Source organism: Bacillus safensis, from assembly GCF_039619585.1.
GTDB lineage: Bacteria > Bacillota > Bacilli > Bacillales > Bacillaceae > Bacillus > Bacillus safensis.
Map to the genome: position 1 here is coordinate 1,261,719 of NZ_CP154909.1, position 230,686 is coordinate 1,492,404.

General features: G+C 41.5%; 238 protein-coding genes, 1 pseudogene, 2 riboswitches and 1 other annotated feature (2 of these 242 only partly in view). Of the genes and pseudogenes, 195 read left to right on the forward strand and 44 right to left on the reverse strand.

Features of this window, described 5'->3' with window-relative positions; translation table 11 throughout:
* A protein-coding gene (locus AAYR28_RS06415) for an ATP-binding protein (protein ID WP_034281538.1) crosses the window boundary here: on the reverse strand, positions 1–1,206 show its 5' portion. The gene continues 300 nt to the left of window position 1, outside the view; only the first 1,206 of its 1,506 coding nucleotides appear in the window; its start codon is at positions 1,204–1,206; its stop codon lies beyond the left edge, outside the window.
* Between the two features lie 204 nt (positions 1,207–1,410).
* On the opposite strand from AAYR28_RS06415, the gene AAYR28_RS06420 reads away from it, so the two are divergent.
* Entirely contained in the window at positions 1,411–1,866 is a 456-nt protein-coding gene (locus AAYR28_RS06420; RefSeq protein WP_034281539.1) for a MarR family winged helix-turn-helix transcriptional regulator, read from the forward strand.
* Positions 1,867–2,059: 193 nt separating this feature from the next.
* Here AAYR28_RS06420 and motB read toward each other — a convergent pair whose 3' ends face one another.
* From motB to AAYR28_RS06435, 3 genes are all read right to left on the reverse strand, one after another.
* Entirely contained in the window at positions 2,060–2,830 is a 771-nt protein-coding gene (motB, locus tag AAYR28_RS06425; protein WP_034281540.1) for a flagellar motor protein MotB, read from the reverse strand.
* On the reverse strand, positions 2,823–3,617 hold the full coding sequence (gene motA / locus AAYR28_RS06430; protein WP_024424680.1) for a flagellar motor stator protein MotA: 795 nt from the start codon (positions 3,615–3,617) through the stop codon (positions 2,823–2,825). Before motA ends, motB begins: the two co-directional genes overlap by 8 nt.
* A 377-nt stretch (positions 3,618–3,994) precedes the next feature.
* Positions 3,995–6,097, reverse strand: a complete 2,103-nt coding sequence (locus AAYR28_RS06435; RefSeq protein ID WP_120207160.1) for an ATP-dependent Clp protease ATP-binding subunit — start codon at positions 6,095–6,097, stop codon at positions 3,995–3,997.
* 244 nt (positions 6,098–6,341) lie between these two features.
* Between AAYR28_RS06435 and AAYR28_RS06440 the strand changes: the two genes are divergently transcribed.
* The 5 genes from AAYR28_RS06440 (at position 6,342) to queF (ending at position 9,995) form a co-directional block, all read left to right on the forward strand.
* Positions 6,342–7,385: a YkvI family membrane protein gene (locus AAYR28_RS06440; RefSeq protein WP_081124314.1), complete on the forward strand. Its 1,044-nt coding sequence runs from the start codon at positions 6,342–6,344 to the stop codon at positions 7,383–7,385.
* A 71-nt stretch (positions 7,386–7,456) separates the two neighbouring features.
* A riboswitch (PreQ1 riboswitch) is annotated at positions 7,457–7,501 on the forward strand.
* Between the two features lie 159 nt (positions 7,502–7,660).
* Positions 7,661–8,317: a 7-cyano-7-deazaguanine synthase QueC gene (gene queC / locus AAYR28_RS06445; RefSeq protein WP_024424683.1), complete on the forward strand. Its 657-nt coding sequence runs from the start codon at positions 7,661–7,663 to the stop codon at positions 8,315–8,317.
* Positions 8,318–8,758, forward strand: a complete 441-nt coding sequence (gene queD, locus AAYR28_RS06450) for a 6-carboxytetrahydropterin synthase QueD (RefSeq protein WP_034281544.1) — start codon at positions 8,318–8,320, stop codon at positions 8,756–8,758.
* Positions 8,751–9,482 carry a 7-carboxy-7-deazaguanine synthase QueE gene (queE, locus tag AAYR28_RS06455; protein ID WP_034281545.1) on the forward strand — a complete coding sequence of 244 codons (732 nt, stop codon included), beginning with the start codon at positions 8,751–8,753 and terminating at the stop codon, positions 9,480–9,482. Before queD ends, queE begins: the two co-directional genes overlap by 8 nt.
* Before the next feature lie 15 nt (positions 9,483–9,497).
* Positions 9,498–9,995, forward strand: coding sequence for a preQ(1) synthase (queF, locus tag AAYR28_RS06460; RefSeq protein WP_024426839.1), 498 nt, complete (start codon positions 9,498–9,500; stop codon positions 9,993–9,995).
* 261 nt (positions 9,996–10,256) lie between these two features.
* On the opposite strand, the gene AAYR28_RS06465 is transcribed toward queF, so the two are convergent.
* A complete protein-coding gene (locus tag AAYR28_RS06465; protein ID WP_034281546.1) occupies positions 10,257–10,475 on the reverse strand; it encodes a hypothetical protein in 219 nt (72 codons plus the stop codon).
* A complete protein-coding gene (locus tag AAYR28_RS06470; protein ID WP_120207156.1) occupies positions 10,472–10,828 on the reverse strand; it encodes a winged helix-turn-helix transcriptional regulator in 357 nt (118 codons plus the stop codon). The genes AAYR28_RS06465 and AAYR28_RS06470 overlap by 4 nt, the downstream gene beginning before the upstream one ends.
* Before the next feature lie 168 nt (positions 10,829–10,996).
* Here AAYR28_RS06470 and AAYR28_RS06475 point away from each other — a divergent pair, with 168 nt between their 5' ends.
* Both AAYR28_RS06475 and AAYR28_RS06480 read left to right on the forward strand, forming a co-directional pair.
* Positions 10,997–11,743 (forward strand): SDR family NAD(P)-dependent oxidoreductase, encoded by a 747-nt coding sequence (locus AAYR28_RS06475; protein ID WP_034281548.1) that lies wholly within the window; start codon positions 10,997–10,999, stop codon positions 11,741–11,743.
* A gap of 389 nt (positions 11,744–12,132) precedes the next feature.
* Entirely contained in the window at positions 12,133–12,351 is a 219-nt protein-coding gene (locus AAYR28_RS06480) for a hypothetical protein (RefSeq protein WP_120207154.1), read from the forward strand.
* Positions 12,352–12,454: 103 nt separating this feature from the next.
* Here the strand turns inward: AAYR28_RS06480 and AAYR28_RS06485 are convergent, their stop codons facing one another.
* A complete protein-coding gene (locus AAYR28_RS06485; protein ID WP_120207152.1) occupies positions 12,455–12,979 on the reverse strand; it encodes a GNAT family N-acetyltransferase in 525 nt (174 codons plus the stop codon).
* 147 nt (positions 12,980–13,126) lie between these two features.
* Positions 13,127–13,315 carry a YkvS family protein gene (locus AAYR28_RS06490; RefSeq protein ID WP_003211747.1) on the reverse strand — a complete coding sequence of 63 codons (189 nt, stop codon included), beginning with the start codon at positions 13,313–13,315 and terminating at the stop codon, positions 13,127–13,129.
* A gap of 167 nt (positions 13,316–13,482) precedes the next feature.
* On the opposite strand from AAYR28_RS06490, the gene AAYR28_RS06495 reads away from it, so the two are divergent.
* From AAYR28_RS06495 to AAYR28_RS06520, 6 genes are all read left to right on the forward strand, one after another.
* Complete coding sequence (locus AAYR28_RS06495) at positions 13,483–13,677, forward strand: hypothetical protein (RefSeq protein ID WP_034281552.1); 195 nt, start codon at positions 13,483–13,485, stop codon at positions 13,675–13,677.
* A gap of 306 nt (positions 13,678–13,983) precedes the next feature.
* Positions 13,984–14,634 carry a cell wall hydrolase gene (locus tag AAYR28_RS06500; RefSeq protein WP_070325763.1) on the forward strand — a complete coding sequence of 217 codons (651 nt, stop codon included), beginning with the start codon at positions 13,984–13,986 and terminating at the stop codon, positions 14,632–14,634.
* A gap of 113 nt (positions 14,635–14,747) precedes the next feature.
* Complete coding sequence (locus AAYR28_RS06505) at positions 14,748–16,064, forward strand: polysaccharide biosynthesis protein (protein WP_024424690.1); 1,317 nt, start codon at positions 14,748–14,750, stop codon at positions 16,062–16,064.
* A 54-nt stretch (positions 16,065–16,118) separates the two neighbouring features.
* Complete coding sequence (gene stoA, locus AAYR28_RS06510; protein WP_065214300.1) at positions 16,119–16,607, forward strand: endospore biogenesis thiol-disulfide oxidoreductase StoA; 489 nt, start codon at positions 16,119–16,121, stop codon at positions 16,605–16,607.
* A 288-nt stretch (positions 16,608–16,895) separates the two neighbouring features.
* On the forward strand, positions 16,896–18,815 hold the full coding sequence (locus AAYR28_RS06515) for a heavy metal translocating P-type ATPase (protein WP_101677262.1): 1,920 nt from the start codon (positions 16,896–16,898) through the stop codon (positions 18,813–18,815).
* 104 nt (positions 18,816–18,919) lie between these two features.
* Positions 18,920–20,014: a M24 family metallopeptidase gene (locus tag AAYR28_RS06520; RefSeq protein ID WP_065214301.1), complete on the forward strand. Its 1,095-nt coding sequence runs from the start codon at positions 18,920–18,922 to the stop codon at positions 20,012–20,014.
* 53 nt (positions 20,015–20,067) lie between these two features.
* Here AAYR28_RS06520 and AAYR28_RS06525 read toward each other — a convergent pair whose 3' ends face one another.
* Positions 20,068–20,211, reverse strand: coding sequence for a hypothetical protein (locus tag AAYR28_RS06525; RefSeq protein WP_162842493.1), 144 nt, complete (start codon positions 20,209–20,211; stop codon positions 20,068–20,070).
* Positions 20,212–20,304: 93 nt separating this feature from the next.
* Between AAYR28_RS06525 and AAYR28_RS06530 the strand changes: the two genes are divergently transcribed.
* The 11 genes and pseudogenes from AAYR28_RS06530 (at position 20,305) to AAYR28_RS06575 (ending at position 31,858) form a co-directional block, all read left to right on the forward strand.
* Positions 20,305–21,294, forward strand: coding sequence for a LacI family DNA-binding transcriptional regulator (locus AAYR28_RS06530; protein WP_120207150.1), 990 nt, complete (start codon positions 20,305–20,307; stop codon positions 21,292–21,294).
* 55 nt (positions 21,295–21,349) lie between these two features.
* Positions 21,350–22,204, forward strand: coding sequence for a glucose PTS transporter transcription antiterminator GlcT (gene glcT, locus AAYR28_RS06535; RefSeq protein ID WP_024424695.1), 855 nt, complete (start codon positions 21,350–21,352; stop codon positions 22,202–22,204).
* A 202-nt stretch (positions 22,205–22,406) separates the two neighbouring features.
* Positions 22,407–24,506: a glucose-specific PTS transporter subunit IIBC gene (gene ptsG, locus AAYR28_RS06540; RefSeq protein ID WP_070325764.1), complete on the forward strand. Its 2,100-nt coding sequence runs from the start codon at positions 22,407–22,409 to the stop codon at positions 24,504–24,506.
* A gap of 93 nt (positions 24,507–24,599) precedes the next feature.
* The gene (locus AAYR28_RS06545) at positions 24,600–24,866 is read left to right on the forward strand and encodes a phosphocarrier protein HPr (protein WP_003211078.1); all 267 of its coding nucleotides are present in this window, start codon (positions 24,600–24,602) and stop codon (positions 24,864–24,866) included.
* Positions 24,866–26,584 carry a phosphoenolpyruvate--protein phosphotransferase gene (ptsP, locus tag AAYR28_RS06550; protein ID WP_041106058.1) on the forward strand — a complete coding sequence of 573 codons (1,719 nt, stop codon included), beginning with the start codon at positions 24,866–24,868 and terminating at the stop codon, positions 26,582–26,584. The genes AAYR28_RS06545 and ptsP overlap by 1 nt, the downstream gene beginning before the upstream one ends.
* A gap of 100 nt (positions 26,585–26,684) precedes the next feature.
* Complete coding sequence (locus AAYR28_RS06555; RefSeq protein ID WP_044331928.1) at positions 26,685–26,927, forward strand: transcriptional regulator SplA domain-containing protein; 243 nt, start codon at positions 26,685–26,687, stop codon at positions 26,925–26,927.
* An 82-nt stretch (positions 26,928–27,009) separates the two neighbouring features.
* On the forward strand, positions 27,010–28,038 hold the full coding sequence (gene splB, locus AAYR28_RS06560) for a spore photoproduct lyase (RefSeq protein ID WP_120207148.1): 1,029 nt from the start codon (positions 27,010–27,012) through the stop codon (positions 28,036–28,038).
* Positions 28,039–28,151: 113 nt separating this feature from the next.
* Positions 28,152–29,174 (forward strand): annotated as a pseudogene (locus AAYR28_RS19040) (HAMP domain-containing protein); the annotation flags it as partial.
* The gene (locus AAYR28_RS19045; RefSeq protein ID WP_369877327.1) at positions 29,166–30,113 is read left to right on the forward strand and encodes a methyl-accepting chemotaxis protein; all 948 of its coding nucleotides are present in this window, start codon (positions 29,166–29,168) and stop codon (positions 30,111–30,113) included. The pseudogene AAYR28_RS19040 and the gene AAYR28_RS19045, both read left to right, overlap by 9 nt.
* Positions 30,114–30,186: 73 nt before the next feature.
* A complete protein-coding gene (locus AAYR28_RS06570; protein ID WP_120207143.1) occupies positions 30,187–30,972 on the forward strand; it encodes an SDR family oxidoreductase in 786 nt (261 codons plus the stop codon).
* Between the two features lie 13 nt (positions 30,973–30,985).
* Complete coding sequence (locus tag AAYR28_RS06575) at positions 30,986–31,858, forward strand: NAD(P)-dependent oxidoreductase (protein ID WP_120207141.1); 873 nt, start codon at positions 30,986–30,988, stop codon at positions 31,856–31,858.
* A gap of 97 nt (positions 31,859–31,955) precedes the next feature.
* On the opposite strand, the gene AAYR28_RS06580 is transcribed toward AAYR28_RS06575, so the two are convergent.
* On the reverse strand, positions 31,956–32,750 hold the full coding sequence (locus tag AAYR28_RS06580) for a CAP domain-containing protein (RefSeq protein WP_061109766.1): 795 nt from the start codon (positions 32,748–32,750) through the stop codon (positions 31,956–31,958).
* A 337-nt stretch (positions 32,751–33,087) separates the two neighbouring features.
* Here AAYR28_RS06580 and AAYR28_RS06585 point away from each other — a divergent pair, with 337 nt between their 5' ends.
* Both AAYR28_RS06585 and AAYR28_RS06590 read left to right on the forward strand, forming a co-directional pair.
* The gene (locus tag AAYR28_RS06585) at positions 33,088–35,214 is read left to right on the forward strand and encodes a penicillin-binding protein 2 (protein ID WP_345808956.1); all 2,127 of its coding nucleotides are present in this window, start codon (positions 33,088–33,090) and stop codon (positions 35,212–35,214) included.
* A 156-nt stretch (positions 35,215–35,370) separates the two neighbouring features.
* Positions 35,371–37,200, forward strand: a complete 1,830-nt coding sequence (locus tag AAYR28_RS06590; RefSeq protein ID WP_025092344.1) for a PAS domain-containing sensor histidine kinase — start codon at positions 35,371–35,373, stop codon at positions 37,198–37,200.
* 25 nt (positions 37,201–37,225) lie between these two features.
* Here the strand turns inward: AAYR28_RS06590 and AAYR28_RS06595 are convergent, their stop codons facing one another.
* On the reverse strand, positions 37,226–38,395 hold the full coding sequence (locus AAYR28_RS06595; protein ID WP_024426854.1) for an aminotransferase A: 1,170 nt from the start codon (positions 38,393–38,395) through the stop codon (positions 37,226–37,228).
* Positions 38,396–38,688: 293 nt separating this feature from the next.
* Here AAYR28_RS06595 and AAYR28_RS06600 point away from each other — a divergent pair, with 293 nt between their 5' ends.
* Positions 38,689–39,573: a cation diffusion facilitator family transporter gene (locus AAYR28_RS06600; protein ID WP_024424706.1), complete on the forward strand. Its 885-nt coding sequence runs from the start codon at positions 38,689–38,691 to the stop codon at positions 39,571–39,573.
* A 64-nt stretch (positions 39,574–39,637) separates the two neighbouring features.
* On the opposite strand, the gene AAYR28_RS06605 is transcribed toward AAYR28_RS06600, so the two are convergent.
* Positions 39,638–39,790, reverse strand: a complete 153-nt coding sequence (locus AAYR28_RS06605; protein WP_162842519.1) for a hypothetical protein — start codon at positions 39,788–39,790, stop codon at positions 39,638–39,640.
* A gap of 301 nt (positions 39,791–40,091) precedes the next feature.
* Here AAYR28_RS06605 and AAYR28_RS06610 point away from each other — a divergent pair, with 301 nt between their 5' ends.
* The 3 genes from AAYR28_RS06610 (at position 40,092) to AAYR28_RS06620 (ending at position 43,047) form a co-directional block, all read left to right on the forward strand.
* Entirely contained in the window at positions 40,092–40,631 is a 540-nt protein-coding gene (locus tag AAYR28_RS06610; protein WP_024424707.1) for an RDD family protein, read from the forward strand.
* A gap of 123 nt (positions 40,632–40,754) precedes the next feature.
* Entirely contained in the window at positions 40,755–42,065 is a 1,311-nt protein-coding gene (locus AAYR28_RS06615) for an MFS transporter (protein WP_034281575.1), read from the forward strand.
* A gap of 73 nt (positions 42,066–42,138) precedes the next feature.
* Complete coding sequence (locus AAYR28_RS06620; RefSeq protein ID WP_024424709.1) at positions 42,139–43,047, forward strand: chemotaxis protein; 909 nt, start codon at positions 42,139–42,141, stop codon at positions 43,045–43,047.
* A 37-nt stretch (positions 43,048–43,084) separates the two neighbouring features.
* Here the strand turns inward: AAYR28_RS06620 and AAYR28_RS06625 are convergent, their stop codons facing one another.
* On the reverse strand, positions 43,085–43,546 hold the full coding sequence (locus AAYR28_RS06625; protein ID WP_008356877.1) for a YkyB family protein: 462 nt from the start codon (positions 43,544–43,546) through the stop codon (positions 43,085–43,087).
* A 500-nt stretch (positions 43,547–44,046) separates the two neighbouring features.
* Here AAYR28_RS06625 and AAYR28_RS06635 point away from each other — a divergent pair, with 500 nt between their 5' ends.
* Positions 44,047–44,223, forward strand: coding sequence for a hypothetical protein (locus AAYR28_RS06635; RefSeq protein WP_169737552.1), 177 nt, complete (start codon positions 44,047–44,049; stop codon positions 44,221–44,223).
* A 126-nt stretch (positions 44,224–44,349) separates the two neighbouring features.
* On the opposite strand, the gene AAYR28_RS06640 is transcribed toward AAYR28_RS06635, so the two are convergent.
* On the reverse strand, positions 44,350–45,267 hold the full coding sequence (locus AAYR28_RS06640) for an AraC family transcriptional regulator (RefSeq protein ID WP_268468668.1): 918 nt from the start codon (positions 45,265–45,267) through the stop codon (positions 44,350–44,352).
* A 113-nt stretch (positions 45,268–45,380) separates the two neighbouring features.
* Between AAYR28_RS06640 and AAYR28_RS06645 the strand changes: the two genes are divergently transcribed.
* On the forward strand, positions 45,381–46,277 hold the full coding sequence (locus AAYR28_RS06645; RefSeq protein WP_217008572.1) for a DMT family transporter: 897 nt from the start codon (positions 45,381–45,383) through the stop codon (positions 46,275–46,277).
* A 152-nt stretch (positions 46,278–46,429) separates the two neighbouring features.
* Here AAYR28_RS06645 and AAYR28_RS06650 read toward each other — a convergent pair whose 3' ends face one another.
* From AAYR28_RS06650 to AAYR28_RS06665, 4 genes are all read right to left on the reverse strand, one after another.
* Positions 46,430–46,645, reverse strand: a complete 216-nt coding sequence (locus tag AAYR28_RS06650) for a hypothetical protein (protein WP_024424712.1) — start codon at positions 46,643–46,645, stop codon at positions 46,430–46,432.
* A 259-nt stretch (positions 46,646–46,904) separates the two neighbouring features.
* Complete coding sequence (locus AAYR28_RS06655; protein WP_034281582.1) at positions 46,905–48,182, reverse strand: MFS transporter; 1,278 nt, start codon at positions 48,180–48,182, stop codon at positions 46,905–46,907.
* A 73-nt stretch (positions 48,183–48,255) separates the two neighbouring features.
* Positions 48,256–48,753, reverse strand: a complete 498-nt coding sequence (locus AAYR28_RS06660) for a L,D-transpeptidase family protein (RefSeq protein ID WP_342501057.1) — start codon at positions 48,751–48,753, stop codon at positions 48,256–48,258.
* A gap of 156 nt (positions 48,754–48,909) precedes the next feature.
* Complete coding sequence (locus AAYR28_RS06665; protein WP_081124329.1) at positions 48,910–49,767, reverse strand: metallophosphoesterase; 858 nt, start codon at positions 49,765–49,767, stop codon at positions 48,910–48,912.
* A 138-nt stretch (positions 49,768–49,905) separates the two neighbouring features.
* On the opposite strand from AAYR28_RS06665, the gene fadH reads away from it, so the two are divergent.
* The 14 genes from fadH (at position 49,906) to AAYR28_RS06735 (ending at position 60,562) form a co-directional block, all read left to right on the forward strand.
* Positions 49,906–50,670 carry a 2,4-dienoyl-CoA reductase gene (fadH, locus tag AAYR28_RS06670; protein WP_034281588.1) on the forward strand — a complete coding sequence of 255 codons (765 nt, stop codon included), beginning with the start codon at positions 49,906–49,908 and terminating at the stop codon, positions 50,668–50,670.
* A 64-nt stretch (positions 50,671–50,734) separates the two neighbouring features.
* Positions 50,735–51,955 carry an EAL domain-containing protein gene (locus tag AAYR28_RS06675; protein ID WP_034281946.1) on the forward strand — a complete coding sequence of 407 codons (1,221 nt, stop codon included), beginning with the start codon at positions 50,735–50,737 and terminating at the stop codon, positions 51,953–51,955.
* A gap of 429 nt (positions 51,956–52,384) precedes the next feature.
* Positions 52,385–53,281 (forward strand): manganese catalase family protein, encoded by an 897-nt coding sequence (locus AAYR28_RS06680; protein ID WP_034281589.1) that lies wholly within the window; start codon positions 52,385–52,387, stop codon positions 53,279–53,281.
* Positions 53,282–53,465: 184 nt separating this feature from the next.
* Positions 53,466–53,708: a YkuJ family protein gene (locus tag AAYR28_RS06685; RefSeq protein ID WP_003212254.1), complete on the forward strand. Its 243-nt coding sequence runs from the start codon at positions 53,466–53,468 to the stop codon at positions 53,706–53,708.
* 146 nt (positions 53,709–53,854) lie between these two features.
* Positions 53,855–54,370, forward strand: a complete 516-nt coding sequence (locus AAYR28_RS06690; protein WP_034281591.1) for a ribonuclease H-like YkuK family protein — start codon at positions 53,855–53,857, stop codon at positions 54,368–54,370.
* A 149-nt stretch (positions 54,371–54,519) separates the two neighbouring features.
* On the forward strand, positions 54,520–54,711 hold the full coding sequence (gene abbA / locus AAYR28_RS06695) for an antirepressor AbbA (RefSeq protein ID WP_003210802.1): 192 nt from the start codon (positions 54,520–54,522) through the stop codon (positions 54,709–54,711).
* 146 nt (positions 54,712–54,857) lie between these two features.
* Positions 54,858–55,301, forward strand: a complete 444-nt coding sequence (cbpB, locus tag AAYR28_RS06700; protein WP_034281593.1) for a cyclic-di-AMP-binding protein CbpB — start codon at positions 54,858–54,860, stop codon at positions 55,299–55,301.
* A gap of 96 nt (positions 55,302–55,397) precedes the next feature.
* The gene (locus AAYR28_RS06705) at positions 55,398–56,279 is read left to right on the forward strand and encodes a LysR family transcriptional regulator (RefSeq protein WP_120207134.1); all 882 of its coding nucleotides are present in this window, start codon (positions 55,398–55,400) and stop codon (positions 56,277–56,279) included.
* A gap of 123 nt (positions 56,280–56,402) precedes the next feature.
* Entirely contained in the window at positions 56,403–56,879 is a 477-nt protein-coding gene (locus tag AAYR28_RS06710; protein WP_070325767.1) for a flavodoxin, read from the forward strand.
* Complete coding sequence (locus tag AAYR28_RS06715) at positions 56,869–57,762, forward strand: WD40/YVTN/BNR-like repeat-containing protein (protein WP_070325768.1); 894 nt, start codon at positions 56,869–56,871, stop codon at positions 57,760–57,762. Before AAYR28_RS06710 ends, AAYR28_RS06715 begins: the two co-directional genes overlap by 11 nt.
* Before the next feature lie 16 nt (positions 57,763–57,778).
* The gene (locus AAYR28_RS06720; RefSeq protein ID WP_080701188.1) at positions 57,779–58,237 is read left to right on the forward strand and encodes a flavodoxin; all 459 of its coding nucleotides are present in this window, start codon (positions 57,779–57,781) and stop codon (positions 58,235–58,237) included.
* A gap of 109 nt (positions 58,238–58,346) precedes the next feature.
* Positions 58,347–59,057 carry a 2,3,4,5-tetrahydropyridine-2,6-dicarboxylate N-acetyltransferase gene (dapD, locus tag AAYR28_RS06725; protein WP_070325769.1) on the forward strand — a complete coding sequence of 237 codons (711 nt, stop codon included), beginning with the start codon at positions 58,347–58,349 and terminating at the stop codon, positions 59,055–59,057.
* A gap of 81 nt (positions 59,058–59,138) precedes the next feature.
* Positions 59,139–60,269 carry an N-acetyldiaminopimelate deacetylase gene (locus AAYR28_RS06730; protein WP_120207133.1) on the forward strand — a complete coding sequence of 377 codons (1,131 nt, stop codon included), beginning with the start codon at positions 59,139–59,141 and terminating at the stop codon, positions 60,267–60,269.
* Positions 60,270–60,319: 50 nt separating this feature from the next.
* Positions 60,320–60,562, forward strand: a complete 243-nt coding sequence (locus AAYR28_RS06735) for a YkuS family protein (RefSeq protein WP_024424725.1) — start codon at positions 60,320–60,322, stop codon at positions 60,560–60,562.
* A 22-nt stretch (positions 60,563–60,584) separates the two neighbouring features.
* Here the strand turns inward: AAYR28_RS06735 and AAYR28_RS06740 are convergent, their stop codons facing one another.
* Entirely contained in the window at positions 60,585–61,394 is an 810-nt protein-coding gene (locus AAYR28_RS06740; RefSeq protein WP_024424726.1) for a mechanosensitive ion channel family protein, read from the reverse strand.
* A gap of 271 nt (positions 61,395–61,665) precedes the next feature.
* Here AAYR28_RS06740 and ahpA point away from each other — a divergent pair, with 271 nt between their 5' ends.
* From ahpA to rok, 3 genes are all read left to right on the forward strand, one after another.
* Positions 61,666–62,208, forward strand: coding sequence for a biofilm-specific peroxidase AhpA (gene ahpA, locus AAYR28_RS06745; RefSeq protein WP_003211758.1), 543 nt, complete (start codon positions 61,666–61,668; stop codon positions 62,206–62,208).
* Between the two features lie 82 nt (positions 62,209–62,290).
* Entirely contained in the window at positions 62,291–62,749 is a 459-nt protein-coding gene (locus AAYR28_RS06750; RefSeq protein WP_024424727.1) for a TlpA family protein disulfide reductase, read from the forward strand.
* A 481-nt stretch (positions 62,750–63,230) separates the two neighbouring features.
* The gene (rok, locus tag AAYR28_RS06755) at positions 63,231–63,803 is read left to right on the forward strand and encodes a transcriptional regulator Rok (protein WP_024426871.1); all 573 of its coding nucleotides are present in this window, start codon (positions 63,231–63,233) and stop codon (positions 63,801–63,803) included.
* Positions 63,804–63,850: 47 nt separating this feature from the next.
* Here the strand turns inward: rok and AAYR28_RS06760 are convergent, their stop codons facing one another.
* Positions 63,851–64,768: a sigmaE regulated sporulation protein gene (locus AAYR28_RS06760; protein ID WP_345808957.1), complete on the reverse strand. Its 918-nt coding sequence runs from the start codon at positions 64,766–64,768 to the stop codon at positions 63,851–63,853.
* A gap of 85 nt (positions 64,769–64,853) precedes the next feature.
* Between AAYR28_RS06760 and AAYR28_RS06765 the strand changes: the two genes are divergently transcribed.
* From AAYR28_RS06765 to moaD, 6 genes are read left to right on the forward strand one after another with little or no spacing between them, the layout of a single operon-like run.
* Positions 64,854–65,435 (forward strand): molybdenum cofactor guanylyltransferase, encoded by a 582-nt coding sequence (locus tag AAYR28_RS06765; RefSeq protein ID WP_125586281.1) that lies wholly within the window; start codon positions 64,854–64,856, stop codon positions 65,433–65,435.
* A 30-nt stretch (positions 65,436–65,465) separates the two neighbouring features.
* Entirely contained in the window at positions 65,466–66,482 is a 1,017-nt protein-coding gene (locus AAYR28_RS06770) for a thiazole biosynthesis adenylyltransferase ThiF (protein WP_254001672.1), read from the forward strand.
* A gap of 9 nt (positions 66,483–66,491) precedes the next feature.
* Positions 66,492–67,769: a molybdopterin molybdotransferase MoeA gene (locus AAYR28_RS06775; protein WP_034281604.1), complete on the forward strand. Its 1,278-nt coding sequence runs from the start codon at positions 66,492–66,494 to the stop codon at positions 67,767–67,769.
* Positions 67,751–68,275: a molybdopterin-guanine dinucleotide biosynthesis protein B gene (mobB, locus tag AAYR28_RS06780; RefSeq protein WP_081125261.1), complete on the forward strand. Its 525-nt coding sequence runs from the start codon at positions 67,751–67,753 to the stop codon at positions 68,273–68,275. The genes AAYR28_RS06775 and mobB overlap by 19 nt, the downstream gene beginning before the upstream one ends.
* A complete protein-coding gene (locus tag AAYR28_RS06785) occupies positions 68,272–68,763 on the forward strand; it encodes a molybdenum cofactor biosynthesis protein MoaE (RefSeq protein ID WP_034281605.1) in 492 nt (163 codons plus the stop codon). The genes mobB and AAYR28_RS06785 overlap by 4 nt, the downstream gene beginning before the upstream one ends.
* A complete protein-coding gene (gene moaD, locus AAYR28_RS06790) occupies positions 68,756–68,989 on the forward strand; it encodes a molybdopterin converting factor subunit 1 (protein ID WP_034281607.1) in 234 nt (77 codons plus the stop codon). Before AAYR28_RS06785 ends, moaD begins: the two co-directional genes overlap by 8 nt.
* A 47-nt stretch (positions 68,990–69,036) precedes the next feature.
* Here the strand turns inward: moaD and AAYR28_RS06795 are convergent, their stop codons facing one another.
* Positions 69,037–69,414, reverse strand: coding sequence for a hypothetical protein (locus AAYR28_RS06795; RefSeq protein WP_034281609.1), 378 nt, complete (start codon positions 69,412–69,414; stop codon positions 69,037–69,039).
* A gap of 517 nt (positions 69,415–69,931) precedes the next feature.
* Here AAYR28_RS06795 and AAYR28_RS06800 point away from each other — a divergent pair.
* The 8 genes from AAYR28_RS06800 (at position 69,932) to lepB (ending at position 78,222) form a co-directional block, all read left to right on the forward strand.
* The gene (locus tag AAYR28_RS06800; protein WP_101677442.1) at positions 69,932–70,558 is read left to right on the forward strand and encodes a YIP1 family protein; all 627 of its coding nucleotides are present in this window, start codon (positions 69,932–69,934) and stop codon (positions 70,556–70,558) included.
* 9 nt (positions 70,559–70,567) lie between these two features.
* Entirely contained in the window at positions 70,568–71,674 is a 1,107-nt protein-coding gene (locus tag AAYR28_RS06805) for an efflux RND transporter periplasmic adaptor subunit (RefSeq protein WP_264316086.1), read from the forward strand.
* On the forward strand, positions 71,671–72,372 hold the full coding sequence (locus AAYR28_RS06810; protein ID WP_034281612.1) for an ABC transporter ATP-binding protein: 702 nt from the start codon (positions 71,671–71,673) through the stop codon (positions 72,370–72,372). Before AAYR28_RS06805 ends, AAYR28_RS06810 begins: the two co-directional genes overlap by 4 nt.
* Complete coding sequence (locus tag AAYR28_RS06815; RefSeq protein WP_034281613.1) at positions 72,359–73,552, forward strand: ABC transporter permease; 1,194 nt, start codon at positions 72,359–72,361, stop codon at positions 73,550–73,552. Before AAYR28_RS06810 ends, AAYR28_RS06815 begins: the two co-directional genes overlap by 14 nt.
* Before the next feature lie 316 nt (positions 73,553–73,868).
* Entirely contained in the window at positions 73,869–74,624 is a 756-nt protein-coding gene (locus tag AAYR28_RS06820; protein ID WP_034281614.1) for a DeoR/GlpR family DNA-binding transcription regulator, read from the forward strand.
* Positions 74,621–75,532, forward strand: a complete 912-nt coding sequence (pfkB, locus tag AAYR28_RS06825) for a 1-phosphofructokinase (RefSeq protein WP_025092362.1) — start codon at positions 74,621–74,623, stop codon at positions 75,530–75,532. Before AAYR28_RS06820 ends, pfkB begins: the two co-directional genes overlap by 4 nt.
* A 13-nt stretch (positions 75,533–75,545) precedes the next feature.
* A complete protein-coding gene (locus AAYR28_RS06830) occupies positions 75,546–77,438 on the forward strand; it encodes a PTS fructose transporter subunit IIABC (RefSeq protein WP_024424741.1) in 1,893 nt (630 codons plus the stop codon).
* A gap of 211 nt (positions 77,439–77,649) precedes the next feature.
* Positions 77,650–78,222 (forward strand): signal peptidase I, encoded by a 573-nt coding sequence (gene lepB, locus AAYR28_RS06835; RefSeq protein WP_029706712.1) that lies wholly within the window; start codon positions 77,650–77,652, stop codon positions 78,220–78,222.
* 63 nt (positions 78,223–78,285) lie between these two features.
* Here the strand turns inward: lepB and AAYR28_RS06840 are convergent, their stop codons facing one another.
* Positions 78,286–78,561, reverse strand: coding sequence for a hypothetical protein (locus AAYR28_RS06840; RefSeq protein ID WP_024424743.1), 276 nt, complete (start codon positions 78,559–78,561; stop codon positions 78,286–78,288).
* A 143-nt stretch (positions 78,562–78,704) separates the two neighbouring features.
* Between AAYR28_RS06840 and AAYR28_RS06845 the strand changes: the two genes are divergently transcribed.
* Complete coding sequence (locus AAYR28_RS06845; RefSeq protein WP_024426884.1) at positions 78,705–80,324, forward strand: ABC-F family ATP-binding cassette domain-containing protein; 1,620 nt, start codon at positions 78,705–78,707, stop codon at positions 80,322–80,324.
* A 38-nt stretch (positions 80,325–80,362) separates the two neighbouring features.
* Here AAYR28_RS06845 and AAYR28_RS06850 read toward each other — a convergent pair whose 3' ends face one another.
* The 3 genes from AAYR28_RS06850 to mreBH form a co-directional block, all read right to left on the reverse strand.
* Positions 80,363–81,595: an aminopeptidase gene (locus AAYR28_RS06850; RefSeq protein WP_034281621.1), complete on the reverse strand. Its 1,233-nt coding sequence runs from the start codon at positions 81,593–81,595 to the stop codon at positions 80,363–80,365.
* A gap of 108 nt (positions 81,596–81,703) precedes the next feature.
* On the reverse strand, positions 81,704–81,835 hold the full coding sequence (locus AAYR28_RS06855; RefSeq protein ID WP_003210922.1) for a protein YkpC: 132 nt from the start codon (positions 81,833–81,835) through the stop codon (positions 81,704–81,706).
* 74 nt (positions 81,836–81,909) lie between these two features.
* On the reverse strand, positions 81,910–82,917 hold the full coding sequence (gene mreBH, locus AAYR28_RS06860; RefSeq protein ID WP_024424745.1) for a rod-share determining protein MreBH: 1,008 nt from the start codon (positions 82,915–82,917) through the stop codon (positions 81,910–81,912).
* Between the two features lie 276 nt (positions 82,918–83,193).
* Between mreBH and AAYR28_RS06865 the strand changes: the two genes are divergently transcribed.
* From AAYR28_RS06865 to ade, 5 genes are all read left to right on the forward strand, one after another.
* Positions 83,194–83,472 (forward strand): AbrB/MazE/SpoVT family DNA-binding domain-containing protein, encoded by a 279-nt coding sequence (locus tag AAYR28_RS06865; protein WP_024424746.1) that lies wholly within the window; start codon positions 83,194–83,196, stop codon positions 83,470–83,472.
* Between the two features lie 145 nt (positions 83,473–83,617).
* The gene (locus tag AAYR28_RS06870) at positions 83,618–84,928 is read left to right on the forward strand and encodes an ATP-binding protein (protein ID WP_046310821.1); all 1,311 of its coding nucleotides are present in this window, start codon (positions 83,618–83,620) and stop codon (positions 84,926–84,928) included.
* A 4-nt stretch (positions 84,929–84,932) separates the two neighbouring features.
* The gene (locus AAYR28_RS06875) at positions 84,933–85,769 is read left to right on the forward strand and encodes a gamma-glutamylcyclotransferase (protein WP_070325777.1); all 837 of its coding nucleotides are present in this window, start codon (positions 84,933–84,935) and stop codon (positions 85,767–85,769) included.
* Between the two features lie 37 nt (positions 85,770–85,806).
* Positions 85,807–86,475, forward strand: coding sequence for a potassium channel family protein (locus AAYR28_RS06880; RefSeq protein ID WP_008345123.1), 669 nt, complete (start codon positions 85,807–85,809; stop codon positions 86,473–86,475).
* Between the two features lie 262 nt (positions 86,476–86,737).
* A complete protein-coding gene (gene ade / locus AAYR28_RS06885) occupies positions 86,738–88,468 on the forward strand; it encodes an adenine deaminase (protein WP_264316087.1) in 1,731 nt (576 codons plus the stop codon).
* A 92-nt stretch (positions 88,469–88,560) separates the two neighbouring features.
* On the opposite strand, the gene rnjA is transcribed toward ade, so the two are convergent.
* Positions 88,561–90,228, reverse strand: coding sequence for a ribonuclease J1 (rnjA, locus tag AAYR28_RS06890; protein ID WP_012009818.1), 1,668 nt, complete (start codon positions 90,226–90,228; stop codon positions 88,561–88,563).
* Between the two features lie 5 nt (positions 90,229–90,233).
* On the reverse strand, positions 90,234–90,443 hold the full coding sequence (locus AAYR28_RS06895) for a DNA-dependent RNA polymerase subunit epsilon (RefSeq protein ID WP_008345114.1): 210 nt from the start codon (positions 90,441–90,443) through the stop codon (positions 90,234–90,236).
* A gap of 397 nt (positions 90,444–90,840) precedes the next feature.
* On the opposite strand from AAYR28_RS06895, the gene AAYR28_RS06900 reads away from it, so the two are divergent.
* Positions 90,841–91,620 (forward strand): Cof-type HAD-IIB family hydrolase, encoded by a 780-nt coding sequence (locus AAYR28_RS06900; RefSeq protein ID WP_081124342.1) that lies wholly within the window; start codon positions 90,841–90,843, stop codon positions 91,618–91,620.
* A 39-nt stretch (positions 91,621–91,659) separates the two neighbouring features.
* On the opposite strand, the gene def (AAYR28_RS06905) is transcribed toward AAYR28_RS06900, so the two are convergent.
* The gene (gene def / locus AAYR28_RS06905) at positions 91,660–92,217 is read right to left on the reverse strand and encodes a peptide deformylase (protein ID WP_024424751.1); all 558 of its coding nucleotides are present in this window, start codon (positions 92,215–92,217) and stop codon (positions 91,660–91,662) included.
* A gap of 111 nt (positions 92,218–92,328) precedes the next feature.
* The gene (locus AAYR28_RS06910; RefSeq protein WP_141545650.1) at positions 92,329–92,523 is read right to left on the reverse strand and encodes a YjcZ family sporulation protein; all 195 of its coding nucleotides are present in this window, start codon (positions 92,521–92,523) and stop codon (positions 92,329–92,331) included.
* 232 nt (positions 92,524–92,755) lie between these two features.
* Between AAYR28_RS06910 and AAYR28_RS06915 the strand changes: the two genes are divergently transcribed.
* The 5 genes from AAYR28_RS06915 to lpdA all read left to right on the forward strand — a co-directional run bounded on the left by AAYR28_RS06915 (position 92,756) and on the right by lpdA (position 98,795).
* Positions 92,756–93,424 carry a YkyA family protein gene (locus AAYR28_RS06915; RefSeq protein ID WP_098676858.1) on the forward strand — a complete coding sequence of 223 codons (669 nt, stop codon included), beginning with the start codon at positions 92,756–92,758 and terminating at the stop codon, positions 93,422–93,424.
* A gap of 409 nt (positions 93,425–93,833) precedes the next feature.
* Entirely contained in the window at positions 93,834–94,949 is a 1,116-nt protein-coding gene (gene pdhA, locus AAYR28_RS06920) for a pyruvate dehydrogenase (acetyl-transferring) E1 component subunit alpha (protein WP_024424754.1), read from the forward strand.
* A gap of 3 nt (positions 94,950–94,952) precedes the next feature.
* A complete protein-coding gene (gene pdhB, locus AAYR28_RS06925; RefSeq protein WP_012009824.1) occupies positions 94,953–95,930 on the forward strand; it encodes a pyruvate dehydrogenase complex E1 component subunit beta in 978 nt (325 codons plus the stop codon).
* Positions 95,931–96,037: 107 nt separating this feature from the next.
* The gene (locus tag AAYR28_RS06930; RefSeq protein WP_024426891.1) at positions 96,038–97,378 is read left to right on the forward strand and encodes a dihydrolipoamide acetyltransferase family protein; all 1,341 of its coding nucleotides are present in this window, start codon (positions 96,038–96,040) and stop codon (positions 97,376–97,378) included.
* Between the two features lie 4 nt (positions 97,379–97,382).
* On the forward strand, positions 97,383–98,795 hold the full coding sequence (gene lpdA / locus AAYR28_RS06935; protein WP_024426892.1) for a dihydrolipoyl dehydrogenase: 1,413 nt from the start codon (positions 97,383–97,385) through the stop codon (positions 98,793–98,795).
* Between the two features lie 327 nt (positions 98,796–99,122).
* On the opposite strand, the gene AAYR28_RS06940 is transcribed toward lpdA, so the two are convergent.
* Positions 99,123–99,503 carry a hypothetical protein gene (locus AAYR28_RS06940; RefSeq protein WP_227001729.1) on the reverse strand — a complete coding sequence of 127 codons (381 nt, stop codon included), beginning with the start codon at positions 99,501–99,503 and terminating at the stop codon, positions 99,123–99,125.
* Between the two features lie 315 nt (positions 99,504–99,818).
* On the opposite strand from AAYR28_RS06940, the gene AAYR28_RS06945 reads away from it, so the two are divergent.
* Positions 99,819–99,938: a GapA-binding peptide SR1P gene (locus AAYR28_RS06945; RefSeq protein ID WP_003212464.1), complete on the forward strand. Its 120-nt coding sequence runs from the start codon at positions 99,819–99,821 to the stop codon at positions 99,936–99,938.
* Between the two features lie 43 nt (positions 99,939–99,981).
* On the opposite strand, the gene AAYR28_RS06950 is transcribed toward AAYR28_RS06945, so the two are convergent.
* Complete coding sequence (locus tag AAYR28_RS06950) at positions 99,982–101,454, reverse strand: aminotransferase class I/II-fold pyridoxal phosphate-dependent enzyme (protein ID WP_108909025.1); 1,473 nt, start codon at positions 101,452–101,454, stop codon at positions 99,982–99,984.
* A 190-nt stretch (positions 101,455–101,644) separates the two neighbouring features.
* On the opposite strand from AAYR28_RS06950, the gene AAYR28_RS06955 reads away from it, so the two are divergent.
* Positions 101,645–101,914 carry a UPF0223 family protein gene (locus AAYR28_RS06955; protein WP_034281639.1) on the forward strand — a complete coding sequence of 90 codons (270 nt, stop codon included), beginning with the start codon at positions 101,645–101,647 and terminating at the stop codon, positions 101,912–101,914.
* Positions 101,915–101,941: 27 nt separating this feature from the next.
* On the opposite strand, the gene AAYR28_RS06960 is transcribed toward AAYR28_RS06955, so the two are convergent.
* On the reverse strand, positions 101,942–102,577 hold the full coding sequence (locus AAYR28_RS06960) for a DUF1054 domain-containing protein (protein ID WP_024426894.1): 636 nt from the start codon (positions 102,575–102,577) through the stop codon (positions 101,942–101,944).
* A gap of 286 nt (positions 102,578–102,863) precedes the next feature.
* Between AAYR28_RS06960 and AAYR28_RS06965 the strand changes: the two genes are divergently transcribed.
* The 6 genes from AAYR28_RS06965 to AAYR28_RS06990 all read left to right on the forward strand — a co-directional run bounded on the left by AAYR28_RS06965 (position 102,864) and on the right by AAYR28_RS06990 (position 107,093).
* Complete coding sequence (locus AAYR28_RS06965; RefSeq protein WP_024424761.1) at positions 102,864–103,052, forward strand: hypothetical protein; 189 nt, start codon at positions 102,864–102,866, stop codon at positions 103,050–103,052.
* A gap of 133 nt (positions 103,053–103,185) precedes the next feature.
* Positions 103,186–103,992, forward strand: coding sequence for an inositol monophosphatase family protein (locus AAYR28_RS06970; protein ID WP_024426895.1), 807 nt, complete (start codon positions 103,186–103,188; stop codon positions 103,990–103,992).
* 111 nt (positions 103,993–104,103) lie between these two features.
* A complete protein-coding gene (locus AAYR28_RS06975) occupies positions 104,104–106,029 on the forward strand; it encodes a hypothetical protein (RefSeq protein WP_345808958.1) in 1,926 nt (641 codons plus the stop codon).
* Positions 106,019–106,282, forward strand: a complete 264-nt coding sequence (locus AAYR28_RS06980; RefSeq protein WP_070325785.1) for a hypothetical protein — start codon at positions 106,019–106,021, stop codon at positions 106,280–106,282. The genes AAYR28_RS06975 and AAYR28_RS06980 overlap by 11 nt, the downstream gene beginning before the upstream one ends.
* On the forward strand, positions 106,282–106,800 hold the full coding sequence (locus AAYR28_RS06985; protein ID WP_061109971.1) for a sigma-70 family RNA polymerase sigma factor: 519 nt from the start codon (positions 106,282–106,284) through the stop codon (positions 106,798–106,800). The genes AAYR28_RS06980 and AAYR28_RS06985 overlap by 1 nt, the downstream gene beginning before the upstream one ends.
* Entirely contained in the window at positions 106,797–107,093 is a 297-nt protein-coding gene (locus AAYR28_RS06990; protein WP_345808959.1) for an anti-sigma factor family protein, read from the forward strand. The genes AAYR28_RS06985 and AAYR28_RS06990 overlap by 4 nt, the downstream gene beginning before the upstream one ends.
* 41 nt (positions 107,094–107,134) lie before the next feature.
* On the opposite strand, the gene AAYR28_RS06995 is transcribed toward AAYR28_RS06990, so the two are convergent.
* Together AAYR28_RS06995 and AAYR28_RS07000 are read right to left on the reverse strand one after the other, a co-directional pair.
* Positions 107,135–107,770, reverse strand: coding sequence for a hypothetical protein (locus tag AAYR28_RS06995; RefSeq protein ID WP_024424766.1), 636 nt, complete (start codon positions 107,768–107,770; stop codon positions 107,135–107,137).
* A 275-nt stretch (positions 107,771–108,045) separates the two neighbouring features.
* Positions 108,046–108,225, reverse strand: a complete 180-nt coding sequence (locus AAYR28_RS07000; RefSeq protein WP_024426900.1) for a DUF5325 family protein — start codon at positions 108,223–108,225, stop codon at positions 108,046–108,048.
* Between the two features lie 113 nt (positions 108,226–108,338).
* Here AAYR28_RS07000 and typA point away from each other — a divergent pair, with 113 nt between their 5' ends.
* Both typA and AAYR28_RS07010 read left to right on the forward strand, forming a co-directional pair.
* Positions 108,339–110,177: a translational GTPase TypA gene (typA, locus tag AAYR28_RS07005; RefSeq protein WP_024424768.1), complete on the forward strand. Its 1,839-nt coding sequence runs from the start codon at positions 108,339–108,341 to the stop codon at positions 110,175–110,177.
* A gap of 96 nt (positions 110,178–110,273) precedes the next feature.
* On the forward strand, positions 110,274–110,555 hold the full coding sequence (locus tag AAYR28_RS07010) for a YlaH-like family protein (protein ID WP_044334035.1): 282 nt from the start codon (positions 110,274–110,276) through the stop codon (positions 110,553–110,555).
* A 31-nt stretch (positions 110,556–110,586) separates the two neighbouring features.
* On the opposite strand, the gene AAYR28_RS07015 is transcribed toward AAYR28_RS07010, so the two are convergent.
* Entirely contained in the window at positions 110,587–110,817 is a 231-nt protein-coding gene (locus AAYR28_RS07015) for a YlaI family protein (RefSeq protein ID WP_024424769.1), read from the reverse strand.
* Between the two features lie 102 nt (positions 110,818–110,919).
* The gene (locus tag AAYR28_RS07020) at positions 110,920–111,537 is read right to left on the reverse strand and encodes a YhcN/YlaJ family sporulation lipoprotein (protein WP_034621084.1); all 618 of its coding nucleotides are present in this window, start codon (positions 111,535–111,537) and stop codon (positions 110,920–110,922) included.
* A gap of 140 nt (positions 111,538–111,677) precedes the next feature.
* On the opposite strand from AAYR28_RS07020, the gene AAYR28_RS07025 reads away from it, so the two are divergent.
* Positions 111,678–113,000 carry a PhoH family protein gene (locus tag AAYR28_RS07025; protein ID WP_025092370.1) on the forward strand — a complete coding sequence of 441 codons (1,323 nt, stop codon included), beginning with the start codon at positions 111,678–111,680 and terminating at the stop codon, positions 112,998–113,000.
* 15 nt (positions 113,001–113,015) lie between these two features.
* Here AAYR28_RS07025 and AAYR28_RS07030 read toward each other — a convergent pair whose 3' ends face one another.
* Positions 113,016–113,498 (reverse strand): hypothetical protein, encoded by a 483-nt coding sequence (locus tag AAYR28_RS07030; RefSeq protein WP_024426903.1) that lies wholly within the window; start codon positions 113,496–113,498, stop codon positions 113,016–113,018.
* 120 nt (positions 113,499–113,618) lie between these two features.
* Between AAYR28_RS07030 and glsA the strand changes: the two genes are divergently transcribed.
* The 5 genes from glsA (at position 113,619) to AAYR28_RS07055 (ending at position 121,588) form a co-directional block, all read left to right on the forward strand.
* Positions 113,619–114,548 carry a glutaminase A gene (gene glsA, locus AAYR28_RS07035; RefSeq protein ID WP_024426904.1) on the forward strand — a complete coding sequence of 310 codons (930 nt, stop codon included), beginning with the start codon at positions 113,619–113,621 and terminating at the stop codon, positions 114,546–114,548.
* A gap of 122 nt (positions 114,549–114,670) precedes the next feature.
* A complete protein-coding gene (locus AAYR28_RS07040; RefSeq protein WP_003212509.1) occupies positions 114,671–114,952 on the forward strand; it encodes a YlaN family protein in 282 nt (93 codons plus the stop codon).
* A 210-nt stretch (positions 114,953–115,162) separates the two neighbouring features.
* A complete protein-coding gene (ftsW, locus tag AAYR28_RS07045; RefSeq protein WP_345808960.1) occupies positions 115,163–116,374 on the forward strand; it encodes a putative lipid II flippase FtsW in 1,212 nt (403 codons plus the stop codon).
* 79 nt (positions 116,375–116,453) lie between these two features.
* Positions 116,454–119,900 (forward strand): pyruvate carboxylase, encoded by a 3,447-nt coding sequence (pyc, locus tag AAYR28_RS07050; RefSeq protein ID WP_345808961.1) that lies wholly within the window; start codon positions 116,454–116,456, stop codon positions 119,898–119,900.
* 251 nt (positions 119,901–120,151) lie between these two features.
* Positions 120,152–121,588, forward strand: a complete 1,437-nt coding sequence (locus AAYR28_RS07055) for a cryptochrome/photolyase family protein (protein WP_267542768.1) — start codon at positions 120,152–120,154, stop codon at positions 121,586–121,588.
* 37 nt (positions 121,589–121,625) lie between these two features.
* Here AAYR28_RS07055 and AAYR28_RS07060 read toward each other — a convergent pair whose 3' ends face one another.
* The gene (locus AAYR28_RS07060; protein WP_034281657.1) at positions 121,626–122,549 is read right to left on the reverse strand and encodes a COX15/CtaA family protein; all 924 of its coding nucleotides are present in this window, start codon (positions 122,547–122,549) and stop codon (positions 121,626–121,628) included.
* 393 nt (positions 122,550–122,942) lie between these two features.
* On the opposite strand from AAYR28_RS07060, the gene cyoE reads away from it, so the two are divergent.
* The 6 genes from cyoE to ctaG all read left to right on the forward strand — a co-directional run bounded on the left by cyoE (position 122,943) and on the right by ctaG (position 129,115).
* Positions 122,943–123,860 (forward strand): heme o synthase, encoded by a 918-nt coding sequence (cyoE, locus tag AAYR28_RS07065; protein ID WP_034281660.1) that lies wholly within the window; start codon positions 122,943–122,945, stop codon positions 123,858–123,860.
* Positions 123,861–124,139: 279 nt separating this feature from the next.
* A complete protein-coding gene (coxB, locus tag AAYR28_RS07070; RefSeq protein ID WP_061109797.1) occupies positions 124,140–125,207 on the forward strand; it encodes a cytochrome c oxidase subunit II in 1,068 nt (355 codons plus the stop codon).
* Positions 125,208–125,382: 175 nt separating this feature from the next.
* Entirely contained in the window at positions 125,383–127,254 is a 1,872-nt protein-coding gene (ctaD, locus tag AAYR28_RS07075; protein WP_061109798.1) for a cytochrome c oxidase subunit I, read from the forward strand.
* Positions 127,254–127,874, forward strand: coding sequence for a cytochrome c oxidase subunit III (ctaE, locus tag AAYR28_RS07080; RefSeq protein ID WP_024424780.1), 621 nt, complete (start codon positions 127,254–127,256; stop codon positions 127,872–127,874). Before ctaD ends, ctaE begins: the two co-directional genes overlap by 1 nt.
* A 2-nt stretch (positions 127,875–127,876) precedes the next feature.
* Positions 127,877–128,206 carry a cytochrome c oxidase subunit IVB gene (gene ctaF, locus AAYR28_RS07085; protein ID WP_024426910.1) on the forward strand — a complete coding sequence of 110 codons (330 nt, stop codon included), beginning with the start codon at positions 127,877–127,879 and terminating at the stop codon, positions 128,204–128,206.
* 30 nt (positions 128,207–128,236) lie between these two features.
* Positions 128,237–129,115, forward strand: coding sequence for a cytochrome c oxidase assembly factor CtaG (ctaG, locus tag AAYR28_RS07090; protein ID WP_061109799.1), 879 nt, complete (start codon positions 128,237–128,239; stop codon positions 129,113–129,115).
* 67 nt (positions 129,116–129,182) lie between these two features.
* Here ctaG and AAYR28_RS07095 read toward each other — a convergent pair whose 3' ends face one another.
* Positions 129,183–129,548, reverse strand: coding sequence for a YugN family protein (locus tag AAYR28_RS07095; protein WP_024426911.1), 366 nt, complete (start codon positions 129,546–129,548; stop codon positions 129,183–129,185).
* Between the two features lie 161 nt (positions 129,549–129,709).
* Between AAYR28_RS07095 and AAYR28_RS07100 the strand changes: the two genes are divergently transcribed.
* From AAYR28_RS07100 to coaD, 9 genes are all read left to right on the forward strand, one after another.
* The gene (locus AAYR28_RS07100; protein WP_029707658.1) at positions 129,710–130,132 is read left to right on the forward strand and encodes a CBS domain-containing protein; all 423 of its coding nucleotides are present in this window, start codon (positions 129,710–129,712) and stop codon (positions 130,130–130,132) included.
* 122 nt (positions 130,133–130,254) lie between these two features.
* The gene (locus AAYR28_RS07105; protein ID WP_024426913.1) at positions 130,255–131,298 is read left to right on the forward strand and encodes a CAP domain-containing protein; all 1,044 of its coding nucleotides are present in this window, start codon (positions 130,255–130,257) and stop codon (positions 131,296–131,298) included.
* A 110-nt stretch (positions 131,299–131,408) separates the two neighbouring features.
* Positions 131,409–131,822: a YlbD family protein gene (locus tag AAYR28_RS07110; protein WP_061109800.1), complete on the forward strand. Its 414-nt coding sequence runs from the start codon at positions 131,409–131,411 to the stop codon at positions 131,820–131,822.
* Between the two features lie 19 nt (positions 131,823–131,841).
* A complete protein-coding gene (locus AAYR28_RS07115; RefSeq protein WP_024424278.1) occupies positions 131,842–132,090 on the forward strand; it encodes a YlbE-like family protein in 249 nt (82 codons plus the stop codon).
* Positions 132,091–132,163: 73 nt separating this feature from the next.
* Positions 132,164–132,571: a hypothetical protein gene (locus tag AAYR28_RS07120; RefSeq protein WP_345808962.1), complete on the forward strand. Its 408-nt coding sequence runs from the start codon at positions 132,164–132,166 to the stop codon at positions 132,569–132,571.
* A 57-nt stretch (positions 132,572–132,628) separates the two neighbouring features.
* A complete protein-coding gene (locus tag AAYR28_RS07125; RefSeq protein WP_061109802.1) occupies positions 132,629–133,078 on the forward strand; it encodes a YlbF family regulator in 450 nt (149 codons plus the stop codon).
* A 65-nt stretch (positions 133,079–133,143) separates the two neighbouring features.
* Positions 133,144–133,416 carry a YlbG family protein gene (locus AAYR28_RS07130; protein WP_024424276.1) on the forward strand — a complete coding sequence of 91 codons (273 nt, stop codon included), beginning with the start codon at positions 133,144–133,146 and terminating at the stop codon, positions 133,414–133,416.
* Between the two features lie 310 nt (positions 133,417–133,726).
* A complete protein-coding gene (rsmD, locus tag AAYR28_RS07135) occupies positions 133,727–134,284 on the forward strand; it encodes a 16S rRNA (guanine(966)-N(2))-methyltransferase RsmD (protein ID WP_061109803.1) in 558 nt (185 codons plus the stop codon).
* Between the two features lies 1 nt (position 134,285).
* On the forward strand, positions 134,286–134,768 hold the full coding sequence (gene coaD, locus AAYR28_RS07140; protein WP_024426917.1) for a pantetheine-phosphate adenylyltransferase: 483 nt from the start codon (positions 134,286–134,288) through the stop codon (positions 134,766–134,768).
* 13 nt (positions 134,769–134,781) lie between these two features.
* Here the strand turns inward: coaD and ylbJ are convergent, their stop codons facing one another.
* Entirely contained in the window at positions 134,782–135,990 is a 1,209-nt protein-coding gene (ylbJ, locus tag AAYR28_RS07145; RefSeq protein WP_029707660.1) for a sporulation integral membrane protein YlbJ, read from the reverse strand.
* Positions 135,991–136,146: 156 nt separating this feature from the next.
* Between ylbJ and AAYR28_RS07150 the strand changes: the two genes are divergently transcribed.
* Together AAYR28_RS07150 and AAYR28_RS07155 are read left to right on the forward strand one after the other, a co-directional pair.
* The gene (locus AAYR28_RS07150; RefSeq protein ID WP_024426919.1) at positions 136,147–136,926 is read left to right on the forward strand and encodes a patatin-like phospholipase family protein; all 780 of its coding nucleotides are present in this window, start codon (positions 136,147–136,149) and stop codon (positions 136,924–136,926) included.
* Positions 136,927–136,930: 4 nt separating this feature from the next.
* The gene (locus tag AAYR28_RS07155; protein ID WP_024426920.1) at positions 136,931–137,959 is read left to right on the forward strand and encodes a SepM family pheromone-processing serine protease; all 1,029 of its coding nucleotides are present in this window, start codon (positions 136,931–136,933) and stop codon (positions 137,957–137,959) included.
* Between the two features lie 31 nt (positions 137,960–137,990).
* On the opposite strand, the gene AAYR28_RS07160 is transcribed toward AAYR28_RS07155, so the two are convergent.
* Positions 137,991–139,238 carry a nucleotidyltransferase gene (locus AAYR28_RS07160; RefSeq protein WP_061109973.1) on the reverse strand — a complete coding sequence of 416 codons (1,248 nt, stop codon included), beginning with the start codon at positions 139,236–139,238 and terminating at the stop codon, positions 137,991–137,993.
* 206 nt (positions 139,239–139,444) lie between these two features.
* On the opposite strand from AAYR28_RS07160, the gene AAYR28_RS07165 reads away from it, so the two are divergent.
* The 3 genes from AAYR28_RS07165 to gerR all read left to right on the forward strand — a co-directional run bounded on the left by AAYR28_RS07165 (position 139,445) and on the right by gerR (position 140,837).
* Positions 139,445–139,963, forward strand: coding sequence for a YceD family protein (locus tag AAYR28_RS07165; protein WP_019743276.1), 519 nt, complete (start codon positions 139,445–139,447; stop codon positions 139,961–139,963).
* Positions 139,964–139,984: 21 nt separating this feature from the next.
* Positions 139,985–140,158 carry a 50S ribosomal protein L32 gene (gene rpmF, locus AAYR28_RS07170; RefSeq protein WP_008354700.1) on the forward strand — a complete coding sequence of 58 codons (174 nt, stop codon included), beginning with the start codon at positions 139,985–139,987 and terminating at the stop codon, positions 140,156–140,158.
* Between the two features lie 139 nt (positions 140,159–140,297).
* A complete protein-coding gene (gene gerR, locus AAYR28_RS07175; protein WP_061109804.1) occupies positions 140,298–140,837 on the forward strand; it encodes a sporulation-specific transcriptional regulator GerR in 540 nt (179 codons plus the stop codon).
* A 46-nt stretch (positions 140,838–140,883) separates the two neighbouring features.
* On the opposite strand, the gene AAYR28_RS07180 is transcribed toward gerR, so the two are convergent.
* The gene (locus AAYR28_RS07180) at positions 140,884–141,363 is read right to left on the reverse strand and encodes an N-acetyltransferase (protein ID WP_007499784.1); all 480 of its coding nucleotides are present in this window, start codon (positions 141,361–141,363) and stop codon (positions 140,884–140,886) included.
* A 210-nt stretch (positions 141,364–141,573) separates the two neighbouring features.
* On the opposite strand from AAYR28_RS07180, the gene AAYR28_RS07185 reads away from it, so the two are divergent.
* The 59 genes from AAYR28_RS07185 (at position 141,574) to AAYR28_RS07475 (ending at position 204,002) form a co-directional block, all read left to right on the forward strand.
* A complete protein-coding gene (locus AAYR28_RS07185) occupies positions 141,574–142,473 on the forward strand; it encodes a 2-dehydropantoate 2-reductase (RefSeq protein WP_034281680.1) in 900 nt (299 codons plus the stop codon).
* Positions 142,474–142,538: 65 nt separating this feature from the next.
* The gene (gene bshC / locus AAYR28_RS07190) at positions 142,539–144,158 is read left to right on the forward strand and encodes a bacillithiol biosynthesis cysteine-adding enzyme BshC (protein WP_034281681.1); all 1,620 of its coding nucleotides are present in this window, start codon (positions 142,539–142,541) and stop codon (positions 144,156–144,158) included.
* Between the two features lie 128 nt (positions 144,159–144,286).
* Positions 144,287–144,718: a division/cell wall cluster transcriptional repressor MraZ gene (gene mraZ, locus AAYR28_RS07195; RefSeq protein WP_003211163.1), complete on the forward strand. Its 432-nt coding sequence runs from the start codon at positions 144,287–144,289 to the stop codon at positions 144,716–144,718.
* A gap of 66 nt (positions 144,719–144,784) precedes the next feature.
* Positions 144,785–145,717, forward strand: coding sequence for a 16S rRNA (cytosine(1402)-N(4))-methyltransferase RsmH (gene rsmH / locus AAYR28_RS07200; protein WP_034281682.1), 933 nt, complete (start codon positions 144,785–144,787; stop codon positions 145,715–145,717).
* Between the two features lie 37 nt (positions 145,718–145,754).
* A complete protein-coding gene (ftsL, locus tag AAYR28_RS07205) occupies positions 145,755–146,102 on the forward strand; it encodes a cell division protein FtsL (protein ID WP_024424265.1) in 348 nt (115 codons plus the stop codon).
* A gap of 7 nt (positions 146,103–146,109) precedes the next feature.
* Positions 146,110–148,260, forward strand: coding sequence for a penicillin-binding protein (locus AAYR28_RS07210; protein ID WP_034281955.1), 2,151 nt, complete (start codon positions 146,110–146,112; stop codon positions 148,258–148,260).
* A 128-nt stretch (positions 148,261–148,388) separates the two neighbouring features.
* Positions 148,389–150,308, forward strand: coding sequence for a stage V sporulation protein D (locus AAYR28_RS07215; protein WP_024424263.1), 1,920 nt, complete (start codon positions 148,389–148,391; stop codon positions 150,306–150,308).
* A gap of 211 nt (positions 150,309–150,519) precedes the next feature.
* On the forward strand, positions 150,520–151,995 hold the full coding sequence (locus AAYR28_RS07220) for a UDP-N-acetylmuramoyl-L-alanyl-D-glutamate--2,6-diaminopimelate ligase (RefSeq protein ID WP_034281683.1): 1,476 nt from the start codon (positions 150,520–150,522) through the stop codon (positions 151,993–151,995).
* A gap of 135 nt (positions 151,996–152,130) precedes the next feature.
* Positions 152,131–153,105, forward strand: coding sequence for a phospho-N-acetylmuramoyl-pentapeptide-transferase (gene mraY / locus AAYR28_RS07225; protein ID WP_003211854.1), 975 nt, complete (start codon positions 152,131–152,133; stop codon positions 153,103–153,105).
* 9 nt (positions 153,106–153,114) lie between these two features.
* Positions 153,115–154,461, forward strand: a complete 1,347-nt coding sequence (murD, locus tag AAYR28_RS07230; RefSeq protein WP_061109974.1) for a UDP-N-acetylmuramoyl-L-alanine--D-glutamate ligase — start codon at positions 153,115–153,117, stop codon at positions 154,459–154,461.
* Between the two features lie 59 nt (positions 154,462–154,520).
* On the forward strand, positions 154,521–155,621 hold the full coding sequence (spoVE, locus tag AAYR28_RS07235; protein ID WP_024424259.1) for a stage V sporulation protein E: 1,101 nt from the start codon (positions 154,521–154,523) through the stop codon (positions 155,619–155,621).
* A gap of 197 nt (positions 155,622–155,818) precedes the next feature.
* Positions 155,819–156,913 (forward strand): undecaprenyldiphospho-muramoylpentapeptide beta-N-acetylglucosaminyltransferase, encoded by a 1,095-nt coding sequence (gene murG, locus AAYR28_RS07240; protein ID WP_046310860.1) that lies wholly within the window; start codon positions 155,819–155,821, stop codon positions 156,911–156,913.
* A gap of 31 nt (positions 156,914–156,944) precedes the next feature.
* The gene (murB, locus tag AAYR28_RS07245) at positions 156,945–157,856 is read left to right on the forward strand and encodes a UDP-N-acetylmuramate dehydrogenase (protein ID WP_034281685.1); all 912 of its coding nucleotides are present in this window, start codon (positions 156,945–156,947) and stop codon (positions 157,854–157,856) included.
* A gap of 125 nt (positions 157,857–157,981) precedes the next feature.
* On the forward strand, positions 157,982–158,761 hold the full coding sequence (locus AAYR28_RS07250) for a cell division protein FtsQ/DivIB (protein WP_061109806.1): 780 nt from the start codon (positions 157,982–157,984) through the stop codon (positions 158,759–158,761).
* On the forward strand, positions 158,758–159,447 hold the full coding sequence (locus AAYR28_RS07255; protein WP_024424255.1) for a DUF881 domain-containing protein: 690 nt from the start codon (positions 158,758–158,760) through the stop codon (positions 159,445–159,447). The genes AAYR28_RS07250 and AAYR28_RS07255 overlap by 4 nt, the downstream gene beginning before the upstream one ends.
* 20 nt (positions 159,448–159,467) lie before the next feature.
* The gene (locus AAYR28_RS07260; protein ID WP_041117315.1) at positions 159,468–160,193 is read left to right on the forward strand and encodes a DUF881 domain-containing protein; all 726 of its coding nucleotides are present in this window, start codon (positions 159,468–159,470) and stop codon (positions 160,191–160,193) included.
* Entirely contained in the window at positions 160,193–160,561 is a 369-nt protein-coding gene (locus AAYR28_RS07265; RefSeq protein ID WP_003210988.1) for a small basic family protein, read from the forward strand. Before AAYR28_RS07260 ends, AAYR28_RS07265 begins: the two co-directional genes overlap by 1 nt.
* A 159-nt stretch (positions 160,562–160,720) precedes the next feature.
* Positions 160,721–162,043 carry a cell division protein FtsA gene (gene ftsA, locus AAYR28_RS07270; RefSeq protein WP_034281692.1) on the forward strand — a complete coding sequence of 441 codons (1,323 nt, stop codon included), beginning with the start codon at positions 160,721–160,723 and terminating at the stop codon, positions 162,041–162,043.
* Between the two features lie 33 nt (positions 162,044–162,076).
* Complete coding sequence (gene ftsZ / locus AAYR28_RS07275) at positions 162,077–163,222, forward strand: cell division protein FtsZ (protein WP_024426931.1); 1,146 nt, start codon at positions 162,077–162,079, stop codon at positions 163,220–163,222.
* Positions 163,223–163,524: 302 nt separating this feature from the next.
* Complete coding sequence (locus AAYR28_RS07280) at positions 163,525–167,841, forward strand: S8 family peptidase (protein WP_061109807.1); 4,317 nt, start codon at positions 163,525–163,527, stop codon at positions 167,839–167,841.
* A 250-nt stretch (positions 167,842–168,091) separates the two neighbouring features.
* Positions 168,092–169,021: a sigma-E processing peptidase SpoIIGA gene (gene spoIIGA / locus AAYR28_RS07285; protein WP_061109808.1), complete on the forward strand. Its 930-nt coding sequence runs from the start codon at positions 168,092–168,094 to the stop codon at positions 169,019–169,021.
* A gap of 58 nt (positions 169,022–169,079) precedes the next feature.
* The gene (sigE, locus tag AAYR28_RS07290; protein ID WP_007499746.1) at positions 169,080–169,799 is read left to right on the forward strand and encodes an RNA polymerase sporulation sigma factor SigE; all 720 of its coding nucleotides are present in this window, start codon (positions 169,080–169,082) and stop codon (positions 169,797–169,799) included.
* 143 nt (positions 169,800–169,942) lie between these two features.
* Complete coding sequence (sigG, locus tag AAYR28_RS07295; RefSeq protein ID WP_034317964.1) at positions 169,943–170,722, forward strand: RNA polymerase sporulation sigma factor SigG; 780 nt, start codon at positions 169,943–169,945, stop codon at positions 170,720–170,722.
* Positions 170,723–170,872: 150 nt separating this feature from the next.
* Positions 170,873–171,811, forward strand: a complete 939-nt coding sequence (locus AAYR28_RS07300; protein WP_061109809.1) for a sugar-binding transcriptional regulator — start codon at positions 170,873–170,875, stop codon at positions 171,809–171,811.
* A 244-nt stretch (positions 171,812–172,055) separates the two neighbouring features.
* The gene (locus tag AAYR28_RS07305; RefSeq protein WP_061109810.1) at positions 172,056–173,300 is read left to right on the forward strand and encodes an NAD(P)H-dependent oxidoreductase; all 1,245 of its coding nucleotides are present in this window, start codon (positions 172,056–172,058) and stop codon (positions 173,298–173,300) included.
* A gap of 12 nt (positions 173,301–173,312) precedes the next feature.
* The gene (locus AAYR28_RS07310) at positions 173,313–173,744 is read left to right on the forward strand and encodes a transcriptional regulator GutM (protein ID WP_024424247.1); all 432 of its coding nucleotides are present in this window, start codon (positions 173,313–173,315) and stop codon (positions 173,742–173,744) included.
* Between the two features lie 18 nt (positions 173,745–173,762).
* Positions 173,763–174,293 carry a PTS glucitol/sorbitol transporter subunit IIC gene (gene srlA, locus AAYR28_RS07315; protein ID WP_024424246.1) on the forward strand — a complete coding sequence of 177 codons (531 nt, stop codon included), beginning with the start codon at positions 173,763–173,765 and terminating at the stop codon, positions 174,291–174,293.
* Between the two features lie 13 nt (positions 174,294–174,306).
* Complete coding sequence (srlE, locus tag AAYR28_RS07320; protein ID WP_024426936.1) at positions 174,307–175,317, forward strand: PTS glucitol/sorbitol transporter subunit IIB; 1,011 nt, start codon at positions 174,307–174,309, stop codon at positions 175,315–175,317.
* 24 nt (positions 175,318–175,341) lie between these two features.
* Positions 175,342–175,698, forward strand: a complete 357-nt coding sequence (locus AAYR28_RS07325) for a PTS glucitol/sorbitol transporter subunit IIA (protein WP_007499733.1) — start codon at positions 175,342–175,344, stop codon at positions 175,696–175,698.
* A 131-nt stretch (positions 175,699–175,829) separates the two neighbouring features.
* Positions 175,830–176,606, forward strand: a complete 777-nt coding sequence (locus AAYR28_RS07330; protein WP_345808963.1) for an ABC transporter ATP-binding protein — start codon at positions 175,830–175,832, stop codon at positions 176,604–176,606.
* Between the two features lie 79 nt (positions 176,607–176,685).
* On the forward strand, positions 176,686–176,922 hold the full coding sequence (locus AAYR28_RS07335; protein ID WP_008344958.1) for a YlmC/YmxH family sporulation protein: 237 nt from the start codon (positions 176,686–176,688) through the stop codon (positions 176,920–176,922).
* Between the two features lie 211 nt (positions 176,923–177,133).
* Entirely contained in the window at positions 177,134–177,997 is an 864-nt protein-coding gene (pgeF, locus tag AAYR28_RS07340) for a peptidoglycan editing factor PgeF (protein WP_029707668.1), read from the forward strand.
* A gap of 6 nt (positions 177,998–178,003) precedes the next feature.
* Complete coding sequence (locus AAYR28_RS07345) at positions 178,004–178,693, forward strand: YggS family pyridoxal phosphate-dependent enzyme (protein ID WP_327825852.1); 690 nt, start codon at positions 178,004–178,006, stop codon at positions 178,691–178,693.
* A gap of 1 nt (position 178,694) precedes the next feature.
* Positions 178,695–179,153: a cell division protein SepF gene (gene sepF / locus AAYR28_RS07350; protein ID WP_024424241.1), complete on the forward strand. Its 459-nt coding sequence runs from the start codon at positions 178,695–178,697 to the stop codon at positions 179,151–179,153.
* A gap of 6 nt (positions 179,154–179,159) precedes the next feature.
* Positions 179,160–179,441, forward strand: a complete 282-nt coding sequence (locus AAYR28_RS07355; RefSeq protein WP_024424240.1) for a YggT family protein — start codon at positions 179,160–179,162, stop codon at positions 179,439–179,441.
* Positions 179,442–179,494: 53 nt separating this feature from the next.
* On the forward strand, positions 179,495–180,271 hold the full coding sequence (locus AAYR28_RS07360) for an RNA-binding protein (RefSeq protein ID WP_345808964.1): 777 nt from the start codon (positions 179,495–179,497) through the stop codon (positions 180,269–180,271).
* A 26-nt stretch (positions 180,272–180,297) separates the two neighbouring features.
* Complete coding sequence (locus tag AAYR28_RS07365; protein WP_008344947.1) at positions 180,298–180,792, forward strand: DivIVA domain-containing protein; 495 nt, start codon at positions 180,298–180,300, stop codon at positions 180,790–180,792.
* A gap of 59 nt (positions 180,793–180,851) precedes the next feature.
* Positions 180,852–181,088, forward strand: a binding site (T-box leader).
* Between the two features lie 59 nt (positions 181,089–181,147).
* A complete protein-coding gene (ileS, locus tag AAYR28_RS07370; RefSeq protein ID WP_046310879.1) occupies positions 181,148–183,913 on the forward strand; it encodes an isoleucine--tRNA ligase in 2,766 nt (921 codons plus the stop codon).
* 160 nt (positions 183,914–184,073) lie between these two features.
* Complete coding sequence (locus tag AAYR28_RS07375; RefSeq protein ID WP_024424237.1) at positions 184,074–184,448, forward strand: TraR/DksA family transcriptional regulator; 375 nt, start codon at positions 184,074–184,076, stop codon at positions 184,446–184,448.
* Positions 184,449–184,542: 94 nt separating this feature from the next.
* Complete coding sequence (lspA, locus tag AAYR28_RS07380) at positions 184,543–185,010, forward strand: signal peptidase II (protein WP_024424236.1); 468 nt, start codon at positions 184,543–184,545, stop codon at positions 185,008–185,010.
* Positions 185,007–185,921, forward strand: a complete 915-nt coding sequence (locus AAYR28_RS07385) for an RluA family pseudouridine synthase (RefSeq protein ID WP_024426940.1) — start codon at positions 185,007–185,009, stop codon at positions 185,919–185,921. Before lspA ends, AAYR28_RS07385 begins: the two co-directional genes overlap by 4 nt.
* 170 nt (positions 185,922–186,091) lie before the next feature.
* Positions 186,092–186,634 (forward strand): bifunctional pyr operon transcriptional regulator/uracil phosphoribosyltransferase PyrR, encoded by a 543-nt coding sequence (pyrR, locus tag AAYR28_RS07390; RefSeq protein WP_024424234.1) that lies wholly within the window; start codon positions 186,092–186,094, stop codon positions 186,632–186,634.
* 155 nt (positions 186,635–186,789) lie between these two features.
* Positions 186,790–188,118 (forward strand): solute carrier family 23 protein, encoded by a 1,329-nt coding sequence (locus tag AAYR28_RS07395; RefSeq protein WP_025092549.1) that lies wholly within the window; start codon positions 186,790–186,792, stop codon positions 188,116–188,118.
* A 130-nt stretch (positions 188,119–188,248) separates the two neighbouring features.
* Positions 188,249–189,172: an aspartate carbamoyltransferase catalytic subunit gene (locus tag AAYR28_RS07400; protein WP_061109814.1), complete on the forward strand. Its 924-nt coding sequence runs from the start codon at positions 188,249–188,251 to the stop codon at positions 189,170–189,172.
* Positions 189,156–190,442, forward strand: a complete 1,287-nt coding sequence (locus tag AAYR28_RS07405; protein WP_061109815.1) for a dihydroorotase — start codon at positions 189,156–189,158, stop codon at positions 190,440–190,442. Before AAYR28_RS07400 ends, AAYR28_RS07405 begins: the two co-directional genes overlap by 17 nt.
* Complete coding sequence (locus tag AAYR28_RS07410) at positions 190,439–191,533, forward strand: carbamoyl phosphate synthase small subunit (RefSeq protein ID WP_024424230.1); 1,095 nt, start codon at positions 190,439–190,441, stop codon at positions 191,531–191,533. The genes AAYR28_RS07405 and AAYR28_RS07410 overlap by 4 nt, the downstream gene beginning before the upstream one ends.
* Entirely contained in the window at positions 191,518–194,733 is a 3,216-nt protein-coding gene (carB, locus tag AAYR28_RS07415) for a carbamoyl-phosphate synthase (glutamine-hydrolyzing) large subunit (protein ID WP_075611367.1), read from the forward strand. Before AAYR28_RS07410 ends, carB begins: the two co-directional genes overlap by 16 nt.
* Entirely contained in the window at positions 194,730–195,506 is a 777-nt protein-coding gene (locus AAYR28_RS07420; protein WP_217008581.1) for a dihydroorotate dehydrogenase electron transfer subunit, read from the forward strand. Before carB ends, AAYR28_RS07420 begins: the two co-directional genes overlap by 4 nt.
* The gene (locus AAYR28_RS07425) at positions 195,500–196,432 is read left to right on the forward strand and encodes a dihydroorotate dehydrogenase (RefSeq protein ID WP_034281714.1); all 933 of its coding nucleotides are present in this window, start codon (positions 195,500–195,502) and stop codon (positions 196,430–196,432) included. The genes AAYR28_RS07420 and AAYR28_RS07425 overlap by 7 nt, the downstream gene beginning before the upstream one ends.
* Positions 196,404–197,108, forward strand: a complete 705-nt coding sequence (gene pyrF / locus AAYR28_RS07430) for an orotidine-5'-phosphate decarboxylase (RefSeq protein WP_217008582.1) — start codon at positions 196,404–196,406, stop codon at positions 197,106–197,108. Before AAYR28_RS07425 ends, pyrF begins: the two co-directional genes overlap by 29 nt.
* Before the next feature lie 7 nt (positions 197,109–197,115).
* Positions 197,116–197,754: an orotate phosphoribosyltransferase gene (gene pyrE, locus AAYR28_RS07435; RefSeq protein ID WP_217008583.1), complete on the forward strand. Its 639-nt coding sequence runs from the start codon at positions 197,116–197,118 to the stop codon at positions 197,752–197,754.
* Between the two features lie 168 nt (positions 197,755–197,922).
* Positions 197,923–198,025, forward strand: a riboswitch (SAM riboswitch).
* 116 nt (positions 198,026–198,141) lie between these two features.
* Positions 198,142–198,246 (forward strand): DUF2292 domain-containing protein, encoded by a 105-nt coding sequence (locus AAYR28_RS07440; protein ID WP_369810469.1) that lies wholly within the window; start codon positions 198,142–198,144, stop codon positions 198,244–198,246.
* Positions 198,247–198,291: 45 nt separating this feature from the next.
* Positions 198,292–198,993, forward strand: a complete 702-nt coding sequence (locus AAYR28_RS07445; RefSeq protein WP_024424224.1) for a phosphoadenylyl-sulfate reductase — start codon at positions 198,292–198,294, stop codon at positions 198,991–198,993.
* Between the two features lie 13 nt (positions 198,994–199,006).
* Positions 199,007–200,071, forward strand: coding sequence for an inorganic phosphate transporter (locus AAYR28_RS07450; RefSeq protein ID WP_034281721.1), 1,065 nt, complete (start codon positions 199,007–199,009; stop codon positions 200,069–200,071).
* Between the two features lie 57 nt (positions 200,072–200,128).
* Positions 200,129–201,265, forward strand: a complete 1,137-nt coding sequence (gene sat / locus AAYR28_RS07455) for a sulfate adenylyltransferase (RefSeq protein WP_024426947.1) — start codon at positions 200,129–200,131, stop codon at positions 201,263–201,265.
* A gap of 14 nt (positions 201,266–201,279) precedes the next feature.
* On the forward strand, positions 201,280–201,873 hold the full coding sequence (cysC, locus tag AAYR28_RS07460) for an adenylyl-sulfate kinase (protein ID WP_034281722.1): 594 nt from the start codon (positions 201,280–201,282) through the stop codon (positions 201,871–201,873).
* Between the two features lie 29 nt (positions 201,874–201,902).
* Complete coding sequence (gene cobA / locus AAYR28_RS07465) at positions 201,903–202,658, forward strand: uroporphyrinogen-III C-methyltransferase (protein WP_024426949.1); 756 nt, start codon at positions 201,903–201,905, stop codon at positions 202,656–202,658.
* 74 nt (positions 202,659–202,732) lie between these two features.
* The gene (locus tag AAYR28_RS07470; RefSeq protein WP_061109822.1) at positions 202,733–203,518 is read left to right on the forward strand and encodes a sirohydrochlorin chelatase; all 786 of its coding nucleotides are present in this window, start codon (positions 202,733–202,735) and stop codon (positions 203,516–203,518) included.
* Positions 203,499–204,002, forward strand: a complete 504-nt coding sequence (locus AAYR28_RS07475) for a bifunctional precorrin-2 dehydrogenase/sirohydrochlorin ferrochelatase (protein ID WP_345808965.1) — start codon at positions 203,499–203,501, stop codon at positions 204,000–204,002. Before AAYR28_RS07470 ends, AAYR28_RS07475 begins: the two co-directional genes overlap by 20 nt.
* 38 nt (positions 204,003–204,040) lie before the next feature.
* On the opposite strand, the gene AAYR28_RS07480 is transcribed toward AAYR28_RS07475, so the two are convergent.
* Entirely contained in the window at positions 204,041–205,750 is a 1,710-nt protein-coding gene (locus AAYR28_RS07480) for an Rqc2 family fibronectin-binding protein (protein ID WP_345808966.1), read from the reverse strand.
* A gap of 165 nt (positions 205,751–205,915) precedes the next feature.
* Between AAYR28_RS07480 and AAYR28_RS07485 the strand changes: the two genes are divergently transcribed.
* The 17 genes from AAYR28_RS07485 to spoVM all read left to right on the forward strand — a co-directional run bounded on the left by AAYR28_RS07485 (position 205,916) and on the right by spoVM (position 223,483).
* Positions 205,916–208,591: a calcium-translocating P-type ATPase, SERCA-type gene (locus AAYR28_RS07485; RefSeq protein WP_034281732.1), complete on the forward strand. Its 2,676-nt coding sequence runs from the start codon at positions 205,916–205,918 to the stop codon at positions 208,589–208,591.
* Positions 208,592–208,674: 83 nt separating this feature from the next.
* Entirely contained in the window at positions 208,675–209,550 is an 876-nt protein-coding gene (locus tag AAYR28_RS07490; protein ID WP_034281735.1) for a YicC/YloC family endoribonuclease, read from the forward strand.
* Between the two features lie 76 nt (positions 209,551–209,626).
* Complete coding sequence (remA, locus tag AAYR28_RS07495; protein WP_008344898.1) at positions 209,627–209,896, forward strand: extracellular matrix/biofilm regulator RemA; 270 nt, start codon at positions 209,627–209,629, stop codon at positions 209,894–209,896.
* Positions 209,897–209,905: 9 nt separating this feature from the next.
* Positions 209,906–210,520 carry a guanylate kinase gene (gmk, locus tag AAYR28_RS07500; protein WP_024424214.1) on the forward strand — a complete coding sequence of 205 codons (615 nt, stop codon included), beginning with the start codon at positions 209,906–209,908 and terminating at the stop codon, positions 210,518–210,520.
* 3 nt (positions 210,521–210,523) lie between these two features.
* Positions 210,524–210,727 (forward strand): DNA-directed RNA polymerase subunit omega, encoded by a 204-nt coding sequence (gene rpoZ, locus AAYR28_RS07505; RefSeq protein ID WP_003211647.1) that lies wholly within the window; start codon positions 210,524–210,526, stop codon positions 210,725–210,727.
* 117 nt (positions 210,728–210,844) lie between these two features.
* Entirely contained in the window at positions 210,845–212,062 is a 1,218-nt protein-coding gene (coaBC, locus tag AAYR28_RS07510) for a bifunctional phosphopantothenoylcysteine decarboxylase/phosphopantothenate--cysteine ligase CoaBC (protein WP_034281738.1), read from the forward strand.
* Positions 212,059–214,467, forward strand: coding sequence for a primosomal protein N' (priA, locus tag AAYR28_RS07515; protein WP_120207072.1), 2,409 nt, complete (start codon positions 212,059–212,061; stop codon positions 214,465–214,467). The genes coaBC and priA overlap by 4 nt, the downstream gene beginning before the upstream one ends.
* Before the next feature lie 15 nt (positions 214,468–214,482).
* Positions 214,483–214,965 (forward strand): peptide deformylase, encoded by a 483-nt coding sequence (gene def / locus AAYR28_RS07520; RefSeq protein ID WP_025092560.1) that lies wholly within the window; start codon positions 214,483–214,485, stop codon positions 214,963–214,965.
* A gap of 5 nt (positions 214,966–214,970) precedes the next feature.
* Positions 214,971–215,924 carry a methionyl-tRNA formyltransferase gene (fmt, locus tag AAYR28_RS07525; RefSeq protein ID WP_070325805.1) on the forward strand — a complete coding sequence of 318 codons (954 nt, stop codon included), beginning with the start codon at positions 214,971–214,973 and terminating at the stop codon, positions 215,922–215,924.
* A complete protein-coding gene (gene rsmB, locus AAYR28_RS07530; RefSeq protein WP_120207070.1) occupies positions 215,911–217,254 on the forward strand; it encodes a 16S rRNA (cytosine(967)-C(5))-methyltransferase RsmB in 1,344 nt (447 codons plus the stop codon). Before fmt ends, rsmB begins: the two co-directional genes overlap by 14 nt.
* 3 nt (positions 217,255–217,257) lie before the next feature.
* Entirely contained in the window at positions 217,258–218,340 is a 1,083-nt protein-coding gene (rlmN, locus tag AAYR28_RS07535) for a 23S rRNA (adenine(2503)-C(2))-methyltransferase RlmN (protein WP_024424208.1), read from the forward strand.
* A gap of 3 nt (positions 218,341–218,343) precedes the next feature.
* Positions 218,344–219,114 carry a Stp1/IreP family PP2C-type Ser/Thr phosphatase gene (locus AAYR28_RS07540; RefSeq protein ID WP_034281746.1) on the forward strand — a complete coding sequence of 257 codons (771 nt, stop codon included), beginning with the start codon at positions 218,344–218,346 and terminating at the stop codon, positions 219,112–219,114.
* Positions 219,108–221,063 (forward strand): Stk1 family PASTA domain-containing Ser/Thr kinase, encoded by a 1,956-nt coding sequence (pknB, locus tag AAYR28_RS07545; RefSeq protein ID WP_081124366.1) that lies wholly within the window; start codon positions 219,108–219,110, stop codon positions 221,061–221,063. The genes AAYR28_RS07540 and pknB overlap by 7 nt, the downstream gene beginning before the upstream one ends.
* 12 nt (positions 221,064–221,075) lie before the next feature.
* Complete coding sequence (rsgA, locus tag AAYR28_RS07550) at positions 221,076–221,972, forward strand: ribosome small subunit-dependent GTPase A (protein ID WP_120207068.1); 897 nt, start codon at positions 221,076–221,078, stop codon at positions 221,970–221,972.
* Between the two features lie 3 nt (positions 221,973–221,975).
* The gene (rpe, locus tag AAYR28_RS07555; RefSeq protein WP_120207066.1) at positions 221,976–222,626 is read left to right on the forward strand and encodes a ribulose-phosphate 3-epimerase; all 651 of its coding nucleotides are present in this window, start codon (positions 221,976–221,978) and stop codon (positions 222,624–222,626) included.
* Positions 222,627–222,686: 60 nt separating this feature from the next.
* Positions 222,687–223,331 (forward strand): thiamine diphosphokinase, encoded by a 645-nt coding sequence (locus tag AAYR28_RS07560; protein ID WP_034281751.1) that lies wholly within the window; start codon positions 222,687–222,689, stop codon positions 223,329–223,331.
* 71 nt (positions 223,332–223,402) lie between these two features.
* On the forward strand, positions 223,403–223,483 hold the full coding sequence (spoVM, locus tag AAYR28_RS07565; protein ID WP_008354550.1) for a stage V sporulation protein SpoVM: 81 nt from the start codon (positions 223,403–223,405) through the stop codon (positions 223,481–223,483).
* Positions 223,484–223,555: 72 nt separating this feature from the next.
* Here spoVM and rpmB read toward each other — a convergent pair whose 3' ends face one another.
* Positions 223,556–223,744 (reverse strand): 50S ribosomal protein L28, encoded by a 189-nt coding sequence (gene rpmB / locus AAYR28_RS07570; protein ID WP_003212514.1) that lies wholly within the window; start codon positions 223,742–223,744, stop codon positions 223,556–223,558.
* Positions 223,745–224,015: 271 nt separating this feature from the next.
* Between rpmB and AAYR28_RS07575 the strand changes: the two genes are divergently transcribed.
* The 7 genes from AAYR28_RS07575 to plsX form a co-directional block, all read left to right on the forward strand.
* Positions 224,016–224,378 carry an Asp23/Gls24 family envelope stress response protein gene (locus AAYR28_RS07575; RefSeq protein WP_008344871.1) on the forward strand — a complete coding sequence of 121 codons (363 nt, stop codon included), beginning with the start codon at positions 224,016–224,018 and terminating at the stop codon, positions 224,376–224,378.
* 15 nt (positions 224,379–224,393) lie between these two features.
* On the forward strand, positions 224,394–226,067 hold the full coding sequence (locus AAYR28_RS07580) for a DAK2 domain-containing protein (protein ID WP_120207064.1): 1,674 nt from the start codon (positions 224,394–224,396) through the stop codon (positions 226,065–226,067).
* A 148-nt stretch (positions 226,068–226,215) separates the two neighbouring features.
* A complete protein-coding gene (gene sdaAB / locus AAYR28_RS07585; protein WP_024424201.1) occupies positions 226,216–226,878 on the forward strand; it encodes an L-serine ammonia-lyase, iron-sulfur-dependent subunit beta in 663 nt (220 codons plus the stop codon).
* Positions 226,879–226,898: 20 nt separating this feature from the next.
* Positions 226,899–227,801 (forward strand): L-serine ammonia-lyase, iron-sulfur-dependent, subunit alpha, encoded by a 903-nt coding sequence (gene sdaAA, locus AAYR28_RS07590; RefSeq protein ID WP_024424200.1) that lies wholly within the window; start codon positions 226,899–226,901, stop codon positions 227,799–227,801.
* Entirely contained in the window at positions 227,779–229,827 is a 2,049-nt protein-coding gene (gene recG, locus AAYR28_RS07595) for an ATP-dependent DNA helicase RecG (protein ID WP_120207062.1), read from the forward strand. Before sdaAA ends, recG begins: the two co-directional genes overlap by 23 nt.
* A gap of 112 nt (positions 229,828–229,939) precedes the next feature.
* The gene (fapR, locus tag AAYR28_RS07600; protein ID WP_024424199.1) at positions 229,940–230,506 is read left to right on the forward strand and encodes a transcription factor FapR; all 567 of its coding nucleotides are present in this window, start codon (positions 229,940–229,942) and stop codon (positions 230,504–230,506) included.
* Positions 230,507–230,521: 15 nt separating this feature from the next.
* A protein-coding gene (gene plsX, locus AAYR28_RS07605; RefSeq protein WP_034281756.1) for a phosphate acyltransferase PlsX crosses the window boundary here: on the forward strand, positions 230,522–230,686 show its start. 834 nt of this gene lie beyond the right edge of the window; the window shows 165 of its 999 coding nt (coding positions 1–165); it begins with the start codon at positions 230,522–230,524; its stop codon lies beyond the right edge, outside the window.

Here is a 230,686-nt window from a genome sequence, read left to right on the forward strand (position 1 = left end):
AACAACTTGTTTAATATGATCCTTTGTGCAATACACGCCGACATCTTGAATCGTATTGATTTGCAAATCCACTTCGACATTATAAAGATTTGCCTCAGAGAATACGATCGGCATGATCTCACTTACAATTTCTTTTACAGAGTTATTCTGCCATTTTTCTGCCGTTGGTTTTCCTAATACAAGAAATTCACTGACGATTTGGTTGATCCGTTTAATTTCTTCCTCGATGACAGAAAAATAGAGCTGATCTTCTTCTGAATGATACTTCTTTTGCAATAGCTGGATAAATCCGCTAATCCCTGTTAATGGGTTGCGAATTTCGTGTGCTGTACTTGCTGCGAGTGTTCCGATCAATTCAAGCTTTTGCGCTTCATTTTGATGACGCTCCTGCTGAGTTTGCCGCCTTAACACGATATATTGGACGAGTGTGAATAAAATATTTAATAAAATAAACGCACTGGATAAAGGGATGAGCATCACAGACAGCACTTCACTTGTTGAAGCACGCTGCGGAAAGACCTCCAGCTTCCAGCTGTTTTCATCTAAATATGTAGACACGGTGCTGCCGCCCTCGGGTACTGGCTGTGGACCGCTTGTAAAGACGACATGTCCATTTTGATTCAGCATCTTAAAATGAAGATCAGGGTTCAATACATTCATAATATTTCTTAAATAATCAATTTGAATGGCGGCAATCAGTACATTGGTGACCTCTTCGTTTTCATCGAGAACAGGCACACAAATGGAGAGAATCCGCTGTTTTGTAATTCGGCTCACATAGTTGTCTGTGATCACGGTCTGCTTGGTCACTTGAATGCGTTTAAAGTAATCTCTGAATGATAGGTTAATTTTTTCCTTTAACGGGGTGGTGCTTGCTGTTACATTTCCTTTTTTGTCTAGGAGATACAGACCTGAAAAACGAGGTTCTTGTTTATAGATTTTCTCTAGGATGTTTTGTACTTTTTTCGTCTCAAGCGGCTGGTCAAATCCCATGGCGAGGGAAGTTAATCTCGCTTCTGTTTCACTTATTAAATAATTCATTTGATTTTTGTGAATATTTAACATAAGTGTAGCGGTTTGTTTGTTCTTTAAATCGATTTTTTCAGTTTCTTTTTCGTAGATAAAATAACTAATGATTAGGGTTGGAAGCATGACCAAAATAAGGTAAAGCCTGATCTTCTTCCAAAACCCTTTCAGTATACTCATCATTCATCGCTCCAACGTATTACCTAATAGACTTATTATAGCATTGAACCTATCTTTATTACGATGACTTGTGTGATTTTTAAAAAATTAGGTGATTCGTTCTGGTCTCATTTTCGTGCTAAAGATGGATCAAAATGTTGACATTTTACTTATTGTTTATTAATGTCACATTAGTGGGTTGCATTTCATAAAGGATGATAAAAAATGGAAAATCATAATGTTGAAAAATCATTGAAACTATTTATTGTATTATCACGTGCCTATCGCTCAATTAATCATCACATGAACAAACATATTGTGAAGCACGGGCTGAATCCAACTGAATTTGCTGTGCTAGAATTGCTGTATCATAAAGGTGATCAGCCGCTTCAGCAAATCGGTGATAAGATTTTACTTGCAAGCGGCAGCATCACGTATGTGGTTGATAAATTGGAGAAGAAAGAACTCCTCAGCCGCAAGGCTTGTGCAGAAGACCGCAGGGTGACATTTGCGCATATTACCAAGCAGGGACGAGCTTTGCTTGATGACATCTTCCCAGATCATGCGAAAGAAATTCATGAGATGATCAGTGTCCTCAGCGAAGAAGAGAAAGATGCCTGCATCGATATGCTCAAACATGTAGGGCTGCGTGCAAAGCATTTATATGATCATCAAGAATAAATAAAAAGGAAGCCGCTGGCTTCCTTTTCAGCGCGCAGGCAATCCCTCGCATTCAGTTGTCTGTCCTGCGTGCCGGTGCTCGTTCCTAGACTGCAAAGGTATTCTATCACGCTGAAAAGAAGACAAAGGGCTAAAATAGAGATCATTTTAGCCCTTTGTCAACAATCTGTAAAGAAGCCGCTGGCTTCTTTTTTTATTTCGCTTTTTTCTCAATCGGTAAAATGAGTACTTCTACACGCCGGTTTTTACTTCTGCCTTCTGCTGTATCGTTTGAGGCAATCGGTTTGAATTCGCCGTATCCTTTTGTACTAAAGTTCTCTTGGTTTAGATTGCTGTTTTCAAGAAGAATATTTAAAAAGTTCACAGCGCGAATGGCGCTTAAATACCAGTTTGATTCAAATTCTGAATTTCTGATCGGTACATTATCTGTATGTCCGCTAATGACAATGTCACGAGCAGGATTAATGACGAGCAGTTTTGAGATTTCTTTTGCTAACGGGACATCCTGAGGGCGAATAACTGCCCGTCCAGAGTCAAAGAAGATACTGTCCTCAATCGTAATGAGAAGACCTTCATCTGTAAGCTTTGTTTCGAGCTTTGAACCAAGTTTTTTATTTGCAATGAATGAATCGACCTGCTTTTTGACCTTTGTGAGAACCGCTTGGTCCCTAGCCTTTGCTTTGGCTTCTTCATCTTTCTCTTCCTCGGCTGCTTTCTTGACTTGGTTGCTGTTTTCAGTTTCTTCCGTGCTTTGCATGCTGGATTGATCCATAACACCAGTACCGCCAGTAAAAACTACATTAAAAGACTTAGCCATCTGTTCATATTTTGCCGCATCAATTGAACTAGATGCAAAGAGCACAATGAAGAGGGCGAGAAGAAGCGTTAGTAGATCGGCATAAGGGATAAGCCAAGATTCATCTACATGGTCTTCATGATCATGGTTTTTACGTTTCCTAGCCATTTTGATTTTCTCCTTCTTCAATGACAAGATTTGCACGTTCTTTTGCTGGTAAGTACATAAGAAGTTTTTGTTCAATGACTTTTGGAGATTGACCTTCGAGAACAGAAAGAATACCTTCGATCATAATCAGACGAAGCTTTACTTCTTCCTTTGATTTACGCTTCAGTTTGTTGGCAAATGGATGCCATAACACATATCCGGTAAAAATCCCAAGCAGTGTTGCGACGAAGGCAGCACTGATCGCATGTCCAAGTGCTTCAATATCTCCCATGTTGGCAAGTGCGGCAATAAGTCCGACAACGGCGCCAAGTACCCCTAGCGTCGGAGCGTATGTACCAGCTTGTGTAAAGATTAATGCACCTGACTGATGTCGTTCAGACATGGCGTCAACTTCTTCTGTTAAGACGTCTCGAATAAATTCAGCACTTTGACCGTCAACTGCCATGCTTAACCCGTTCTTTAGAAAATCATCATCGACTTCCTCAAGACTTGCTTCTAATGCCAAAAGACCTTCACGACGCGCAATTTGTGCCCAGTTTGAAAATAGAGGGATCATTTCTTGAATCGTTGGAAGCTGGCTGTCTTTGAAAATTTTGCCGAACAATTTTGGTGTTTTCTTAATTTCACTAGAAGGGAATGCGATGACAACAGCTGCAACCGTCCCAACAATGATGATTAATATAGCCGCCGGGTTGAGAAGAGCAGTTAGACTCACACCTTTCAAAACCATACCGACACCTAGTGCAATAAATGCTAAAATAATACCAATTAACGATGTTTTGTCCATTATCTCACCAAATCCTTTAACTATCTTTTTCTATAGTTAATATCGGTGTGTTCCAGAAGGGTTTTAGTCAGAATATAAAATTAAGACACTTTCTGTGAAGAATTTTTGACGAAAGCGCTTTCTATCTGCATAAAAAGAAAACTCCCTCTCATATAAAGGGAGTCTCCATTTAATCGTTTTGAGCGGGTTCATCTAAATGAAGCAGCTCTTTTAATTTTTCTTCATACATGATTTTAACAAGATCGTAGCTCCAATTCATCATGTGATCCACCTCTTTTTCTTTTATCGTAAAGGAAAAGAGGCGGGGGAGCGTCGTCGTTCAGATGGAACTTAGACGCCGCAACATGATGGAGATGCATATCATCCTGAAGATGTAGTTATCCTTTTTTTACGACGATTTCGTCATGTTCAACATCCACAGTAAATCCAGAAAGCTGCTCCTCTTCAAGCAGGATCTCCGTCATTTGGTCTTCAACGTGCTCTTGGATGGTTCTTCGAAGTGGACGAGCACCAAATGCAGGGTGATATCCAAGCTCTGCGATTTTTTCTTTCGCTTCATTTGTGACATGGACTGTTAAATTCTGCTCTTTTAATTGCTCTGACAGCTCATTGAGCAGAAGATCAACAATCTTCACTAAATCATCTCTGTCTAATGATTCAAACTGAATGATGCTGTCAAAACGGTTCAAAAATTCTGGTTTGAAGTAGCTGCTTAGTGAATCAATGAGTGATTGTTCCTCAATCGCTTCTTCCTGATCAGACTGAAAGCCGACCTTGACCGTTTTATCTGCGCTGCCTGCGTTACTTGTCATGATGATGACTGTATCTTTAAAGCTGACCGTTCTGCCTTGGCTGTCTGTTAAGCGGCCATCTTCCATGATTTGCAGGAACATGTGCTGTACATCTGGGTGTGCTTTTTCGATTTCATCCAGCAAAATGATGCTGTATGGTTTTCTGCGCACTTTTTCAGTCAGCTGGCCAGCTTCATCATGTCCAACGTAACCAGGAGGAGAACCGATGAGTTTGGACACAGAGTGTTTTTCCATGTACTCACTCATATCTAAACGAATGATCGCATCTCTTGAACCGAATAATTCTTCAGCTAACGTTTTAGACAATTCGGTTTTCCCGACACCTGTTGGTCCAACGAAAAGGAAGGAGCCTGTTGGTCTATGTTTCGATTTTAAACCAGCTCTGCTTCTTTTCACGGCTTTCGCCACTTTATCAACCGCATGTTCCTGTCCAATCACTCGTGCTTTTAGACGGACGTCAATTTCTTTCATTTTGGTTTGTTCGTCTGCTTGGAGTTTCCCGACAGGAATGCCTGTTTTTTGTTCCACAATGGCCTGAATGTCCTCTGCTGTAACGATATGCTCTTTTTCAGTTGTTTTGTTTTGAAGTCTTGCTTCAATGGCTTCTTCTTCATCGCGAAGCTTCGCTGCTTTTTCATATTGTTCTTCTTTTAGCGCAGCTTGTTTTTCTGCGGCAATTTGCGCTAGTCGGTTTGTCAGCTGATCTTCACTTGCTGCATCAATGGAGAGGTTCGCTTTTGAACCAGCTTCATCCATTAAATCAATGGCTTTATCCGGCAAATGACGGTCTTGAATATACCGCGAAGATAATTGAACGCACGCTTTGATTGCTTCATCTGAATAGGTGACACCATGATAGGCCTCGTATTTATCTTGAATGCCTTTTAAGATGTCGATTGCTTCATCTTGTGTTGGCTCATCTACGATAACGGGCTGGAAGCGCCGTTCGAGTGCAGCATCTTTTTCAATTTGGCGATATTCTTTTAATGTCGTCGCACCTACTAGCTGCAGCTCGCCTCTTGCAAGGGCTGGTTTTAAAATGTTTCCAGCATCCATTGATCCTTCTGCAGATCCTGCGCCCACAAGAAGGTGGATTTCATCTACAAATAAGATGATATTTTTACGGCTTTGCAGTTCTTTGATTAACTGCTTCATTCTTTCCTCAAATTGACCGCGTACACCTGTGTTTGCGACAAGTGAGGAGACATCTAATAAATAGATTTGTTTGTTCTTTAATTTATTTGGCACATCGCCGCTCGCAATTTTGAGCGCGAGTCCTTCTGCGATCGCTGTTTTCCCAACACCTGGTTCACCAATAAGAACAGGGTTATTTTTATTTCTTCTATTTAAAATCTCAATGACTCTTGCGACTTCTTCATCTCGGCCAATGACTGGATCAATTAAACCAGCATTTGCTCCATCTGTTAAGTTACGGCCAAGCTCATCGAGTAAGCCTTTTTGCTTTGGCTGCTCCATGTTTGGGGCATGACTTGCTGCCTGAGAGAAGAATGAACTTCCTCCAAAAAGCTGAGGTCCCATTTTCATTTTTGACTGCTCCATCAAAGAGGTATAGCAGTCTTCACATAAAACCATTTGGCTCCGGGACGAATTTACTTGCATATTCAGGCGAATAGTTGCTTCATTTACTTGACAATGTTGACAACGCATTTGCCATGACCTCCTTAAAATAAAGTTTGACTTTATTTGACCAATGAATGTTAAAGAAAATGGTCTATTGTTTGACCATCTTTGACTATAGTATACTCTGACCTATTTTGACTTTCAACTGTTTTGCTCAAAGGGGAATAAAAACCCTTTTTTGCATTTAATCATGGTTTGTCCTTCTTTTCAAGGAACTTGTCTCATAGGATAAAAAAGAGACAATCGAAAGTGATGGGTGCGGAGGGGTCACATGAAACGTTCAAATGAATCCGCTTTTCAGCTTGCCTTTGTTTATGTAGGAACAGTGGTTGGAGCTGGGTTTGCGACAGGGAAAGAAATCGTAGAATTTTTTGTTCGTTTTGGCTGGATTGGACTATTAGGAATCCTGATTAGCGGTGTTATTTTTACTGGCCTTGGGGCAAAAATGATGCTGATTTCGAAACGAATCGAAGCAGAATCTTATCAAGATATGAACCGTTTTTTATTTGGCGCAGCTGCGAGTCGATATATTAATATTGTCATGTTTTTTATTTTACTTGGTGTCACCTCAGTCATGATTTCAGGCGCAGGGGCTATTTTTGAAGAACAGCTTGGCATATCGAAGGAATATGGGGTCTTTTTGACGATCATTCTGAGCGTCATTGTACTATTTAAAGGTTCAAAAGGGCTATTTGGAGTCAACGTCCTTGTCGTTCCAATGCTGATTTTCTTTTCAATGATCGTGTTTCTTGATTCATTTGTGTTTAGCAGCAGTGAAAGTTATGTTCTTGCGCTGCAAATGGGTGAGGGCGAGTGGATATTATCAGCCGTGTCATATGGTGCCTTTAATTTAGCACTGTCACAGGCAGTGTTAGTACCCGTCGCAAATGAAATGACCTCTGAAGCAGTCATTAAAAAGGGAGCGGTGCTTGGGGGCGTCATGCTGACACTCATTTTGCTTGCTTGCTTCTTATCTCTTTCTTCATTAGATATGCTGGAGGCGTTTGATATTCCAATGGCCCAGGTAGTGTATCAAGTCGCAAACTCCATTCATCTCATTTATTTATTTGTCATCTTCGGTGAAGTTTTTACATCCGTCATAGGCAATTTATACGGGCTGGAGAGACAAGTGAGGGCATATATCCGAATGAACAGCATCTTTACGATATCCCTTATTCTCATATGCTGCTATGTGATTAGTAAAATTGGTTACGGTACACTGATTTCAACGGTTTATCCGGTTTTTGGCTATGTCAGCATCTTTTTTATCCTCTTTCTTTGTCTAAAAAAAGTGCCTGCCCCGCTAGATAAGTAAAGAAGGGATAGCCTGCATGAAAAATATGTGGTACACTATCCTCTGTGAAAATTGAACAAAAATCCGTGAAGACGGGAGAGGTTCTAGCAAAACCCTCTATAAAAAACTAAGGACTTGCCGTATCCTTGGATGTGGCATTTTTTATTTTTTATGGCTGGGACACCTCATACACATGTAAAGGTGTCTTTTCTTTTGAGAAAAATAGGGGTTTTCAGGAGCCTTTCAGATGCAGTGTTGTACGGTTGTACTCATCTGCAAAAGGAGGAGAACAGAAAATGAAAAATGAAAAAGCAGTCGTTGTCTTTAGCGGGGGACAGGACAGTACGACATGTTTATTATGGGCACTTCAACAATTTGAAGAGGTAGAAACCGTGACCTTTCATTATAATCAGCGTCATCAAGAAGAAATTGATGTCGCCAAAAGAATCGCTGACAAATTAGGTGTGAAGAATCATCTGTTAGATATGTCTCTTTTAAATCAACTGGCACCTAATGCTTTAACAAGAGATGACATTGACATTGAGGAAAAAGAAGGAGAGCTTCCTTCCACATTTGTACCAGGAAGAAACTTAGTGTTCTTATCTTTCGCCTCTATTCTTGCGTATCAAATTGGAGCAAGACATATTATCACAGGTGTTTGTGAGACAGACTTTAGCGGCTATCCAGATTGCCGTGACGAGTTTGTGAAATCTTGCAACGTCACAGTGAATTTAGCAATGGAAAAACCATTTGTGATTCATACACCACTGATGTGGCTGAATAAAGCAGAAACATGGAAGCTGGCAGACGAGCTTAACGCGCTGGATTTTGTGAAAAATGAAACGCTCACTTGCTATAACGGCATCATCTCTGATGGCTGCGGGGAATGTCCTGCGTGTAAGCTGCGGAAAAATGGCTATGACACTTATATGGAAATGAAGGAGGCAAAATAAATGCTTTCTCAAATCTATCCACAAACCGATCATCCATTTTCATTTGAATTAAATAAAGACATGCATGTTTCTGCTGCCCATTTCATCCCGCGAGAAGATGCGGGCGCATGCAGCCGTGTTCATGGTCATACGTACACCATCAATATCACGATTGCGGGAGACGAGCTAGATGAATCGGGATTCCTTGTCAATTTCAGTACATTGAAAAAGCTCATTCATGGGCAGTACGATCACACGCTGCTCAATGATCATGAGGAATTCTCATCAAACGATCGATACGCGATGCCAACCACTGAGGTGGTAGCAAAGACCGTACATGACAAAGTCGCAGCGTATTTATCGACTTTAGCGAACAAGCCGGCATGTGTTCAGGTCTTTGTCAGAGAGACACCAACAAGCTATTGCATTTACCGTCCGAAACGAGTTGAGATCAATGGCTAAAGCGATTCCTGTATTAGAAATCTTTGGTCCAACCATTCAAGGAGAAGGAATGGTCATTGGACAAAAAACCATGTTTGTCAGAACGGCTGGCTGTGACTACTCGTGCAGCTGGTGTGATTCCTCCTTTACATGGGATGGCTCAGCGAAGCATGACATTCAGTGGCTTGAGGCAGAAGACATTGTCAAAGAATTAAAAAGAATAGGCGGACAGGCTTTTTCTCATGTCACCATTTCAGGGGGAAACCCAGCCCTTTTAAAACAAATGGAATCCCTCATTGATTTACTGCATGAAGAGGGAATTGATACAGCGCTTGAAACACAAGGGACGATGTATCAGGAATGGTTTTTGAAAATTGATGATTTAACCATTTCTCCTAAGCCGCCAAGCTCGAATATGAAAACAGATTTTACGAAACTAACACGTATTATAGATGAGCTGAAAAACGGAAATAGGTTGCAGCATGCTAGCCTGAAGGTCGTGATCTTTGACGATCGTGACTTAGCGTATGCGAAGGATGTTCATGCAAAATACCCTGAGCTTCCTTTTTATTTGCAGGTAGGAAATGATGACACGACGACAGCTGATGATGCGTACTTATTGACGCATTTATTAAAGAAATATGAAGCGCTTGTCGATCAAGTAGCGCAAGATCCAGACTTAAACCGCGTAAGAGTGCTGCCGCAGCTGCACACGTTATTGTGGGGAAATAAACGAGGCGTATAGAAAGGAAGAGATGACATGACGACAAGAAAACCAGAAGAATTAGAAGGTGTCACGCTACTGGGAAACCAAGGAACCAATTATTTGTTTGATTATGCACCACAAGTGCTTGAAACGTTTCCAAATAAACATACAAATAGAGATTACTTTGTGAAATTCAACTGCCCAGAATTTACCTCACTATGTCCGCAAACAGGTCAGCCTGATTTTGCGACAGTTTATATCAGCTATATCCCAAATGAAATCATGGTCGAAAGTAAATCGCTAAAATTATATTTGTTCAGCTTCCGTAACCATGGTGACTTCCATGAGGACTGTATGAACATTATTATGAACGACCTTATTGAATTGATGGATCCAAGGTATATAGAAGTTTGGGGCAAATTTACGCCAAGAGGCGGTATTTCCATTGATCCGTATACGAACTACGGGAAACCTGGCACGAAATATGAGGAAATGGCAGAATACCGTATGATGAACCATGATATGTATCCGGAGACAATTGATAATCGGTAATTATTCCGCTGTGTGAGACGGAGTGTGAAACGAATTGGTGTCACATTAAAGTGGAAAAAGTCATACCTGAAAATACTCATGGGAATTGTATGAAAAAGTGTGACCTGAGGTGCAACCTGAACTGTGACTTTTATGCAGTGAAAAATTGATAGTGCAGAAGCAGATGAAGGCGTACAATTTGTACGTCTTTTCTTTTTTATCCGAAAGAAAAAATGCCTATTTAGAGATTATAGGCATTAAATATTATGATCATATCTTCATTTATTGTTTAAAGTTAAGTTTCTGAACCTTCTCTTTAACATTTGAAACAGCTCTTTTTTGAATTTCATCAAAGTTCTCCTGAATATAGTCCATGACACTTCTGATTAGAACTTCACTTTCAAAATTGACTATCTCATTTATTTCTGACTGTTCTTCATCTGTTAGGTGATGGTATTGATGTTGTTTAGCATTTACTTCAGCAGCTACTTCAATCCTCACTTTAGTTGTTCTGGTTGTACAATTTCATATTCACCTTCTGCATACTCTTGCTCCGCATAATGGCTCCCCCATTGACAGAGCTCCTGCAAGATAGGTTTAAGAGAGTCTCCAAGTTCAGTGGATGAATACTCAACCTTCGGCGGTACTTGATTATACATCTTTCTGGTCACAAGTCCACTGGCCTCAAGCTCTCTAAGTGTTTGAATCAGCATTTTCTGAGTGATATTTGGGATAGTGCGCTTTAATTCACTCGTTCTCTTTGGTCCATTCATTAAAAAGTATAATACAAGGCCTTTCCATTTTCCGCCAATCACTTCCTTTGTCACTTCAAACCCACAGCTGAATTTTTTCATGTCTAAAGCTCTCCATTCCACATTTATTACTTTTTAGTTACTATATCACAAAAAAGTGGGTACTTTCGATAATGTGCTTGCTGGAGGATACTATATCTTGTAAGTTGCTCTTCAAGTACTTAAAGGTACTAGACATAAAATAATATGAATTCTAAAGGAGTGTTAAGTATGGGTAAATTTGAAGGTAAAATAGCGCTTGTAACGGGTGGAACAAGTGGGATTGGTCTTGCTGCTGCACAAAAATTTGTAAACGAAGGTGCATATGTGTATATCACGGGACGTAGACAAAACGAACTTGATAAAGCTGTTAACCAAATTGGCAAGAACGTAACCGGTGTTCAAGGTGATATTTCTAAGCTTGAAGACTTAGACAAACTATATGACATGATAAAGCAGGAAAAAGGTAAGTTGGACATCCTTTTTGCTAATGCAGGCATCGGCAACTTCCTTCCATTAGGTGAAATTACTGAAGAGCAGGTTGATAGAACGTTCGACATTAACGTGAAAGGAACCATTTTTACTGTTCAAAAAGCGCTATCACTATTCCCGGACAAAGTAGGTTCTATTATTGTAACGGGCTCTACTGCTGGATCAATTGGCAACCCAGCATTTAGTGTATATGGAGCATCTAAAGCAGCATTAAGAGCACTAGTTCGCAACTGGATTCTTGACCTAAAAGGTACTGAAATTCGTGTAAATGTGGTAAGTCCAGGAGTGATTCTTACACCTGCATACGATGAGCTTTTTGGTGATGCACTTGAAGGAGCGATGGAAAATGCCAGAAATACTGTTCCAGCTGGAAAAGTTGGGACACCTGAAGAAGTAGCAAACGCTGTAACTTTCCTTGCTTCAGACGAAAGCAGTTACTTGACGGGTGTTGAATTGTTCGTAGATGGCGGGCTAGCACAGGTATAATGTCACTGCGAAGAGATTACAAATCGTCCCCAAAAAAAGTTAATGGGGATTTACTTGAGTCGTATAAAAAAGTCGTTTTCCTTATGTCCTGAGTAACCACAAATGCTGCAAACTAAGTTTGGTGATGGATATGTAAAATGAGAAAAAAGGAAAAGACATGCCGGATGCATGTCTTTTTTTGCGAAACAACCATAAAAAAAGAGAAGAGTCATGTCACTCTTCTCATACGAATGGGAATAGAACTTGCTAGGACGGCTGGGGGCTACCAGCTCGTAAACATATTATACATGACAGAACGTACGTTTGTAAAGGGGGATCATGTTTTTTTGCTTATCTCATTTGATGTAAGATAAAATAGAGGGAGTGAATGATAAACGGAGGCGTTTGAGTTGGCAAACAAAGAAGAGCGGGCAGAGCAGCTGCTAATGGATCTAAGGGAAGAGCTTCAAATGCTCGAACATCAAAACAAAGAACGGTATAAATGGAGTGCCTCCACATTGCTTGGAGTGATTGCCCTCTTGATTGATAAAGGAGTGATCACACCCGAGGAAGTCGAGATGTACAAGACGAAGGCGGAAATGCAAACCTTTCATATGAAAAAAGATTGATGCTTTCTTCATATGAAGTAAGGTAAAAATAAGAAAAGGACATAACAAATTGATGACTCAATTGATATTATGTCCTTACTTTCTGCAATTCGTTTTCACAGCATTAAACAAGCTTATACATTAAAACATCATCCCAGTATTCATGGTCATTTATTTTAAATTCTTTTATTTTACGTCCTTCTTCTATAAACCCCATCTTTTTGTACAAAGAAATGGCCTTTTGATTTGTTGAGAAAACGGCTAAACTAACCTTTTCAATTGAAGGGTTCTTTTCTGCCCAATGTAATAATGCTGTTAGCAGCATTTCCCCTACGCCTAAACCTCTATAGCTCTTATGCACCATCAACCCGAAAGAACCCGTATGGGAAGTTCTTTTTCTATTTGATGAATGTTCAAAGGCTAACCATCCAATGACTTTTTCATCAGTTTGAGCAACTATGTACGTCTCATTTTCATTATCTATTCTTTTCTGTATCCATTCCCTGTGTTCTAAGAGGGTTTTTTTGTTTTCTTCAGGCGATGTAAGTAAATAATCTGATTCAGCAATAACAGATTTCTGTATTTCTAAAGTCATTTCAGCATCTTCCATTTTTCCAAAACGTACAATGATATCATTGGAATTTTGCATATTAGTTTTCTCCTGTCTAGAGCTAATACTGCATCTCATCATTTTTTAAAATGAAAAAGAAGGGTATTGAAATAGCTTTCACCATTTGGCTAAATCGTGATTAGCTTTGCTTCGTATGTACCGATTGTCTGAATTGAGGATTGCAAATTAATGTACGGAGTCTTTGATGATTTTATAGTTTTTATGATTAACGACTGTTAGTGAATCCAGTTCTAGATCTCTATAGTTGTCCATAATGGTGACATCCACAATGACAGAGTTTTCATTCACTTTTTCAACTACACCTGTTAAACCATTTCTAAATTCGATCACATTTCCAATTTTTGCAATCTTCAACCGATCCCTCTCCTTTAAAAACAGATTTCATTCCCTATTAAAAAGTATTTTGCAATATTTTCATACCAATGTAAAGGATAAAGACGTTTTTGTTTTGTTTTCGTTGTATGCTCTTCTAACGAATGGTATATTTAATAATTGATCATGGCTGAAAAGGAGCGGTTTTTTTGACTGAAGAACAAATCCTCACAATCCTCGAATCTTTACGGAATGGGACGGAAAAACAGGTGGCCATCCAAAAAGATGACTTTTTAACGTTTCGTTCTGTTTTGGTGAATCAAGATGATTTTAAACATTTTCGCGGGATCGCCAAACATGGTGGAGATGTTATTTTTGAATATCTTACAGAAGCAAGAAGCTAAAGCTTTTTCTCATTGATGAGAGAAAGCTTTTTTATTTTCGTTCTTTTGTCACACTTCAAACGACTCTGATACATATGAAAAGAAAATGTAATAACCCATAATCAGGAGCATAAGGATGATGATAGGTGAAAAAGGGACCTTTTTAAGCGCTAACAATTCCATTTTATGTGCGCTCAACTAGGACATGCCATTTAATGACGGAATTTGGACAGGCATGTAAATCTTTGTGCGTGAAAATAGAATGAGCTCTTGTTAGAGTGGACAAGTATCTTACAGCCTACTTTGATTATAGGAGGAAAAAGGCGAATGATTAAAATTCATACAGCTCTTTTTGTCATCCTTATGCTCGTTGCAGCAATGAAGATGGACAATATACAAGAGCAGCAAGGCACATTAAGTCACGAACTTTCACAAGCACCTGTTAAACATCAGCTTTCATATATAGATCAAGACCACGAGCAAGTCATCCCAGCATTTTCTGAAGAAAAGCGTCAGCCAAAAGTGAAATTGCTAAGTACGTCAACAGAAGAAAAGTCTTCAAAACCGAAGCAAAAGAAAAAAGTAAAATCTGAAACAACGAATAAGGCAAGCGGAAAACAGTATTCTAATGAAGAAATGGACTTGCTTTCTCGGTTGGTACACGCTGAAGCGAAAGGTGAATCTTACGAAGGGAAAAAAGCGGTGGCAAGTGTTGTCTTAAACAGGGTGGAGCATCGTTCTTTTCCTGACAGCGTGAAAGGTGTGATTTATCAGCGAAATGCCTTCCAGCCAGTATCGAATGGAAGCATTCATGATAAGGCAGATCAAGATTCCATTAAAGCGGTGAAGCAGGTAGTAAAAGAGCATGACAGAACAACAAAGGCTATCTATTTTTATAATCCAAAAACGGCAACAGATCATTGGATTCGTTCCCGCAAAATTGTAGAACGTATCGGACGTCACGTGTTTGCCGTATAGAGAAAAAGAGCGATCAATGAGATTGCTCTTTTTTTGTCTTCAATTATTAAAATATTTTTTGGACTTGTCTCATAGAATGTGAAAAGAATTTGCTTTAGACAAGGGGAGGCTACATGAATCGATTTGTAAAAGGGGTCATTCTGCTATCTGTCGCAGCTTTTATTGCGGAGTGTATAGAGTTTTTAGTCAATATGATTTTAGCGAGAGAGCTTGGAGAACATGGAATGGGCTTATATATGAGTATCCTTCCAATCATCATGCTTGTCCTTGTGATCGCCAGTTTAGAGCTGCCAGTCTCCATTTCTAAATTCATTGCAGAATCACATGAGCGTCTCCACAAAAGCATGCTCCGTCATGCCTTTAAAATGACACTTGTGGTGACAAGTACAACAACAGCTATAGCAGCTATTGTACTGCCTTTCATTCCAGTGTTTCAGTCGTATCATCCGCTTATGAAGGGCCTAGTGCTGTCACTTATCCCAATTATTGCGTTTACCTCCATTGCCCGCGGCTATTTTATGGGAAAGCAGCAAATGGGCAGAATTGCTTTAGCCAATATGCTGAAGAAAACGATCCAGCTTATCTGCTTGTTTTTGTTTTTTCATTGGTATTCGTTTGATATTGAAACAGCAGTACTCATCGCCATTGGTGTCATTGTTGCGAGTGATCTTGTTGTCTTTATTTATTTATACTCCCAATACGTCATGGCAAAAAATGCTGTGAATGTCAGGTCTGTTGAATTAAGAGGAAGTGATGTGCGAAAGCGCCTATTAGCCGTTTCCATTCCGACAACGGGCATGCGCATCTTTCATGCGATCGCCAATGCGGTTGAACCATTTTTAATCAAAGGAGCGCTCGTAGCAGCAGGCATTTCTGGAACACTTGCTGTTGATCATTACGGCATGCTGGCTGGTGTCGCAATGTCGATCGGTTTTTTCCCAGCGTTTATCGCTCATTCCATCATGATTGTGATGATTCCGAGTGTCTCTGAAGCCTATGCTTTAGGTCAGTATGATCTTGTGAAAAAACGTGTCAGACAGGCGATTCTTATAACGTTTGGATATGGGGTGCCGGCAGTGATGGTCATGTATTATTTTGCTTACCCGCTCACACAGCTCTTTTTTGATTCACCGCAAGCTGCTGTCTATTTACAGCTGCTATGGCCATACTTTTTATGCCACCTGTTTGTGATGCCGTTTCAAGCGTGTTTAATCGGAATGGGGCTCATCAAAGATGTGTTCCTACATAATATATGGGTGCATGTCGTCTCTTTTTCTATGGTGTATTTCCTCGGTTCAATTGAAAGCTTGAATATGATGGGGGTCATTTTAGGGATGAACACAGGCATGCTGCTGTTGACTGCACTGCATTATGCGACGATTTGTAAGGAGCTCGGCGTTTCAATGTTTCTTACATTGAAAAAAGCTTGAATGTCATCGCCATCGAGAGGGCAAGCTAGAAGAAAACTGGGAAGGAAGATCATGATGAATCGTAAACATCTACCCGCCAGTCTTCTGATGATGACCCTGCTTCTATTTCTAACGAGCACAGCAGCAGAAGCAAAAGAGCCTGTGATGGCGCCAAAGATAGAGGCGCCAACATTAAATGGTGACATGCAGATGGTTCCCGAAAAAGGGAAAAAGACCATTTTGCATTTTTGGACAACATGGTGCCCGTCCTGTAAAATGGAGCTGCCCGAATTTGAACAGATTGTGAAAGAAAATCAGAGTGATGTTGACATATTGACCGTGAATTTACTAGGTGCTGAACAAAGTAAACATGCTGTTGCCCAATTTGTGAAAGACAGAAGGTTTACATTCCCGATCATACTAGATGAACACGGAGAAATGATGAAGAAATATCAAATCATCACCATTCCAACGACCTTTTTGATTAACGAAAAAGGAGAAGTGGTGAAAAATCATGTAGGTCCACTGACGAAAAAACAAATCAAAGAGTGGACAAATTCGTAGAACAAATCCTTTATGTGAAAGAACCAATTCTGTTGGTTCTTTTTTGTGTTCGTTTGCTTTTCATCTGAATACACTGTGCTCAGAAGAAGACGGAACGGTCTATATCAATAATGATAATTATTATCAAAAAGAAATTATAATAATTATTAATTGAAAATTAATCAGAACCTGTTATAATGAGTGACAGACCAATAAAAAGCTTGAAATAGCAGAAAATATAGATGAAAAAGAAACGGGCAACGATTGATAATATGAAAACGATTATCAATTAGAGAGGAGAAAACAATCATGAATGAGAATACAGCACTTTACCAAACGACAAATCAAAAGGAATCGAAATGGTCCTTACATAAATGGGCACAGCACGGAGAATTAATTGCAGCAGGTATATCGGGGATTCTTATTCTAACTGGATGGATTCTAAAGGATCAGAGTATGTGGAGCATTCCTCTTTTCATCCTAGCATTTGTTATTGGAGGTTTTGCAAAGGCGAAGGAAGGAATTGAAGAAACGATTTCGTCTAAGACCTTGAATGTGGAACTTTTAATGATTTTCGCAGCGATAGGATCAGCTCTGATTGGCTATTGGGCAGAAGGCGCTATCTTAATTTTTATTTTCTCACTGAGTGGTGCGCTTGAAACGTATACGTCAAATAAAAGCAAGAAAGATTTAACAGCATTAATGAGCATTGCACCAGATGAAGCAACTTTAATTGAAGAAGATGGTACGACCATTCAAATCGCCGCTTCATCATTAACACCAGGTGACCGGATTATGGTCAAAGCTGGGGAACGCATTGCAGCAGATGGTGTCATTTTAAGCGGGAGAACAAGTGTGGATGAATCTGCCCTCACAGGCGAATCTGTTCCACAAGAAAAAGGGCAGGGGGAAGACGTATTTGCAGGAACAGTGAATTTAAATGGTTCCTTAACAGTGGAAGTCACGAAACATAATGAAGAAACGCTATTCCATAAAATTATTAAACTTGTTGAATCCGCTCAAGAAAGTGTTTCGCCAAGCCAGGCATTTATCGAAAAATTTGAGGGTGCCTATGTAAAAGGCGTGCTGATTACCGTTGCGGTATTAATGGTTCTGCCTCATTTTGTCCTCGGCTGGAGTATGAGTGAAACTTTCTACCGGGCAATGGTGTTTATGGTCGTTGCTTCACCTTGTGCTCTAGTTGCATCCATCATGCCAGCAGCACTGTCACTGATCTCAAATGGCGCGAGAAATGGAATGCTTGTTAAAGGAAGTGTCTTTTTAGAAAAACTAGGCACAAGCAGCATGATTGCTTTTGATAAAACGGGGACAATTACAAGCGGGAAGCCAGCCGTAGAACAAGTCGTCATGGCTAAAGGGCAGGATGAATCTGCTTTTTATCAGGCACTCTATCAAATTGAGAGTCAATCAAACCACCCATTAGCGAAAGCAATTTCTGATATGGCAAAAGAACACCAAACAGAAAGATCAGTCCATGTCACCATTGAAGAAGCCTCTGGATTTGGTGTAAAAGCACAATTAAATGGAGAAACGTGGCGGATTGGGAAGAAAGACTTTGCGGGTAAGGCGTCAATCGACCGCGAGATTGAAGAGACAGGTGATGACCTTTCAGCTCAAGGATACACAGTGGTCTATGTTCAAAAGGGTGAAGAAGTTGTTGGCTGTCTTGGCCTTAAGGATCAAATCAGACCTGAAGCCAAAAAAATGATTCAAGAACTAAATGATTTAGGCATCCAAACCGTCATGCTGACAGGAGATCAGCAAAAAACGGCTGAAGCGATTGCGCAGGAAGCCGGTATCCAAACCGTAGTGGCTGAATGTCTTCCAGATGAAAAGGTACATGAGGTCAATCAATTAAAAAAACAAGGTAATTCAATCATCATGGTAGGAGACGGAATCAATGATGCACCAGCGCTCGCCACAGCAGATGTTGGGGTTGCGATGGGCGGAGGCACAGATGTTGCCTTAGAAACAGCGGATCTCATTTTAATGAAGAACAATTTAAGTAACCTAACAAAGATGATCCGTCTTTCAAGAAAAATGAATCGAATCATTAAGCAAAACATTATTTTCTCATTAACGGTGATCTGTCTGTTAATTTGTGCGAATTTTTTACAAGTGCTTGATTTGCCTTTTGGTGTCATCGGGCATGAAGGAAGTACGATTTTGGTCATTTTAAATGGTCTGCGTCTGCTTCGTGCATCTTAAATCAATCATCAGGGCGCACTGGATTCATGCCAGTGCGCTTTTGTGCGAAATACAGCAAAAACTGATACAATAGACCAGTAGTAAAACGTGTGAGGAGGATCATGATGAACCGAATGAAGAGCTTGTCTTCTTGGCTTAAGAAAGAAGACATTCAAGGTGCATTTATACATACAAAGGAAAATGTGTTTTATCTATCTGGATACTTCACAGAGCCGCATGAAAGAGTGATGGGGCTGTTTGTGTTCCAAGAGGCAGAACCATTTTTTATTTTGCCTAAAATGGAAGTCGATCAGGCAAAAAATGCAGGATGGTCCGGCGATATCATTGGATATGAAGATCATGAGAATCCATTTGATTTCATTCAATCAGCGATAGAAAAACGAGGTATTCAAGCGGCGCGTCTTGCGATTGAAAAAGAATCGATTCCGCTTCAAAGAGCAGAACAGCTCCAAGCTGTCACCGGGGCAGAAACGTTCGTCCGGGCTGAAGATGCGCTCGATCAGCTCAGACTGATTAAAGATGAATCTGAAATTGCTACACTGAAAAAAGCGGCTCAATTGGCAGATGAAGGTGTAAAAATTGGTGTTAACGCCTTAAAAGAAGGAATCACAGAAACAGAAGTGCTCGCTGTCATAGAATATGAACTAAAGAAAAAAGGCATTCAAGGCATGTCCTTTTCAACCATGGTTCTCTTTGGTGAAAAATCAGGCGAGCCTCATGGAAATCCGGGACAGGCAGCCTTAAAAAAAGGCGATTTTGTGTTATTTGACCTTGGCGTCATTGTCGATGGATATTGCTCAGATATCACAAGAACATTTATCTATCAGGAAGCTTCTGAAAAGCAAAAGGACATCTATCAAACCGTCTTAAATGCAGAAATGGCAGCACTTGAAATGAGTAAGCCAGGCGTGAGAATCGGCGATCTTGACTTAAAAGCCCGCGGGCTGATTTCAGAAGCGGGGTATGGTGAATATTTCCCGCATCGCCTCGGACATGGGTTAGGGATTTCTGTTCATGAGTTTCCTTCTATGAGTCAGGCAAATGACGACCTTCTGCAAGAAGGTATGGTGTATACGATTGAACCAGGAATTTATGTCCCAGGAGTCGGCGGCGTAAGAATTGAAGATGATGTTCTCATTACGGCAGATGGTCCAGTCACCTTAACCAATTATCCGAAAGAGCTGACGATCATCAAGTAATAAAAAAATCACGATGAACGTCCAGGTCTTGGAAGTGTCATCGTGATTTTTTATCACTCTTCTCGATCCTTATCAACAAAAAAATCATCAATTGATTGAAACGGTTTGATTTTATGTTCTTTTCCTAAAGGATGTAATGCAAAACGAGCAGAAAACAAAACAGTCATACATAATATAATCCATATGATGAAACCCATCTTGAATTCCCCTTTCCATCCAGTGATTTGTTCAGCTCACATACATCTTAAAGTATGAAACGCTTACCATATCAAGAGAAAGTAGGAGAAAAAATGGCAAACATAAGGGAGATTGCGAAAAGAGCGGGCGTATCTGTGACAACCGTATCACGTGTGTTGAATCATCATCCTTATGTCAAAGAGGACAAAAGAGAGCGTGTTCTACAAGCGATGGAAGAGCTCAAGTATACGAGAAACATTCAGGCGGTTCATTTAGCGAAGGGCTATTCGAATATGCTTGGCATTGTCCTTCCAAACATTGAACACTCTTATTTCAGCACACTCGTCACAGGTATTGCAGAAAAAGCACAGGCGCGCGGTATGCATTTTGCTTTATTTCAAACAGGATATGACCCATTAAAAGAAAAAGAAGCGTTAATGAGTTTAAAAGAACGCCGTGTGGACGGTTTAATATTTTGTTCAAATGCATTAAGTGAAAGGCACATTTTAAAGTGGCAGGAATCAGGACCGATTATATTTTGTCATCCTGCGCTGCACGATCAATGCTCAACCGTGTCGATTGCGCATGATCAAGCATTTAAGGAAGGCCTGTATCATTTGGCGGCATGCGGCCATCAACGAATTGCAATCGTTCTCGCCAGAACAGAAGGAGCGAATAGCGAGTCGCGCCTTCAGGCTTATCAAGACATGATGCAATCGCTCGGGCAGACCATTGATGAGGAATGGATCATCGAAGGGAAGTTATCCCTGCTTGATGGGAAGCAATTATTTGCAGAATGGCAGGAAATGAAAAATCGTCCTACAGCTTTATTCATCACAAATGACGAAGTCTCTGCAGGCTTTTTATTAGAGGCGCAGCGTCATGACATAAAAGTAGGAGAATCACCAGCCATACTCAGCTTTCAAAATAACCAATTGAGTGAGGTTTTAGGGATTTCCAGCATTCATATTCCCCTCAAACAAATGGGACAGGAAGCTTTTGACTTGTTCGACCGGGCATTAAAGGGAGAGAAATCAGAAAAAAGAATGCTGCCATTTCACCTGATTGAGCGGACAACAACCGTTTTGAAAAACAATCGTTGACGCACGTTTCATCTGTTTTGTACGATAAGAGGGATTGAATAAGAAGGAGGTGGGGATGTTCATGGAATCCTTCACCGTTGATAAAGCGTTAAATAATAATGTCATCATCGCAAGACACCCTTCTTTGGGCGAAGTGGTTCTGATTGGGAAAGGGATCGGCTTCGGTAAAAAATCGGGTGATCTTCTCGATCAAGACGTGTTTGAAAAAATGTTTGTGTTAAAAAACACGAAGGAACAAACAGAATATAAACAGCTGCTTCATCATATTGATGAGAACATGATTGAGCTTGCCAATGACGTCATTTATCATATACGAGAAAAAATGGGACAGCGATTGAATGAGCATATTCATGTTGCACTGACAGACCATATTGCGTTTAGTTTTAAGCGGGTGCAGCAAGGCTATGATATCACGAACCCTTTTATGCTTGAGACGCAATCGCTTTACCCGAAAGAATACGAGGTTGCAAAGGAAGTCGTTGAACTGATTAACGAGCGGCCAGATGTCGAAACGAAGCTGCCAGAAGGAGAAATTGGCTTTATAGCGCTCCATATCCATTCAGCTTTGACGAATCGGCCTTTATCTGAGGTGAACCGTCATTCGCAGCTCATTACACAAATGGTCCAAGTCATTGAAGATTCATTTCATATGAAAGTAGACAGAGAAAGTATTCATTATTTACGCTTATTACGCCATATTACGTTTTCAATTGAGCGTATTAAACGGGGAGAATCATTAGAGGAGCCAGAAAAATTGCTTCATCTATTGAAAAATGAATATCCTTTATGCTACAATACTGCTTGGAAAATGATCAAAATTTTGCAGCATGCATTGAAAAAGCCTGTACAGGATGCTGAGGCCGTCTACCTGACACTTCATCTGTACAGATTGACAAATAAAATTTCATAGTTTCCTTGAAACGTGTAACTGATTCGATCAGGCATGAGTGACTTAAGGTAAATACAGGATAAGATCCTGTTATTTGCGCAACCTTATATCACCATGCCTTTTTTTGCGTTTGAAAGTGAAATGTAAACGGTTAATTATGAAATGTACGTCAGGGAGCATCCCAAATGTATGTTGTAAGCGAAAACAAAAGGAGGTTCAACCAGTGTTTAAATCACTTTTTGGTGTGTTGCAAAAAATTGGACGAGCACTCATGCTTCCAGTTGCGATCCTTCCTGCTGCCGGTATTTTACTAGCACTTGGGAATGCGATGCAAAATCCGCAGCTGATTGATGTAGCTCAATTTTTAAGCAACGATACAATTCAGCTTGTTGCAAGTGTCATGGAGAATGCGGGGAACATCGTCTTCTCGAATCTTCCGCTATTATTTGCTGTAGGGGTTGCCATCGGTCTTGCCAATGGAGACGGAGTGGCAGGAATTGCCGCTATCATCGGTTATCTTGTCATGAACGTCACGATGAGTGCCGTATTAATGGCCAACGGATCCATTCCATCCGATTCACTCAAACTGGCCCAGTTCTTCAAGGAAAGCCATCCAGCATATATTAATATGCTCGGTATACCGACCTTGTCTACCGGCGTTTTTGGCGGGATTATCGTCGGGGTATTAGCAGCTTATATGTATAATAAATTTTACAAAATTGAGCTCCCGCAATATCTTGGCTTCTTTGCTGGTAAGCGTTTTGTTCCAATCGTTACTTCTATTTCAGCACTTATTTTAGGGCTATTGATGCTAGTCATTTGGCCGCCAATCCAAGGTGCACTGAACTCATTTTCAACAGGACTGCTCGCAGCGAATGAGCCGCTGGCTGCCTTTGTATTCGGTGTCATTGAACGATCATTAATTCCGTTTGGTCTGCACCACATTTTCTACTCACCATTCTGGTATGAGTTCTTTAGCTACAAGAGCTTATCAGGAGAGCTTGTCCGTGGTGACCAGCGTATTTTCATGGCGCAAATCAAAGATGGTGTTCAGCTGACAGCTGGTACATTCATGACAGGGAAATATCCGTTCATGATGTTCGGTCTTCCAGCAGCAGCACTTGCGATTTACCATGAAGCAAAACCAAAGAATAAAAAGCTAGTAGCAGGAATAATGGGATCAGCGGCCCTTACTTCTTTCCTAACAGGGATCACTGAACCACTTGAATTCTCATTCTTGTTTGTTGCACCAGTATTATTTGCGATTCACTGTGTATTCGCTGGATTATCCTTTATGATAATGGATATTCTAAACGTGAAAATCGGGATGACCTTCTCAGGAGGGTTAATCGACTTTTTCCTATTTGGTATCCTGCCAAATAGAACCGCTTGGTGGCTCGTCATTCCAGTAGGTCTTGTCCTTGCTGTCATTTACTACTTCGGATTTAGATTCGCCATTCGCAAATTTAATCTGAAAACGCCAGGCCGCGAGGATGAAGCAGCAGACGGAGCAAGTGAGGCGAAGTCTGAAAAAGGCAATGACTTGCCTTATGAAATCCTTGAAGCAATGGGTGATCAAGAAAATATTAAGCACCTTGATGCTTGTATCACGCGTTTACGTGTTACTGTCAATGATCAGAAAAAAGTGGACAAAGACCGCTTGAAAAAGCTTGGCGCTTCAGGTGTTCTCGAAGTAGGAAACAACATCCAGGCAATCTTCGGTCCGCGCTCTGATAATTTAAAAACACAAATGCAGGACATCATTGCAGGCCGCACGCCTCGTCCAGCGAAAGACCCTTCTGCAAAAGAAGAAGTCAGCCAGCAGGTCGAAGAAGTCATTGCAAAGCCGCTTCAAAATGAACAAGGGGAAGAAATTTTTGCTTCACCAATTACAGGGGAGCTTCATCCAATTACAGATGTACCAGATCAAGTATTCTCAGGAAAAATGATGGGTGACGGTTTCGCTATCTTGCCAACAGATGGAACAGTGGTTTCGCCGGTAAGAGGGAAGATTTTAAATGTGTTCCCAACGAAACACGCCATTGGCCTGCAATCTGATGGTGGACTTGAAATTTTGATCCACTTCGGAATTGATACGGTCGGCCTCAAAGGAGAAGGATTTGAAGCATTTGTACAAGAGGGAGATCAAGTAGAAATCGGTCAAAAACTTTTAGAGGTTGATATTGATAAAATTAAGACTGAAGTACCATCTTTGATGACACCAATTGTATTTACCAACTTAAGTGAAGGACAATTTATTGACCTTCAAGCATCCGGTGAAATCAAAGCTGGACAAGAAAACATCATGAAAATTTCAAAATAATTTTCATAACTGCCGTTCTTGTTAGATGACAAGCTCGGCAGTATGATATAATATTGTGGATGTATTAATTGTATAAAAAGGAGATTGATAAAAATGGCTCAACAAACATTCAAAGTAACTGCAGATTCTGGAATTCACGCACGTCCTGCAACAGTTCTTGTACAAACTGCTAGTAAATATGATGCTGATATCAACTTAGAATATAATGGTAAAACAGTGAACCTGAAATCTATTATGGGTGTAATGTCTCTAGGAATTGCGAAAGGTGCTACAATCACAATCTCTGCTTCTGGTTCTGATGAAAATGATGCACTTGCTGCGCTTAAAGACACAATGAAAAGTGAAGGCCTAGGCGAGTAATGCAACAACTGAAAGGAATCGGTGCTTCAGCAGGCGTTGCGATTGCAAAAGCATATCGTCTGGAAGAACCAGATTTAACAGTTCACCAAAAAGACATCAACGATCCAGAGACAGAAGTGAAGCGTTTTGAAGAAGCAATTCATGTTTCTAAACAAGAACTTGAAGCAATTAAAGAACATGCGCTAAAAGAGCTTGGCCAAGACAAAGCAGATATCTTTTCTGCCCACCTTCTTGTGTTAAGTGATCCTGAACTGCTAAGCCCAGTAAAGGATAAAATCAAATCTGATAAAGTAAATGCTGAATTTGCTTTAAAAGAAACAGCGACAATGTTTGTCACAATGTTCGAAGCAATGGACAATGAATACATGAAGGAACGTGCAGCGGATATTCGCGACGTAACGAAACGTGTGACTGGACATTTGCTTGGCGTTGACATTCCAAACCCAAGCATGATTTCTGAAGAAGTCATCATCATTGCTGAAGATTTAACACCTTCTGATACTGCTCAGCTGAACAGACAATTTGTCAAAGGCTTTGCAACAGATATCGGCGGTCGTACTTCTCACTCAGCGATCATGGCAAGATCTATGGAGATTCCAGCAGTTGTTGGGACAAAAGAAGCAACAAAAACGGTGAAAAACGATGATCTGATCATTGTGGATGGTATTACTGGAGACGTCATCATTCAGCCTTCTGAAGATGAAGTGAAAGCGTATCAAAAAAAGCATGAAGACTACTTAGCTCAAAAAGCGGAATGGGCGAAACTTGTTGACCAGCCAACGGTCACAAAAGACGGCGTTCACGTAGAGCTAGCTGCAAATATCGGAACACCTGAAGATGTAAAAGGTGTACTTGAAAATGGCGGCGAAGCAGTTGGATTGTACCGTACTGAATTTTTATACATGGGCAGAGACCAGCTTCCTACAGAAGAAGAGCAGTTCGATGCGTATAAAACAGTTTTAGAGAAGATGGAAGGGAAAGCAGTGGTTGTCCGCACACTAGATATTGGTGGCGATAAAGAACTTCCTTACTTGCAGCTTCCAAAAGAAATGAACCCGTTCCTTGGCTATAGAGCCATTCGCCTTTGCCTGGAAGAGCAGGAGATTTTCAGAACACAACTACGCGCCTTACTTCGTGCAAGTACATATGGAAACTTGAAAATCATGTTCCCTATGATCGCGACGTTATCAGAATTTAGAGAAGCAAAAGCCATTTTACTTGAAGAAAAAGAAGCATTGGTTGCCGCTGGTACAGACGTTTCTGATTCGATTGAAATCGGAATGATGGTAGAAATTCCATCAACAGCTGTCATCGCAGACCAATTTGCAAAAGAAGTAGATTTCTTCAGTATTGGAACGAATGATTTGATTCAATACACAATGGCTGCTGATCGAATGAACGAAAGAGTGTCTTACCTTTACCAGCCTTACAACCCAGCGATTTTACGTCTTATTACGCTTGTGATCGAAGCAGCGCATAAAGAGGGTAAATGGGTCGGCATGTGCGGTGAGATGGCAGGAGATGAAATTGCAATCCCGCTACTACTTGGATTAGGATTAGATGAATTCTCAATGAGTGCAACATCCATTCTTCCAGCTAGAACGCAGCTAAGCAAGCTTTCTAAAGAAGAAGCTGCATCATTTAAAGAGCATATTTTATCACTTAGCACAACAGAAGAAGTGGTTGATTTCGTCAAGAAGACGTTTCAACAAAACTAAGTGAATGAAAACCAGACAGGTGAAACTGTCTGGTTTTTTTGTCGAATTTTATCATATTGAGTCATAATGGGCAGTGAGAAGGGCACCCTATAATTAAAAAATGGAGGTGACCAGATTGCCTTTCTCAGACTACAAACCGGGTGATCAAGTATATGTGATTTATCGAAATCCACATGCTGCAAACGTAGCACAAATTAAAGAAGCAGAAATTGTTTCACATCCATACAACGAAGAAGAGCTTGCCCTCTTTTTGCTTGAAACGTATCATCCACTAGCACCAGATGATGCTGTGTTTCCAACATATGAAGAAGCAGAAGCTCTTTATCAAGACTTGTTTGAATAAGGGAGATTTTAGAAAGGATAAAAGCCATCCTGTGCGGTTAAAGTAACGGTATGAAAACCTTAAAGGTAAGGATGTGCTTAATATGATCAAACCTTTCGTTCCCCAGCTTGTTTACATTGAACCTCGGGCGTTAGAGTACCCGTTAGGACGAGAGCTGAAGGAAAAGTTTGAGGGTATGGGAATCGAAATAAGAGAAACGACTTCACACAACCAGGTCAGAAATATTCCGGGAAAAAATGACTTGCAAAAGTATCGTAACGCAAAGTCAACACTTGTCATTGGTGTGAGGAAGACATTAAAGTTTGACTCGTCTAAACCATCTGCAGAGTATGCGATCCCATTTGCAACAGGATGTATGGGGCATTGTCATTATTGCTATTTGCAAACAACAATGGGAAGTAAGCCTTACATCCGAACGTACGTCAATGTAGAAGAAATATTAGATCAGGCTGAGCAGTATATGAACGAGCGGGCGCCGGATATCACGAGATTTGAAGCATCATGTACTTCAGACATCGTAGGAATAGACCATTTGACACATACACTCAAACGAGCGATTGAATACTTCGGGCAGACGGACCTGGGAAAACTTCGCTTCGTCACGAAATTCCATCATGTCGATCATCTGTTAGATGCAAAGCATAACGGCCGGACAAGATTCCGTTTTAGTATCAATGCCGATTATGTCATTAAATATTTCGAGCCTGGCACATCACCGCTAGATAAGCGGATTGAAGCGGCTGTTAAGGTCGCAAAGGCAGGCTATCCTCTAGGCTTTATTATTGCTCCAATCTACATCCACGAAGGCTGGCAGGAAGGGTATAAAGTTCTTTTTGAAAAGCTTGATGCAGCTCTTCCTGAAGATGTGAGAGACGATATCACCTTTGAGATGATTCAGCATCGCTTTACAAAACCAGCAAAGCGTGTGATTCAAAAAAACTACCCAAAATCAAAATTAGAGTTGGACGAAGAAAAAAGAAGATACAAGTGGGGAAGATACGGAATAGGAAAATATATCTATCAAAAAGATGAGGAACAAGAACTAAGAAAGACTTTAGAGTCATATATAGATCAGTACTTTCCTTCTGCAAAAATTGAATATTTTACTTGAAACAAGCCTATACGGCTTGTTTTTTCTATTTAAATTTTCTTACAACTATTGAATGCGGTATCATTTTGCCGATATATAAATTAAGGTGTGAAAGTAGATGTAGGGGTGATGAGATGTTTAAGAAACTTCAAGTGAGAATAGCTGTTTTCATCTCAGTTATTTTAATTTTAACCGTCGTGGCCGTTCAAGTGGGTTCTAACATAGTATTAACACCACTTATTGAACGAGATGCAAAAACCACCACAGCAGCAACGGCAGAGAGCATGAGAGACATCATTGCACAAAAGCTTGATAATTACAGTGATACAATTAATAAACTGGCAACTAGTACACTTACTGAAGATTTTGCGCAAAAACAAACAAAACAAACATTAGTCTTCGAAAACGATGAACTAAAAGGCTTGCAGGAGCAGGATGAACTTATTTCACTTGCCTATATTGGAACAAGTGACGGCAAAATGTTCGCCTTCCCAGAGTCCGATTTTGGTGAAGGGTATGACCCATCTAAACGAGATTGGTTTATCCAATCAGCTGAAAAGCCTGACGAAGTCATTTGGACTGATCCATATATCGATAAAGCAACAAATGAAATGGTCGTCTCAGCCACAAAGGCGATTGTCAGAAACGGAAAGGTCGTTGGGGTCGCTGGACTTGATTTGAAATTATCCTCCATTCAATCTTATATAAAGGAACAAAAGATTCCTTATATGGGTACCGCTTTCTTAGTTGACGGCAAAGGAACCATTTTAGCACATCCAACAGAGCAAGGAAAAAACATATCAAAAGTAGCTTCTGTGAAAAAAGCGATCGACAATTCAGGTATTGATGACAGAAAAGAACTGACGGTCATATCTAAAATCAAAGAAGCTGATTGGACGATTGGTGTCAGCTTTGAGAAAAAGAAACTGCTTTGGATCACAGAACAAATGAATCAGACAAGCATCATTATTTCCGTCATTGCCATTATTCTTGCGATGATCCTCAGCTTCTTATTGGCAAGAAGCATTACAACGCCAATCAAGCGTCTAATAGAGCATGTGCGTAAGGTGTCAGAAGGCGATTTAACAAGTACGCTTGCAGTGAAATCCCAAGATGAAATTGGTTCCCTCACGAAAAGCATTAATCAAATGACCGAGGATATCAGGGAGTTAATTGAAAAAGTGAAATGGGCTTCAGATCAAGTTGTGAAATCAGCGGATGAAGTGACCCACATTTCAAATGAGACTTTGCTGTCTAGCGAACAGATTGCAACGGCCATTCAAGAGGTGGCAACAGGAGCGACTAAGCAGGCATCAGATGCAGAAACGATTAATGAAAAATCAGAGTATTTGTATGAGAAAGTGCGCCATATGGGTGAGCTTGCCACGCAAATGCAGACCAACTCAAAATCATCTGAAGATGCAAGCTATAAAGGGCTTGACGCACTTGGTTTGCTCGTCCAAAAATCAACACAAGCGAGTGAAGAATCGAAAAAGGTTGAGCAAATGCTGCTAGACCTTGAGCATAAAACGAAAAATATTGAAAATGTCGTGACCGCCATCTCTGAAATCTCGGATCAAACGAATTTACTTGCACTGAATGCAAGCATTGAAGCAGCGAGAGCAGGAGAAAGTGGACGAGGATTTGCTGTAGTTGCAGAAGAAGTGAGAAAGCTTGCTGAACAATCTGCGCAGTCAACAAAACACATTAGTGAAACCGTCAAACTCATTCAAGATGAATCGAAGAAGGCGGCTGAAGCGATGACAACAGCAAGTAAAATGAATGAGGAACAAGGTGCCGCCATCAATGCAACCGGTGAGGCACTTAGCAGTATCACAATGGAAATGCAGGCACTTGTCGGTTCAATCGACAGCATTCATACACAGATTAATGAAATGACAGAAGAGCAGCAGAAGATGAGTGACTCCATTCAAAGTATTGCTGCCATTTCAGAAGAATCTGCTGCCTCAGCTGAGGAAGTGCATGCGTCTACAGATGAACAAGTTCAAGTGTTAGAAAGAACGAAAACCTCAACTGAAATGCTGAACGAATCAAGCCAGGCACTGCGTCAGGCGGTTGACCGATTTAAGGTGTAATGAGCGGAAAGGAACCTTGCGATGTGAGCAAGGTTCTTTTTGTATGATAAAATAAACTAGAGGAGGTGTTGACATGGATGTCAATCTAACTGGAAAAAAAGCATTGGTAGCTGCAAGCAGTCAAGGTATCGGAAAATCGATTGCCTTTGCTCTAGCAAAAGAGGGAGCAGATGTGATGCTCTCGGGAAGACATGAACAGAAGCTGAAAGAAACAGTCAAGGAGCTGTCTCCGCTTGTCAAAGGACAGCTGACTTATCAAGTATGTGATGTATCTGACGCCGGGCAAATCAAGGCGCTTGTTCAAGCGGCGGCTGGTGATGAGAAGTGTCTCGACATTCTTGTGAACAATACAGGCGGGCCTAAAACAGGAACGCTCGACACCTTAACAGATGAAGATTGGATCGAATCATTTCAGCTTCATTTACTCAGCTATATTCGATTATTAAAAGAGGCATTGCCTTATTTGAAAAAACGCGGCGCACGTGTGTTAAATATTGCGTCAATGTCAGTGAAAGAACCGATCCCGGGCTTGATGCTGTCGAATACATTTAGACCTGCCATTGCCGGCTGGACAAAAACAGCCGCTCAGGAGCTTGCGAAGGATGGTATTTTGATCAATACGTTAGCACCGGGAAAAATTGAAACAGACCGTGTGAAACAGCTGGAAAAGCACCGAGCACAAAGAGAGAATCAAACGGTTGAAGAAATCAAAGCACAGGCTGAACGAGCGATCCCGCTTGGCCGTTACGGACAGCCAGAAGAATTTGCAGCATATGCAGTGTTTCTTTTATCTGAAGCCAATACATATATGACAGGTCAAACACTGATCATTGATGGTGGATTGACAAAGTCTCTTTAAGGAGGAACAAGTGATGGCACAAATCAAAACAGTTGGTTTTATAGGAATCGGTGTAATGGGGCGCAGTATGGCAGGGCATTTAATGGATGCAGGCTATGAAGTTATCGTTTATACAAGAACGAAAGCAAAAGCAGACGCATTGATTCAAAAAGGGGCATCATGGAAGCCGGCAGTAAAAGAGATTGCAGAAAGTGCAGATGCCGTCATCACAATGGTGGGATATCCATCGGATGTAGAAGAGATCTATTTAGGTGAAGATGGGCTTGTGGCACATGCCGCTCCAGGTACATATCTCATTGATATGACGACATCGAAGCCTCAGCTTGCAAAAGAAATTGAGCTGAAAGCGAAGGAAAGAGGTGTATTTGCATTAGATGCACCTGTATCAGGCGGAGACATAGGAGCCCAAAATGGCACGCTGGCCATTATGATCGGCGGAGAAAGGTCAGCCTATGAAGCCTGTCTGCCCCTATTTGAGCAAATGGGTGAAAACATTCAATATCAAGGACCGGCAGGAAGCGGTCAGCATACAAAAATGTGTAACCAAATTGCCATTGCAGCGGGGATGGTCGGTGTCGCAGAGGCAATGGCCTATGCCGAAAAATCAGGGCTTGATCCAGAGCAGGTGCTCAAAAGCATCACAACAGGTGCAGCCGGCAGCTGGTCCTTGTCAAACCTTGCACCAAGAATGCTGAAAGGCGATTTCGAGCCAGGGTTTTATGTGAAGCATTTTATCAAGGATATGGGCATTGCACTTGAAGAAGCAGAGCTGATGGGGGAAGAAATGCCAGGGCTCTCACTTGCGAAGTCACTTTATGAAAAGCTGAGCGAACAGGGTGAAGAAAACAGCGGGACCCAGAGCATCTATAAATTATGGGTCAAATAAATAAACTGCCCCGCCTAGGTGGAATAGTTTGCAGTTTTAAACAAACTCTCAAAACAAACTAAAAACCTGTCCCACATAGGGACAGGTTTTTTTGATATTATTTTCCGATGAATTGCTGCGTCCAGTAGTTGCCAGATTTCACATAACCAACACCGATATGTGTATAGCTTTTGTTTAAAATGTTCGCTCTGTGGCCTTCACTGTTCATCCATGCTGTCACAACTTCTTGAGGGGATCTTTGACCTTGGGCAATGTTTTCACCTGCTGATTTGTAAGTGATGCCGAATTGCTTCATTTGATCAAATGGAGATCCATAAGTTGGGCTTGTATGAGAGAAATAGTTTTTATCTTTCATATCTTGAGATTTTGCACGAGCAGATTTGCTTAATTTAGAATCAACAGAAAGTGCCTTTAAGCCTTGTTTTGCACGCTCTTTATTTGTCAGCTCAACCACTTCTTTTTCAAATGCATTTAAGCTGCTGTCTGCTTTTGATGCCGCTGTGTCTTTTTGGTCAGCTTTAGTGTTGCTGTTTGTGTTTTCTTTTGCTGGAGTGCTTGGCTTAGAAGCAGTTGGTTTTTTCACTGATTCTTGTTTTTGTTCTTGTTTTGCTTTGTTTACTTCTTTCACTACTTTTGTTCCAGTAACAGGTTGACCGCTTTTGATCAGTTTGTTTAATAGAGCTTCGATCTCTTTTTGATTCGACTTGCTTAGCTTATTTACATCTGAAGAGATATGTAATTTTGCTGCTAGTGTATGAAGATCAATGGCTTGATGCTGTACATTTATTACTTGTTTCAGGTTAAGCTCCTTCGCATCAGCTGAATGTCCTCCAGTGAATGTGATGAGTGCAGCAGCTGTCAGCGCTGAAAAAAAGAATGATTTCTTCTTCATATTGTAACTCCTCCTAAAATCTTTGTTTTGTTTTCTCACAAAAAATCATAACATGGACTTTTTGTTATAAACATACCAGCATCCTCCATTGACAATGCCAGTTTGTCATTTTTGTTAAAGTCATCGTAAGAGTCGCTTCATATCAAAGGATAGGGAATTCTTCCATTTAAAGAAAACGACATAAACATACCAATATTTTAAAGTGTTAGTATATTTTTTTGCAGATTAGGGATTGACAGCTTTTTTCCACTCGTTTCGCTGTAACAACTATTACAAAAGTGTTACAATAATGAGTGGTAATTGTAAAAGATTGAAAAGGATGAGAGGAGCTACATAAGTGGGAGAGAAACAGCATCAAGGTGCTGCCGAGCAAAAAAAAATCAAGCGCCGGAACGCCTGGAGAATTAATCTCTTTTTCTTCGCTGTATTTAGTTTATTTGCTGGACTTGTGATCAAGCTTGGTGTGCTGCAAATCGTCAATGGTGAAGATTATAAAAAGCAAGCCAACCGAACAGAGGTCAAAACAGCATCATACCCGTCTCCAAGAGGAAAAATGTATGACGCGAGAGGAAGAGTCGTCGTTGATAACGAAAGTGTACCTGCCATCGTTTATACATCAGAAAGCGGTGTGAAAGCGGAGGATAAGATTAAGGTAGCAAGAAAACTTGCGACTTATATAAAAATGGATACTGATTTTTTGAGAGAGCGTGACATTCGAGATTTTTGGCTGGCGAGCCATCCGAAAGAAGCGGATAAACTCATTTCAAAAGCGGAGAAAAAAGATATCGATGCAAAGGATGTCTATCCGCTTCAAGTAGAGCGTGTCCCAAAGAAAGAAGTCAAAGCGATCGAAAAGGATGCAGAGGAAAAAGCTGTTGCAGCGATCTACCGTAGATTTACAGGCGGATATGCCTTTGAGCCCCAAATCGTGAAGGCAATGAACCCAAACGAAGAGAAAAAAGGGGACGAAAAAGTGGCTTTACTCGATGAAACGAAAGAATCAAAACAAACTTCATCCGTAAGCCTGACATATGAAGAAATTTCACTTGTCTCAGAGCATCTTGATGAACTGCCTGGTGTGAACGTCATCAACGACTGGACAAGAAAATATCCGTATGAAAAGACCCTTTATAATGTACTTGGCGGTGTGACTACACCAGAGCAAGGAATTATTAAAGAGCGTGAAGATTACTATATGGCAAGAGGCTACTCGCGAAATGACCGGGTAGGGAAGAGCTATTTAGAATATCAATACGAGGATTTTCTAAACCCAGAGAAAGCGACCGTTCAATATACACAGGTTGGCGGGAAGCTGCTCGATGAAATCAAGCGGACAGAAGGACGAAGAGGACTTGATCTTGCGCTGACATTTGATATGGAGCTGCAAAAGGAAGTCGACAAAATCGTTGAATCAGAGCTTAGATCCGCCAGCGCGAGAAACTATATGATGGATCGTGCCTTTGTCGTCATGATGGACCCTCACACAGGGGATGTTCTCGCCATGTCAGGCAAGAAAATGGACGGCAGAGACGTCACAGATTATGCGATCGGAACATTTACGACCCAGTACGAAATGGGCTCTGTTGTCAAAGGAGCCACAGTACTTGGCGGTTATCAGGACGGGATGTCACACAACCAAGCCTATATGGATACACCGCTCTATTTTGCAGGGAGTAATGGAAAGGCGAAAAAGTCTTATAAAAATCTAGGATGGGTCAATGACCTTCAAGCACTCCAAAAAAGTTCCAACGTCTACATGTTCCAAGTAGCGATGAGAATGGCGGGCATCACCTATCAAAAGGATGGTCCGTTACCTGCAAGGCCTGAGCACTTACAAAAAATGAGAAACTACTATGCGCAATTCGGTCTTGGCGTGAAAACGGGGATCGATCTGCCGCAGGAATCAAGCGGGATGCAGACGCATCCTAAGACGGTCGGCGGACTCTTGCTTGATGAAGCAATTGGTCAGTACGACACGTATACACCGCTTCAAGTGGCACAATACATGTCAACGATCGCCAATGGAGGCAGCCGTATTCAGCCAAGAGTAGTGAAAAGTGTTCATCTTCCAACGAAGAAGGATGAAGTAGGCTCAGTCGTAAAAAAATATGAGCCGAAAGTGCTGAATACGATTAACAACTCGAAAGCAGATATTGACCGCGTAAAAACGGGACTGAAAATGGTCACATCAACAGGCGGAACTGCCGCTGGCCGGTTTGGTCAGCATGATGTCGCAGGAAAAACAGGTACAGCGCAAACGTTCTACTATGGTGCCAACCGCAGCTGGTGGGGAAATTCAACGTACAACTTAACCTTTGGAGGATATTATCCTTCTTCTAATCCAAAGGTGGCGTTTAGTGTCGTGACACCTTATGTCTCAGATAAGGATCCTGTTATTAAAAACATCCCGAGTAAAATTGTGGATAAGTACGTTGAATTACAAAAGAAATATGAAAAACAATAAACCGCAGGGAGCACAGCAGCAGAAAGTGCTCCCTTTTTGCTGAAAATATGGACGTTTCCCTCGATGACAGAAGGAAAATACGGGTTTTCTAGCGAATCTTTTTTATACATCAATCTAAGGACAACCCTAAAAAATGAAAAGGAGGGTCGGACGACGATGGAACAACAAATGAAAGATTCGAATCAATTGTATTCGAACATCGATTTACATGCCGTTCTTTCTTCTAATGGCCGCTTTCTCTACATTTCTTCCAACTGTAAGCAGCTTTTGCTCTATGAACAAAAGGATTTACTAGGGTGTTTTTTGAAAGACTTTGTTCATACCGAAGATCAATTTCTCGTCGAAAGTTATTTTTACAATCAGCACATGCTAGAGGTTTGCCACTTTAGACTGCTAAGAAGTGATCTGACAGCTGTATGGATCGAAGCAAGCATTGATTTTGTTGCTTGTGATGGGTTAGACAACGAAGTAAGTAGAGAAATGATCCTGAAAATGAGGGTGCTGGATACTGAGCCCCAAAAAGCAGCATTTCAAACAACATCAAAAGTAGCAGAACAGTCGTTAGGCAGTCTGCCGGCTTTCCAAAATGTCGGTGAAGCTGAACAATTGATTGCCATGCTGCCAAATCCGTTATGTATTACGACTTTAGGGAAAATTGTGTATGCGAATGATGCGATGCTGCAATTAATGGGGGTAAGTGCAAGAGATGACATGATCGGCAAGTCCGCGTTTGATTTTATTGCTGAAGAGTACCATGATATTGTCAGAAGCCGAATAACAAGGCTGCAGCAAGGCCTTCCAGTCGGAATGATTGAACAGATATGGAAGCGTCAAGATGGGAGCAGTATTCATATTGAGGTAAAGTCATCACCGACGATTTATCAAAATCAGCGGGCAGAGCTTTTACTGCTCGTGGACATCTCATCCCGTAAAAAATTTCAAACCGTTCTTCAAAAAAGCCGGGAGAGGTATCAGCTGCTCATTCAAAACTCCATTGATACGATTGCAGTCATCCATGATCACAAGTGGGTGTTTATGAATGAATCTGGCATTAAATTATTTGAAGCCGAGCATTACGATAAATTAATAGGAAAGGATATCTTTCATCAAATTCATTCCTGTGATCAGCAAAAGGTCAAAAAGAGTTTATCACGTATTATTGAAAGAGCATCAGATTCTGAGATTGTCACAATGAGCTGTCATACGTTTAAACATAAGCTGATTTATACAGAAATGGTCTGTATCCCAACTACATTTTTTGGAGAAACAGCGGTTCAAATTATTTTAAGAGATATCTCCGAACGTAAGCAGACAGAAGAGCTCATGCTCCGCTCTGAAAAATTATCGATTGCAGGCCAATTGGCGGCTGGCATTGCACATGAAATCAGAAACCCATTGACCGCCATCAAAGGCTTTTTACAGCTTATTAAACCGAAAACAAAAGATCGCGATCAATACTTCGAGATTGTTTTCTCTGAGCTGAGCCGAATAGAAATTATCTTGAGTGAGCTGCTAATGCTGGCGAAACCGCAGCAAACGTCCTCAATGCAGACGCTGGATTTGAAAAAAATCATCAGCGAAGTCACAGCCTTGTTAGAAACACAAGCGAACTTAAATGGCATTTTAATGAACACAAGTGAGATAGAGGAGGGTCTCCTGATGAACGGAGATCAAAATCAGCTCAAGCAAGTGTTTATCAATTTAATCAAAAATGCCGTAGAATCCATGCCGGACGGAGGAAAGGTAGACATCACAGCCAAAGCAGAAGGTGATGGAATACTTGTCACGATTCGTGATGAAGGGATCGGCATTCCTGAATCGGTGATGAAGCGGATTGGAGAGCCCTTTTTAACCACAAAGGAAAAAGGAACAGGACTTGGCCTCATGGTCACATTTAATATTTTAGAAAATCATAACGGGACGATCCGTGTGGATAGTCAGCCTGAAAAGGGCACCGTATTTCACATCATGTTTCCTGCAAAATAAAAACAACGGCAAGAGAGCCGTTGTTTCAATCTAGCGAATGAATAGAACGTTTTTCGAGTACAAATTGTTCTAGCCGGTCAAGTCCTTCTTTCAGCGTTTCAAGTGAATAAGCGTAAGACAGGCGCACATACCCTTCGCCAAGTGGAGAGAAAGCAGAGCCTGGTACGACCGCAAGTCTTGTACTTTCTAACAGCTCCATGCAAAAATCAAAGGAACTCATCCCAAACGATTCAATGGATGGAAAAATATAAAAAGCGCCAGAAGGTTTAATTACCGGAAGCCCCATAGAAATGAGCCGATCATATACATAATCGAGTCTTTTCTTATATTGCTCTCTCATGATCAGTGCATCATCCACACCATTTGTCACAGCTTCAAGTGCCGCCTTTTGTGAGACAGCCGAGGCACAAGACACGTTATATTGATGTACTTTTAATACATGTTTAGCAATTGGAGCTGAAGCAAATAAAAATCCAATTCTCCATCCAGTCATGCTATGAGATTTAGACAGTCCATTGATGACAATGGTCTGTTCTTTTAAGAAAGAGGCAATTGAATGATGCGGCCGGTCAAATGTCAGCTCGCTGTAGATTTCATCGGATAAAATAAAGATGTCTTTTCCTTCAAGGAGCTGGGCAATTTCTTTCAATTCTTCTTCTGAAAGCGTGACACCAGTCGGGTTTGAAGGGTAAGGAAGAACCACACACTTTGTCTTTTCCGTTAGCGCATCCTCAATCAGCTTGGCATTCAATTTAAAGCCGGCATTCGTTGTGTCAATATGTACGGGCATGGCACCGCACATTCGAATGATCGGTTCATATCCGGGGTATACAGGTCCAGGTAAAATGACCTCGTCGCCTTCTGTTAAAATGGTTCGAAACGCAGCATCAATTGCTTGACTTGCACCTGTCGTCACAATGATTTCTGACTCTGCATCATAATCAAGATTCACTTTCTTCTTGATATAATGCTGGATCGCTTGTCTTAGCTCTAGGAAACCAGCATTGTGAGTGTATGAGGTGAAATTCTCGTCAATGGCTGCTTTGGCAGCTGTTTTGACATGATGCGGCGTATAAAAATCGGGCTGGCCTATCGTCAATGAAACGACATCCTCATATGACGATACGAGATTTGAAAATGTTCGAATGCCTGAAATTTCAATATCCTTTACTCTTGGATTCAGCAAATGCTCCATTTCTCATCACCTTAAAAATTTATGTTTTTATCCTATTTTACCATTCACTGCATAAATGTCACCTGCGAAAGGCACTGGATATCGTTATATGTAGTCTATTCTCCTATCCATCACCGCATGAGTGATATATTGAAGAAAGAGCAACATTTATTATAGCGTAACCTCAAGAGAAAATACAGGCTGTGATGAAGATGATTAGAAAACGGCAAAACTGCGTAAACTGAAAGAACGTGAGAATCAGGGTCATGGGAATGGCTTTCATAGACATACGATCTCCTAAAGGAGGACGATAGATGGAACAATCAGCGAAGACATCGAAAATCGCGTTCCTATCCGTGCTGAGCAACACATTTGTGGTCATCTTAAAAATCATTGTGGGTCTTTTAACCGGATCTGTTGCGGTTTTATCAGAAGCCATTCATTCGTTTCTCGATTTAATGGCGTCGTTTATTGCATTTATTTCTGTTCGTATTTCAAGAAAGCCAGCAGATTCTAAACATCCTTATGGACATGGAAAAGTCGAAAATATTTCTGGAACGATTGAGACCCTGCTGATTTTCGTTGCTGGCATTTGGATTATATACGAATGTGTTCACAAATTAATGCATCCAGAGCCAGTCAAGCTGCCTGTGCTTGGTATTGTGGTCATGCTGCTAGGCGCGCTCATCAATTTTGTTGTATCGAGGGTTGTGAACAAAGAGGCTGAGCGAGTACATTCAGTTGCCATGAAATCAAATGCACTGCATCTTTTAACGGATGTGTTTACGTCATTAGGGGTGGCATTTAGTTTATTGCTTGTGGCATTAACCGACTGGTATTTCCTAGATCCGATCATTGGAATGGTTCTGGCCCTCTTTATTATGCGTGAAGCGTTTAAACTCATGAAGGAAGCCTTCCCGCCGCTTGTTGATGCTCGGTTAACACCAGAGGAAGAACAATCAATCGAAGCGATCATTCAAGGATTTAGTCAAGAATTTATTGAATATCATGACTTTCGAACAAGGCGGTCTGGTGCCGAGGAATATATTGATTTTCATTTGATTGTAGATGGAAAGACAACGATTGAAGATGTTCACCAATTATGTGATCGAATTGAAGAGAAGATTCAGCTGGAATTTCCGCATGCACAAATCTTTATTCATGTGGAACCTGAAAGTGAAAGAAGCGCACAAACGTAAAAAAGGCGATCAACCTATTCTCAGGTTGTATCGCCTTTTTTTACGCTTCATCTATGAAATGAAATCAATATCCATAAGCAGTATCGTAGTCTTCATACCAAGAGATATAAGCTGTGTCATCATTTGACAAACCATGCTTCATATCTAAAAAATCAGCCTCGCAAATATCTTCAATTACAGTCATTTCGTTGTTCTTTAATAATACGACAGTTCCCATCATGAACACCTTTCTTTAAAAAAATCCTTGACTATTGTACCATTTGAAGAATCATTGTCAACAGAAGAATGGAAACAAGACGAAAATATCACAAAATGTTAAAAAATCAGGAGGTAAAAGAACTAGAAGTGCCATGTTTTTCACAAATTTTCAGTATTTATTCACATAAATCGCTTAGATCAAACTGATCTAAAATGTATGTAAAAGTGTAAGCTCCATTGATCTTGCTATATTCATAGGATATAATAACGAATGATTATAAGAAATTTATAGAAAACATACATAATAAAGGAGAAATAGGATGGAAACCAACATAACAGAACCACACATTCAAGAAAAGAAGCATCCTGAGCTAGCAGGTGTAGGCTATCGTTTTCTTGCACACCTTTTGGACGGTATCATTATCGGTGTACCAATTGCATTTATCATGTTTATTTTGGCGTCAGTCTTTTTTATTTCAAGCCCAGAGGCAGCAATGATGATGGATGACGACAGTTATTACTATTCTTCAACCGTCATAACGGATGAGGAATGGGAAGCTATTATGGGACTGATCTTTTTCTATATAGGGGCAATCTTGATGGGTACCGTGGTGACATGGCTTTATTACGCCATCATGGAATCATCAAAATTGCAAGGAACACTTGGAAAGATGGCTCTCGGCATCAAAGTAACAAAAGTCACAGGCGAAAAGGTCACATTTGGCCGTGCAACTGGCCGCTTCTTTGCAAAAGGCTTTTTGTCTCCGATCTTATATATTGGCTATATCATTGCTTTCTTCACAGAAAAAAAACAAGCACTTCACGATTTGATTGCAAGTACCATTGTTGTGAAGAAATAATGAAAAAGCACCTCTGCTGATGGTAAGAGGTGCTTTTTTTCATAGATCGCTTGTATGGAAGAGAGAAACAGCACATAAAATAGAATGATAGTGAAAAATGAGGCAGGGAAGGGAGACAATCGATTGAGAACAGGAAAAAAGACCGCACAGAAAAAAGGGGCAGGCTTTGGGCTGTTTTTGACAGCACCTGTGCTGGCCTGGGCGTTGTATGATTTTGCAAATACGATCTTTTCATCAAATATGATCACCATTTTCTTCCCATTTTACTTGCAGGAAACGATCGGGGACAGTGCGAGAATGGACCAGATCGCCAGCACCTTTATTTCTTATGCAAACGCACTAGCCAGCTTTTTTCTCGTCATTTTTACACCTTTATACGGAGTGCTGATTGATCGTACAGGGAAAAAGAAACGCTACATTACGGTGTTTACGTTCATATGTATTGCCTGTACGCTTTTGATGGGGATTTTTGCTGGGATTGATTTCTCAAGTGAATGGTTTGGGCTGCCTGTTTCTTTATTGGTCGTGGTCACCTTGTTTGTGATCGCAAAGTTTTTTTATCATTCTAGTCTTGTTTTCTATGACACCATTTTGCCCGATCTTGGGACAAAGGAAGAAATCCCGCTTATTTCAGGATTTGGTATCGCTGTTGGCTATTTAGGAACACTTGTCGGCCTCTCTGTTTATTTACTTGTCGGCAATGACCAGTTTCATGAAGCATTTATTCCGACAGCTCTTTTATTCCTTCTCTTTTTTCTACCCTTTCTCTTTTTTGTAAAAGATCCTCATCCGCTGCCTCAGCGAGAGAAAAAGGCGTCTTTTTTCAGCGGGTATAAAGAGATTATTCACACGTTTAAAGAGATGAAAAAGTACAAGCCAGCTTTTATCTTTATGATTGCTTTCTTTTTTATGAATGATGCTTTACAAACAGCGATTGCGATGATGGCTGTTTATGCCAAAATCATCATTGGCTTTACCGCTGGGCAATTTATTTTGCTCTATCTTGTGTCGACCATTTCAAGTATCATTGGCTCCTTTCTGTTTGGATATATCACAAAAGCGATAGGGGCAAAGCGATCGATTACAGTTGTGTATGTCATTTTGATTGTGGCGCTGATTCTGGCTGTGACAGCGGCAACCGAATGGGTCTTCTGGATAGCGGGCAGTTTATTCGGGATTTCACTTGGCGCAAGCTGGGGGGCATCACGAATCTTGATTATTGAACTGACACCGAAGGAAAAAAGAGGACAGTTTTTTGGCCTCTTTGCATTCTCAGGGAAGGTATCTTCCATTATCGGGCCGATCATTTATGGCTCAGTTACCCTGCTGTTTGCAGAGCACGGAAATCTCGCAAGCCGCCTTGCACTAGGGTCTTTGCTCATCCTTGCAGCGATAGGACTTGTGATTCATCAATTCGTTCGAGAGAAAGCGTAAAGAAACGTCAACTTTTTACCTATGCTGCCGATATAAAAAGTACAATCTTATATTGAAGAATAGAGGGATTTCCGTGGCTTTAAACAAACAAGAAATTTTACTTGACTCTGGTACCAATGAATTGGAAATTGTGAAGTTTGAAATTGGTGCAAATCAATTCGGCATTAACGTCATGAAAGTAAGAGAAATCATTCAGCCGGTTGAGGTGACGGTTGTACCGCACTCTCACCAAGATGTAGAAGGGATGATTAGTTTACGAGGCGAGATTTTACCAGTCATCAATCTATTTTCCTTTTTTAATGTCGAGTCAGATCAGTCAGAACAAGAGAAATATATTGTGACTGAATTCAACCAACGGAAATTTGTGTTCCATACAGGAACGGTATCACAAATTCACCGCGTCAGCTGGGAAGAGATTGAGAAGCCGACTGCACTCAATCAAGGGATGGACCGTCATTTAACGGGCATCATTAAGCTTGATGAAAAAATGATTTTCCTTCCAGATTACGAAAAAATCATTTATGATATTGAATCCGCTTCTGGTGTTGATACGTATCATATGTTTGACGGTGAGAAAGACGAGAGAAGAACAGGGAAGAAACTGTATGTCGTTGAAGATTCTCCGCTTCTCATGCGTTTATTAACAAATGAATTAACCGAAGCAGGCTATAAAAACATTGTGACCTTTGAAGATGGCAAACAGGCATATGATCATGTCATGGACCTTGTCAGCAAAGGAATCAGTGTCACAGAAGAAATTGATATGATTATTACGGATATTGAAATGCCTAAAATGGATGGCCACCGGCTAACAAAACTGCTGAAGGACAATCCTTTAACAAATTCCATTCCGATTCTTATTTTCTCTTCGTTAATCACTGAAGATTTGCGTCATAAAGGGGAAACGATCGGGGCAGATGATCAAATCAGTAAACCAGAAATTCATCAGCTGATTGAAAAAGTCGATCATTTTATTATCTAAACGAAAAAACCACTCGGTATGAGTGGTTTTTTTCTGTTTAAAAATAACTTTCCCCGAGACGTTTGAAGACGGGCTTTGTGTAATGTGATTTTTGTTTTGTGGCGGCAGGTTTTTCTTTTAAACCGACATACGTTTGAAGTATTTGTTTTGCTCGGTTTAATGACATATTCGCTTTCGGATTGCGATATGATTGATTTAAATTTCCTAAGTGTGGCAAAAATTCGAAGTCTTCTTTCGTTGGTGGCAGGTGAAAATAATAATCTCCAATTTCAATCAGCACGTCGGACTGTTGTTGACTATACTTGGGATTGTTAGAGAAATGTAGGCCCACTTTTCTTCCTTTACCTTCTTGCAATAGTTTTTGCAGCGCGCGTTTTTTCAAAAGATAAAGAAACTTGGGGTTTGGTGCGGTTTTAGCATGGCGGTTAACAGTATAAATGGCTTTTGCGATGTTTTCTGCTGTAGGTTCTATGTCTTTAGTATGAGCATAATCGTCCATTTTTTCTCTCCTTTGTCTTTCGTCTTCCTGTGCTTAGTATAAATTATACGTTTTTATTAGTAAATTGCAAATAGAGTTATTGTAAAAAGAAAACCTTTGGTATAAAGGGATTAGGGAGGGTTGAAAATTTTGTGTTTTAGAATCCCCCCAAAAACATCCCCCAAATTATAAATTCATAGCCTAATTCTTCAAAGGTATGGCTATATATATCATTAATCATTTGAGGGTTGTTCCCAAGACGATCAGCTATGAATTTGACTGGTATTCTTTTGCTTATCAGTATAGTCGCATGAGTAAGTCGTAAACTGTGAACGGTAAATTTTTTAGATTACGGTTATCGATAACAGATTGACAGCATAAAGGAGATGTCAGAGGAACAGTCTCGAAAAGTGTTAAAACAAGTAAAGCTTTTGTCCATAAATGGATAGGGGCTTTAACTGGATAAAATTGGTTATTCGGTTAGTTAAAACGTGATATGATTGTAAAAAGGAGGTAATATCATGACATTCAAAAAAGCGTTCAATATAGGTTATTTTGTTTTGCTTTTATCTTTTATTGTCGTATATTTCTTGCTTCCAGTCGATCAATTATTTACAGCAATTATGATCCTAACCGTATTATTTGGAGTTTATCAATTTGTGATTTTCAAGAAACTAAAAGAACAAAAACAGCAATAAAAAATGCCCTAGTCTGCATTCGTCGAGGGCATTGAAATTTAAGCCATTCTCATTGCTTGTATTTTCAATAGTTATTTATGATGGGTTTAAACACCCTCTTCATTTTAGCAAACACACTATCTGTCATCAGTTTTCTTCTACCCGTTTAATCTGAAGAGAATCAGTCTGTTTTAATTTTCTATATGCTAAAGGTGTCGTATTTTTTATTCTTTTAAACAAATTGATAAAATAGCTTGTGCTGTTGAAACCTACTTGGTAGGCGATTTCTGTGATATTGAGATCCGTTTCTTGGAGCAGGATGAGGCTTTGCTGAATTCTATATTCATTTACATAATGCATAGGTGATTTCTTTAAAATGTCTTTGAAGGATCTGCAGCATTCTGAGCGGCTAAGCTGACCTGCACGAGCGATATCTTGGAGAAGGATCTTTTCATGATAATGCTGATGAATCCAATTCAGCATGTGTTTCATCCGTTCATTTTTATCGTGTTTACGCGCATCATGTTTCATTTGGAAGCCATTTTGTAATAAGCTTTTCCAAATGGTGATGAGCTGAATATTGAGTTCAAGTTCATAATAGACTGGAGTTTCATCAATTAATTGTTGAATGGTTTGAATACATTGATAAATCTGCTTTGGCCAGTGATCTTTTCGGTTGAGTAAAATATAAGGTGTCTGGCTCGCATGCATATAAGGATGGACAAAAGTGGTGAATAATTCATTCGCTGTGATGAAAGAGGGAGAGACATTTAAACAAACATAAGTACATGCCGTCCCATTCGCATCTTTTACCATGTGCAGGCAGCCACTATTGATGAAAATGCCATCTCCTTGCTTTACATATAATGTCTCTTCATTAATATGAAATTCAGCCTCACCCTCTAAAATAAAGACAAATTGAAACTCGTCATGCCAGTGAAGAGGAATATAGCCGCTTCTATGAAGACGAATTTTCGTATGATAAAGAGCAATAGGCCATGTTGTCGTGGAATGCTCCGTTAATTCTTTCAGGTTGTAGTCAATCAGAAAATGATGGTTGTGCATGATTCTCCTCAATATTCTTTTATTTTTATGTTCAATTCATATATCAATATGTAACAAATTGAACTACTATCAACTATATTATCATGATTTGTTAAGAATTGAGGAGAATGAAAATGAATAGGAGAAAGGGCATTTTATTTGTACTCATAGGCGCCATCTGCTGGGGTGTAGGAGGAACGATTTCACAAAAATTGTTTCAGCAATATGGGATTGATGTCGATTGGCTTGTGACGGTCCGGCTGCTCATCTCAGGGGGATTGCTTTTATTTGTTCATGTGATGACAAAAGAAAAAACACATCTGATGGGTGTGTGGCAAAAGAAGAGGACAGCGATGCAAATCCTTCTATTTGGGCTAATGGGGATGCTGTCTGTTCAATATACTTATATGGCATCCATTCAACATGGAAATGCTGCTGTGGCAACGCTGCTGCAGTATACTGCCCCTGTTATGATTATCGTGTATTTGGTCATTCGCAGGCAATCAACCTTCACTAGAAGAGATCTGGTCACAGTGGTATTGGCTTTAGCGGGTATGTTTTTCTTATTGACGAATGGTTCTATTTCAACATTAACCGTTCCATTTGCGGCAGTGATTTGGGGAATATTATCGGCTGTGGCGCTCTCGTTTTATACGTTATATCCAATTAGCCTGTTAAAACAATTCGACTCTCTAGTGATTGTCGGCTGGGCAATGCTGATAGGAGGAGGCGCCCTTAGCTTGATCCATCCCCCATGGAAGGTTAATCTAACTCATTTACCTTTTGAAGCGTATGTCTATTTATTATTTGTGGTCATATTTGGAACGATGATCGCTTTTTGGTTTTACATAGAAAGTTTGCAATACTTATCACCAAAAGAGTCGAGCTTAATTGGAAGTGTTGAGCCCCTTGCAGCAGTCGTTACGACTGTTTTCTGGTTAAAAGAGCCATTCGGACTTTTCCAATGGATAGGGACAGCTTGTATTGTCTATATGATTTTATTCTTGGCTTTGTATCAGCCGAAAAAATGAGAGGGATGGGTGTTGAACAATAGAAGGAATGATAAGAAGAATTGACTGAATGAAATATAAATAAAGTGAACTATTAGTTCATGATAACTACCTATTTATTAAAATGGGTAGTTTCTCAAATGATATTTTTTTATATGATGTAAGCAGATGAATTATTTTGTATGAATAGAATAAGCGCAATAAAAACAACCATTAAAGTCAGTTTCATTCGTCATTTGTTTGGCTTCACCCATGGCGCTTTCCCCATTCATATGCATGCCAATCAATGTACGGCTTGCAGCATCACCTAAAAATGCACAATCTTCTGTATGTACAACAAACTGTCCCTGTTCATTCTTTGTATGAATAAAATAGTAACTTTTTAGCATTTCCTTCACCTCCAACCTGACTATCCTACTATAAAACGTTTAATGATGTAAAGGAATTTTATTGTGAAAAACAAGAAAAAATGGATCAACAAAACAAAACGAGAGGTGCTAAAAGGATGGAGGCGTTAGTAAAGCGAGGTATATGCGATTTATTTATGCATGCTTCAAACAGATTCTATGGGCAGAGGAAATGACATGAAGGATGTTTCAGCCATACAAAAAGGACTTTCCTGAAAAGAAAGTCCTTTTTGCTATTTACTTATTGAACTCCCTGACCCTTTAGTTCACGCTGCACGTCTAAGTCGGCAGCTTCTCTGCTGAACTTTGGCAGTGTAATGAAGTAAAAAAGGAAGACGAGTAAAATAATAAAGCCCATTCCGTAATAAATATAAGAAACATTTGTAATGAGTTTTGGAAATAATACAGCAATCAGACCTAATGTCATCGATTGAGCAAACATAGTGAGCGGATCAACCCATCCTGACACACGGCCCATCAGGCGAGGGTGGACGATTCTAGGCAGCCAGCCGCCAATGACAATGTTGACTGGGCCAATGCATGTACCAATGACAAATGATGTGACATAAAACAACCATAATGTATGAGTAGAGCCAAGGACAAAAATCAAAATACCTGCGACCAGAATTGGAATCGACATGAGATATTGCATCTTTACCTTTTTAGCGAGGACAGAGCCCATTAAGCTTCCAACGAGCAGACCTGCACCAATCGCAATGGTAAAGAAGGATGTATGCAGTTCAAAATGGTCCGGTGAAAGTCCATATTTCATTGTAAACATCGGAAGAACGGCAAATGCGCCATTGACAAGACCGAAAACAAAAAAGCCAAAAATTAAAGAAGCCAATAATTTGTTTTTTAAAATATACAGAATGCCTTCTTTAAAATCTTTCAGAGACGTTTTGATGGTCATGCCTCTCCAGCCAGCTTGTCCATTTGGCTGGCGCGCTTCAATTGGAATGTTACATGAACGAATCAGGATGCCTGAAATAATAAAGCTGACTAAATCAATTGTAATGGCACCGTGAAGTCCAATCGTTTTATACATAATGGCACCAATACCAACGCCAAATACCATAAATAAACTAAACAGCATTTGATTTAAGCCAGCGGCTTTTGCATATTGATCTTTATTTAAAATGGCCTGAACGAGAGAAGCTTCAGCTGGATAGAAGAATTTCGTAATGGCACTTCGAATAAACAAGATCAAGAAAATAAGTGGCAGTGAATTAAAATAAATAACGATGAATAATACAATCGTCAGCCCAGCTCGTATCCAATCACAATTCTCTGCGACTTTTTTACGATCAAAACGGTCTGCGACTACACCGACCATAAAAAAGACAAAGACGGTAGGAAGAGAATACATGAGCTCAGCCAATGTGGCGTATGCGGGCTGATGACTAAAATGGTCGAGCAAATAAAAGGCAAACGCCATATTGCCTACTGTTGTCCCCATTTGCGAAGCAAGTGCTGCAAAAAAGAGACGAACAAAATTTCTGTTTTTAAAAATATCCATAAATACGCTCCTTAACCTGAAGATCCCACTTTATATCATATAAAATTTTAACCATTCGTACAATTGATTTCATCTACTGGCTAATGGTCACAGGTGTTCCGTTTGGAACGAGTGAAGCAAGCTCGATGACATTCTGATTATACATGCGAATGCATCCTCTAGAAACAGCTTTACCAATTGAAGACGGGTTATTCGTACCGTGAATGCCGTAATGAATTTTTGAGAGGCTCAGCCAATAAGCGCCAAAGGGACCTCCTGGGTTTGGCTGTCTGTTGACAATATAATAAGAACCTGTCGGTGTCATATTTAAAATTTTCCCTGTTGCAATCGGATACGAACGAATAAGCTGTGATCCAGAAAACAAAACGAGACGTTTCGTTGAAATCGAAATAAAAATGCGGTAAGGGATCGTATTAGGATCCGGCAAACCAGGAATGATAATGACCTCATTTTGTTCGGGCTCGCGAGCTTGAAGTGACGGATTTGCAGCCTTTAAGGCATTTGTTGTAGTTCGAAAATCAAGTGCTATAGAAGCAAGGGTTTCTCCACTTTTCACCGTGTATCGAAGCACCAAAGCACACTCCTTTTACTCAAATAAAAGAAGCCATGATGCCGTCACTTGACATACTATATGGACGGAATCAGGCCCCGTAAGGTTTCTCCTAACATTTGTCATGAAAAAGAACTTTGATTATACATATGCAGGAGAGGGCGGTTTGGCTTCTATTTATACGCGAGATGTCAAGGTAAAAAAGGTTAACTCGGGTTTGGCTAAAAACCGAAGCGTCAGCCGCGTTGTTCCAAGTCCACGGTTGACATAGATGCGGTGCTGATCGATGCCGTATAAACCTTCTACATATGTACGGCCGTAAGGTGCTGTGAGAACCGGTCCATAGAAAGGCAGCTGCACTTGACCGCCATGCGTATGCCCGGAAAGCTGCAAGTTAATAGGTGTTGTTTTCAGCTCTAAAGCGGCATCAGGCTCATGGACGAGCAGTAACGTAAATAAATCAGTTGATACTTCCCGTTTGATCAAATCGTAATCAGGCAAGCTCATCATGAGATCATCCAGTGAAGCAATCTGAATATGCGCATGATCTTTTTCTAATAGAAACACATCATTTTTACATAAAGTAAATCCACAAGCCTCCATTGTTTTCTCATAGAGCTCCACGCCAAATGGTCCGTAGTCATGATTTCCGTAGATGGCAAGCTTACCGAACGGAGCATGAAGCTTATTCAAATAAGCCTTCGCTTTTTCATGCTCTTCAGAGGATGCTTGAAAATCAACGAGATCACCTGTGAACACAATGAGATCTGGAGATGCAGCATTGATTTTCTGGACGATGGTTTGTAGATCCTTCGCAGGGAATGTATCACTCAAATGAACGTCACTAAATTGGGCTATTTTAAACTGGTCAAATGAAGCTGGAAGCTGAGCATCTTGAATGGTCAGTGACACGGTATCGATCATGCGCGGCTCAATGTACCTGGCATATCCATATCCACAACTTGCAGCCAAAAAACCGAGAATACTCGCACCAGCTGCTCCTTTTAAAAATTGTCTGCGGGAAAGCTGCTTCATATAAGACTCCTTTATAAATAAAATTAAGTATAGCATCATATTTGGAAAATCTCCCATATGGTGCACCGAGGGTCAATCATGATATGATAGACAATAATGAATGAATAGTCATTCAAATGACACAGAGGGGGAGAACAAATGACGAAACAAACAGTGATTGTCACAGGGGGATCAAGCGGTATGGGGAAGGCGATGGCTGCTCATTTGGCAGCTGAAGGCTGGAATGTCGTGATTACTGGTAGAACGGAAGAGACGCTGGAAAAAGCGGCAAAAGAAATGAAGCAGAAGGGCGGATCGGTCGCTTATTTCCAAATGGATGTACGAAACCCGGAGGATGCTGACCATATGGTCAAGTTTGCAGTGGATACATTTGGTGATGTCGATGCCCTCATTAACAACGCAGCAGGAAATTTTTTAGTGCCAGCAGAAAAACTGTCTCCTAACGGCTGGAAGGCTGTCATTGATATTGTGTTAAATGGTACATTTTTTTGCAGCCATGCAGTGGGGAATTACTGGATTCGTCAAAAGAAAAGGGGAAGTATGATTAACATGGTGGCCACCTATGCATGGGGTGCTGGTGTAGGCGTGGCGCATTCGGCGGCAGCAAAGGCCGGTGTGTTGTCTCTTACTCGAACGCTTGCTGTGGAATGGGGGAAGCAATATCGCATTCGCGTCAATGCGATCGCACCAGGTCCAATTGAGAGAACAGGCGGTGCAGATAAACTATGGGAATCTGAAGAGGCAGCGCAAAGAACATTAGATAGTGTTCCTCTTGGCAGACTGGGCACACCTGAGGAAATTGCAGCGCTTGCGAGCTTTTTATTGTCTGAGCATGCGTCTTATATAAATGGAGATTGTATCACGATGGATGGGGGACAATGGCTCAACCAATCACCATTTTGATTGACGATGTAAGACCTGCTTTTGATGTGGTATAATCACACAAAGAGAGAAGCAGGTGATGAAAATGGTCGATCCATTGGATATTTTAACGAATATTGAAGATGTTTTCCCGCACTATCAAGCAATATTCAGTGCGGAAGAGCAAAAAGTGATAGGCTATGAGATTCTAGGAAGAATGAAGCTTGAGTCAGAAACGGTCAGCCTAGGCTCCTTCTTTACGGATTCATCTATTCCTGACGAATATAAATTGGAAGTAGATCACAAAGTATTGACTCAAGCACTTGATCTCTTCACAACTGCAGATGACGATTTGCTCATTTTTATTAATCATGATGCCAATATCCTTATGCTGGATCATGGTGAAAGCTTTTTAGAACTTTTAAAGGAATATGAAGCAAGGGGCATTCAGCTTAACCGGTTTGTTATTGAGTTTGCAGAGCATACGTTTAGCGGCGACATTGAACAGCTATACCATACGTTAACGTATTATCGTACATATGGGATTAAGATCGCCGTCTCAAATATAGGAAAAGAAAGCAGTAATCTGGACCGGATTGCCTTGCTTTCACCTGATTTATTAAAAATAGATTTACAGGCATTAAAGGCATCGGCTCCATCTCCTTCCTATGAATATGTCTTGTACAGCATTTCATTGCTTGCAAGAAAAATAGGAGCTGCCTTAATTTATGAGGATATTGAAGCAAATTTCCAGCTGCAGTATGCTTGGAGAAATGGCGGGAGATATTTTCAAGGGTTCTATCTTCATGAGCCTGCAGGAGAATTAATCGACCGAAGCCACCGAAAAGATCAGCTTAGAGAAGAATTCCAGCAATTTATTGCCCATGAGAAAAAGAAGCTGCAAGCTGTCTACGAACATTCTGAAACATTCTATAAACGAATTCATCTAGCTGTTACGACTTTAAAGAAATCGTGCAGCACAAATGATGAGCTCATTCAAAAACTGGCACTTGAACTAACAGATTGCAGCTTCCGGATTTATATGTGTAATGAAGAAGGCTTTCAAATCACTGGAAATGTGTTTAAAAAAGAAGAAGAATGGCTGTTTCAGCCGGAGTATATAGAAAAAAACTGGAGCTGGCGTCCTTATTTCCTAGAAAATATTCTTCAAATGAGAATTAGCGGAAAAGGATTTTTCAGCGATATTTACAGTGATTTAGAAACCGGTGAGAGGATACGTACGTTTTCTTATCCTTTAGAGGGTGATATGTATTTGTTTATAGACCTTCCGTATGCTTATTTATATGAGCAAGATGGATTAATTTGAAGACGCGGCGTGAAGACAAACCCTCGCATTCGTTGTTGTCACTCCTATGTGCCAGTGCTCACGAATGTACAATTCGCTCCGCTCCGGTACTCGTCCTTCCTAGACTTCAAAGGTTTTCTATCACGCTGAAATATAAACAAAAGGCATTTTAGCCTTTTGTCTCAATCTGAGCAGCCTCGCAGGCTGCTTTTTTTGATAGAAAAAAGAAATAAAAAATGGTTGACAATGAAACTGATAATCATTATCATTTAGTTATAGAGAGAAGCTACTCTCTGTTCCCCAACCCCTCTATCAGATCAAGATCCAAAAAACTTGGCGCTACCCCCGCCAAGTTTTTTTTGTGCTTCAATCTTTCCCTTCATGCATAGGACAGCCCAAACTCTCCATACATCTTAAGTGATGATAGTTAGACGGTAGGAGGGAAACATCATGATCAAACGTGACATGCGGCTGCTCATCGATTTGCCAAGACCAGATCACCCAGATGCAAATGGTGCCGCTGCTGTGCAAGAATTACTCGGCGGGAAATTCGGTGAAATGTCCACATTAAATAATTACATGTTTCAATCCTTTAACTTTAGAGGAAAACGAAAACTCAAACCGTTTTATGACCTCGTATCCAGTATTACGGCTGAAGAATTCGGTCATGTCGAGCTCGTAACCACAGCCATCAATCTCATGATTACAGGAACCACCCATGGCGGGGATCCAGATACGACGCCGATGAAGGCAGCTGTCGATAAACGAAATACACAGCATTTTATTCAAACAGCCCAAACAGGCTATCCGTTTGATTCAATGGCAAAACCTTGGACCGGAGAGAATGTGTTCTCAAGTGGCAACCTCATTCTTGATCTCCTCCATAATTTCTTTCTTGAATGCGGAGCTCGTACGCACAAAATGCGTGTATATGAAATGACGGACCATCCTACAGCAAGAGAGATGATCGGTTATTTACTTGTCAGGGGCGGCGTGCATATTGTGGCATATGCAAAGGCACTTGAAGTCGCTACAGGAGTAGATTTAGGGAAAATGCTGCCAATCCCAAATCTCGACAACAAATACTTTGATTCAGCGAGGAAATTTGAAGACCAGAATGTTCATACAAAGCTGTACACATTTAGTGATACGGATTACAAGGATATCAATAAAATTTGGAAAGGCAGCCACCCGATTGATGGAAAGCCGCTGACAGTCATTGAGGGCACCCCGCAAGGAGCACCTGTGCCAGATTATAGAGAATTGCCAGAAGAGTTTGCTCCGGGGATTTCTAAAGAAGATTTTGATGAAATTGCGAAACGGCTGATGAGATCTGCCGGTTTATAAAAATCATGGTGCATGAGATGAGAAAAAAGACTCAAACTAAAAAAACAGATTCTTTTTCTTTTTTTGAATTCAAGAGGAAAAATATCATCTGAGAACACTTTATGGTATGATGCTTTGTAGGACTTGTGTATAATCAATACGGGTTCATCTTGAGTTGTTTTTTTGAAAGGAGTCTTTTTTTAGAATGTCACAATTAATGGGTATCATTACAAGGCTGCAAAGTCTTCAAGAGACAGCAGAAGCTGCAAACGAGCCGGCACAGCGTTATTTCGAAGTGAACGGTGAGAAAATCTGTAGTGTTAAGTATTTCGAAAAGAATCAAACGTTTGAATTGACTGTTTTTCAACAAGGGGATAAGCCAAATACTTTCCCATTTGACAACATTGATATGATTTCGATTGAGATTTTTGAGCTTCTACAATCCTAAGCTGAATCGTATGAAATGTTTTTTCTGAGGATTCCTTCGTTTATTGCGGCAGCATACATGGATCATCATAGATGAGATGTACAAATGGAAGATGATCAATCAGCGCATTTTTCGGATAAGAGACCATTAAAAAGGAGTTCCTTTCTGTGAGTGATTCTTTTTTCTACAATCTTTCTGAAGATCATTTAGCGTTTTCTGATGTCGTCATGAGAATGAAAGACTTTATTCGAAAAGACCCTAGATCCGCCTATGTGTTATCAATTGGTACGGACTCTCAGGTCAATCAAAATGTCACAACATTTATGACTGCAATTCATCTCCACCGGATTGGCAAAGGAGCTTGGGGTTGTCTCACACAACAAGTGATCGAGAGAGCCGTGCAAAGTCTTAGAGAAAAAATTTCATTAGAGACAGCGTTTAGCCAAAAGGTATGTGCAGACATCCTTGAGGGGCCTTTAACAGAACTGATGGATTTGCTTCTTCCGTTTGCTGAGGAAGGGGCAGACCTTCGTTTTGAAGCCCATCTGGATATTGGCAAAAAAGGAAGTACGAAAGAGCTGATTCAGGAAATGACCGGAATGATCACAGCTATGGGAATTGAAGCAAAAATAAAACCCGACTCATATGCAGCATTTTGCTATGCCAATCGATACACAAAATAAATTCCGTCATTTTTCTCCAAACCTTGTCGAAACGTGCGGTTGACGATTCGATTCTAGTTCCTTATTCTAGCTGTATAGAGAGGAAGCAGACATTCAAAAGCCTGCTAATCAATATAAAAGCATATATGAAACAGGGGGCCTGATGTTGAATGAGCGTCATCGAAAATCGTTTTAATGAAGAAGAGAAAAAGCTATTATTAAACGTATTGCTGAATCAGGAATATGCTGTCGAATTACTAAGCAGTGAGATCAATGATATAGAATGTGGAACAAAAAATGTCGACGACAATACGTATAAGCAATTGATCACATTGTATGACAGAGTAAGGTTTGAGAATTAATATTGATTTAACATTCTATTAGATACTCGGGGGCTGAGTATCTTTTTTATGCAGAAAAAATCTTTCGACAAATTTCGTTTTAGTTTATGCTTAATGGTAAAGGGGAATGTATGATTGATGATTGAGAGAAAAGGGGTCGAAGAAACATGATAGAGATAGAACCGACTCAATTGCTTGAGTCAACAGTAGCCGAGCATATGATTGATGCAGATAAGGTGGCACATGTTCAAATTGGAAATAATCTTGAGCATGCCCTATTGGTTCTAACAAAAACAGGATATACAGCCATACCGGTATTAGACGCTTCTTATCATTTACACGGGTTAATTGGAACGAATATGATTATGGATAAAATCTTCGGTTTAGAACGTATCGAATTCGAGAAGCTGGACCAGTTGAAGGTTGAAGAGGTCATGCTGACGGATATTCCGAGACTTAAAACAACAGATCCTGTACTAAAAGGCGTTCACGCTGTGACGAATAATGGATTTGTTTGTGTAGAAAATGAGGAGCAGGTCTTTGAGGGCATTTTTACACGACGTGTTGTATTAAAGCGCTTAAATGAGGTCATTCATTCCGCGAAAAAATGAGCTGCAGCCCAGCTTATTTTTTTTGCCTTCATAAGTTAAAATTTATATAATGAGCATATAAAATAAGAAAAACTTATAGAGAGAAAGGGGACGCCCATGCAGCTTCAGGAGTTACATATGCTTGTTGTGCTAAGTGAAGAATTGAATATGAGAAAGGCTTCAGAGCGGCTCTTTGTCTCTCAGCCTGCATTATCTCAAAGATTGCAGACGATCGAAAAGGAATGGGGAACCAAAATCTTTTTTCGTTCTCAGAAAGGGCTCACCGTGACTTCGGCAGGAGAACAGATTATTCAATTTGCAAAAGAAGTAACGGTTGAGCAGGATCGAGTGAGAGAACGAATCGATGAACTTGAAGGGGAAATTCACGGTACACTAAAGCTTGCGGTTGCATCCATTATTGGACAGCACTGGCTGCCGAAAGTGTTAAAGCGGTATGTCGAAAAATACCCAAATGCCAAGGTGTCACTCGTGACCGGCTGGAGCAGTGAAATGCTCAAAAGCTTGTATGAGGACCATGTGCACATTGGGATCATTCGCGGCAACCCTGATTGGAAGGGGACAAAGGAATACTTGATGACAGATCATTTATATTTAGTCGATTCCGTGATCAAGGACGTAGATGAATTAATCAAGACGGAGCGGCCATTTATCCAATTTAAAAGCGACAGCACATATTATCAGGAAATCCAGCACTGGTGGCACCAAAAATTTAAAGTGTCTCCAAAGCAGACGATTCTCGTGGACCAAATTGAAACATGTAAACAAATGGCCTACCACGGCATCGGCTACGCCATTTTGCCTTCTGTTACATTATATGATCACGAAAAAAGTGTTTATAAAACACCGCTTGTTGATGTGAATGGAGAGCAAATCGGCCGTGACACATGGCTGCTAGGCTATGAAGCGTCTTTTCAGCTAAAACAGGTGCAAGCTTTTGTCGGTGTGGTTAAAGAAATGCTTGAAAATGATGCGGTGTAAGTACCTTCTTGGAATAGGGAGGTACTTTTTTTTATGAAATCATTTGACAATGAAAATCATTATCATTTAAAGTGTACATATAATAATTGAAAATGATTATCATTTAGATGAGGTGACCGATAGATGAAAGCACTAATTACATTTGCGAGTATGTCTGGAAATACGGAAGATATGGCAGCGATCTTAAAGCAAACACTTGAAGGAAAAGGGATCGATACAGAAATGATGGAATTTGATGATACGAATGCAGAAGACCTTTCCTCATACGATTACGTATTCATTGGTTCTTATACATGGGGTGATGGAGATTTGCCTTATGAAGCAGAGGATTTTTATGAAGAGGTCTCTACTCTTGAACTTAGCCACATCAAAGCAGCTGTCTTTGGATCGGGTGATTACAGCTATCCGAAGTTTTGTGAGGCTGTCCATACATTCCATGACATGCTGAAATCAACGGGTGCATCCGTTTTTCCTGAAACATTAAAAATGGAGCTTGCACCGGATACAGATGAAGATGTGGCGTGCTGTCAGGAATTTGCTGCGAGCTTTTTAACGTGGGCTGCTTTATCTGAGAAACGAGTTGAAAATCATGTTTCATAAAGGAGCAACAGCCGTTGCAGCATCTAAAAGTGGTGGATACTTTGTTGCTGTAAAACGTGAAGGTATTTTTCACTATAGTGTGGAGAGCGGATGGCAGCAGCTGTTTAAGCTCAAGCATAAAATCCATGCGATCAGCTATATTGGCCCTTATTTATTCGGTGTTGGTGAAAATGGCACAGTAATTAGATCAGGAGATGAAGGCAGTACATGGGCGTTATCTTCATTCCCAACAAATGCAGTCGTTTGGTCTATTACAGGACGCAAAGATGGATTTGTGTGTGCGCATGGAAAACATAGTATCTATGTGTCAAATGATTTCGGAATTTCCTGGGAAATTATGAAGCCATTTGCTCATGTAAATCATCCGCCGGTCATTCGTTCTTTATGTGCTGCAGGTGACCATCTTTATATTGGAACACAGATTCATGAGGTTCACGGAGGAATATGGGTGTATGACTTGCAAAGTGAACAGATTTTTCTTCTAAACAGAGAGGAGCACCGCATGACAGCTTCTATGCTGCTCTGTCATGAACATCTTCTTGTTTGTGCGTTAGGTTCAAAAAAAGGCAAAAAAGGATCTGTTCAAATTTTAGATTTACATACAAATATTCTGCATGATATTCAATCACAGGCCTTTGCTAGAGAAGAATCATTTTTGGATGTGTCAGAGGATAATGGCATTGTGTATGTGACCACCTCACAAGACGAACACGGATTTTCTAAAGTGTATCAGCTTGATATTGAGCAAAAAGAGCTCAAATGGTTTGATACGATCAAAGGACATGGTTTTCGTGTAGCCAATCAAAACGAAAACTTTTTCTGTGCGGGTTTATATGAAAGTAAGTTTGTCAGGCCATATGAGGAGCCTGCATTGATTCATTGATAAGGAGGAAGAAAAAGTGACAGAAAAGGTTTTATTGGTATATGCCACGATGTCTGGAAATACAGAAGCGATGGCAGATTTAATTGAAAAAGGGTTAACGGAAGCAGGAGCCAGCGTAGACCGGCATGAAGCGATGGATATTGATGCCGAGCTGCTCAATGATTACTCGCACATTATGTTAGGGGCGTATACATGGGGAGATGGCGATCTTCCGGATGATTTTATTGATTTATATGAAGAAATGGATGACCTTGATTTAACGGGTAAAGCATTTGCAGTATTTGGTTCTGGCGATACATCTTACGAACATTTTTGCGGAGCTGTTGACCTAATTGAAGAAAAAGTGAAGGAGCTTGGCGGTGACATTGTCCTGCCCTCAGTTAAGATTGAGCTGAATCCAGAAGGGGAGGAAGAAGACGAATTAATTTCTTTTGGCAGACAATTTGTTCAGCTTCACCAGCAAGAAGCGGGATAATCGGTCCCGCTTGTTTTATTTTCCATTGCGGAGAGGACTCTAACACTTGTCATTAAAACACTCCTTTGGTACAGTAATGAAGTATAAATTAAGAGGAGGACATACATACATGAAACAAATGGACGCTAATGAAATTATTTCATTTATTCAAAATAGTACAAAATCAACACCTGTCAAAGTCTATGTTAAAGGTGACTTAGAAGGTATTGAGTTTGGTGAACATGCAAAAACATTCATCACAGGAAACACTGGAGTTGTTTTCGGTGAGTGGAGCGAAATTCAAGAAGCGCTAGCATCAAACAAAGATAAAATTGAAGATGTTGTCGTGGAAAATGACCGCCGCAACTCTGCAATTCCGATGTTAGATTTGAAAAACATTAAAGCTCGTATTGAACCAGGTGCAATCATTCGTGACCAAGTTGAAATCGGTGATAATGCAGTCATTATGATGGGTGCTTCTATTAATATCGGTTCTGTGATCGGCGAAGGTACGATGATTGACATGAACGTGGTGCTTGGCGGCCGTGCGACAGTAGGTAAGAACTGTCATATCGGTGCTGGATCTGTTCTTGCAGGTGTCATTGAGCCGCCGTCTGCTAAACCAGTTGTTGTAGAAGATGATGTTGTCATCGGTGCGAACGCTGTTGTTCTAGAAGGTGTGACAATTGGTAAAGGTGCAGTAGTAGCTGCCGGTGCGATCGTTGTGAACGATGTAGAGCCTTACACAGTTGTAGCAGGTACACCTGCAAAGAAAATTAAAGACATTGATGAAAAAACAAAAGGTAAGACAGAAATCAAACAAGAACTGCGTCAGCTTTAATCATATAATTCGCAGCTGAAGACAAAGACGTGGATGAGATATCCACGTCTTATTCGTATAGAAGAAAGGAAGTGAGTTCACTTGTTAAATCGTGAGCAATTAATATCCATTCGAAGAGATTTACACCAAATCCCTGAGCTTGGTTTCCAAGAATTTAAAACACAAGCGTATCTCATTCAGCACCTTAACACCTATTCAAAAGATCGAGTTGAGATTGAAACGTGGCGAACTGGGCTTTTTGTGAAAGTGAAGGGAACAAATCCAACGCGCGTATTTGCTTATCGTGCAGATATGGACGGTCTGTCTATTCCTGAGGAAACAGGGTATCCATTTGAATCTGTGCATGAAGGAAAGATGCATGCATGTGGACATGACCTTCATATGACCATTGCACTTGGTATCATTGATCATTTCGTTCATGAACCGATCAAAGAAGACGTATTATTTATCTTCCAGCCGGCAGAAGAAGGTCCAGGCGGTGCCGAACCAATGCTTGCAAGTGATGTTCTTAAAAAATGGACACCAGACTTTATTACAGCGCTGCATATCGCACCTGAATATCCTGTTGGAACAATTGCTACGAAGCCTGGTTTGTTATTTGCCAATACGAGTGAGCTTGTGATTGAGCTTGAAGGAAAAGGCGGACACGCTGCATATCCTCATTTAGCAAATGATATGGTTGTTGCTGCAAGTGCACTTGTAGGTCAGCTGCAATCGGTCATTTCGCGTAATGTCGACCCCCTTGATAGTGCAGTCATTACAGTCGGTACGATTACCGGCGGAACGGCTCAAAATATTATTGCACAGCATGCAAAGCTTGACGGTACCATTCGCACACTTTCGCCAGAGTCTATGGACAAGGTGAGAAAACGAATTGAAGCACTGGCAAAAGGAATTGAAATTGGCTACGAATGCAAGGCAACCGTTCGATACCCTTCATCTTATTACGAAGTGGACAATTCAAAGGATTTGACTGAGGAATTTATGTCATATGTAGCCGAAGAAGGGCTAGCAAATGTGATTGAATGCAGAGAAGCCATGACAGGAGAAGATTTTGGGTACATGCTGAAAAAGTATCCCGGCTTCATGTTTTGGTTAGGGGTCGATTCAGAATACGGCCTGCACCATGCAAAGCTCCAGCCTGATGAAAACGCGATTGAAACAGCTGTGAATGTCATGACGGCTTATTTTAAAAAGCAAGCTGGCGAATGAATAATTGAGCTGCCTCCTGTACACCTTATGAACAGGAGGTGTTCTTGATTATGACAAGAATTGGTGTAGAACAATCTTTATCCGATGTAGAAGAACTATTGAAGCAAAAAGGGTATGATGTCGTACGTATTCAAAATGAACAGCAAATGGATCAGTGTGACTGTTATGTCGTCACAGGACTAGATTCAAATGTTCTTGGCATTTCAGACACAACAACAAAGGCATCTGTTATTACAGCATCAGGTATGACGGCTGATGAAATTTGTCAAGAAGTAGAACAGCGTGTTCAATAAAACAAGAAAAAGAACCGGTAGATTATGATCCCGGTTCTTTTTGCTCTTTTTCTATATCGAGTACTTCTTTCATTTTTTTGCGCAAGATTCGTTCCACTCGCCATTGCTCCATTGTTTCAGTTTTCGCTATGATGCGCAGCACAAGGGAAGAGGAACCGAACGCCTCTACGCCGACAACTTGAGGACCTTCGATAATTTGCGGAGTTTCCTCCCGCACTTCATCACAGGCAGCTTGAAGGGCTGTGATCATCTGATCGACATTTTCATCCGGTGACAGCTCAATATCAACGAGTGCCTGCATCGTCCCTCTTGAATGATTGCTCACATTCAGTATGCTGCGATTTGGAATGAAATGAAGGGTACCGTCAAAGCTTCGAAGCTGCGTGGTTCTTAGGCCAATTTGTTCGACAATCCCATCAAAGCCAGCGACCGTTATATATTCTCCTACATCAAATTGTTTTTCCAATAATATAAAGAATCCGGTCACAATATCACTCACTAAACCTTGAGCGCCAAAACCGATCGCAAGTCCCACAACGCCCGCACCTGCCAGCAAAGCGGTCGGGTTATAATGAAATAAGTCGAGGATCATCACAACTAGAATAAAAATCAATAAGTAGGCGAAAATATTTAACGTCAAACTTTGCAGTGTCTGAGCTCTTGATAAAGAGACTTCATGCTTTTCAGCGAATGTTGAATAGGCGCGCTTAATCATCTTGTTTCCTATGGCTCTGATGATAAAGTAAATGGCAAAAATGGCGACTAGTTTTAGCAAAATCATACTGCTATTGAGGATAATGGAAACCCAATCTACTTGTTGAAATGCTCTCATAATCTTCAAAACCTTTCTATGTATGCTCTAAAAGAGAAGCTAATCATTTGTTCCCTTATGCAAGTCATGTTAAACTTTTGATAAGTAGAGCAGGAATTGTGACAAATCGTTAATTAAATTTATTATTAATTAATATTGACTAAAAATCGCATAAGTATTATAATTGTAATTGTGAAGTTATTAACTAAATGAGAATTTTAAGTTTTGATTCTCATTTTATATACAGCTAAGAAGACTGTATAAAGATATTATTTTTTGGAGGGATTTACATATGGCAGAGCGTTTTGTAGGAAAACAAGCTCCACGTTTTGAAATGGAAGCAGTACTTGCTAACAAGGAATTTGGTAAAGTAAGTTTAGAGGAAAACATGAAGAATGACAAATGGACAGTTCTTTTCTTCTATCCAATGGATTTCACATTTGTTTGCCCAACTGAAATTACAGCAATGAGCGATCGTTATGACGAGTTCGAAGATTTAGATGCAGAAATCATTGGTGTATCTACTGATACAATCCACACGCATCTTGCTTGGATCAATACAGACCGTAAAGATAATGGTCTAGGTGAATTAAAATACCCGTTAGCTGCTGATACTAACCACACAGTATCTAGAGAATACGGCGTTTTAATCGAAGAAGAAGGAATTGCTCTTCGCGGTTTATTCATCATTAACCCAGAAGGCGAACTACAATACCAAACAGTATTCCACAACAATATCGGTCGTGATGTAGATGAGACATTACGTGTTCTTCAAGCATTACAAACTGGTGGACTTTGCCCAGCGAACTGGAAACCTGGTCAAAAAACACTTTAATTGATAACTGAAGAAACAGGAGGGTCTAACTGATGTTAGACCTTTTTGTTTCGACACATACAATGGATGGAGGCGCTTCATAATGAAATTACGTCAACCAATGCCAGAACTAACTGGTGCAAAAGAATGGTTAAATGGAGAAGTAACAAAAGAAGATTTGATTGGTGACAAACCAACATTGATTCATTTCTGGTCTGTCAGCTGTCATCTTTGTAAAGAGGCAATGCCTCAAGTCAATCAATTCCGTGATGAATACAAGGATCAACTAAACGTTGTGGCAGTTCATATGCCTCGTTCAGAGGATGACCTAGATCTAGAAAAAATCAAAGAAGTTGCGAAAGAGCATGAAATCACGCAGCCAATCTTTGTGGACAGTGATCATCACTTAACAGAAGCCTTTGAAAACGAATATGTACCGGCATATTATGTATTTGATAAAACAGGTGCTTTACGCCACTTCCAAGCCGGCGGAAGCGGAATGAAAATGCTTGAAAAACGTGTCAATCGAGTGCTTTCTGAGTCTGAAAAGGCTGCAGAATAAGCTTTTCCCCCATAAATGGGGGTTTTTTCATGGACAAAAATAGGAAGCATATGGCTTCAGATGAGTTTTTATGTAGGTGTTATTCCTAAGAAAAGAGAAAATGAGGGAGTTTATTAAAAAATATCCCTGAAACAAAAAGGTATAACGACCTATTTACATTTTTGTTTTGAAATGAAAATGTAAAGATTTTAACTTTTTACTATTCAGAACGTTTTTGCACAAAAGAAATTTCAGTTAGGTAAATAACTATATAAATCAAGTAGTATAAGCGTTTATTCAATTTTTTTACAATATTTTAAGATTTGTCAAAAGCCTATAGTGGCAATGAAATGGGTGCCGATTTTTCCTCTTTGGCAAAATTTTAGTTGAAAATACCTATCTGTTAGCAAACTGTAAAATGATAAAAAAATAGTTGATAAAATTAGTTTTCTAATCTAATATTTACTATAGAATATTTTTTATATGATGAGGGGGAAATCCATTGTTTAATGAGAGGGAAGCGTTACGTTTACGATTGGAACAATTAAACGAGGCAGAAGTAAAGGTCATCCGTGAATATCAAATTGAGCGAGATGCGATTTATGCAAAATTAAGAGAATTAGACCGTCAAGGAACAGGTCTAGTGTCAGATACAAAAAAAGAAGTACGTACAGAGAGAAAGACGGATTCACTGCCTGTATTAGCTGAGCTTGCTGCGCAAGAAATGAGAAGCTACCAGCAGCCGGCACAACCACAATCATCATCTTTAGGAACAGGACAGCTAAACGGTGCACCTGTAGGTATTCCTGAAGGATCGACAAGACGCAGAAGAGGCACAGCTCGTCCTGGCTCTAAGGCAGCGAAGCTTCGTGAAGCTGCGATTAAAACGTTAAAACGTCATAATGCAGCGATTAAAAGCTCAGAACTTCAAAAAGAGATCGAAAAAGAGAGCGGTCTTGAAATCCCAAATATGACAACGTTTATGCAAAGCTTAATTAAAATGTACCCTGAAGTGAAGAAGCCTTATCGCGGACAGTATATTTTAGAAGGCGACATTCAAACAGAAGACGAATAAATAAAAAACTGCTGAGCGTAAAAGCCAGCAGTTTTTTATTTCGAGAATTACTTCTTTTGATCAACTGTATAGACAATTTTGCGTTCCTTGGGCAGGTGATCACGCTGTTTTTTGAAGCTGTCGATTTTGACTGTCATGACCTCTCCATTACGCTGCACTGCATCAACGTGTTCCTGAAGTGTTTGAACTTGTTCGTTGAGTTTCTTCAAGATCGGTTCGATTTCTTCTGTCGTTTGCAGGATGCGGTCTCGTGAGAATGGCTGTGCATTTGTTTTTGCTGACTGGTCAATATCAGCAAAATGAGAGGCGATCCATTCTTCGCTTTCTGCTAACTGTTTTTGATAGCTTGTGAGCGTTTCGTAAAAAATCGCTTCTTTTGCTTTTTCTATTTGCAGCAATTTCTCTTGTGTTTCATAAAAACGCTCTTGAAGGTGTCTGACGCCTTCCTGTAATACATGAAACTCTACATTTTTATCGCTCAATGTTTGCTGCAGCTTCTCAATCACTGCGGATAAAGTATTTCCTTTTTTCTCCTCTTTTGCAAGCTGTTTATCTTGATCCTCTATCCGCTCATTTAATTGTTGAGAGATTTCCTTATATTTGACAACTTTCAAATGCAGCCTGTGTTTTTCTTCGGTTTCTTTTCTTCTATGATAGGTTTCCTTTTGCAGCATCTCATGGAGAAGGACAATTTTATGTAATAATTCTGATTTGCTGTAGGAGAGTTCCTGTATTTTTGAGGCAGCATCGTGTTGATCATTGGTCATTTCATCCAATTGTTGTTTTAATTGCGTGAAATCCTTTTTCATCTCATGATATTCTTGAGTTAACTTCTTATTTTTAGAATACGTATATGAGGACTGTAAATCAGAGATCATTTGTTGATATTTGGCAGTTTCAGCTTTTAAGTATAAATTCTCTTGAGATAAATCATGGAATAGGGGAGAAGCATGGCGCCTGTTCATCGATAGACCCTCCTTATTCATGTTACCAATAAAGTATGCGAAAGGAGTGCGATTAGAACAACCATATCAAAGGAGGACTTAGAGGATGCACGTAGTGAATGTAATTTTAGCTGGAGGCGCTTCCAGACGCTTTGGAGAGCCAAAGGCAAGTCATATGTATCAAGGGAAACCATTATATGAGCATGTGAAAGAGCAGCTTTTAGAAGGGCAGACGGTTATCATCAGCCATCCGTCGCTTCTTCCTTTTTTCAAAGCAAGAGGTGAACAAAGTGTGTGGTTAGATGATGAAGAGGTGCGCGGATGCGGACCGCTTGCCGGCATATATACGGCGATGCAAAAGCAAGAGGCAGAATGGTATTTAGTAACGGCATGTGATATGCCTTTCATACGGAAGGAAACGGCGAAAGTATTATCGTCCTATTGCAGCGAGCACGCAGATGCCATTATCCCGCTTGTTCAGGGCAGATTACAGCCTTTATTTGCGCTTTATCACCGCCGCTCTCTGCCTTTTATTCGCGCGTGTTTAAAAGAGAATCAATTTGCCGTCAAGGACTTGCTTCAAAAGCTTCAAGTGCGTATCGTTTCAGAGGAAGAACTGAACGTGACATCAAATGAATTTCGTAATATCAATAAAAGAAGCGATTTACCTGAAAACGGTATGATATGATACATAAAAAACGGTGAGGAGAGAACAGCATTGAATGACCGATATTCAAGACAAATCTTGTTCCCTCCGGTTGGGGAAAAAGGACAGCATGCGCTGGTTGAAAGTCATGTTCTGATCGTTGGAGCCGGTGCTCTTGGTACCGCCTCTGCGGAAGGGCTTGTTCGGTCTGGCATCGGTACGCTGACGATTGTCGATCGTGATTATGTGGAATTTTCAAATTTACAGCGGCAGCAGCTGTACACGGAACATGATGCATACGCACATGTGCCAAAAGCAGCAGCGGCAAAAAAACGTCTCGAGCAGATCAATCATGAAGTGACGATACACGCCCTGATTGAAGATGCAGGGGCGGAGCTGTTAAGGCCGTTATTCCAGAGAGCAGATATCGTCATTGATGCAACAGATAATTTTGAGACAAGAATGGTGATGAATGATTTATCACTAGAAACGAAGACGCCTTGGATATATGGCGCTTGTGTAAGCAGTCAGGGGATGTATATGACCATATTGCCGGATAAAACGCCATGTTTATCATGTGTGTTCACGGCAATGCCTGTTGGCGGCTTGACGTGCGATACAGCGGGGATTATTTCACCTGCCGTTCAAATGGTTTCTGCTTATCAGCAAACAGAGGCACTCAAATATTTAACTGGTCATGAAGAGCAAATCGAGCGGAAATTTGTCACGTTTGATCTTTGGCAGTCTACATCATTTAAAATGGATTTATCTCGCACGAAGCAGAAAGACTGTCCAACTTGCGGCACGGCAAGAACCTATCCTTATTTACATGACCAGCGTAAAAAATCCACGGTGCTTTGTGGACGTGACACCGTTCAAATTGTATCAAAGGATTTAGCAAAACTATCATTTCAGCATATAAAAGAGCGGCTCTCATCTATATGTGAGGTGGAAGTAAACGACTTCTTAATCCATGTACGCTACGAAAACTACCGAATGGTCTGTTTCAAAGGGGGACGTGCATTAATCCATGGAACAAATGATGAAAAAGAAGCCAATTCATTACTAGCAAGACTGCTAGGGATATAGGAGTGAAGTGTGATGGAAAGACGGCAGCCAATACAAGTAGAAGAGGCCATAAAGAAAGTCCACCAATACGAAAAACATGGAGAAATAGAATGGGTCCCTTTAAAGGACAGCCTTGGACGGTTTATTGCAGAAGATATTTTGGCAGACCATGATGTTCCGGCATTTGATCGTTCTCCGTATGATGGCTTTGCACTTCGGGCAGAAGATACAAAAGAAGCATCAAGCGAGCATCCAGTTGAATTCGAAGTCATTGATCATATTGGTGCAGGAATGGTCTCAGCAAAAACCATCGGTCCCTTTCAGGCCATTCGTATTATGACAGGAGCAAAAATTCCAAATGGCGCAAATGTCGTTATCATGATTGAACTGACGAAGACTTTTGAAAAAGGCGGCAAATCATTCATGTCACTGAAAAGACCGCTGAAAAAGGGAGACAATATTTCTCGTCAAGGAGAAGAGGTACTCAAAGGAAACGTGATGGTCAACAAAGGAACAGATGTCACTCCTGGCGTCACGGCTCTATTGGCGACATTCGGATATGCGGTAGTGCCAGTTGTCAAAAAACCGGTGATTGGCATTATCTCAACAGGCACAGAGCTTCTTCAAGTAAGTGATGCCATGGTGGACGGCAAGATTAGAAATAGTAATCTTAGTATGGTCTATGCGCAGGTACTTGAGGCCGGAGCTGAGCCGCTTGATTTAGGCGGAGTCTCCGATGACTTTGACAAAAGTTATCATGCAGTAAAAGCAGCCATGAGCAAGGTAGACATTCTGATCACAACAGGCGGTGTGTCAGTGGGCGATTTTGACTTTCTGCCTGCCATTTATGAAAAACTGGGAGCCAAGGTGCTGTTTAATAAAGTAGCCATGAGACCTGGAAGTGTGACGACTGTGGCTGCAATGCCAAATGGTCAATTGCTGTTTGGGCTGTCCGGAAATCCTGCTGCCTGTTTTGTGGGCTTTGAATTATTTGTGAAGCCGATCATCTATAAATGGTATATGAAAGAAAATCCATTTCCCGCTTTTGCTGAGGCGAAACTCACACATGATTTTCCAAAAGCCAATCCGTTTACTCGTTTTGTCAGGGCTGCCCTTCAATTCACTGGCAGTCACATCAGTGTGACTCCGACAGGTCTTGATAAATCAAGTGCAGTGACCTCTATTGCAGAGGCTAATTGTTTCATCGTGCTGCCTGGGGGAACAAGAGGTTTTCAAGCAGGTGATCAAGTTGCTGTTCTGCTGTTTCAGCACAAAGGCGGTGGTTCCTCGTGCTGGATGACAAATTAAGCATATTACAGGTGGTCGGTTATCAAAATAGCGGCAAGACCACGTTGATCGAAAAGCTCTGTCAGCTGGCTGAACGTGAAGGGCTGAAGCTAGGCTGCTTTAAACACCATGGACATGGCGGGACACCAGATCGTCTTTTCAAAGAAAAAGATACCGATCGATATGTACAAGCAGGGGCATATGCCGCAGGTGTTGAAGGAGAGGGTGAATTTCACTTTTCGATGCAGCACATCACGTTAGAGCAGCTGCTCAGCATGTGTCAGCATCTTCCGTTAGACGCAGTGCTCATAGAGGGGTACAAACAGGCGACTTATCGCAAAATCGTTTGTGTAAAGAATGAAGAGGAGCTTATTGACCTTTCAACTCTTTCTAATATACAAGCAGCTATTTATTTTTCTCAAGAGGATCCATTAACCGAAAATTACCCGTTTCCTGTGTTTTCATCTTTTGATAAGCGCGGGATGACATTTGCTTTTCACTTATTGAAGGGAGGCGGCACGTTTTGAGCGAACTTTTTAAAATAACAAAAACACCGATTGAGGTAAACGAATTGATTCAGCATGTGACAAGACGAAAGGCAGGAGCGATTACAACGTTTATCGGGACGGTCAGAGAATGGACAAACGGCAAGAAAACATTGCGTTTAACGTACGAAGCATACATACCAATGGCGGAAAGCATGCTAAGGCAGATTGGACAAGAAATGAAGAATCGGTGGCCTGACACTGAAGCAGCGATTGTGCACCGTATTGGAACACTTGAGATAACGGATATTGCTGTTGCGATCGCCGTTTCTTCTCCTCATAGGAAGGCTGCCTACGAAGCCAATGAATATGCTATTGAACGAATCAAGGAAATCGTTCCTATTTGGAAAAAAGAATATTGGGAAGATGGAGAGGCCTGGATAGGTAATCAGCTTGAAACGGTTTCATATCCAGAAGGTAAACCTAGCCATCTTCAACTTGCAGAGAAAGAAGGTGATCAGCATGATTAATGTGTTATTGTTCGCCGGCCTTGCTGAGAAGGCCGGGAAACAACAAATCATCATTCAAAAAGAACAAACAACGGTTGATGAGATTAAAATAGAATTACAGGAGGTATATGGTGTTGATGCTGCACAAAATGTAATGGTTGCAGTCAACGAAATATATACGAGGGAAAATGCTGAAGTGCGTAGCGGGGACACTGTTGCACTCATTCCTCCTGTAAGTGGTGGATAATAGATATTAGAGGATTTGGTTATGGCCGCCCGGCTGTAACCAATTTTTTATGTGTGAAAAGTTTGTAGAGGTACTTGGGTATGATCTTCGTAAATAAAACATCCCCTTCTTGCTTTAGAAATGTGAGGATCGAGCTGCTGAATGAGATCATACAATTCGCTGATTCGTCTCACATTGAAATCTGTTTGGGCTTGAAGCTGTTCCTTTAATTCTTTTGTGCTCACAATGCTTCCCTTTTTCTCTTTGATAATATCTACACATCTTGCAGCGTAGTATATTTTGTCGTTAGAAGGTCTGCTTTCTTTCATATCAAGTAATTTGAGCTCATGATAAATCGATTCTCTTTCCTTTCGAAAGTATTGCCATGCTTCTTGTTCCTTTTCATACAGTAAAATCAATTGCATTTTCAATTTTTCTCTTAACATTCACTTGACTCCATTTCCACTATCATTTAACCTACCTCTATTTTACATTATATGAAAAAATAACTTTTGATCAAGTAAAATCCCTTTATTTTTAATTTTTTAATATGAAAGTATTGATACTAAAGACTTATTTGTTCTGTAAAAGAAACCAATCATAGTCCTATAAAGCCGGGATTTGTCCAAATTACTAGGATTATTTTAACAAAAAATTGTTGTGTCTATCTAAGACCATGCGAATCCAAAAGAAAAGGATATTTATTCCGAAAAACATATTGTTTACTTAATAAAATGTTTTTAAGTCAGTAAAAGCACGATTCTTGATATGAATATGGTCGGATCATGGGGTCATTTGAAGGGTTTCATTCGTGAAAATAGAATAATAGATAAAATTTTTTCTCAACGAAAATAAGAAAATCAAATGATCGATCACTTATTGGCAATCTTTTGATAAAATAGAAAGAAAAAGAGCGTCATTGTGCGTTTGCATATTTGCTTGACATAGAGAGGATGACATTTGGTGAAAGAAAACATGCAAAAACCTACGATCATTGGAGTGAGCACAAGACCATCAGAGCACCTGAAAAGAGTATGGGAAAATCCAGTTGTTTGGTGGCCTTTATCTTGTGTGCTTATTTTAACAGTTGTTGTGACTTATTTGTCTGAGCTCGTAAATAAGGGAATGTGGGCAGATTTAAGTTTGCCGGTACCTGTTGTTTATGTGGTGACGCTCATTGGTCTGGTATTTGGGATTGTCATCAATGCTGCTATATATAAGTTCATCGTATTTTTAGCGAAAGGTGATGCATCATTTCGGCAGCTGTTTTCAGCGGTTCTGTTCATTACACCCGTTACGATCATTGGGACGATTATTTCTCATTTGGCAGTAATCCTTTTTCATGTTCCAAAAGATGTCACGGTTACTTCGTTAAACGCACTCATTCGAATTTCTGGTCCATGGCATGCGGTGTTAGCCAATATCGATCTATTTGTGATCTGGAATCTTGTTTTAACAGGCTTTTTATTCATCCAAGTTGGGCGTATATCACCGAGAATTTCTTGGGTGATTATAGGCGTCTTTTATATCTTATCGTTAATTTTTCAATATGTAGGAACAGCAATTAACATATCAGTAAGCTGGGGGTAGAATGTTTTTATGAGAAAGAAAATCATCATCGGATCTATTTTAATTATTGTGATTGGACTATTTATTGGATTTAATATTGCGAAAAACCAAGCAAAGCCTGTTTCTACAGCAGCGATTAAAACAGTCAAACTCACGCCGAAAGAAATCACATCTACGGTGATGACACCCGGGACACTTTCATTCTCTGAAGAGCAGTTCATCTATGAAGAAGAGGAAAAGGGGAAATTGAAGGGAATTGCTGTGAAAGAAGGGGAAAAGGTAAAGGCTGGAACGCCGCTTCTTACATATGAAAACAAGGAACTGGAGCTTGAGGAGCAGCAGCAAGCATTAGCCGCTGAGTCAAGTACATTAAAATTGGAACAATTGCAAAATAGGCTGAGTGAATTAGATGAGAAAAAAGCAGGCGGTTCTGACGCTAATGCCAAAAGCGAGCGAGATCAGCTTCAATTAGAACTGAAAGCGGCTGAATTAGAACAAAAGCAAGCAAAGATCAGCCAAGAAAAAGTAAAGGCGCAAATAGAAGATTTAACCGTACATAGTAAAATTGATGGAACAGTGATTTCCATTGAGCAAGAGGCCGGAGCAGGGGGGCCGGAAGATAGGCAGCCGATCATCCATATTGGTAATGAGAAAAAAATGATCGTGCGGGGTTTGATCTCAGAGTATGATGCCATCAAAATCAAAAAGAAACAAAAAGTGAAGGTAACGTCTGATGTCATTCGCGGGAAGAGCTGGCAAGGAGTCGTGAAAAAAGTAGGTGCTGTTCCTGTCCAGACTGCGGCCGAAACAACTTCGAGCGATCAAACGGTTCAATATCCTGTTGAAGTTGAAATAAAGGGGAAGAAACCTGAGGCGAAGCCTGGTTTTAAAATGATCATGGAAATTGAAACAGATAAGCGCCAGGCGCAAACAATTCCTGAAACAGCAGTAAAAAAAGAGACTGATGGACAATACGTTTATGTTGTTCGAGAAAATGTACTGAAAAAAGTAAAAGTGGTCATAGGGGAAACGTCAGGTCATGATCTTGAAGTGACAAAAGGTGTCAAGGCAGAGGACCAAATCATTGCTCATAGAGCAGATGACATGTATGACGGAATGGAAGTGAATGCTGAATGATTCAGCTTTCCAACGTAACAAAAAGCTATGAGGTCGCACACGAAACATTTGATGTATTAAGTGACATGAATCTTGTCATTGAAAAAGGTGAGTATATGTCCATTATGGGCCCGTCAGGCTCTGGAAAGTCAACATTAATGAATATTATTGGCTGTTTAGACCGTCCGACGACGGGACAATATCATTTTCAAGGTACAGAGCTGTCAGCAGCAAAGGATCAAGAGCTCGCGGTTATTCGAAATCAATCCATTGGATTTGTTTTTCAGCAATTTCACCTCTTGCCAAGGTTAAATGCGAGACGCAATGTTGAACTTCCGATGATTTACGCTGGGATCAGCCAAAAGGAAAGAAAAGAACGTGCGGAATTGGCACTTGAAAAGGTTGGTTTGGCAGATCGAATGAAACATATGCCAAGTGAGTTGTCAGGAGGACAAAAGCAAAGGGTGGCAATTGCACGAGCGATTGTCAATAAGCCTCAGCTTATTTTGGCAGACGAACCGACTGGTGCTCTCGACTCAAAAACAAGCATGTCAATTATGGAACAGTTTACACAGCTGAATGAGGAAGGGACAACGATTGTGCTTGTCACCCATGAAGAAGAAATAGCTGCTTATACAAACCGTACGGTCGTTGTGAGAGATGGACGGCTTGTTGAAGATAGATGGATGCAAGGGGACGCTATGAATGAAACTCTTTGAAAATATCAAAATAGCGCTGAATTCGGTTTTAGCTCATAAATTACGTTCTATTTTAACGATGCTTGGGATTATTATTGGTGTTGGATCAGTCATTGCAGTCGTGGCGATCGGTCAAGGCGGTGAGCAAATGTTAAAAGGATCGATTTCAGGTCCAAACAATACCATTGATATGACATATACGCCTTCTGACGAAGAGTTAAATGCAAATCCAAATGCTTTATTCGAAGCCTCATTTACTGAGGAAGACATAAAAAGCATTAGGACAATCAATGGGGTGAAGCAGGTCGCTTCCTCGACTGCACAAGGAATGCAGCTGAGATTTCAAGATACGACAGTTGATGCGACAGTTAACGGCATAAATGAGGGGTATACGGATGTACATTCATTACAAATCGCAGAAGGAAAGAATTTAAGAGATATTGACTTTAGAAGCGGCAGAAGAGCTGCCCTCATCTCGGATGGCTTACAAAAAGAACTATTCAATGGACAAAAGGCATTAGGTGAACTGATTTGGATGAACGGACAGCCAGTTGAAGTCATCGGTGTGTTAGCAAAACAGAAAGGGATGTTTTCATTTGATATGAATGAATTATATGTCCCATTTGCGATGCTCACCTCCACATTTGGTATGAATGAATATGATAAGTTGTCTATTCAAGTCGCACATGCGGATCAAATGAAGGAAGTAGGAAAGAGCGCGGCTGCCATATTAAATGAAAATCATCATACAGAAGATGCTTACGAAATGATCAATATGGAAGAAATCGCAGAAGGGATCGGTCAAATAACGTCCGTTATGACAACGATCATTGGCTCAATAGCCGGAATCTCTTTACTTGTCGGCGGCATCGGTGTGATGAATATTATGCTCGTTTCTGTGACAGAGAGGACAAGAGAAATCGGTATTCGAAAGGCGATGGGCGCAACAAGGGCGCAAATTCTCGTTCAGTTTTTAATTGAGTCTGTCGTTTTAACACTCATCGGCGGGCTGATGGGAATTGCACTTGGTTTAGGCGGTGCTTCGCTAGTTTCACTATTTGCCGGCTGGCCGTCTCTCGTATCTTGGCAAGTGGTTTGTGGAGGCGTACTGTTTAGTATGCTCATTGGTATTGTTTTTGGGTTAATTCCTGCGAATAAAGCAGCGAGACTAGACCCTATTGAATCGCTCAGGTATGAATAATTCGGAGAAGAAAAAAGCACAAACGTTTTACATTCGCCTTCATTACCCATCAAAAGCTTTTATGCAAATCGCATAAAAGCTTTTTTTAGTTCCATTGAATGAAATAAAAAATGATAGAAATGCTAATATCATGACTTTCATCTTAATGTCACATATTTTTCAGTTTACAAATGGTACATATAAAGGTAAGATGACCATGGTGAAAGATTTTGATAGTTATTGAATGTATTTGATTGTTTTGTATTGATAATGTTGAAAAAAGCGATTACAATAAAGGTGCGCGCAAAATGAATACGTTTTCAAAAGGGGTGTTCTCATGTTAACACCGGAAAGACATCAACTCATTATCGACAGCTTAGAAGAAAATGATGTCATTAAAATACAGGACTTAACGATGATGACGGATGCGTCTGAATCTACAATTAGAAGAGATTTATCAGCCCTTGAAGAAAAAGGATTTCTGAAAAGGGTTCATGGAGGAGCGGCCAAGGTTTCGAGTATTCGCCTTGAACCAGATGTATTTGAGAAATCTGCCAAAAACCTTCAAGAAAAGTCATTGGTAGCAGAGGCAGCGGCATCTCTTTTAAAACAGGGCGACTGTATTTATTTAGATGCAGGTACAACCACACAGCAAATGATTGAATATATCGATCCAGATCAAGATATTGTCGTGGTGACAAACGGTGTGATGCACATTGAAGCACTCATGAGAAAAGGCATTACCTTTTACTTGACAGGCGGATCAGTGAAACATCGAACAGGAGCCATGGTGGGAGCCTCAGCTTTGACAGCGATGGAAAATTATCGTTTTGACAAAAGCTTTGTTGGGACAAACGGCATTCATCCCGAGGCGGGTTTTACAACACCTGATCCAGAGGAAGCACTCATGAAAAAAAGAGCCATGAAACAGGCGAAAAAAACCTATATCTTATCAGATGCCTCGAAGTTTGGCGAAATATCGTTTTCAACCTTTGCTAGTTTACAGGAAGCCACCATTATCACAAACGACGCAAAAGAGGATTCATTCGATAATTACCATGAAAAAACGGTTATAAAGGTAGTGAAAACATGATTTATACAGTTACTTTAAACCCATCAGTTGATTACATTGTACACGTGGAGGATTTTGCAGTCGGCGGTTTAAATCGTTCAACCTATGATCAAAAATATCCAGGTGGTAAAGGAATTAATGTCTCAAGGCTATTAAAACGTCACGGTGTTGAATCAAAAGCACTTGGATTCATTGGTGGATTTACAGGCAAATATATTCAAGATTTTTTACAGAACGAACAATTACAAACAGCCTTTCACGAGGTGTCAGAAGATACAAGAATTAATGTGAAACTAAAAACAGGTGAAGAGACAGAAATCAACGGACTCGGCCCATCAATTACTGAAGCGCAATTTGAGTCATTTCTATCTCAATTTTCTTCATTAACTGAAGGAGATGTCGTGGTTTTAGCTGGCAGCATTCCTTCTTCATTACCTCATAACACATATGAGCGTATTGCTGAAGTTTGCCGTGAGCAAGGTGTAAGAGTTGTTCTTGATATTTCTGGCGAAGCGTTAAAAAAAGCAGCTGACATGAAACCATTCTTAATGAAGCCAAATCATCATGAACTGGGTGAAATGTTTGAGACGAGTATTTCATCAGCAGAAGAAGCAATTCCTTATGGGAAAAAGCTGTTAGAACAAGGTGCTGAACATGTCATCGTCTCCATGGCTGGAGATGGCGCCCTTTTATTCAGTAAAGAAGGAATCTATCAGTCCAATGTTCCAAAGGGAACGCTCGTTAATTCAGTTGGAGCAGGAGATTCAGTCGTTGCAGGGTTTTTAGCCGGCGTTTCAAAAGGCCTTTCAATTGAAGATTCATTTAAGCTTGGTGTTACTTCAGGAAGCGCTACAGCCTTTTCTGAGGAGCTTGGCACAAAAGAGCTTGTTGACACACTATTACCACAAGTAAAAGTCACACGCATTTAAAGGAGGAGTCATCATGAAAATTACAGAACTACTCACGAAGCATACCATTAAGCTTCAATTAGACAGCCAGCAGAAAGAAGCAGTCATTGAAGAGCTGGTCACTGTTTTAGATACAGCAGGCAAGTTAAATGATAAAGAGGGCTACAAAGAAGCTGTGATCAATCGTGAAAAACAGAGCTCTACTGGTATTGGCGAAGGAATTGCCATCCCGCACGCTAAAACAGCAAGTGTAAAAGAGCCTGCCATTGCATTTGGCCGCTCAACTGCTGGTGTTGATTATGAATCACTAGACGCACAGCCGAGTCATCTTGTCTTTATGATTGCCGCAACTGAAGGCGCAAACAACACGCACTTAGAGGCACTTTCTCGTTTATCCACACTTCTTATGCGTGAAGAAATTCGAAAGCAGCTCCTTGAAGCGGCGACTGAAGATGAAATCATTGAGATCATCAATACACATGATCAAGATGATGAAGAAGAAGAGGAAGTTCAAGAGGAGCCGGCTGCAGAAGGAAAGCCTGCTAAAATTTTAGCGGTAACCGCTTGCCCGACAGGCATTGCCCATACATTTATGGCAGCAGATGCTTTGAAAGAAAAAGCAAAAGAAATGGGCGTTGACATTAAAGTTGAAACAAACGGCTCTGGCGGTATTAAACATGCCCTTACAGCAAAAGAAATTGAAGAAGCACCAGCCATCATTGTGGCAGCGGACAAGCAAGTAGAAATGGAACGCTTTAAAGGCAAGCATGTCATTGAAGTCCCTGTAACAGCTGGTATTCGCCGTCCACAGGAATTAATTGAAAAAGCAATCAATCAAGATGCGCCGATTTATAAAGGTTCAGGCGGCAGTTCTTCTAAAGAGGAAAATGAATCATCTGGCAAAGGAAGAAGCGGATTTTACAAGCACTTAATGAGTGGTGTAAGTAACATGCTTCCATTTGTTGTCGGAGGCGGTATCCTTGTTGCGATTTCATTCTTCTGGGGCATTAACTCAGCAGATCCTAAGGACCCTTCATTTAATTCATTTGCAGCTGTCTTAAAAGGAATTGGCGGCGATAATGCGCTTGCCTTAATCGTTGCGGTATTGGCTGGATTTATTGCCATGAGTATTGCAGATCGTCCAGGTTTTGCGCCAGGTATGGTCGGTGGTTTTATGGCGTCAGCAGCAGGTGCAGGGTTCTTAGGCGGATTGATTGCTGGTTTCCTAGCAGGTTACATTGTTGTGCTGCTCAAAAAAGTATTCACATTCGTACCGCAGACACTCGACGGGATTAAACCGGTTCTGCTGTATCCATTGTTCGGTATTTTCTTCACAGGCATTATCATGCATTATATTGTCAACACACCAGTGAAAATGGTGATGGACGGATTAACACATTGGCTTGAATCATTAGGTACGGGAAACCTTGTCTTAATGGGTATTATTTTAGCTGGTATGATGGCAATTGATATGGGAGGCCCAATTAACAAAGCGGCTTACACATTTGGTCTTGCGATGATTGCTGCTGGCAACTATGCACCGCATGCTGCGATTATGGCAGGCGGAATGGTTCCACCACTAGGTATTGCACTTGCAACAACGATCTTTAGAAATAAGTTCTCAAAACGTGACCGTGAAGCAGGGATTACATGTTACTTCATGGGAGCTGCCTTCATCACGGAAGGAGCGATCCCATTTGCGGCGGCAGATCCTCTTCGTGTGATTCCTTCAGCTGTTATTGGTGCAGCAGTTGCTGGCGGATTAACGGAATTCTTCAGAGTGACGCTTCCTGCACCGCATGGCGGACTATTTGTTTTCTGGGTAACAAATCATCCAGTTCTTTATATCATCAGCATCTTAATCGGTGCCGTTGTGACAGCGATTTTACTGGGTATTTTGAAAAAACCAGTCAGACAAGAAGCGTAATGCAGGAGAGAAGCATCGTGTAAAACGGTGCTTCTTTTTGTTTAATTATCAGTGAATTAGGAAAAAATATCTAATTAGATGGTTGTTTTGTGAATTTTTAAATGACATATGATAAAGTAAAGTTATTCAATTCACGTTTCAAGTCTTTTAGCAGAAAGTCTTAGGAGGAAGCAGTATTTTGAACGAAGAAAACAAACAAAACGAAAATGAAATTCAATCTGATGCGAAGCAAGCCAAAACAGAGAAGAAAAGTTCACTATTTGAATGGATCAAAGCCATTTTAATCGCACTTGCGCTCGTCTTGCTCATCCGTACGTTTATATTTGAACCGTATGTGGTGGAAGGGGAGTCAATGGAACCGACACTTCATGACGGGGAAAAGCTGTTTGTCAACAAAACCATTAACTATCTCGGTGGTGTGAAACGCGGTGACATCGTGATTATTAATGGAAAAGATGGTCAGAAGATTCATTATGTCAAACGATTAATCGGCCTTCCAGGTGATACGATTGAAATGAAGGATGATACGCTTTACATTAATGGAAAAAAAGTAGATGAGCCTTATTTAAAAGAGAACAAGGCGCATGCGAAAGAGTATGAAGTGCATTTAACTGGAGATTTTGGTCCAGTAAAAGTACCGAAAAACGATTACTTTGTGATGGGGGACAACAGACTGAATTCCATGGACAGCCGAAATGGACTTGGCCTCATTGAAAAGGATCGGGTTGTCGGGACATCAGAATTTGTTTTCTTCCCATTTGGCGATATTCGACAGACAAAATAAAAGCACCTTCTCATGGGCAAGAGAAAGGTACTTGAACGAGCGACCCTTACAGAAGGGTCGTTTTTAATTTGGTGTGAGCACCGTCACAATGATCACAATCGCAAGAACAGAAGCGAACACAGATCCGGTAATGGCTAAAACGGATCGAAACAATCCGATCTTTTGGTTTTCTTTTCCCCGCTTTTGTAAAAAGCGTTTGGAAAAGATGTGAACCAGTGTGTAAATCAGGACAAGCCCAATATAAAGGCCAAAGTCCCTCGCATTAAAGCCTGTTGCAGATAAATAAATGCCCATAAAGAAAATCAATAAACAGTATTCCATCAGTGTGAGTAATCTCAAATCGCCCGAACTCCTTCAATCAATCATTCCCGTTTATTATATCATAATAGACAAAAAGCCTTCGTTCTTAGCGAGAGACGTTTCTATCAAACGTTATTCATGTTATACTTCATAATGATGAATGAGTGATGGAGGATTAATAAATGATTGCAGTAAATAATGTTAGTTTGCGCTTTGCTGATCGTAAACTATTTGAAGAAGTAAATATTAAATTCACTCCTGGCAACTGTTACGGATTAATTGGTGCCAATGGAGCTGGTAAATCAACGTTCCTAAAAATTCTTTCTGGCGAAATTGAGCCTCAAACGGGCGATGTTCATATGAGTCCTGGCGAGCGTTTAGCGATTTTAAAACAGAACCACTTTGAATACGAAGAGTTTGAAGTGCTGAAAGTCGTCATCATGGGTCACAAACGTCTATATGATGTGATGCAGGAGAAAGATGCGATCTATATGAAACCTGATTTCTCAGATGAAGACGGGATTCGTGCAGCAGAACTTGAAGGTGAATTTGCCGAATTAAACGGCTGGGAAGCTGAAAGTGAAGCAGCGATCCTATTAAAGGGTCTTGGCATTCCAGAAAGCCTTCAATCGAAGAAAATGTCTGAGCTTGGCGGTTCTGAAAAGGTAAAAGTACTTTTAGCTCAAGCTTTATTTGGCAAGCCTGACGTTCTTCTTCTCGATGAGCCGACGAACCACTTGGACTTACAAGCAATCCAGTGGCTCGAAGAGTTCCTCATTAACTTTGAAAATACCGTCATCGTCGTTTCGCATGATCGTCATTTCTTAAATAAAGTATGTACTCATATTGCGGATCTTGATTTCGGAAAAATCCAAGTATATGTCGGTAACTATGATTTTTGGTATGAGTCCAGCCAGTTAGCGCTGAAACTAAGCCAAGAAGCAAATAAGAAAAAAGAAGAACAAATTAAGCAGCTTCAAGAATTCGTTGCCCGGTTTAGTGCGAACGCTTCTAAATCGAAGCAAGCGACATCAAGAAAGAAATTGCTTGATAAAATCTCTTTAGATGACATTAAGCCGTCCTCACGTAAATATCCGTATGTTCATTTTGCACCAGAGCGCGAAATCGGAAATGATGTCCTTCAAGTAGAAGGTCTATCAAAAACAATTGACGGTGTAAAAGTACTGGATAATGTCAGCTTTATTATGAACCGCGAAGATAAAATTGCGTTCTTAAGCCGTAATGAGCTTGCTGTGTCCACATTATTTAAAATCCTTGCTGGTGAAATGGAGCCAGACAGCGGATCATTTAAATGGGGCGTCACAACGTCACAAGCCTTTTTCCCGAAAGATAATAGTGAATACTTTGAAGGAAACGATGTTGATCTCGTTGATTGGCTCCGTCAATATTCTCCGAATGATCAAAGCGAAAGCTTCCTGCGTGGTTTCTTAGGACGTATGCTTTTTTCTGGGGAAGAAGTGAAGAAAAAAGCAAGTGTCTTATCAGGAGGAGAAAAGGTTCGTTGTATGTTATCAAAAATGATGCTGTCTGGAGCGAATATTTTGCTGCTGGATGAGCCAACGAACCACTTAGACCTAGAATCCATTACAGCGCTGAATAACGGTCTCATGAGCTTTAAAGGAGCCATGCTCTTCTCATCTCATGACCATCAGTTTGTTGAAACAGTCGCAAACCGGATTATCGAAGTGACGCCAAATGGCATCGTCGATAAACAAACAACATATGATGAGTTTTTATCAGATCAAGACATCCAAAAAAGACTTGAAGAGCTTTACGCATAACACAAAAAAGACATCCAAATGTGGATGTCTTTTTTTGATTAAATCGCCCAGTTTCCATTTCGGAAGATCGGTTCGCGTTTCCCGTCTTTTGTGATTCCGTCAATATTCATTTCCTTTGAACCAATCATAAAATCAACGTGTGTAATACTGCTGTTCACACCCGCAGCATCCAATTCCTCTCGTTTCATTTCTTTTCCGCCTTCGATATTAAACGCATATCCGCTGCCGATGGCAAGGTGATTTGATGCATTTTCATCGTAAAGTGTATTGTAATAAAGAATATTTGAGTTAGAAATTGGTGAATCATCTGGTACGAGGGCAACCTCACCTAGATAATGAGAGCCTTCATCTGTTTCAACGAGAGATTTTAACATATCTTCGCCTTCTTTTGCTTTCACATCCACAATCCGGCCATTTTCAAAGGTTAATGAAAACTCATCAATGATGTTTCCAGCATAGCTGAGCGGCTTTGTGCTTGAGACTGTCCCGTTTACACCGTCTTTTTTCGGTACGGTAAAGACTTCTTCTGTCGGCATGTTGGCCATGAACGAAACGCCGCGTTCACTTACGCTGCCAGCACCTACCCAAATATGCTGCTCTGGAAGCTCGATCGTTAAGTCTGTGCCAGGTGCTTCATAATGAAGCTTGTGGTAGTGGCGTTCATTGAGTATTTTGACCTTTTCGTTTAATGACGCATCATGCTTTTTCCAAGCCTCAACTGGATCTGCTTGATCAGCGCGTGCGACTTTAAAGATTTGATCCCACAATAACGTGACAGCTTCTTCATCTGTATGGTCAGGGAAAATCTTTTTCGCCCATTCTTTTGATGCAGCACCTACGACTGTCCAAGCGACTTTGTCAGATTGAACGTATTGACGATATGTATGTAGTGCTGAACCAGCAGCTTTTTGCTGTGCAGCGATTTTTTTCGAATCAATGCCTCGCAAAAGGTCAGGGCTTTCTGACAGGATGGTAATAAAAGCGCCTCCGCGTTTTGCGATGGTTTCCATCATCTGTGCTTCCCATTCAGGGAATTGCTCAAATACATCTTGCGGTGCATGTTCATACTTTAAACGGGTGAGAACACCATCACTCCAGCGGATATGTACGTTTTTCGCCCCGCGCTCATACGCGTGTTTCGCTACAAGACGAACAAGATGTGCAGATTCAGTAAATGCGGATACAACGACTTCCTGCCCCTTTTGTACATTCACACCGACTTCAACGATGGTCTTCGCATATTGATCTAGTTGTTTTTCAAATGAACTCATAAAAAACCCCTCCTTTAGTCATGTTCATCATATCAGATTTATGACCGAAAAGGAAAATGGGGAGCCCGTTTAAAGCCAAAATAAAAAAGCCGCTTTCGTGCGGCTTTTTTAGCGGTTCAGTTGTTTCACAGGCTGTGCATTAGAAGGCGGCATATGTGAAAACGACAGGCTCATTCCTCCTAAAATAATACCCGTTAAAATGACTGTGACAACGACCCGTTTACCTAAATCAAGCAACATGTTCTTCCTCCTTCACGTTTATCCATTTCTCACGATATGATCAAAATGACAAAAAAAGAAGTAGAACAAGAAGATTATTTTAAAGTTTTTTGCAATTTGTCGATCACTTCTAATGAACGACCTGTTCCAATGGCAACAGATTCAAGGGGATTGGCTGCAATATGGACTGGAACAACAATCTCTTGAGAAAGCCATTCTTGAATTCCATTTAAAAGAGCGCCTCCGCCAGTTAAAATGACGCCGCGGTCTACAATATCTCCGCTTAGCTCTGGAGGGCTGTCCTCTAATGTGGCACGGATCGCTTCTAAAATATGAAGAAGTGATTCTCGCATGGCGCCTTGAATTTCATGAGAGACAAGTGTGATCGTTTTTGGCAGACCTGTCACAAGGTCGCGACCGCGCACTTCTAATGATTCAGGCTCATGTTCAATAAGACCATATCCAATTTCCATTTTCACCTGCTCGGCAGTCCGTTCGCCGATTAATAGGTTATATTTCTTTCTGACAAACGTAATGATATCTTCATCCAGCTGATCGCCGCCAATTCGGATCGAATGACAAGAGACAACGCCGCCAAATGAAATGATCGCAACTTCTGTTGTTCCGCCGCCAATATCGACTACGACGTTCGCAACAGGCTCGTCTACCGGAAGATCAGCACCGATTGCAGCTGCAACAGGTTCTTCAATTAAATGCACATGTTTTGCTCCGCAGTTTTTCACAGCATCGCTGATGGCGCGGCGCTCAACAGCTGTTGAACCAGAAGGTGTACATACAACGACAGTTGGCTTTCTGAAGGTAAACCCGATATTTTTTCCTGCTTTTTTCATGATTTGTTTAAGTAAATCTGTTGTCATATCATAATCAGCGATGACACCGTCTTTCATCGGACGGATCGCAACAATTTTCCCAGGTGTTTTCCCGATCATTTCTTTTGCTTCTGATCCGACGGCAAGTACAGTCTTTGTTTCTGTATCGACTGCTACGACGGACGGTTCATTTAAAATAATTCCCTTATTTTTACTATAAACCAATATGTTAGCTGTTCCTAAATCAATTCCAATTTCGGCATTTTGAAACATGTTTTCACCCAATCTCTATTTTTGCTGTTTTAAACAATTTTACATTTAAAAGTTCAGAGGGTTGATGTCATTTGTGGGGGTTTGTGATCACCTTGAAATGAATCTGTAAAATTCAAGTATCATTTTGACAATCACAATAAATTTTCCCTTTGTTTTTTCTTTTATGAAAAAAATTTTTATAGAGGAGAAACCTTTTAAGAATCTCTTACGTCTACGATATATCAATTGGTGAAAAACAGATTGATCTTGAGCTAATGAAAGAAAGAGGGAACGAAATTGAAATCTATCGGAGTCGTAAGAAAAGTAGACGAACTAGGGCGTATTGTGATGCCAATCGAATTGAGAAGAGCACTTGATATCGCTATTAAAGACAGTATGGAATTTTTTATAGATGGAGATAAAATCGTCTTGAAAAAATATCAGCCAGAGGGCGTTTGTCTCATGACTGGTGAGATTACATCAGAGAACCATGAATATGGAAATGGTCAAATTACATTAAGCGCTGAAGGCGCAGAACTGCTGTTAAAAGAACTGCAAGAAGCTCTTCAGAAGTAATCAAAATAGCCTGCTCTCTTCCTTTGTGCTGAGAACAGGCTATTTTTTCTTTAAAAAAGTTCCTTAAAAATGCCCCATCTCCCTCAAAAAATAAGTGGAAAATGGTACAATTGACAAAGAATCTCAGGGCGGCAGGTGGAATCATTTGAACAAAACATATCAAGTGCGGATCGTGTTATCTGTTCTTGCATTTATCTTAATCATAAGCTGGGATTTCTTTTATTATGTAGGCGGCTATCAAATTAATTGGCCGCTCGATCTAGCCTTTACAGTCGTTGTGTTAGCAGGGATCTGGGTTGTCTCAGGATATGTAGACCGCTTGAATTTACTTGTGTCAGATCTAAATAAGAGAGAAAAAGAAGCACACGAACTGACAGAGCGGCTGAACCGAATTACAGATAACTTGCAAGAAATTGTCTTTGAAACAGATGAAAAAGGGCACATCATTTTCTTAAATCAAGCATGGAAACAAATGACCGGCTATGACATAGATGAATGTCTAGGTACGATGTACAATCAGTACTTTGATCAAGAAGAAAGAGTTATTCAGCATTTGTCATCTGTCATCAAAGAGCATAAAGATTCAGGGCGGATCGAGCTGCAGCTTCTTCATAAAGAGGGAAAGAAAGTATGGGGAGACGTTCATTATAAGCTCTACTTTGATGAGGAGCACCAGTTTACTGGAGGTATTGGAACAGTTGCAGATATTACAAAACAAAAGCTGGCAAAGCTTGAGCTTGAAAAATCAAATCAACAAGTGCAAATGCAGGCGCAAAAGCTGGCCGTTGCAGGACAAATAGCCGCTGGAATCGCCCATGAAGTCAGAAATCCGCTGACCTCAGTAAATGGCTTTTTGCAGCTGATGAAAACACAATATCCTGAAAGAACCGATTATTTTGACATTATCTTTTCTGAAATTAAACGGATTGATTTTGTTTTAAGTGAGCTGCTGGTGCTGGCAAAGCCGCAGTCGGTCCATTTTCAAGAAGTTCAGCTTCATGGACTGTTAGAACAGGTGATTACATTGCTAAAAACCAATGCAGTCCTTTCGAATATTGATCTCAAACAGCCATTTAAAAAGCAGGATGCCGGCGCTATATTAGCAGACGCTAATCAAATGAAGCAGCTGTTCATTAATTTAATCAAAAATGCCATTGAGGCAATGCCCGAAGGCGGCAGCATATACATATCAACAGAAAAAGTGATGAACGAATGGAAAATTACCATTCAAGATGAAGGAAAAGGGATGTCTGAAGAGGATATTCAGAAAATATATGATCCTTTCTTCTCCACAAAAACAGAAGGGACGGGACTTGGCCTCACCATCTGTGCAGCGATTTTAAAAGATCATCACGGTAGGATGGATGTGGTCAGTGAGCTGGGAAAAGGTACAGCTTTTCATATCTATTTACCTGTGTGGCAAAAAAGCAGACACCAGCAAGGCGAGAGGACGTGATTTCATGAAGGAGAAAGCTTTATTTGTATATGGGACGCTTCTGCAGCATGAAGAGCACCACGAGACGTATATGAAAGAAAGCAGGCCATTAGCTAAATCAGCTTGGATCAGCGGCAGAATCTATGATACAGGTCAAGGATACCCTGCGTGCGTTCTAAAAGAGAAAAGCACAGTATATGGAGAATTGTACGAGGTAACCGCAAGCACGCTGAATAAGATAGATTTGCTTGAGGAAGGGTATGACAAGCAGGTGGTCGATGTCATGACAGACAAAGGGCCGGTGGCGGCTGTTACATACACTTTACCAAAGCAGAAGGCATCATCGCTGAAGGAGATCGAGAGCGGCTGCTGGAAGGAATATAGAATGTGGCAGCAGCAGCCGGCATCCTTCTATTATTTTGCCTATGGCTCCTGTATGGATGATGCAAGATTTAAACTGGCAGAAGTTGATCATTATTTTAAACAAATCATCGGCGGCGGTGCTCTGAACGGCTTTACAACTAGATTTACATTGGTAAGGCCTGATGGATCAAGAGCCGATATGGTAGAAGACGGCGGAGAAACAGAGGGTGTTTTATATGAGGTTCCTTTTGATGCCATTCGATATTTGTACAAACGAGAAGGCGTCTATGAGGGCACATATCGTCCAGCTTTTGTCGATGTCAAAATAGGTGATCAAATATATGAAGACTGTTTAACCTTTCTTGTTCTTCAAAAGAGCGAAGAAATTGCTCCGCCAGGTCATTACCGCAGTGAAATTGAAAAAGGAGCAGATCTTTACTTAAGTGAAGCATTCCGCAAAAAAATTCGCTCGCATATGGATTCATTAATCAAACCGTAGTAAAATGCATGGTAAGTGAGATAAAAGGAGTCTGAACATGAAAAAGGAATATGCAGTCATTGGTCTTGGACGCTTTGGCGGAAGTATTTGTAAGGCGCTCAGCGAAGAAGGACTTGAAGTCATGGCCATGGATATGAATGAAGATCGAGTGAACGAATACGCGAAAATTGCGTCACATGCGGTCATTGGTGATTCGACGGACGAATCTGTTTTAAAAAATCTCGGCATTCGCAATTTTGATCATGTCATCGTTGCGATTGGTGAAAACATTCAGGCCAGTATTTTAACGACGATTATGCTGAAAGAGCTTGGCGTTAAAATGGTCACAGTAAAAGCGCAAAACGATTACCACGAAAAGGTGTTAAATAAAATTGGAGCTGATCGCATCGTTCATCCAGAGCGGGACATGGGCAGACGAATTGCACATAAAATCATCTCCAATAACGTATTAGATTATCTTGAGCTGTCAGATGAGTACAGCCTCATTGAAATCGTTGCCAACAGCAGGCTTGCAGGGCATTCTCTTTTAGATCTCGATATTAGAGCGAGATATGGCATTAATATTGTGGCGATTAAGCGTGGAAAAGAAGTGATTGTTTCACCGCTCGCAGATGAAATGATTCAAAAAGAAGATATTCTGATTGTCATTGGGGCAGTTGCCGATATCGGACGTTTTGAAAAACGAGAAATGCAGAACGATTATTAAACACTCCTAGGCGGGGTGTTTTTTAATATGATTGTGTACACATGAGGTGGACAGTGAAGAGGGAAGAAGACATTTAAAAGGGCTGTTTTGTTCTGCATAAACAGCTAAAGTCATTCATCATATTTTTCATGCAATTATCACTATTCAGAAATAAAAATCAGTCTTTTTATCTGGGTGATTTTCTCTAAATGTCATTGACTGGGCAAACAGATTCGTTTACGATAAGAAACATTATATTGTTTACTTGGAGGAGGCAGTGTCGTTGGATAAGGAGCTTTTCAGACATCAAATTGAGGTAGCTGCAAAGAGAAAAAAAGCAGCCCTAGTGATTAAACATGCGAAAGTTATGGACGTGTTTAACCAGGAATGGATAGACGCTGATGTCGCTGTTGAAAATGGACAAATAGTAGGGATTGGAGAGTACGAGGGAGAACAGGAGCTGGATGCAGCAGGTCAAATGCTTGTACCCGGTTTTATTGATGGCCACGTTCATATCGAGTCCTCTATGGTTACCCCTGCTGAATTCTCCAAAGCTGTCGTCCCGCGCGGTGTGACAACTGTCGTAACAGACCCGCATGAAATTGCCAATGTGTCAGGGGTCACAGGCATCCGTTTTATGCTGGAAGAAGCGAGAAAAGCTGCCTTAAATATTTATTTCATGCTGCCATCCTGCGTACCGGCAGTCAGTTTTGAACGATCAGGTGCTGTTTTAAAAGCGAAAGATTTAAAGCCTTTGTATCAAGAGAAAGAGGTTCTTGGTCTTGCTGAGGTGATGGATTACGTCGGTGTGGAGCAGGCAGAAGAAGATATGCTTCAAAAGCTGCTTGATGCTCAAAACGAGAATAAATTGATTGATGGCCATCTAGCAGGCTTAACAGACCGATTAATAAACGTTTACCGCACAGCGAATGTCCAAACAGATCACGAGGTGACAACAGCCGAAGAAGCCCTTGCACGTGTAAAGAGAGGCATGTATGTCATGCTGAGAGAAGGCTCTGTTGCCAAAAACGTGAAAAGCGTTTTACCAGCTGTGAATGAAAAGAATGCAAGACGCTTTTTCTTTTGTACCGATGATAAACATTTAGATGATTTAATGGCTGAAGGAAGTATTGATGAACAAGTACGCATGTCTATAAAAGAAGGGTTAGACCCATTTTTAGCGTATCAAATGGGAAGTTTAAACGCAGCAGAGTGTTTTGGCCTCAAAACAAAGGGAGCCATTGCGCCAGGCTTTGATGCTGATTTTATGCTCGTCTCTGATCTTCATCAAGTAGACATTACCAGCGTATTTATTGCTGGAGAATTAGTGGCGCAGCATGGAGAGTACAAGCCAGGTGTCGAAAAAATTGCACCGAGTCCAGCCTTATTACAATCTGTTCATGCTATAGACGTTCAAGAGCAAGATCTGGCTCTGCCTATCACAGCTCATCAAAAAATGAATGTCATCCGCATTATTCCAAATCAGCTAGAAACAAAATTAGAACAAATCTCTCCTTCAGAAACGAACGGACAATTCACTAGTGATACAGAAAGAGATGTATTAAAAATGGTGCTTGTCGAACGCCATCAAGGCTTATCTGAAATGGGGATAGGGATTGTCAGCGGCTTTGGATTAGAAAAGGGCGCAATTGCAACAACGGTTGCACATGATTCTCACAATTTAATTGCGGTTGGCACAAATGATGCTGATATCGTGAAAGCCATTGACGCGTTAAAAGAAGCAGGCGGCGGTTTGACTGTTGTCAAAGAGGGCCAGACTCTTCATACACTGCCATTACCGATCTCTGGTTTACTTTCAGATCAGCCGGCACATCTTGTAAATGAAAGCCTTCATGCACTCCATGAAGCGTTAAAAGAAACAGGTTTTATTTTAGACTTTAACCCGTTTTTGACGCTGTCCTTTTTGGCACTCCCAGTCATTCCTGATGTGAAAATGACGACAAAGGGTTTGTTTGATGTCAGAAGCTTTCAGCATCTCCCAATTCAATCATAAAAAGAGAGAAACCGCATATGTATATATGCGGTTTTTTCAATGAACAGTGAAAAAAAGAGACACAGCCAAGCGGCTTGTGTCTCTTTTTGTGATTACACTTCCATAATAATCGGTAAGATCATTGGACGGCGTCTTGTTTTTTCATAAAGGAAAGGTGCAAGGGTGTCAGTAATTTCGTTCTTAATTTCAGACCACTGAGTTGTCTTACGTTCCATTACTTTTTCAAGATGCTTCGAAATTAAATCCTGTGCATCGTTGATCAGGTCTCCAGATTCTCTCATGTAGACAAAACCTCTTGAGATCAAATCAGGACCAGCAGAGATTTTGAATTCTTTCATGTCCATGCTGACGACCACAATAACAAGGCCTTCTTCAGAAAGAATGCGGCGGTCTCTTAAAACGATGTTTCCGATATCGCCAATACCGCTTCCGTCGATATACACGTTGCCTGATGGGATTTTGCCAGCGACACTTGCTTCGTCACCTTTCAGTGCAAGAACTTCACCGTTATCCATGATAAAGCAGTTTTCCTCAGGGATGCCGCAATCATTCGCAAGTTTGATATGCGTTTTTTGCATGCGGTATTCACCGTGAATCGGCATAAAGAATTTTGGTTTAATTAAACGGAGCATGAGTTTTTGTTCTTCTTGTCCGCCGTGACCAGATGTATGAATATTATTAAGCGAGCCATGAATGACCTCAGCGCCGGCACGATAAAGCTGGTTAATGGTGCGGCTTACACTAATATTGTTACCTGGGATCGGTGAAGATGAGAAGACAACAGTGTCACCAGGGTTAATGGAAATCTGGCGGTGAGTACCGTTCGCAATACGAGAAAGAGCTGCCATCGGTTCACCCTGGCTCCCAGTACAAAGAATGGTCACTTTGTTTGCCGGAAGGCGGTTGATTTCATTATGTTCAATAAACGTGTTTTTTGGACATTTAATATAGCCAAGATCTTGTCCAATATCAATAGCAGACTCCATACTGCGTCCAAATACAGCGACTTTTCTGCCGTTGGCAACAGCAGACTCAATCACTTGCTGAAGTCTGTGAATGTTTGAAGCAAACGTGGCAAAGATGATGCGTCCATCGACTTTTCTAAAGATGTCATCAATGCTTTCACCTACGCGTCTTTCAGACATCGTAAATTCTGGGATTTCACTGTTTGTACTATCAGATAAAAGACAAAGAACGCCTTCTTTTCCGATCTCAGCCATTTTGGTTAAATTGGCAGGCTCGCCAACAGGAGTAAAGTCAAACTTGAAATCACCTGTATGTACGATGTTACCAGGAGGTGTCTTCACGACAATTCCATAAGAATCTGGAATACTGTGTGTCGTTCTAAAGAAAGACACAGCTGTTTTTCTAAATTTAATGGTATCTTCTTCTTCAAAAATGTGAAGTTTTGTTTGTCTCAAGAGACCATGCTCTTCCAATTTATTACGAAGTAGGCCGATTGCGAGTTTGCCGCCGTAAACTGGAATATTCACTTGCTTAAGAAGGTAAGGGATACCGCCGATGTGGTCTTCATGTCCATGAGTGATGAAAAGACCTTTGATTTTATCTTCGTTTTTAACTAAGTACGTATAGTCAGGGATGACGTAGTCAATTCCAAGAAGCTCGTCTTCAGGAAACTTAATGCCTGCATCAATTAAAATGATTTCATCTTGAAATTGAACGCCATACGTGTTTTTACCGATCTCGCCTAAACCGCCGAGCGCAAAAACTGCCGCCTGATCGTTTTTAACAAATTTCATTCCTCTCATAGCTCCAATACTTTAAAATTTTCACTTTCTCGTTCATAGTCTAAAAAAGCACCGTCTACAGGCTGAATGAATTCAATGTTGTAGTTATGTTTTTTCAACTTATCGCGTACGTCTCTTTCAGAAACCGCTTCAACGTATAGTGAATCTGTGTGTTCTCTTACAGGTACCTCAGTAGTACTTGCCTGAAAAAATACCTTATATATCATCCAAATCTCTCCTTAAATACCGTATGTTACACTCGCTTATTCTATTATATTAAAAAAACGCGCATAAGAAAAGTCTCTGAGAAAAAAGGACCTTCGGCAAATGTGCGGAAGATCCTTTTAAGCAATTGATTTTTTGCGAAGCATGTCCTTCCATTGTCTTCGAATTTTCTTACGCAGACGACGAAGCATCACATGCCGCCTCCTTTCGGGTTGAAGTAAGCTTAACCAGTGTGTTCCGGTCTCTCTATATACTTGTATTATATGATGTTTCTATTGAATGTTACATGGTTATATGTGGGAAATAGGCGCTTTCAAAAGGAATTGGTTTCGAAAGCTGAAATCTTTCTGTATGATGAAAGGGAGTGTGTATACATAACGAAGAGCAGGAGGGCGAGATATGAATAAAAAAGTCATCTTCTTTGATATCGACGGTACTTTATATGACCATGATAAAAATATACCTGAGTCAACGAAGCGAGCGGTTCATTTATTAAAAGAAAAAGGTCATCATCTCTTTATTGCATCTGGGCGTTCTCCTTTTCTGATCCGGCCCATTTTAGAAGAATTAGGGCTTGACTCATTCATTGCTTATAACGGTCAGTATGTCATGTATGAGGGAGACGTTATTTACGGCAATCCGCTGAAGCAGGAGCTGATGGAGCGGATTTATGAGACAGCGGATCGTCATGATCATCCGCTCGTTTTTATGGGAGAAGAAACGATGAAGGCGTCTGTGCCGAATCATCCGTTTATCCATGAAGGAATCGGTACTTTGAAAACAGAGCATCCTGAGCACGATGTATCTTTCTTTAAAGAAAACGACATTTTTCAAATGCTGTTATTTTGTAAGGCAGAAGAGGAAGTGGAGTATAAGGCATTCCGCGAAGAAATTGACCTTGTCAGATGGCATGAGCTGTCAACGGACGTTCTGCCAAAAGGCGGATCAAAAGCTGAAGGAATCAAACGAGTCATCGAAAGACTTCCTTACGATCAAAAGGATACCATTGCCTTTGGAGACGGATTGAATGATAGAGAAATGATTTCGTTTGCTGGAACAGGCGTGGCGATGGGAAATGCTGTGAGTGAACTGAAAGCATTGGCTGATTTTGTGACAAAGCCGGTAGATGAGGACGGCATATTCCATGCAGTGACCCAGCTTGGCCTCATTAAAGAATAAAAAAAGAAGACCCTTAGATCGCGGGTCTTCTTTTTTATGTTATGATCTGCCGATCGCAACAGAGTTTTCTGGCTCAGCGAACGGCTGATCCTTTTGAATATGATCATAAAACATAATGCCATTTAAATGGTCAATTTCATGCTGAAAAACAATAGCGGGGAACCCTTTTAGACGGATATCAATGTCCTCTCCTTCAAGCGTAGTGGCCTTGACCCTGATTTTTTGATATCGAGGAACAAATCCAGGGATGGCTTCATCAACTGATAAGCAGCCTTCACCAGTCGCTAAATAAGCTCTTTTGACTGAATGGCTGACAATACGCGGGTTGAACAGAGCATAGCTGTATTCTTCTCCGTCTTCATCCTCACAGTGAACAGCGATCATGCGTTTACTAATATTGATTTGCGGAGCTGCCAATCCAACGCCGGGTCTTAGTCCGTATTTTTCAGCAATGTCAGCATCCTGACTGTTTTTGACGAATTCGATCATGTCAGCTAATTGCTGTTTTTCCTCTTCTGTCGGCGGGAGCTCGACCGCTTCAGCTGTTTGTCTTAAGACGGGATGTCCGTCCCTTACGATATCATCCATGGTAATCACAAAACTTCACTCCTATTTCCTTTGTATGTAAAGTATATAAAATGATACACAACATATGCAATGAAATAAAGAAGACCGGTCCTGTGAGACCGGTCAGAGGCTTAAACAGCCTTAGCAGCAGCCACCGCCGCCGCCTAAGAATGCTGCGCCAACGATAATTAATAGGATGAAAAGCACAACGATTAAAGCGAATGTACGTCCGCCGCCGTATCCGCATCCGTATCCACCGCCATAACTTGGGTAACAACAGCCGCCGCCATATCCGCCACCGAATCCATACCCGTAACCGCCGTATCCACCATACATACTTCCATGACTATAATTAGACATACTTTTGACCTCCTTTGGAAATACACTTGGCCTCTCATAAGTGAAGGCGAAGCGTGTAATATAAACTATGTATGAATGCACTATTTGTATAGTCATGCGCCTATTGCTTGAAAAAAATCTTCTCCGCCTCATCTGACTGACCTCTTTCCTTGTCACCAACGTCTATAAAAATTATAGTGGTATGTGGAGATGTAAAGGGGGCCTTGTGATGAGACAGATGAAAAAAAGCATGAAAGCAGGTGCTGCTTTAGCGGGGATATGTACCCTTTTGCTGACAGGGTGCGGAGGTCAAAATCCGTTCAATGATATGCAGGACGCGATGACGAAAATGAGTGAAAAAGAAGCATCCTTCGAAAAAGAGCAAGGTACACTGCAAAGCTATGAGGAAAAAGAGCAGAAGCTGTATAAAAAAATGATTCAAACAACAAAGGACCATACAAAAACAGTGGCAAGCCTTTCTGATCAGGCGTTAGCATCGGCAGCACAAAGAGAAGAACATTTAAAAACAGAAAAAGTCAGTATGGATGAATCGAAAAAAGAATTGAAAACAGTAAAGGAATCTGCTGCTCGATTGCAAGATGCGGAGTTAAAAGAGAAAGCAGATCAAACGGTCAAATCAATCGAGAAACGATATGCGTCATATGATCAGCTTTACAAGGAGTATCAAAAGGCGCTGAAACAAGATCAGCTTTTGTATCAATCTTTAAAGAAAAAGGATCTAGGATATGAAGAGCTGAAGTCAAAGCTGAAGACCGTGAATCGTTCATATAGCAAAGTCAGAAAAGAAAGTAAGAAGTTCAATCGATATACAGATCAATTGAATGATCATAAAACGGCTTTGTATAAAGCAGCAGATCAAGAGTCGAAAAAGAGCTGAAAAACAGCTCTTTTTTTATTTTTCGACAAAAACAAACATTTTCTATTGTAGTACAGTAGTACACTCTATACTAGTACAGATTAGGTTGTTTGTTAAACAGATTGATACAGTTCACCATAAAAAGTAAAGCGAATACATTTATTTAAATAAAGCCGTTAAATCAATTGACGGACTATTTTTCTTGTTGTAAACTATTCCTTGTTAACAGAAGTTGTATTAGTTTTTTGTGAACTATCGTTAATACAGTTATAAGGACTCAAAAACGAGTGATCAACCAATGTTTCGACAACGATCTTAGTGGCTATTATATACAGGAGTCATATGAGTATTTTGGGTTATCCTATATCTGTATGTATAAATGGATTCACGACAAATGGACTGTTAAAAGAAAGGAAGAGGTGACTTTAGAATGGCTGCAAAAACAAAAAAAGCAATTGTTGATAGCAAAAAGCAATTTGATGCCATCAAAAAGCAGTTTGAAACGTTTCAAATTTTAAACGAAAAAGGCGAAGTCGTAAACGAAGCGGCAATGCCGGATCTTTCAGATGACCAATTAAAAGAATTAATGCGCCGTATGGTGTTTACACGAGTATTAGATCAACGTTCAATTTCATTGAACCGTCAAGGACGTCTTGGCTTCTATGCGCCAACAGCTGGACAAGAGGCTTCTCAGCTTGCAACTCACTTTGCACTTGAGAAAGAAGATTTCATTCTTCCAGGATATCGTGATGTACCACAATTAATCTGGCATGGTCTTCCGCTAACAAAAGCATTCTTGTTCTCTCGCGGACACTTTGTTGGTAACCAAATGCCTGAAGATGTGAATGCACTTTCACCGCAAATCATTATCGGTGCTCAAATCATTCAAGCTGCTGGTGTAGCTCTTGGTTTGAAAAAGCGCGGTAAAAAAGCTGTTGCAATCACTTACACTGGTGACGGTGGAGCTTCACAAGGTGATTTCTACGAAGGTATTAACTTTGCAGGGGCTTACAAAGCGCCAGCGATTTTTGTTGTCCAAAACAACAGATATGCGATCTCTACACCTGTTGAAAAGCAGTCTGCTGCACAAACAATTGCACAAAAAGCAGCTGCAGCTGGTATCGTAGGCGTACAAGTTGACGGGATGGATGCATTAGCTGTTTATGCAGCAACTGCTGAAGCTCGTGAGCGCGCTGTAAATGGTGAAGGTCCAACATTAATCGAAACTCTTACATTCCGTTACGGCCCACATACAATGGCTGGTGACGATCCAACAAGATATCGTACAAAAGAAGATGAAAACGAGTGGGAGCAAAAAGATCCATTGGTACGCTACCGCAAATTCTTGGAAAACAAAGGCCTATGGTCTGAAGAAGAAGAGAATAAAGTGATCGAAGATGCAAAAGAACAAATCAAACAAGCGATCAAAGAAGCTGACGAACAGCCTAAGCAAAAAGTCACTGACTTGATTGAAAACATGTACGATGTAAAACCATTCAACTTAGTTGAACAGCTTGAAATTTACAAACAGAAGGAGTCGAAGTAAGCCATGGCGCAAATGACAATGATTCAAGCGATCACTGATGCGTTACGCACAGAACTGAAAAATGACGAAAACGTTCTCGTTTTCGGAGAAGACGTTGGTAAAAACGGCGGCGTATTCCGTGCGACTGAAGGATTGCAAAAAGAGTTTGGTGAGGATCGTGTATTCGATACTCCACTTGCTGAATCTGGTATTGGCGGTCTTGCTATTGGCCTTGGACTACAAGAATTCCGCCCGGTAATGGAAATTCAATTCTTCGGATTCGTTTACGAAGTATTAGATTCTGTTTCTGGACAAATGGCTCGTATGCGTTACCGTTCTGGCGGACGCTGGCATTCTCCAGTGACAATCCGTTCTCCATTCGGCGGGGGAGTTCACACACCTGAGCTTCACGCTGACAGCTTAGAAGGACTTATCGCACAACAGCCTGGTATCAAGGTTGTTATTCCTTCAACACCTTACGATGCAAAAGGACTTTTAATTTCTGCAATTCGTGACAACGATCCTGTAGTGTTCCTTGAGCATATGAAACTTTATCGTTCTTTCCGTCAGGAAGTTCCTGAAGAAGAGTACACAATTGAAATCGGTAAAGCTGACGTGAAACGTGAAGGTTCTGACCTTTCAATCATCACTTACGGTGCAATGGTTCACGAATCACTAAAAGCTGCTGAAGAGCTAGAAAAAGAAGGCGTTTCTGCTGAGGTTATCGACCTTCGTACAGTAAGCCCGCTTGATATTGAAACAATCATCGCTTCTGTTGAAAAAACAGGCCGTGCGATCGTTGTTCAAGAAGCACAAAAACAAGCTGGTATTGCTGCAAACGTAGTAGCTGAAATCAATGACAGAGCGATCCTTAGCTTGGAAGCACCAGTACTTCGTGTCGCTGCACCTGATACTGTATTTGCTTTCTCTCAAGCTGAGAGCGTATGGCTTCCAAACCATAAAGATGTACTTGAAACAGCGAAGAAAGTTCTTGAATTTTAATTAAATGACAGAGGGGAAAAGAATTTATTTCTCTTCCCCTTTATCAATTACATGACCGTGTAAATATACACAACAAGGGTTCAACAAAATCTAGGAGGCGAAAAACAGTGGCATTTGAATTTAAACTTCCGGACATCGGAGAAGGTATCCACGAAGGTGAGATCGTTAAGTGGTTTGTTAAACCAAACGACGAAATCAATGAAGATGACGTTTTAGCAGAGGTACAAAATGATAAAGCAGTTGTAGAAATTCCTTCACCTGTTAAAGGAAAAGTATTAGAATTAAAAGTTGAAGAGGGAACAGTTGCAACTGTAGGACAAACAATCATTACGTTTGATGCACCTGGTTACGAAAATCTTCAATTTAAAGGCAGCGAAGAAGAAGGCGAAGCAAAAACTGAAGCTCAAGTACAAGGTACTGCTGAAGCTGGTAACGAGCCAGAGAAGAAAGAAGTAGCACAAGAAGAAGCGGCAGCAGCAACTGGTGCAGGCGCACAAGAGCAAGTAGACGCTGATCCAAACAAACGCGTGATCGCTATGCCATCTGTACGTAAATATGCTCGTGAAAAAGGCGTTGAAATTTACAAAGTTGCAGGTTCTGGTAAAAACGGCCGTGTGTTAAAAGAAGATATCGACAGCTTCGTTAATGGTGGTTCTGCAGCTCAAGAAGCAGCACCTCAAGCAGCTGAAAGTGCGAAAGAAGAAGCAGCTCCTAAAGCGGCAGCAGCTCCAGTTCTTGAAGGAGAATTCCCAGAAACTCGCGAGAAAATGAGCGGAATCCGCAAAGCAATCGCAAAAGCAATGGTGAACTCTAAGCATACAGCTCCTCACGTAACATTAATGGATGAAGTTGATGTAACAAACCTTGTTGCACATCGTAAACAATTCAAACAAGTTGCAGCTGATCAAGGAATCAAGTTAACTTACTTGCCTTACGTTGTAAAAGCTCTAACTTCTGCTTTGAAAAAGTACCCAGTACTTAACACTTCTATCGATGATAAAACGGATGAAGTTGTTCAAAAGCATTACTACAACATCGGAATTGCAGCTGACACTGAAAAAGGCTTGCTAGTTCCAGTTGTGAAAAATGCAGATCGCAAAGCGATTTTCGAAGTTTCTAACGAAATCAATGAGCTTGCAACAAAAGCACGTGATGGTAAATTGGCTCCAGCTGAAATGAAAGGTGCATCTTGCACAATCACAAACATCGGTTCTGCTGGTGGACAATGGTTTACTCCAGTCATCAACCACCCAGAAGTAGCGATCCTTGGTATTGGACGTATCGCTGAAAAAGCGGTTGTTCGTGATGGCGAAATCGTTGCAGCTCCTGTCTTAGCTCTTTCCCTAAGCTTTGACCACCGTATGATTGACGGAGCTACTGCGCAAAATGCCCTTAACCACATCAAGCGTTTATTGAATGATCCACAATTAATTTTAATGGAGGCGTAATGTCATGGTAGTAGGAGATTTCCCAATCGAAACAGATACTCTTGTCATCGGTGCAGGTCCTGGTGGATATGTAGCTGCTATTCGTGCTGCACAGCTTGGACAAAAAGTAACAATTGTTGAAAAAGGAACACTTGGCGGTGTATGTCTAAACGTTGGCTGTATCCCTTCAAAAGCATTAATCAATGCTGGCCATCGTTTTGAAAATGCTAAGCATTCTGAAGACATGGGTATCAAAGCTGAAAACGTAACAGTTGATTTCACAAAAGTTCAAGAGTGGAAAGCTTCTGTTGTTAATAAGTTAACAGGTGGAGTTCAAGGTCTTCTTAAAGGAAATAAAGTAGACATCGTCAAAGGTGAAGCTTATTTCGTAGACAGCAACTCTGTACGTGTAATGGATGATAATTCAGCACAGACTTATACGTTCAAAAATGCAATTCTTGCAACTGGATCTCGTCCAATTGAATTGCCTACTTTTAAATACACAGACCGCGTGATCAACTCAACTGGTGCTTTAGCGCTTAAAGAAGTACCTAAAAAGTTAGTTGTCATCGGTGGTGGATACATCGGTACTGAGCTTGGTACTGCTTATGCAAACTTTGGAACAGAAGTTGTGATCCTTGAAGGTGGAGACGAAATCCTTCCAGGTTTCGAAAAGCAAATGAGCTCATTGGTTAAACGCAACCTGAAGAAAAAAGGAAACGTTGAAATCCATACAAACGCTCTTGCAAAAGGCGTTGAAGAAAAATCTGATGGTGTCACTGTTACGTTCGAAGTAAAAGGCGAAGAAAAAACAGTTGATGCTGATTACGTACTTGTGACTGTTGGTCGTCGTCCAAACACTGATGAGCTTGGTCTTGAGCAAGTTGGTGTTGAATTGACTGACCGCGGAGTTGTCAAAACAGACAAACAATGCCGTACAAGCGTATCTAACATCTATGCAATTGGTGACATCGTTGATGGACCACCACTTGCTCACAAAGCTTCTTACGAAGGTAAAATTGCAGCTGAAGCAATCGCTGGAGAGCCAGCTGAAATTGATTACCTTGGTATTCCTGCTGTTGTATTCTCTGAGCCAGAACTTGCAACTGTTGGATACACTGAAGCAGAAGCAAAAGCAGAAGGTATCGAAATCGTTGCAGCGAAATTCCCATTCGCAGCGAACGGACGTGCACTTTCTCTTGATGCAACTGATGGCTTCATGAAAATGATCACTCGTAAAGAGGATGGTCTAGTGATCGGTGCTCAAATCGCAGGTGTTGGTGCTTCTGATATGATTTCAGAGCTTAGCCTTGCAATCGAAGCTGGAGTGACTGCTGAAGATATCGCTATGACAATTCACGCTCACCCAACATTAGGTGAAATTACAATGGAAACGGCTGAAGTAGCAATCGGAAGCCCAATCCACATCGTAAAATAATGAAACCTATGAAGCCCTCTCCTTGATGGAGAGGGTTTTTTTGGTGCCCTGAACACCATATGAAAAACCCCTCATGAGGTGAGGGGTTTCAGCGTGTAGACAAACCCTCGCATTCTTTGTCAGTCCTGCGCGCTGGTGCTCACGAATGTCAAATTCGCTCCGCGCCTGTGCTCGTCCTTCCTAGACTTCAAAGGTTTTCTATCACGCTGAAAAAAAGACAAAGAGCTAAAATAAAGATCATTTTAGCCCTTTGTCAACAATTTGAAACCCCTCATGAGGTGAGGGGTTTTTTCATATGGATATATATAAGTGTAAGGTAAAATATCATTAGTTTGTATTGACGCGATCTAAAGCATGACATAAAGGTGATAAGATCTCCTGTTTACTGCGGACATTTCCTTCCACCTTCACGATCACTTTTTCATCATTGACAAGTAAAATAGCCGGTAATTCGTCCACTTCATTTTTCCAGCCTTTACGATCTTCTTTCACAATCATTTTTGACATTTCCTTAGGGTATTCATTTTTTAATTCGAGGACTGCATCATAATATGGGCTTTCTTTATCAAGGTTTTCTGCATCAGTAAAAAAGAGAATTCTCGGTTTTTGAATATGACGGACTTGGTCGGTCTGATTCGGTATGATATACGCAAATGAGCATGAACTAAGTACAAAGAGCATGGGGAATATAATGAGAAGTGTCCTCATAAAATTCAATCTATTCACCTCAAAATCATTTGGGGTTGTCCCAACATTTTTAGGAGCTTGTTCCCTGTTAGTCACTCTAGTGTATCATGTCCCTTTTGACAATTTTCGATTGTTACTCAATTGTTACAGAATTGATATGAAGCAAAATACAATTGAAACGTTCCCTCAATATGATGAGAAAAAGCACATATTTATAAAAAATGATTAAATGTGTCATACAATTAACCGTTGACAACTTAAATGTGTCATCATATTATAGAAATAAGAAATAGATCAAACGCTTTCAAACTATGAATGAAGAAAAGGGGAATGTACGTGGGTACAATTATTTGTCAAGATTGCAATGAAACCATTGATCAGTTTGAAAATGAAAAAGTGACAACGCTATACGGAACGTGTGGTCACTGTCATTGCTGTGATGAAGCCTCTGAATAAATAAAAAAGCATGCAGCTCCATTTGGGGCTGCATGTTTCTTTTTTATAAAATTGGTTTTTGTTCCTTAATCACACGGATCATTTCAAGCGTTGAATCTTCAGGTCCTTGGACAGGGAGACCAATTTCAATATTTTTAAAGATATACGATATATTTTCTTCTGTGATAATTTCACCTGGTATAAAAATCGGAATACCTGGCGGATACACCATCACAAACTCTGCGATAATGCGGCCGACTGCTTCCTTAAACGGAACGACTTCCGTTGTAGCGTAAAAGGCGTCACGCGGCGTCATAGCAAGCGATGGGATCTCAGGCAGCAGCACTTCCGTTACCGCTTGTTTGCCGCCCTCACGAGTAGAGGCTGCGGCAATTTCCTGCATCGCCGTCACGAGCGTATCAATTGTCTCATCTGAATCGCCAGGGGTGACGATACATAAAATGTTGTATAGGTCAGAGAGCTCTACTTCAATTCGGTAACTTTCTCTCAGCCATTTTTCGACATCATGTCCGTTTAACCCAAGGTCTTTAATAGAGATAATTAATTTCGTTGGGTCATAATCGTAAGTGGAAGCTGAACCGAGTACTTCCTTGCCAATGCAGGTAATGCCGTCAATTTGATTCAAACGGTCTCTCGCTGATTCAGCCAAACGAATGGCTTCATCAGCTAGTGCCTTACCTTCAGTGGCTAATCGTTTTCGAGCGACATCAAGTGACGCTAAGAGCAAATAAGAAGTGGACGTTGTCGTCAGCATACTCAAAATCGATTGCACGCGGTCTTTTGAAACAAGCCCTTCCTTCATATTTAAAATAGAGCTCTGCGTAAGAGAGCCGCCAAGTTTATGGACACTTGTTGCTGCCATGTCGGCACCTGCCTGCATGGCAGAGAGGGGAAGCTCATCATGAAAATGTATATGCACACCGTGTGCTTCATCGACAAGGACAGGCACATCAAATGAATGGGCAATGTCTACGATTGATTTTAAGTCTGCTGAAATACCAAAATACGTTGGATTAATGACAAGCAAACCTTTCGCATCTGGATGCTCAGTGAGCGCCTTTTTGGCTGATTCAGGTGTAATCCCGTGAGAGATGCCAAGCTCTTTGTCTATTTCTGGGTGAATAAAAACAGGAACTGCGCCAGAAAATACAATCGCGGACATAATTGATTTATGGACATTACGCGGAACGATAATTTTATCTCCAGGTCCGCATACTGTCATCACCATTGTCATGATGGCCCCGCTTGTTCCTTGAATGGAGAAAAACGTATGATCAGCACCGAAGGCTTCAGCAGCAAGCTCCTGTGCTTCTTTTATCATCCCTCGAGGTGAATGTAAATCATCGAGAGGTTCTATATTAATGAGGTCAATGCTTAATGCATTGTCGCCAATGAATGCTCTAAATTCAGGATCCATTCCGGCTCCTTTTTTATGGCCTGGAATGTGAAATTGGACTGGATTCGTTGCTGCGTGTTTTTTTAGTCCAGTATATAAGGGTGTATCATGTTGTGACAATTGCTTTCCCACCTTCATCGAAATACCTGCTATTATTGTGCCAATTACAGCAGATTTCATTGCATAAAACAAAAGAATTATATTATGAACTGATCGGAATGTAAAGCATAAAATCAATCGGTTTCTGATCAAACAGATGCTATAATAAAAGTTCAAATGAGAAATGAGTGTTAAAGTGAGGGACAAGTAAATGGAATATCAATATCCAATGGATGTCGACTGGACGACAGAGGAAAAAATTGCGGTCATTTCATTTTTTCAGGCTGTTGAAAAAGCCTATGAAAAAGGAATTGCGAAGCAGGAGTTATTAGATGCTTATAAACGATTTAAAGAGGTTGTGCCATCAAAAGCAGAGGAAAAAACGCATTGTGCGGCTTTTGAAAAGGGAAGCGGGTATTCCCCTTATCGTGCAGTGAAAACCGCAAGAGAGGCAGAAGAGACAGCCGTTATACGTATGTAAAAAACGAGCCTATAAGGGCTCGTTTTTTTATACAGATTCTTTCTGTGTGAAGCGGTATAGATACGTCAGCGTGCGGAAGGCATTTTCGATTTTCGATAGGAATTCTTCATTATTCATTTGAACGACTTCCTCTCTAGGCAGCTGGATGCCGCATAGAAGCTCGGCTTTCTTGACTGTTTGAACTCGTTCAAAAAGCGTTTTCAGCTGTTCGGAATCTAGTTCGCTGTGCCGCATGACATCTGGTTTCATATGATCTTTAGACCAAACAAAATCTTGCGGTATTTTCTGCTGGATGGTGTCTAGCTCTTTTTCAAACAGCTGGCCGTACTCACCTTTCACTGGAGATTCATAAATGAGCGCAAACCAGACAAAGACATGTGTTTTCCAAAGCCCAATTTGAAAATGAGGGAGCTTTTTATATCCGCGCTTACTGTTTGCAAAAGCAACCCAAGTATCATTTGGCGGGTTGACAGATCTTCTAGCATGCTTTGCGACGTGTACAAACATCTCGTCTCCTGTAATAGAAGAAAGAAGTGGTGCAAAATGTTCGCCAAGTGCCTCAAGCTTTGGACGGACTCTTTCTTTTAATACAGTCATTCGTTCATCTAAACCATCAACTGTGAATGTTTCAAAATCTTCATCTCTAAAACGCATTTCACTCATGTTATGCCTCCTGTATCTTTTCGCTGATCATATTTTATCATAGCTTGGGTCAAGCTCAAAAAAAGATGCACCGTCAGATAAAAGATTGTAAAGGGCGTGGTGCAGCGTTTAAAACCTTTCATTTTGTGGTACATCATTAATAGGTAAAGACACAATTTTCAGAATGTCGTTGCGGTTATGCGATCGCTTCATACGATATAAGCAAGAACCATTTCTCTTATCGATTGAATTTTTATCAATGAAAACTGACAAGGAATGAATCATTCTCTGGAAGGGGCGTTGACCAATGAAGCAAATCGTGAAGCAGGGGTATAGACAGGAGAAGAAAAATCGCATCGCTGTGTGGAGATTAGAGGTTGATTATGAGCTTTCTACGCTTCATGAAGCCATCGAACAAAAAGATGACATCCAAATCGAACGCAGCAAACGAAAGCTTGAGCGCCTAAGAAAAGAATGGGAGCAGCTTCAAGGGTAAAACAGGGTGAGGTAAAAACGAACCAATTCATCGGTTCGTTTTTGTATGAAGCTGCTTTTTTCTTGCTTTTACGTACATAATATCAGTATGCTATTACAAATAGGTCCTACATAGAAAAGAGGTTTACAATCTGATGACAAACTGGGTGGAAATTGACCGTCTTGCAAAGCTCTGGGTAAAAGAAGCAGGGAGCCGTATTAAAGCGTCCATGCAGGAAGGTCTATCAATTGAAACAAAATCAAATCCAAATGATCTAGTCACGAATATCGATAAAGAAACAGAACGTTTTTTTATTGAAAAAATACAGTCGACATTTTCAGATCATCACATTTTAGGAGAAGAGGGACAAGGGGAAGAGGTCACCTCACTCGACGGAATTGTGTGGATCATTGATCCGATTGATGGCACAATGAACTTTGTCCATCAAAAGCGCAACTTTGCCATTTCAATCGGGATATTTGAAAATGGTGTGGGGAAAATCGGTCTTATTTATGACGTCATTCATGACGAGCTCTACCATGCCATTAAAGGAGAAGGAGCCTATATGAACGATATCCTGCTCCCTCCATTAAAAGATGTGGAGATTGAAAAAGCCATTGTGGGTATTAATCCGACATGGGCGATTGAAAGTCCTTATTTTGACGCCAAACCATTTGCCCGTCTAGTGCGTGACGTGAGAGGGACACGAACGATTGGATCAGCTGCCCTTGAGCTTGCTTATATTGCAAGCGGCAGAAGTGACGCATATGTCACCTTAAGGCTTGCACCGTGGGATTATGCAGCGGGCTGCGTGCTGCTTGATGAAGTAGGGGCCGTTTACTCAAATATTCACGGAGAACGTCTTACGTTCCTAGACAAAAACAGCATAGTGGCTGGAAATCGATCCATTTGTGAAAAAATCTTGCATGATTACATAAAAGGAAGCGGAAATAAAAAATAAACGACATCACTTCATGAGAATGAAGTGATTTTTTGTTTTTCCTGAAACTTTTTGGTAAGGCGGATGTCTATACGAATGAGGCCTTAATTTCATGTAAAGGATTGTGTATCAATGTTTGATTTGTTTAGTGATTTATCGCTCCATTTTGAAAGGTATTTTATTTTAAATGAGTACAGTATCCACATCATTCAATGGTGTGTACTTGGACTATTTGTCCTTTTCGTGACACTCCCCATATGGAAAGAAAAGAGGAGTCGTTATGTATTCTATGCTGGTATCATATTAAGAGTAGTGCTATTAGGCGGGATGACAGTTGAAATGATCCACCAAGTCCTGTCTAGACAGTATACGATCGAAACATTTGAAGTGCTGACAGATTTCATGCAATTTCTCATTTATGGGTACGTCTTGCTTGCATCACTGTACTATGTGATTACTCTTCCTTATTTAAAAAATAAAGGTATGTTCTTTGCTTTTGATTTATCTGTATTACTTCTGCCTTTATGTCAAACAGTGTTTATTGTGTTTGCTGAAAGCAAAAAGTTCTTTCTTAGCAGTGATACGGGGCTAATATGGAGAGATATGATCACCATTTTGGCTATGGCTTGCTTTGCCGCTTTGCTGCTCCACCTTTTCTTTCGCTTGTTTTGGCATTGGAAGTGGAAGGAATTGCTTTTGTTTTATATCTTGATTTTCGCAGCCTTGCTTTATATATTTTATCCTTCTATTTCGAAGTATGAGCTTCAATCTACATTTAAATCGATTGTCATTTTAGTAGCAGCGGCAGGAAGCTTTATGACGATTGATTTGTTATCTGCTTTACTACGGGACAAGGTGAAATTAAGGCAGTGGGGCGCTGGTTGTATAGCTGTCTTTTTTCTGCTATTACTCAACCCGATTGTCAATATTCCTCATACCATGTTCCAATTCACCAAAACGGAACTGGTAGATACTTTTTCAGAAGAATATCGCCCTTTATCAGCAGTAAGTGCAAAAGCATTCGCTTCAAAATTTGTACCAGAGGATCAATCGCTTTATTTAAATGCTAGTCATCAGCCTATCCCTTATCATTACGTGTTTGCAGATGATCAGTATGAAGTGAATATTTCTGCGTTTACAGGCGATTTAAGCGGATATTCTTATCGAGGTCGTGTAGAGGGGAAGGAACTGACCGATAAAGAATATAAGAAAAAAACCATTGAATTTTTCGAAAGAAGCGGGCGGTCAATCGATCTACAGCGCATTCAATTAGCTGTAAAAAAAGAGGACGGAGAGACGAATGTTCTTCTTCTGCCAAAAATGTCTCAGAATGAACGTGACAGCTTTGCGTTTGCCACTTGGAAAAAAGGGACCCTTCGACAAGCGCAATACGAAAACGCCATCTTTCAATTAAAGGATATAGACGGCTTCCGTTTAACAGAAACTGAGATAAAAAACAGGGTCAACAGTATTTATCAAAATTTAAATCTAAAGCCGCCAGTATATCAAATCACAGGCATTGATGATTTTTATTATGATTGGCAGCATGAAGTGAGGGTCACAACAAAAGATCAATCGGAGTTTCTGTTTAATGGCTCAACAAAAGATATCATCAGCTTCAAGTTGTCAAAATCACTTCTTCAACAGAAAAAAGAGAACGTCAGCGATGAAGATTTGTTAAAAATTATAGGGAAAAAGCCAAAAGACGTAAGAAAAGTAACAGGCACTAGTGAAAGTAAACAATATATATTTAAACGCTCCTCTCATGTCGTCAATCTGTTTAAAGGGGATGATGGAATTGAGTTGAGAGTGCAAGCAGCTTCTTCTATCCCGCACGGAGTATCTAATCAAGATCGTAATGAAGTCTATCAGCAAGTACTTAAAAGGTATAAACCATATACGATCTATAAAAAACAAATAAAACCTGTGAGGATGATCGACAAAGAAGGGAATATCGACATTTCATGGCTTGTCATCATACAAACCTTCGGATCAAATGAGCATAAAATCTATGAAGTGAATGGGCGAACAAAAGAGGTGCATCGTTTTGACAGATAAAGAAAAACAAGCCATCTTTCAAGACTTATATGAACTGTATCAAGAAGGGGATCTAGGAGCCGAGGCAGCCAGCTGGATGAAGGCACACGAACAGCAATTTCAGCATACGGCCGCGGGAAGAAAGCAGTCTTCAGCGCCGATGGAAAGCCATAATGACTATGACGAGTTAAAACGCATGAAAGGGTTTATTTACTCGTTATACTTCTTTTTTATCGTTTTATCGATTTGGATGACTGTGTGGTTTTATTTTTGATGTCCAGACCAGCCGACCAAATTGAAAAAATCTATGAAGAATATTTTCAGGAAATCACCAAATATTTATATCGCCGGACGGGAAATATGGAAACGGCCAAGGACCTTGCGCAAGACGTATTTATGAAGGCACTGCATGGGTTGTCCTCCTTTAAGGGACATTCTAGTATGAAAACATGGCTTTATACCATTGCGTATCACACATTTGTGAATGACTATCGCCGAAAAATAAAATGGACTTTTACGAACGTAGAAGAAATGGATTTCTTAGAGCAGCAGTCGTTCACAACACCAGAAGATTACATCGAAACACAAGCCGACATAGAAAGGCTGTGGCATCATATTCATCAGCTGAAGGATTCATATCGGGATGTCCTCATTTTAAGAGATATTCAAGAATTATCATATGAAGAAGTAGCTGAAATTTTGAATTGGACTTTATCTAAAGTCAAAACAACCCTTCATCGAGCGAGATTAGAGCTGAAGCGAATGCTACATTGTGAGGAGTTCAATAAATGAGCTGTTATTTGATTGAAGAATTGTTACCACTTTATATAGAGGGAGACACAAGTGCAGAAACAAATAAAATTGTTGCAGAGCACTTACAATCCTGCGAGAGCTGCCAACACCTTTATCACGAAATGAAAGAGCCAATAACCTTTATACAAATCCCTGATCTCATGCCATATATAGATGAAAAGGAAGAAAGAAGAAAATTCGAAAAGCGCTACTATGGCAAGCTGTTATATCGAGCAAGTATCGCGTTTTGTATAGGATATGTCGTGATGATCATTCTTTATTGGCTGAAATAAAAAAACCCCCATCTGGATAAACCAGATGGGGGTTTTCTAGCTTAGCTTAATTTTTCTTTCGCAATTTGAACTGCATCATAGAACGTTTTCAATTGCTCTTGAGGAATTTTCTTAAGCATTTGGTTGAAAACAAGTAATTCAGTAGAGCTGAATCCAAGACCTTTTGCGATTTTTGAATCAATCACAACGTTTCCTTTTTTGTCTAGAACAAGGGCATCACCAGCAAGATCAGCAATTCTGATCACTGATTTGAAAAGCTTTTCGAATTTAGCCGCTTCTTCTTTTGTAAGACCAAGTTCAACAGCTTTTGCTGCATCAAAAACCAATTTCCCTTTTTCGTTTTTAGTGATGCTTTCACTGAAAACGATTGTAAGAACAGCTGCGCGATCTAAGAATTTCTCAGCAGTCGCCGCTTCTTCTTCAGTTAGTCCGAGCTCAACAGCTTTTTTCACATCAAATGTGTAGTTGTTGTCTTCCTCAACAAATGAATTGATGAGAATGTTGATGACACGCTCGTTTTTCTCCAATAATTCTTTAATGATTTGCTGCTGTTCAAAAGGAATTCCTTTGAAAGTTGCAGCGCTTGCTTGCCCAGGAGCTACTGTTGTGAAAGTAAGAATGATAGCTAAAGCGAAAAATACAACAGAGCTGAGCGATTTGCTCAAAAACTTCTTCATGCTTCTTTTCTCTCCCTTTTCTGTTAAATTTTGTTGCAAGAAAAGCATACCATGAGAAACTTTGTGGAAGAATAGGAAAATTGTAACTTTATGTTTGATTTTGGAGAACTATAAAAGTTCTTGTCGATAAATGGAGGGGTTCAGATTGCTTACTTTTGTCAACTCTTCAAGATACGTTCCGTCTGATGAATGAAGCTTTCATAGGTGATTTGTCTTGTTTTTACTCAAAATAAAAAGCCTTCTACATGTAGAATGTAAAAGGCTTTTAACTAATTTTATGATTGCACGTTTAATTTTCTTTTTAATGTAAATCCTGTACCCATGAAAATCATGGCGAATACAATGCTTAGACATATACCCAGTATGTTTTTTTCTGCAAGAGTTACCCCAATAAACGCCATACTGACAACTGCAAGTAATGCACATAATAATAGAAGCCATTTGATTTGTTTCATATGTCCCCATCCCTTTTTTTAGAGTTAATATAAGTTTACAGAAAAACGATCGGCATTTAAAGAGGATTGTGATATAATATGAAAGTTATCTAATTATTTTAGGAGATGAAAATGTGAAACTTCGAAAAGACCTTCGCAACATCGCAATTATTGCCCACGTTGACCATGGTAAAACGACGCTTGTTGACCAATTGCTCCATCAAGCTGGTACTTTCCGTGCGAATGAAAATATCGCTGAGAGAGCCATGGATTCAAATGATTTAGAGCGAGAGCGCGGTATTACGATTTTAGCTAAAAATACTGCGATAAATTATAAAGATACACGCATTAATATTTTAGATACACCAGGACACGCCGATTTCGGTGGTGAAGTTGAGCGTATCATGAAAATGGTAGATGGTGTACTCCTTGTTGTGGATGCTTATGAAGGCTGTATGCCTCAAACACGCTTTGTGCTGAAAAAAGCACTTGAGCAAAACTTAACACCAATCGTTGTCGTCAATAAAATTGACCGCGACTTTGCTCGTCCGGCTGAAGTAGTCGATGAAGTGATTGACTTGTTCATTGAATTGGATGCAACAGAAGAACAGCTTGAGTTCCCAGTTGTCTATGCATCAGCAATCAATGGTACAGCAAGTAACGATGCGAGCAAGCAAGATGAAAACATGGAATCCTTGTTTGAAGCCATTGTGAACCATATTCCTTGCCCGGTTGATAACCATGAAGAGCCGCTTCAATTCCAAGTGGCGCTACTTGATTACAATGATTATGTTGGCAGAATTGGAATTGGCCGTGTATTCAGAGGAACAATGCAAGTAGGACAGCAGGTAGCCTTGATGAAAGTCGACGGCACTGTGAAACAATTCCGCGTGACAAAGATCTTTGGTTTCCAAGGATTAAAACGAGTGGAAATCAACGAAGCGAAAGCGGGAGATCTTGTCGCTGTATCTGGAATGGAAGACATCAACGTAGGTGAAACGGTTTGTCCGGTAGAACACCAAGAAGCACTTCCAATCCTTCGTATTGATGAGCCGACACTTCAAATGACGTTTGTTGTAAACAACAGCCCATTTGCAGGCCGTGAAGGAAAATACGTGACATCACGTAAAATCGAAGAGCGTTTAGAGCAGCAGCTTCAAACAGACGTCAGTCTTCGTGTAGATCCAACTGATTCACCTGATGCTTGGGTTGTTTCTGGACGCGGAGAGCTTCACTTATCCATTCTCATTGAGAATATGAGACGTGAAGGATTTGAATTACAAGTATCGAAGCCAGAAGTTATTGTAAAAGAAGTTGATGGTGTTCGATGTGAGCCTGTTGAGCGCGTTCAAATTGATGTACCAGAAGAGCATACTGGCTCTGTTATGGAATCAATGGGTGCAAGAAAAGGTGAAATGATTGACATGATCAATAATGGTAACGGTCAAGTTCGCCTGATCTTTACAGTGCCATCACGTGGTTTAATTGGATATACAACTGAATTTCTTTCATTAACTCGTGGTTTTGGTATTTTGAACCATACGTTTGACAGCTACCAGCCAATGCAGTCTGGTCAAGTTGGCGGACGCCGTCAAGGTGTACTTGTTTCAATGGAAACAGGTAAAGCGACTGCTTACGGAATCCAAGGTGTTGAAGAGCGCGGTGTGATCTTCGTTGAGCCGGGTACTGAAGTATACCAAGGGATGATTGTTGGGGAGCATAACCGTGAGAACGACCTTGTTGTAAACGTAAGCCGTATGAAACAACAAACAAACGTACGTTCAGCGACGAAAGATCAAACAGTTAGCATGAAAAAACCTCGCATTATGTCACTTGAGGAATCTCTTGAGTACTTGAATGAAGACGAATACTGTGAGGTTACACCTGAATCAATTCGTCTTAGAAAGAAAATTTTAGACAAAAACGAACGTGAGAAAGCAGCGAAGAAGAAAAAGCTAGCAGGATTATCTTAATTCCATGAAGAATTAAAAAGATAGAACCCTGAAAGATAAGGGGAGGGAATCTTTTTGAATGATCAGGAAGTAAGTGAAAATCTATCCTTTTTCGCGATGCTGTTTCGTGTCGATGAAAATCCGCAAACAGGGATGTGGCTCCTATATGGCACCATCCTTGTTTTAGCTATTATTGTTTTTAAGCTCGGCTTTGCAAGACGTTTACCGATTTTAAAAGCGCTCGTGATTTATTTGTTTTTGATTTTTGGCTGCACGTTTCTCACATTTCTAGGTATCTTCCTGCCAGTAGCGGAAGGACTGGTTGTGGCAGCTGCCATTTTGATTATTTATAAAATACGGCTGCATCGTGCGAAAAAAGAAGGAACAGTCAATACGTAAAAAAAGACCTGAACATGTGTCAGGTCTTTTTTTATGTCTTTTGTTCTTTCTTTCCTTTTTTCTTCTTTTTCTCTTTTGTCGCAGGATCCTGATAAAGAGAGAATCTGCCGGTTTTGATGCGAGCTTCTGTCTTTATTTTAATGCGTTCTTGGCAGTCATCGCACATATATGTATGAATTGGCCGGTTTCTTAACCGTTTCGCAACAAGTGTATCATCATCAATGGTTTCAAGCTTTTCACATAATGAGCACTTCACTCTCATCATTTTCACCTCACTTTAATGCATTTATTATAGCATGTTTTCCAGCCACTTAAAATCAGCGTAGAAAAAGGCTTATATCACAGGAGATATAAGCCGTTCTCATTATTTCTTCTGATTCATATGATGGTTTGATTGGTCGTTTTGATTTTTTTCTAACTGTTTTTGATCTCGTTCTTTGAGCTGATTATTCGGATCATTTGTCGGATCCTTTTCGTTACGGTCGATCTCATTTTTCGGCATCTCAGGCATCACGCGGCCGACAATGGCAGCCAGTTCATCCATAATACCGCTTACAGGACGGCCTGCTTGAATTTCTTTGCCCATTTCTTTTAAACGGCTGACTGTATCCGGATCAGCAACCACAACAGCATTTGCACCTTCCGGATCATTTCTCAGCGCTTTTGCAACTGAATATTTAATGGTTTCTACTTTGCTTCTATCTAAATCATCTTTTACATCAATACCAACAACAGCATAGCGTCCGATGACGATTGCCGTTGCATCATTGACATCTGCTACGTGCTCAGTCACATTGACAAGATGCTGCGCAACATCTGTGGATGGGCGGGCTTGATCTGTCTTTTTCTTCGATGAGTCAGACACCCTTACTAAGTGCTGGCGTCCATCTTGCTTGTCCAGCGCCTCTGGCTTTTCCTGCTGCTGGCAAGCGCCTAACAGAATGATCGTTTGAATCATGAATAATGTCAAAAATAGTCGCATTTATATTCCCTCCTTCACAAACTGCATGATTTATTTTATTGTTGAATTAACCTTCTAACTTTATTCATGAAAACATATATTTTAACAATCGTTTTGGGAAAGACAAGGATGAATGAAACCCCGATCAGGAGGCGAAGGACCTGAGTAAAATTTATGTATTAGACACAAATGTGTTATTACAGGATCCGAATTCAATCTTTTCATTTGAAGACAACGAGGTCGTCATTCCGGCCGTTGTGTTAGAAGAAGTAGACTCGAAAAAGAGATACATGGACGAGGTTGGGCAAAACGCCCGGCGCGTCTCACGTTTAATCGACGGTTTGAGATCGAAAGGGAAACTGCATGAAAAAATTACACTAGAATCAAAAGGGACGCTGCGCATCGAGCTGAATCACCGCTCTTTCCATGAACTTCAAGAAATTTTTATTGAAAAAACGAACGATAATCGGATTTTAGCGGTCGCGAAAAATTTGAGCTTAGAGGAAGAAACAAAGCCTCACGGCCGGCCTGTCATTTTGGTCAGTAAGGATGTCTTAGTCAGGGTAAAGGCAGATGCGATAGGTCTCCAAGCAGAGGACTTCTTAAGTGATCGTGTGCTGCAAAACGAAGACATTGATAACGGCTATCATGAGCTCTATATTCCGACCGAGCAATTGAATACATTTTATAAGCAAAGTCAATTGCCGATAAAAGAAGTCACAAGTGCACCATTAAACCCTCATCAATTTGTCATTATGAAGGGGAATGAAGGCGGTTCTGCTTTAGGAATGCTTGATCAAAAGGCAGAGCATGTGAAACGGCTTATTTATGATCAAGAGCATGTTTGGGGAATCCGTCCGAAAAATGTTCAGCAGACGATGGCCCTAGAGCTGCTATTGCGACGTGATATTCCGCTTGTGACATTGATCGGAAAAGCGGGTACTGGTAAAACACTCCTTGCACTTGCTGCCGGATTAATGCAGACAGAGGATCTCGGCATGTTTAAAAAACTGATCGTAGCCCGTTCCATTGTCCCTGTTGGCAAGGATTTAGGCTACTTGCCGGGTGAAAAGGAAGAGAAACTCAGACCATGGATGCAGCCGATTTATGACAACCTGGAATTTTTATTTAATACAAAAAAACCTGGTGAACTTGATGCCATTTTGGCGGGAATTGGTTCTATTCAAGTGGAAGCTTTAACGTATATCCGTGGAAGAAGTATTCCTGATCAATTTATTATCATTGATGAGGCGCAGAATTTAACGAAACACGAGGTAAAAACATTATTAACGCGCGTCGGAGAGGGAAGTAAAATTGTGCTGATGGGGGACCCGGAGCAGATTGATCATCCTTATTTAGACAGCTTAAATAATGGGCTTACGTATGTCATTGAGCGGTTCAAAGGTCAGCAAATATCTGGACATGTCAAGCTTGTCAAAGGAGAAAGGTCTGGACTTGCACAGCTTGCAGCTGATTTGCTGTAGTCCAGACCCTCTGTCTTATGTAATGATGAGCTCTTTGACACCTTTTATCGGCTGAGTGAGGTTGGACTGATCTGCGAAATAAACGTGGATTGGTCCTTCTTCTGTCATCGGCTTCCCATTTTGGCTGAAGTGTGCAATGCTTTCCATTGCCTGAGAAAGCGGAACAGCAATTGTCTCTGTTTCTGTGACAAATTCGCATGTGTCTGCATGTTCAAGCGGTTCTGCATTTTTCAGCATATCACCCAGCTTCATTCCGAAGCTGCCTGTGATGAGTCTTTCCTTTTCGTACTTCTTCTCTGTTTTTAAAGTGGGTGGAAGTGTTTGTCCTTCTCTGATCACCCGCTCTTGGTCAAGCTCCTGATCCAGCTGACTTTCTTCATTTGCCGTGCTTTTTTCAAAAAATGAATCCATTAAAAATTTGCGGTCATCAAAAATCCATACACTTGGATCAATGGTGATCTTGTACTTTACGTTCCCCTTAATTTGAATGATGCTCATGTTCAAGACAACCCCTTTCCAACATAAATTATAGAAGTTTTCGCCTGCTTTGTCACTTTCATAAACATGCTTTTCCTTGTACACACTAATCGTACATGAAAGATAGGGAGGATGTTGGGCATGGCATGTCGTGACAATGAAGAGCTTCAGCGATTTGTAGAAGAAGCAAAAAAAGTGGCCAAAGGTGGCAAAGTAGCATCCTATATTCCCGCTCTCGCCAAAGCGGATCAGACGGATTTATCTGTGGCTGTGTACCATGTGAGTAATACTTGCCACTCGGCAGGAGATGTAGATAAACGCTTTACCCTGCAAAGTATTTCTAAAGTATTAGCCCTTGCGCTCGTACTCTCAGAAGAAGGGCCAAAAAAAGTCTTTCAATTTGTTGGACAAGAGCCAACAGGTGACCCGTTTAATTCAATGATTAAGCTGGAAACAGCAAGTCCGAATAAGCCGCTGAATCCGATGATTAATGCAGGAGCGCTTGCAGTCACAAGCTTAATAAGAGGAGCGACTCCGCAAGATCAGCTGAACCGCTTGCTCCGCTTTATTAGAGAGCTCGCAAATGACAAAAGCATTACATACTGCAAGGAAACAGCCGCATCCGAATTTGAGACATCGATGATTAACCGGGCTATGTGCTATTATATGAAGCAATATCATATTATTAGAGGGAACGTAGAAGAGGTCATGGATGTGTATACGAAACAATGCGCCATCATGATGAACAGCTTAGATTTGGCGAAAATTGCTTGTGTTTTTTCATTAGATGGCAGACATCCAGAGACGGGCAAGCAAATTCTTTCAAAAGATGTCGCTAGAATTTGTAAAACCTTTATGGTGACGTGCGGCATGTATAATGCAAGCGGGGAATTTGCCATTAATATCGGCATACCTGCTAAAAGCGGTGTTTCAGGCGGGATTATGGGAGCGGCACCATATGATTTTGGGATCGGAATTTTCGGTCCTGCCCTGGATGAAAAAGGGAATAGTATTGCTGGGATTAAGCTGCTTGAGCTCATGAGTGAAAAATATGAGATGAGTATCTTTTAATGAGAAATGTCTTCTTTTTATTTTCACAAAGCGAACTGTACAAATCTGCTTGCAATTTTGGGCGTTTCGCTTTATGATAAATAGAAGAATTAGGTACTCGCCTGGGGAACGGAGGGATACTTTTGGCGTCAGAAATTTTAGTCGATCATCGGCAAAAAGCACTGGCTTTATTAAAATTGGATGCAGATAAAATTTTAAAATTGATCCAAGTGCAAATGGACAACTTAACGATGCCGCAATGTCCTCTTTATGAAGAGGTTTTAGATACTCAAATGTTCGGATTATCGAGAGAGATTGATTTTGCTGTCCGGCTTGGATTAGTTGATCAACATGAAGGCAAGAAACTACTCGATAAACTTGAGAGAGAGCTTTCCGCACTTCATGATGCGTTCACAAAAAAATAACGATTGAAAACTCAAACTTCCACAACATAAGTTTGAGTTTTTTTGTCCCCTATTTTCTTTTGATGGATTGACGGCAAACGGACTTGATTCTTTCATGAATGACGAACAATATAAAAGAGGTAAAACGGGATCAAACGGAGAAAATGTAGTAGAATAAGAACAGCTAAGAAGATATCAAGCAGTAGAAACAGACGTTAGGAAGAGGATTATATGTTAAAGAGAATGCTAAAATCGTATGACTACTCATTATTGTTCGCCATTATCTTAATCAGCGCATTCGGTTTGGTTATGGTATATAGCTCAAGTATGATTACATCTGTTATCAGATACGATGCCGCGCCAGATAACTTTTTTAAGAAACAGCTCTTATTTATGATTGTTGGAGCAGCCATCTTAATCTTTACAGCATTAGTTCCATATCAGCTGTTTTCAAATAAGAAATTTCAGATTGGTATGCTGCTGATTTCAGTTTTTTCCCTCATCTATGTGTACTTTCTCGGTCATGTTGCAGGGAACGCAAGAAGCTGGATCAAATTAGGCCCTTTTAGTCTTCAGCCAGCTGAATTTGTGAAGATTGTCGTCATCATCTATCTTGCTGCGGTCTATGCCAAAAAGCAGCATTATATTGATCATATTTTAAGAGGTGTCACGCCTCCAATCGTGATTGTCTCTATCCTGTGCGGATTTATCATTTTGCAGCCAGACTATGGGACAGCATTTATTATCGGCATGATTGCCCTTGCGATGATTTTATGCTCAGGCTTTAGCGGCAAAACGCTTGCGAAGCTGCTGGCGCTATTTAGTGCAGTGATGGTCGTCGTGACCCCGTTTATTATTCTTTTTTGGGATAAAATTTTCACGCAGAATCGTCTCGGACGTTTTGAGAGTTTCCAAGATCCATTTAAAGATGCAGGGGCTACTGGGCATCAATTGATTAATTCATATTATGCGATTGGATCAGGCGGCTTTTTTGGACTCGGTCTAGGGGAAAGTGTTCAAAAGTACGGGTATCTTCCAGAACCGCACACAGATTTTATCATGGCAATTATCTCAGAAGAGCTTGGTTTTTTCGGCGTGTTTTTTGTTCTCGCTCTTCTTGGTTTCATCGTCGTGAAAGGTTTTTATATTGCGAGAAAGTGTGAAGATCCGTTTGGAAGTTTGCTTGCAATAGGAATTTCCTCCATGATTGCGATCCAAACTTGTATCAATTTAGGCGGTGTTTCAGGACTTATTCCAATTACTGGGGTGACACTTCCGTTTATCAGCTACGGGGGATCGTCTATCATTTTACTTAGCATCTGTATGGGGATGCTGCTGAATATCAGCATGTTTACTGAATATAAAGAGCGTTACAAAAAGAAAAAATCAATGAGCAAACCAGCGGTTGAAAAAAATGGATTGCAGAAAACTTTGAATCTTTAGAAAACAAAAGTGTACAGTTTTCATTTCTTCCTTTATTATAGAGTACATATAAAATTTTAAGGGATATGGAGGAGTGAGAATGTCACAGAGAACAATTCAAAAGGTTCTAGTTGCAAACAGAGGGGAAATCGCTATCAGAGTCTTCAGGGCCTGTACGGAGCTCAACTTACGTACAGTGGCCATTTATTCCAAAGAAGACTCGGGCTCTTATCATCGCTATAAAGCTGATGAAGCATATCTAGTTGGAGAAGGGAAGAAACCGATTGATGCCTACCTCGATATCGAGGGGATCATCGAAATTGCAAAACGAAATGACGTGGATGCGATTCATCCAGGCTACGGATTTTTATCCGAAAACATTCATTTTGCAAGACGATGCGAAGAGGAAGGCATTCAATTTATCGGTCCAACTTCTCAGCATTTAGATATGTTTGGAGATAAAGTAAAGGCGAGAGATGAAGCGAAAAAAGCTGGTATTCCAGTCATTCCAGGAAGTGACGGACCAGTTGATTCGGTCGAAGAAGTCGAAAAATTCGGTGAAGAATACGGTTACCCGTTTATTATTAAAGCTTCACTAGGCGGCGGCGGCCGGGGTATGCGGATTGTCAGATCAAAAGAAGAGCTGAAGGAAGCTTATGACCGTGCGAAGTCAGAGGCCAAAGCTGCTTTTGGAAATGACGAAGTATACGTTGAAAAGCTGATTGAAAATCCAAAACATATTGAAGTGCAGGTGATTGGAGACAATCACGGCAATATTATTCATTTATATGAGCGTGACTGCTCTGTTCAAAGGCGGCATCAAAAGGTCATTGAAGTGGCGCCAAGTGTGTCTCTAACAGATCAATTGCGTGAAGATATTTGCGAAGCGGCTGTCCAGCTGGCCCAAAATGTATCGTACATTAATGCAGGGACTGTAGAATTCCTAGTTGCAAATGGAGAGTTTTACTTTATTGAAGTCAATCCAAGGGTGCAGGTAGAACACACGATCACAGAAATGATCACAGGTGTCGATATCGTTCAAACTCAAATTCTTGTTGCAAAGGGGCATAACCTTCACAGCAAAGAAGTTGGTATTCCAAAGCAAGAAGATATCTTTACACACGGCTTTGCCATTCAATCAAGGGTCACAACAGAAGATCCTTTAAATGACTTTATGCCAGACACAGGAAAAATTATGGCCTACCGCTCAGGTGGGGGATTTGGTGTACGTCTTGATACAGGGAACAGCTTCCAAGGTGCGGTCATTACACCTTATTACGACTCACTATTGGTCAAGCTGTCCACATGGGCGCTCACGTTTGATCAAGCGGCTGCTAAAATGGTTCGAAATTTACAAGAATTCAGGATTCGCGGAATTAAAACAAACATCCCATTTCTTGAAAACGTAGCTAAGCATGAAAAGTTCCTAAAAGGGGAATACGATACATCGTTTATCGACTCAACGCCAGAGCTATTTAATTTCCCTAAGCAAAAAGACCGCGGAACGAAGATGCTGACTTATATTGGTAACGTTACCATTAATGGGTTCCCGGGTATTGCGGAGAAAAAGAAGCCTCATTTTGACAAGCCAGACGTACCGAAGCTTCCACTCAAGCAAGAGATTCCGTCTGGGACAAAACAATTGTTAGATACGCATGGACCTGAGGAGCTTGCCAACTGGGTGAAAGAACAAAATAACGTCCTTTTAACTGACACAACCTTTAGAGATGCGCATCAGTCTCTGCTTGCGACACGCTTCAGAACACATGATTTAAAGAAAGTTGCCCAGCCGACAGCAGGTTTATGGCCAGAGCTGTTTAGTATGGAAATGTGGGGCGGGGCTACATTTGATGTTGCGTACCGTTTCTTAAAAGAAGATCCTTGGGAACGATTGAAAGAGCTTCGTCAGGAAGTGCCAAACACGCTGTTCCAAATGCTTTTAAGATCATCAAACGCTGTCGGATATACAAACTATCCGGATAATGTGATCAAAGCATTTGTAAAAGAATCAGCCGAGGCAGGCATTGATGTGTTCCGTATTTTCGACAGCTTAAACTGGGTCAAAGGCATGACGCTTGCCATTGATTCTGTTCGGGAATCAGGCAAAGTGGCAGAGGCGGCGATTTGTTATACGGGAGATATTCTTGATCCATCTCGTCCAAAATATGATCTTGGGTACTATGTATCTCTTGCAAAAGAGCTTGAATCTGCCGGCGCGCATATTTTAGGTATTAAAGATATGGCGGGGCTATTAAAACCGCAGGCAGCCTACGAGCTAGTCTCTGCTTTAAAAGATGAGCTTACGATCCCTATCCATCTTCATACGCATGACACGAGTGGAAATGGACTGTTCACCTATGCAAGAGCGATTGATGCAGGTGTTGATATTGTGGATGTTGCCGTCAGCTCTATGGCAGGACTCACATCGCAGCCAAGTGCAAGCTCACTTTATTATGCTTTAGATGGACATGAAAGAAAGCCAGACATGAATGTCCAATCTGTCGAACGCCTTTCTCAATACTGGGATTCCGTCAGAAAATACTATCATGAATTTGAAAGCGGCATGAATTCGCCTCATACAGAAATTTATGAGCATGAAATGCCTGGCGGTCAATATAGTAACTTGCAGCAGCAGGCGAAAGGTGTCGGTCTTGGCGAGCGCTGGAATGAAGTAAAGGAAATGTACAGACGTGTGAATGACATGTTTGGTGATATTGTAAAGGTAACACCATCCTCTAAAGTAGTTGGAGATATGGCACTTTATATGGTGCAAAATGATCTAACAGAAGAAGATGTTTATGAAAAAGGCGCAACACTAGACTTCCCGGATTCTGTTGTGGAATTATTTAAAGGCTATTTAGGCCAGCCGCATGGCGGATTCCCAGAAAAGCTGCAAAAGCTGATTTTAAAAGGGGAAGAGCCTCTTACTGTCAGACCTGGTGAGAAGCTGAAGCCAGTGGACTTTGAAGACATTAAGAAGCAGTTCAAAGAATCTCATGACCTGACGTTAACAGAGCAAGACGCAATTGCGTATGCCTTATATCCGAAAGTCTTTTCTGAATTTGTCCAAACAGCAGAAAGCTATGGTGACATCTCTGTTCTTGATACACCAACGTTCTTCTACGGGATGAGGCTTGGAGAAGAGATTGAGGTAGAAATCGAAAAAGGAAAAACCCTGATTGTCAAACTCGTATCAATTGGTGAACCGAATCCAGATGCCACAAGAGTTCTTTACTTTGAGTTAAATGGCCAGCCGCGTGAAGTGGTGATTAAGGATGAAAGCATCAAATCCTCCGTTCAAGAAAAAATGAAGGCGGACCGTTCAAATCCAAATCACATCGCCGCATCGATGCCAGGCACTGTCATTAAAGTACTCGTGGAAAAAGGGCAGAAAATTTCACAAGGTGAGCATTTGATGATCAATGAAGCCATGAAAATGGAAACGACTGTACAAGCACCATTTTCTGCGGTCGTAGATGAAATACATGTGACAAATGGAGAGCCGATTCAAACCGGTGATCTGTTAATCGTATTAAAGCCTGAATAAGAAGTGAGACACATCCACCGTGATGTGTCTCAGCGTGTAGACAAACCCTCGCATTCTTTGTCAGTCCTGTGCGCTGGTGCTCACGAATGTCAAATTCGCTCTGCAAAAGTAGCTGTACTTCCTAGACTGCAAAGGTTTTCTATCACGCTGAAAAGAAGACACATCCACCGTGATGTGTCTTTTTTTTTGAGCGCATTAAAATGTGCAGCAGCCAGTGAGAGTGATTACACTATAGAGTGAGGTGAAGAAGGTTGGACAACATTGTTGTGATTTGGTTTCGCCGGGATATGCGATTAGATGATCATATCGCCTTGTCAAAAGCGATCACATATGCAAAAAAACACGAGTACAAATTATTTGCTCTTTATCATCTAGATCCATTTTTTACTGAAATGGACCTCGATTTAAACAACGAACATTTTTTTCAAAGCTTGGCGCATTTTATCAAGAAAGCAAGAGAATCTCAAATGTATGTTCATCTTCTCTATGGGGATGTCTTGCGTGCCTTTCAGCAAGTTATCGATGTGTATGACATCAAAGCTGTCTTTTTTAATGAAGATCAAGTGGGAATCGGTCAAAAGCGTGACCATCAAGTAACCGCTTTTTTAGAAAAGAAGGGCATTCATGTATCAAAATGGCAAGATACACACCTTCACGGGGCGCAAGATATTTTAAAAAGGGATGGCACTTATTATCAAGTGTTTACTCCATACTATCAATCATGGCGAAAGCAAGAGAAGCAGCCTGTGATAAAAGTTGACAAATCATTTCTCAGCAGCGCTCATACGATTTGTGATGAGTCACTTTCACACAAAGGGAATGACAAACTACGCAGCATAATCATGAGATGCTCAAGAAAATTTGATCAAATCGGCTCACACAAAGCGATGAACACGCTGCAAGACTTTATCCAAAAAAGACTAACACGTTACCATGAAAAACGAGATATGCCATCTGTTTTTGGAACGAGTAAGCTGTCACGTTTCTTAAAAACAGGGACCATCTCAATTCGAACGATCTTTCATGCGATTCATGAGGAGGGGCTGTTTGAAGACGAGGGTCGAGAAACCTTTATCAAAGAGCTGGCGTGGCGAGATTTTTACCATATGATTTATGCTCATTATCCAGAGATGAAAGAAAAAGAAATCAATTCAGCGTTTCAAGGGATGAAATGGAATGAAGATGAGACGCTGTTTGAAGCATGGTGTAAAGGTGAAACAGGCTTTCCTCTCGTTGATGCAGGGATGAGACAGTTAAATGAGGAAGGCTGGATGCATAACCGTTTAAGGATGGTCACCGCCTCATTTTTAACAAAGGATTATTTGATTGATTGGAGAAAGGGAGAAGCGTATTTTGCAAAAAAGCTTGTGGATTATGATGAGGCTTCGAATATCGGAGGATTTCAGTGGGCAGCTTCTGTTGGGACAGATGCCGTGCCGTACTTCCGTATTTTTAACCCAACGACCCAGTCAAAGCGGTTTGATCCAAGCGGGGAATATATTAGAAGATATGTACGAGAGCTAGAGCATGTTGAGGAAAAATGGATTCATGAACCAAGTAAAATGCCGATAGATGAACAACGGAAATCGAGCTGTGTGCTGGGTGATACATACCCGCTGCCGACAGTTGATCACAAGGAAAGACGCAAAAAAGCCATCTCGCTATTCGAAGAAGCAAAACGACAATAAAGAATCCCCCTCTCTACATGAAAGGGGGATACAATTTTTATCTAAATGGCTCTTTGCTTTCATATTTAAACCGGGCAATAAGTAAGCAGAAGTAGCATAGCACCCCAAACAAACAAGAAATAAAGAATGAATGAGCCAGCGCGTAACCAAGTGCAAGCTGAGAATAAACAGACATCACACCTGAAATGGCTTGAAGTGTAATCAGAATGGCTGAGATAATCCATCCATAATACAGCTGCTTCTGTTCTTTATAATGTTTTATGGCATGGAACATAGCGACAAATATCCAGACGAATAAAAGAAGTGCTGCTGCTCGGTGAGACATTTGAACCCACTGATTAAAATACGCTGGAAGCGCACCGTCTTTTGAACAAAACGGGAAGACAGAACAAGCAAGGCTTGACTTTGTATGTCTCACATAAGCGCCCGTATATACCACGATATACGTATACGTGATCAACCCATAAATATGGAACTGCATTTTTTTGCCGATATGAAGCGGCTTCACAAGCTTTGTTTCAGATCTGGTTGCTTCAAAGACAAGAAGTGCAAGCAGTAATACTGAAGCAAATGAAATGAGTGAAATACCGAAGTGCAGTGCCATCACAAGTGCGTTAGAACCAAATACGACGGCAAGAGCTCCTAACAGCGCTTGAAGCATTAAAAATATAATGGACATGATGACCAAAAATTTGGTTTCACGGAATACTGGACTAATTTTTTTCCAGCATAAGACCGCCAGTGCCAGAACAAGAATGGTGGAAACCCCTGTTGACATGCGGTGACTCCATTCGATGATGGAAGCGGGGTTCATTTCAGGAAAGAAACGACCGTGGCAAAGGGGCCACTGTCTACCGCAGCCAAGACCCGAACCGGTTTTCGTCACAAGCGCACCGCCAATCAGCACGATCAGCATCACAAACGTTGTGATCACGCTCAATAGCCTTAAAGCAAATTTCATCAAATTATTTCACCTTCTCTAAAAAACTTCTGATGTAAATGAAAACCTCACATGCTCTCAAGTTTAAGCCAAATGCGTGTTCTGTTGCAATTCATAATGACCAAAGTTCACAAAAAAATGATATGTCAGTTCACAAAGTTTACAGATTTAGAGTGCTTGATCTTTCTTTGACAGTCTGATAGAAATAGAGGAGAGAATATTTCATTTTGCACCGCCTTCTGAAACACACATATATCCTAATAAATTCACGAAAAGTTCACAAATAACTTCAAGTTTGTCGTTTATTATTTAATAGGATGTTTTTTTACAGCTGTTTATCTTGTATGATAGAGTTGTAATGATTTTACGTGTCATTCGTTCGTTTGAAGGTTTGGGCAAGGGAGGTTATACACATTGGCAAATTCCAAAACAGCCGCGGAAGCAGCTATTCATGGACAAATAGAAGAAACAACAGCGTGGAAAGATTTTCTTGCTCTGATTAAAATGGGCATCGTCAATTCCAATTTCATTACGACATTTACTGGAATGTGGCTTGCTTTTTATTTTACAGGTATGAGTTTTCTTGGAAATCTTGATATTGTGCTGTTAACAATGATTGGTTCTTCTCTTATTATTGCCGGTTCATGCGCAATTAATAATGCGTTTGACCGTGATATTGATATATTAATGGAAAGAACAAAAACAAGACCGACGGTTACAGGTAAAATTCAGCCGGGGCAAGCGTATGCATTTGGCATTCTGCTTGTTGTATTAGGACTCATTATGCTTCTGATGACAACCATTACATCAGCAGTGATTGGATTTATTGGAGTCTTTACTTATGCGGTTCTTTACACCATGTGGTCTAAACGCCATTACACCATCAATACAGTTATCGGAAGTGTATCTGGCGCGGTTCCGCCATTAATCGGCTGGACAGCTGTCACAGGTACAATCGACACAACGGCTTGGGTTTTGTTTATGATTATGTTCATTTGGCAAATCCCGCACTTCCTGTCACTTGCGATTAAGAAAACGGAAGATTACCGTAAGGCGGGCATTCCAATGCTGCCAGTTGTTTACGGCTTTGAAGTCACAAAACGTCAGATCATCATTTGGACAGCATGTCTTCTACCGCTTCCATTTTTCTTAGGTGGATTAGGATGGCCGATTGTCGCACTTGGTACATTGCTTAATATTGGATGGCTTGTTATTGGCCTTATGGGCTTTAAAATGAAAGACATCATGAAGTGGTCGACGCTCATGTTCGTTTATTCATTAAACTACTTAACCATCTTTTTCGTAGCGATGATTATTATTACACTATTCTAGAGTGAAATACACTTTGATCACAACAAAACAATGGCTATATCTTATAACACAACATTTTCTAACAACTATGAAAGCCGCCTGATATTCAGTTCTATTTAGGCGGCTTTCTGTTTATACATAGATGGTATTTTGAGTAAAAACATCATTTTTTTATGAAAAGAGGAAATGTAAGTGCTTTTATAAGAGGCGGGGGTTATAGATGGGTGAGAAGTGATTTTATAAATAAGAGGTAAAAAGCGAAAGGCAAAGGAGATCAAGCAAAAGGGGTTGGGACAAATTATGATAAGAAAATGGCGTGTTTATTCACTGTTTCTCTTACTGACGCTCGTTTTGGCGGGCTGTGGTGAACCATACTTATCAACACTCAAGCCAGTTGGGGAAGTAGCAGATAAACAGTTTTTCCTAACGGTACTGAGTACACTTATTATGGTTCTTGTCGTCATTGTTGTATCGATCATTTTCTTTTACGTCATCATTAAATTCAAACGTTCTAAAGTGGGAGAAGATACGATTCCAAAGCAGGTGGAAGGGAACCGCAACTTGGAAATCACATGGACAGCGATTCCGATTCTTCTACTCATTATTCTCGTTGTACCTGTTGTTGCATACACGCTTGAACTAGGGGACACAAGCGCTATGGATAAGAAAAAACGAGATCCTGAAAAGACACTTGTTGTTAATGTAAGAGCCAGCCTATATTGGTGGGAATTTGAATACCCTGATTATGGGATTGTCACAAGTCAGGAATTGATCGTACCAACAGATCAAAAGGTGTATTTTAAGCTGAAAGCATCCGATGTCAAACACTCATTCTGGATTCCATCGGCTGGCGGTAAAATTGATACAAACACAGATAATGAGAACAAATTTTATTTAACCTTTGACTCGAAACGAACGAAAGATGCAGGGGAATATTTCTACGGGAAATGTGCGGAGCTTTGCGGGCCGTCACATGCTTTAATGGACTTTAAAGTTAAAACGCTTTCTCAAGATGAGTTCTTAGGATGGACGAAAAAAATGGCTGATTACAAGAAGCCTGAATCCACAAAGGATCTCGCTTTAGAGGGTGAAAAGCTATTTAAAGAGAAAAACTGCTTAAGCTGTCACGCAGTAGAGCCTGGTGACAAGCGGCCGGAAGCAGCAAGGACAGCACCAAACCTTGCGACCTTCGGAGAGCGAACGAAAGTAGCTGGAATCAAAGACATGAACAAAGAAAATGTGAAAGCATGGCTGAAAGATCCGGAAAGCTTTAAACCAGGTAATAAAATGACAGGAACGTACCCTAAATTAAATGACTCAGAAGCAGATGCACTTTACGAGTATTTAAAAGGTCTTAGAATCGAGTAACGCCTAGAGCAAATATTCAAGAGGGTATGTGATCAATGTGAAGTTTTTGTTAAGAGCTCCCGAATATGTCTCTACAACCGAGAAGCCGTCATCTGTCAGACATAGTCTGCTTAAAGGATCGTGAAGAAAGACATCTATATGAAAAGGGGCAAATGGGAGATAAGAGGGGGATTTCATGGTGAGTACAATAGCTAAAAAGCGGGGGTTTGGCGCTGTCTTATGGGATTACTTGACAACGGTTGACCACAAAAAAATTGCCATATTATATTTAGTGGCAGGGGGATTTTTCTTTTTGGTTGGCGGGATAGAAGCGATGTTTATCCGTATTCAGCTAGCCATCCCTGAAAGTGATTTTGTCAGTGCAGGGGTTTACAATGAAATCATGACGATGCATGGAACGACAATGATTTTCCTTGCAGCTATGCCGCTTTTATTTGCATTAATGAATGCGGTTGTACCAATTCAAATTGGTGCACGTGACGTAGCATTTCCGTTTGTGAATTCACTTGGTTTTTGGTTATTCTTTTTCGGAGGAATTTTCTTAAACCTTGGATGGTTTATGGGCGGAGCACCTGATGCTGGCTGGACTGCATACGCTTCGCTCACGCTGAATTCAGAAGGGCATGGAATGGATTTCTATATTTTAGGTTTGCAGATTGCGGGTATTGGTACGCTGATTGCCGGGATTAACTTTCTTGCAACGATTATTAATATGAGAGCGCCTGGCATGACGTATATGAGAATGCCGCTCTTTACTTGGACGACATTTGTCGCCTCTGCACTTATTTTATTCGCATTCCCGCCGCTGACAGCAGGGCTTGCGATGCTGATGCTTGATAGAATGTTTGACACGAGCTTTTTCAATCCAGAGCTTGGAGGAAATACAATCATCTGGGAGCATTTGTTCTGGATTTTCGGACACCCGGAAGTATATATCTTGATCCTGCCGGCATTCGGAATCTTCTCTGAGATCATTCCGGTGTTTGCAAGAAAAAGATTGTTTGGTTACTCGTCCATGGTGTTCGCTACTGTATTGATTGGTTTCCTTGGATTCATGGTATGGGCGCATCACATGTTCACTACGGGGCTTGGACCTATCGCCAATGCGATCTTTGCTGTAGCGACCATGGCAATTGCGGTGCCAACAGGAATTAAAGTATTCAACTGGCTGCTCACGATATGGGGCGGTAATGTGAAGTTTACAACGCCGATGCTTTATTCTGTTGCCTTTATTCCGTCGTTCTTACTTGGCGGGGTAACTGGGGTCATGCTTGCGGCAGCTGCAGCGGATTATCAGTTCCATGATACGTATTTTGTTGTGGCGCATTTCCATTACGTCATTATCGGCGGGGTTGTATTCGGTATTCTAGCAGGTGTGCATTACTGGTGGCCGAAGATGTTTGGAAAAATACTGAATGAGAAGCTTGGAAAAATTGGCTTTGTGCTGTTTTTCATCGGTTTCCATTTAACTTTCTTTATCCAGCATTTTCTCGGTCTATGGGGCATGCCGCGCCGGGTCTTTACATTCCTGCCAGGTCAGGGTCTCGAGCTTGGGAACTTGATCAGTACGATTGGGGCACTGTTTATGTTTGTAGCTGTTGTGATCATGCTGATTAATATCATCTGGACAACAGCCAAAGGGGAGGGTGTATCGAGCGATCCTTGGGGAGATGGAAGAACACTTGAATGGGCAGTGTCTTCGCCTCCGCCAGAATACAACTTTAAACAGCTTCCGCTTGTCAGAGGACTAGATCCATTATGGATTGAAAAAATGGATGGTAAAAAAGGAATGACAGCATCTGAACCGCTCGATGATATTCACATGCCGAATAACTCCATCTTGCCTGTCATTATCTCATTCGGTCTATTTGTGTCAGCGTTTGGTTTCATGTATCGTCAAGAGCACAGCTGGGGGCTTCCGGTGATCTTCATTGGTCTTGGCATTACGTTTGCGACCATGCTGGTTAGGTCTCTGAAAGATGATCATGGATACCATATTCACAAAGAAGATTTGACTGACGACGATGATAAAGGGGTGAAAGCATAATGGAACCACAAAAAATGACGGCGGAAACCTTTCCGGCTTCTCCTGAGAAGGCCACGTTAGAAGGGAAGAATAAGTTTGTCGGGTTCTGGCTGTTTCTTGGAGGAGAAACCGTTCTGTTTGCATCGCTTTTCGCCACTTATTTGGCGCTGAAAAACTCAAATGCAGGCGGAGCAAAAACAACTGATATGTTTGACCTCACACTTGTCTTTATTGCCACAATGCTTCTATTAACGAGCAGTTTAACGAGTGTGTATGCCATGTATCATATGAAAAACTTTGCCTTTAAAAAGATGCAGCTTTGGCTTGGTATCACGGTCCTTTTAGGTGCTGGATTTTTAGGGGTTGAGATTTATGAGTTTTATCACTATGTGCATGCGTATGAGTTTACGATTACCAGCTCAGCTCTTGGTTCTTCCTTCTATACACTTGTAGGAACTCACGGAGCTCACGTTGCCTTCGGACTTTGCTGGATTACCGCTCTTATGATTCGAAATATGAGACGCGGACTTGATTTATACAATGCGCCGAAATATTATGTGGCAAGTCTCTATTGGCACTTCATTGATGTTGTGTGGGTCTTCATCTTTACCGTTGTATATTTAATGGGAATGGTGGGATAAGAATGGGAAATAAAAACACAAATCAGTCCAAAGTCGATCTTGTATATCGTAAAAAGAAAAATGCCGAGGAAATGAAGCATCAGCTCATTTCCTTCGGCTTGATGATTGGATTAACATTTGTTGCGTTTTTAACGATCGCCTCAGAAGACGTTGGAAATTGGTTCGCAGTACCATTTATTTTACTGCTTGCAGGCATTCAGGTAGCTTTTCAGCTTTATTATTTTATGCACATGAACCAAAAAGGGCATGAAACACCCGCCTTGTTTCTATACTCAGGTGTGTTTGTTGCGTTTATTACCGTATTAGCCTTTTTGACCATTATATGGTGGTAAACCCGCTTTGCCCTTGAAGGAGGCGCAGCAATGGAGAACTTAGAAATATTCGGATTTCGGGCATTATGGAGCCCTTATTATTTGACTTGTATTGTGATAGCAGCTGCTCTTTATCTGCTTCTTGTGACAAAGGGAAAGCACCGTGCGACGGTGAAAGAGAAAACGTTATTTCTGACGGGGCTTGTTCTGTTATATGCTGTGAAAGGGAGCCCAATTGATTTAATGGGGCATATTATGTTTAGTGCACATATGACGCAAATGGCGGTGCTATACCTAGTCATCCCGCCTCTCCTTATTACAGGATTGCCTCCAGCCATATGGGAGCGGATCATTCAAACACCAGGTATTCAAGCTGTTTTCCGTTTGTTTTCCAAACCTTTAATTGCACTGCTTGGATTTAACGGATTGTTTTCGCTGTATCACATTCCGCTTGTGTTTGATTTTGTGAAAACAGATCCGTTTTACCACGCATTGATGACGGTGGTTATTTTTATCGCTGCCTTTTTCATGTGGTGGCCGCTTGTCCATAAAGTCCAAAGTCAGCCGCAGATCACAGGCATTTTGAAGCTTGGATATATCATGGCAGACGGGATATTGATGACTCCGGCCTGCGCACTCATCATGTTTAGTGAGGCACCGATTTATGCAACCTATTCAGATGCAGGCGCCTGGATACAAGCACTGCATTTATGTGTGCCAAGTGATATGCTTGCTGGCCTTGCTCTCACTGGCCCTGATATGTTCCACACCTTGCCGCTGCTAGAGGATCAGCAGCTAGGTGCCATTTTAATGAAAATTATTCAGGAGATTGTGTACGGCTCTATTCTTGCTGTTGTCTTCTTTGACTGGGCAAGAAAAGAAAGAGCGAAAGATGCCGTACCAGATGCGCTTATTCCGAAATATGAATAAAAAAAGCACAGCCATCTGGCTGTGCTTTCATCTAGGGCTAAAATAAAGAATATTTTAGCCCTTTGTTTTATGCTTCAGCCGTCATGGCTTCTAGTTTTTCCTTCAGCTGTGCAAGTGTTTTTTTGCTCGATTGGATGAGAGACTTAGGGAATTCTTCGCCTTCGCCGTATTCAACGCCATGTGGATAATAGTGTTTTCCAAGTAATGGTGTTAGAAGCTGAATGTGTGCCTTTTTGGCACCGACATCTCCTTCAGTAGCGTAGCCGGAAATCCGTAAATAAAAGGTTCCCTCTACCATGCTGTACTTTCTGTCGTACGTCACACGCTCATAATCCCATTGATCGGCTCGTACAAATCCTTCGCTTTCCATAATGAAATCTAATTTATTTAAGTCAGCTGATACCTCTTCAATCCCCGTACCTTCAAACTTCACCCAAAACCCCTCCTTATAAAATTTCCCTTTACTGACAATCATAGTATGAAAGCGTTAAACTTTCAACTGTGAAAGGTATGTTCTTTTATAAGCTGGTTACAGTAATAAAGAAAATAACGGATGGAGGAATCAACGTGAAAACGAAAAAAATCAAAGATATTATGACAAAAAAAGTAGTGACATGTCAGCAAGATGACAATACGTATGAAGCAGCAGTCAAAATGAGAGATGCTGATATCGGTGCCATTCCAGTGGTTGACGGAGATCAGCTCGTTGGGATAGTGACAGACCGTGACCTTGTGCTTAGAGGCATTGCAGAAAAGAAGCCAAACTCACAGGAAGTGGGCTCGCTGATGACAAAGGAAGTACTAACAGCTGAAGAAGATGCAACACTTGAAGAAATTGTCCGGCTCATGTCAGAGCATCAGCTCCGCCGCATTCCTGTTGTTAAAAACGGCGCATTAACAGGGATTGTCGCTCTAGGAGATTTATCAGTCGAAGATTTATCAAATGATCGCGCGGGAGAGGCACTGACAGAAATCTCTCAACAGGATCAAGATCATGGACAAGGATTTCTTCATTAAGAGGGGCATATTTTAAATTCGTGTTAAATAGGCTGTATTGTCGTTGATAAATGGAGCAAGTTTTGTTTAAATGACAGTAGAAGGTACTTTTTGTACCTTGCCAATTTAACGGAGGTGTTTATTTGAAAACTGTGCTCAAAACACTCCTCATCCTCCTGATTATATCTGGAACGTACGTTCTGTTTATTCAATATGGATCTTCACCAGAAAAAGAAAACAGCAATGAACCGAAGGTGTCTAATGAAGAAACATCTAGCGATAAGCCGATCAACATCCCAAAAAAGGGACTCATGTCCTTTATGGGGAAATCTTCAAACGAAGTGCTTAAACAGCTGGGAGAACCAGATCGCATTGATCCTTCCGCATATGATTATGACTGGTGGATTTACAACCAATCGAAGAAGCACTATATTCAAGTAGGGGTAAAGGATAGTAAAGTGGTGACCTTGTTTGCAACAGGAGACGGACTGAATGTAGAACCGTTTAAAATCGGTCAAGCCACAAGTGAAGTATTTAAGAAAACACAAATTGCACCTTACATTCATGTAGAGGATGAACAAAATTCATACCGCTTTGAATTCTCAGAAGATGATATGAATACAAGACCCACTGTGAAAGTGGGAGATGATGTGTATGTTCAGCTTTACATGGATAAGTTTGAAAGCACCCTTTCAAGTATCAGGGCCTTCAACGCAGATACATTTGTGAAACAAAAGCCGTATGAGGTGGTCTATCGAGGTCAATTGATAGAACCTGAGGCGATATCAGGTGAAAAGTGGAAAGATATCGAAGCTTCCAGTCAAAAACAAATTTTTGATATGACCAATATTATCCGCCATAAGTACAACCTGCCGATCTTAAAGTGGGATGATGAAACCTCTGAAGTGGCCTTCATGCATAGTGAGGACATGAAAGAGAATCATTATTTCTCCCATGAATCTAAAAAATACGGTACGCTGAAAGACCGGTTAGAAAGAGGCGAGGTGGGCTTTCAGCTCGCAGGTGAAAACATTGCTTATAACTATGTCGATGGACCCGCAGCGGTAGAGGGCTGGCTCAATAGTGAAGGTCACAGGAAGGCGTTATTAAATAAAGATTACACGCATCTTGGCGTAGGGGTAAAAGAAAAATATTACACCCAAAATTTCATCAAGAAAACATCTTAAACGAAAGCAGCTGCATGGTCGCAGCTGCTTTTTTGATGGTTAAAAAGAGGCTCACCAAAACAGATGCTGATGTATATAGTATAGTAGGCATTTGTATGGGGGGTGAGGATATGACAAACAAGCAAAAACAAACATCCATTGATGAATTTAAACAATTCGTCAGACGCCATCCGAAGTTAATTCAAGAAGTGCAATCGCAAGAAAAAAGCTGGCAAAGTGTATACGAGAATTGGGTCATGTTTGGTGAGGAAGATGAGATGTGGTCACCTTACCGGCAATTGAAATCTGAAGATGCGAAAGAAGAAAAAGCCTCTAAGCCAAGTGAAACAGGAAAAGCAGATTTTATGTCTAAAATGGTTTCTGCTGTGAAAAAAATGGACGCTGATCAAATGAATGAACAGATTAACAAAATGAGCCAGTCTATTTCCTCTTTACAAAGCTTACTCGGCCAATTTTCATCCAATGGTTCAAAGAAAGGTTCATCTGGAGGCAGTCAGCACCCATTCTCCTTCAGGAAAGATTAAGTGAAAGGGGATGCTTCTGGTGCGAAAAGAAGTACAGGAATTTGTCATGGCCGAAGAGGAGCGAATCAAATTCATAAGGCAGCGTCCTATCTGGTACAGACAGCTGACGCGGCATCCTGAAAATCTAACGTCCTTTGAATTAGATAAAATGAACTTTTACGAAAAAACCATTCCTCATCGTGTGAGTCAGTTGAGCAATAGCGTCCAAATGGCTGAAATGATGATTCAAATGTTCCAAGCAATGCGCAATCAAAATGGAGCCGGCTGAGGCTTTTTTTGAGTTGATTAAGATGTCTATTTCCTGAGCATCCTATAAAAGTAGATGAAAGGAGAATCAGATGATGAAATGGATGCTGTCAATAGGCGCATTGCTTTTTCTTGTCACCGGGTGTCAAAGTCAACATGGAGAAGAGCAAGTGATTAAGCAAGACCCAGCAGTACCAGTCATGCAGCAAGCCCAAAGCGAAATGAAGCAGCAAGGCTTTTTGAAATACAAAGTGCAAGGGGCATCTGTCTATATAGAAAGTACACTTCAAGATTTTCATCTTCAGCCAGAGCGTCTGAAAAAGAACGAGAAGGTGGGATATTTTACAGTGTATGTAGACGGGAAACGTGCAGGGAATGAGTATACCGCGGCATTTGTGGTCAAGCATCTTTCAAAAGGAAAGCATAAAATGACCGTTGTGCTGAATTCCCGTCATCCAGAATATAAACAGAAAAGAGAAACATGGGATGTATTTGTCACGTAAAAGCATTTTCTGATCCATAGGTTTCGTGGTAAACTATGAATTGGAGGTGCAACATTTATGTATGCGACAATCGAATCTGTGGAGCTCCAAGAGGAAGCAAATCAATTGGCTGCCATGATTCTTCAGTCGGAGGAGGCTGAACATTACCGCAACTGCTTTAAGCGTCTCCAGCAAGACGAAGAAGCCCAACAAATTATTGCCCATTTTACAAAAGTAAAAGAGCAGTATGAGGATGTGCAGCGGTTCGGCAAGTATCATCCGGACTATAGAACGATCTCAAAGGAAATGCGTGAGGTCAAAAGAAAGCTAGATCTTCACGATACAGTGGTTGATTTCAAAAAAGCAGAAACAGCGATTCAATCCATCTTAGATGAGATTAGTATTGAAATCGGTCAAGCTGTATCAGCATATATTAAAGTTCCAACAGGGAACCCATATTTTGATGGTCTATCATCATGCAGCGGCGGCTGTGGATCAGGTGGCAGCTGCGGCTGTAAAGTATCTTGACGAGACTTGAATGTCTCGTCTTTTACATAATGAATGAAAAGAATTGAAAAGCGGCAGGTGAAAAGATGGAAACCAAACGTCAAGGGATGGTTGTCTGGCTGCATTCGTTAAAGCAGTCAAAAGCGCTAAGAAAATTCGGGAATGTTCACTATATTTCAAGGAAAATGAAATATGCCGTGATCTATTGTGATATGGATGATCTTGAGCGCCATATGGCTAAACTCAGCTCGTTACCATTTGTGAAACGTGTTGAGCCTTCATATAAACCTTTTATTAAATTAGAGTACGAATCCAAATTGGACAAAGCAAAAGAGTATGATTATAAGGTGGGCTTTTAAAGACACAAAAAAATCCCCGCGGCATCACCCGCGGGGTCCTTCTATTCTTAATGATTCATTAAGGAGAAGGCAAAGGGAGAGGAGAAACCGGAGGAAGAACTTATGGGGAAACGTAAGTCTTCTCCGCGGTTGGCAACAGCACCACATCAGATGCTGTTATAAGTAGTATGACCCCGGATTTCTTGATCTATACATAGAAAATGAATGAATATCCGCGCATTGTTCCTTGAGGAGTGATGTGGTAAGATAATGTTGAATTTTTTGTCATAAACAATGACGAATAGAAGCAAGCAGAAAAAGTGGTGGAAAAATGAGAGTCATCTCTGGAACGAGAAAAGGCCGCACACTTAAAGCGGTACCAGGTCAATCAACAAGACCGACGACAGATAAAGTAAAAGAATCAATATTTAATATGATCGGCCCGTATTTTGATGGCGGATGGGCTCTTGATTTATTTGCAGGAAGCGGTGGTTTAGGGATTGAAGCGCTTTCTAGAGGATTCGATCATTGCATATTTGTTGATCGAGATATAAAGGCGATTCAGACGATTAAAGGAAACCTGAATCAATTGTCGCTAATGGATCAAAGTGAAGTGTTTCGAAATGAAGCAAAGCGTGCACTTGCAGCCGTTGTGAAACGAAAGGAATCCTTTCAAGCCATTTTCCTTGATCCGCCCTATAAAGATCAACAGCTAAAAGCACTTCTTGAAATGATTGACGAGCACGCCTTGTTAACAGATGACGGCGTGATCGTGTGTGAGCATGATAAAGACGTGAAGCTGCCAGAAGAAGCAGGACAGCTTCACATCACAAGACAGGAACTGTACGGATTGACTGGTATTACGATTTATAGAAAGCGGGGAAATTAGCATGGGGAACATAGCCGTTTGTCCGGGCAGCTTCGATCCAGTTACATTGGGGCATTTGGATATCATCAAAAGAGGTGCAAAGATTTTTGATGAAGTGTATGTATGTGTATTAAATAACTCATCTAAAAAACCGTTATTTACTGTTGAAGAACGGTGTGAGCTTATTCGCCAAGCGACGAAGGAGCTGCCAAATATCAAAGTTGAATCGTTTCACGGCCTGCTTGTTGATTATGCAAAGCAAAAAGAAGCCAAAGTCATTTTACGAGGATTAAGGGCTGTGACGGACTTTGAGTATGAGATGCAAGGCACCTCAATGAACAAAGTGTTAGACGATGAAATTGAAACGTTTTTTATGATGACCAACAATCAATATTCCTTCTTAAGCTCCAGTATTGTCAAAGAAGTAGCGAAATATCATGGGGCAGTCAAAGATCTTGTACCAAAAGAGGTAGAAGCAGCGCTGAAGGAAAAATTTAATGGATGAGTGCACCCAGCACTCATCCATTTTTTAATTTCCGATAGTACAGTGCGATATACACAATCAAGCTGCAAAGTGTGATCAAAGGACCAGCTGTCACAAGCTGATTCCAAACCACGCTGCTGAACATGACGACCTGCTGGCCTGCATCAAAGGCCCCCGCTGGGAGAGCCATGTCTGATCGAGAGACATAAAGAGGCTTGAATAATAAAAAGGCAAAAACAGCTGCATAAATTCCGTGAAGCAAACGGGCGAAGAAAAACGGTTTAAAGCGGATATCGGTTGCCGCCAAAATGCCGGCGACTTGGGCTTGAACAGAAAACCCGCTGAATCCTAAAATAAAGCTGACGACAATGGTTTTAGCGAGAAGGGTGACTTCCTGTGACCCCGCCATCTGGCTTCCTAATGTGATTTCAAATAAACCGGCAATCATGGCAAGGTCTAATTCTGGCGGAAGATGCATCGTTTGCAGCATATATCCGAGCCCGATGGATAAAAGGTCTGTCACATGGACAACTGACAGCATTTTGCTAAACACAGAAAATAAGATAATAAAGCCGCCAATCATAAAGAGTGTTTGGACTGATGACATGACTGCATCACTTAAAATTTGGCCGAGCGGTCTTTTCTCTGCGAGTCTTGCTGTATGAAGAGCATTGAATGCCTCTTTAAACGGCGGGAATAAAAACTTCTTGCGGCTTCTTAGGTGTGCATCATGCCGCGCTTTATACGCGCGCATCGTCACACCAACAGCGAGATTCCCTAAATAATGAGCGCTGGCGAGTACAATGCCTAAAGCTGGGTGATGAAAAAAACCAACAGCCACCGCACCGAAAATAAACAATGGATTTGATGAATTTGTAAAGGAAACGAGACGCTCTGCTTCGATCCGCGTCAGCTGCCTTTCCTGCCTCAGTCTTGTCGTTAATTTCGCACCAGAAGGAAACCCTGAAGCCATTCCCATAGCCAGTACAAATCCGCCTACACCCGGCACCCGGAAGATGGGGCGCATAAATGGCTCTAATAATACCCCGACAAATCTGACAATCCCGAAACTAATTAATAGCTCGGACAAAATAAAAAAAGGAAGCAATGATGGAAATACAACCTCCCACCACATTGCAAGTCCATTTTTTGACGCTTGCAAAGAGGCTTGTGGATGTGTAATCACAGTGGCTGTTAAAAAAATAAAAAAAGCAGCGATGAACAGAGTGTTCCATTTTTTCATGGAGATTTCGCCCCTTGCCGTTATGATCTATTGGCGAGCTCGTGATATTAGAAAAAGAAACTAGCCGAGCCTGTCTTCTATTACTATACGAGCAGTAGGGGCATGTTTAGACCTATAGATTCGTATATATGCATAGAAAGAGGAGGGTGGATTTTCATGAAGCGACCGATCATCGGGCTTGCACTAGGCTCCGGGGGTGCGAGGGGAATGGCGCATATCGGGGTATTGTCTAGTCTTGAGAAGCAAGGAATACAGGTAGATATGATTGCTGGAAGCAGTATTGGCGCACTTGTTGGGAGCTTTTATGCGGCAGGACAAGACGTAGAAAAAATGAAAAAACTTGCACTTGTCTTCAGAAGAAAGTATTATGCTGACTATACACTGCCAAAAATCGGTCTTTTAAAAGGAAATCGAATTTTGCAGCTGATTCACACGTTTACATATGGGAAAACATTCGAAGAATTAAGAATGCCCCTTGCGGTGGTTGCCTGTGACCTCGAAACAGGGGAGAAGGTTGTGTTTAAAGAAGGGTCTGTCTCACAAGCAGTCAGAGCAAGCATCAGCATTCCAGGCGTGTTTGTTCCTCACGATATGGGCGGCAGACAGCTAGTGGATGGAGCGGTTGTTGACCGCATTCCTGTGTCTGTTTTAAAAGAAATGGGCGCAGACCTTATTATCGCCTCTGATGTATCAAGGGTGAAAAAAACAGAAAAGGCGACGAGATTATCGGATGTGATTATGCAAAGTTTGGACATCCTTCAAAATGAATTGGTCCGTCATCAAACCATTCATGCAGATCTCATGATCCGGCCGAGGCTTGAAACATTTAGCTCTAGTTCGTTCACCCAGGTTCAGGAGATGATTGAAGCTGGTGAGCTCGCCGCAGATCAACTAGCAGGTAAACTGAAAGATGTCATTGATAAATGGGAGTGTTAATCGAATGAAAAAATTGAATATTCGCTGGCTCAGCTTTTTTGTCGTTGTTCTTGTCTTATTTGGCTTAACTTTTGTTAAACTGCCGTATTACGTGACAAAGCCGGGTGATGCAACAGAGATTGCCCCTCACATTCAAGTGGACGGTGGATACGGCGAGAAGGGCAGCTTCTCTCTTATGACGATAAAAGTAGGTCCAGCCAATCCGTATACGTATTTACTTGCGAAAATGAATAAATATGACGAGATCGTCCCAGAAGAAAATATTAAAGCGGACGGAGAGTCGGATGAAGATTATATGAAAAGACAGCTTCAGCTGATGAAAAGCTCTCAAGAAAATGCCATGATTGCAGCGTATACAAAAGCAGGCAAAAAAGTAGATTATACGTTTAATGGGGTATATGCGAGCTACGTCATGAAAGGCATGCCTGCTTATGGCAAAATTGAAGTGGGCGACCGGATTAAAAGCGTTGATGGCAAGACGTATGATTCTGCTGATAAAATGGTGTCGTATATCAGCCGTCAAAAAGCTGGTACATCTGTCCGTTTTGTCCTTGAACGAAACGGCAAGGATATCACGCAGAAAGTGAAGTTAAAACCTTTTAAAGAAGAGCCGAACCGAGTTGGAATTGGCGTATCATTATTTACAGACCGAAATGTGAAAGTCTCGCCTTCCATTAAGGTCGATATTGAAAATATCGGCGGCCCGTCGGCAGGTTTAATGATGTCACTTGAAATTTATAACCAGCTGACAAAAGAAGACGAAACACATGGCTATGCGATTGCAGGGACTGGAACGATTGACGCTGATGGTACGGTCGGGCCAATTGGCGGAATAGATCAAAAGGTTGTTGCAGCAGATAAAGCAGGAAAAGATATCTTCTTTGCACCAAACGATAAAGGTGATCCAAATTCAGACTACAAAAATGCAGTGAAAACAGCAAAAGATATTAAAAGTAATATGAAAATCGTTCCTGTGGACACAATGCAGGACGCACTGAACTATTTAAACAAGTTAAAAGAGAAAGCATCTTAAGTGAAAAAAGAGCAGCCTTAGGCTGCTTTTTTTATCGAGATTGGAAGAGACCAGTCTCTTCATCATAGCGGATCGGTGAGGTTTTAAATTCTGCTTCTGTTAACTTTGTTTGCATTGGTTCGCTGATGGGAAGGCTGAAGACGCGGGAAGCGCGAATGTCAAGATCAAGGGCAGGATGTGAAAAGGAAGACAGCTTGCTGACAAGCGGTACGTCCAATTCCTTTTTTACAAGAGATAAGTATTGCTGGCCTTTCTTTGACATACCAAGTAAACGAATGTATGGTGCTTGTTTCTCCTTTAGCAGCTCATGCATGACCGTTTTCTTCACCCTCATTAAAAGGTGCGTATTCATCCGCTGCAGCCTTGTCCACGTATATCGTTTTGTTTTCACAAGTGATAGATATTCCTCGTAGGAGGACGCATGTGTGATCGCCTTTTGCATGCGGTGTTCGATGCCTTCTTCAATTTCATAGATGCCTTCTAGTTCAGCTGTATCCATTGTGTGAAACACATGTTTTAAGAAGCTGAAATAGTCTTCTTGCGTATGTAAAAGATCATAAGAAGAATAATAGTCATGTAATTGCTTAAGCGAGGCTTCCGGGAGATAAGAGGCGACAGTTTCAAATGACCCATTCTCTTTTATGGCTTTTCGGATGCTTGTAGCGCTTGCGATTTTCTGATGTTTAGGAAGCTCTTGATCATGATAACCGGATGCAATTCTTTGAGAGGTAAAGGGCTCTATGTGAGGAGATCTCTCTAAGATGGCTTTGACATAATGGAAGCCTAAAATGTTATTAGGCCTAGACAGATCCAGTAAGTGTTTCGGATCAATGACCTCTTGAAACGCAGCGGCAGCGGCAGCCGGATAACTAAGACCTTCTTTTACCTTTGCTTTTGTGAAAAGGTCGATTTCTTCTTTTTTCTCATGCCAAGCGTGAGCTGTTCGCTCAAATGCTTTGATGTTTCCGTCCTCACTTCCGAAAAAAAGGGAGCGGCATTTTAAAGCATCTAGAATAGACACGGCGCCGTTTGCGAAGGTTTCTGCCTTTTGCACTGCATATATGTATGGAAGCTCACACACGATGTCTACACCGTTTTGCAATGCCATTTTTGTTCGTGCCCATTTGGAGACGATAGCGGGCTCTCCGCGCTGGAGAAAGGATCCGCTCATGACGGCAATGGCTACATCTGAGGAGGTATGTGTTTTCGCCTGGCGAACATGATAGGCATGTCCATAATGAAATGGATTGTACTCGACAACAACTCCTGTTGCTTTCAATAGATGTTCCGCCTTTCTTGCTATGGTTAAATGGTCTATGCTACAGTAGCATAAGGGAAAAATGAAGCCCATTTTTTTCAGTGTAGGCATTCCGTGAACTGATGTCAAACAACGCTCTGACATCACAAAGGACTGTAAAGAAAAAATATTGACAAATAGCATGATGAAAGCTATAATCATGTTTGTTGCTCTTAGAGGTGATACAATTGAAATGGACAGTTTATCAGTTACATCAAAAAGCTAAAAACAGCTTCGATTTTCATGAGACGGTTGACTTAAATGAACTTACTAGCCTTCATTCAGATATACGTCGTATTTCACCGGTAGAGGTGAAAGGGACTGGAGTGATCGAATCAAAGCAAGTCGCATTTGATTTAACCATCACAGGTGAAATGACATTGCCTTGTTCAAGAACGCTTGTTGATGTAAATTATCCATTTGCGATTTCAACGAAAGAACTATTTGTACTTCATAAGACAGACGATATAGAAGATGAAGACGTATCTGTTGTAGAAGACGATATCATCGACTTAACGCCTATAGTCAAGGAAGAAATTCTTCTTGAAGTGCCGATGCAAATCTTTTGCGACCAAACAGACGTAAAAGGTGCTGCACCACAGGAAGGGAATGACTGGGCGGTCATTTCGGAAGATGCACATCAAAACCGAATTGATCCGCGTCTGGAAGGCTTGAAAAAGCTTTTAGAAGAAAATAATGAATCTTAACTCTTTAAGGAGGTGGGAATAATGGCTGTACCTTTTAGAAGAACTTCTAAAATGAAAAAAAGATTGCGTCGTACGCATTTCAAACTACAAGTACCTGGTATGGTAGCTTGCCCAGAATGCGGTGAAATGAAAATTTCTCATCGTGTCTGCAAATCTTGCGGAACATACAAAGGCAAAGACGTAAAAAGCAACTAATGCTTGATAAAAAAGCGTAAGGGAATCTTCCCTTGCGTTTTTTTATTTGTCTATTTTTTAGGTTTCTCTCCTGCAAATAGTCTATCTACTCTAGTAAGCGCATATGATGTGGTATTCAGATTCAGGGGGGGATGATCAATTGACGATTACAAGGCAGGACGCATGGACACAAGATGAAGATTTACTTTTAGCAGAAGTCGTCTTAAGGCATATTCGAGATGGAGGAACGCAGCTTTCCGCATTTGAGGAAGTCGGGAAAGCATTGTCAAGAACAGCGGCAGCATGTGGATTCAGATGGAACTCATACGTCAGAAAACAATATCAGGCAGGCATTGAGCTGGCGAAAAAACAGCGGAAAGAACTGCGTAAAAAGATTGGAATTCATTCCTCGGGTTTACCACAGAATACGTTAACGATAGAAGAAAAGGCAACTTCAGATCAGGCTGAATTGACCTTGCGAGAAGTGATTCAGTTTTTAGAGAAGCTTGAAAAAGAACCGGCTGGCTCAGCTTATTTACGCGAAGAACTGGCGGACACGCAGCATCAACTGAAGTCGCTCACAGAAGAAAATGAACATTTGAAGCGGCAATTAAAAATGACAGAAGAAGACTACCGGGCACTTATTGGGATTGTTGAAAGAGTCAAACAGAATATCAACTTAAAAGAATATGCTAAATAAGAAAACGCCCCTCACAGAGAAAGGAGGGGCGTTTTGCCATCAGTGATTAAGCGGATTCACCTGTATTCTTTTGAATATGGGCAGGTTCCCAGATGAGTGGATTTTCACCTTTGTCGCGTTCCATATCATATTTTACCGCTTCAAAGCCCATTTTATCCCAAAAACCAGCAGATTTGACGCGTGGATTGGTCCGGATTGGCAGTCCGAAAGATTTGGCGAAATCAACAAGTGCCTCGCCGTACCCTTTACGCTGATACCCAGGAAGCACTTCCAGCTTCCACAGCTCTAAATAATCATGATTGTGGTCAAAATACGTTGTCGTCGAGCCGTCCACTTGATAAAGGCTCATACGTGCAACCAGCTTATCTCCAAAATAAATCCCGTAAAATGGAGAGTTGCTGTCATTTTCAATCATATTACTTTCAAGGTCTTCAAGCATGGATAGTTCTTGTATGCCATATTCCTTAAATTGTTTAAATTCCTCTAAAGTTTTGTAATTGATTAGAAGTCGTTTTACTTGTGTCATATGATCTTCCCCCTTACACACATAATGTTGACAGTGATGTCGTTGAAGGCGTTTTCATCCCATCCGCCTCAAAAAGTTTTTACACTTATTATTATAGTTTTTAAATTAAAAAAATTCAATCGCGGCGCGCCATCTGCTTTTTGCATCGCGGCTTGAAACTGTTAAAATGGTTGATATGATGAAGTAAACAGAAAAAGGGAAGTGCGGCAGTTGAACATTGGAATCATTGGCGGCGGTGCGATTGGTCTGCTTTGTGCCAGTTATTTATCACAGCATCATGACATCACTGTTTTGACAAGAAGAAAAGAACAAGCAGAGAAGATTCGAACATCAGGTATTAAGCGAACGGTAAAAGGAGACACATTCCTGGCGTCTGCGGAGGCAAGGGCAGGGATTACAGGAGTATTTGATCTGCTGATTGTGACGGTGAAATATCACCAGCTGCAAGAGGTGCTTGATGAACTATCCACATTACCTCGTCAACGAATCTTATTTTTACAAAATGGCATGGCCCACTTATTAGATTTAGAAAACTGGGACACGCCGCATTCGATATATATCGGTGTTGTAGAGCACGGGGCGATGAAGGTATCAGATCATGCAGTAAACCATACAGGGATTGGTGTCATCAAGTGGGGGGCTTTTCATCCTGAGGATGCAGCTGATGTGAGAAATGCTTTGAATGAAACGCCGGCCCAATTTCAGATGATTTATACGGATGAATGGAAAAAAGTGCTGGAGGAAAAACTGCTGGTCAATGTCTGTATTAACCCGCTCACGGCTTTATTGCATGTGAAAAATGGAGAATTGATCGCAACTCCTGCATATGAATACATGATGAAATGTGCATTTGAGGAAGCATTGTCCATTCTAGGTCTGGCTGAAAAAGAGCGGCTCTGGTCACACGTCGTTTCCATTTGTAAGAAAACGGCCGCCAATCAATCGTCAATGCTTCAAGATATCGTCAAAGGCCGTGAAACCGAAAGAAAAGCCATCGTTGGCTATCTTTTAAAAAAGGCTCAAGCTCAAGAAATTCTGGCGCCACATCTTACTTTCTTCAATCGAAGCTTGGAAGTATTGGAAAAAAAGCAAACAAAATCTTTTGAGTGAGCTCATTTACATGCTATACTTTTTTCGGGAAACTAACTATTTATTGAAGAAAGGAAGTTCTAAACATGCAATTGACTGAACTTTCCATCCGAAGTCAGAATTTATTCATACGTGATTATATAGAAGAAAAAAAAGAGATGACTGCTTTTTTTGATTATGATATACATTCTGAGCACACATGGAAAAAAAGATACGACGATCTCATGGAAATGAGCTTCCCGCGCGAGGCTTTAGCGGATTATATGAGCGCATACCACGCAAAGTTTGAATCGACAGCGATGCGTCAGAACATTGAAAAGATCCGTGATGAACGGAGTGTCATGGTGGTTGGAGGACAGCAGGCAGGCCTACTGACAGGACCGCTTTATACCATACATAAAATCATATCCATTATTCAGTTCGCAAAAGAAAAAGAATCAGTGCTTGGCGTTCCTGTGATTCCAGTCTTTTGGGTAGCAGGTGAGGATCATGACGTAGATGAAATTAATTTTGTCTACACATCTGGCGAAAAAGGTCCAGTCAAGCAAAAGCTGCCATTACATAACGTCAAAAAAACTGCTGCCAAAAGAACACCTCTGCATCAAGAAAAAACAGAGAAATGGCTCCGCGATGTGTTTTCAACATATGAAGAATCTGCGTATACAAATGACTTGCTTGATCAGCTTCTTCGATGTTTACGCAAATCACAAACATTTACGGATTTCTTTGAATGGATTGTATGCGACCTTTTTGAAGAAGATGGACTGCTTCTATTTAATTCAGGAGACTTAGGCGTCAAACCACTTGAGCGTACGTTATTCAAGCATATTGTTGAGACAAATGATGCGGTCACAGCTCGTTTGAATGAAACGCAGGCTGCCATGAAACGAGCGGGATATCAGCCTATCATAGAAGCTGGTGACAATCAGGCGAACCTGTTTTACGAATATGATGAAGAGCGTTTCCTTATTGAAAAAGAAAACGGCCAGTTTTCTATATCAGAAGTGGGGCTTACGTGGACAAAAGAAGAGCTTTTGCAGGAAATTGAGGAGCACCCAGAACGGTTCAGCAACAATGTGGTGACGCGTCCCTTAATGCAGGAAACCCTTCTCCCAACACTTGCTTTTATGGCAGGCCACGGTGAAGTCAACTATTGGGGAGAACTGAAAGGAATTTTTGAGCATTTTGAATTAAAGATGGCACCCGTTCTTCCAAGACTGCACGTGACCATTCTTGAAAGGCACATCGATAAGAAGCTGCCGGTCAGAGAACTTTCTCTTGAAGAAGTGCTCACAAACGGAGTAAAAGAAAAGAAAGAGGCTCACTTTGAGCAAAGCCTTCCAGACAGCTTTGTTCAAGCCGTTGATCAGGCGAAACGTGAATTAGCGAATGTTCATGGCGTACTGAGGCAAGAAGCACTGGAGGTTGAACCAAACTTCGAACAGCTGCTAGATAAAAATGCCAAATTTATCGAAGACCAGCTTCAATTTGTTTATCAAAAGGTGGCGCAGCGTGTGGAAGAGAAGGAAGGATATATCCTTCGAGATTTTGAACGGATTGAAAACAGCTTAAAACCATTAGATGCCCCGCAAGAAAGAATTTGGAATATCATGTACTTTTTAAACAAATATGGTCCAGAATTCTTCAAAACGTTCAAAAATCTGCCATTTTCATTTCAAAACAAGCAGCAAATTGTCAAACTTTGAAATAAAGTTTTAATGAACCCTGACTAGTTCAGGGTTTTTTTTTATGTAGAAACAGTGTAAAATAAGTTTTGTGGAGAGAAGTGGTGGATAGTGGAGAGTAAGGGTGAGAAAGTGGGGCTCTGATTATCATGTTCATGGGTGAATACCAACATACGATTGATACAAAAGGGCGCATGATCATCCCTGCTAAATTTAGAGACGGTCTCGGAGAACAGTTTGTGCTGACGAGAGGGCTTGATCAATGTTTATTTGGCTACCCTATGAGTGAGTGGAAACTAATCGAAGAGAAACTCAAAGCACTGCCGCTAACGAAAAAAGATGCACGTGCGTTTACCCGGTTCTTCTTCTCTGGCGCAGTTGAATGCGATCTGGACAAGCAGGGGCGTATTAACATCGCATCAAACCTACTCCAATATGCAAAACTCGAAAAAGAATGTGTGGTCATCGGCGTTTCAAATCGAATTGAGTTGTGGAGTAAGTCGATCTGGGAACAATATACAGAAGAGCAAGAAGATTCTTTTGCTGAAATTGCTGAAAACATGATTGGATTTGATATATAATAATCCCTTGTGCAGCAAGCTTTCTACACATTCATTTCTATTTGAAAAAGGTGGGACCATAACATCATGTTCCAACATGAGACAGTATTATTAAAAGAAACAGTTGACGGTTTAAACGTCAAAGAAGACGGTACATATGTAGACTGCACGCTAGGCGGAGCAGGTCATAGCTCATATTTACTATCTCAACTATCAGAAAAAGGTACATTGATTGGATTTGACCAAGACGATGCTGCACTGGATCATGCACGAGAGAAGCTCGCGGATTCTAAAGCGAACATTCTTTTCATAAAAAGCAACTTCCGATATTTAAAAGAACGTCTGAATGAACAAGGTATTACAAGCGTAGACGGTGTGATTTTTGACCTTGGGGTTTCATCTCCTCAGCTCGACACACCAGAGAGAGGCTTTAGTTATCACCATGATGCACCTCTTGACATGCGAATGGATCAAACAGCCGCATTGTCGGCAAAACAAGTGGTGAATGAATGGCCATTTGAAGATCTAGTTCGGATTTTCTACAAATATGGGGAAGAAAAATTCAGCAAGCAAATCGCACGCAAAATTGAAGAAGCTAGAAAAAAAGGACCAATTGAAACTACAGGTGAGCTTGTCGACATTATCAAAGAAGGAATTCCCGCACCTGCAAGACGAACTGGCGGACATCCAGCAAAAAGAGTGTTTCAAGCGATCCGAATTGCCGTAAATGATGAATTGAAAGTTTTTGAAGAAGCACTAGAACAAGCAATAGAGTTACTCAATCCGAAGGGGAGAATTTCTGTCATTACATTCCATTCACTTGAAGACCGGATTTGTAAAAGTACATTTAAAGAAATGTCTTCTCTTCCAGAACTTCCGCACGGACTACCAGTGATTCCAGAAGGACTTGAACCAAAGCTGAAGCTGATCACGAGAAAACCAATCGTTGCATCAGAACAAGAGCTGGAACATAACAACCGTGCCCGTTCAGCGAAGCTCCGAATTGCAGAAAAAAAGTAAAACGACACCATAGATGATGATAAAAAGGAGGTTTCTTATGAGTAATTTGGCTTACCAAAGAGAAGTAAAACAATATCAAACAGAGCAGCAAGGCCAATCGGTTGTTATTAAAAGAAGAGGTTCTATCACACTTGGTGAAAAAATCTTACTTGTCATGTTTGTCATGGCTCTTATGTGCAGCTCCATTCTCATCATTTCTAAAGCCTTTGCTGTCTATCACGCTAATATTGAAGTCCAGAAATTAGAACAGCAAGTATCTTTAGAATCGAAGAAGATCACTGAGCTTCAAAAAGAAAAAGACTTGCTGAGTGAACCGGAGAGAGTCATTGATACTGCGAAAAAAGCAGGCTTAAGCATTTCGAAAGATGTTAAGAAGGTCGATTAAGATGGCGATGCCTAAAAAGAATAAAATGATGAACAGAGGCGCGGCAATTGCGAGTATTTGCTTCGCCCTGTTTTTCTTTATCATCCTTGCACGTTTTATCTATATTCAGATTACAGGAACGGTCGATGGCCAAGTGTTAGCCGCAAAGGCAAATGAACAATATCAATCGAAGAAAACACTTGAAGCCAAAAGAGGGTCTATTTTAGACCGAAATGGAAATGTGATTGCAGAGGATACGTCTGTTTATAAGCTCATTGCGGTCATGAGCAAGAAAATGACAGTCGACCCAAAGCACCCGATGCATGTCGTCGACAAAGAAAAGACAGCAAAAGAGCTGTCAAAAGTCATTGATATGAGTGAAAGCGAAATTTTAAAGCGTCTGAATACTAAAGGTGCGTTCCAAGTGGAGTTTGGTAAAGCTGGGAAAGACATCAGTTTTTCAACAAAGGAAAAAATTGAAAAGCTAAAGCTTCCAGGGATCGCATTTGAAAAAGACACGAAGCGATATTATCCAAACGGCATGTTTGCGTCGAACCTGATCGGTTATGCAAGATTAGATGAGGCAACGAAGGACATGTCAGGCGCGATGGGACTTGAGAAGGCGCTGAACAAATTTTTAAAAGAAAAAGACGGCTATGTGACATATAACAGTGACAGAAGCGGATGGGCTCTTCCAAATAGTAAAGAAGACATTGTCGCTCCGAAGGATGGGAAAAATGTCACGCTGACTATCGATCAAAAAATCCAGGCGTTCCTTGAAGAAAGTATGACGCAGGTTGCCAAAAAATATAAACCGAAGAAAATCATTGCCACAGTCGTTGACCCAAAAACGGGAAAGGTGCTCGCGATGGGACAGCGGCCAAGCTTTAATTTAAATGAATTAGACATTACGAATTATAACAATGATGTCATTTCATATGCGTTTGAACCAGGTTCAACGATGAAAATCTTCACACTTGCTGCAGCAATCCAAGAAGGGGTCTACCAAGGCAATGATAAATATCAATCTGGTACTTATAAAGTAGGAGGAGGCCTTGTAAGAGACCACAACAATGGAAATGGCTGGGGAAAAATTGACTTTCATGAAGGTGTTCTCCGTTCGTCTAACGTAGCTTTTGCAAAGCTGGCAAAAGAAAAACTAGGCTTCACGCGCTACGAACAATATTTGCAGAAGTTCCATTTCTATGACAAAACAGGTATTGACTTGCCGAACGAAGCGTCTAGTAAAATCAATTACAGATACGAATATGACAAAGCATCGACGGCTTACGGTCAAGCGTCTGCCATTACACCGATTCAACAAATAGAAGCAGCGACAGCGATAGCAAACGGCGGAACGATGATGAAGCCATATGTCATTGATCATATTACAGACCCGAACACAAACAAAACAATTTTACAGCACGAACCAACAGTAGCTGGAAAGCCAATTTCCTCTGATACAGCAAAGCAAGTCCGTGACATTTTAGGTGAGGTGGTTTCCTCGAAGATTGGAACAGGCCAGCCTTACCAAATCAAAGGATTTGACGTTGCTGGGAAAACAGGAACAGGACAAATTGGCGGTGCCGGCGGTTATCTCAAAGGAAGAAACGATTACGTCTTTTCATTTATGGGAATGGCGCCAAAAGATGATCCGAAGCTGCTCGTTTATGTAGCTGTACAGCAGCCGCAGCTGTCTGACACAGAAACTGGCTCTGCCCCAGTTGCACAAATTTTTAACCCAGTGATGAAAAATAGTCTGCTATATTTAAATATTGCACCAACAAAAACAGACGATAAAAAATCAGGCGAACAAAAAGTGAAGCAAGAAACAATGCCTTCATTCTTAGATTTAGAAGTGAAGCAGGCGGAAACAGAAGCCAAAAACAAAAACTTAACGCCTGTTGTCATCGGCGACGGCCTCTCCATTAAACGACAGTGGCCAAGTGCAGGCTCTGAATTCTCTGAAAGCCAGAAAGTTTTCTTGAAAACAGCAGGAAAAACGATAAAAATGCCTGATATGACAGGCTGGTCGAGACGGGAAGTCCTTCAATATGCATCCATTTCCGGTGTGCATATCGAAACAAAGGGACAAGGATATGCTGTCAAACAAAGTGTGAAAAGAGGATCGGAGATTTCAGATGAAGTCGTCACTGTGACATTTAAAAGTCCGAATTAACTGCAAAACCTAGCAAACCACTTGCTAGGTTTTTTCTTTTGCCGAGCGGGATAGACGAGACGTTCTACATAAGGACGGGCCTGCATATGATGGAAACAAGCCATATGTATGTAAGGAGTGAACCAGGCGTGCGAGTATCAAGTGTAACAGTGAGAAAACGATTGCTTTTCGTGCTGCTGTTTGGGGTGATCATTTTTTTCATCATAGATACTAGATTAGGATATGTACAGTTTATTATGGGCGAGAAGCTCACAAGCTTAGCAAAAGATTCATGGAGCCGGAACCTCCCGTTCGAACCAGAAAGGGGAGATATTTTGGACCGAAATGGGGTAGAGCTTGCGACGAACAAAAGTGCCCCATCTATATTGGTCGTCCCGCGGCAAATTAAAGATCCGGCAGAAACAAGCAAAAAACTGGCGGCAGTACTGAATATGTCTGAAGAGAAAGCGTACAAGCACGTCACAAAGAAAACATCCATCGAACGAATTTCTCCAGAAGGGAGAAAAGTATCTCATGAAAAAGCAAAAGAAGTCAGAGAGCTTGATTTAGATGGTGTTTATGTTGCAGAAGACAGCATCAGACACTATCCGTTTGGCAGTTTTCTTTCTCATGTGCTGGGCTTCGCTGGAATTGATAATCAAGGGTTACTTGGACTGGAAGCCTATTATGATGATGACCTAAAAGGTGAAAAAGGCTCTGTGAAGTTCTATTCCGATGCAAAAGGGCAGAAAATGCCAGATGAAGCAGATGATTATACACCGCCTAAAGATGGTCTTGATATGAAGTTAACTGTCGATGCGAAGGTGCAAACCATTATAGAACGGGAATTAGACAATGCGCAGGCAAAATATAACCCAGATGGGATGATTGCAATTGCGATGAACCCGAAGAACGGTGAAGTGCTTGGGATGTCGAGCAGACCGGATTTTGATCCAGCGGATTATCAATCAGTTGACTCGAAAGTGTTTAACCGAAATCTACCGGTGTGGAGCACATATGAGCCAGGTTCGACGTTTAAAATTATTACGCTTGCAGCAGCACTAGAAGAGAAAAAAGTCAATTTAAAACGCGATCATTTTTTTGACAGCGGTTCTGTGACAGTTGATGGTGCAAGACTTAGGTGCTGGAAAAAAGGCGGCCACGGATCACAGTCATTTTTAGAAGTGGTTCAAAACTCCTGTAACCCCGGTTTTGTTGAACTAGGCGACCGTCTAGGAAAGGATAAATTATTTTCCTATATTAAAAATTTCGGGTTTGGCCAAAAAACAGGAATCGATCTTCAAGGGGAAGGACGAGGTATTTTGTTCCCGCTGGACCGGGTTGGTCCTGTAGAGCAGGCGACAACTGCCTTTGGTCAAGGTGTATCTGTTACGCCGATACAGCAAGTAGCTGCCGTAGCAGCTGCGGTAAATGGCGGAACACTTTACACGCCGTACATTGCAAAAGAATGGATAGATCCAATCACAAAAGAGGTAGTGAAAAAGCAATCACCGATTGCCAAAAAGAAAGTGATTTCAGCAGAAACATCCAAAGAAATCAGATATGCGCTTGAAAGTGTAGTCGCTCAAGGAACTGGCCGAAATGCATTTGTTGAAGGATATCGAGTTGGCGGAAAAACAGGGACAGCACAGAAAGTAAAAGACGGCAAGTACATGGAAAATAACCACATTGTGTCGTTTATCGGGTTTGCGCCTGCTGATGATCCAAGTATCGTTGTATATGTGGCTGTAGATAACCCGAAAGGCACTATTCAATTTGGCGGGACAGTTGCTGCACCAATTGTGGGTCATATTATGCGGGACAGCCTGCCTGAGATGGGTGTGAAAAAAAGAAAAGGACAAATTGAAAAGAAGTACCAGTGGCTGGACACAAAAACCATTGAAGTACCGAATCTTGTAGGGGGATCTGTTTCAGACCTTGAATCCTTACTGATTAACCTTAAGATCGATGCTTCTGGAACGGGCAGTAAAGTGGTGAAGCAATCACCTGCTGCCGGGACAAAGGTCAAGGAAGGCTCCACCATCAGATTATACTTAAACGATGAATAATAAAGAATGAACAGAGGGTAGCCGCACTCATTCGGCTGCCTCTTTTTGTTGAAAGAGAAGGTCTGTTTGAAAAAAAGAGCCTAAAGTGTGTTTTTTCCAAGAGAAACTTAAGGAATACGCTGGATGTATCCTTTTTTTTACGATAAAATATAGACTGTGTGTTTTTTTCACAAGACATGCACGTGAACGAATTTGAGAGGTTTGATATGAAATGAAATTACAAGAACTCCTTACATACTTTAAAAGTGAAAATGACGAATTAATAAACGAAAATCCTGATATCACTTCCATTGAAATGGATTCAAGAGAGGTGAAAAAAGGAAGCCTTTTTGTCTGTATAAAAGGCTATACAGTAGATGGACACGATTATGCTGAAAAAGCGGTGAAAAGCGGGGCTGCAGCGATTGTAGCAGAACACCCTCTTAACATATCAGATGTACCAGTCATTATTGTAAAACACTCTCAAAGAGCTCTTGCAAGAATAGCTGATGCGTTTTACGAGCAGCCAACTCATAAGCTGAATCTCATCGGGATCACAGGAACAAACGGAAAAACTTCGACAACACACATGATTGAACAAATGATGAGAAAAGCTGAAAAGAAAACAGGCTTAATCGGTACAATGTATATGAAGGTGAATGATGACATTCTCGATGTGAAAAACACTACACCTGAAAGTGTCACACTTCAGAAAACCTTTAAACAGATGCTTGACCAAGATGTAGACACAGCCATTATGGAAGTTTCATCACATGCACTGCATCTTGGCAGGGTACATGGATGTGATTATGATATTGCCGTTTTCACAAACCTTTCGCAGGACCATCTTGATTACCACAACACAATGGAAGAATATAAACATGCGAAAAGCTTGCTATTTTCACAGCTTGGCAGTGCCTTTCATCACGATAAGCCAAAGCATGCGATTTTAAATGCAGATGATGACGCTTCGAGTTATTATGAAAAAGTTACAGCTGCTGAAGTCATGACATATGGCTTAGAGCAAAAAGCAGATGTGATGGCAAAGAATATTCAAATCAAACCGAAGGGAACTCAATTTGATTTGATCACTCCAATTGGCACAAAAAATGTGACAGTTGCCCTCATCGGTAAGTTTAATGTGTACAACATCCTAGCAGCTGTATCAGTAGGGATCGTATCTGGCTTAACATTTGAAACGATTGTAAGTGCTATTGAAGAGCTGGAGGGAGTCAAAGGCCGATTTGAACTTGTGAACTGTGATCAAGATTTTCCTGTTATTGTCGATTACGCCCATACACCTGACAGCTTAGAAAATGTCCTGACAACGTGTAGAGAATTAACAGAGGGCAAAATTTTCTGTGTGATAGGCTGCGGCGGTGACCGTGATAAAACAAAGCGTCCTCAAATGGCCCAAATCGCTGTGAAGTATGCAGATGAACCTGTATTTACATCAGACAATCCAAGAAGCGAAGATCCTTCAGCTATTTTAAAGGATATGGAAAATGGGGTGCCAGACGCATATTATCATAGTTTTGTGAATCGCAAACAAGCCATCTTTTTTGCAATTGCCAATGCGAAAAAAGGCGATACAGTCTTAATAGCGGGTAAAGGTCATGAGACATATCAAATCGTCGGCGATCAAGTTTACGATTTTGATGATGCAAAGGTTGCTATGGACGCTATTTTAGATCTAAACAAATCTTAAAATGATGAAAAGAGTGTAATGAAATGAAGCATTTTGTACAAAAACAACATACGAAGAACGTGAATGAATACCTTAATAATGAATGTAATTTTCTGATGGAAAACGGCTTTGGAAATTCGGAAGGAGTAAAGAACGATGCTTGAACAGGTGATATTGTTTACAATCATAATGGGATTTTTAATCAGTGTTCTTTTATCCCCGATTTTTATTCCGTTTTTAAGAAGGCTTAAATTTGGTCAAAGTATTAGAGAAGAAGGACCACAGTCTCACCAAAAGAAATCAGGTACTCCGACAATGGGCGGAATTATGATTATCTTTTCTATTACAATTACAACGATTGTGATGATCAACAAATTTTCTGAGATTAGTCCAGAAATGTTTTTATTGTTATTTGTCACGCTTGGCTACGGTCTATTAGGATTTTTAGATGATTATATTAAAGTAGCGATGAAACGAAACCTAGGTTTAACATCGAAACAGAAATTAATCGGTCAAATCGTGATCGCAGTGATTTTTTATGCAGTCTTCCATTATTATCAGTTTGCAACGACGATTCGCATTCCAGGAACAGATGTCAGCTTTGATTTAGGATGGGCTTATTTTATCCTTGTCGTTTTCATGCTTGTCGGAGGTTCTAATGCCGTGAACTTAACGGATGGACTGGATGGTCTATTATCTGGAACTGCTGCAATTGCCTTCGGAGCCTTTGCTATACTGGCTTGGAATCAATCACAGTACGATGTAGCGATCTTTTCAGTAGCTGTTGCTGGAGCCGTTCTTGGGTTTCTTGTGTTTAACGCGCATCCTGCAAAAGTATTTATGGGTGATACAGGGTCGCTTGCTTTAGGCGGAGCGATTGTAGCGATTGCCATTTTAACAAAGCTTGAAATTTTGCTTGTCATTATTGGAGGAGTATTTGTTGTCGAAACGTTATCTGTTATTCTTCAAGTGATCTCCTTTAAAACAACTGGAAAAAGAATCTTTAAGATGAGTCCGCTTCACCACCACTATGAGTTAGTTGGCTGGTCTGAGTGGAGAGTAGTTGTCACCTTCTGGACAGCTGGTTTATTACTTGCTGTTTTAGGAATTTACATCGAGGTGTGGTTATAATTGAATAAGATGCAAATGTTAAAAAACGAAAATGTACTAGTATTAGGTCTTGCAAAAAGCGGATATGCGGCAGCTTCAATTCTTCATGAGCATGGAGTAAATGTCATAGTAAATGACCAAAAGCCGTTTGAAGAAAATGAACCTGCTCAGCTTCTTTCTGAAAAGGGGATTGATGTCATTTGCGGCAGCCATCCTCTTCGTATGTTCGATGATAAAGAAATTACGATTTTAATTAAAAATCCAGGAATTCCATATGAAAATATGATGGTTCAAGAGGCGCTTCGCCGCCAAATTCCAGTTTGGACGGAAATAGAATTAGCTTATCATTTAACCTCAGCTCCTTTTATTGGGATTACTGGATCAAATGGAAAAACCACTACCACGACTTTGATTTATGAAATGTTGAAACAAGACCGTCAAAAAACTTTAGTGGCAGGTAATATTGGCACAGTTGCCAGCGAAGTCGCTGCAAAGGCAGCTGGTGATGAGTGGATCGTAACTGAACTCTCTTCTTTTCAGTTAATGGGAACAGTTGAATTCAGACCTAAAATCAGCTTAATATTAAATATTTTTGATGCACATTTAGACTATCACCACACTCGTGATGAATATGAAAAAGCAAAGCAGAAAGTTTACGCACATCAACTGGATGATGACATAGCAGTCATTAACCTCGATGATCCATCAGTCGTAAAACTGGCTGAAGCTTCAAAAGCAAAAAAAGTGTTTTTCTCCGTGAAAGAGCAAGTAGAACATGGTGCGTATATTAAAAATGGTGCGATCTACTACATGAATGAACATATCATCGATTTAAAGGATGTTGTTCTTCCTGGTGAGCATAACCAAGAAAATATTTTGGCAGCTATTTGTGTCGTGAAAAATGCAGGCTGTTCAAATGAAGCAATCGCACACGTTCTCACGACATTTAGTGGAGTGAAGCACCGTCTGCAGTTTGTAGATACAATTCAAAGCAGAAAATTCTATAACGATAGTAAAGCCACCAATATACTGGCAACAAGTAAAGCATTGTCAGCTTTTGAGCAGCCGACTATTTTATTAGCCGGCGGACTTGACCGCGGCAATGAATTTGATGAATTGAAACCTTTTATGAAAAATGTAAAAGGAATTATCACATTTGGTGAGACGGCACCTAAGTTTGTGAAGCTTGGTGAAGAACTGGGAATACATCACGTAAAACATGTCGATAATGTTGAACAAGCAGTACCTGCGGCGTTTAACATTTCTGAAGAAGAAGACGTGATTTTATTATCCCCGGCTTGTGCAAGCTGGGATCAGCATAAAACATTTGAAGAACGTGGAGACATGTTTGTAAACGCCGTGCATATGCTTAAATAAGGGCTTGTCTCTCGTATGACTGACAGCCCAAATGAAATTATGCTTGGGGTGTCGGTCTCTTGACGAATAAGAAAACTTCTCCGGACTTTTTGCTTGTTGTCATTACGTTACTTTTATTGACGATTGGTTTAATTATGGTGTACAGCGCTAGTGCTGTGTGGGCATCGTATAAATTTGATGATTCGTTTTATTTTGCAAAAAGACAGCTTTTGTTTGCCGGAATCGGAGTTATCGCGATGTTTTTCATTATGCGAGTTGATTATTGGACGTGGCGGACTTGGTCAAAGATATTGATTGCTGTTTGTTTTCTCCTTTTGCTGCTTGTACTTATTCCTGGTATCGGTATGGAGAGAAATGGATCAAGAAGCTGGATCGGTGTCGGTGCGTTTAGTATTCAGCCCTCTGAATTTATGAAGCTTGCGATGATTGCGTTTCTTGCAAAATTCTTATCTGAAAAACAAAAAAATATCACATCCTTTCGTAAAGGTTTCGCACCAGCATTAGGCATTGTGTTTTCTGCATTTGCCATCATCATGCTGCAGCCAGATTTGGGAACAGGGACGGTAATGGTTGGAACCTGTATTATTATGATATTTGTTTCAGGTGCGAGAATTGCTCACTTTATATTTCTCGGTCTTTTAGGGCTCAGCGGATTTGCTGCACTAGTCTTATCAGCGCCCTACCGCATAAAACGAATTACATCGTACTTAAATCCTTGGGAAGATCCACTAGGCAGTGGGTTTCAAATTATTCAATCCTTATACGCTGTTGGTCCAGGCGGTTTGTTCGGGATGGGTCTCGGTCAAAGTAGACAAAAATTCTTTTATTTACCTGAGCCTCAAACAGACTTCATCTTTGCAATATTGTCTGAAGAACTTGGCTTTATAGGAGGATCACTCATTTTGCTGCTCTTTAGTGTTCTATTATGGAGAGGCATACGAATAGCACTTGGAGCCCCAGACTTATATGGAAGTTTCCTAGCAGTTGGCATTATTTCAATGGTTGCCATTCAAGTGATGATTAATATCGCAGTTGTTACTGGACTTATCCCTGTGACAGGTATCACGCTCCCATTCCTAAGTTATGGCGGCTCATCACTGACATTAATGCTGATGGCCATTGGCGTACTCTTGAATGTAAGCAGGTACGCTAGATACTAATGCTGCTAGTTCATGAAACCATGATGACATTTATTTTGCAAAAGTACAAAAAAATGATTTGAAGAGTGAAAAAGACAGCTTTAGTATCCGAAAACATGTTTTTTACCTCTTCTTTACAGGTTTTAACGGAGCCCTGTTGTTTAAAACAGGGTTTATACTTTGTTCAGAGCAGAAAAAAATTGAGGGGAAATGGTATAATGCGTATAGTAATCAGTGGAGGCGGAACAGGCGGACATATTTATCCGGCCTTAGCTTTTATTAAAGAAGTGAAAAGACTGCATCCTGATGTAGAATTTTTATATATTGGTACTGAAAATGGACTTGAAAAGAAAATTGTAGAAAGAGAAAATATCCCTTTCAAGTCCATAGAAATTTCAGGTTTTAAAAGAAAGCTTTCCTTTGATAATGTAAAAACGGTGATGAGATTTCTAAAAGGCGTTCAAAAAAGCAAATCTTACTTAAAGGAATTTAAGCCAGATGCGGTCATTGGAACAGGTGGTTATGTGTGCGGCCCTGTTGTTTATGCAGCTTCTAAGCTGAAGATTCCGACCATTATTCACGAACAGAACAGCCTGCCTGGTATCACAAATAAGTTTTTAGCAAGGTATGTTGATAAGGTAGCCATCTGTTTTGAAGAAGCAAAGGCACATTTTCCATCTGAAAAGGTTGTATTTACGGGAAACCCTAGAGCCTCTGAAGTCGTCTCTATAAAAGAGGGGAAATCTCTGAAGGAGTTTGGGCTGGATGAAAAGAAAAAAACGGTTCTTATTTTTGGCGGGAGCCGGGGGGCTGCGCCGATTAATAGAGCAGTTATTGACATGCAAGATGAATTAAAGGCTAAGAACTATCAGCTTTTATATATCACAGGTGAGGTTCATTATGAAAAAGTGCTGAACGAACTAAAGGAAAAAGGTGCAGCACCTAATATGATTACAAAGCCTTTCTTGCATCAAATGCCGGAGTACTTGAAATCGATTGATGTGATTGTTGCAAGAGCGGGAGCCACAACGATTGCTGAAGTGACAGCCCTTGGAATTCCAACTATTTTTATTCCAAGTCCATACGTGACGGCAAATCACCAGGAAATCAATGCAAGATCACTAGAAAAGCATGACGCTGCAATCGTTTTAAGAGAATCAGAGCTTTCTGGAGAGAGCCTCCTTCATGCCATTGATGAAATTGCTGGTCATGAAGAAAAATTAAACGAAATGAGCCGTTTAACAAAAGAACTCGGAGTACCAGATGCGGCTGGACGTTTATATAATGTATTAAAAGAAATTACGACTACATGATGGAATGATATTAGGTAAGGCGGAGGGTAATATGGAGAACTTGAAGAATGAATTATTAGAAGCGCAAGTCGGTAAAGTGCTTGAAAATGAGCCGCTTGCAAATCATACGACAATGAAAATAGGCGGGCCGGCTGATCTATTGATCGTTCCTAAAGATATTGATGCAGTTAAAACGATCATGGATCAGATAAAAAAACACCATGCGGACTGGACGGTTATTGGAAGAGGATCAAATTTACTCGTACTTGATAAAGGAATACGCGGTGTCGTCCTGAAGTTAGGCGCTGGACTTGATCACTTAACTGTAAATGGTGAAGAAATTACAGTTGGCGGCGGCTATTCTGTTGTAAGGCTTGCAACGTCTCTTAGTAAGCAGGGTCTTTCAGGGCTGGAATTTGCAGCTGGTATTCCAGGGTCTATTGGCGGCGCTGTTTATATGAACGCAGGTGCGCACGGATCTGATATCAGTAAGATTCTTGTGAAAGCGAGAATTTTATTTGAAGATGGAAGCATCGAATGGCTAACAAATGAGCAGATGAACTTTAGCTACAGAACGTCTGTCCTTCAAAAGGAACGACCAGGCATTGTTCTCGAGGCCGTGTTTAAGTTAAAACAGGATGATCGCGAGAAAATCACAAAGAAAATGCAGCAAAATAAAGACTATCGCAAGGAAACACAGCCTTATAATCGACCATGTGCGGGAAGTATTTTTCGAAATCCGCTGCCTGAATATGCAGGACAGCTTGTAGAAAAAGCGAATTTAAAAGGGTACCAAATTGGCGGAGCAAGAATCTCTGACATGCATGGAAACTTTATTGTGAACGCTGGCGGGGCTACTGCTCAAGACGTGCTGGACTTAATTCAGTACATCCAAAAGAAAATTAAAGATGACTACAATGTAGATATGCATACAGAAGTAGAAATTATCGGTGAAGCAAATTAAAAGCAAGTTTTATGAATGATGGCATCACAGGAAAACAAACGGCATGAAGAATGCCGTTTGTTTTCTCATCAAAATGATGACCCAAAGGTGTGGACAAGCAGCTTTGAATGGGGTGAAGAATATATATGCGGCCTGATCATGAAAATGAAAAGATCGTCAATATAGAAGAACGGATTCCTAAAATTAAAGAACAAAGGAAGCAGAAAGCGAATCGGAGACTAATCTCTTTTATTCTACTGTTTTTTATCATGGTTTTAATCATTATTTATTTGCAGACACCAATCAGTAAAATTTCTTCTTTAACTATTACGGGTAACGAGCATGTCCCTACAAAACAGCTTGTGAAACTTTCCCAGATTAAAGAAGGCGAAACAGAGTTTTGGAATTTAAATAAAGATTTAACAGCAGATCATATTAAACAAAACAAACTGATTAAAAGTGTCAGTATTAAAAAACATTTTCCAAATAAGGTTAGTATTGCTGTCAAAGAATATGCCAATATTGCTTATCTTCAAAAGGGAAATCTATACTATGAGCTTCTTGAAAATGGGACAGTATTGCCAGAAGAAGTCACACCAAGTCATGCAGGACCTATTTTTGTTGATTGGGACAATAAAGAGAAGCTGAAGCAAACGGTTAGAACTTTAAATCAGCTGCCAGCCTCTATTCAGGAACTCATCTCAGAAATATATTATGTGCCGACAAGCTCAAACCAGTGGCTCGTTAAATTTTATATGAATGACGGGAACACCGTGATTGCATCAATTAAAACATTCGCTGATAAAATGAAAACCTATCCTGCCATTGTAAAAGAACTTTCGCCATCAGAAAAAGGCACAATCCATATGGAAGTCGCGACGTATTTTGAAGCGTTTAAATCTAAGAAAAAGGAAGATGAACGTTGAGAGGCAAAACAGTTATATTCTCAATTGTCATGCTTGTTCTTGGTTTTCTGATTTCTTTTTCATACCAATATACTAAGCAGCATCAGGCAGATGTCATTCGAACAGAGCAATGGAAAAAAGAATACTCCTTGAAAAGTCAGCTGACAAAGCAAGAAAAGGCGAATCAGAAACTTGAAAAAGAATTATACAGTCTTCAATCACAGGTTCAAGCCACTGAGTCCAATTTGAAAAATGAAAAAGAGCAGTATTTTAATGTATTGGAAGATGTTGAGAAATACAGGATGTTTACAGGAGAGATCGGTGTAAAAGGAAAAGGGGTAAAAGTATCCCTTGAAGATGCATCTTATATCCCGAGTGGACAAAATGTCAATAATTACATTGTTCATGAGAGCCACATTTTTCATGTGATAAACGAACTGTTTATATCAGGGGCCTCTGCCGTATCTATTAATGGACAGAGAATTACACACCAATCATACATACATTGTAACGGCCCAGTTGTCACAGTTGACGGTGTTCAGCATCCAGCGCCATTTGTTATTTCTGCTATTGGTGATCCGGCTGTGTTAATACCTGCATTAAATATTGCAGGAGGAGTAGTCGATCAGCTGACAAGTGATCACATTTCGATGACGATTGAAAAAAAGGATATTCGTATGAATCCTCTTTTAAAACACAAAGATTAAAAGTGAAAAGGTGAGTGGTGTTGAGGAAAAAGAAGCCTTTACTTAGTTTGACAGCCTTAATGGTGATATTCGGCATCATGGTCTCCATCCAATTTAATTCATTGCAAAAGCCCAAAGTTCGTGATACTCGCGATGTGTGGGAGCTAAGAGAGGATTTATCTGCATCTAAAAGTAAAGAATTGGATTTACTGAAAGAAATTGATAAATACGATGAAATGCTGAAAAAGTATGGTCGTCAAGGAGATCAATCAAAAGAAGCTCAACTAACTAAAACATTAAAAGATTTAAAAGAAAAGGCTGGTTTTACAGAAGTGACAGGGGAGGGAATTGAAGTTGACATCTCTCAGCTCTTCTCCAAGGATCTGACCGGGGAAGAAGTGAAAAATATCCCCCCTGATCTTCTGAAAAAGCTAATCAACGAAGCCAATATGTATGGAGCAAAACATATTTCTATTAATGACCACCGTGTGATTAATACAAGTGTGATTCGAGATATTAATGGTACGACGAAAATGGATGGCTACAGCTTAGATGGTGATGAAGTGACCATCAAGATGATCAGCGACCAGGCCGACAAATTATACAGCCGTTTAAATGTATCAGATATTGGTGATTTGTTTGCTCAGGAAAATTTCGGCTTAAGTATTAGCCAGCCGAAGCAGCAAATTCAATTAAAAGCATATGACGGTGCAATTCAGTTAAACGAGTTGAAGCCTCTTGACGATGTAAAGGAGGGAAAATCTTAATGTGGCTTCCTGTACTTGGCTTAATCATAGGAGTTGCGATCGGTTTCTTAACAAATTTTACGATACCGAATGAGTATTCTAATTATCTTTCCCTCGCTGTACTTGCTGCGCTTGATACATTGATTGGTGGAATCAGGGCACATCTGCAAGGGGCATACGATGAACTAGTGTTTGTATCAGGCTTTTTCTTTAATATTATACTTGCAATAAGTTTAGCTTTTCTGGGCGTCCATCTTGGTGTAGACTTGTATTTAGTCGGAATGTTTGCTTTCGGCGTTAGATTGTTTCAAAATATAGCAGTTATTCGCAGAATTCTACTAACAAAATGGACAATTTCTAGAGAAAAAAAGAAAAAAAGTGAGTCATAAAAAAGGATATACATATGATGTAACGAATATTTTCAGTAATCCTAATAAAAAATGTTGATTTTTTAAGTTTTGTTACACACTTGTAAAAACACATTCATTGTATTGTTGTTCAGCAAATAATAGAATAGAAAGTATTGATATGTGAGGAGGTGCCATAGAATGAACAACAATGAAATTTACGTCAGCCTTGACATCGGTACATCCAATATAAAAGTCATCGTCGGAGAAATGGCGGATGATTCGCTTAACATTATAGGTGTTGGAAATGTCCCTTCAGAAGGGTTAAAAAAAGGATCGATTGTTGATATAGATGAGACAGTTCATTCTATTAGACAAGCATTTGAACAGGCTGAAAGAATGGTAGGTTTTCCTTTACAAAAGGCGATTGTCGGAATTAACGGAAACCACATTCATATTCAGAACACGAGCGGCGTGGTCGCAGTATCTAGTGAAAACAAAGAAATACATGCTGAAGATGTGAGACGTGTCTTAGATGCTGCACAGGTAGTATCTATTCCTCAAGAACATCTCGTCGTAGACGTCATCCCGAGACAATTTATCGTCGACGGAAGAGATGAGATCACTGATCCGAAAAAAATGCTTGGTGTTCGGCTAGAGGTGGATGGAACGTTAATTACAGGTTCTAAGACGATTCTACATAACTGGCTCCGATGTGTAGAAAGAGCTGGAATTGAAATTATGGATATTTGCTTGCAGCCGCTCGCATCGGGCTCAGCAGCATTATCGAAAGATGAAAAAAATCTAGGGGTAGCTCTCGTCGATATTGGCGGCGGATCTACAACGATTTCCGTATTTGAAAACGGGCATCTCTATTCTACTCACAGTATCCCTTTGGGCGGAGAGAACATTACAAAAGATTTGTCTATAGGACTTAGAACTTCTACTGAAGAAGCTGAACGAATCAAAAAACAATTTGGACATGCGTTTTATGATGAGGCATCGTCTGAGGAAACATTTGAAGTTTCTGTCATCGGTACCGATCAGAAACAGACGTATACACAGCTTGAAGCGGCTAATATCATCGAGGCGCGGCTGGAAGAAATCTTGCTCTTTGTGGCAGAGGAATTAAGAAATATGGGTGTCCATGATTTGCCTGGAGGATTCGTTTTAACAGGTGGACAGGCAGCTATACCAGGTATCCTTTCTCTTGCACAAACGGTCTTGCAAAACAATGTTAGAATTGCAAGTCCGAATTATATTGGGGTGAGAGAACCTCAGTATATGACAGGAGTGGGTCTGATCCACTTTGCTTATCGCAATGCAAAGATTCAGGGCAGACAGGTTGGATTCCAAATGCCGGATGAGGCGTTTCATGAAGTAGGCGCATCCATGGAGCCGGTTTCTTCTGCACCACAAGTGAAAGAAGCGCAGCCAAGACCGAAAGTAAAACAAAAAGCACAAGAAGAGACAAATAAAAAACCGGGCAAAATGAAAAAACTATTTAATATGTTCTGGGAATAGAATTAGATTTTCGACGGATTAGGAGGATTCAGCATGTTGGAGTTTGAAACAAATATAGACGGCCTAGCATCAATTAAAGTAATCGGAGTAGGTGGAGGCGGAAATAACGCTGTCAACCGAATGATCGAAAATGACGTACAAGGTGTCGATTTCATTGCAGTCAACACAGATGCACAGGCTTTAAATCTATCAAAAGCAGAAACGAAAATGCAAATCGGTGCTAAGTTGACAAGAGGGCTTGGAGCAGGTGCGAATCCTGAAGTCGGTAAAAAAGCTGCTGAGGAAAGCAAAGAACAGATTGAAGAAGTATTAAAAGGCGCAGACATGGTCTTTGTTACTGCTGGTATGGGCGGTGGAACTGGTACGGGTGCTGCACCTGTCATTGCAAAAATCGCAAAAGATTCTGGTGCATTGACAGTTGGAGTCGTGACTCGTCCTTTCACATTTGAAGGAAGAAAGCGTCAGCTTCAAGCAGTTGAAGGAATTGCTTCTATGAAAGAAGCAGTTGACACTTTAATTGTGATTCCAAACGATCGCTTGCTTGAAATTGTTGATAAAAACACGCCAATGCTTGAAGCATTCCGTGCAGCAGATAACGTGCTACGACAAGGTGTTCAAGGGATCTCAGATCTTATTGCCACACCAGGTTTAATTAACCTTGACTTTGCTGACGTGAAAACGATCATGTCCAATAAAGGTTCTGCTCTTATGGGTATCGGTGTTGCGACTGGTGAAAATCGTGCCGCTGAAGCTGCGAAGAAAGCTATTTCTTCACCACTTCTAGAAACGGCAATCGACGGTGCACAAGGTGTCATCATGAATATTACTGGTGGTACGAACCTAAGTCTTTATGAGGTACAAGAAGCAGCGGACATTGTGGCTTCTGCATCTGATGAAGATGTAAACATGATTTTCGGTTCTGTCATTAATGATAACTTGAAGGATGAGATTGTGGTAACCGTGATCGCAACTGGATTTATTGAGCAAGAGCCAGAGGTGTCAAAACCACAAAGAAATCCATTAGGGCAAGGATTAAAGCAAAATCAATCCATTCCTCAAAAACGTGAAGTAAAACGTGAGGAACATCAGCAGTCATCATCTCAGCCGAGACAAAATACACAATCAAGCGATGATACGCTGGATATCCCAACGTTCTTGCGCAACCGTAATAAACGTTAATCGAGTATCACTCATCCCCTTCCACCGGAAGGGGATTTTTTCATGTCCAATATATAAAGAAACCCGCATCACTACTAATCAAAAAGTCTTAAATGTGTCTGGATTACTTTATCCAACATATGTATTTCGACTTAGAGTGATTAAGTAAAAAGAATCATTTTTAAATCCTATTACAAAAAGCGACAAAATGATGAACTTTATTTGACTACATTAAATAGAACACCATGAATCTTGTCATGAACAAAGGAAAGGGAGGAGTTAAACCCATACACTGTTTGACCATTTGAGGAGGAGGGATTTGATTGAAAGTGAAGTTTCGCAAAACCGCCGGCTATCGTTTGATGAGTCTTTTGGTGATTGGTACTTTAACGATGACAAGCTTTGGGATGGTTCAAGCAAAATCGACTTCTACCTCATATCAAGAGGAAGCTGTTTCCTCCAAGAAAACAAAAGCAAAGATCTCATCTAGATTAATGAAACAGTTTCAACAAGAAGACAAGGTGACCTTTTTAGTCAAAATGAAGGAACAAACCAATGTCAAAAAAGTGGCGAAGGATGCTGTGTCAAAGGCCAAAAAACAGAAGTTAACAGCAGCTAAAACGCAGTACACAAAAAGATCAGCTGTCGTATCAGAACTAAGAGCGACGTCTGAAGAGACGCAAGAAGCGCTGCTTGCTTATTTACAAAAGGCACAAAAGAAAAAGCAAGTGAAGGATATTCATTCGTACTATATTGTAAATGGTCTCGCTGTGACGGGAACGAAAGAAGTCATGGAAAAGGTGGCTTCCTTCCCAGAAGTAGATCAAGTGCTGCCAAATGAAATCCGTCAAATCCATCGTCCTGTTGATTTGAAAACTTCAAAGAAAAACAAACAAATCAAAGCAGCAGATGGAATCGAGTGGAACATTTCTCAAGTTCATGCCCCAGAAGCGTGGGCTTTAGGCTATGACGGAACTGGTACCGTTGTGGCAAGTATTGATACAGGTGTGGAATGGGATCATCCTGCATTAAAAGAAAAATACCGTGGATTTGATCCTGCACGTCCGAATGAACCTTCTCATGAATTCAATTGGTACGATGCAACGACAGGTTCTGAAGCGCCATACGATGATTTAGAGCATGGTACACATGTAACGGGAACGATGGTTGGCTCTGAGCCAAATGGAGAGAATCAAATTGGAGTCGCACCAGGTGCAAAATGGATCGCGGTGAAAGCTTTCTCAGAAGATGGTGGATCAGATGCTGATCTGCTTGACGCAGGTGAATGGATTTTAGCTCCAAAAGATAAAAACGGAACCCCTCATCCAGAAAAGGCGCCAGATGTGGTCAATAATTCTTGGGGCGGTGGGCCTGGTCTTGATGATTGGTATAAAGATGTGGTCAATGCTTGGAGAGCAGCGGACATCTTCCCAGAATTTTCAGCTGGTAATACGGATTTATTTAACCCTGGCGGTGAGGGATCTATTGCAAATCCTGCGAACTATCCCGAAGCCTTTGCGACGGGTGCAACAGATCAAAACAACAAACTGGGTTCTTTCTCTTTGCAAGGTCCCTCTCCATATGGGGTCATGAAACCAGATATTGCGGCCCCAGGGGTAAACATTCGTTCTTCTATTCCAGGGAAAGGATATGAGGATGGCTGGAATGGAACCTCGATGGCAGGTCCGCATGTTTCAGCTGTTGTGGCTCTTCTGCGCCAAGTACAGTCAGATCTGTCTGTTGAAGAGATTGAAGAAATTCTCATTGATACTGCAAAACCACTGACAGATCAACAATTCCCGGAATCCCCTAACAATGGCTATGGGGCAGGATTAGTTGATGCAAAAGAAGCGATTACAGCATTAACAGATGGAATTGGCAAGATTGAAGGGCAGGTAACAAAAGAAGGAGAAGATACAGAACCACCTGTATTTTCTCATAAAGGACCGAATGAAATTTTTGCCTCTACGCCAACACCTCTTAGTATTACAGCAGAAGATGAAGTAGCTGTGACAAATGTCTCCTTGAGCTATCAAGTGGATCAAGGGAAAAGGGAGACGCTTCAAGCAAAACGAACGGATGGAAATCATTTAAAAGGGACATATGTTGTCCAGCTCCCAGAACTTGAGGGGGAAAACGTCACGTACCGATGGATTGTGAAAGATTTTGGAGAAAATGAAGCCGCATCAGAACCGTATACGCTTCCGATTAAAACATCCATCACGACTGGCTACTCGCAAGATTTTGAAGCTTGGCCAAGTGGATGGTTCAGTGGTGGAACAAAAGATCCTTGGCAGTGGGGGAAGCCGACCACAGGTCCGAAACAGGCCTTTACTGGAGATCATGTCTACGCTACAAACCTAGACAGTCCTTATGAAAATCAAACAGATGCTCATTTATCTATGCCGATGATTGCTGTACCTGAGTCAGGATCCTCCTTTTTACAATTTCAATACTGGCATGACCTTGAAGCAAATTATGACTATGTGCATATTCATGTGCAGCCTGAGGGGGAAGATGCTGTCCAAGTGGCAGCCTACACAGGCAAAACAAGTGGATGGACAAAAGGAGAAGTTGATTTATCTGCCTACAAAGGTCAGAACGTGAGAGTTATTTTTCAGCTAAGAACGGATGGCAGTGTGACAAAAGACGGTTTTTATTTAGATGATGTGAAAATAACAGATCAAGCCTTGCCTCAAAAGGCAAAGAAACAACTTGGCGTCATCAAAAAAGAAAAGTCAGCACAGGAGCAGAAGAAACCCGTCGATCCGAAAAGTGCAAAGCCTGCTAAAATAAAAGAAAAGCATGTCCAGATGAAAAAGGAAAAAAGCTTAGATGCCCCATCTATCAAAGCTCTTCCGATGAAGGCAGAAATCAGTGTGCTTGAAAGCGGCAAGTCCACGTACACAGATGAAGCGACAGGGAGATATCAGCTTTCTCATGGTGCAGGGGAATTTACAGTGAAAGCTGAAGCATATGGCTTTGAATCACGCACACAAAAAGTCAATATTCCTGCAAATGATCAAGCAGAGGCAAATTTCTCCCTGCAGCCACTAGAAAAACGAACGATATCTGGCACAATTGTCAATGAAACAACGGGTGAAAAAGTAAAGGATGCTACGGTTTATCTTGTAGAGGATGCGAAAATTGAGCCGGTGAAAACAGATGAATCTGGCGAGTTTTCTCTAGAGGCATTGAGCGGTGTGTATACAGTCAAAGTATTTGCGAAAGGGTTTAAAGGATATTCGTTTACAGCCGATGTGACAGAAAAGCCGCTTGAAAAAGCAATCAAGCTGGAACCTTTCATCGGTTTTGCTGGCGAAATTGGCTACGATGACGGAACACCTGAAAATGCACGGGCGTTCTATGATCCTGGTAATGGCTGGGCGGTGAAATTTTCATTAGAAAAAGGGAAGAAACAAGCACAGGTCACAGGGGGGCTTTTTCGTTTCTGGACAACAGAGTGGCCAGCCCCTGGCGGGAATGAATTTGCGGTTGAAGTGTATGATGCTTCTGGGAAGGACGGCGCTCCAGGTGAGAAACTTGCTGGACCTTTCAAAGCGAATGCGCTGCGTAATGGAGAATGGACAAAAGTAGATTTAGAAGATCAAGCCATTACGGTGGATGGAGATTTCTATCTTGTCTATATTCAAACGAAAAAGAATACGGAATCTCCAGGCCTTGCAACAGATGAAGATGGACCAAATGCTGAAAGAAGCTGGCAGCTGACAAGCGGTGCCTTTTCTCCTTCCCCAAAAGAAGAGGGAAATTATATGATTCGTGCGCTTGTCCAATATGAAGCAGATGTACCAGAAATAACATCTCCAAAGGCTGGAACGATCACGAACAAAGATGAACTGGAGATTGAAGGCAAAGCCTCTCCAGGGCTTGATGTAGCGATCTATCAAAACGATGAAGAGATTGCCAAAGTGAAAGCAGATCAGTCGGGTGCTTTCAAAGAGAAGGTTACAGTGTCAAGCGGAGAGCATGTATTCACGGCTGCTACTGTTACGGATAAAGGCGCAACGAAAAAATCCAAATCGGTCAAGGTGATCATTGATCAAACAGCCCCAGTTTTAACGATAGATACACCAAAAAAAGGGGAAAAGTCTAACAAAGAATCACTCACTGTAGAAGGAAAGGTAACGGATGATCATCTTGATCAAGTCACTGTGAATGGAAAAAAAGCAGCAATAAAAGATAGGAAATATTCTGCAAGAATCCTGCTTGAAAACGGGAAAAATACGATCAAAGTAACAGCAAAAGATGCAGCAGGAAACAAAACGACTAAAAAAGTCGATATCGATGTTCAATACGAAGCGCCTGAGATTTCTAAGCTGACACCAGCAGAGAATGTCAATCTATCATCAGGTGAGTCTGTTAAAATTTCATTTAACAGCAGTGAAAAGCTAGACGCAACGTTTGTCATTCACATGCCGCTGACAAACGCGAGATCAAAGCTGCAAAATACAACAGAGCTGCCGCTTCGTGAGGTAGCCGGCGGAACATATGAAGGCTACTGGACAGCTACTTCTACCGCTAAAGCAAAAGGTGCAGTCATTGAAGTGATTGTGCGGGATGATTATGGAAATGTTACTCGACAAAAGGCTCCAGGCACATTAAATATCAATGAAAAATAATCCTTAAAAAAGGCACGACTCCTTGGAGCGTGTCTTTTTTCGTTTCGAATAATTGTTTGTATGCTTGTCCGGAAGCACACTCTCTTTCTTTGTGCTCTCATTCCTCGACAAAAACAATAACAATCCACCAAAAGTTCTCTATCATCCCCAACAAGAATTGACAGACTTCCATCTCTTGGCTGTTTTATACTGGTACAAACAAGTGCAAGTACTGCTTTTGATTCTTTGTTTCAGATGAAAGGAGCAGAAGGTGGTCATTTATTTAGATGTGATTTGGCTGTTAAACTTTTGTTTTGATCTATTGCTTCTCTTACTCACTGCATTTATTCTCAAACGACAAGTAAAAAAACGGCGATATATGTTAGGAGCTCTGATTGGATCGAGCATTGTTCTCTTGCTCTTTACACCATTTGCAATGTTTGTGTCACACCCTTTGGGCAAACTGCTTTTTTCTGTCTTGATCGTGCTTGCCACTTTTGGATTTCAAAGATTTCGATCCTTTTTTCAAAACCTGTTTGCTTTTTACTTTATCACATTTTTGATGGGAGGAGGCATGATCGGGGTTCATTCGTTTTTACAAACCAATACTGTTATTCAAGACGGGCTGCTGATTTCACAAAATGATGGCTTTGGTGATCCCATTAGCTGGCTTTTTGTTTTAACCGGCTTTCCAGCGATTTGGCTGTTTTCAAAGAAACGATTAGGAGAGGTCGGTGCGAAAAAAAGACAGTTTGATGAACAAGTCCTTGCGGAGATACACATTCAAGGAGAGACCATCCGCTTAAAGGGACTCGTCGATTCTGGCAATCAGCTGTATGATCCTATGACGAAAACACCTGTGATGATCGTTCAGGCAGATGAGCTCATGTCCATTTGCGGAGAGCCCTTTATAGAGCTTATGAAGCAGTCTCATCCTGTTGAAGTGATGCAAAAGCTCGATGATCAATTTCCGCTTCTTGATCGTTTAAGACTTGTTCCATATCGAGCGGTCGGTCATGATCACGGGTTTCTTCTATGCTTAAAACCAGATACGGTCATCATTTATTCAAAAACGCATATGATCCAGCCAGCCAAGTGTTTTGTAGGCATGAGTCTGAGCGGTTTATCAGCAGATCAGGAATTTCAATCCATCATTCATCCAGATATGTTAGATGGAAAAATAATCCAAGGGGTGTCTTAAGTTTTGGTGATGTCTTTTATCTTACGAGGTCAACTTGACATTTAGAAGGGAGAAGAAGATGAAAAAATTAAAATTTAAACTCACTTACTACTGGTATAAACTCCTCATGAAGCTAGGTCTTAAGAGTGATGAGATTTATTATATTGGTGGTAGTGAGGCGCTGCCGCCGCCATTATCAAAGGATGAAGAGCAGGAACTGCTTGTCAAATTACCAAAAGGTGATCAAACAGCAAGGGCCATCCTGATTGAAAGAAATTTGCGGTTGGTGGTCTACATCGCAAGAAAATTTGAAAACACAGGGATTAATATTGAGGATTTAATTAGTATTGGAACTATTGGTCTAATTAAGGCAGTCAATACATTTAACCCAGAAAAAAAGATCAAGCTTGCGACGTATGCTTCGAGATGTATTGAAAACGAGATTTTGATGTATTTGCGCCGAAATAATAAAATTCGTTCAGAAGTGTCGTTTGATGAGCCGCTCAACATTGATTGGGACGGAAATGAACTGCTTTTATCAGACGTACTTGGAACAGATGATGATATTATCACACGGGATATTGAAGCAAATGTAGATAAAAAACTTTTGAAAAAAGCGCTGGAGCAATTAAATGACCGTGAAAAACAGATCATGGAGCTCAGATTCGGCTTGGTTGGCGGTGAGGAAAAAACCCAAAAAGATGTCGCTGACATGCTAGGCATTTCCCAGTCGTATATTTCAAGGCTTGAAAAAAGAATTATTAAACGATTACAAAAAGAATTTAACAAAATGGTCTAAAAAAAATTTTTAAAAAGCTCTGTCCCTCTGCTGTCAAAGGAATCAACTTCTTTTCTCATGATTCTCGTCATCACTCGTGCATATTTTTCCATCCCAAGGAGATACTGAACTTTGTACAACAGCTCCTGTAGGGAGGGAAAAAAGTGTCCAGAAATAAAGTGGAAATCTGCGGAGTCGACACCTCCAAACTGCCTGTTCTGAAAAACGAAGAGATGAGAAAATTGTTCAGACAGCTGCAAGATGAGGGTGACGATACAGCAAGAGAAAAGCTAGTCAATGGCAATTTGCGGTTGGTTTTAAGTGTGATTCAGCGTTTTAACAACAGAGGCGAGTATGTGGATGATCTCTTCCAAGTAGGCTGTATCGGATTAATGAAATCAATTGATAATTTTGATTTAAGCCACAATGTCAGATTTTCAACTTATGCGGTCCCTATGATCATAGGAGAAATCCGTCGATACTTGCGTGATAACAACCCAATTCGGGTGTCTCGTTCACTAAGAGATATTGCCTACAAAGCGCTTCAGGTTCGTGAGAGGCTGATTAGTGAGACAAGCAAGGAGCCAACGGCAGAAGACATTGCCAAAGTGCTGGAAGTGCCTCATGAGGAAATTGTCTTTGCCCTAGATGCGATTCAAGATCCTGTTTCTTTGTTTGAACCGATCTATAATGACGGAGGAGATCCGATTTATGTGATGGATCAAATTAGTGATGAACGGAACAAAGACACACAATGGGTAGAGGAATTGGCCTTAAAAGAGGGAATGCGCCGACTGAATGATCGAGAAAAAATGATTCTTCGCAAACGCTTCTTCCAAGGAAAAACGCAAATGGAAGTCGCTGAAGAGATCGGGATTTCTCAAGCACAAGTCTCAAGACTTGAAAAAGCAGCCATCAAACAAATGAATAAAAACATCTTTTAAAGCCGCCGCTTCATGTGCGGCTTTTTTCATTCTTGGAAAGAGCACGTCTCTAGTATTGACTCTGTTATTTTTTTCATTTAATCTGTTTTTAACAAATGTTATTTAAGATATCATTTGTTAGGAAACACTTAAGCGGAAAGAAGGGTTATTATGACATTCCATGATGAAAGAAGGCTGCTCATTAAGGTTGCGCATATGTATTATGAAGAAGGCGCCACTCAATCTAAAATAGCAGAAGCGGTTGGGGTTAGCCGTTCGCTCATATCGAAATATTTGGCAAAAGCACGTGAAGCAGGAATCGTGGAAATCATTATTCATGATGAAATGAATCAACAATATGGATCTTTAGAAAGAAAAATAGAGCGGAAATACGGGCTGCGAGAAGTCGTCTGTGTGGAAACGCTCAGCCAAGAAACAACAAAAAGCCGAATCGGCGCTGCGGCGGCTGGCTTTTTATTAAAAGTCATGAAGGATGGACAAGTCATCGGTTTTTCCTCAGGAACCACTTTGCATGAAATGGCGAAAGCGCTTACGTCAGTTCAGCATTACCCATCTGTGACATTTGTTCCGCTTGTCGGGGGTGTGGGAAACGAAGATGTTGATATCCATGCCAATTATATTATTGCGAGATGCACAGAGGCACTCAAATCTAAATGTGAGTTTTTACATGTGCCTGTCATGCTTGATACGAAAGAAGCGAAGGATGTACTAATTCGGCAGCCGTCAATCAAAAAAGTGATTGAACTAGGAGAATCATCAAATATTGCGGTTGTCGGGATTGGCGGGGTTCCGCAGCATTCAACGATGGTGAAATCTTATATGACAAGCGGTGAGGAGGATATTCTTCAAGCGAAGGATGTAGCGGGTGACATTTGCTATAACTTTATTGATCACCAAGGGGAAGTGTATCCTCACCCATGGAACGACAGGGTAATGGGCATAAGCCCGCAAAAGCTGAAAGAAATCCCGCTTGTCATTGGTGTCGCTGGAGGAGAAGAAAAAGTTGAAGCGATCCGGGCAGCATTAGAAGGTGGATTAATACATGTATTAATTACGGATGAACGAACAGGAGATGCCTTATTAAAGTAACTACCTAATATGATTAGGTAGTTTTTTTGAGTCTTTAGACTCAAAAAGATTGAAAATTTTATCGATTTTAGCTTGACACAAAGTTGACACATCATATAAACTAAGTTCATAACAAATGATAAATAAAATAACAAATGTTACAAGAAACAGATTTTTGTTAATTTTTATAACATTTGTTAAAAGTTTCAGATTATTTTTCTAGCAATCTTCCCGAGAAGCAAGAAAACCTGAAAGGATGATTTAGATGTCAATCTATCAACAGTTGTTAGCTCGAGAACGCAGTGGAGATCCAATCAAAGTAGGAATTATTGGGGCAGGCCAAATGGGCTTTGGACTTATTTCACAAATTTCTAAAATTCCAGGCATGATTGTAGCAGGTGTTTGTGATATTCACCTTAGTGCAGCAGAGAAGGCAGCGAATTTTTACAAGCAGCATGCGAAGCCGCATCAAATGGTCGTCACAAATGATTATAGAGAAGTGATTCAATCAGATTCTGTGGAAGTTGTCGTAGATGCAACAGGAGTGCCAGAGGTCGGAGCAAACATTTCTTTGGAAGCGCTTAATTCAAAGAAACATCTCGTTCTTTTAAATGTAGAAGTTGATATTACCATCGGTTTGGTGATGCATAAATTATTCACAAATGCAGGACTTGTTTATTCTGGATCAGCTGGAGACGAACCGGCAGCAACACTAGAATTATATGAATTTGCAAAAACAATGGGACTTGAGGTGCTCGTTGCTGGGAAAGGCAAGAACAACCCATTCTTCCCAGAAGCAAATCCAGATACGTGTAAAGCAGAAGCAGATAGTAAACATATGAGTGCACATATGCTCGCTGCCTTCCAAGACGGAACAAAAACAATGGCAGAAATGAACTTATTAAGTAACGCGACAGGGCTTTTGCCAGATAAAGTCGGTATGCACGGAGTCGAAGCAAATTTAGAGAATGTAGCAGATAAATTGAATCAAAAACAACAAGGCGGCGTGCTCGATCACTTCGGAGTCGTTGAATATGTAAATGGACTTGCTCCAGGCGTATTCGTTATCGTCAAGAGTGATCTAGAGCCAGTAGATGAAGAGCTTCGTTACTTAAAAGTTGGAAAAGGTCCTCACTACACGCTTTACCGTCCTTTCCACTTAGCGAGTCTTGAAACACCTGTTACCATCGCAAAAGCGGTCTTACAGCATGATTCATCGATCCACCCGATTGGTGTACCAGTGTCAGAAACAGTCGCTGTTGCGAAAAGAGATATTAAAGCAGGGGAATCACTTGACGGAATTGGCGGATACTCCGTAAGAGGTGTACTTGAAACGCATCAAGACATGAAAACGAACGGTCACATTCCAATTGGCTTAATCAGCGGAAAAGTTGTAGCGAAAAAAGACATCAAATTAGGACAGTTCCTTACTCATGATGATGTAGAGCTTGATTCAAACACAACCGTCTGGAAGCTGCGTTCATTACAAGATCACTTATTTCAATCATAAGGACGTGAAGCTATGGAAAAATTAGCAATCGTACTTTGTATCATTCTCATTGTGCAGTATGGGTTATCTTTTATTCAAATCAAGTATTACCGCAAAAGCATGGACTCACTGATTGATGACTACAGAGGGAAACAGGGCTATCACTTATTTTCAGGAATGGAACGGCGCAAAGTTGGCCCTGGGGCCATTGCGCTCATCATTGTGGATGAATCGTATATCATTCAAAAATGCCATGTGCTTGGCGGCGTGTCGATCTTATCTAAATTTAAAGAAGTCCCTGCATATGAAGGCAAGCATGTAGGGGCTGTGCTGGACGAGCACCATATGATGAAGAAGACGTTGAAAAAGCGCAAAAAAGCGCCAGCTGTCATGCAAGCTCTTTCCATGGCGGCTGAGCAGGCACTTGTCTCAATTTCGAAAAAAAATATAACAAATGTGAACTAAAGAAAGGGGAGATGAAACATGGAATGGATTCAATGGTTTGGAGAGCACTTTATCGGAATGTTTGAAGCCGGCGGAAAGCAGTTCATGGGTCTAATTACAGGTATCGTTCCAACGCTTGTTGTGTTACTTACTTTCACTTATGCTGTCATGAAATTTATTGGAGAAGAGCGAGTGAATAGAGCCATTCAGTTTGCAGCGAAATATACCATTTTGCGCTACACGTTAATGCCGATCTTATCTGTTCTTATTTTGACAAACCCAATGGCTTATACGTTTGGCCGCTTCTTACCTGAAAAACAAAAACCAGCATTCTATGATTCAGCTGTTTCATTTGTTCATCCGGTGACATCACTGTTCCCGTATGCCAACGCAGGAGAACTATTTGTCTACTTAGGAATTGCGAACGGGATTAAAGAAGCTGGATATTCAATGTCAGAGCTTGCTGTTCGTTACTTCTTAGTCGGGATCGTCGTCATTTTACTACGCGGAATCATTACTGAATGGATTACAAAATATTTAGCAGGAAAAATGAAAGCGAATTCACAATAGGGGAGGGTTAGACATGACAAACCACAAAGTATTTGTTGCAAAAGGTGCTGGCGGATGGGGAGAAGGCTTAGAGCTTGAACCAACTGGTAAAAGAAGAAAGGTTGTTTCCATTACAGGGGGAGGCATTCACCCGGTTGCACGTAAAATTGCAGAAATGACAGGGACAGAAGCATGTGACGGCTTTAAAAACTCTATACCAGAAGATGAAATGATGTGTGTTGTCATTGACTGCGGTGGAACAGCGCGAATCGGACTTTATCCAATGAAACGCATTCCTACTGTAGACGTTTTGGCATCCTCTCCTTCTGGGCCGCTTGCTAAACATATTACAGAAGATATCTTCGTATCAGGCGTAACAGAAAAAGATATTTCCTATGCAGAAGCATCTGATGGTGAGGCGAAAGCAGAAGGTCAGGAAAACAGTGAGTCGATTGACAAAGAGAATTTCAAAGAAACGTATGCAAAGCTGAAAGAGGAAAATATTGAGCGGCAGGAAAAAGGCAATTTCCTGATGAGGTTCTCACGCGGAATCGGGAAAGTCACCGGTACGTTCTACCAGGCCGGCCGTGATTCTGTTGATATGCTTTTGAAAAACATTATTCCTTTCATGGCATTTGTCAGTATGTTAATTGGAATTATCAATTATACAAAAATCGGTGACCTGATTGCCCATTTTCTATCACCTTTGGCAGGATCTCTTTGGGGGCTCTTACTGCTCGTTGTGGTCTGTACACTGCCGTTCCTATCACCTGTCTTAGGACCTGGAGCAGTCATTGCCCAAGTCATCGGTGTTCTGATTGGTAGTCAAATTGCACTAGGAAACATTCCGCCTCAATTTGCACTTCCTGCACTATTTGCCATCAACGGCCAAGTAGGGTGTGATTTTATTCCAGTGGGGCTGTCACTTGGTGAAGCGAAGCCGGAAACGGTACAATATGGGGTACCAGCTGTTTTGTATAGCCGTCTTATTACAGGGGTTCTATCTGTTGTGATCGCATACGTTGCCAGCTTCGGTATGTATTAAGTATTAAAGGAGGAATCGAGATACATGGTAACACAATCTGTCGTAAAAGAAATTGGGATCTTAGTCCCTCAATTTAAAGAAGATAAGCTGATTGTTTTATTTGGACCCGCAGCGCCGCAGGAATTAAGAGATATGTCTGTCATTCATGAGTTCGAGCATCTAGAAGAAGAGCCGCTGAAGCTGGGCGGAACCATTCAAGTGGGCGATCAAACGTACACGATCACAGCCCTCGGCAATAAAGCAAATGATAACTTTAAAGAGCTCGGCCATATTTCGATCTACTTCCAAGAACCGTTTGATGATGTATTACCAGGTGCTGTTTTTGCATCCCCGCACACGTTTCCTGATATAAAAGAAGGCGTACGAATTGAAATTTCGTAACCATGTAAAAAAAAGCTGTTCCTAATAAGGAGCAGCTTTTTTATATGAGGTTTACCGGAAAGAGCATTTACGATATGCTGTAAACATTCATTATTTGTATATTCGGAATTTTTAATCAGGAGGAAGTTATGGTGTCACTTGAATTGAAGAATGTTTCATTAAAAAGAAATGGGAAATGGCTGCTGCAGTCTATTGACTGGCAGGTGAACAAGCAGGAACACTGGGTGCTTTACGGTTTAAATGGTGCGGGAAAAACCGCTTTATTAAATATGCTCTGCTCTTATTATTTCCCCACGTCAGGCGAGATGACAGTGCTGGGACATGTCTTTGGCAAGGAAGCTCTTGGTGAAAAGCTCAGGAGGAAAATTGGTCTCATCTCAGCGGGACTTGAAAAGAAATTGCATAGAGACGACAATGCTTTTGAAATTGTACTTAGCGGCGCATTTGCTTCTATCGGGCTTTATGAAACCCCGACAGATGAAATGAGAGAGAAAGCCATTGATCTATTAAAAGCATTTGGTTCATTCAAATATGCCAACAGAACATATGAAACCCTCTCACAGGGAGAGAAGCAAAAAGTCTTGATTGCGAGGGCTTTAATGAATGGTCCGCAGCTTTTGATTTTAGATGAACCTGTGACGGGTCTTGATTTTTTAGCAAGAGAGCAAGTGCTGGAGACCATCTCATTTATTGCAGCAAAGCCTGATGCGCCTACTTTGCTCTATACGACCCATCATGCAGAGGAGATTCTGCCTGTTTTTCAGCACACCTTATTATTAAAAGATGGATCTGTTTTTGATCAAGGAGAAACGAAAGAAATGATGACAAGCGGCTTGCTTTCTTCTTTTTTTGAATGTCCGGTAGATGTCATGTGGAGAAATGGCCGTCCGCATTTAAGTAAATTGTAGATAAAAGAAACTATTGGTCTGCGTCCCTGCTTTTCCATCATACATATTATAGTAGAAAACGAAAGGCGGGGAAGGACAGATGATCAGTATTTCTGAATTCCAAATCAAGGATGTCGTCGATGTATCCAGCGGAAAAAAACTAGGCACCATTGGGGACATTGATATTAATGTGACAAGCGGCAAAATACAAGCGATTATTATTGGCGGCACAGGGAAAATGATGGGATTTTTCGGAAAAGAAGAGGAAATGATCGTCCCTTGGCGAAATATAGTAAAAATTGGCGAAGATGTGATACTTGTCCGATTGTCTTCTTAATTCATATAACTCCTCAATGAATCATTCAATTTTTCCTTAAAACAAACTCTCCATTCTCAGCAAACAATGTCTTTTTCGGGTAAAAAGATTACGTTTTCATATCAATTTGAAAAAAAACCTGCAGAAAGGGCACATTTGAGTGTAATATTTAATGAATCCCACTAACTGTCTATGCATGTCTTGTGGTAAAATAGGAGCGATATAAAGAGAGATGAATGAAAGGTGGGAGGCAGCTTTGACACACAAATATGACCCCTTTCAGCAGAAATCACCATATGCAATGACCATTCATGATTGGACGAACATGACATGTTCTGGAAAAGAGGTATTGGCCGGATTTACGACAAAAAATGGCGGCTTCAGCCTACCTCCATATCAATCATTGAACACTGGACTCCATGTAGGAGATGATGCTTCTAGTGTTCAAATGAATCGTCAAGTCATAGCAGATGCTGCTGCTGTGCCGCTCTCTGATTGGGTGTTTGCAGACCAAACACACGAGGATCGCATCCTGAAAGTCACCAAGGAGCAAAGAGGAAGAGGAAGTCTTCATTATCATGAGGCACTGCCTGGTACAGACGGTTTATATACCTCTGAGACGAACATGATGCTCGCTCTTTGTTTCGCTGATTGTGTTCCGCTTTATTTTCTAGCTCCGCAAAACGGATTAATTGGAACGGCTCATGCCGGCTGGAAAGGAACCGTCAAGCAAATTGGTGCAAAGATGGTTGATGAATGGGTCCGCCAAGAAGGTGCCAAGGCCGATCATATTCAAGTCGTCATTGGACCGTCCATTGGCAGCTGCTGCTACATAGTCGATGACGCAGTCATGGATCAAGTGAAACAGCTTCCTTTTTCAACAGAGGATGTGTATTCCGAGATTTCACAAGGACAATATAAAATTGATTTGAAAACATTAAACAAAAACGTATTGCTTCATGCAGGAATAAAAGAAGAAAACATACATGTCAGTTCGATGTGCACAAGCTGCAATGATCAGCTATTCTTCTCACACCGGCGTGATCAAGGCAAAACAGGACGTATGATGTCTTTTGTCGGGTTTAAGGAGGCATAAGTGCAATTGAATGTACGAGAGAATCTCAGACAAATAAATGAACAAATAAACGAAGCATGTAAAAGAGCCGGTAGACATCCAGCAGATGTATCGGTCGTTGCTGTGACAAAGTATGTCTCAATTGAACGAGCACAAGAAGCCAAAGAAGCAGGAATTATGCATTTTGGTGAAAATCGTGACCAAGGGTTACTTGAAAAGCAGGCGGCCATAACCGATGAAAACATTAGCTGGCACTTCATCGGCAGTTTACAAACACGTAAAGTGAAATCTGTCATTCAGACAATTGACTACTTACATTCGCTCGACAGGATGTCTCTTGCGAATGAAATTGAAAAAAGAGCGGATCACACAGTTCGCTGTTTTGTACAAGTGAACACGTCACTTGAGGAGTCAAAACACGGCTTGAAAAGTGAAGACGTCATTCCATTTGTGAAGCAGCTCGCTGATTTCAAACAGATTGAAATTGCTGGACTGATGACGATGGCTCCATTTACAGATGATCACACTGTGATTCGAAACTGTTTTAAAACATTAAAAAAACTTCGAGAAGAAGTAAAACATCTTAACCAAGTAAATGCACCTTGTCAGCATTTATCGATGGGCATGTCAAATGATTTTGAAATCGCAATTGAAGAAGGTGCGACATTCGTTCGGATTGGCTCTTCACTTGTTGGAAATGAAACAGGAGGTGCGTGACATGAGCATAAAAAATAAGTTTAAAAGCTTTTTCACTCTCGACGATGAAGAGTATGAGTACGAATATATTGATGAAGAAAGAGAACCCGTTCAAGAAGAAAAAGGAACGAAGGACAAAGCAGCATTTCAAGATCGTCCGCAGACAGGAAAACAAAATGTTGTCAGCTTGCAAAGCGTGCAAAAATCCTCTAAAGTGGTGTTAAGTGAGCCGCGTGTTTATGCAGAAGCGCAGGAGATTGCAGACCATATTAAAAACAGACGTGCAGTCGTCGTGAATTTGCAGCGCATTCAGCATGATCAAGCAAAGCGAATCATTGACTTCTTAAGCGGAACTGTTTATGCAATCGGTGGAGACATCCAGCGTATTGGCTCGAATATATTCCTCTGCACACCTGATAATGTAGATGTATCTGGCACAATATCAGAGCTATTGACAGAGGAAGAACCTCAGAGGTGGTAAATCATAGTGATTCTAAATTTCATTTTTAATATTTTAGGAACGGTATTAACGATTTACTCATTCGCGATTATTATTTACATCTTTATGTCATGGGTGCCATCTGCAAGAGAAACTGTGTTTGGCCGTTTTCTGACAAATATTTGCGAACCGTATTTAGAACCATTTCGTAAAATTATTCCGCCAATCGGCATGATTGACATCTCGCCGATTGTGGCATTGCTTGTGATTCGTTTTGCATCATCATATGGACTAACTGGTCTTTACAATATGATTGTGCGCTTCATGTAAACAGGCTGCCGGGCTTGGCACTGCCAGGCTCTTTTACATAAGAGGGGAACAAAATGAGCGATATCTATCAGCATTTTAGAAAAGACGAACAGCCATTTGTTGACCAAGTGTTAGGCTGGAAAAAAATCGCACTCGACCAATATCGAATGAAATTAACAGATTTTCTTGATCCGCGTGAGCAATTTATTACTGAGTCCGTCATCCAGCATGGCGAAGAACTTGGGATCATGTTTTTTGGCGGGTATGAGGGAGCGGAGCGCAAAAGAGCTCTCATTTATCCTGATTATTTAGAACCTTCTATTCAAGATGTTGAGCTGTCATATTTACAGGTGAACTATGCGAAAAAGTTTATTTCCATAGAACACCCGAAGCTTCTCGGTTCATTGATTGGGACAGGCTTGAAGCGTCAAAAATTCGGAGATCTATTATTTTCAGAGGAAGATGTGCAATTTATTTGTACAAGTGATGTCGCCGATTTTGTGCGGGCGCAGCTGACACATGTCGGCAGAGCAGCCGTTTCATTAGAGGAAATCACGCAGGCAGAAATAAAGCCAGTGATCACGAAGACTGATATCAAAGAAGATACCATTTCTTCACTTCGGCTGGATGCTGTATGCGCTGCTGTCAGCCGTCAGTCTCGGCAAAAAGCACAGCTTTTAGTCAAAAATGGGCTTGTCAAAGTCAATTGGAAAGTCACTGAGGACCCTTCCTTTACAATCGGTGAAGGCGATCAGCTCTCTGTTCGGGGATTTGGCCGCTTTAGCCTCAAAACGATTGATGGGAAGACCAAAAAAGATAAATTCAAAGTAACATTTGAGCTTCTGACATAACGAACTTGAATCTGGAGGTGGCGAGGTTGCCATTAACACCTAATGATATTCATAATAAAACGTTCACAAAAAGCTTTCGCGGCTATGACGAAGACGAAGTAAACGAGTTTTTAAGCCAAGTACGTAAAGACTACGAGATCGTACTTCGTAAAAAGAACGAGCTTGAAGACAAAGTAAACGAGCTTGACGAAAGACTAGGTCATTTTGCAACAATTGAAGAGACATTAAACAAATCGATTCTTGTGGCGCAGGAAGCAGCGGAAGACGTAAAGCGTCATTCTGATAAAGAAGCAAAATTGATTATTCGTGAAGCAGAGAAAAATGCAGACCGTATTATCAACGAAGCGCTGTCAAAATCAAGAAAGATTGCAATGGAAATCGAAGAGCTGAAGAAACAGTCGAAGGTCTTTAGAACTCGCTTCCAAATGCTCATCGAAGCGCAGCTTGATCTTCTGAAAAATGACGATTGGGATCATTTACTGGAATATGAAGTAGACGCTGTCTTTGACGAAAAAGAATAAGCGCATCATCTTGACATGACGTGCTCATGTTGCATATAATACCATCATAAATTAACAAGAGATAAACGTTTGAAAGGGACACTCGCAGCTGTCACATGCGTAATAAAGCGAATCAGGGATGGTGGAAGCCTGACATTACGAGACGCTGCAATGAGATCACCCCTTTAGTTCCTTTTCTGAAAAAACCAGTAAGAAAAGGCGTCTGATCACGTTACGATTTTTGAGTGGATAAGCGGCTCTTTCATATCGCTTGTCTAAAAGGGTGGTACCGCGAGACAAGCCTTCTCGTCCCTTATGGGATGAGAGGGCTTTTTTTATTGTTTTTTAATCAGAATTTGCATGTGGAGGAATGGGTATGAACTACAAAGACACCTTATTAATGCCGAAAACAGAATTCCCGATGAGAGGGAACTTGCCGAACAAAGAGCCTGAAATCCAAGAGGAATGGGCAGAGAAAGACATCTATCAAATGGTTTTAGAGCGGACTAAAGGACGCCCGACGTTTATTTTGCATGATGGACCTCCATATGCGAATGGTGACATTCATATGGGGCATGCACTCAATAAAATCCTAAAAGATTTTATCGTCCGTTTTAAATCAATGAACGGGTACCATGCACCGTACGTACCGGGCTGGGATACACACGGGTTGCCAATTGAAACAGCTCTCACTAAAAATAAAAAAGTAAAACGCAAAGAAATGTCTACAGCAGAATTCCGCAAACTATGCGAGGAGTATGCTTGGAAGCAAATTGAAGGTCAGCGCAGCCAGTTTAAGCGATTAGGCGTCAGAGCAGACTGGGACAATCCATATGTCACATTAAAGCCTGAATACGAAGCGCAGCAAATTCTTGTCTTTGGTGAAATGGCGAAGAGAGGCTATATCTATAAAGGATTAAAGCCTGTTAACTGGTCTCCTTCAAGTGAATCAGCCCTCGCTGAAGCGGAAATTGAATATAAAGACAAACGTTCACCATCGATTTACGTTTCGTTTAAAGTAAAAGATGGCAAAGGCGTTCTTGAAAACGGCGAACAATTCATTATCTGGACAACAACACCTTGGACGCTTCCTGCAAACCTTGGCATTTGTGTTCATCCAAACTTAGAGTACAGTGTTCTTCAAGTAGGTGCTGAGCGATATGTTGTCGCATCTGAGCTCGTTGAACAAGTGGCAAAAACGCTTGGCTTTGAAGAGTATGAAGTCGTGAAAACATTAAAAGGAAAAGAATTAGATAACGTCGTTGCAGAGCATCCGATTTATGGTAGAGATTCTCTTGTGATGCTTGGCGACCACGTGACAACTGATGCGGGAACTGGCTGTGTTCACACAGCACCAGGCCACGGGGAAGATGACTTTATTGTCGGTATGAAATACGGTCTTGATGTGCTCTGTCCAGTAGATGAAAAAGGTGTGATGACAGATGAGGCGCCTGGTTTTGAAGGACTATTCTACGAGGATGCCAATAAAGCCATCACAGAACAGCTTGAAGCAAAAGGTGCGCTGAAAAAGCTCGACTTTATCACACACTCCTACCCGCATGACTGGAGAACGAAAAAACCAACGATTTATCGTGCGACAGCTCAGTGGTTTGCATCCATTAAAGATTTTAGAGAAGCGTTATTAGACAATATTAAAGAAACAAAATGGGTTCCAGCATGGGGAGAAACACGCCTGTTCAATATGGTGCGTGACAGAGGTGACTGGTGTATTTCAAGACAGCGTGTATGGGGCGTTCCAATTCCAGTCTTTTATGCGGAAAATGGTGAGCCGATCATCACGGACGAAACCATTCAGCATGTATCTCAATTATTTAGAGAGCATGGCTCGAATATTTGGTTTGAAAAAGAAGCAAAAGAGCTATTGCCAGAAGGCTTTACACATCCAGGCAGCCCGAATGGTGAATTCACAAAAGAGCAGGACATCATGGATGTATGGTTTGATTCCGGGTCTTCTCACCAAGCTGTTTTAGAAGAAAGGGATGACCTAGTCCGTCCGGCAGATCTTTATCTTGAAGGCTCTGATCAATATCGCGGCTGGTTTAACTCCTCTTTATCAACAGCAGTTGCTGTTACTGGAAAAGCACCATATAAAGGGGTCCTAAGCCACGGCTTTACGCTTGATAAAGAAGGACGTAAGATGAGTAAATCATTAGGCAATACGATTGATCCAACGAAGGTCGCGAAGCAGCTTGGTGCAGAAATTCTTAGACTTTGGGTATCTTCTGTCAACTATCAAGCCGATCATCCAGTGTCTGATGATATTTTGAAACAAGTAGCAGAAGTCTATCGTAAGATCCGTAACACCTTCCGCTTCCTGCATGGAAACTTATTTGACTTTGACCCAGCAGTTAATGCCGTGCCAGTAGAAGAGCTTCGCGAAGTGGATCAATACATCATGATCAAATTAAACAAATTGATTGATAAAGTGAAAAAAGCTTATGATGATTACGAATTTGCGGTCGTCTATCATGCGATTCACAATTTCTGTACGATTGAGCTCAGCTCTTTCTATCTCGATTTTGCAAAGGATGTCGTCTACATTGAGCATGCCGATCATCCAGACCGCCGCAGCATGCAGACGGTCTTCTACGAAACATTAATGGCATTAGTGAAGCTGACTGCACCAATTCTTCCGCATACAGCAGATGAATTATGGAGCCACTTAAGCTTTGTTGAAGAGCCAAGTGTTCAGTTAACAGATATGCCAGAAGGTGTGCTAGTACCTCAAGCTGAAGCGACAGAAACGAAGTTTGACCGCTTTATGGAAGTACGTGACGATGTGCTAAAAGCGCTGGAGATTGCGCGTAACGAGAAAGTCATCGGACGTTCACTTGAAGCAAGTGTGACGCTTTATGCGACGGATGAAGTGAAAAACCTTCTTGCATCCATTAAAGAAGATGTGAAGCAGCTCTTTATCATCTCTGAATTAACGGTAGAAGATGAGCAGCATGCAGATACATCAGCGCCTGAATATACATCAGGACGAATTGTGGTTCAAAAAGCAGAAGGAGAACTGTGCGAGCGTTCCCGCATTATTTCAAAAGACGTTGGGGCAAATCCGAAATACCCAACATTGTCGCTGAAAAATGCTGAAATCGTGGAGAAATATTACCAGAATTAACAGTGCGATATCACAAGCTGGCGCCCCGTCATATGCGGGGCGTTTTCTTTTATGAGAAAATGACAGCGTTTAGAACGAAAGGAAAAATCTTATGGCTTTAAAGTGACCAGTCGGGGCAACAATATGATTATCACGACAGGGCAGGAGTTGAAATAGCGACATGAATGGCGATCTAGAGACGATTTACACGGAACTCCTTCAAATGAAAGAAGAGCTGCAATCTAAACTGTTTGAATACGCATCATTTCGTTCACCCGCTGAGCATGTCACATTGAATGAGGTCAAAACGACCACACTTCTTTATCACATCAAAGAAGAGCTACAAGATGTGTCTCTCGCTATTGCAAAAATTGAACAAGGAACCTATGGCATATGTGAGGCAACAGGAGATGTAATTCCGCTTGAACAAATGAGCATTCTTCCTACCGCCCGCACGGCTGACGACTTTTTATATCATAAGCAATACGAGAAAAAAGCATTCACTCCTTATCCTTACGAATCGAATGATTCTCATTTTGAAGCCTTCCACATGTAGGGAGGTTTTTGTCTGTCAACTAAAGTTTCTTTACTCCTTCCTGTTTTCTTGATAAAATGCTTAAAGATCAAAGTATGAAGATGGAGGAACGTGTGTGTTCTATTACATAATCGCATTCGTTATCATTTGTTTAGACCAATTAACAAAATGGCTCATTGTCAAAAATATGATGCTCGGTGATTCTGTTCCAGTCATTGATGGATTCTTTTATATCACGTCTCACCGAAATTCAGGAGCCGCATGGGGAATTCTCCAAGGGCAAATGTGGTTTTTCTATGTGATCACACTCGTTGTTATTGCGGGAATTGTTTATTACTTACAAAAACATGGACAAAAGGACAAGCTGCTGGGAGTAGCGCTGGCCTTAATGCTTGGCGGAGCGATCGGCAACTTTATTGACCGTATTTTCCGTCAGGAAGTGGTTGATTTTGCTCATTTCGTATTTGGGGATTATCACTACCCAATCTTTAATATTGCAGATTCTTCTCTTTGTGTAGGGGTTATTCTGCTCTTCATTCAAATGCTGTTAGATGGAAAGAAAAATAAGGAGTCAACTACATGAATCAAGTAAATATTGCCGTTTCAGAAGAACAAACGAGTGAACGGCTAGATAAATTTCTAAGCACGACAGAACCAGAATGGTCAAGAACCCAAGTCCAGCAATGGGTAAAAGATGGGCTGATCGAAGTAAACGGGAAACAAGTAAAGGCCAATTACAAAGTACAAGCTGGGGATCAAATCAAAGTGGAGATTCCAGATCCGGAAGCGCTAGATGTAGAAGCAGAACCAATGGATCTTGATATTTATTATGAGGATGCAGATGTGTTAGTCGTAAATAAACCACGAGGAATGGTCGTTCATCCAGCGCCGGGTCATGTGTCAGGAACACTTGTAAATGGACTGATGGCACATTGCAAAGACTTATCAGGGATTAACGGTGTGATGCGTCCTGGAATTGTCCACCGAATTGATAAAGATACGTCTGGGCTGTTAATGGTCGCGAAAAACGATATGGCACATGAGTCACTCGTCAATCAGCTGGTGGCTAAAACTGTTACAAGAAAGTATACGGCTGTTGTCCACGGTATTATCCAGCATGATACAGGCACAATTGATGCACCAATTGGCAGAGACAAAAAAGACCGTCAAAGCATGACGGTCACAAAAGAAAATGCAAAACAAGCCGTTACTCACTTTGATGTGATTGAACGCTTTAAAGACTTCACGGTTGTCGAATGCCGTCTTGAAACAGGAAGAACACACCAAATTCGTGTTCATATGAAATATATCGGCTACCCTCTTGCAGGAGATCCGAAATATGGGCCGAGAAAAACAGTCGATTTTAATGGACAGCTGCTGCATGCAGGTGTTTTAGGATTTGATCATCCTAGAACAGGAGAATATATCGAGTTTACAGCACCAATTCCAGCTGATATGCAGGCTTTTATCGATTCATTAAGAAATAACGATTGACAGGCCGTGCTTTTTCTGAAATAATAAACAAAGAAATTGAGATTCTTTAAAACAGTCCAGAGAGGCTGAGAAGGATAACGGATCAATTTGTGCACGCGTATGCACAAATGAACGCCCCTCTCTGCCCTTTGCAGAAGGGGCTTTTTATTTGTCAAAAAGAGGTGTAATAGATGGAACAAAAAGCAGTCATTCTTGATGAACAAGCGATTAGACGAGCGCTTACCCGAATTGCACATGAAATGATTGAGCGCAACAAAGGGATGAAGGATGTCATCCTTGCCGGGATCAAGACAAGAGGCATACATCTTGCAAAGCGCCTTGCAGAGCGCATCGAGCAAATTGAAGGGAATCCAGTCACTGTAGGTGAACTTGATATTACGCTATACCGTGATGACCTGACAAAAAAGACAGACAACCAAGACCCGCTTGTAAAGGGTGCAGACATACCAGCTGACATTAATGACAAAACACTTATTGTTGTTGACGATGTCCTGTTTACAGGCAGAACCGTCAGAGCAGCTATGGATGCCCTTGTGGATGTAGGAAGACCATCTTCCATTCAGCTGGCTGTGCTCGTTGACCGGGGACACCGGGAGCTGCCGATTCGAGCGGATTATATCGGGAAAAACATTCCGACTTCAAAAGCAGAGACAGTCATGGTTCAGCTCAATGAAGTAGATCAGAACGACCTTGTCGCTATATATGAAAAATAACCTTTTTAAATGCATTCCAGTGAGTTTGCAAAGAGGGCAATAACAGAGACACCGAGCACACGGCTAACATGACGTGTCCGGTTTATCTAGGCCTCTTTGCGCATACTCGCAAAGAGGCTTTTTTAATGAAAAAGGACACATCTAGGAGGAAAATCATGAGTCAGCAAAAAGCCAATTTAGGCATTCGAGATATCCCAAAACCATTCACATGGCTGTCACTTAGCCTTCAGCATTTGTTTGCGATGTTTGGTGCGACCATTCTTGTACCAAAAATCATTGATATGAGTCCAGCCGTCGCGCTCATCTCAAGCGGTGTGGGAACGATTGTATACTTAATTATCACAAGAGGACAAATTCCGGCGTATCTTGGATCGTCCTTTGCCTTCATCGCCCCCATACTGAATGTTAAAGCAACGGGCGGCCCTGGAGCCGCAATGGTTGGCGCCTTCATGGCGGGTGTCGCTTATGCACTCATCGCCCTGTTCATTAAATGGCTCGGCACAGGCTGGCTGATGAAGCTTCTGCCGCCGGTGGTCGTAGGACCAGTCATTATGGTCATCGGACTCGGACTCGCTGGAACAGCAGTCAACATGGCGATGTATGTTGATCCGAATGCCACCGAGCTAGTTTACAGCCTCAAGCACTTAATGGTTGCTGGCTTCACACTGGCTGTGACCATTATCAGTATGATTTTCCTAAGAGGATTCCTTAGCTTAATCCCAGTATTAATCGGCATCATCAGCGGCTATCTCTTTGCCTTAACTCAAGGCATTGTGAACTTCCAGCCGGTCATTGACGCAAAATGGTTTGCTGTACCAGACTTCGTCGTGCCATTTGTCGACTATACACCTGCTGTGACATTAAGCATTCTCACAGTGATGGTGCCGGTTGCATTTGTCACAATGTCTGAGCATATCGGCCACCAAGTGGTGTTAAGTAAGGTCGTAGGACAAGATTTTATTAAAAAACCAGGTCTTCACCGCTCCATTTTAGGAGACAGTGCGGCAACGATCTTCGCTTCACTTATTGGCGGACCGCCAACAACAACTTATGGAGAGAACATTGGCGTACTAGCCATCACAAGAGTGTTCAGTATCTTCGTCATCGGCGGAGCAGCGGTGTTTGCGATCTGCTTCGGTTTTGTAGGAAAAATATCAGCATTAATCAGTACAGTGCCGTCCGCGGTGATGGGAGGCGTTTCGTTTCTGCTCTTTGGAATCATTGCTTCAAGCGGTCTGAGAATTCTGATTGATCATAAGGTGAATTTTGAAGAAAAGCGTAATCTCATTATCGCATCAGTCATCCTAGTCATTGGAATTGGCGGGGCATTCATTGAGGTGAAACAAATCAATCTTACCCTATCTGGAATGGCACTTGCTGCGATTACGGGTGTCCTGTTAAATCTGATCCTGCCGCATCAAAAAGCAGAAGATGACAACTCAAATGAATCAAATACAGAAAACCTTTTAAAAGAAGTCCAGTGAGGCTGACAAGGGTTCTAAATGGAGCAGAATGCACGAAAGTGCCGCTGCTTCTTTTGGAGAACCCTAAGCTGCCGAGGCTTAGGGTTTTTTTGAACCTGAAAGTGATGAAAAACTAGAGGGGGAAGAAAAAATGAATGATTTATCGACAATGAGCAGCTTATCAAAAGAAGAGATATTACAGCTGATTGAAGAAGCAGCTGCACTCAAAAAGGGGAAACAAGAACATGGATTAGCCGGAGAATTTGTGGCAAACCTCTTCTTTGAACCAAGCACAAGAACACGTTTTAGCTTCGAAGTAGCCGAGAAGAAACTTGGGATGAATGTCCTGAGCTTAGATGCGGCTAGCACCTCCGTTCAAAAGGGCGAAACACTTTACGATACGGTAAAAACTCTCGAATCGATCGGAGTAAAGGCATGTGTGATCAGAGACAGCACCGATGAATATTATAACGAGCTGATTGGGAAGGTTGGAATTCCCATCATCAATGCAGGAGATGGCTGCGGACAGCATCCAACCCAATCACTGCTTGACCTCATGACCATCTTTGAAGAGTTTAGCGGCTTTGAAGGCTTAACGATTTCGATTCATGGAGACATCAAACATAGCAGGGTGGCAAGATCAAATGCTGAGGTTCTCTCAAGGCTGGGAGCGACAGTCCTCTTTTCAGGACCTGCTTCCTTCCAGGATGAACAAAACCCTCACGGAACGTATGCCCAAGTAGATGAAGCCATCGCACAATCTGATGTGGTGATGCTGCTTAGAATCCAGCATGAACGGCACGCTGAAAAAATGGGCAGTGAAGATTACTTATCAACTTATGGATTAACAGTAGACAGAGCAAACAAAATGAAAGAACGCGCGATTATTATGCATCCAGCACCAGTAAACAGAGGTGTTGAAATAGATGATTCATTAGTAGAGTCCAAGCAGTCAAGGATTTTCAAACAAATGGAAAATGGTGTTTATATCCGAATGGCCGTATTAAAAAGAGCTTTTCAAAATAGCACACTACATCAAAAAGGGAGAGATTCTGTCTATGTCATATCTCATTAAAAACGGTTTTATCTTAACAAGCACAGGTGAAAGAGTGCAGCAGGATATTAGGGTAAAAGGAAAAGTGATTCAAGCGATTGGTCACCTAGAAAGAGAAGACGGAGAAGAGGTTATTGATGCAGCAGGGCTATTTGTGTCACCAGGCTTGATCGATCTGCATGTGCATTTAAGAGAGCCGGGCGGAGAGAAAAAGGAAACGATTGAAACAGGCTCTAAAGCAGCCGCAAGAGGCGGATATACGACGATTGCAGCGATGCCGAATACAAGGCCGGTTCCAGATACAAAAGAGCAAATGGAATGGCTGATGAATCGAATCGAAGAGACCTCATCTGTGAGAGTGCTGCCATACGCCTCCATCACAACGAGGCAAATTGGGGAAGAGATGACGGATTTTGCAGCACTAAAAGAAGCAGGTGCCTTTGCTTTTACAGATGACGGTGTCGGCATCCAAACAGCAGGCATGATGTACGAAGCGATGAAACAGGCAGCAAGTCTTGATCAAGCGATTGTGGCGCACTGTGAAGATAACTCGCTCATTTACGGCGGGTGCGTTCATGAAGGAGAATTTTCAAAAGCAAATGGGTTACACGGAATACCGTCCATTTGTGAATCGGTGCATATTGCAAGAGATGTTCTTTTAGCAGAAGCGGCGAACTGTCATTATCATGTATGTCATATCAGTACGAAAGAATCTGTGCGGGTCGTACGCGATGCAAAAAAAGCAGGCATCCGTGTGACGGCTGAGGTGTCACCGCATCACCTGCTGTTGTGTGATACGGACATTCCAGGTCTTGATACAAATTATAAAATGAACCCGCCGCTCAGAGGAAAAGAAGATCGCGAGGCATTGATCGAGGGACTGTTAGATGGAACGATTGATTTCATCGCAACAGACCATGCGCCGCATACAGAAGAAGAAAAGAACGAAACCATGCAGCGTGCCCCGTTTGGAATTGTGGGACTTGAAACAGCGTTCCCGCTTCTGTATACACGATTTGTCAAAACAGGCGAATGGACATTAAAAGAACTCGTTGATTATATGACAATCAAACCAGCAGAAGCATTTTCCCTTCCATACGGAAAGCTTGAAGAAGGGCACATAGCTGATATCACACTTATTGATTTAAACAAAGAAATGGCAATCGATAAAACAAGCTTCTTATCTAAAGGGCAAAATACACCGTTTGACAAATTGACTGTATCAGGATGGCCGGTCATGACACTTGCATCTGGGAAAGTCGTTTATGAAGAGGGGAGACTAGTAAAATGAAGAGACGTTTAGTGCTAGAAAACGGAACAGTATTTGAAGGAACAGGCTTTGGCAGCTTAGAACCATCAGTCGGAGAAGTCGTCTTTAATACAGGGATGACGGGCTATCAAGAAATTTTATCTGATCCATCATACTGCGGACAAATTGTCACACTGACTTACCCGCTTATCGGCAACTATGGCATTAACCGTGATGATTTTGAATCGATCACACCGTTTGTGAAAGGGCTGATTGTGAAAGAGCTTTGTGAAAAGCCCTCAAACTGGCGCTCTTCATATTCACTCGATGAATATTTAAAAATGAAAAACATTCCGGGGCTGAGCGGAATCGATACACGGAAGCTGACTCGAATGATTCGAAGTGCAGGCACTTTAAGAGGGGCATTTGCAGGACCTGATGAACAAGTAGAAGACGTTGTCCGCCGCCTTCAAACATTGCAGCTGCCAACAGATCAAGTGAGTCAAGTATCTGTGAAAAATGCGTACCCAAGCCCAGGCAGAGGAAAAAGAATTGTCCTTGTCGATTTCGGCATGAAGCACGGTATTTTGCGCGAGCTCAATAAACGTGACTGCGACGTCATTGTGGTGCCATACAATATCACTGCAGATGAAGTGCTGCAGCTAAAGCCTGATGGCATCATGCTTTCAAACGGACCTGGAGATCCCGTGGATGTACCGGAAGCCGTTGAGATGATTCAGCAATTGATTGGAAAGGTGCCGCTCTTTGGAATTTGCCTCGGACATCAATTATTTGCTCTAGCGTGTGGTGCAAGCACAGAAAAAATGAAATTTGGCCACAGAGGATCAAACCATCCGGTGAAAGAACTAGCAACTGGCAAGGTGACACTGACGTCTCAAAACCACGGCTACACGGTTAGCAGTATTAACGAAGACGTGCTCGAAGTCACACATATTGCCCTAAACGACAATACGATTGAAGGATTAAAACATAAAGAAGCACCAGCATTCACTGTTCAGTACCACCCAGAAGCATCACCGGGTCCAGAAGATGCAAACTACTTATTTGACCAGTTCATGGAAATGATTCATACGACTGAGAAAGAAGGGGAAGAAGTATGCCAAAACGCGTAGACATCAAAAAGATTTTAGTAATCGGATCAGGTCCTATCATCATCGGTCAGGCAGCGGAGTTTGACTATGCAGGCACACAGGCTTGCTTAGCGCTAAAAGAAGAGGGCTATGAAGTCGTTCTTGTCAACTCTAACCCTGCAACCATCATGACAGATACAGAAATGGCTGATAAGGTATACATCGAACCACTGACACCAGAATTTTTAACACGAATCATTCGAAAAGAACGCCCTGATGCAATCTTACCAACGCTTGGCGGGCAAACTGGATTAAACCTTGCAGTTGAATTATCAGAGCTTGGCGTATTAGCTGAATGCGGCGTTGAAGTACTCGGTACAAAGCTGTCAGCCATCCAAAAAGCAGAGGATAGAGATTTATTCCGTAATTTAATGAATGAACTAAATGAGCCAGTACCAGAAAGTGAAATCATTCATAACCTTGAAGAAGCGATGGCGTTCACGGATCAAATCGGTTTCCCTGTCATTGTCAGACCAGCCTATACATTAGGCGGAACGGGCGGCGGTATTTGTACAAACGAGCAAGAACTGAAGGAAATCGTTGAAAACGGTCTGAAGCTTAGCCCAGTCACACAATGCTTACTTGAAAAAAGCATTGCCGGCTTTAAAGAAATTGAATATGAAGTCATGCGAGACAGCGGTGACCATGCAATCGTTGTTTGTAACATGGAAAACTTTGACCCTGTCGGCATCCATACAGGTGACAGTATTGTTGTAGCACCAAGCCAAACGTTAAGTGACCGAGAATATCAGCTGCTTCGAAATGTGTCGCTTAAGCTGATCCGTGCACTTGGCATTGAAGGCGGCTGTAATGTTCAGCTGGCACTTGATCCAAACAGCTTTCAATACTATATCATCGAGGTAAACCCGCGTGTGAGCCGTTCATCTGCGCTTGCGTCAAAAGCGACAGGCTATCCAATTGCCAAATTGGCAGCGAAAATTGCTGTCGGCTTAACGCTTGATGAAATGATGAACCCAGTCACAGGTAAAACCTATGCAGCCTTCGAGCCGGCACTTGACTATATCGTTTCAAAAATACCGCGCTGGCCGTTCGATAAATTTGAATCTGCGAACAGACGTCTTGGTACGCAAATGAAGGCAACTGGTGAAGTCATGGCAATCGGCCGCACATTAGAAGAGTCTCTTCTAAAAGCTGTACGTTCACTTGAAGCCGATGTGCATCACATTGAATTAAAAGATGAAGCAGACATCACAAATGAAGTGCTTGAAAAGCGGATTATCAAAGCGGGAGACGAACGATTATTTTATATCGCTGAGGCACTTAGAAGAGGCTATACAGTCGAACAAATACATGAATTCTCAAAAATTGATTACTTCTTCCTTCATAAGCTGGAAGGCATCATCGCCTTTGAGAAGACATTAAAAGAAAACAAAGGCAATACAGACGTATTAAAAGAAGCGAAAGAAAAAGGCTTCTCAGATATCTACATTAGCCGCGAGTGGAATATGAACGAAGCGGATGTCTACAAGCTAAGACAAGAAGCAGGCATTGTACCTGTATACAAAATGGTGGATACATGTGCGGCAGAATTTGAATCAGAGACACCTTATTTCTACAGCACATATGAAGATGAAAATGAATCAGAACGTACAGACAAGAAAAGCGTTATCGTATTAGGTTCAGGTCCTATCCGAATTGGCCAAGGGGTTGAATTTGATTATGCGACTGTTCACTCTGTGTGGGCAATTAAACAAGCAGGCTATGAAGCGATCATTATTAACAACAACCCTGAAACAGTCTCAACAGACTTTAGTATTTCAGATAAGCTCTATTTTGAACCACTCACTGTAGAAGATGTCATGCATATCATCGACCTTGAACAGCCTGAAGGAGTCGTCGTTCAGTTCGGCGGACAAACGGCGATCAACCTAGCAGATGAATTGTCAAATAGAGGGGTTAAAATTCTTGGAACTTCCCTAGAAGACCTAGACCGCGCAGAAAACCGGGACAAGTTTGAACAAACGTTAGAAACACTTGGTGTGCCGCAGCCTAAAGGGAAAACAGCAACGTCTGTGCCTGAAGCTGTAGCGATTGCCAATCAAATCGGCTACCCAGTCCTTGTCCGTCCTTCCTATGTATTAGGCGGCCGCGCGATGGAAATTGTGTATCAAGAAGCTGAGCTTCTTCACTACATGGAGAATGCGGTGAAGGTCAACCCGCAGCATCCAGTGTTAATTGACAAGTATTTGACAGGAAAAGAAATTGAAGTAGATGCCGTGTCTGATGGAGAAACTGTCGTAATCCCAGGCATTATGGAACACATTGAAAGAGCCGGAGTTCACTCTGGTGACTCGATTGCGGTCTATCCGCCGCAAACATTGTCTGAGGACATCAAAGCAAAGATCGCAGAATACACGATCAAGCTTGCAAAGGGACTCAACATTATTGGGCTTTTGAACATTCAGTTTGTCCTATCAAAAGGTGAAGTGTATGTACTTGAAGTGAACCCGCGATCAAGCCGGACGGTTCCTTTCTTAAGTAAAATTACAGGCATCCCGATGGCAAACCTTGCGACAAAAGTCATCTTAGGAGACAAGCTCAAAAATTATGGCTACGAAGAAGGGCTTCATACAGAGCAAGAAGGGGTGTACGTCAAAGTTCCAGTCTTCTCTTTTGCAAAATTAAGAAGAGTGGATATTACACTCGGGCCTGAAATGAAATCAACAGGTGAAGTCATGGGGAAAGATGTCACGATCGAAAAAGCCCTATATAAAGGATTGATTGCATCAGGCATTCAAATTCCTAATGACGGAACAGTTCTTCTGACAGTGGCTGATAAGGATAAAGAAGAAGGACTTGAGATTGCAAGAAGATTCCATTCGATCGGCTATCATATTTTAGCAACAGAAGGAACGGCGAATTATTTAAAACAAGCCTCCATTCCATCAAGTGTGGTCGGCAAAATTGGAGAAGAAGGCAAAAATCTTCTTGATGTCATTCGAAACGGGGAAGCCCAATTCGTGATCAACACATTAACAAAAGGAAAACAGCCAGCTAGAGACGGCTTTAGAATTAGACGTGAATCTGTTGAAAACGGAGTGGCTTGCTTAACGTCACTAGATACAGCAGAAGCCATTTTAAGAGTGCTAGAGAGCATGACATTTAGAGCGGATGAAATGCCAGAAGTGAAAACGAATGCTGAGGTGACAGTAACGATATGAAAAAAGCATACTTGACGGTCGTCTCGAACCGAGAGATCGCTGATCATATTTACGAAATGACATTAAAAGGTGACCTTGTGGACTCCTTTCAAACGGCTGGACAATTTCTTCATCTAAAGGTCAGTGAATCCATGACACCGCTGCTGAGAAGACCGATCAGTATTGCCAACATTCATGCCGAGCAAAAAGAAGCAACCATCATTTACCGCGCAGAGGGTGAGGGCACAAAGCTCCTCTCCCAAAAGCGGGAGGGAGAATCAGTCGATGTATTAGGGCCGCTTGGAAACGGGTATGATCCTTCAGTCGTCAAGCCCGGAGAGACGGCATTACTAGTCGGCGGCGGAATTGGCGTACCGCCTCTATATGAGCTGTCCAAGCGTTTAACGAAAAAAGGCGTCATCGTAAAGCATGTCCTCGGCTTTCAATCGAAAAAGGATGTATTTTACGAGGAGAAATTTCAAGCACTCGGCGATACATTTATTGCAACGGTTGATGGCACATATGGTGCTAAAGGCTTTGTAACAGATGTGATAAAAGAGCAAAACCTGAGCTTTGATGTGCTGCTTTGCTGCGGTCCAACACCTATGCTAAAAGCGCTGAAAGACACGTATCCTGATAAGCCTGTCTACATTTCAATGGAAGAACGAATGGGCTGCGGGATTGGTGCCTGCTTTGCATGTGTCTGTCATACCGATCAGCTTGACAAACCTTACGTTAAAGTGTGTCTTGATGGACCTGTTTTTAAAGCAGAGGAGGTGGCATTGTCATGCTAAACGTTGAGTTACCGGGATTATCTTTAAAGAATCCAATTATCCCTGCATCAGGCTGCTTTGGATTCGGGAGAGAATTTGCATCCTTATATGACCTATCATTACTGGGCGGTATCATGATCAAAGCCACAACCCTTGAACCGAGATTTGGCAATCCAACTCCAAGGGTTGCTGAGACAGGAGCTGGTATGCTCAATGCAATCGGCCTTCAAAACCCAGGTCTAAAAGGCGTACTTGAAAATGAATTGCCTTGGCTTGAGCAATTTGATACGCCTATTATTGCGAATGTTGCTGGCTCACAGGTTGAAGATTATGTTGAAGTAGCCAAGCAAATCAGCCAAGCAAAAAATGTTCATGCCCTTGAACTGAATATTTCTTGCCCAAATGTTAAAACTGGCGGAATCGCCTTTGGTACAGATCCAAATATGGCAGCATCATTGACAAAAGCAGTCAAGGACGTCTCTTCTGTACCTGTCTATGTCAAGCTGTCACCTAACGTAGCCAATATTGTAGAGATTGCTCAAGCGATTGAAGCTGCTGGAGCGGATGGACTCACCATGATTAACACATTAATTGGGATGCGTTTAGATTTAAAAACGGGGAAACCCATCCTTGCCAATAAAACAGGCGGATTATCAGGACCAGCTGTCAAACCTGTCGCTGTGCGCATGGTGCATGAGGTGAGTCAAGCGGTTTCTATTCCGATTATCGGGATGGGCGGAGTGCAAAGTGCTGAAGATGTACTTGAATTTTTACTAGCAGGTGCAAGTGCAGTAGCTGTCGGTACAGCCAATTTTGTGAATCCATTTATTTGCCCGGAAATCATTGAAGAGCTGCCAAATGTGTTAGCAGCATATGGTTATTCATCTGTAGAGGAATGTATCGGAAGGAGCTGGAAACATGAAGCACTTGCCCATCATCGCGCTTGATTTTCCTTCAGGACAGGAGGCGCTTACCTTTTTAGATCCCTTTGAAGGGACACCATTATTTGTGAAGGTCGGCATGGAGCTGTTTTACCAAGAAGGACCTGCCATCCTTGAAGCGCTGAAAGAAAAAAATTGCCGCATTTTTCTCGATCTAAAATTACATGACATTCCAACAACGGTGCAAAAAGCGATGAACCGGCTTGCCGCACTTGGCGTTGACTTGGTCAATGTGCATGCGGCTGGCGGGAAACGAATGATGCAGGCTGCGTTAGAGGGACTTGAAAGCGGAACTCCTGCTGGACAAAGCCGTCCGGGCATTATTGCAGTGACCCAGCTGACTAGTACGTCTGAAGACATGATGAGAAAAGAATTACTCATTGACCGTCCGCTGCAAGAGACTGTTATCCGGTACGGACAATTAGCATATGAAAGTGGGCTGGATGGGGTTGTTTGCTCTGTTCATGAATCTAAAGCACTTCATGAACATATCTCACCCTCCTTTCTCACTGTAACGCCAGGTATTCGCTTACCAAATGATCAAACTGATGACCAAAAACGTGTGGCGACACCTGCCTATGCAAAAGAGCAAGGTGTTTCACAAATTGTTGTCGGGAGATCAATCACAAAAGCTGATAAACCAATAGAAGCCTATCATCAAATTTTGAAAGAGTGGGAGTGACTGCCAGATGAAATCAAAAATCGCGAAACATCTATTACAAATCAAAGCGGTCTCATTAAAACCAGACGAACCGTTTACATGGGCGAGCGGTATAAAATCACCGATCTATTGTGATAACCGCCTCACATTATCATATCCAGAAGTCAGACACGACATTGCGGAAGGTCTAAAAGATTTGATTCTCACTCATTTCAAGGGAGCAGAGATTGTTGCGGGTACTGCAACAGCAGGCATTCCGCATGCGGCATTAGCAGCAGACCGCTTGAACATCCCGATGTGTTATGTCAGAAGTAAGCCGAAAGCACACGGCAAAGGAAATCAAATTGAAGGGGCCGTATCGAAAGGCCAAAAGGTTGTCGTCGTCGAAGACCTTATTTCCACAGGAGGCAGTGTGCTGGAAGTGGTTGCTGCTCTTCAAGCTGAGGGCTGCGAGGTACTAGGAGTTGCCGCAATCTTCACATACGGACTGCCAAAAGCAGCAGCCGCTTTTCAAGAAAAAAATATTCCATATGTCACCCTGACAGACTATGACTCATTGATAGACGTGGCACTTGAACTGAAAGCGATTGAGCCGTCTGCGATGAACAAACTAAAACGCTGGAGACAAGATCCTTCGTCTGAATCTTGGATGGAAGAAACGGTCTGAAAAGTCAAAGTCCAACGTTAACAATTTCAAAAGCTGTGCCTGCCCGCACGGCTTTTTTATTTGGGTAAAAATAGTAAAATAGACTCAAATTTTAATAAAAACTAATCCTATCAATAAAGTCGGGTTGACTTTTGTTTGAATTGTGTTAATATTTAAGACAAATTGAAACTCTTATCCAGAGAGGTGGAGGGACTGGCCCGATGAAACCCGGCAACCTGCGATTCGCAAGGTGCTACTTCCTGCAAAATGATTCTATTTTGAAAGATAAGGAAATTGTGAGCTTCCTCATCTTTCTTTCGGACTGAAAGAAAGTTTTTTTATTTTAACGGTGAGGAGGAAGAGGAGATGGAAGTGAAACAAAATCAGGATGAGGACTTAGTAAAGCATATGCAAGAACTGATTGGGGATATGAAATTCGGTTCAATTACGTTAATTGTTCAGGACGGTCAAGTGATTCAAGTGGAAAAAAACGAAAAAATTAGATTAAAGTAGTGCGGAAAATAGCAATATGAGCGGTACTCCGGAAGGGGAGAAATCATGTTAACTTATGAAAATTGGCAAGAGCCGTCCATTACATTTCAAGAGGATGATTTGTATAAAGGAGCCCTGTCTGTACTGAAATGGGCGTACGGTCATTATGGTGACCAGCTCGTATATGCGTGCAGCTTTGGGATTGAGGGCATCGTTCTGATTGATCTGATTGCAAAAGTAAAAAAAGATGCGAGAATTGTCTTTTTAGATACAGGTCTGCATTTTAAAGAAACTTACGACACAATTGATGCGGTAAAGGAAAGATACCCGGGCTTAGATATTGTACTGAAAACGCCTGAGCTGACGGTTGAACAGCAAAATGAGCAGCACGGTGATCAATTATGGAAAACAGATCCTCAAAGCTGCTGTCATATGCGTAAGGTCATTCCTTTGCAAGAAGCGCTATCTGGTTATCCAGCATGGCTTTCTGGTTTAAGAAGAGAGCAGTCACCAAAACGAGCAGGGACGAATTTCTTAAATAAGGATGAAAAATTCAAATCAGTGAAAGTATGTCCGCTCATCCATTGGACGTGGAAGGACATATGGAGATATGCATCTAGAGAGGAACTTACTTATAATCCGCTGCATGACCAAGGATATCCAAGTATCGGCTGTGCACCGTGTACACAGCCAGCATTTACTGCAGATGATCTGCGTTCTGGCAGATGGTCAGGAACAGCAAAGACAGAGTGCGGATTACATGAGTAAGGGAGCATAACGTATGGAAATCGCCGCAATTTTATTTAGTCTATTCTTTGCTTTAAACATAGGCGCAAGCGGGGCAGCTGCTTCTATGGGCATTGCGTATGGATCAGGTGCCATTCAAAAGCCCATTTATGCACTCAGTTTTTGTGCAGTGGGAATTTTAGCAGGTTCAGTGATTGGCGGCGGCGAGGTCGTCAAAACGATCAGCTCTGGTATTATGCCAGAATCAGTCATTACACTTGAAATCGTTTGTATTATCATTGGTTCTGCTGCACTATCACTTTTCATAGCGAATCTCATGGCGATTCCTTTATCAACAAGTGAGGTCACAGTAGGGGCTGTGGTTGGTGTGGCAGTCGCGTATAAAGTATTGTTTGTGAAATCCATTTTAGTGATTGTGGCATTTTGGGTCATCATCCCGCTTTTTGCCTTTCTTTTTACCTTTGCTGTCGTCAAAATCATCAGAATGTTCCCTAAACGGAAGCTGTCTAAAAAAGGCACAGCTATTTTATCTGTCGTATTAATCCTCAGCGGATTTTTAGAGGCATTTTCAGCCGGTATGAACAATGTGGCAAATGCCGTCGGCCCGCTCGTCGCTTCAGGCGTTTTGTCTGTTGGGCAGGGAACACTTTACGGCGGAATCTTCGTCGCAGCAGGGGCCCTCTTGCTAGGCAGAAGAGTGCTGGAAACAAACGGAAAGAAAATTACCCGCTATCAAACAGGTGAAGGGATTTTACTTTCGAGTACCGGTGCCGGGCTTGTCATCGTCAGCTCTATTTTTGGGCTGCCCGTTCCACTTACGCAAATCACCTCCTCGTCTATCATCGGGCTTGGAATGGCAAAAGGCGGGCCTAACATTTTTCACAAACATGTTGTGAAAAAAATGCTGAAAGTATGGGTGGTCTCACCTTTTTTATCACTCAGCCTCTCGTATTTGCTTGTGAGCCTTTTCTTAAAAGGAGACTATTACTCTATCTTTATCATGATGAGTGTACTGCTTGCCTCACTTGGTGCGCTGAGTCTGATGAAGGCAGTCAAAAATGAAAGCAGCTCTATTCATGAACAGGGCGGCGGGATTTAACCATAAATCCGACTATTAACATCTAATAAATATGAACATTGAGAGGAAGATGAACAAATGAGTTTAACACCACATGGTGGCGTATTAATTAATCGAGTAAATGAAGAATATGATCTCAGCACGGCTGCGAAGGAAATTGAACTAGATGCGATTTCCTTTGCAGACCTTGAACTCATTGCAATTGGCGGATATAGTCCAATTGAAGGGTTTTTAACAAAAGCTGATTATGAAGCAGTTGTAAGCAGTATGCGGCTAGCAAGTGGTGTCGTTTGGTCTCTTCCTATTACACTGCCAGTGACAAAAGAAAAGGCGGCGGAAATCCATCAAGGCGATATCGTGCGCTTATCCTACAATGGAACTGTATATGGGGTCATTGAAGTAGAGGATCAATACACACCAGATAAAGAAAAAGAAGCGGTGAATGTCTATAAAACAGATGACCGCAATCATCCAGGCGTGAAAAAATTATTTGAACGCGGCGATACTTACATTGGCGGAAAAATTACACTGACGAAACGCAGTGAAAAACCATTCCCTCAATTTACGTATGAGCCAGAAGAAACAAGACGTCATTTTAAAGATAACGGCTGGAAAACCATTGTTGGTTTCCAAACGAGAAACCCTGTTCATCGTGCTCATGAATATATTCAAAAAACAGCACTGGAAACAGTCGATGGTTTATTTTTAAATCCGCTTGTCGGTGAAACAAAATCTGACGACATCCCGGCAGATGTAAGAATGAAAAGCTATCAAGTATTATTGGACGGTTATTATCCAAAAGACCGCGTCTTTTTAGGTGTTTTTCCTGCTGCAATGCGTTATGCTGGACCAAAGGAAGCCATTTTTCATGCGCTAGTGCGGAAAAATTATGGCTGCACCCATTTTATTGTTGGAAGAGATCATGCAGGTGTTGGTGACTATTACGGCACATACGAGGCGCAGGAACTATTTGATCAATTTACAAGCGAAGAAATCGGCATTACTCCATTAAAATTTGAACACAGTTTCTACTGTAATACATGTGAAGCGATGGCCACTCCAAAAACGTGTCCTCACGACAAAAGCGAGCATGTCATTCTTTCAGGTACAAAGGTTCGAACAATGCTGAGAAACGGTGAATTACCACCAAGCACGTTCAGCCGAAAAGAAGTCATTGAAACATTAATCGAAGGATTAAAAACGACGGTATCTTAATGGGAGGGTATGACATGAGCAACGAACATATCGTGTGGCATGATTCATCAATTACAAAAAAAGAATATCAGCAGAAAAACAATCATACGAGCGGCATTATCTGGCTTACAGGTCTAAGCGGGTCAGGTAAATCAACGATCGCGAATGCAGCTGCAAGAGAGCTGTTTGAACAAGGCTACCAAGTCACAGTTCTTGACGGTGATAACGTGCGGCACGGACTCAATAAAGATCTAGGGTTTTCAGATGATGACAGAAAAGAAAACATCCGCCGGATCGGAGAAGTAGCAAAATTATTTGTGGAGCAAGGGACGATTGTCATCACTGCTTTTATTTCTCCATTTCAAGAAGACCGCCACACTGTCAGACAGTTGGTCGAAGATGGGGAATTTCACGAAGTATTTGTCAAATGTGATCTGAACGTGTGTGAAGAGCGTGATCCAAAAGGGTTATATAAAAAGGCGAGAAACGGTGAAATTCCGTTTTTCACTGGAATCGATTCACCGTATGAAGAGCCTGCTGCGCCTGAGCTCGTATTAGATACAGGGGAATTATCCCGTGAGGAATCTAAACAGCGTCTTGTTGATTATGTAAAAGGAACAACGAAATAATCGCCTGATGGCAGGGGGAGAAAAGCAAGATGGGGAAAGTATACATTGTGGGTGCTGGACCCGGTGACCCAGATTTAATAACATTAAAGGCCCATAAGGCGATACAGCGGGCAGATGTCATCTTATATGATCGTCTTGTCAATCAAGAAATTCTCGCCCATGCTAAACCGGAGGCGGAATTGATTTATTGCGGCAAGCTGCCAAATCATCATACAATGAGACAGGAAGCCATCAATGAAGCGCTTGTGGCTCATGCAAAGGAAGGGAACGTTGTCGTTCGGCTGAAAGGCGGCGATCCCTTTGTCTTTGGCCGCGGCGGTGAAGAAATCGAATGCTTAGCTGAGCACGGAATTCCGTATGAGGTCGTCCCAGGAATTACTTCTGGGATTGCAGCGGCTGCTTATGCGGGCATCCCTGTGACACATCGTGAATTCAGCTCAAATGTTGCTTTTGTCACGGGCCACTATCAAAAGGATGAACATTTTGAAGAAAAGTGGGAGGCGCTGGCTACAGGGATTGATACTCTTGTGATTTATATGGGTGTCAAAAACGTGGAAAGAGTGCAGCGCCTGCTTTTGAAAAATGGACGGGACCCTGAAACACCCGCTGCATTTATACACTGGGGAACCACAACAAGGCAAAAGACAACGTGCTGCACGGTGGCGACACTGTCTGAAACCGTTGAAAAAGAAGGGATCGAGCATCCAAGTTTAATTGTTGTTGGAGATGTCGTTCATTTTCATCAAAAGCTGAACTGGTTTGAACCTGCATTCATCGAGAAATGAGAATGATAGAGAAAAGACACGTGCATACATCGTGTCTTTTCGTCTGATGAAAACAAGTGAGAGGGAGGAGCCGCATGAAACAAGCTGTCCTTTATGTTGGGCATGGAAGCAGGGTAAAAGAAGCACAAGATAAGGCCATTTCTTTTATGAAAAGCTGTATGCCGTTAGTGAAAGCAGATATACAAGAAATTTGTTTTTTAGAGCTGACGGACCCTTCTATAGAAGAAGGATTTGAGGCCTGTGTGAAAAAAGGAGCGACACACATTGCAATCGTCCCGCTCCTCCTTTTAACTGCCATGCATGCCAAATCGGATATCCCGGTCGAAATTGAGAAAGTGCATGCGCGTTTCCCGCAAGTGAAGGTCACATATGGAAAGCCAATCGGCGTGAATCAAGAAGTAACAAAAGCGGTTGCCGCAAGAATTGAAGAAGCAGGATATCAAGGCGAGCGCGCGCGGATTCTTTTAATTGGCCGCGGGAGCTCTGATCCGGATGTGAAGCGAGATGTGTTTGGCATTGCAGAAGATGTCCGAAATCTGCTTCCGCATGCAGAGGTTCTTCCGTGTTTTATTACAGCATGTGAGCCAAATTATCGAGATGTTCTCGCGCAGTTATCAGCAGATGACGATGGGCCTGTCTATCTCGTTCCTTACTTGCTGTTTACGGGCATTTTAATGAAAGAAATTGAAAGTGAAGCCGCTCAGGCGAGAAAGCGGCTGAAAGATGTTCGGGTATGCCGGTATATTGGCTTTCATCCGCATGTCAAATCGGCTTATATTGAACGCGTGCAAGAAACCATTTTAAACAAAGACGATGCGTTTCGTTTCCGAGGAGAAATCCATGCTTCCAGTCCATCTTGATTTAACCAATAAACAAGTGGTCATCGCCGGCGGCGGATCTGTCGCGTTAAGAAGAGCAAAGGCATTGTGTACGGAGTCTTGCCAGATAACCGTTGTGAGTCCTAATATTTCTGAAGAGATGGAACGCCTCATTGATACATATGCGCTCAATTGGAAGGAAAAGAAAGTAGACGCTGAAGATTTAAAGAATGCGTTTTTCATTGTTGCTGCTACAAACGACCCTTCGGTAAATGAATGGATTGCACAAACAGCACAGCCTCACCAGCTCGTGAATTGTGTGAGCCAATCTGAGCTCGGCAATGTGATGGTGCCGAAGGTTGTCAAAGCAGGAAAAGTGACGATTTCAGTTTCTACAAGCGGTGCAAGCCCCGCCCGGACAAAACAATTGGCTGCGGCAATTGAATCCTTGCTTGAAGAAGAGGATATTGACGCACTTGATGCCCTTTACATCGAAAGAAAAAAACGACAAAGAAAAAGCCGATAAAATCGGGGACTGACCCTCGATTTTATCGGCTTTTTTATTTATTTTCTCAGCTTGAGCACAAGATCTTCGTCAGGCGTGACAAATAATGTTTGCTGCTGATCATACGTAACAAAGCCAGGCTTTGCTCCGTTTGGTTTTTTCACATGCCGGATTTTCGTATAATCGACAGGAACGGAGCCGGACTCTTTTGCCTTCGAGAAGTAGGCGGCAATTTGAGCCGCTTCAAGCAGCGTTTGTTCATCAGGTGCTTGGTGGCGGATGACGACATGTGATCCAGGAATATCCTTTGTATGCAGCCAAATATCATCACGAGCAGCTGCCTTTGTAGTCAAATACTCGTTTTGTTTGTTGTTTTTTCCGACTAAAATTGGTATGCCTTGGGACGATTCATACGTTTCGAGCTGAATGGCCGCCGGTTTTTTCTTTTTGGCGTGGCGCTTTTGTTTGGCGCGCAAATATTTTCCTTCAACAAGCTCTTCTCTCATTTCCTCTAAATCCTTCGGCGAAGCAGAGGACAGCTGCTGAATCAGCTCTTCAAAATAAGCAATTTCTTTATGTGTCCGCTTAATTTGTTCATTTACAGCTTCTACAGCATTTTTTGCCTTTTGATATTTTGTGAAATATGCCTGTGCATTTTCAGAAGGGGTTTTATTTGTTTTGAGCGGGATCGTGATTTCTCCGCCGTCTTCATCGTAATAATTGATGACAGTCGCTTCTTTATCCCCTTTTTTAATCGCATATAAATTGGCTGTTAACAGCTCACCATAGAGCTGATATTTGTGTGCATCTTGAGATTCTTCAAGTGTTCTTTTTAGCTTTTTCAGCTTGTTTTCATTTTTCTTTTTTTCATTGACGACAAATCGTTCAAGGTCTGCCGCCTGCTGTTTGACTCTGTCTCTCTCAGCTTTTCCGAAATAAAAGCGGTCAAGCAGCTGGCTGAGTGAGTCGAATGTCTTCATCTCGCCATGGACATGCTGAAGCTCTAATAAATAAAAATACTCTTTCCCGTCTTTTCTTGTGAGCTGCGGCGTAAAAGAATGCATGCGAATGAGCTGGAACATGTCGAGCAGTGTATTTGGAATTGTTTCTTGATTGGCAAGGCCGGCCCGGTGTACTGCTTCCTTTGCAAACAGCGGGGAAACCCCAGAGAAGGTATCGACAATTTGATTCGCGATCTTTCCTTCTTGAAAGCGTAAATGCTTCAAAATATCATCCTTTGTCACGTCAAAAGGATTCAATTTTTGCTGCGCAGGCGGCAGAAGGTATTCATGACCAGGAAGCACCGTTCGATAGCTGTTCACAGATGGAGAAAGGTGTTTTAAACCATCAATGATCTGCTGCGTTCCATCCTCTACAAGAATCAAATTACTATGACGTCCCATGATTTCAATGTAAAGCTTACGCGTCTGTTCATCACCGATTTCATTTCGGCTTCTCACATGAAGCACGATCACCCGGTCAAACCCAATCTGTTCAAAACGTTCAATAAAGCCACCCTCAAGATGCTTTCTGAGCAGCATACAAAACATCGGCGGCTCGCTTGGATTGTCGTATTGATGCTCTGTGAGCTGCACTCTCGCATAGCTCGGATGAGCCGATAAAAGCAGCTTGTGATTTTTCCCGTTTGCCCGAATATGAAAAATCAGCTCGTGTTTATATGGCTGATGGATTTTTGAAATCCTCCCGCCAGTTAAAGTCTCTTGCAATTCATTTGTCATACCATATGTAAAAATGCCGTCAAATGACATGTTGGATACACCCTCTTCTTTCACACAAATCTACTGAAAGAACCTTCCGTTTTCTCGTTCTTTAGGCAGTCTTATTATTATAGCATGATTTAGGACGAGTCTGAATAAACTGGCTTATAGAACACTGCATATGAGAGAGAACAAAAGAGGAGTGGACGAGGTCAAATGAATTGGCATGAACTGAACCAAACCGATTTATTAAAAACAATGAATACATCGATAGGTGACGGACTGTCAGAAAAAGATGTACAAAAGCGGCTTGAAAAACACGGGCCAAATGAATTGCAGGAAGGAAAAAAGGCGTCGGCTCTGATCATTTTTTTAGCACAGTTTAAAGATTTCATGGTGTTAATCTTGCTGGCAGCAACAATCATTTCTGCCTTTTTAGGAGAATACATTGATGCTGTTGCAATTGTAGCCATTGTTTTAATTAATGGTGTACTCGGCTTTTATCAAGAACGCCGGGCGGAAAAATCCCTTCAAGCGTTAAAAGAATTATCAACTCCGCACGTGTATGCAAGGAGAAATAATGAATGGGTCAAGATCCCGTCTAAACATCTCGTGCCAGGGGATATTGTGAAATTTTCAAGCGGAGACCGGATTGGGGCAGATATTAGATTACTAGAAACAAAGAGCTTAGAAATCGAGGAGTCCGCTCTCACTGGTGAGTCCATCCCAGCGGTCAAACACGCAAGTCCGCTTTCAAGCGGTCATGTCTCTCTCGGAGATTTGACGAACATGGCCTTTATGGGGACGCTTGTCACTAGAGGCAGCGGCGTAGGGATTGTCATTGGTACAGGGATGAATACGGCGATGGGACAAATTGCCGGCATGCTGGATGCAGCAGGTAACATGGAAACGCCGCTGCAAAGACGTCTCGAGCAGCTTGGGAAAATTCTGATTGTGGCTGCTTTATTTTTAACGGTGCTCGTTGTTGTTCTCGGGGTTGTGCAAGGACATGAATTGTATCATATGTTCCTAGCGGGAGTATCTCTTGCTGTTGCGGCGATTCCAGAAGGACTGCCGGCGATCGTCACTGTTGCACTTTCCCTAGGGGTGCAGCGGATGATCAAACAAAAATCGATTGTCAGAAAGCTCCCCGCGGTGGAAACACTCGGCTGCGCGTCAATCATTTGCTCTGATAAAACAGGAACGATGACGCAAAATAAAATGACCGTGACCCATGTGTGGGCAGAGGGGAAAACGTGGAATATTTCTGGCACAGGCTACGAGCCATCCGGTGACTTTACCTTGAACGGAGAAATCGTCCATGCTGACAAGCACCCAAGCCTGCAAAAGGTGTTATTATACGGGGCGCTTTGTAATACATCGACCATCGTTGAAAAAGACGGGGAGATGAGGCTTGATGGAGATCCGACAGAGGGGGCGCTTCTCACCGCAGCACGTAAAGCGGGTTTTACAGAGCAATTCATCGAAGCTGGATTTCATGTCATTGAGGAGTTTCCTTTTGACTCAGAAAGAAAGATGATGTCAGTCGTCGTTGAAACGAATCAAAAAGAGCGGTATGTCATTGCAAAAGGTGCGCCAGATGTACTAATGAACCGTTCAAGTCATATCATGCACGGCGGGCGCACAGCTTCTTTTTCAGCCACTCACAGGCAAGAAACAGAAGCTGCAATTCAAGGCTTAGCAAGACAGGCGCTTAGAACCATTGCCATTGCCTATAAAAAAGTCGGTCTGACGGAAAAAATCACCTCTGTAAAGCAGGCTGAAACCGATTTAACATTGATCGGGTTAGAGGGCATGATCGATCCACCGCGCCCTGAAGTCAGACGAGCGATTAAAGAGTGCCGGGATGCCGGGATTAAAACGGTCATGATTACAGGCGACCACGTAGAAACGGCCAAAGCGATTGCCAAAGACTTAAGCCTTTTACCGAAGCAAGGACAGGTGCTCGACGGAAAAGCGCTTGATCAGATGAGCGACAAAGAGCTTGAGCAAACGGCTGAAAATGTATACGTCTTTGCCCGGGTTTCCCCTGAGCATAAACTGAGAATTGTCAAAGCCTATCAAAAAAATGGTCATGTTGTGGCGATGACAGGTGACGGGGTCAATGATGCGCCTGCCATTAAACAAGCAGATATTGGCATTTCCATGGGCATCACTGGAACAGACGTAGCCAAAGAAGCGTCTTCTCTTATTTTACTTGACGACAACTTTGCGACCATAAAATCCGCCATTAAAGAGGGCCGGAATATTTATGAAAACATTCGTAAGTTTGTCCGTTATTTGCTGGCATCAAATGTCGGAGAAATTTTGGTCATGCTGTTTGCGATGCTCCTCGCGCTTCCGCTTCCGCTCGTGCCTATACAAATCTTATGGGTAAACCTTGTCACAGATGGTCTGCCGGCTATGGCACTTGGCATGGATAAGCCAGAAGGCGATGTCATGAAGAGAAAGCCGCGGAATGTGAAAGAGGGCATTTTTGCTAGAGGGCTTGGCTGGAAGGTCATCTCAAGAGGATTCCTCATCGGGCTTGCGACCCTTTTGGCATTTATATTTGTGTATCACCGCGATCCAAACAACCTGCAATATGCACAGACTGTCGCATTTAGTACGCTTGTTTTGGCGCAGCTCATTCATGTATTTGACTGCCGCAGTGAACGGTCCATTTTTGAACGTAATCCATTTGGGAACCTTTATTTGATCGGTGCGGTTTTGTCATCACTTTTACTCATGTTTGTGGTCATTTATTACCCGCCGCTTCAGCCGATTTTCAAAACGGTGGCGGTTGCACCAATTGATTGGCTGCTGATCATTGGGATGTCAGCACTGCCAACTTTTTTACTGGCAGGATCACTTTTGACAAGAAAAAAATAATTGATTATGGTATAATTTTGAGGTAATAGTGTCTGCTATTACCTTTTTCATTTTATTAATATGAAAGAATTGGGTGTTTTGACATGATACGCAGTATGACGGGATTCGGCCAAGCGAGTAAAACGGATGGAGAACTGACAGTGTCAGTTGAGCTAAAATCGGTCAATCACCGTTTTAAAGAGGTTCATGCCCGTTTGCCGAGGCCGCTTTTATATTTCGAAGATACATTAAAAAAGATCATTCTTCGTCACGTGCAGCGCGGTAGAATTGAGCTGTTTGTCACGATTGAAGGCGGTAAACTAGCAAGCCGGTCCTTACAGATCGACTGGCCGCTGCTTGATGAATACATGAAAGCCGCAAAAGACCTCGAGGAACGCTATCACATTTCAGGCATTCAGCATGCACATGACTTATTGGGGCTGGAGCTTGCCGTTCAAGTGGAAGAGTCAGCCAGCCGAAATGAACAGTTAGAGCAGCTGCTGATGGAAGCTTGCGAGGCTGCTGTCAAGGAGCTTTGCTTCATGAGAGAGCAAGAGGGCGCATCACTTCAAAAAGACTGTGAACTGAGGCTTTCTGAACTAGAGGCCTATACAGAAGAAATCAAAGTCTTTGCACCAGAGGTTGTGAGTCAGTACAAAGAACGATTGAATCAGCGATTGCAAGAATGGATCGGAGAGGCGCTTGACGAGAGCAGACTAACGACAGAGGCTGCCATTTTTGCTGACCGGTGTGACATTACAGAAGAGATTACGAGACTGAAAAGTCATTTTCAGCAGTTTCAGCAAATCTTGCTGCAAGGCGGTGCTGCCGGCCGAAAACTTGACTTCCTTGTACAGGAGCTCAACCGTGAAGTGAACACCATTGGATCAAAAGCGAACCATCACCATTTAACAAAGCTGGTGGTTGAAATGAAAAGTGCTATTGAAAAAATAAAAGAACAAGTGCAAAATATAGAATAGTCATTGTGTATGCTGTTTACAGTGCGTCTCTTTCGGCGAGACTAGAGACGTTTATATTACAGGGGGACGAAAGAAGATGACCATAAAGTTGATCAATATCGGATTTGGAAACATCATTTCAGCGAATCGGATGATTTCGATCGTCAGTCCGGAATCAGCACCGATTAAACGAATGATACAAGACGCAAGAGATCGAGGCATGCTCATAGATGCTACATACGGAAGAAGAACCCGTGCTGTTGTCATTATGGACAGTGACCATGTCATCTTATCTGCCGTTCAGCCTGAGACTGTCGCGCAAAGACTTTCTGTAAAAGAAGAAATCATAGATGAAGGGCAGGGGTAATACGCCATTATGAAAGAAAGAGGACTTTTAATCGTTCTCTCTGGACCTTCGGGAGTTGGAAAAGGAACGGTCAGACAAGCCATTTTCTCCCAGGAAGATACGAAATTTGAATACTCTATTTCTGTGACGACACGCAAACCGCGTGAAGGTGAAAGAAATGGTGTCGATTATTTCTTTAAAACCAGGGAAGAATTTGAACATATGATTGAAAACAAAAAGCTGTTAGAATGGGCAGAGTACGTCGGGAATTACTACGGCACGCCTGTTGACTATGTAGAACAGACATTAAGCGAAGGAAAAGATGTTTTCCTTGAAATTGAAGTGCAAGGTGCACTTCAAGTAAGAGAAGCATTCCCGGAAGGTCTTTTTATTTTCCTTGCACCGCCTAGTCTTTCAGAACTTCAAAACCGTATCATTACTCGCGGTACAGAATCTGAGGAGCTCATTCGAAACCGAATGGCTGCTGCGAAAGAAGAAATTGAAATGATGGATGCTTACGACTATGTCGTTGAAAACGATGATGTCGAGCTTGCTTGTGAAAGAATCAAAGCGATCGTCCTTGCAGAACACCTGCGCAGAGACAGAGTCGCACCAAGATATAAAAAAATGCTGGGGGTAGAATAAACCATGTTAGATCCTTCAATTGACTCATTGATGAACAAACTTGATTCAAAATATACACTTGTAACAGTGTCGGCACGCCGTGCACGTGAAATGCAGATCCATCAAGATCAGCAGATTGAAAACACAAAGTCTTACAAATTCGTAGGCAAAGCACTAGAAGAAATTGACGCTGGTCTTTTGACATTTGAAAAAGAGGATCAAGAATAACACATCGCTTCTGCAATGCAGATACGATACGTTCAAAAAAGTCAAAACTATGATTGGTTTTGACTTTTTTGAATTGTAGACGAATTTGTGAAAAAGGCCGTTAAGGGGGACAAACAAATGTTACAGTCAAAAAATATATTGCTCGGTGTCAGCGGAGGAATCGCCGTATATAAAGCAGCAGCACTTACTAGTAAACTCGTACAAGCAGGCGCAAATGTAAGAGTGATTATGACGGAATCTGCTCGTGAGTTTGTGTCTCCGCTTACCTTCCAAGCACTGTCTCGGCATGAGGTATATGTAGATACATTCAAAGAAAACAATCCAAAAGTCATTGCACATATTGACGTAGCTGACTGGGCCGATCTCATTCTTGTTGCCCCTGCAACAGCACATACGATTGGTAAAATGGCCGCTGGACTTGCAGATGATATGCTCACGACGACTTTGCTTGCTTCTACAGCGCCTGTATGGGTCGCACCAGCGATGAATGTGCATATGTATGATCACCCGGCTGTGAAACGGAACATTCGCACATTATATGAAGACGGCTACCGGTTTATTGAGCCGAGTGAAGGTTATTTAGCCTGCGGGTACATTGGAAAAGGGCGATTAGAAGAGCCTGAAAAAATTGTTGAACACATCCGTGCTTTTTTTGAAGAACCAAAAAGCTTGCCGCTCTCAGGTAAAAAAGTCGTGGTGACAGCAGGTCCTACACGTGAAGTGATCGATCCTGTCCGGTTCTTTACAAACCGTTCTAGTGGAAAAATGGGCTATGCGATTGCAGAGGCTGCTCAGCAAATGGGTGCAGATGTTACGCTGATTTCTGGACCTGTTTCTTTAACTGAACCTGACCATGTACATGTAGTGCACGTTGAATCAGCTGAAGAGATGTATCATGCTGCGCTAGATGTATACGGGGAAGCTGATCTTGTCATTAAATCAGCAGCTGTCGCCGATTACACCCCTGTCACGACATATGCTCATAAAATGAAAAAACAGGCCGGCGCTCTGGACATTGAATTCACCCGGACAAAAGATATTTTAAAAGAACTGGGGAAAAGAAAAGAGCATCAAGTGCTGGTCGGATTTGCAGCTGAAACGCAGGATGTAGAATATTATGCGAAAAAGAAAATTGAATCCAAGCATCTAGATATGATTGTGGCCAATAACGTCACTAAAGAAGGTGCAGGCTTTGGCACAGATACCAATGTGGCAGCAATCATCAAAGCAGATGGAACGAAAAAAGAGCTGCCAATGATGAGCAAAAAAGACCTCGCTTTTGAAATTTTAAAGGAGGCAATAATGCTGCTTCCAAAAGAGCGTGATCGCGCATGATTGCTGAAGTCATCGTAGATGTCACAACGAAAGCCATTGACCGGCCATTTGATTACCGGGTACCAGATCGATTCAAAGATCTCGTCAAAGCGGGAATGAGGGTGGTCGTTCCCTTTGGCCCGCGGAAGATTCAAGGGTTTGTGACAAAAGTCAAAGAGGAAACAGACATCAAGACAGGAAGCATTAAAGAGATAGTTGATTTATTTGATTTATCACCTGTTCTGACAGATGAGCTACTGGAGCTTTCTCACTGGCTGACGGAAAAAACATTGTCCTATCATATTACGGCACTTCAATCGATGCTGCCCGCAGCCATGAAGGCAAAGTATGAAAAAGAAATACAGGTGCTATCAGAGGAAGAACTTCCGCAGTCATTGAAAGAGCTTTTCGGTCAGCGAGAGAGCATTCTTTATGCTGACATCCCGTCTGAACAATTAAAACAGATTCAAAAGCATGTCCAAAAAGGTCATCTAGAGGTGAGATACCATGTCTCGCAAAAATCTGGAAAGAAAAAGGTCCGCATGCTCCAGCTGGCTGTATCGAAAGAAAAACTTGAAGAAAAGCAGCAGCAGCTAAAGAAAAATGCGGTAAAACAAAAGGCACTGATCTCCTACTTGCTTCAAGCGGGAGAGGCAACCTTTTTAGCGAAAGACTTGCAGCAGCAAACAGGCGCGAGTTCTCAAACGCTTAAAACCTTTATTCAAGAAGGGCTGTTAACAGAAAGCTATGAAGAGGTCTACCGGGATCCTTATCGTGACCGGGAGTTTACACCATCTGCATCACTTGATCTCACGCCTGAGCAAACAGAGGCGGCAAAACATATTCATCAAGCAGTCAGTGAGGACCAGCACGAAACCTTTCTGCTGCACGGAGTGACAGGAAGCGGCAAAACGGAGATTTACTTGCAGACAATTGATCATGTTCTTCAAAAAGGCAAAGAAGCGATCGTTTTAGTTCCTGAAATTTCATTAACCCCTCAAATGGTGCAGCGATTTAAAGAACGATTTGGCTCAAATGTGGCCGTTCTTCACAGCGGCTTATCGACAGGAGAAAAATATGATGAATGGCGGAAGATTCATCGCAAGGAAGTCAAGCTTGTCGTTGGCGCAAGATCTGCTGTTTTCGCTCCATTTGAAAATTTAGGCATGATTATTATAGATGAAGAGCATGAATCCTCTTATAAACAAGAAGAAATGCCTCGTTACCATGCCAAGGATGTCGCCATTGAACGAGCAGTGCGGCATCAATGTCCAGTCGTATTAGGCAGTGCAACACCTTCACTTGAAACCTATGCACGTGCAAAAAAAGGCGTCTATACATTGCTGCCGCTCAAGCACCGCGTCAACCAGCAGCAGATGCCGCACGTTTCGTTAATTGATATGAGAGAAGAACTAAGAAATGGCAACCGCTCCATGTTCTCAGAAGAGTTAATGATCAGGTTAAAGGAAGTGCTTGAAAGAAAAGAACAAGCCGTTTTATTTCTGAACAAAAGAGGCTATTCATCCTTTGTGATGTGCCGTGATTGCGGATATGTGGAGCAATGTCCTCATTGCGAAATTTCTCTCACCTATCACCGCTATCAAAAACGGCTGAAGTGCCATTATTGTGGTCACGAAGCTCCAGTACCTTCTGAATGTCCAGAATGCCACAGTGAGCATATTCGCTATTTTGGAACTGGCACGCAGCGAGTAGAAGAAGAACTGACAAAGGTATTGCCTGAGGCGCGTGTGATCCGAATGGATGTGGATACAACGTCACGTAAAGGTGCTCACGAAAAGCTTCTTACGTCTTTTGGCAATAAAGAAGCGGACATTTTGCTCGGGACGCAGATGATTGCAAAGGGGCTGGATTTCCCAGATGTCACACTTGTTGGTGTTCTCAGTGCGGATACATCCCTTCACATCCCTGATTTTCGTTCAAGTGAAAAAACATTTCAGCTTCTCACACAGGTCAGCGGCAGAGCAGGGCGCCATGAAAAAGCGGGCTCGGTCATTATTCAATCGTATACGCCTTCTCACTATAGTATTGAATTAACGAAGCAGCATGACTACGAAGCCTTTTATGAACAGGAGATGCTGCATCGACGCCACCAGTCCTATCCGCCTTATTACTTTTTGGCGATGGTGACAGTGTCACACGAAGAAGTGACGAAGGCAGCACATGTCACTGATCAAATTGTCCAGTTTCTAAAAATGAACTGTGCACCGAATACTCGAATCCTTGGTCCGGCCGCATCGCCAATCGCTAAGATCAAAGATAGATATCGGTATCAATGCGTGATAAAATACAAAAGGGAAAATGAACTGGCAAGTTTACTACGGAAAATACAAGACCATTATCAAAAGGAAATGGAACAAAAACAATTGATGATTTCAATAGATATGAATCCATATATGATGATGTAAAACGGAGGGCTGTAAGTGGCAGTAAAACCAATAGTCATACATCCGGCAGAAGTGCTTGAACAAAAGACAGAGCGCGTCGAGACATTCGATAAAAAGCTTAAAAAACTGCTGGATGATATGTATGATACAATGCTTGAGCTGGATGGAGTTGGACTAGCAGCACCACAAATCGGTATTTCAAAAAGAATCGCTGTTGTAGATATCGGAGAAGAATCTGGCAGAATTGACTTAGTGAACCCCGAGGTGCTTGAAGTAGAAGGAAGCCAGACAGATATTGAAGGCTGCCTGAGCTTTCCATCTTTATACGGCACTGTAGAGAGACCGAACTATGTGAAGGTAAAAGCCTTTGATAAGAAAGGCAAACCATTTACAATAGAAGCAGACGGATTTTTAGCAAGAGCTTTATTGCACGAAATTGATCATTTAGACGGCATTTTATTTACGTCAAAAATCATTGAAACTTATACAGAAAAAGAACTTGCGGAAATGGAAGGGTGAAGAAAATGGCACGTATCGTATTTATGGGAACCCCTGATTTCTCAGTACCTGTGCTGCAAACACTGATAACAGAAGGATACGAAGTGGTAGGGGTTGTCACGCAGCCAGACCGCCCAAAAGGAAGAAAACGAGTGCTCACACCGCCTCCTGTAAAAGTGGAAGCCTTAAAGCACGGCATTCCTGTGTTGCAGCCTGAAAAGGTGCGCCTTGATGAAGAAATTGATAAGGTGCTTGCATTACAGCCGGATTTAATCGTCACAGCGGCATTTGGACAAATTTTACCAAAACGATTACTCGATGAACCTAAGTTTGGCTGTATCAATGTTCATGCCTCGCTGCTGCCAGAACTAAGAGGCGGCGCGCCGATCCATTATGCGATCCTTCAAGGCAAAAAGAAAACAGGCGTTACCATCATGTACATGGTGGAAAGACTTGATGCAGGTGACATGATCAGTAAAGTAGAAGTAGAAATCGATGAATTAGACAATGTCGGAACATTGCATGACAAATTAAGTGTTGCAGGTGCCGCGCTGCTAAAAGATACGGTGCCAAATGTTTTGAGCGGGTCTATTTCTCCGATTCCGCAAAATGAAGAAGCGGCCACATATGCACCAAATATTAAACGGGAGCAAGAAAGATTAGACTGGACAAAAACCGGCGAAGAGCTTTACAACCAAGTTCGCGGGCTAAATCCTTGGCCAGTTGCCTATACTGAATGGAACGGCGCTCATCTAAAAGTATGGGAAGCGAAAAAGGTTCCGCTTCAAGCGCAAGAAGAACCCGGGAAAGTGATTGAGCTTCAAAAAGAAGGTCCGGTCATTGGAACTGGGAATGAGGAAGGCCTTTTATTAACAGGTGTGCAGCCAGCTGGTAAGAAAAAAATGAGCGGCGAAGACTTCTTAAGAGGCGCAAATATCGAAATTGGACAGAAATTAGGGTTAATGAATGAAGAAAAGTAATGTGAGAGAAGTAGCGCTGGACGCTTTAATCAAACTCGAACAAAACCAGGCTTACAGTAATTTGCTGTTGCAGTCAGTCATGAAAGATAAAGACTTAGCTGATCAGGACAAACCGCTGTTAACAGAACTTGTATATGGTACACTGCAAAATAAGCTGGCATTAGATTATATGCTGACGCCCTTTGTGAAAAAACCGCAAAAGGTGGCTCCGTGGGTGATGCAGCTCTTGCGGATGTCCCTTTATCAAATGGTGTACCTTGAAAAAATCCCAGATCGTGCAGCGATTCATGAAGCTGTCGAGCTGACGAAAAAACGCGGGCACAAAGGGATTTCTTCACTTGTGAACGGTGTTCTTCGTTCCGTGCAAAGAGAAGGCGTTCCGTCATTTGATGCGATCAAAGATCCCGTAAAGCGGCTGTCCATTGAGACAAGCCACCCATTATGGCTTGTGCAGGAGTGGGTTCAGGCGTACGGGTTTGAAGCGGCAGAAAGCATGTGCCGCATTCATTTAGTCCCGCCAAAGCAAACCCTTCGTGTCAATCGAATGAAAATTGACCGCACGGCACTGCAGCAAAAACTAATGGATGCAGGTATTGAAACGGAGCTTGGCGACTTATCTGAAGATGCACTTAAGCTCATGAAAGGGTCCATCGTCTCAACCCCTTCTTTTCAAGAAGGCTATGTGACGATACAAGATGAAAGCTCGATGCTTGTCGCAAGAGCGCTCGACCCTCAGCCGGGAGAAACGGTGCTTGACGCCTGTGCGGCTCCTGGCGGAAAATCAACACATATTGCAGAACGTATGAATGATGAGGGCAAAATTGTTTCACTTGATTTACATGAACATAAAGTGAAACTCATCAAACAAGCAGCAAAACGTCTGAACCTTACTCACATTGAGGCAAAAGCACTTGATGCAAGGAAAGCGGCAGACTATTACAGCGAAGCTTCGTTTGACCGTATTCTCATTGATGCACCGTGTTCCGGTTTTGGCGTCATTAGACGAAAACCAGATATGAAATATACAAAGTCTAAAGAAGACTCAGCAAGGCTTGCAGCTATCCAGCAGGCCATTTTAAAGGAAGCGGCCCCGCTTTTAAAACCGGGCGGAACCCTTGTATACAGTACGTGTACAATGGACCCAACAGAAAATCAACAAGTGATTCATGCGTTTTTACAAGAACACCAAGACTTCGAACCCGATCTATCTCTTAATGAACGGCTGCCTGAGCAGGTTGCTCCGTTTGTTCAAAACGGAAGTGTACAAATTCTTCCTCATTATTTCGGAACAGATGGTTTCTTTATTTGCAGCATGAGAAAGAAGGGATAAAAAATGACAGAACAAAAAGTAAGAAAAGAACTGAAGACAGAAATGCCGTCGATCTACTCATTTGAGCTTCACGAAATGAAAGAATGGTTAAAAGAACAAGGCGAAAAGCCTTTCCGCGCAGCCCAAATTTTCGAGTGGCTTTATGAGAAACGTGTGACATCCTTTGACGATATGTCTAACCTTTCAAAGGATTTAAGAGAAAAATTAAAAAATCAATTTGCGATCACCACATTAAAAACCGTGATCAAACAAACGTCTCAAGACGGAACGATCAAGTTTTTATTTGAATTACATGATGGCTATACGATTGAAACAGTGCTGATGCGCCACGAATACGGCAACTCTGTCTGTGTCACAACTCAGGTTGGCTGCCGAATTGGCTGTACATTCTGTGCATCTACACTTGGCGGGTTAAAACGAAATCTTGAAGCAGGAGAAATCGTTGCTCAAGTATTGAAAGTGCAGCAGGCACTTGACGAAACAGATGAGAGAGTCAGCTCGGTTGTCATCATGGGAATTGGCGAACCGTTTGATAACTTTGACGAAATGCTTGCTTTCCTTAAAATCATCAACCATGACAACGGCTTAAATATTGGTGCGCGTCATATTACAGTGTCGACAAGCGGAATCATTCCAAAGATCTATCAATTCGCTGATGAGCAAATGCAAATCAATTTTGCTGTCTCCCTGCATGCACCGAACACAGAGATCAGAAGCCGTCTGATGCCGATCAATAAGGCATATAAGCTGCCAAAATTAATGGAAGCCATCGAATACTATATTCAAAAAACGGGTAGACGTGTCAGCTTTGAATACGGCCTGTTTGGCGGAGTAAATGATCAAGTTCATCATGCAGAAGAGCTTGCAGACTTATTAAAAGGAATCAAGTGCCACGTGAACCTCATTCCGGTGAACTATGTACCGGAAAGGGATTATGTAAGAACACCGAGAGAACAAATCTTCCTATTTGAAAAAACGTTGAAAGAACGCGGCGTAAACGTAACGATTAGACGAGAGCAAGGCCATGATATTGATGCTGCTTGCGGTCAGCTAAGAGCGAAGGAGCGTCAGGAAGAGACGAGGTGACGAATGTTGATAAGGGCAGCCTTTCAAACCGATACAGGAAAAGTCCGTCAGCATAATGAAGATGATGCAGGTATTTTTGAAGCAAAAGAAGACACCCTTCTAGCTGTTGTAGCAGATGGAATGGGAGGTCATCTTGCTGGTGATGTCGCCAGCAGGATGGCCGTCTCTTCTTTAAAAGAATACTGGGAAGAAACATCTTCAATTCCAGCAAAACCAGCAGAGCAAGAAAGCTGGTTAATCTCAAAAATTAGTGACATTAATGATCAAGTATATGAACATGCGAAAAACAATGAGGAGTGCCAAGGAATGGGGACAACCATTGTTTGTGCGCTCGTTCATTTGCAAACGGTCACAATTGCCCATATTGGCGACAGCCGCTGCTACTTGCTGAGAGAAGGAGCACTGACCCAGCTAACGGATGACCATTCACTTGTAAATGAGCTTGTGAAAACAGGTGAAATTTCTAAAGAGGATGCAGAATATCATCCAAGAAAAAATGTGCTCACGAAAGCATTAGGAACAGATAAGCACGTTCAAATTGATGCACATACTTTTGAAGTAGACCCAGGAGATCAAATCCTGCTTTGCTCAGATGGTTTATCCAATAAAGTAGAAGAAGAGAATTTGATTCATATTTTAACGCAAACGACCGCACCAGATGAAAAAGTAACAGCATTAATCCAAACAGCGAATGACAACGGCGGTGAAGATAACATTACAGCAGTATTGTTAGAAATCTCCTCCCAGCCAGAGGAGGGTGACAGCAAGTGTTGATCGGAAAACGGATCAGCGGCCGTTATCAGATTCTTCGCGTCATAGGCGGAGGCGGAATGGCAAACGTTTATTTGGCGGAGGATATGATTTTAGATCGCGAAGTCGCGATTAAAATTTTGCGCTTTGACTTTGCAAGCGATGATGATTTTATTAGACGTTTCCGGCGCGAGGCGCAGTCAGCCGCAAGTTTAGATCATTCAAATATTGTCAGCATCTACGATGTAGGGGAAGAAGATGACATTTATTATATTGTCATGGAATATGTCGAGGGGATGACGCTGAAAGAATACATACATGCCAATGGCCCGCTTCATCCGAAAGAAGCCGTTCGCATTATGGAGCAAGTCGTTGCGGCAATGGAAGAAGCCCATGCAAAGCAGCTCGTCCACCGGGACATTAAGCCTCACAATATATTAATAGACAACATGGGGAATATTAAAGTCACTGATTTTGGGATTGCCATTGCACTCAGCTCAGCGACCATCACCCACACAAATTCGGTTCTAGGATCCGTGCACTATTTGTCTCCAGAGCAAGCCCGCGGAGGTCTTGCGACGAAAAAGTCAGACATCTATTCACTTGGAATTGTGCTCTATGAACTCATTTCTGGACGCATGCCATTTGAAGGGGAATCAGCTGTCAGTGTTGCGCTGAAGCATTTGCAATCAGAGCCGCCATCTGTAAGAAGGTGGAATCCTTCTGTTCCACAAAGCGTGGAAAACATCATTTTAAAGGCAATGGCCAAAGATCCATTTTATCGATATGAAGATGCATCTGAAATGCAAAAAGATCTGCAAACTGCTTTCGACCCTTCAAGACTAAAAGAAAAACGCTTTGTCATTGAAGAGGATCATGAAGCAACGAAAGCGATCCCAATCATTCAAGATCATCAAGTCGATCAAGACAATGAAAAAACAGCTGTCCATCCGGTGAAAAAACCGAAGAAAAAAGAGAAACAAAAGCCGAAAAAGAAACGAAAAAAATGGCCTTGGGTTGTGGCATCCATCCTGTTTATTCTAACTGCTGCGACCATTTTAGCTATCACTGTGTTTCCCGGACTGCTCTTTCCAAAAGATGTTGAGGTCTCTGATGTATCTGGCATGACGATTGAAAAAGCAGAGGACACCTTGAAGAAAGCCGGTTTTACCGTCGCCTCTGAACCAATTGAGATTGCTGATGAAAAAATTGAAAAAGGGCTTGTCGTCAAAACAGACCCGAAAATCGGCACAAAGGTAAAAGAAGGAACCGAGATTCAGCTTTACCAAAGTACTGGCAAAGAAAAGACCGAATTACCTGATGTAACAGGTGAAAAGGTTGATAAAGCAAAAGAATTATTAGAGAAAAAAGGGTTTAAGCAAGTTGTTGTGGAGGAAGTAAATGATAATGACACCGAATCTGGGATTGTCATGGAACAGAAACCTTCAGCGAGTACTGAGCTTGTGGCAGCAGATGAAGAAGTGACGTTGACGGTCAGCATAGGTCCTGCCGATATTACTTTGCGGGATTTAACGACATATAGTAAACAGGCTGCATCGAATTATTTAGAGGATAACGGATTAAAGCTTGATGAAAAAGAAGCGTATTCTGATGATGTGCCAAAAGGTGAGGTGATGAAGCAGGAACCAGGAGCTGGTACTGCTGTGAAACCAGGGGATACGGTTAAAATCACCTTCTCACTTGGACCGAAGAAAAAACCGGCTAAAACGGTGACTGAGAAGATTGCCATCCCGTATGAACCAGTCACTGAAGGGCAAGAGATGACCGTTCAGATTTCCATTGACGATGCTGAGCATAGCATTTCTGATTCATATGAAACCTTTAACATCACTGCACCAACTGAACGGACCATTAAATTTAAGATTGAACCAGGTCAAAAAGGATACTATCAAGTGACAGTTGATGATAAGGTCGTAAGCTCTAAAACGATCGAATACCCTGACGATGAATAAAGGAGGGACTTTATGCCTGAGGGCAAAATTATTAAAGCATTAAGCGGATTTTATTATGTGCTCGATGAGTCTCTAGAAAGTGGAAAAGTGATTCAGTGCAGAGCGAGAGGCATTTTTCGGAAAAACAAAATCACACCTCTTGTTGGAGATTATGTTGTATATCAAGCGGACAACGATAAAGAAGGCTACTTATTAGAAGTAAAAGAGCGGACAAACGAACTTGTTCGTCCGCCTATTAGTAACGTCGATCAAGCGGTGCTCGTTTTCTCTGCGACAGAACCGACCTTTAGCACATCGCTTTTAGACAGATTTCTAGTGCTGGTGGAAGCAAATGATATTAAGCCGATTATCTGTATCACAAAAGTGGACTTATTGAAAACAGATGAAGAGCGTGAAAGTATTCAAGGCTATGCAGAGGACTATCGGCAAATTGGATATGATGTTCATGTAACATCCACGATCGAGGGAGACGGAATTGAAAAGCTGACCCCGCATTTTCACAATAAAATCACTGTATTTGCTGGTCAGTCTGGTGTAGGTAAGTCCTCTCTTTTAAATGCGATGAGTCCTGATTTGGCGCTGAAAACCAATGATATTTCCTCTCATCTTGGAAGGGGGAAGCATACGACAAGACATGTCGAACTCATTCGTACAGCAGAAGGGCTCATTGCAGATACACCTGGCTTTAGCTCGCTCGAATTTACCGGCATCGAAGCGGAAGATTTAGGCCTTTACTTTTTAGAAATCAAAGAGCGGAGTGCAGATTGTAAGTTTAGAGGCTGTCTGCACGTGAAAGAGCCTGGCTGTGCGGTAAAAGGCGCGGTCGAACAAGAGCAAATCAGAGCGTATCGCTATCAGCATTATTTAGAGTTTTTAACTGAAATCAAAGACAGAAAGCCGAGGTACTAACTCATGGTTTATATTGCCCCTTCCATTTTATCAGCAGATTTCGCCAATTTGGAGAAAGATATCCGTGATGTGGAACAAGGCGGAGCGGATTACATTCATATCGACGTGATGGACGGCCATTTTGTACCGAATATTACATTTGGTCCGAATGTTGTGGAAGCGATCAGACCGCATACAAAGCTGCCGCTCGATGTTCACTTAATGATTGAGCAGCCAGACCGGTATATTCCTGCATTCGCAAAAGCAGGTGCTGACATTATTTCTGTCCATGTAGAAGCTTGTCCGCACTTGCACCGCACGATACAGCACATAAAAGAACAAGGCGTAAAAGCAGGTGTCGTCTTGAACCCGCACACACCTGTTTCTCAGATTGAGCATGTATTAGAGGACGTAGACCTTGTCTTATTCATGACGGTAAATCCCGGTTTTGGCGGACAGGCGTTTATTCCATCTGTCCTCACGAAGGTAAAAGAAATGAAGACCCTTAGCGAACAAAAGGGCTTATCAGACTTACTCATAGAAATAGACGGCGGTGTCAATGTAGAGACTGCAAAGAGCTGTAAAGAGGCGGGCGCTAACTTACTTGTGGCCGGCTCAGCGGTATACGGTAAAGACAACCGTGCAGCAGCCATTCAGGCCATTCGAGAAGCGTAAAAAAAGGAACCAAAGTCACTCTGATCTTTGGTTCTTTTTACATGGAGAGGAGCGTATATCATGCACATACATATCGTAGCCGGCGGTCCTTTTGATTACATCCCGCCCCTTGAACATGAAGCATCACAGGACGATATTCTCTGGGTCGGTGTAGACCGGGGGACGCTCTTTTTACTAGAGCACGGCATCATGCCTGCCAAGGCTTTTGGTGATTTTGACAGTGTGACAGAAGAAGAGCTTTGCGAGCTGAAAAAGAAGTTGCCTGCCTTGAATGTATTTCAGGCTGAAAAAGATGAAACCGATTTAGAGCTTGCGCTGAACTGGGCCATGCGCCAGCACCCTGCGCATATTCACATTTACGGCATTACAGGAGGAAGGGCTGATCACTTTCTAGGAAATATTCACCTTCTATATCAAGGCATTCAGCACAAGCAGAACATCACTCTTGTAGATAAGCAAAATATCATTCAAATGTTTGGACCTGGTACATACGAAATAAAAGAAGACCCTGATAAAAAATATGTGTCGTTTCTGCCCTTTGGTACATCGGTTGAAAAGCTGACATTAAAAGGTTTCAAATATCCTCTGAAAAATTGTCATATTGAGCCTGGTTCCACACTATGTATTAGTAACGAACTCATCCACTCAAATGGTACTTTTTCTTTTCATGAAGGCATATTAATAATGGTAAGAAGCAAAGATTGACCAACCTATCAATGTGGATGGCTGATTAAGCTCAATTGTGCTGCAAGCGGTACTTTTAGGAGGGGGACAAAATGAAATTTTATACAATCAAACTGCCTAGATTTCTTGGCGGCATTGTCCGTGCGATGCTTGGTTCATTTAAAAAAGATTAATGAGTAATCTCCTTTATTTCCACATAAAAACGCCTGCTACAGTTTATTGTAGCAGGCGTTTACTCTTCTTGCTTATACACGCTCAACTTTACCAGATTTCAAAGCTCGAGCTGATACATATACTCTTTTAGGCTTACCGTCCACTAGAATACGAACTTTTTGAAGGTTCGCGCCCCATGTACGTTTTGTAGAGTTCATTGCGTGAGAACGGTTGTTCCCAGCTTTTGTTTTTCTGCCTGTAATAACGCATTTACGTGCCATTTGTTTCCCTCCTAACTGCGAAAACATCATCATATTCTTCATATACGTACTTAGAGATGCCTCAAGATACTTTAATAATTTACCACAGCTTCAAGGGGTTTGCAAGGATTGTTTACTCCTCTTTCAAGAAAAATACCTTGACATCTTGATAAAAAATCAAGGCTATAGTATAAGTAGGATTGGGTCGGATTGAATGATTTCTTTTAAAAAGAAGGGTCTTATAGTAAAATAGTGATAACTCAGGGCAATTTCTCAAAAAGGGGGAACCAATGTGTCCATTGAACTTAGAACGAAATACGGACAAATTGATATATCAAATGAAGTCATTGCAATGGTGGCAGGAGGCGCTGCGATCGATTGCTATGGTATTGTTGGCATGGCGTCCAAAAATCAAATTAAGGACGGCTTGACGGATATTCTCCGCAAAGAGAACTTCAGCCGGGGTGTTCTTGTGCGTCAGAAAGAAGACCGCATTCATATTGATATGTACATCATCGTCAGCTACGGTACAAAAATATCAGAAGTCGCACATAATGTTCAAACGAAAGTCAAATACACGATTCATCACACAATTGGACTTTCTGTTGACTCGGTCAACATTTATGTACAAGGAGTAAAAGTTACGAACCCGTAGTAAGGAGGAAATATATTGTCTATTAGAAATCTTGATGGCCGCTCATTTGCAAAAATGATTCTTGCAGGTGCTCACCATCTTTCTCAAAACGCACAAATTGTGGATGCGTTAAATGTTTTTCCAGTGCCAGACGGAGACACGGGGACAAATATGAATTTGTCGATGACTTCAGGGGCAAAAGCAGTTGAAGAAACAAACACCGATCATATTGGGAAGGTCGGCGTGGCCCTGTCAAAAGGGTTATTGATGGGCGCAAGAGGAAACTCTGGCGTGATCCTGTCACAGCTCTTTAGAGGTTTCAGTAAACATATTGAACAAAAAGAAACAATTGATGCAAAAGAATTTGCTCTTGCCTTACAGGCGGGTGTTGATACAGCATATAAAGCCGTGATGAAACCGATTGAAGGAACGATCTTAACAGTTGCAAAGGATGCAGCAAAGAAAGCGGTTGCTGTTTCGGCAGCAGAGGATCAAATTGACCGCGTTCTAGAGTTAACGATTGAGGAAGCAAGAGCATCACTTGATCGAACGCCAGATCTGCTTCCTGTCTTAAAAGAAGTGGGTGTTGTTGATAGTGGAGGTAAAGGACTTCTATGCGTATATGAAGGTTTCCTTGCTTCATTAAGAGGAGAAGAGCTTCCTCCTAAATCGGCTTCTTTACCTACGCTAAAAGAACTCGTTAGTGCAGAGCATCATAAAAGTGCACAAAGTCATATGAACACAGAAGATATCGAATTTGGCTACTGTACTGAATTTATGGTGAAATTTGAAGAAGACAAACAGTCCTTTGATGAGAATGCCTTCAGAGAAGACTTAAGTGAATTCGGAGATTCACTTCTTGTGGTGTCTGACGATACACTGGCGAAAGTTCATATTCATGCCGAGCAGCCAGGAGATGTTTTATCATATGCACAGCGCTACGGCAGCTTGATTAATATGAAAATTGAAAACATGAGAGAGCAGCATAGCTCAATCGTGAACGAAGAAAGAGAACATGTGCCTGCTGCACCAAAAGCACCTGCTGCTGAAAAACAGCGCTTTGGCGTCGTCAGTGTCGCAATGGGAGAAGGAATTGCTGACTTGTTCAAAAGCATCGGAGCTTCCGTCGTCATTGAAGGCGGACAGACGATGAATCCGAGCACAGAAGACATTGTCACAGCAATAGAAAGCGTACATGCCGAAACCGTCTTTATCTTACCTAATAATTCTAATATTGTCATGGCAGCTAAACAGGCGGCAACTGTCTCAAGTCGTGAGGTCGTTGTCATTCCGACGAAGACCGTTCCTCAAGGAATGTCGGCACTTCTTTCTCTCAATGAAGCAGCTTCAAATGAAGACAATGAAAGAGCGATGCTAGAAGCGATTGACCATGTGAAAAGCGGGCAAATTACCTTTGCAGTAAGAGATACTCAAATTGATGGAATCGACATTGCGAAAGGTGACTATATGGGTCTGTTCAACGGGAAAATCACGTTAACAGCGAAAAATCAATTAGATGCAGCAAAAGAACTTCTAACCAAAATGGTGACAGAAGATGATGAGATTGTCACCATCATTAAAGGGGAAGATGCATCATCTGATGAGCTGGATGCACTGCAAGCCTTTATTGAAGAAACATTTGAAGATGTAGAAGTTGAAGTTCACGATGGAAAACAGCCGCTTTATTCATATATTTTGGCGGTTGAATAACGAAAGAAGGGCAAATAAAGCCCTTCTTCTTCTTTTGCAATTTTTTACTAGCCATTCAACGGTGAAATGAGTTGCGGGAAACGAATGAATCCATTAGTCTAAAGAAAGAACCAAACCATACGCGAGTGGTGATGAGAGGGGAAGACCTATGAAATTTAGAAGTGTGTTTGATATTATTGGACCTGTCATGATTGGGCCATCAAGTTCGCACACAGCGGGTGCGGCTCGTATAGGGAGAGTAGCCCGCAGCTTATTTGGAAGAGAACCGAAACGAATTGTCGTTTCATTTTATGGTTCTTTTAAAGATACGTATAAAGGACACGGTACAGATGTCGCCATTATCGGCGGTGTTCTTGACTTTGATACATTTGATGAACGAATCAAAACAGCGATTGATATTGCAAAAAGCAAAGAGATTGACATTGAATTTAAAGAAGAAGAGGCGGTGCCGGCGCATCCGAATACAGCAAAAGTAGAGATTTCAGATGCGAACGGAAGCCTTGAACTAATCGGGATTTCCATCGGCGGAGGTAAAATTGAAATCACAGAATTAAATGGCTTTGAGCTCAGGCTCTCAGGGAATCATCCTGCCATTCTTGTGGTTCATAACGATCGCTACGGGACGATTGCGGCAGTTGCCAATGTCTTAGCGAAATTCGCCATCAACATCGGTCATATGGAAGTGGCGCGTAAAGATGTCGGGCAAGAGGCACTGATGACGATTGAAGTAGATCAAAATATTGACCCAGCTGTCCTATCAGAGCTAGAAACGCTGCCAAACATTATTCAAGTCACACAAATTGCAGAGTAACAACAAGGAGGTTATGAATGATGTTTAAAAACGTCAAAGAACTCGTGCAGCTAACAGAAGAACGGAATACCTCCATTTCAGAAATTATGATTGTGCAAGAAATGGAAGTGACAGGGAAGTCACGTGAGGAAATTTTCTCCCAGATGTACCGCAACCTAGAAGTGATGGAGCAGGCCGTTGAAAACGGGCTGAAGGGTGTGAAATCATTATCAGGCTTAACAGGCGGAGATGCAGTCAAACTTCAAGCCTATATCGCATCAGGCAAAACACTGTCTGGTCATACGATATTAGATGCTGTCAGTAAAGCAGTTGCAACAAATGAAGTCAATGCTGCAATGGGAACCATTTGTGCCACGCCTACAGCAGGCTCAGCAGGTGTTGTACCAGGTACGTTATTTGCAGTAAAAGAAACATTAAAGCCAACAAAGGAACAAATGGTCAGATTCCTATTTACTTCTGGCGCATTTGGTTTTGTTGTGGCGAATAACGCCAGCATTTCCGGTGCAGCAGGCGGCTGTCAGGCAGAGGTAGGTTCTGCATCAGGGATGGCGGCAGCAGCTATTGTCGAGATGGCAGGCGGGACACCGCAGCAATCTGCAGAAGCGATGGCGATTACACTGAAAAATATGCTTGGACTTGTTTGTGATCCTGTAGCGGGACTTGTCGAGGTACCGTGCGTGAAACGAAATGCAATGGGTGCATCTAACGCCATGATTGCAGCAGACATGGCTCTTGCCGGCATCACAAGCCGCATTCCATGTGATGAAGTCATTGATGCGATGTACAAAATCGGTCAAACGATGCCAACGGCTCTTCGCGAAACAGCCCAAGGCGGTCTCGCAGCGACACCGACAGCAAGAGAGCTTGAAAAGAAGATTTTCGGAGGTGTGACCTCATCTCGTGATACAGAAACTGCAAGATAATGTCTCTGTCCTGAAGGGGATTGGAGAGGAAACCGAAAAAACACTCAATGAACTTGGAATCTACACAGTAGCCGATTTACTCGGCTACTTTCCTTATCGATATGACGACTATGAGCTTCGTAACTTAGAAGAAGTAAGGCATGACGAACGTGTCACAGTTGAAGGAAAAGTACATAGTGAGCCCGTTCTCACCTATTATGGAAAAAAACGAAGCAGGCTGACATTCAGGCTGCTTGTCGGGCGTTTTCTCATTGCAGCGATATGTTTCAATCGCCCATATTTAAAACGAAGCCTTGTGTTAGGTGATACAGTTTCCGTCACAGGAAAATGGGATAAAAACCGTCAATCTATCATGGTGCAGGAATTTAAAAAAGGGACGCACGAGCAAGATGGCAGTATAGAGCCCGTTTATTCAGTAAAAGAAAATGTGACCGTGAAAATGATGAGGCGCTTTGTAAAGCAGGCCTTGTCACTTTATGCAGACAAAGCTGAAGATCCATTGCCAAAGCAGCTTGTTTCTGCCTATAAACTCATGTCCTATCAGGAAGCATTAAAAACCATTCATCTCCCAGAAACAAGAGACTCGCTCAAGCAAGCAAGACGCCGTTTTGTGTACGAGGAATTTCTCATCTTTCAGCTGAAGATGCAGGCGATTAGAAAGAAAGAACGAGAGAGAACATCAGGCATCCAGCATCCGTTTTCCAAAGAGGCAGTTTTTGAGTTTGTTGACAGCCTGCCATTTCCGCTGACGAAGGCACAATCAAGAGTGCTTGATGAAATCATGTCGGACATGGCGTCTCCATATCGAATGAACCGGCTGCTTCAAGGAGATGTAGGTTCAGGGAAAACAGCTGTTGCGGCCATTGCGCTTTATGCCGCTCATTTATCAGGTTTTCAAGGTGCATTAATGGTCCCAACAGAAATTTTGGCAGAACAGCATGCCGATTCACTTTACCAGCTGTTTGAAAAATGGGGGCTGAATATTGCCCTTTTGACAAGCTCTGTGAAAGGAAAGCGACGCAGAGAATTGCTTGAACGTTTAAAAGAAGGCGAGATTGACATATTAGTCGGCACGCACGCACTCATTCAAGACGAAGTCGAATTTCAGCAGCTCGGTCTTGTCATTACAGATGAACAGCACAGGTTTGGCGTAGAGCAGCGGAAAAAACTAAGAAGCAAGGGGCAGGACCCGGATGTCTTGTTTATGACGGCCACACCTATTCCGCGAACACTTGCGATTACTGTCTTTGGAGAAATGGACGTCTCCGTCATTGATGAATTGCCAGCTGGCAGAAAACAAATCGAAACGTATTGGGTGAAGCATGACATGCTTGAGAGAATTCTTGCTTTTGTGGATAAAGAGCTGAGAAAAGGCAGACAGGCATATATTATTTGTCCGCTCATTGAAGAATCAGACAAGCTGGATGTCCAAAATGCGCTTGATGTCCATAGCATGCTCACTGAGGCATACCGCGGCAAGTGGTCGATTGGCTTAATGCATGGGAAGCTGGCGAGTGATGAAAAAGATCAGGTCATGAGAGCCTTTACCGCAAATGATGTACAAATTCTCGTTTCAACCACAGTCGTTGAAGTCGGGGTCAACGTACCGAATGCAACCATCATGGTCATTTATGATGCAGACCGCTTCGGACTGTCTCAGCTTCATCAGCTAAGAGGCCGGGTCGGACGAGGAGAGCATCAATCATTTTGTATTTTAATGGCTGATCCGAAGTCAGAAACGGGGAAAGAGCGGATGCGGATTATGTCCGAAACAACCGATGGCTTTGAATTGTCTGAAAAGGACTTAGAACTAAGAGGACCTGGCGACTTCTTCGGTAAAAAACAAAGCGGGATGCCAGAATTTAAGGTAGCAGATATGGTTCATGACTATAGAGCACTGGAAACGGCTAGAAAAGATGCAGCAGACCTTGTCCAATCGGACGCCTTTTGGACTGAGCCCGAATACAAAGAACTCCGGCAAACGCTGATAGACAGCGGTGTGCTGGGAGGAGATAAATTAAGCTGATCAAATGCTGGAGGAATTTTCTTGTCTTTTTGAAACAAGGATTGATTTATCATCTATGAGATTATATACTACTATTAGTACCTAGTCATAAATGTACGGATGGTGTCTGCATATGAAACTAAATAAAAAAGAACGTCAAAAGCTTCTCCAGCAAACGATCAGCTCGACTCCATTCATTACTGATGAAGAATTGGCAAGTAAATTCGGTGTCAGCATACAAACGGTTCGTCTTGATCGTTTAGAGCTGTCAATCCCTGAATTACGCGAAAGAATTAAGCATGTGGCCGAAAAGACATTAGAGGATGAAGTAAAGTCACTTCCACTGGATGAAGTGATTGGAGAAATGATTGATGTAGAGCTTGATGACCAAGCCATTTCCATTTTAGAAGTGAGAAAAGAGCATGTATTCAGCCGAAACCAAATTGCCAGGGGACATCATCTCTTCGCCCAGGCAAATTCGCTGGCAGTTGCCGTCATCGACGATGAACTGGCTTTGACAGCAAAAGCGAATATCAGGTTTACAAGGCAGGTGAAACAAGGCGAAAGAGTTGTCTCTAAAGCCAAAGTAGCCTCACATGATAAAGAAAAAGGAAGAACCGTAGTTGAAGTAAACAGCTATGTTGGTGAGGAAGTTGTCTTTTCAGGTGACTTCGTCATGTATCGCTCAAAACAAAAGTAAAAGGTGGCACGTAATATGAGAATTGCAGTCGATGCAATGGGGGGAGATCATGCCCCTAAAGCCATTATTGACGGTGTGCAAAAAAGCTTAACAGCATTTTCAGATATCGAGATTACACTTGTCGGCGATGAAAACAAAATCAAACCATACATAACAAACAACGACCGCATCACGATTTTA

What these genes read in the sequence shown, in the direction of transcription:
- AAYR28_RS06420 (WP_034281539.1), top strand. Translation starts at nt 1,411, where the DNA reads ATGGAAAATCATAATGTTGAAAAATCATTGAAACTATTTATTGTATTA.
- motB (WP_034281540.1), bottom strand. Translation starts at nt 2,830, where the DNA reads ATGGCTAGGAAACGTAAAAACCATGATCATGAAGACCATGTAGATGAA.
- motA (WP_024424680.1), bottom strand. Translation starts at nt 3,617, where the DNA reads ATGGACAAAACATCGTTAATTGGTATTATTTTAGCATTTATTGCACTA.
- AAYR28_RS06435 (WP_120207160.1), bottom strand. Translation starts at nt 6,097, where the DNA reads ATGCGTTGTCAACATTGTCAAGTAAATGAAGCAACTATTCGCCTGAAT.
- AAYR28_RS06440 (WP_081124314.1), top strand. Translation starts at nt 6,342, where the DNA reads ATGAAACGTTCAAATGAATCCGCTTTTCAGCTTGCCTTTGTTTATGTA.
- queC (WP_024424683.1), top strand. Translation starts at nt 7,661, where the DNA reads ATGAAAAATGAAAAAGCAGTCGTTGTCTTTAGCGGGGGACAGGACAGT.
- queD (WP_034281544.1), top strand. Translation starts at nt 8,318, where the DNA reads ATGCTTTCTCAAATCTATCCACAAACCGATCATCCATTTTCATTTGAA.
- queE (WP_034281545.1), top strand. Translation starts at nt 8,751, where the DNA reads ATGGCTAAAGCGATTCCTGTATTAGAAATCTTTGGTCCAACCATTCAA.
- queF (WP_024426839.1), top strand. Translation starts at nt 9,498, where the DNA reads ATGACGACAAGAAAACCAGAAGAATTAGAAGGTGTCACGCTACTGGGA.
- AAYR28_RS06470 (WP_120207156.1), bottom strand. Translation starts at nt 10,828, where the DNA reads ATGAAAAAATTCAGCTGTGGGTTTGAAGTGACAAAGGAAGTGATTGGC.
- AAYR28_RS06475 (WP_034281548.1), top strand. Translation starts at nt 10,997, where the DNA reads ATGGGTAAATTTGAAGGTAAAATAGCGCTTGTAACGGGTGGAACAAGT.
- AAYR28_RS06485 (WP_120207152.1), bottom strand. Translation starts at nt 12,979, where the DNA reads ATGCAAAATTCCAATGATATCATTGTACGTTTTGGAAAAATGGAAGAT.
- AAYR28_RS06500 (WP_070325763.1), top strand. Translation starts at nt 13,984, where the DNA reads ATGATTAAAATTCATACAGCTCTTTTTGTCATCCTTATGCTCGTTGCA.
- AAYR28_RS06505 (WP_024424690.1), top strand. Translation starts at nt 14,748, where the DNA reads ATGAATCGATTTGTAAAAGGGGTCATTCTGCTATCTGTCGCAGCTTTT.
- stoA (WP_065214300.1), top strand. Translation starts at nt 16,119, where the DNA reads ATGAATCGTAAACATCTACCCGCCAGTCTTCTGATGATGACCCTGCTT.
- AAYR28_RS06515 (WP_101677262.1), top strand. Translation starts at nt 16,896, where the DNA reads ATGAATGAGAATACAGCACTTTACCAAACGACAAATCAAAAGGAATCG.
- AAYR28_RS06520 (WP_065214301.1), top strand. Translation starts at nt 18,920, where the DNA reads ATGAACCGAATGAAGAGCTTGTCTTCTTGGCTTAAGAAAGAAGACATT.
- AAYR28_RS06525 (WP_162842493.1), bottom strand. Translation starts at nt 20,211, where the DNA reads ATGGGTTTCATCATATGGATTATATTATGTATGACTGTTTTGTTTTCT.
- AAYR28_RS06530 (WP_120207150.1), top strand. Translation starts at nt 20,305, where the DNA reads ATGGCAAACATAAGGGAGATTGCGAAAAGAGCGGGCGTATCTGTGACA.
- glcT (WP_024424695.1), top strand. Translation starts at nt 21,350, where the DNA reads ATGTTCATGGAATCCTTCACCGTTGATAAAGCGTTAAATAATAATGTC.
- AAYR28_RS06545 (WP_003211078.1), top strand. Translation starts at nt 24,600, where the DNA reads ATGGCTCAACAAACATTCAAAGTAACTGCAGATTCTGGAATTCACGCA.
- ptsP (WP_041106058.1), top strand. Translation starts at nt 24,866, where the DNA reads ATGCAACAACTGAAAGGAATCGGTGCTTCAGCAGGCGTTGCGATTGCA.
- AAYR28_RS06555 (WP_044331928.1), top strand. Translation starts at nt 26,685, where the DNA reads ATGGAGGTGACCAGATTGCCTTTCTCAGACTACAAACCGGGTGATCAA.
- splB (WP_120207148.1), top strand. Translation starts at nt 27,010, where the DNA reads ATGATCAAACCTTTCGTTCCCCAGCTTGTTTACATTGAACCTCGGGCG.
- AAYR28_RS19045 (WP_369877327.1), top strand. Translation starts at nt 29,166, where the DNA reads ATGACCGAGGATATCAGGGAGTTAATTGAAAAAGTGAAATGGGCTTCA.
- AAYR28_RS06570 (WP_120207143.1), top strand. Translation starts at nt 30,187, where the DNA reads ATGGATGTCAATCTAACTGGAAAAAAAGCATTGGTAGCTGCAAGCAGT.
- AAYR28_RS06575 (WP_120207141.1), top strand. Translation starts at nt 30,986, where the DNA reads ATGGCACAAATCAAAACAGTTGGTTTTATAGGAATCGGTGTAATGGGG.
- AAYR28_RS06580 (WP_061109766.1), bottom strand. Translation starts at nt 32,750, where the DNA reads ATGAAGAAGAAATCATTCTTTTTTTCAGCGCTGACAGCTGCTGCACTC.
- AAYR28_RS06590 (WP_025092344.1), top strand. Translation starts at nt 35,371, where the DNA reads ATGGAACAACAAATGAAAGATTCGAATCAATTGTATTCGAACATCGAT.
- AAYR28_RS06595 (WP_024426854.1), bottom strand. Translation starts at nt 38,395, where the DNA reads ATGGAGCATTTGCTGAATCCAAGAGTAAAGGATATTGAAATTTCAGGC.
- AAYR28_RS06600 (WP_024424706.1), top strand. Translation starts at nt 38,689, where the DNA reads ATGGAACAATCAGCGAAGACATCGAAAATCGCGTTCCTATCCGTGCTG.
- AAYR28_RS06605 (WP_162842519.1), bottom strand. Translation starts at nt 39,790, where the DNA reads ATGGGAACTGTCGTATTATTAAAGAACAACGAAATGACTGTAATTGAA.
- AAYR28_RS06610 (WP_024424707.1), top strand. Translation starts at nt 40,092, where the DNA reads ATGGAAACCAACATAACAGAACCACACATTCAAGAAAAGAAGCATCCT.
- AAYR28_RS06625 (WP_008356877.1), bottom strand. Translation starts at nt 43,546, where the DNA reads ATGGACGATTATGCTCATACTAAAGACATAGAACCTACAGCAGAAAAC.
- AAYR28_RS06635 (WP_169737552.1), top strand. Translation starts at nt 44,047, where the DNA reads ATGACATTCAAAAAAGCGTTCAATATAGGTTATTTTGTTTTGCTTTTA.
- AAYR28_RS06640 (WP_268468668.1), bottom strand. Translation starts at nt 45,267, where the DNA reads ATGCACAACCATCATTTTCTGATTGACTACAACCTGAAAGAATTAACG.
- AAYR28_RS06645 (WP_217008572.1), top strand. Translation starts at nt 45,381, where the DNA reads ATGAATAGGAGAAAGGGCATTTTATTTGTACTCATAGGCGCCATCTGC.
- AAYR28_RS06650 (WP_024424712.1), bottom strand. Translation starts at nt 46,645, where the DNA reads ATGCTAAAAAGTTACTATTTTATTCATACAAAGAATGAACAGGGACAG.
- AAYR28_RS06655 (WP_034281582.1), bottom strand. Translation starts at nt 48,182, where the DNA reads ATGGATATTTTTAAAAACAGAAATTTTGTTCGTCTCTTTTTTGCAGCA.
- AAYR28_RS06665 (WP_081124329.1), bottom strand. Translation starts at nt 49,767, where the DNA reads ATGAAGCAGCTTTCCCGCAGACAATTTTTAAAAGGAGCAGCTGGTGCG.
- fadH (WP_034281588.1), top strand. Translation starts at nt 49,906, where the DNA reads ATGACGAAACAAACAGTGATTGTCACAGGGGGATCAAGCGGTATGGGG.
- AAYR28_RS06675 (WP_034281946.1), top strand. Translation starts at nt 50,735, where the DNA reads ATGGTCGATCCATTGGATATTTTAACGAATATTGAAGATGTTTTCCCG.
- AAYR28_RS06680 (WP_034281589.1), top strand. Translation starts at nt 52,385, where the DNA reads ATGATCAAACGTGACATGCGGCTGCTCATCGATTTGCCAAGACCAGAT.
- AAYR28_RS06685 (WP_003212254.1), top strand. Translation starts at nt 53,466, where the DNA reads ATGTCACAATTAATGGGTATCATTACAAGGCTGCAAAGTCTTCAAGAG.
- abbA (WP_003210802.1), top strand. Translation starts at nt 54,520, where the DNA reads ATGAGCGTCATCGAAAATCGTTTTAATGAAGAAGAGAAAAAGCTATTA.
- cbpB (WP_034281593.1), top strand. Translation starts at nt 54,858, where the DNA reads ATGATAGAGATAGAACCGACTCAATTGCTTGAGTCAACAGTAGCCGAG.
- AAYR28_RS06705 (WP_120207134.1), top strand. Translation starts at nt 55,398, where the DNA reads ATGCAGCTTCAGGAGTTACATATGCTTGTTGTGCTAAGTGAAGAATTG.
- AAYR28_RS06710 (WP_070325767.1), top strand. Translation starts at nt 56,403, where the DNA reads ATGAAAGCACTAATTACATTTGCGAGTATGTCTGGAAATACGGAAGAT.
- AAYR28_RS06715 (WP_070325768.1), top strand. Translation starts at nt 56,869, where the DNA reads ATGTTTCATAAAGGAGCAACAGCCGTTGCAGCATCTAAAAGTGGTGGA.
- dapD (WP_070325769.1), top strand. Translation starts at nt 58,347, where the DNA reads ATGAAACAAATGGACGCTAATGAAATTATTTCATTTATTCAAAATAGT.
- AAYR28_RS06735 (WP_024424725.1), top strand. Translation starts at nt 60,320, where the DNA reads ATGACAAGAATTGGTGTAGAACAATCTTTATCCGATGTAGAAGAACTA.
- AAYR28_RS06740 (WP_024424726.1), bottom strand. Translation starts at nt 61,394, where the DNA reads ATGAGAGCATTTCAACAAGTAGATTGGGTTTCCATTATCCTCAATAGC.
- ahpA (WP_003211758.1), top strand. Translation starts at nt 61,666, where the DNA reads ATGGCAGAGCGTTTTGTAGGAAAACAAGCTCCACGTTTTGAAATGGAA.
- AAYR28_RS06750 (WP_024424727.1), top strand. Translation starts at nt 62,291, where the DNA reads ATGAAATTACGTCAACCAATGCCAGAACTAACTGGTGCAAAAGAATGG.
- AAYR28_RS06760 (WP_345808957.1), bottom strand. Translation starts at nt 64,768, where the DNA reads ATGAACAGGCGCCATGCTTCTCCCCTATTCCATGATTTATCTCAAGAG.
- AAYR28_RS06765 (WP_125586281.1), top strand. Translation starts at nt 64,854, where the DNA reads ATGCACGTAGTGAATGTAATTTTAGCTGGAGGCGCTTCCAGACGCTTT.
- moaD (WP_034281607.1), top strand. Translation starts at nt 68,756, where the DNA reads ATGATTAATGTGTTATTGTTCGCCGGCCTTGCTGAGAAGGCCGGGAAA.
- AAYR28_RS06795 (WP_034281609.1), bottom strand. Translation starts at nt 69,414, where the DNA reads ATGTTAAGAGAAAAATTGAAAATGCAATTGATTTTACTGTATGAAAAG.
- AAYR28_RS06805 (WP_264316086.1), top strand. Translation starts at nt 70,568, where the DNA reads ATGAGAAAGAAAATCATCATCGGATCTATTTTAATTATTGTGATTGGA.
- AAYR28_RS06810 (WP_034281612.1), top strand. Translation starts at nt 71,671, where the DNA reads ATGATTCAGCTTTCCAACGTAACAAAAAGCTATGAGGTCGCACACGAA.
- AAYR28_RS06815 (WP_034281613.1), top strand. Translation starts at nt 72,359, where the DNA reads ATGAAACTCTTTGAAAATATCAAAATAGCGCTGAATTCGGTTTTAGCT.
- AAYR28_RS06820 (WP_034281614.1), top strand. Translation starts at nt 73,869, where the DNA reads ATGTTAACACCGGAAAGACATCAACTCATTATCGACAGCTTAGAAGAA.
- pfkB (WP_025092362.1), top strand. Translation starts at nt 74,621, where the DNA reads ATGATTTATACAGTTACTTTAAACCCATCAGTTGATTACATTGTACAC.
- AAYR28_RS06830 (WP_024424741.1), top strand. Translation starts at nt 75,546, where the DNA reads ATGAAAATTACAGAACTACTCACGAAGCATACCATTAAGCTTCAATTA.
- AAYR28_RS06845 (WP_024426884.1), top strand. Translation starts at nt 78,705, where the DNA reads ATGATTGCAGTAAATAATGTTAGTTTGCGCTTTGCTGATCGTAAACTA.
- AAYR28_RS06850 (WP_034281621.1), bottom strand. Translation starts at nt 81,595, where the DNA reads ATGAGTTCATTTGAAAAACAACTAGATCAATATGCGAAGACCATCGTT.
- AAYR28_RS06855 (WP_003210922.1), bottom strand. Translation starts at nt 81,835, where the DNA reads ATGTTGCTTGATTTAGGTAAACGGGTCGTTGTCACAGTCATTTTAACG.
- mreBH (WP_024424745.1), bottom strand. Translation starts at nt 82,917, where the DNA reads ATGTTTCAAAATGCCGAAATTGGAATTGATTTAGGAACAGCTAACATA.
- AAYR28_RS06875 (WP_070325777.1), top strand. Translation starts at nt 84,933, where the DNA reads ATGAAGGAGAAAGCTTTATTTGTATATGGGACGCTTCTGCAGCATGAA.
- AAYR28_RS06880 (WP_008345123.1), top strand. Translation starts at nt 85,807, where the DNA reads ATGAAAAAGGAATATGCAGTCATTGGTCTTGGACGCTTTGGCGGAAGT.
- rnjA (WP_012009818.1), bottom strand. Translation starts at nt 90,228, where the DNA reads ATGAAATTTGTTAAAAACGATCAGGCGGCAGTTTTTGCGCTCGGCGGT.
- AAYR28_RS06895 (WP_008345114.1), bottom strand. Translation starts at nt 90,443, where the DNA reads ATGATATATAAGGTATTTTTTCAGGCAAGTACTACTGAGGTACCTGTA.
- AAYR28_RS06900 (WP_081124342.1), top strand. Translation starts at nt 90,841, where the DNA reads ATGAATAAAAAAGTCATCTTCTTTGATATCGACGGTACTTTATATGAC.
- AAYR28_RS06910 (WP_141545650.1), bottom strand. Translation starts at nt 92,523, where the DNA reads ATGTATGGTGGATACGGCGGTTACGGGTATGGATTCGGTGGCGGATAT.
- AAYR28_RS06915 (WP_098676858.1), top strand. Translation starts at nt 92,756, where the DNA reads ATGAGACAGATGAAAAAAAGCATGAAAGCAGGTGCTGCTTTAGCGGGG.
- pdhA (WP_024424754.1), top strand. Translation starts at nt 93,834, where the DNA reads ATGGCTGCAAAAACAAAAAAAGCAATTGTTGATAGCAAAAAGCAATTT.
- pdhB (WP_012009824.1), top strand. Translation starts at nt 94,953, where the DNA reads ATGGCGCAAATGACAATGATTCAAGCGATCACTGATGCGTTACGCACA.
- lpdA (WP_024426892.1), top strand. Translation starts at nt 97,383, where the DNA reads ATGGTAGTAGGAGATTTCCCAATCGAAACAGATACTCTTGTCATCGGT.
- AAYR28_RS06940 (WP_227001729.1), bottom strand. Translation starts at nt 99,503, where the DNA reads ATGAGGACACTTCTCATTATATTCCCCATGCTCTTTGTACTTAGTTCA.
- AAYR28_RS06955 (WP_034281639.1), top strand. Translation starts at nt 101,645, where the DNA reads ATGGAATATCAATATCCAATGGATGTCGACTGGACGACAGAGGAAAAA.
- AAYR28_RS06960 (WP_024426894.1), bottom strand. Translation starts at nt 102,577, where the DNA reads ATGAGTGAAATGCGTTTTAGAGATGAAGATTTTGAAACATTCACAGTT.
- AAYR28_RS06965 (WP_024424761.1), top strand. Translation starts at nt 102,864, where the DNA reads ATGAAGCAAATCGTGAAGCAGGGGTATAGACAGGAGAAGAAAAATCGC.
- AAYR28_RS06970 (WP_024426895.1), top strand. Translation starts at nt 103,186, where the DNA reads ATGACAAACTGGGTGGAAATTGACCGTCTTGCAAAGCTCTGGGTAAAA.
- AAYR28_RS06975 (WP_345808958.1), top strand. Translation starts at nt 104,104, where the DNA reads ATGTTTGATTTGTTTAGTGATTTATCGCTCCATTTTGAAAGGTATTTT.
- AAYR28_RS06985 (WP_061109971.1), top strand. Translation starts at nt 106,282, where the DNA reads ATGTCCAGACCAGCCGACCAAATTGAAAAAATCTATGAAGAATATTTT.
- AAYR28_RS06990 (WP_345808959.1), top strand. Translation starts at nt 106,797, where the DNA reads ATGAGCTGTTATTTGATTGAAGAATTGTTACCACTTTATATAGAGGGA.
- AAYR28_RS06995 (WP_024424766.1), bottom strand. Translation starts at nt 107,770, where the DNA reads ATGAAGAAGTTTTTGAGCAAATCGCTCAGCTCTGTTGTATTTTTCGCT.
- AAYR28_RS07000 (WP_024426900.1), bottom strand. Translation starts at nt 108,225, where the DNA reads ATGAAACAAATCAAATGGCTTCTATTATTATGTGCATTACTTGCAGTT.
- AAYR28_RS07010 (WP_044334035.1), top strand. Translation starts at nt 110,274, where the DNA reads ATGCTGTTTCGTGTCGATGAAAATCCGCAAACAGGGATGTGGCTCCTA.
- AAYR28_RS07015 (WP_024424769.1), bottom strand. Translation starts at nt 110,817, where the DNA reads ATGAGAGTGAAGTGCTCATTATGTGAAAAGCTTGAAACCATTGATGAT.
- AAYR28_RS07020 (WP_034621084.1), bottom strand. Translation starts at nt 111,537, where the DNA reads ATGCGACTATTTTTGACATTATTCATGATTCAAACGATCATTCTGTTA.
- AAYR28_RS07030 (WP_024426903.1), bottom strand. Translation starts at nt 113,498, where the DNA reads ATGAGCATCATTCAAATTAAGGGGAACGTAAAGTACAAGATCACCATT.
- glsA (WP_024426904.1), top strand. Translation starts at nt 113,619, where the DNA reads ATGGCATGTCGTGACAATGAAGAGCTTCAGCGATTTGTAGAAGAAGCA.
- ftsW (WP_345808960.1), top strand. Translation starts at nt 115,163, where the DNA reads ATGTTAAAGAGAATGCTAAAATCGTATGACTACTCATTATTGTTCGCC.
- pyc (WP_345808961.1), top strand. Translation starts at nt 116,454, where the DNA reads ATGTCACAGAGAACAATTCAAAAGGTTCTAGTTGCAAACAGAGGGGAA.
- AAYR28_RS07060 (WP_034281657.1), bottom strand. Translation starts at nt 122,549, where the DNA reads ATGAAATTTGCTTTAAGGCTATTGAGCGTGATCACAACGTTTGTGATG.
- coxB (WP_061109797.1), top strand. Translation starts at nt 124,140, where the DNA reads ATGATAAGAAAATGGCGTGTTTATTCACTGTTTCTCTTACTGACGCTC.
- ctaD (WP_061109798.1), top strand. Translation starts at nt 125,383, where the DNA reads ATGGTGAGTACAATAGCTAAAAAGCGGGGGTTTGGCGCTGTCTTATGG.
- ctaE (WP_024424780.1), top strand. Translation starts at nt 127,254, where the DNA reads ATGGAACCACAAAAAATGACGGCGGAAACCTTTCCGGCTTCTCCTGAG.
- ctaF (WP_024426910.1), top strand. Translation starts at nt 127,877, where the DNA reads ATGGGAAATAAAAACACAAATCAGTCCAAAGTCGATCTTGTATATCGT.
- ctaG (WP_061109799.1), top strand. Translation starts at nt 128,237, where the DNA reads ATGGAGAACTTAGAAATATTCGGATTTCGGGCATTATGGAGCCCTTAT.
- AAYR28_RS07100 (WP_029707658.1), top strand. Translation starts at nt 129,710, where the DNA reads ATGACAAAAAAAGTAGTGACATGTCAGCAAGATGACAATACGTATGAA.
- AAYR28_RS07110 (WP_061109800.1), top strand. Translation starts at nt 131,409, where the DNA reads ATGACAAACAAGCAAAAACAAACATCCATTGATGAATTTAAACAATTC.
- AAYR28_RS07120 (WP_345808962.1), top strand. Translation starts at nt 132,164, where the DNA reads ATGAAATGGATGCTGTCAATAGGCGCATTGCTTTTTCTTGTCACCGGG.
- AAYR28_RS07125 (WP_061109802.1), top strand. Translation starts at nt 132,629, where the DNA reads ATGTATGCGACAATCGAATCTGTGGAGCTCCAAGAGGAAGCAAATCAA.
- AAYR28_RS07130 (WP_024424276.1), top strand. Translation starts at nt 133,144, where the DNA reads ATGGAAACCAAACGTCAAGGGATGGTTGTCTGGCTGCATTCGTTAAAG.
- rsmD (WP_061109803.1), top strand. Translation starts at nt 133,727, where the DNA reads ATGAGAGTCATCTCTGGAACGAGAAAAGGCCGCACACTTAAAGCGGTA.
- coaD (WP_024426917.1), top strand. Translation starts at nt 134,286, where the DNA reads ATGGGGAACATAGCCGTTTGTCCGGGCAGCTTCGATCCAGTTACATTG.
- ylbJ (WP_029707660.1), bottom strand. Translation starts at nt 135,990, where the DNA reads ATGAAAAAATGGAACACTCTGTTCATCGCTGCTTTTTTTATTTTTTTA.
- AAYR28_RS07150 (WP_024426919.1), top strand. Translation starts at nt 136,147, where the DNA reads ATGAAGCGACCGATCATCGGGCTTGCACTAGGCTCCGGGGGTGCGAGG.
- AAYR28_RS07155 (WP_024426920.1), top strand. Translation starts at nt 136,931, where the DNA reads ATGAAAAAATTGAATATTCGCTGGCTCAGCTTTTTTGTCGTTGTTCTT.
- rpmF (WP_008354700.1), top strand. Translation starts at nt 139,985, where the DNA reads ATGGCTGTACCTTTTAGAAGAACTTCTAAAATGAAAAAAAGATTGCGT.
- AAYR28_RS07180 (WP_007499784.1), bottom strand. Translation starts at nt 141,363, where the DNA reads ATGACACAAGTAAAACGACTTCTAATCAATTACAAAACTTTAGAGGAA.
- bshC (WP_034281681.1), top strand. Translation starts at nt 142,539, where the DNA reads ATGCAATTGACTGAACTTTCCATCCGAAGTCAGAATTTATTCATACGT.
- mraZ (WP_003211163.1), top strand. Translation starts at nt 144,287, where the DNA reads ATGTTCATGGGTGAATACCAACATACGATTGATACAAAAGGGCGCATG.
- rsmH (WP_034281682.1), top strand. Translation starts at nt 144,785, where the DNA reads ATGTTCCAACATGAGACAGTATTATTAAAAGAAACAGTTGACGGTTTA.
- ftsL (WP_024424265.1), top strand. Translation starts at nt 145,755, where the DNA reads ATGAGTAATTTGGCTTACCAAAGAGAAGTAAAACAATATCAAACAGAG.
- AAYR28_RS07210 (WP_034281955.1), top strand. Translation starts at nt 146,110, where the DNA reads ATGCCTAAAAAGAATAAAATGATGAACAGAGGCGCGGCAATTGCGAGT.
- AAYR28_RS07220 (WP_034281683.1), top strand. Translation starts at nt 150,520, where the DNA reads ATGAAATTACAAGAACTCCTTACATACTTTAAAAGTGAAAATGACGAA.
- mraY (WP_003211854.1), top strand. Translation starts at nt 152,131, where the DNA reads ATGCTTGAACAGGTGATATTGTTTACAATCATAATGGGATTTTTAATC.
- murD (WP_061109974.1), top strand. Translation starts at nt 153,115, where the DNA reads ATGCAAATGTTAAAAAACGAAAATGTACTAGTATTAGGTCTTGCAAAA.
- murG (WP_046310860.1), top strand. Translation starts at nt 155,819, where the DNA reads ATGCGTATAGTAATCAGTGGAGGCGGAACAGGCGGACATATTTATCCG.
- murB (WP_034281685.1), top strand. Translation starts at nt 156,945, where the DNA reads ATGGAGAACTTGAAGAATGAATTATTAGAAGCGCAAGTCGGTAAAGTG.
- AAYR28_RS07250 (WP_061109806.1), top strand. Translation starts at nt 157,982, where the DNA reads ATGCGGCCTGATCATGAAAATGAAAAGATCGTCAATATAGAAGAACGG.
- AAYR28_RS07265 (WP_003210988.1), top strand. Translation starts at nt 160,193, where the DNA reads ATGTGGCTTCCTGTACTTGGCTTAATCATAGGAGTTGCGATCGGTTTC.
- ftsA (WP_034281692.1), top strand. Translation starts at nt 160,721, where the DNA reads ATGAACAACAATGAAATTTACGTCAGCCTTGACATCGGTACATCCAAT.
- ftsZ (WP_024426931.1), top strand. Translation starts at nt 162,077, where the DNA reads ATGTTGGAGTTTGAAACAAATATAGACGGCCTAGCATCAATTAAAGTA.
- sigE (WP_007499746.1), top strand. Translation starts at nt 169,080, where the DNA reads ATGAAAAAATTAAAATTTAAACTCACTTACTACTGGTATAAACTCCTC.
- AAYR28_RS07300 (WP_061109809.1), top strand. Translation starts at nt 170,873, where the DNA reads ATGACATTCCATGATGAAAGAAGGCTGCTCATTAAGGTTGCGCATATG.
- AAYR28_RS07305 (WP_061109810.1), top strand. Translation starts at nt 172,056, where the DNA reads ATGTCAATCTATCAACAGTTGTTAGCTCGAGAACGCAGTGGAGATCCA.
- AAYR28_RS07310 (WP_024424247.1), top strand. Translation starts at nt 173,313, where the DNA reads ATGGAAAAATTAGCAATCGTACTTTGTATCATTCTCATTGTGCAGTAT.
- srlA (WP_024424246.1), top strand. Translation starts at nt 173,763, where the DNA reads ATGGAATGGATTCAATGGTTTGGAGAGCACTTTATCGGAATGTTTGAA.
- srlE (WP_024426936.1), top strand. Translation starts at nt 174,307, where the DNA reads ATGACAAACCACAAAGTATTTGTTGCAAAAGGTGCTGGCGGATGGGGA.
- AAYR28_RS07325 (WP_007499733.1), top strand. Translation starts at nt 175,342, where the DNA reads ATGGTAACACAATCTGTCGTAAAAGAAATTGGGATCTTAGTCCCTCAA.
- AAYR28_RS07335 (WP_008344958.1), top strand. Translation starts at nt 176,686, where the DNA reads ATGATCAGTATTTCTGAATTCCAAATCAAGGATGTCGTCGATGTATCC.
- pgeF (WP_029707668.1), top strand. Translation starts at nt 177,134, where the DNA reads ATGAATGAAAGGTGGGAGGCAGCTTTGACACACAAATATGACCCCTTT.
- sepF (WP_024424241.1), top strand. Translation starts at nt 178,695, where the DNA reads ATGAGCATAAAAAATAAGTTTAAAAGCTTTTTCACTCTCGACGATGAA.
- AAYR28_RS07360 (WP_345808964.1), top strand. Translation starts at nt 179,495, where the DNA reads ATGAGCGATATCTATCAGCATTTTAGAAAAGACGAACAGCCATTTGTT.
- ileS (WP_046310879.1), top strand. Translation starts at nt 181,148, where the DNA reads ATGAACTACAAAGACACCTTATTAATGCCGAAAACAGAATTCCCGATG.
- AAYR28_RS07375 (WP_024424237.1), top strand. Translation starts at nt 184,074, where the DNA reads ATGAATGGCGATCTAGAGACGATTTACACGGAACTCCTTCAAATGAAA.
- AAYR28_RS07385 (WP_024426940.1), top strand. Translation starts at nt 185,007, where the DNA reads ATGAATCAAGTAAATATTGCCGTTTCAGAAGAACAAACGAGTGAACGG.
- pyrR (WP_024424234.1), top strand. Translation starts at nt 186,092, where the DNA reads ATGGAACAAAAAGCAGTCATTCTTGATGAACAAGCGATTAGACGAGCG.
- AAYR28_RS07395 (WP_025092549.1), top strand. Translation starts at nt 186,790, where the DNA reads ATGAGTCAGCAAAAAGCCAATTTAGGCATTCGAGATATCCCAAAACCA.
- AAYR28_RS07400 (WP_061109814.1), top strand. Translation starts at nt 188,249, where the DNA reads ATGAATGATTTATCGACAATGAGCAGCTTATCAAAAGAAGAGATATTA.
- AAYR28_RS07405 (WP_061109815.1), top strand. Translation starts at nt 189,156, where the DNA reads ATGTCATATCTCATTAAAAACGGTTTTATCTTAACAAGCACAGGTGAA.
- AAYR28_RS07410 (WP_024424230.1), top strand. Translation starts at nt 190,439, where the DNA reads ATGAAGAGACGTTTAGTGCTAGAAAACGGAACAGTATTTGAAGGAACA.
- carB (WP_075611367.1), top strand. Translation starts at nt 191,518, where the DNA reads ATGCCAAAACGCGTAGACATCAAAAAGATTTTAGTAATCGGATCAGGT.
- AAYR28_RS07420 (WP_217008581.1), top strand. Translation starts at nt 194,730, where the DNA reads ATGAAAAAAGCATACTTGACGGTCGTCTCGAACCGAGAGATCGCTGAT.
- AAYR28_RS07425 (WP_034281714.1), top strand. Translation starts at nt 195,500, where the DNA reads ATGCTAAACGTTGAGTTACCGGGATTATCTTTAAAGAATCCAATTATC.
- pyrF (WP_217008582.1), top strand. Translation starts at nt 196,404, where the DNA reads ATGAAGCACTTGCCCATCATCGCGCTTGATTTTCCTTCAGGACAGGAG.
- pyrE (WP_217008583.1), top strand. Translation starts at nt 197,116, where the DNA reads ATGAAATCAAAAATCGCGAAACATCTATTACAAATCAAAGCGGTCTCA.
- AAYR28_RS07440 (WP_369810469.1), top strand. Translation starts at nt 198,142, where the DNA reads ATGCAAGAACTGATTGGGGATATGAAATTCGGTTCAATTACGTTAATT.
- AAYR28_RS07445 (WP_024424224.1), top strand. Translation starts at nt 198,292, where the DNA reads ATGTTAACTTATGAAAATTGGCAAGAGCCGTCCATTACATTTCAAGAG.
- AAYR28_RS07450 (WP_034281721.1), top strand. Translation starts at nt 199,007, where the DNA reads ATGGAAATCGCCGCAATTTTATTTAGTCTATTCTTTGCTTTAAACATA.
- sat (WP_024426947.1), top strand. Translation starts at nt 200,129, where the DNA reads ATGAGTTTAACACCACATGGTGGCGTATTAATTAATCGAGTAAATGAA.
- cysC (WP_034281722.1), top strand. Translation starts at nt 201,280, where the DNA reads ATGAGCAACGAACATATCGTGTGGCATGATTCATCAATTACAAAAAAA.
- cobA (WP_024426949.1), top strand. Translation starts at nt 201,903, where the DNA reads ATGGGGAAAGTATACATTGTGGGTGCTGGACCCGGTGACCCAGATTTA.
- AAYR28_RS07470 (WP_061109822.1), top strand. Translation starts at nt 202,733, where the DNA reads ATGAAACAAGCTGTCCTTTATGTTGGGCATGGAAGCAGGGTAAAAGAA.
- AAYR28_RS07475 (WP_345808965.1), top strand. Translation starts at nt 203,499, where the DNA reads ATGCTTCCAGTCCATCTTGATTTAACCAATAAACAAGTGGTCATCGCC.
- AAYR28_RS07480 (WP_345808966.1), bottom strand. Translation starts at nt 205,750, where the DNA reads ATGTCATTTGACGGCATTTTTACATATGGTATGACAAATGAATTGCAA.
- AAYR28_RS07485 (WP_034281732.1), top strand. Translation starts at nt 205,916, where the DNA reads ATGAATTGGCATGAACTGAACCAAACCGATTTATTAAAAACAATGAAT.
- AAYR28_RS07490 (WP_034281735.1), top strand. Translation starts at nt 208,675, where the DNA reads ATGATACGCAGTATGACGGGATTCGGCCAAGCGAGTAAAACGGATGGA.
- remA (WP_008344898.1), top strand. Translation starts at nt 209,627, where the DNA reads ATGACCATAAAGTTGATCAATATCGGATTTGGAAACATCATTTCAGCG.
- gmk (WP_024424214.1), top strand. Translation starts at nt 209,906, where the DNA reads ATGAAAGAAAGAGGACTTTTAATCGTTCTCTCTGGACCTTCGGGAGTT.
- rpoZ (WP_003211647.1), top strand. Translation starts at nt 210,524, where the DNA reads ATGTTAGATCCTTCAATTGACTCATTGATGAACAAACTTGATTCAAAA.
- coaBC (WP_034281738.1), top strand. Translation starts at nt 210,845, where the DNA reads ATGTTACAGTCAAAAAATATATTGCTCGGTGTCAGCGGAGGAATCGCC.
- priA (WP_120207072.1), top strand. Translation starts at nt 212,059, where the DNA reads ATGATTGCTGAAGTCATCGTAGATGTCACAACGAAAGCCATTGACCGG.
- fmt (WP_070325805.1), top strand. Translation starts at nt 214,971, where the DNA reads ATGGCACGTATCGTATTTATGGGAACCCCTGATTTCTCAGTACCTGTG.
- rsmB (WP_120207070.1), top strand. Translation starts at nt 215,911, where the DNA reads ATGAAGAAAAGTAATGTGAGAGAAGTAGCGCTGGACGCTTTAATCAAA.
- rlmN (WP_024424208.1), top strand. Translation starts at nt 217,258, where the DNA reads ATGACAGAACAAAAAGTAAGAAAAGAACTGAAGACAGAAATGCCGTCG.
- AAYR28_RS07540 (WP_034281746.1), top strand. Translation starts at nt 218,344, where the DNA reads ATGTTGATAAGGGCAGCCTTTCAAACCGATACAGGAAAAGTCCGTCAG.
- rsgA (WP_120207068.1), top strand. Translation starts at nt 221,076, where the DNA reads ATGCCTGAGGGCAAAATTATTAAAGCATTAAGCGGATTTTATTATGTG.
- rpe (WP_120207066.1), top strand. Translation starts at nt 221,976, where the DNA reads ATGGTTTATATTGCCCCTTCCATTTTATCAGCAGATTTCGCCAATTTG.
- AAYR28_RS07560 (WP_034281751.1), top strand. Translation starts at nt 222,687, where the DNA reads ATGCACATACATATCGTAGCCGGCGGTCCTTTTGATTACATCCCGCCC.
- spoVM (WP_008354550.1), top strand. Translation starts at nt 223,403, where the DNA reads ATGAAATTTTATACAATCAAACTGCCTAGATTTCTTGGCGGCATTGTC.
- rpmB (WP_003212514.1), bottom strand. Translation starts at nt 223,744, where the DNA reads ATGGCACGTAAATGCGTTATTACAGGCAGAAAAACAAAAGCTGGGAAC.
- sdaAB (WP_024424201.1), top strand. Translation starts at nt 226,216, where the DNA reads ATGAAATTTAGAAGTGTGTTTGATATTATTGGACCTGTCATGATTGGG.
- sdaAA (WP_024424200.1), top strand. Translation starts at nt 226,899, where the DNA reads ATGTTTAAAAACGTCAAAGAACTCGTGCAGCTAACAGAAGAACGGAAT.
- fapR (WP_024424199.1), top strand. Translation starts at nt 229,940, where the DNA reads ATGAAACTAAATAAAAAAGAACGTCAAAAGCTTCTCCAGCAAACGATC.